168 protein-coding genes, 2 tRNA genes and 1 riboswitch (1 of these 171 running past the window's edge) are annotated in these 179,211 nt (G+C 68.5%); of the genes, 57 read left to right on the top strand and 113 right to left on the bottom strand.

Annotation, left to right across the window (positions count from 1 at the left end):
• Positions 1–514 precede the first annotated feature (514 nt).
• Complete coding sequence (locus tag RS83_RS12535) at positions 515–1,822, top strand: CoA transferase (protein ID WP_230114066.1); 1,308 nt, start codon at positions 515–517, stop codon at positions 1,820–1,822.
• On the opposite strand, the gene RS83_RS12530 is transcribed toward RS83_RS12535, so the two are convergent.
• From RS83_RS12530 to RS83_RS12515, 4 genes are read right to left on the bottom strand one after another with little or no spacing between them, the layout of a single operon-like run.
• Positions 1,807–2,625, bottom strand: coding sequence for a DUF4184 family protein (locus tag RS83_RS12530; protein WP_045279823.1), 819 nt, complete (start codon positions 2,623–2,625; stop codon positions 1,807–1,809). The genes RS83_RS12535 and RS83_RS12530 overlap by 16 nt on opposite strands.
• Positions 2,626–2,685: 60 nt before the next feature.
• The gene (gene tyrS / locus RS83_RS12525; RefSeq protein ID WP_197072122.1) at positions 2,686–3,987 is read right to left on the bottom strand and encodes a tyrosine--tRNA ligase; all 1,302 of its coding nucleotides are present in this window, start codon (positions 3,985–3,987) and stop codon (positions 2,686–2,688) included.
• Positions 3,988–4,015: 28 nt separating this feature from the next.
• The gene (locus RS83_RS12520) at positions 4,016–4,780 is read right to left on the bottom strand and encodes a hypothetical protein (RefSeq protein ID WP_045279821.1); all 765 of its coding nucleotides are present in this window, start codon (positions 4,778–4,780) and stop codon (positions 4,016–4,018) included.
• Entirely contained in the window at positions 4,777–5,421 is a 645-nt protein-coding gene (locus tag RS83_RS12515; RefSeq protein WP_045279820.1) for a SatD family protein, read from the bottom strand. The genes RS83_RS12520 and RS83_RS12515 overlap by 4 nt, the downstream gene beginning before the upstream one ends.
• Positions 5,422–5,480: 59 nt before the next feature.
• On the opposite strand from RS83_RS12515, the gene RS83_RS12510 reads away from it, so the two are divergent.
• Positions 5,481–6,071 carry a DUF1349 domain-containing protein gene (locus tag RS83_RS12510; RefSeq protein ID WP_045279819.1) on the top strand — a complete coding sequence of 197 codons (591 nt, stop codon included), beginning with the start codon at positions 5,481–5,483 and terminating at the stop codon, positions 6,069–6,071.
• Between the two features lie 10 nt (positions 6,072–6,081).
• Here RS83_RS12510 and argH read toward each other — a convergent pair whose 3' ends face one another.
• The 22 genes from argH to infC all read right to left on the bottom strand — a co-directional run bounded on the left by argH (position 6,082) and on the right by infC (position 29,753).
• Positions 6,082–7,512 carry an argininosuccinate lyase gene (gene argH, locus RS83_RS12505; protein ID WP_045279818.1) on the bottom strand — a complete coding sequence of 477 codons (1,431 nt, stop codon included), beginning with the start codon at positions 7,510–7,512 and terminating at the stop codon, positions 6,082–6,084.
• Positions 7,512–8,444 (bottom strand): ornithine carbamoyltransferase, encoded by a 933-nt coding sequence (gene argF / locus RS83_RS12500; protein ID WP_045279817.1) that lies wholly within the window; start codon positions 8,442–8,444, stop codon positions 7,512–7,514. Before argF ends, argH begins: the two co-directional genes overlap by 1 nt.
• On the bottom strand, positions 8,441–9,646 hold the full coding sequence (locus RS83_RS12495; RefSeq protein ID WP_045279816.1) for an acetylornithine transaminase: 1,206 nt from the start codon (positions 9,644–9,646) through the stop codon (positions 8,441–8,443). Before RS83_RS12495 ends, argF begins: the two co-directional genes overlap by 4 nt.
• Positions 9,643–10,542 carry an acetylglutamate kinase gene (gene argB, locus RS83_RS12490; protein ID WP_045279815.1) on the bottom strand — a complete coding sequence of 300 codons (900 nt, stop codon included), beginning with the start codon at positions 10,540–10,542 and terminating at the stop codon, positions 9,643–9,645. Before argB ends, RS83_RS12495 begins: the two co-directional genes overlap by 4 nt.
• A complete protein-coding gene (argJ, locus tag RS83_RS12485; protein ID WP_045279814.1) occupies positions 10,539–11,696 on the bottom strand; it encodes a bifunctional glutamate N-acetyltransferase/amino-acid acetyltransferase ArgJ in 1,158 nt (385 codons plus the stop codon). The genes argB and argJ overlap by 4 nt, the downstream gene beginning before the upstream one ends.
• A complete protein-coding gene (gene argC / locus RS83_RS12480; protein WP_045279813.1) occupies positions 11,693–12,739 on the bottom strand; it encodes an N-acetyl-gamma-glutamyl-phosphate reductase in 1,047 nt (348 codons plus the stop codon). Before argC ends, argJ begins: the two co-directional genes overlap by 4 nt.
• A 231-nt stretch (positions 12,740–12,970) precedes the next feature.
• Entirely contained in the window at positions 12,971–15,121 is a 2,151-nt protein-coding gene (locus RS83_RS12475; RefSeq protein ID WP_045279812.1) for a bifunctional hydroxymethylpyrimidine kinase/phosphomethylpyrimidine kinase, read from the bottom strand.
• The gene (thiM, locus tag RS83_RS12470) at positions 15,118–15,963 is read right to left on the bottom strand and encodes a hydroxyethylthiazole kinase (RefSeq protein ID WP_045279811.1); all 846 of its coding nucleotides are present in this window, start codon (positions 15,961–15,963) and stop codon (positions 15,118–15,120) included. Before thiM ends, RS83_RS12475 begins: the two co-directional genes overlap by 4 nt.
• Positions 15,954–16,047, bottom strand: a riboswitch (TPP riboswitch). It overlaps the preceding gene by 10 nt.
• A gap of 37 nt (positions 16,048–16,084) precedes the next feature.
• Positions 16,085–17,047, bottom strand: a complete 963-nt coding sequence (locus RS83_RS12465) for an NAD-dependent epimerase/dehydratase family protein (RefSeq protein ID WP_045279810.1) — start codon at positions 17,045–17,047, stop codon at positions 16,085–16,087.
• Positions 17,048–17,167: 120 nt separating this feature from the next.
• Positions 17,168–19,666 (bottom strand): phenylalanine--tRNA ligase subunit beta, encoded by a 2,499-nt coding sequence (pheT, locus tag RS83_RS12460; RefSeq protein ID WP_045279809.1) that lies wholly within the window; start codon positions 19,664–19,666, stop codon positions 17,168–17,170.
• A complete protein-coding gene (gene pheS, locus RS83_RS12455; RefSeq protein ID WP_045279808.1) occupies positions 19,666–20,706 on the bottom strand; it encodes a phenylalanine--tRNA ligase subunit alpha in 1,041 nt (346 codons plus the stop codon). The genes pheT and pheS overlap by 1 nt, the downstream gene beginning before the upstream one ends.
• A 42-nt stretch (positions 20,707–20,748) precedes the next feature.
• Positions 20,749–21,660 carry an amino acid ABC transporter permease gene (locus tag RS83_RS12450; protein WP_045279888.1) on the bottom strand — a complete coding sequence of 304 codons (912 nt, stop codon included), beginning with the start codon at positions 21,658–21,660 and terminating at the stop codon, positions 20,749–20,751.
• Positions 21,657–22,304 (bottom strand): amino acid ABC transporter permease, encoded by a 648-nt coding sequence (locus RS83_RS12445; protein WP_045279807.1) that lies wholly within the window; start codon positions 22,302–22,304, stop codon positions 21,657–21,659. Before RS83_RS12445 ends, RS83_RS12450 begins: the two co-directional genes overlap by 4 nt.
• Positions 22,305–22,385: 81 nt before the next feature.
• Positions 22,386–23,303: a glutamate ABC transporter substrate-binding protein gene (locus RS83_RS12440; protein ID WP_045279806.1), complete on the bottom strand. Its 918-nt coding sequence runs from the start codon at positions 23,301–23,303 to the stop codon at positions 22,386–22,388.
• A 55-nt stretch (positions 23,304–23,358) separates the two neighbouring features.
• A complete protein-coding gene (locus RS83_RS12435; RefSeq protein ID WP_419760984.1) occupies positions 23,359–24,108 on the bottom strand; it encodes an amino acid ABC transporter ATP-binding protein in 750 nt (249 codons plus the stop codon).
• Positions 24,109–24,471: 363 nt separating this feature from the next.
• Positions 24,472–25,434: a TAXI family TRAP transporter solute-binding subunit gene (locus RS83_RS12430; RefSeq protein WP_045279805.1), complete on the bottom strand. Its 963-nt coding sequence runs from the start codon at positions 25,432–25,434 to the stop codon at positions 24,472–24,474.
• Positions 25,431–26,807 (bottom strand): sensor histidine kinase, encoded by a 1,377-nt coding sequence (locus RS83_RS12425; RefSeq protein ID WP_045279804.1) that lies wholly within the window; start codon positions 26,805–26,807, stop codon positions 25,431–25,433. The genes RS83_RS12430 and RS83_RS12425 overlap by 4 nt, the downstream gene beginning before the upstream one ends.
• A gap of 3 nt (positions 26,808–26,810) precedes the next feature.
• On the bottom strand, positions 26,811–27,482 hold the full coding sequence (locus RS83_RS12420; RefSeq protein WP_045279803.1) for a response regulator transcription factor: 672 nt from the start codon (positions 27,480–27,482) through the stop codon (positions 26,811–26,813).
• Between the two features lie 24 nt (positions 27,483–27,506).
• Positions 27,507–28,316 carry a TrmH family RNA methyltransferase gene (locus tag RS83_RS12415; protein ID WP_045279886.1) on the bottom strand — a complete coding sequence of 270 codons (810 nt, stop codon included), beginning with the start codon at positions 28,314–28,316 and terminating at the stop codon, positions 27,507–27,509.
• A 126-nt stretch (positions 28,317–28,442) separates the two neighbouring features.
• Positions 28,443–28,829 (bottom strand): 50S ribosomal protein L20, encoded by a 387-nt coding sequence (rplT, locus tag RS83_RS12410; RefSeq protein ID WP_045279802.1) that lies wholly within the window; start codon positions 28,827–28,829, stop codon positions 28,443–28,445.
• Positions 28,830–28,862: 33 nt separating this feature from the next.
• On the bottom strand, positions 28,863–29,057 hold the full coding sequence (rpmI, locus tag RS83_RS12405) for a 50S ribosomal protein L35 (protein ID WP_017828564.1): 195 nt from the start codon (positions 29,055–29,057) through the stop codon (positions 28,863–28,865).
• A gap of 69 nt (positions 29,058–29,126) precedes the next feature.
• Positions 29,127–29,753 carry a translation initiation factor IF-3 gene (infC, locus tag RS83_RS12400; protein WP_197072129.1) on the bottom strand — a complete coding sequence of 209 codons (627 nt, stop codon included), beginning with the start codon at positions 29,751–29,753 and terminating at the stop codon, positions 29,127–29,129.
• Between the two features lie 212 nt (positions 29,754–29,965).
• Here infC and RS83_RS12395 point away from each other — a divergent pair, with 212 nt between their 5' ends.
• On the top strand, positions 29,966–30,409 hold the full coding sequence (locus tag RS83_RS12395; protein WP_230114053.1) for a DUF1844 domain-containing protein: 444 nt from the start codon (positions 29,966–29,968) through the stop codon (positions 30,407–30,409).
• A 34-nt stretch (positions 30,410–30,443) separates the two neighbouring features.
• Here the strand turns inward: RS83_RS12395 and RS83_RS12390 are convergent, their stop codons facing one another.
• From RS83_RS12390 to RS83_RS19140, 3 genes are all read right to left on the bottom strand, one after another.
• Positions 30,444–31,271: an SseB family protein gene (locus RS83_RS12390; protein WP_045279799.1), complete on the bottom strand. Its 828-nt coding sequence runs from the start codon at positions 31,269–31,271 to the stop codon at positions 30,444–30,446.
• Complete coding sequence (priA, locus tag RS83_RS12385; protein ID WP_045279798.1) at positions 31,252–32,001, bottom strand: bifunctional 1-(5-phosphoribosyl)-5-((5-phosphoribosylamino)methylideneamino)imidazole-4-carboxamide isomerase/phosphoribosylanthranilate isomerase PriA; 750 nt, start codon at positions 31,999–32,001, stop codon at positions 31,252–31,254. Before priA ends, RS83_RS12390 begins: the two co-directional genes overlap by 20 nt.
• Positions 32,002–32,335: 334 nt before the next feature.
• A complete protein-coding gene (locus RS83_RS19140) occupies positions 32,336–32,680 on the bottom strand; it encodes a hypothetical protein (protein ID WP_052679101.1) in 345 nt (114 codons plus the stop codon).
• On the opposite strand from RS83_RS19140, the gene RS83_RS12380 reads away from it, so the two are divergent.
• A complete protein-coding gene (locus RS83_RS12380) occupies positions 32,667–33,623 on the top strand; it encodes a MinD/ParA family ATP-binding protein (protein WP_156153198.1) in 957 nt (318 codons plus the stop codon). The genes RS83_RS19140 and RS83_RS12380 overlap by 14 nt on opposite strands.
• A gap of 38 nt (positions 33,624–33,661) precedes the next feature.
• On the opposite strand, the gene hisH is transcribed toward RS83_RS12380, so the two are convergent.
• Genes hisH through RS83_RS12360 form a run of 4 tightly spaced genes read right to left on the bottom strand, consistent with a single transcriptional unit; the run spans position 33,662 to position 36,418 of the window.
• Complete coding sequence (hisH, locus tag RS83_RS12375; protein WP_045279796.1) at positions 33,662–34,300, bottom strand: imidazole glycerol phosphate synthase subunit HisH; 639 nt, start codon at positions 34,298–34,300, stop codon at positions 33,662–33,664.
• A complete protein-coding gene (gene hisB, locus RS83_RS12370) occupies positions 34,297–34,914 on the bottom strand; it encodes an imidazoleglycerol-phosphate dehydratase HisB (RefSeq protein WP_045279795.1) in 618 nt (205 codons plus the stop codon). The genes hisH and hisB overlap by 4 nt, the downstream gene beginning before the upstream one ends.
• A complete protein-coding gene (locus RS83_RS12365; RefSeq protein WP_197072121.1) occupies positions 34,911–36,005 on the bottom strand; it encodes a histidinol-phosphate transaminase in 1,095 nt (364 codons plus the stop codon). Before RS83_RS12365 ends, hisB begins: the two co-directional genes overlap by 4 nt.
• Before the next feature lie 50 nt (positions 36,006–36,055).
• Entirely contained in the window at positions 36,056–36,418 is a 363-nt protein-coding gene (locus RS83_RS12360) for a LysM peptidoglycan-binding domain-containing protein (RefSeq protein WP_045279794.1), read from the bottom strand.
• Between the two features lie 312 nt (positions 36,419–36,730).
• On the opposite strand from RS83_RS12360, the gene lexA reads away from it, so the two are divergent.
• Together lexA and RS83_RS12350 are read left to right on the top strand one after the other, a co-directional pair.
• Positions 36,731–37,417: a transcriptional repressor LexA gene (lexA, locus tag RS83_RS12355; protein ID WP_045279793.1), complete on the top strand. Its 687-nt coding sequence runs from the start codon at positions 36,731–36,733 to the stop codon at positions 37,415–37,417.
• A gap of 29 nt (positions 37,418–37,446) precedes the next feature.
• Entirely contained in the window at positions 37,447–39,312 is a 1,866-nt protein-coding gene (locus RS83_RS12350; protein WP_045279792.1) for a prolyl oligopeptidase family serine peptidase, read from the top strand.
• Positions 39,313–39,351: 39 nt separating this feature from the next.
• Here the strand turns inward: RS83_RS12350 and smpB are convergent, their stop codons facing one another.
• From smpB to ftsE, 3 genes are all read right to left on the bottom strand, one after another.
• Positions 39,352–39,828 carry an SsrA-binding protein SmpB gene (gene smpB / locus RS83_RS12345; protein WP_045279791.1) on the bottom strand — a complete coding sequence of 159 codons (477 nt, stop codon included), beginning with the start codon at positions 39,826–39,828 and terminating at the stop codon, positions 39,352–39,354.
• A 95-nt stretch (positions 39,829–39,923) separates the two neighbouring features.
• Positions 39,924–40,838 carry a permease-like cell division protein FtsX gene (gene ftsX, locus RS83_RS12340; RefSeq protein WP_045279790.1) on the bottom strand — a complete coding sequence of 305 codons (915 nt, stop codon included), beginning with the start codon at positions 40,836–40,838 and terminating at the stop codon, positions 39,924–39,926.
• Positions 40,835–41,926, bottom strand: coding sequence for a cell division ATP-binding protein FtsE (gene ftsE / locus RS83_RS12335; RefSeq protein ID WP_045279789.1), 1,092 nt, complete (start codon positions 41,924–41,926; stop codon positions 40,835–40,837). Before ftsE ends, ftsX begins: the two co-directional genes overlap by 4 nt.
• Before the next feature lie 186 nt (positions 41,927–42,112).
• Here ftsE and RS83_RS12330 point away from each other — a divergent pair, with 186 nt between their 5' ends.
• Both RS83_RS12330 and RS83_RS12325 read left to right on the top strand, forming a co-directional pair.
• Complete coding sequence (locus RS83_RS12330) at positions 42,113–43,162, top strand: DUF2510 domain-containing protein (RefSeq protein ID WP_045279788.1); 1,050 nt, start codon at positions 42,113–42,115, stop codon at positions 43,160–43,162.
• Between the two features lie 199 nt (positions 43,163–43,361).
• Positions 43,362–44,384 carry a septum formation family protein gene (locus RS83_RS12325; RefSeq protein ID WP_045279787.1) on the top strand — a complete coding sequence of 341 codons (1,023 nt, stop codon included), beginning with the start codon at positions 43,362–43,364 and terminating at the stop codon, positions 44,382–44,384.
• Between the two features lie 65 nt (positions 44,385–44,449).
• On the opposite strand, the gene prfB is transcribed toward RS83_RS12325, so the two are convergent.
• Complete coding sequence (gene prfB, locus RS83_RS12320) at positions 44,450–45,559, bottom strand: peptide chain release factor 2 (RefSeq protein WP_045279786.1); 1,110 nt, start codon at positions 45,557–45,559, stop codon at positions 44,450–44,452.
• Positions 45,560–45,702: 143 nt separating this feature from the next.
• Between prfB and RS83_RS12315 the strand changes: the two genes are divergently transcribed.
• Positions 45,703–46,941: an MFS transporter gene (locus RS83_RS12315; RefSeq protein ID WP_045279884.1), complete on the top strand. Its 1,239-nt coding sequence runs from the start codon at positions 45,703–45,705 to the stop codon at positions 46,939–46,941.
• Positions 46,938–47,495 carry an NUDIX hydrolase gene (locus RS83_RS12310; protein ID WP_052679100.1) on the top strand — a complete coding sequence of 186 codons (558 nt, stop codon included), beginning with the start codon at positions 46,938–46,940 and terminating at the stop codon, positions 47,493–47,495. The genes RS83_RS12315 and RS83_RS12310 overlap by 4 nt, the downstream gene beginning before the upstream one ends.
• Before the next feature lie 21 nt (positions 47,496–47,516).
• Here the strand turns inward: RS83_RS12310 and RS83_RS12305 are convergent, their stop codons facing one another.
• Complete coding sequence (locus RS83_RS12305; protein WP_045279882.1) at positions 47,517–48,068, bottom strand: Chromate resistance protein ChrB; 552 nt, start codon at positions 48,066–48,068, stop codon at positions 47,517–47,519.
• 56 nt (positions 48,069–48,124) lie between these two features.
• Here RS83_RS12305 and RS83_RS12300 point away from each other — a divergent pair, with 56 nt between their 5' ends.
• Positions 48,125–49,309, top strand: a complete 1,185-nt coding sequence (locus RS83_RS12300; RefSeq protein WP_231587779.1) for an MFS transporter — start codon at positions 48,125–48,127, stop codon at positions 49,307–49,309.
• 2 nt (positions 49,310–49,311) lie between these two features.
• Here the strand turns inward: RS83_RS12300 and RS83_RS12295 are convergent, their stop codons facing one another.
• The 7 genes from RS83_RS12295 to RS83_RS12265 are packed head-to-tail and all read right to left on the bottom strand — an operon-like array spanning position 49,312 to position 53,762.
• Positions 49,312–49,737 carry a hypothetical protein gene (locus RS83_RS12295; RefSeq protein ID WP_197072120.1) on the bottom strand — a complete coding sequence of 142 codons (426 nt, stop codon included), beginning with the start codon at positions 49,735–49,737 and terminating at the stop codon, positions 49,312–49,314.
• Positions 49,734–50,162, bottom strand: coding sequence for a TadE family protein (locus RS83_RS12290; RefSeq protein WP_230114043.1), 429 nt, complete (start codon positions 50,160–50,162; stop codon positions 49,734–49,736). The genes RS83_RS12295 and RS83_RS12290 overlap by 4 nt, the downstream gene beginning before the upstream one ends.
• Positions 50,155–50,556 (bottom strand): TadE family protein, encoded by a 402-nt coding sequence (locus RS83_RS12285; protein WP_045279783.1) that lies wholly within the window; start codon positions 50,554–50,556, stop codon positions 50,155–50,157. The genes RS83_RS12290 and RS83_RS12285 overlap by 8 nt, the downstream gene beginning before the upstream one ends.
• Complete coding sequence (locus RS83_RS12280; protein ID WP_045279782.1) at positions 50,556–50,750, bottom strand: hypothetical protein; 195 nt, start codon at positions 50,748–50,750, stop codon at positions 50,556–50,558. The genes RS83_RS12285 and RS83_RS12280 overlap by 1 nt, the downstream gene beginning before the upstream one ends.
• Before the next feature lie 20 nt (positions 50,751–50,770).
• Positions 50,771–51,709, bottom strand: a complete 939-nt coding sequence (locus RS83_RS12275; RefSeq protein WP_045279781.1) for a type II secretion system F family protein — start codon at positions 51,707–51,709, stop codon at positions 50,771–50,773.
• A complete protein-coding gene (locus RS83_RS12270) occupies positions 51,706–52,563 on the bottom strand; it encodes a type II secretion system F family protein (RefSeq protein ID WP_045279780.1) in 858 nt (285 codons plus the stop codon). Before RS83_RS12270 ends, RS83_RS12275 begins: the two co-directional genes overlap by 4 nt.
• Positions 52,560–53,762, bottom strand: a complete 1,203-nt coding sequence (locus RS83_RS12265) for a CpaF family protein (protein WP_082071657.1) — start codon at positions 53,760–53,762, stop codon at positions 52,560–52,562. The genes RS83_RS12270 and RS83_RS12265 overlap by 4 nt, the downstream gene beginning before the upstream one ends.
• A 136-nt stretch (positions 53,763–53,898) precedes the next feature.
• On the opposite strand from RS83_RS12265, the gene RS83_RS12260 reads away from it, so the two are divergent.
• Positions 53,899–53,980: transfer RNA gene (locus tag RS83_RS12260), tRNA-Leu, on the top strand.
• Positions 53,981–54,058: 78 nt separating this feature from the next.
• Complete coding sequence (locus RS83_RS12255; protein ID WP_082071665.1) at positions 54,059–54,838, top strand: DedA family protein; 780 nt, start codon at positions 54,059–54,061, stop codon at positions 54,836–54,838.
• Positions 54,839–54,856: 18 nt separating this feature from the next.
• On the opposite strand, the gene RS83_RS12250 is transcribed toward RS83_RS12255, so the two are convergent.
• Positions 54,857–55,693 carry a Ku protein gene (locus tag RS83_RS12250; RefSeq protein WP_045279779.1) on the bottom strand — a complete coding sequence of 279 codons (837 nt, stop codon included), beginning with the start codon at positions 55,691–55,693 and terminating at the stop codon, positions 54,857–54,859.
• A 91-nt stretch (positions 55,694–55,784) separates the two neighbouring features.
• Here RS83_RS12250 and ligD point away from each other — a divergent pair, with 91 nt between their 5' ends.
• Positions 55,785–57,740: a non-homologous end-joining DNA ligase gene (ligD, locus tag RS83_RS12245; RefSeq protein WP_045279778.1), complete on the top strand. Its 1,956-nt coding sequence runs from the start codon at positions 55,785–55,787 to the stop codon at positions 57,738–57,740.
• An 18-nt stretch (positions 57,741–57,758) separates the two neighbouring features.
• On the opposite strand, the gene RS83_RS12240 is transcribed toward ligD, so the two are convergent.
• From RS83_RS12240 to murI, 4 genes are all read right to left on the bottom strand, one after another.
• Positions 57,759–58,679 (bottom strand): cation diffusion facilitator family transporter, encoded by a 921-nt coding sequence (locus RS83_RS12240; protein ID WP_045279777.1) that lies wholly within the window; start codon positions 58,677–58,679, stop codon positions 57,759–57,761.
• Positions 58,680–58,791: 112 nt separating this feature from the next.
• Positions 58,792–59,385: an RdgB/HAM1 family non-canonical purine NTP pyrophosphatase gene (gene rdgB, locus RS83_RS12235; RefSeq protein ID WP_045279776.1), complete on the bottom strand. Its 594-nt coding sequence runs from the start codon at positions 59,383–59,385 to the stop codon at positions 58,792–58,794.
• Complete coding sequence (gene rph / locus RS83_RS12230) at positions 59,385–60,122, bottom strand: ribonuclease PH (protein WP_045279775.1); 738 nt, start codon at positions 60,120–60,122, stop codon at positions 59,385–59,387. Before rph ends, rdgB begins: the two co-directional genes overlap by 1 nt.
• A 62-nt stretch (positions 60,123–60,184) precedes the next feature.
• Entirely contained in the window at positions 60,185–61,021 is an 837-nt protein-coding gene (murI, locus tag RS83_RS12225) for a glutamate racemase (RefSeq protein WP_045279774.1), read from the bottom strand.
• Positions 61,022–61,083: 62 nt separating this feature from the next.
• On the opposite strand from murI, the gene RS83_RS12220 reads away from it, so the two are divergent.
• Positions 61,084–62,409, top strand: a complete 1,326-nt coding sequence (locus tag RS83_RS12220) for a nicotinate phosphoribosyltransferase (protein WP_045279773.1) — start codon at positions 61,084–61,086, stop codon at positions 62,407–62,409.
• An 18-nt stretch (positions 62,410–62,427) separates the two neighbouring features.
• Here RS83_RS12220 and RS83_RS12215 read toward each other — a convergent pair whose 3' ends face one another.
• The 3 genes from RS83_RS12215 to RS83_RS19135 are packed head-to-tail and all read right to left on the bottom strand — an operon-like array spanning position 62,428 to position 66,025.
• Complete coding sequence (locus RS83_RS12215) at positions 62,428–62,694, bottom strand: DUF3039 domain-containing protein (protein WP_045279772.1); 267 nt, start codon at positions 62,692–62,694, stop codon at positions 62,428–62,430.
• Between the two features lie 41 nt (positions 62,695–62,735).
• Positions 62,736–64,301: a hypothetical protein gene (locus RS83_RS12210; protein WP_045279771.1), complete on the bottom strand. Its 1,566-nt coding sequence runs from the start codon at positions 64,299–64,301 to the stop codon at positions 62,736–62,738.
• Entirely contained in the window at positions 64,277–66,025 is a 1,749-nt protein-coding gene (locus RS83_RS19135) for an ABC transporter ATP-binding protein (protein ID WP_231587778.1), read from the bottom strand. The genes RS83_RS12210 and RS83_RS19135 overlap by 25 nt, the downstream gene beginning before the upstream one ends.
• Before the next feature lie 271 nt (positions 66,026–66,296).
• On the opposite strand from RS83_RS19135, the gene RS83_RS12195 reads away from it, so the two are divergent.
• The 4 genes from RS83_RS12195 (at position 66,297) to RS83_RS12180 (ending at position 69,998) form a co-directional block, all read left to right on the top strand.
• Positions 66,297–66,989 (top strand): NTP transferase domain-containing protein, encoded by a 693-nt coding sequence (locus RS83_RS12195; protein ID WP_045279770.1) that lies wholly within the window; start codon positions 66,297–66,299, stop codon positions 66,987–66,989.
• Between the two features lie 93 nt (positions 66,990–67,082).
• On the top strand, positions 67,083–68,084 hold the full coding sequence (locus RS83_RS12190; RefSeq protein ID WP_230114027.1) for a hypothetical protein: 1,002 nt from the start codon (positions 67,083–67,085) through the stop codon (positions 68,082–68,084).
• A gap of 103 nt (positions 68,085–68,187) precedes the next feature.
• Positions 68,188–69,777, top strand: coding sequence for an acyl-CoA carboxylase subunit beta (locus RS83_RS12185; protein WP_419760983.1), 1,590 nt, complete (start codon positions 68,188–68,190; stop codon positions 69,775–69,777).
• Entirely contained in the window at positions 69,774–69,998 is a 225-nt protein-coding gene (locus tag RS83_RS12180; RefSeq protein WP_045279768.1) for an acyl-CoA carboxylase subunit epsilon, read from the top strand. The genes RS83_RS12185 and RS83_RS12180 overlap by 4 nt, the downstream gene beginning before the upstream one ends.
• Positions 69,999–70,034: 36 nt before the next feature.
• Here RS83_RS12180 and RS83_RS12175 read toward each other — a convergent pair whose 3' ends face one another.
• The 6 genes from RS83_RS12175 to RS83_RS12150 form a co-directional block, all read right to left on the bottom strand.
• Complete coding sequence (locus RS83_RS12175) at positions 70,035–73,052, bottom strand: alpha-mannosidase (RefSeq protein ID WP_045279767.1); 3,018 nt, start codon at positions 73,050–73,052, stop codon at positions 70,035–70,037.
• Positions 73,053–73,149: 97 nt separating this feature from the next.
• Positions 73,150–74,349, bottom strand: coding sequence for an ROK family protein (locus RS83_RS12170; RefSeq protein WP_045279766.1), 1,200 nt, complete (start codon positions 74,347–74,349; stop codon positions 73,150–73,152).
• Positions 74,350–74,608: 259 nt separating this feature from the next.
• On the bottom strand, positions 74,609–75,619 hold the full coding sequence (locus tag RS83_RS12165) for a hypothetical protein (protein ID WP_045279765.1): 1,011 nt from the start codon (positions 75,617–75,619) through the stop codon (positions 74,609–74,611).
• A complete protein-coding gene (locus tag RS83_RS12160; protein WP_052679108.1) occupies positions 75,616–76,845 on the bottom strand; it encodes a sensor histidine kinase in 1,230 nt (409 codons plus the stop codon). The genes RS83_RS12165 and RS83_RS12160 overlap by 4 nt, the downstream gene beginning before the upstream one ends.
• On the bottom strand, positions 76,835–77,494 hold the full coding sequence (locus RS83_RS12155; RefSeq protein ID WP_045279764.1) for a response regulator transcription factor: 660 nt from the start codon (positions 77,492–77,494) through the stop codon (positions 76,835–76,837). Before RS83_RS12155 ends, RS83_RS12160 begins: the two co-directional genes overlap by 11 nt.
• Positions 77,495–77,548: 54 nt before the next feature.
• Positions 77,549–78,787 (bottom strand): class I SAM-dependent RNA methyltransferase, encoded by a 1,239-nt coding sequence (locus RS83_RS12150; protein WP_045279763.1) that lies wholly within the window; start codon positions 78,785–78,787, stop codon positions 77,549–77,551.
• A gap of 23 nt (positions 78,788–78,810) precedes the next feature.
• Between RS83_RS12150 and RS83_RS12145 the strand changes: the two genes are divergently transcribed.
• Together RS83_RS12145 and RS83_RS12140 are read left to right on the top strand one after the other, a co-directional pair.
• On the top strand, positions 78,811–79,473 hold the full coding sequence (locus RS83_RS12145; RefSeq protein ID WP_045279874.1) for a Maf family protein: 663 nt from the start codon (positions 78,811–78,813) through the stop codon (positions 79,471–79,473).
• Between the two features lie 78 nt (positions 79,474–79,551).
• On the top strand, positions 79,552–81,318 hold the full coding sequence (locus tag RS83_RS12140) for an acetyl/propionyl/methylcrotonyl-CoA carboxylase subunit alpha (protein ID WP_045279762.1): 1,767 nt from the start codon (positions 79,552–79,554) through the stop codon (positions 81,316–81,318).
• A gap of 193 nt (positions 81,319–81,511) precedes the next feature.
• Here RS83_RS12140 and RS83_RS12135 read toward each other — a convergent pair whose 3' ends face one another.
• A complete protein-coding gene (locus RS83_RS12135) occupies positions 81,512–82,960 on the bottom strand; it encodes an NAD(P)H-quinone dehydrogenase (protein ID WP_045279761.1) in 1,449 nt (482 codons plus the stop codon).
• 48 nt (positions 82,961–83,008) lie between these two features.
• Here RS83_RS12135 and RS83_RS12130 point away from each other — a divergent pair, with 48 nt between their 5' ends.
• The 3 genes from RS83_RS12130 (at position 83,009) to RS83_RS12120 (ending at position 85,834) form a co-directional block, all read left to right on the top strand.
• Complete coding sequence (locus RS83_RS12130; RefSeq protein WP_045279760.1) at positions 83,009–83,842, top strand: purine-nucleoside phosphorylase; 834 nt, start codon at positions 83,009–83,011, stop codon at positions 83,840–83,842.
• Entirely contained in the window at positions 83,839–85,509 is a 1,671-nt protein-coding gene (locus RS83_RS12125; protein ID WP_045279759.1) for a phospho-sugar mutase, read from the top strand. The genes RS83_RS12130 and RS83_RS12125 overlap by 4 nt, the downstream gene beginning before the upstream one ends.
• A gap of 64 nt (positions 85,510–85,573) precedes the next feature.
• Positions 85,574–85,834, top strand: coding sequence for an HPr family phosphocarrier protein (locus RS83_RS12120; RefSeq protein WP_045279758.1), 261 nt, complete (start codon positions 85,574–85,576; stop codon positions 85,832–85,834).
• A gap of 23 nt (positions 85,835–85,857) precedes the next feature.
• Here the strand turns inward: RS83_RS12120 and RS83_RS12115 are convergent, their stop codons facing one another.
• Complete coding sequence (locus RS83_RS12115; RefSeq protein ID WP_045279757.1) at positions 85,858–87,780, bottom strand: BglG family transcription antiterminator; 1,923 nt, start codon at positions 87,778–87,780, stop codon at positions 85,858–85,860.
• A 167-nt stretch (positions 87,781–87,947) separates the two neighbouring features.
• Here RS83_RS12115 and RS83_RS12110 point away from each other — a divergent pair, with 167 nt between their 5' ends.
• The 8 genes from RS83_RS12110 (at position 87,948) to RS83_RS12075 (ending at position 95,678) form a co-directional block, all read left to right on the top strand.
• On the top strand, positions 87,948–88,283 hold the full coding sequence (locus tag RS83_RS12110; protein ID WP_045279756.1) for a PTS sugar transporter subunit IIB: 336 nt from the start codon (positions 87,948–87,950) through the stop codon (positions 88,281–88,283).
• The gene (locus RS83_RS12105; RefSeq protein ID WP_045279755.1) at positions 88,280–88,561 is read left to right on the top strand and encodes an HPr family phosphocarrier protein; all 282 of its coding nucleotides are present in this window, start codon (positions 88,280–88,282) and stop codon (positions 88,559–88,561) included. Before RS83_RS12110 ends, RS83_RS12105 begins: the two co-directional genes overlap by 4 nt.
• The gene (ptsP, locus tag RS83_RS12100) at positions 88,558–90,246 is read left to right on the top strand and encodes a phosphoenolpyruvate--protein phosphotransferase (protein WP_082071655.1); all 1,689 of its coding nucleotides are present in this window, start codon (positions 88,558–88,560) and stop codon (positions 90,244–90,246) included. The genes RS83_RS12105 and ptsP overlap by 4 nt, the downstream gene beginning before the upstream one ends.
• Positions 90,243–91,874, top strand: coding sequence for a PTS mannitol transporter subunit IICB (locus RS83_RS12095; RefSeq protein ID WP_045279754.1), 1,632 nt, complete (start codon positions 90,243–90,245; stop codon positions 91,872–91,874). The genes ptsP and RS83_RS12095 overlap by 4 nt, the downstream gene beginning before the upstream one ends.
• A gap of 64 nt (positions 91,875–91,938) precedes the next feature.
• A complete protein-coding gene (locus tag RS83_RS12090) occupies positions 91,939–92,373 on the top strand; it encodes a PTS sugar transporter subunit IIA (RefSeq protein WP_045279753.1) in 435 nt (144 codons plus the stop codon).
• 14 nt (positions 92,374–92,387) lie between these two features.
• Positions 92,388–93,545 (top strand): mannitol-1-phosphate 5-dehydrogenase, encoded by a 1,158-nt coding sequence (locus tag RS83_RS12085; RefSeq protein WP_045279752.1) that lies wholly within the window; start codon positions 92,388–92,390, stop codon positions 93,543–93,545.
• 84 nt (positions 93,546–93,629) lie between these two features.
• The gene (locus RS83_RS12080) at positions 93,630–94,916 is read left to right on the top strand and encodes a flavin-containing monooxygenase (RefSeq protein ID WP_045279751.1); all 1,287 of its coding nucleotides are present in this window, start codon (positions 93,630–93,632) and stop codon (positions 94,914–94,916) included.
• A 9-nt stretch (positions 94,917–94,925) separates the two neighbouring features.
• Positions 94,926–95,678 carry an alpha/beta hydrolase gene (locus tag RS83_RS12075; protein ID WP_045279750.1) on the top strand — a complete coding sequence of 251 codons (753 nt, stop codon included), beginning with the start codon at positions 94,926–94,928 and terminating at the stop codon, positions 95,676–95,678.
• 24 nt (positions 95,679–95,702) lie between these two features.
• On the opposite strand, the gene RS83_RS12070 is transcribed toward RS83_RS12075, so the two are convergent.
• From RS83_RS12070 to RS83_RS12030, 9 genes are all read right to left on the bottom strand, one after another.
• Positions 95,703–96,761, bottom strand: coding sequence for a polysaccharide deacetylase family protein (locus RS83_RS12070; RefSeq protein WP_231587777.1), 1,059 nt, complete (start codon positions 96,759–96,761; stop codon positions 95,703–95,705).
• A 47-nt stretch (positions 96,762–96,808) separates the two neighbouring features.
• Entirely contained in the window at positions 96,809–97,924 is a 1,116-nt protein-coding gene (locus RS83_RS12065; RefSeq protein ID WP_045279748.1) for an adenosine deaminase, read from the bottom strand.
• Between the two features lie 69 nt (positions 97,925–97,993).
• Positions 97,994–99,286, bottom strand: coding sequence for a thymidine phosphorylase (locus RS83_RS12060; RefSeq protein ID WP_045279747.1), 1,293 nt, complete (start codon positions 99,284–99,286; stop codon positions 97,994–97,996).
• Entirely contained in the window at positions 99,283–99,681 is a 399-nt protein-coding gene (locus RS83_RS12055) for a cytidine deaminase (RefSeq protein ID WP_029262551.1), read from the bottom strand. Before RS83_RS12055 ends, RS83_RS12060 begins: the two co-directional genes overlap by 4 nt.
• Positions 99,682–99,708: 27 nt before the next feature.
• The gene (locus RS83_RS12050; RefSeq protein WP_156153204.1) at positions 99,709–100,992 is read right to left on the bottom strand and encodes an ABC transporter permease; all 1,284 of its coding nucleotides are present in this window, start codon (positions 100,990–100,992) and stop codon (positions 99,709–99,711) included.
• Positions 100,992–102,311 carry an ABC transporter permease gene (locus RS83_RS12045; protein WP_045279745.1) on the bottom strand — a complete coding sequence of 440 codons (1,320 nt, stop codon included), beginning with the start codon at positions 102,309–102,311 and terminating at the stop codon, positions 100,992–100,994. The genes RS83_RS12050 and RS83_RS12045 overlap by 1 nt, the downstream gene beginning before the upstream one ends.
• Positions 102,308–103,822 (bottom strand): ABC transporter ATP-binding protein, encoded by a 1,515-nt coding sequence (locus tag RS83_RS12040; protein ID WP_045279744.1) that lies wholly within the window; start codon positions 103,820–103,822, stop codon positions 102,308–102,310. Before RS83_RS12040 ends, RS83_RS12045 begins: the two co-directional genes overlap by 4 nt.
• Before the next feature lie 108 nt (positions 103,823–103,930).
• Positions 103,931–105,052, bottom strand: coding sequence for a BMP family lipoprotein (locus tag RS83_RS12035; protein WP_045279743.1), 1,122 nt, complete (start codon positions 105,050–105,052; stop codon positions 103,931–103,933).
• A 146-nt stretch (positions 105,053–105,198) separates the two neighbouring features.
• Positions 105,199–106,314 (bottom strand): mannose-1-phosphate guanylyltransferase, encoded by a 1,116-nt coding sequence (locus RS83_RS12030; protein ID WP_045279742.1) that lies wholly within the window; start codon positions 106,312–106,314, stop codon positions 105,199–105,201.
• 181 nt (positions 106,315–106,495) lie between these two features.
• On the opposite strand from RS83_RS12030, the gene sdhC reads away from it, so the two are divergent.
• From sdhC to RS83_RS12000, 6 genes are all read left to right on the top strand, one after another.
• A complete protein-coding gene (gene sdhC, locus RS83_RS12025) occupies positions 106,496–106,930 on the top strand; it encodes a succinate dehydrogenase, cytochrome b556 subunit (RefSeq protein ID WP_082071663.1) in 435 nt (144 codons plus the stop codon).
• Positions 106,930–107,376 (top strand): succinate dehydrogenase hydrophobic membrane anchor subunit, encoded by a 447-nt coding sequence (locus tag RS83_RS12020; protein WP_045279740.1) that lies wholly within the window; start codon positions 106,930–106,932, stop codon positions 107,374–107,376. The genes sdhC and RS83_RS12020 overlap by 1 nt, the downstream gene beginning before the upstream one ends.
• Positions 107,377–107,395: 19 nt before the next feature.
• The gene (sdhA, locus tag RS83_RS12015; protein WP_045279739.1) at positions 107,396–109,222 is read left to right on the top strand and encodes a succinate dehydrogenase flavoprotein subunit; all 1,827 of its coding nucleotides are present in this window, start codon (positions 107,396–107,398) and stop codon (positions 109,220–109,222) included.
• A 2-nt stretch (positions 109,223–109,224) separates the two neighbouring features.
• Entirely contained in the window at positions 109,225–109,992 is a 768-nt protein-coding gene (locus RS83_RS12010; protein WP_045279738.1) for a succinate dehydrogenase iron-sulfur subunit, read from the top strand.
• 113 nt (positions 109,993–110,105) lie between these two features.
• Positions 110,106–111,311 carry a YihY/virulence factor BrkB family protein gene (locus RS83_RS12005; protein ID WP_045279737.1) on the top strand — a complete coding sequence of 402 codons (1,206 nt, stop codon included), beginning with the start codon at positions 110,106–110,108 and terminating at the stop codon, positions 111,309–111,311.
• Positions 111,312–111,320: 9 nt separating this feature from the next.
• Positions 111,321–112,160, top strand: coding sequence for an exodeoxyribonuclease III (locus RS83_RS12000; protein WP_045279736.1), 840 nt, complete (start codon positions 111,321–111,323; stop codon positions 112,158–112,160).
• Here RS83_RS12000 and RS83_RS11995 read toward each other — a convergent pair.
• Genes RS83_RS11995 through RS83_RS18825 form a run of 4 tightly spaced genes read right to left on the bottom strand, consistent with a single transcriptional unit; the run spans position 112,154 to position 114,259 of the window.
• Positions 112,154–112,795 (bottom strand): DUF4166 domain-containing protein, encoded by a 642-nt coding sequence (locus RS83_RS11995; protein WP_052679099.1) that lies wholly within the window; start codon positions 112,793–112,795, stop codon positions 112,154–112,156. The genes RS83_RS12000 and RS83_RS11995 overlap by 7 nt on opposite strands.
• Positions 112,792–113,436 (bottom strand): DUF4166 domain-containing protein, encoded by a 645-nt coding sequence (locus RS83_RS11990; protein WP_045279735.1) that lies wholly within the window; start codon positions 113,434–113,436, stop codon positions 112,792–112,794. The genes RS83_RS11995 and RS83_RS11990 overlap by 4 nt, the downstream gene beginning before the upstream one ends.
• Positions 113,433–114,116, bottom strand: coding sequence for a DUF4166 domain-containing protein (locus RS83_RS11985; RefSeq protein ID WP_045279734.1), 684 nt, complete (start codon positions 114,114–114,116; stop codon positions 113,433–113,435). The genes RS83_RS11990 and RS83_RS11985 overlap by 4 nt, the downstream gene beginning before the upstream one ends.
• On the bottom strand, positions 114,113–114,259 hold the full coding sequence (locus tag RS83_RS18825; RefSeq protein ID WP_156153196.1) for a hypothetical protein: 147 nt from the start codon (positions 114,257–114,259) through the stop codon (positions 114,113–114,115). The genes RS83_RS11985 and RS83_RS18825 overlap by 4 nt, the downstream gene beginning before the upstream one ends.
• A gap of 69 nt (positions 114,260–114,328) precedes the next feature.
• On the opposite strand from RS83_RS18825, the gene trpS reads away from it, so the two are divergent.
• Positions 114,329–115,333: a tryptophan--tRNA ligase gene (gene trpS, locus RS83_RS11980; RefSeq protein WP_082071654.1), complete on the top strand. Its 1,005-nt coding sequence runs from the start codon at positions 114,329–114,331 to the stop codon at positions 115,331–115,333.
• A gap of 24 nt (positions 115,334–115,357) precedes the next feature.
• Positions 115,358–115,984 carry a hypothetical protein gene (locus RS83_RS11975; protein ID WP_045279871.1) on the top strand — a complete coding sequence of 209 codons (627 nt, stop codon included), beginning with the start codon at positions 115,358–115,360 and terminating at the stop codon, positions 115,982–115,984.
• Between the two features lie 20 nt (positions 115,985–116,004).
• Here the strand turns inward: RS83_RS11975 and pth are convergent, their stop codons facing one another.
• Both pth and RS83_RS11965 read right to left on the bottom strand, forming a co-directional pair.
• Positions 116,005–116,586 carry an aminoacyl-tRNA hydrolase gene (gene pth, locus RS83_RS11970; RefSeq protein WP_045279732.1) on the bottom strand — a complete coding sequence of 194 codons (582 nt, stop codon included), beginning with the start codon at positions 116,584–116,586 and terminating at the stop codon, positions 116,005–116,007.
• Between the two features lie 104 nt (positions 116,587–116,690).
• Entirely contained in the window at positions 116,691–117,323 is a 633-nt protein-coding gene (locus tag RS83_RS11965) for a 50S ribosomal protein L25/general stress protein Ctc (RefSeq protein ID WP_045279731.1), read from the bottom strand.
• 225 nt (positions 117,324–117,548) lie between these two features.
• On the opposite strand from RS83_RS11965, the gene RS83_RS19190 reads away from it, so the two are divergent.
• A complete protein-coding gene (locus RS83_RS19190) occupies positions 117,549–117,674 on the top strand; it encodes a hypothetical protein (RefSeq protein ID WP_269429889.1) in 126 nt (41 codons plus the stop codon).
• A 31-nt stretch (positions 117,675–117,705) separates the two neighbouring features.
• Here the strand turns inward: RS83_RS19190 and RS83_RS11960 are convergent, their stop codons facing one another.
• The 5 genes from RS83_RS11960 to RS83_RS11940 all read right to left on the bottom strand — a co-directional run bounded on the left by RS83_RS11960 (position 117,706) and on the right by RS83_RS11940 (position 122,416).
• The gene (locus RS83_RS11960; protein WP_045279730.1) at positions 117,706–118,197 is read right to left on the bottom strand and encodes a gluconokinase; all 492 of its coding nucleotides are present in this window, start codon (positions 118,195–118,197) and stop codon (positions 117,706–117,708) included.
• 25 nt (positions 118,198–118,222) lie between these two features.
• Positions 118,223–118,954, bottom strand: coding sequence for a fumarylacetoacetate hydrolase family protein (locus RS83_RS11955; RefSeq protein ID WP_045279729.1), 732 nt, complete (start codon positions 118,952–118,954; stop codon positions 118,223–118,225).
• Positions 118,955–118,997: 43 nt separating this feature from the next.
• Positions 118,998–120,416, bottom strand: a complete 1,419-nt coding sequence (locus RS83_RS11950; RefSeq protein WP_045279728.1) for an MFS transporter — start codon at positions 120,414–120,416, stop codon at positions 118,998–119,000.
• 133 nt (positions 120,417–120,549) lie between these two features.
• Positions 120,550–121,338: an IclR family transcriptional regulator gene (locus tag RS83_RS11945; protein WP_045279727.1), complete on the bottom strand. Its 789-nt coding sequence runs from the start codon at positions 121,336–121,338 to the stop codon at positions 120,550–120,552.
• Positions 121,339–121,357: 19 nt separating this feature from the next.
• Positions 121,358–122,416 carry a D-2-hydroxyacid dehydrogenase gene (locus RS83_RS11940; protein WP_045279726.1) on the bottom strand — a complete coding sequence of 353 codons (1,059 nt, stop codon included), beginning with the start codon at positions 122,414–122,416 and terminating at the stop codon, positions 121,358–121,360.
• 98 nt (positions 122,417–122,514) lie between these two features.
• Between RS83_RS11940 and RS83_RS11935 the strand changes: the two genes are divergently transcribed.
• Both RS83_RS11935 and gndA read left to right on the top strand, forming a co-directional pair.
• Entirely contained in the window at positions 122,515–123,405 is an 891-nt protein-coding gene (locus RS83_RS11935) for an NAD(P)-dependent oxidoreductase (RefSeq protein ID WP_045279725.1), read from the top strand.
• A gap of 57 nt (positions 123,406–123,462) precedes the next feature.
• Positions 123,463–124,911 carry an NADP-dependent phosphogluconate dehydrogenase gene (gndA, locus tag RS83_RS11930; RefSeq protein WP_045279724.1) on the top strand — a complete coding sequence of 483 codons (1,449 nt, stop codon included), beginning with the start codon at positions 123,463–123,465 and terminating at the stop codon, positions 124,909–124,911.
• Positions 124,912–124,978: 67 nt separating this feature from the next.
• On the opposite strand, the gene RS83_RS11925 is transcribed toward gndA, so the two are convergent.
• The 4 genes from RS83_RS11925 to RS83_RS11910 all read right to left on the bottom strand — a co-directional run bounded on the left by RS83_RS11925 (position 124,979) and on the right by RS83_RS11910 (position 128,846).
• A complete protein-coding gene (locus RS83_RS11925) occupies positions 124,979–125,704 on the bottom strand; it encodes an ABC transporter ATP-binding protein (protein WP_197072119.1) in 726 nt (241 codons plus the stop codon).
• A 44-nt stretch (positions 125,705–125,748) separates the two neighbouring features.
• Positions 125,749–127,218 (bottom strand): ABC transporter permease, encoded by a 1,470-nt coding sequence (locus tag RS83_RS11920; protein WP_045279723.1) that lies wholly within the window; start codon positions 127,216–127,218, stop codon positions 125,749–125,751.
• A 108-nt stretch (positions 127,219–127,326) separates the two neighbouring features.
• A complete protein-coding gene (locus RS83_RS11915) occupies positions 127,327–127,971 on the bottom strand; it encodes a bifunctional 4-hydroxy-2-oxoglutarate aldolase/2-dehydro-3-deoxy-phosphogluconate aldolase (RefSeq protein WP_045279869.1) in 645 nt (214 codons plus the stop codon).
• Complete coding sequence (locus RS83_RS11910; RefSeq protein ID WP_082071653.1) at positions 127,968–128,846, bottom strand: SMP-30/gluconolactonase/LRE family protein; 879 nt, start codon at positions 128,844–128,846, stop codon at positions 127,968–127,970. Before RS83_RS11910 ends, RS83_RS11915 begins: the two co-directional genes overlap by 4 nt.
• Positions 128,847–128,955: 109 nt before the next feature.
• Between RS83_RS11910 and RS83_RS11905 the strand changes: the two genes are divergently transcribed.
• Both RS83_RS11905 and RS83_RS11900 read left to right on the top strand, forming a co-directional pair.
• Entirely contained in the window at positions 128,956–129,873 is a 918-nt protein-coding gene (locus RS83_RS11905; RefSeq protein WP_045279722.1) for a dihydrodipicolinate synthase family protein, read from the top strand.
• Positions 129,870–130,589 (top strand): SDR family NAD(P)-dependent oxidoreductase, encoded by a 720-nt coding sequence (locus tag RS83_RS11900; protein ID WP_045279721.1) that lies wholly within the window; start codon positions 129,870–129,872, stop codon positions 130,587–130,589. Before RS83_RS11905 ends, RS83_RS11900 begins: the two co-directional genes overlap by 4 nt.
• Positions 130,590–130,655: 66 nt before the next feature.
• Here the strand turns inward: RS83_RS11900 and RS83_RS11895 are convergent, their stop codons facing one another.
• From RS83_RS11895 to RS83_RS11885, 3 genes are read right to left on the bottom strand one after another with little or no spacing between them, the layout of a single operon-like run.
• Positions 130,656–131,969, bottom strand: coding sequence for a hypothetical protein (locus tag RS83_RS11895; RefSeq protein WP_045279720.1), 1,314 nt, complete (start codon positions 131,967–131,969; stop codon positions 130,656–130,658).
• 50 nt (positions 131,970–132,019) lie between these two features.
• On the bottom strand, positions 132,020–132,880 hold the full coding sequence (locus RS83_RS11890; RefSeq protein ID WP_230113990.1) for a carbohydrate ABC transporter permease: 861 nt from the start codon (positions 132,878–132,880) through the stop codon (positions 132,020–132,022).
• The gene (locus tag RS83_RS11885; protein ID WP_045279719.1) at positions 132,877–133,809 is read right to left on the bottom strand and encodes a carbohydrate ABC transporter permease; all 933 of its coding nucleotides are present in this window, start codon (positions 133,807–133,809) and stop codon (positions 132,877–132,879) included. Before RS83_RS11885 ends, RS83_RS11890 begins: the two co-directional genes overlap by 4 nt.
• A 229-nt stretch (positions 133,810–134,038) precedes the next feature.
• Here RS83_RS11885 and RS83_RS11880 point away from each other — a divergent pair, with 229 nt between their 5' ends.
• Together RS83_RS11880 and RS83_RS11875 are read left to right on the top strand one after the other, a co-directional pair.
• The gene (locus RS83_RS11880; RefSeq protein WP_045279718.1) at positions 134,039–134,842 is read left to right on the top strand and encodes an IclR family transcriptional regulator; all 804 of its coding nucleotides are present in this window, start codon (positions 134,039–134,041) and stop codon (positions 134,840–134,842) included.
• A gap of 90 nt (positions 134,843–134,932) precedes the next feature.
• Entirely contained in the window at positions 134,933–136,093 is a 1,161-nt protein-coding gene (locus tag RS83_RS11875; RefSeq protein WP_045279717.1) for a mandelate racemase/muconate lactonizing enzyme family protein, read from the top strand.
• Between the two features lie 121 nt (positions 136,094–136,214).
• On the opposite strand, the gene RS83_RS11870 is transcribed toward RS83_RS11875, so the two are convergent.
• Positions 136,215–140,213: an NEW3 domain-containing protein gene (locus RS83_RS11870; RefSeq protein ID WP_045279716.1), complete on the bottom strand. Its 3,999-nt coding sequence runs from the start codon at positions 140,211–140,213 to the stop codon at positions 136,215–136,217.
• A 119-nt stretch (positions 140,214–140,332) separates the two neighbouring features.
• Between RS83_RS11870 and RS83_RS11865 the strand changes: the two genes are divergently transcribed.
• The 3 genes from RS83_RS11865 to RS83_RS11855 all read left to right on the top strand — a co-directional run bounded on the left by RS83_RS11865 (position 140,333) and on the right by RS83_RS11855 (position 143,607).
• Complete coding sequence (locus tag RS83_RS11865; RefSeq protein ID WP_052679094.1) at positions 140,333–141,298, top strand: acetylxylan esterase; 966 nt, start codon at positions 140,333–140,335, stop codon at positions 141,296–141,298.
• An 81-nt stretch (positions 141,299–141,379) separates the two neighbouring features.
• Positions 141,380–142,108, top strand: coding sequence for a response regulator transcription factor (locus tag RS83_RS11860; RefSeq protein ID WP_045279715.1), 729 nt, complete (start codon positions 141,380–141,382; stop codon positions 142,106–142,108).
• Between the two features lie 47 nt (positions 142,109–142,155).
• Positions 142,156–143,607 carry a sensor histidine kinase gene (locus RS83_RS11855; protein WP_231587776.1) on the top strand — a complete coding sequence of 484 codons (1,452 nt, stop codon included), beginning with the start codon at positions 142,156–142,158 and terminating at the stop codon, positions 143,605–143,607.
• Between the two features lie 239 nt (positions 143,608–143,846).
• Here the strand turns inward: RS83_RS11855 and RS83_RS11850 are convergent, their stop codons facing one another.
• From RS83_RS11850 to RS83_RS11825, 6 genes are all read right to left on the bottom strand, one after another.
• Positions 143,847–145,421 (bottom strand): FAD-dependent oxidoreductase, encoded by a 1,575-nt coding sequence (locus RS83_RS11850; RefSeq protein WP_045279713.1) that lies wholly within the window; start codon positions 145,419–145,421, stop codon positions 143,847–143,849.
• Positions 145,422–145,468: 47 nt separating this feature from the next.
• Positions 145,469–146,338, bottom strand: a complete 870-nt coding sequence (locus tag RS83_RS11845; protein WP_045279712.1) for an FAD:protein FMN transferase — start codon at positions 146,336–146,338, stop codon at positions 145,469–145,471.
• Between the two features lie 9 nt (positions 146,339–146,347).
• Positions 146,348–146,821, bottom strand: a complete 474-nt coding sequence (locus RS83_RS11840) for an FMN-binding protein (RefSeq protein WP_045279711.1) — start codon at positions 146,819–146,821, stop codon at positions 146,348–146,350.
• 95 nt (positions 146,822–146,916) lie between these two features.
• On the bottom strand, positions 146,917–147,951 hold the full coding sequence (locus tag RS83_RS11835) for a ribose-phosphate diphosphokinase (RefSeq protein WP_045279710.1): 1,035 nt from the start codon (positions 147,949–147,951) through the stop codon (positions 146,917–146,919).
• A 7-nt stretch (positions 147,952–147,958) separates the two neighbouring features.
• Positions 147,959–149,389, bottom strand: a complete 1,431-nt coding sequence (gene glmU / locus RS83_RS11830; RefSeq protein WP_045279709.1) for a bifunctional UDP-N-acetylglucosamine diphosphorylase/glucosamine-1-phosphate N-acetyltransferase GlmU — start codon at positions 149,387–149,389, stop codon at positions 147,959–147,961.
• Between the two features lies 1 nt (position 149,390).
• Positions 149,391–149,462: transfer RNA gene (locus RS83_RS11825), tRNA-Gln, on the bottom strand.
• A gap of 123 nt (positions 149,463–149,585) precedes the next feature.
• Between RS83_RS11825 and RS83_RS11820 the strand changes: the two genes are divergently transcribed.
• From RS83_RS11820 to RS83_RS11810, 3 genes are read left to right on the top strand one after another with little or no spacing between them, the layout of a single operon-like run.
• Entirely contained in the window at positions 149,586–150,065 is a 480-nt protein-coding gene (locus RS83_RS11820) for a GNAT family N-acetyltransferase (RefSeq protein WP_156153195.1), read from the top strand.
• A 28-nt stretch (positions 150,066–150,093) separates the two neighbouring features.
• Positions 150,094–150,588: a MarR family winged helix-turn-helix transcriptional regulator gene (locus tag RS83_RS11815; protein WP_045279708.1), complete on the top strand. Its 495-nt coding sequence runs from the start codon at positions 150,094–150,096 to the stop codon at positions 150,586–150,588.
• Entirely contained in the window at positions 150,588–151,526 is a 939-nt protein-coding gene (locus RS83_RS11810) for a pseudouridine synthase (RefSeq protein WP_045279707.1), read from the top strand. The genes RS83_RS11815 and RS83_RS11810 overlap by 1 nt, the downstream gene beginning before the upstream one ends.
• A gap of 49 nt (positions 151,527–151,575) precedes the next feature.
• On the opposite strand, the gene RS83_RS11805 is transcribed toward RS83_RS11810, so the two are convergent.
• The 5 genes from RS83_RS11805 to RS83_RS11785 all read right to left on the bottom strand — a co-directional run bounded on the left by RS83_RS11805 (position 151,576) and on the right by RS83_RS11785 (position 158,126).
• Positions 151,576–152,235 (bottom strand): methionine ABC transporter permease, encoded by a 660-nt coding sequence (locus RS83_RS11805; protein WP_045279706.1) that lies wholly within the window; start codon positions 152,233–152,235, stop codon positions 151,576–151,578.
• Complete coding sequence (locus tag RS83_RS11800; RefSeq protein WP_045279705.1) at positions 152,235–153,278, bottom strand: methionine ABC transporter ATP-binding protein; 1,044 nt, start codon at positions 153,276–153,278, stop codon at positions 152,235–152,237. Before RS83_RS11800 ends, RS83_RS11805 begins: the two co-directional genes overlap by 1 nt.
• Positions 153,279–153,373: 95 nt before the next feature.
• Positions 153,374–154,285, bottom strand: a complete 912-nt coding sequence (locus RS83_RS11795; RefSeq protein WP_045279704.1) for a MetQ/NlpA family ABC transporter substrate-binding protein — start codon at positions 154,283–154,285, stop codon at positions 153,374–153,376.
• 115 nt (positions 154,286–154,400) lie between these two features.
• Complete coding sequence (locus RS83_RS11790) at positions 154,401–156,158, bottom strand: Na+/H+ antiporter (protein WP_045279703.1); 1,758 nt, start codon at positions 156,156–156,158, stop codon at positions 154,401–154,403.
• A 138-nt stretch (positions 156,159–156,296) separates the two neighbouring features.
• Complete coding sequence (locus RS83_RS11785; protein WP_045279702.1) at positions 156,297–158,126, bottom strand: ABC-F family ATP-binding cassette domain-containing protein; 1,830 nt, start codon at positions 158,124–158,126, stop codon at positions 156,297–156,299.
• Between the two features lie 99 nt (positions 158,127–158,225).
• Between RS83_RS11785 and RS83_RS11780 the strand changes: the two genes are divergently transcribed.
• Entirely contained in the window at positions 158,226–159,764 is a 1,539-nt protein-coding gene (locus RS83_RS11780) for an HNH endonuclease signature motif containing protein (protein WP_052679093.1), read from the top strand.
• A 119-nt stretch (positions 159,765–159,883) separates the two neighbouring features.
• Complete coding sequence (locus tag RS83_RS11775; protein WP_045279701.1) at positions 159,884–160,810, top strand: spermidine synthase; 927 nt, start codon at positions 159,884–159,886, stop codon at positions 160,808–160,810.
• Positions 160,811–160,890: 80 nt separating this feature from the next.
• Here the strand turns inward: RS83_RS11775 and RS83_RS11770 are convergent, their stop codons facing one another.
• The 4 genes from RS83_RS11770 to RS83_RS11755 all read right to left on the bottom strand — a co-directional run bounded on the left by RS83_RS11770 (position 160,891) and on the right by RS83_RS11755 (position 166,119).
• Positions 160,891–162,009, bottom strand: coding sequence for a sugar-binding protein (locus tag RS83_RS11770; RefSeq protein ID WP_045279700.1), 1,119 nt, complete (start codon positions 162,007–162,009; stop codon positions 160,891–160,893).
• A 56-nt stretch (positions 162,010–162,065) separates the two neighbouring features.
• The gene (gene mmsB, locus RS83_RS11765) at positions 162,066–163,433 is read right to left on the bottom strand and encodes a multiple monosaccharide ABC transporter permease (RefSeq protein WP_045279699.1); all 1,368 of its coding nucleotides are present in this window, start codon (positions 163,431–163,433) and stop codon (positions 162,066–162,068) included.
• A complete protein-coding gene (gene mmsA / locus RS83_RS11760; RefSeq protein WP_045279698.1) occupies positions 163,430–164,950 on the bottom strand; it encodes a multiple monosaccharide ABC transporter ATP-binding protein in 1,521 nt (506 codons plus the stop codon). The genes mmsB and mmsA overlap by 4 nt, the downstream gene beginning before the upstream one ends.
• Positions 164,951–165,105: 155 nt before the next feature.
• On the bottom strand, positions 165,106–166,119 hold the full coding sequence (locus tag RS83_RS11755; RefSeq protein WP_045279697.1) for a LacI family DNA-binding transcriptional regulator: 1,014 nt from the start codon (positions 166,117–166,119) through the stop codon (positions 165,106–165,108).
• 284 nt (positions 166,120–166,403) lie between these two features.
• Here RS83_RS11755 and RS83_RS11750 point away from each other — a divergent pair, with 284 nt between their 5' ends.
• Positions 166,404–167,093, top strand: coding sequence for a DUF998 domain-containing protein (locus RS83_RS11750; protein ID WP_045279696.1), 690 nt, complete (start codon positions 166,404–166,406; stop codon positions 167,091–167,093).
• A gap of 172 nt (positions 167,094–167,265) precedes the next feature.
• Here RS83_RS11750 and RS83_RS11745 read toward each other — a convergent pair whose 3' ends face one another.
• Genes RS83_RS11745 through rsmA form a run of 3 tightly spaced genes read right to left on the bottom strand, consistent with a single transcriptional unit; the run spans position 167,266 to position 170,158 of the window.
• A complete protein-coding gene (locus RS83_RS11745; protein ID WP_156153193.1) occupies positions 167,266–168,198 on the bottom strand; it encodes a 4-(cytidine 5'-diphospho)-2-C-methyl-D-erythritol kinase in 933 nt (310 codons plus the stop codon).
• 13 nt (positions 168,199–168,211) lie between these two features.
• Positions 168,212–169,279 carry an L-glyceraldehyde 3-phosphate reductase gene (mgrA, locus tag RS83_RS11740; RefSeq protein ID WP_045279694.1) on the bottom strand — a complete coding sequence of 356 codons (1,068 nt, stop codon included), beginning with the start codon at positions 169,277–169,279 and terminating at the stop codon, positions 168,212–168,214.
• A gap of 9 nt (positions 169,280–169,288) precedes the next feature.
• Positions 169,289–170,158 carry a 16S rRNA (adenine(1518)-N(6)/adenine(1519)-N(6))-dimethyltransferase RsmA gene (gene rsmA, locus RS83_RS11735; protein WP_045279693.1) on the bottom strand — a complete coding sequence of 290 codons (870 nt, stop codon included), beginning with the start codon at positions 170,156–170,158 and terminating at the stop codon, positions 169,289–169,291.
• A 55-nt stretch (positions 170,159–170,213) separates the two neighbouring features.
• Here rsmA and RS83_RS11730 point away from each other — a divergent pair, with 55 nt between their 5' ends.
• A complete protein-coding gene (locus RS83_RS11730; RefSeq protein ID WP_045279692.1) occupies positions 170,214–171,467 on the top strand; it encodes an MFS transporter in 1,254 nt (417 codons plus the stop codon).
• On the opposite strand, the gene RS83_RS11725 is transcribed toward RS83_RS11730, so the two are convergent.
• The 6 genes from RS83_RS11725 to RS83_RS11700 all read right to left on the bottom strand — a co-directional run.
• Complete coding sequence (locus RS83_RS11725; RefSeq protein WP_045279691.1) at positions 171,449–172,324, bottom strand: TatD family hydrolase; 876 nt, start codon at positions 172,322–172,324, stop codon at positions 171,449–171,451. The two genes, RS83_RS11730 and RS83_RS11725, sit on opposite strands and share 19 nt — an antisense overlap.
• Positions 172,325–172,327: 3 nt before the next feature.
• Positions 172,328–173,905 carry a methionine--tRNA ligase gene (gene metG / locus RS83_RS11720; protein ID WP_045279690.1) on the bottom strand — a complete coding sequence of 526 codons (1,578 nt, stop codon included), beginning with the start codon at positions 173,903–173,905 and terminating at the stop codon, positions 172,328–172,330.
• 64 nt (positions 173,906–173,969) lie between these two features.
• Positions 173,970–175,535: a molybdopterin-dependent oxidoreductase gene (locus tag RS83_RS11715; protein WP_197072118.1), complete on the bottom strand. Its 1,566-nt coding sequence runs from the start codon at positions 175,533–175,535 to the stop codon at positions 173,970–173,972.
• A 71-nt stretch (positions 175,536–175,606) separates the two neighbouring features.
• Positions 175,607–176,776, bottom strand: a complete 1,170-nt coding sequence (locus RS83_RS11710) for a glycoside hydrolase family 1 protein (protein WP_045279688.1) — start codon at positions 176,774–176,776, stop codon at positions 175,607–175,609.
• Between the two features lie 23 nt (positions 176,777–176,799).
• The gene (locus RS83_RS11705; protein ID WP_052679092.1) at positions 176,800–178,536 is read right to left on the bottom strand and encodes an ABC transporter ATP-binding protein; all 1,737 of its coding nucleotides are present in this window, start codon (positions 178,534–178,536) and stop codon (positions 176,800–176,802) included.
• Positions 178,533–179,211 carry the 3' portion of an ABC transporter permease gene (locus tag RS83_RS11700; RefSeq protein WP_045279687.1) on the bottom strand. Its footprint extends 236 nt past the window's final position, so only the last 679 of its 915 coding nucleotides appear in the window; the start codon falls outside the window, past its right edge — the gene reads right to left on this strand; the stop codon is at positions 178,533–178,535. The genes RS83_RS11705 and RS83_RS11700 overlap by 4 nt, the downstream gene beginning before the upstream one ends.

Here is a 179,211-nt window from a genome sequence, read left to right as displayed (position 1 = left end):
CCCCCACCGAAGTGGAGACGAGGATAATTTGGCATTTGACAAGTGCACGCTGTTGAGTTCTCAAGGATCGGACGCTCCCACGACCCAGTCATCACAACCAGGCCCGCAGGGCAACTTCTCAATCTTACCCACCTCCTGCGCTTTGTCAAATCGGCGCCGACCGGATCAAGAACCCGGAGACACAGCCGAAAGACCGCAGAAGAGGTGGAAACTCCCATCTTAGACCCGAAGATCCGAACACTCAACCGAGTGAAGATGAAGGAGGTGGTTCTCCGCTTGAGGGGGGTGAAGCTCTCGGCCTCTCCGCTTCCCTGTGGGGCGAACAAGTAATAAGTTACGTGGGTTCCGGGGTTCTGGCAAATCGAGGCCTACCCCCCGGGCGTGTCGCCGCCCGCCTCGCACAGCTTTCGGCCGGGTCAGCCCCGGTTTTCTCCTGTGATCACCGCCAGGAGTACGATCGCGCCATGGTCACGTCTCCCGATTCCACCCCCAGCACCGACGGCGGCGGGCTCCGATGACATCCCCCGCTTCCGCACTCCTCGGCCGCATCTTCACCGAGCTCGGCCTCGCCTCGCGAATGGTCGACATCCCGACTCCCGCATCATCGGTGCCACTCCCCTCGCGCCTCGCCACGGGAGATCTCGCGTGGGCGAGTGTGGGCGCGGCCACGCTCACGGCTCATCGCGATGCCGCATCCATCGACAGCGACCGCATCGCCACTGCATACCGGAGTGACCGCTTCCTCACGCTCGACGGCGCTGCACCATCGGTCTGGTCGCCCTTCTCCGGATTCTGGCGCACCGCCGACGGATGGATTCGGACACACGGGAACTACCCGCACCATGCTGCACGGCTGCGCGCCGGACTACGTCTCGACGACACTGCCGATGCCAGCACAGTGACGGATGCCCTCGCGGCCATGACAGCGACAGATGCGGTCACGGCGATCGGCGCATCCGGTGGGCTCGCCGTGCACGTCTCCCCAGAACGCCCGGAAGTCGATGCCGCACTCCGCGAGACGCCGCTCATCGAGATCCGCCGTCTCGGCGATGCTCCGCGCTCCCCCGCACGGACCGCCTCAATCGCGGCCGCGCCGCTGGCCGGCATCCGCGTCCTCGATCTCACACGGGTGATCGCGGGGCCGGTCGGCACACGCACGTTGGCGCTGCTCGGCGCGGATGTGCTGCGGATCGATCCTCCTGAGCTCGCCGAACCGGAGTGGCAGCATCTCGACACCGGCCACGGCAAACGGTCGGCGCGGCTCGACGCTCGCTCCCCCGAGTTCTCCGAGCTGCTCTCCAGGGCCGACGTGGTCGTCCTCGGCTATCGGCCGGCGTCGCTCGCTCGGCTCGGGCTGTCCCCTGCGGCGCTCATCGAGCGGCACCCTGATCTGATCGTGGCGCAGCTCAGCGCCTGGGGCATCGATCACCCGGATCGTGCCGGTTTCGACAGCCTCGTGCAGGCCGAGTCGGGAATCGCGCTCATCGAGTCACCGGACGGCGAAGGACCGGGCGCTCTCCCGGCGCAGGCCCTGGACCACAGCGCCGGGTACCTCCTGGCCGCAGCGATCTCGGCACTCGTCGAGCGCCGCGCAGCGGAAGGCGGCTCCTGGCTGGTTCGCACCTCGCTGCGCCGAGTCGCCGCGGAACTCCTCGGAATGCCTCGACGTGCCGAAGCGGCCAGCGAGCCCGATGTCGATCCGTCCCCGCACCTGCAGCGATTCGACGTCGACGGGGTCGAGCTGATCACCGCCCGATCCGCGGTTCCGGGCGGCGACTTCGCAGCGCCCCACCCGTGGGGATCGGATCAGCCCGCCTGGTGAATGCGCTCAGCTGGCCCGTTGGTGCGACCGGTCAGTGACAGGCCGAGGCAGAGCAGCACGGTGATCGCTCCCCACAGTCCGCACGCGCCCGGCAGCACCCGATAGGCGAGATGCTGCACCGTGAACGCCGAAGTGAACGGGCCGTACATCGCGTAGCCGAGCACCACAGCGGCGAGCAGGATCACCGGCAACGACAGCCACCATCCGATACGGACCCAGCCCGGCAGCCGCTGCACGAACGTCGCGCGAGGCTCGACGGAACGGAGTCTGAGCAGCGCCCAGATGCCGATGCCGACCAGACCCAGCACACTCGATCCGTGCTGCAACCACTTGAACCCCTGGAGCGGTCCCCACATCGCATCGAGCGCCGGGAACAGGCTCACGCCCCACCGTCCGTCGTGCGTGAAGAGGTCCCAGAGAATGTGCGAGATCACGCCGAGGATCAGCGACAGCGCCAGCAACACCGGAAAGAACGGGCGCCGCAGTCCGACACCGACAGCCTCGCCGGCCGCGACGATGCCACGGGTCGACCAGTCCTCGGGCAGACGCCGGGCCAACCACGCCGGTGACAGCTCTCCGACGGCGGGGCGCAGCACCACCCGCCAGACGAGGAACAGCACGAATGCGAGCAGCGCCGTCCAGAGGATGTTCCCGAAGGTGTGGGTGAACGAGTAGTTCACCCCGACGCCGCGGAGGAACAACGGCAGGTCGGGCGTCATCGCGCCGATCGCGATCGCCGCCGGCACCAACGGCGTGCGCACGAACGGGAGTGCCACGATCGCATGACTCGGAGTGAACGGCATCCGCTCTCCTCAGTGGTCAGCGCGCTGCAGCGCTCGGGTCCGGTGGATCAGGACGGGTGCTCAGGCGATGAAGACGCCGGCGAGGGTCTTCTTGCCACGACGGAGCACGGAGACCCCGCCCGGAAGCCCACCCTGCACGGTCGCCGACTCGTCGTCGACGCGTTCGCCGTCGAGCGAGACGCCACCCTGCCCGATCGCTCGCCGTGCCTCGCCGAGACTCGACACGAGTCCGGTCGCGACGAGTGCCTCGACCACCGGAGTGCCCGCGGCCACCGTCGTGTTCGGCAGTTCGTCGAGCGCGCTCCGCAGCGTCGCCGCGTCGAGCGCGGTCAGATCACCCTGCCCGAACAGCGCGTCGGATGCCGCGATCACCGCAGCCGTCGCATCGCGGCCGTGCACGGTCGCCGTCACCTCGAGTGCGAGCCGCTTCTGCGCCGCGCGCCGGAAGGGCTCGGCCTCGACCAGCGCCGCGTACTCGTCGATCTCGGCGCGGCTCAGGAACGTGAACACCTTGAGACGGTCGATCACATCGGAGTCGGTGGTGCTCAGCCAGAACTGGTACATCCGGTACGGACTGCACATCTCGGCGTCGAGCCAGATCGCGTTGCCCTCGCTCTTGCCGAACTTCGTGCCGTCGCTGTTCGTGATCAGCGGGGTGCCGATCGCATGCGCGGCCACCCCCTCTGCACGACGGATGAGATCGGTGCCGCTGGTGAGGTTGCCCCACTGGTCGGACCCACCGGTCTGCAGCACGCAGCCGTACTGGCGGTACAGCTCGAGGTAGTCCATGCCCTGCAGGATCTGGTAGCTGAACTCGGTGTAGCTGATGCCCTCGTCGGAGTTCAATCGCGCAGCGACGGCATCCTTCTTGAGCATCGTGCCGACGCGGTAGTGCTTGCCGATCTCGCGCAGGAAGTCGATCGCCGACATCGGCGCCGTCCAGTCGAGGTTGTTCACCATGCGCGCGGCGTTGTCGCCGTCGAAGCTCAGGTAGCGCTCGACCTGAGCGCGCAGCCGATCGACCCATTCCGCGACGGTCTCGCGCGTGTTCAGCGTGCGCTCGGCCGTCGGCCGCGGGTCACCGATGAGTCCGGTCGATCCGCCGACGAGCCCGAGCGGCTTGTGTCCGGCGAGCTGGAGACGACGCATGGTGAGCAGCTGCACGAGGTTGCCCAGGTGCAGGCTCGGTGCTGTCGGATCGAAGCCGCAGTAATACGTGATCGGGTCTCCGGCGAGAAGGGCGCGCAACGCCTCCTGGTCGGTGGACACGTGGACGAGGCCGCGCCACAGCAGTTCATCCCAGACGTTCTCGAACGTGGGATCGATCGCCGGCGCGGCAGTCGTCAGAGCGGATTCAGACACGCGCTCCAGGCTATCAGCGTGGGGCGACTCAGCTGTGCGCCGACCACCAGACGAGGAAGGCGGCTCCGAGTGCGATGACCCAGCTCACCAGGCTGCCGACCAGGAAGTATTCGGCGCGCGCTCCGGTCTCGCCGTCCCGCGAGATCTCCGGGAAGCGCACGATGCCCTTCGCCGCCAGCATCGCGGCCAGGATCGGGTACGCGGCGGCGAGCGTGAGGATGAGCACCAGCATCCGCTCGAGTGGACCGATCAGGCGACCGCCCTGAAAGGCGTCGCGGCGATCACGGGCCGGGTCGGCTTCAGTCGGGGCCGCTTCGGGCGCGGCTGCTTCGGGCGCGGATTCTGCACTCTCGATCGGGCGCCAGGTGTGCTCACCGTCGAGGGCGGCGCGGACCACCAGGTTGGCGGACTCGAGGAGGAAGGCGGTGAGACCGAGCGTCAGGATGGCGAGGTCGAAGGAGACTTCTCCGAACGGCGAGCGGAGCTGCCACACTTCGCCGATCAGGCCCGCGCTCCCCCGGTCTCCGATCCAGATGACCGCGCCGACGCTGATGAGGGCGAGCAGGACGGCAGGCCAGAAACCGGCGGGCGACGGACGCCCGTCGGGCATGCACCACACCCACGCGACACCCGCGAGGAGCGCTGCGATCATCGGCAGAACGGCGTCGCTGACGCTGCCGAGCAGCAGCAGGAGCACGGCTGTCGCGAGATAGCCGATCCAGCGGATCGGTGCGAATTGACGCACGAGGTCGGCCGCGCCGACGGCGAGAAGGATGAACCCTGCGACGATCATGACGCTTCCCCTCGGATCGACGACAGCCCCTCGATCAGCGCTGCAGCGCCCGCGCTGCGCAAGGACTTCGAGACGCTCGGCTGCGTGATGCCCTCCTGCTCGGCGAGCTCGCCCTGCGAGCGACCGATGAGTCGTCCGTAGGTGAGGCGTCGTTCACGTGTGCTCATCGCGCCGACCAGCTCATCACGCACCAGCAGGTACGCGTTGGTGATGGCGATGGCGGTCGGCATGACCTCATCCTGCCCGGGGGCTCCGACAATCCACGTGCGGGTGCGCGGCACGGCGCGGCCTTCGCGAGCGTGCACCGTCTCGATCGCAGAACGGGCCGCCCACCACCCCGGTCCGTCGGTCAGCGCGCCGTGGGCGGAGTCGACCGCTCTGATCGCCCCCACACCGATGCCGAAGCGGAAGGAGAGCCCGTCCGGAAGCGCCAGCTGGATCATGAGCAGCGCGGTGACGGCATCCTCGATGGTGCTGTAGACGCCCTGCTGCTCGTCCCCGACGGTCGGAGTGAGCGGTTGCGTGGCGAGCGGGCGATCGGCCTCGACCCGTGCGATCGTCTCATCGAGGATCCCCTGCGCTGCGGTGCGATCGTCGAGCTTGCGGGAGCCCACGATATCTGCGATCACGGCGACGACCATGACATAACCGTAACACGAATACTTCCGTTTCATGCCTTATTTGGTTATAGTTCGGGATTATGCCTGAATCAGACATCATCTCCTGGACCCAGGGCACCTGGACCACCGACCCGCACCACACCACCGAGACGGCCGAGCACCACCTCGACGTCACTGCCGTCGAAGGCAGCGACGCCTGGCGGCACACCGCGTACGGTTTCGTGCACGACACCGAGCACGCGCTGCTCTCCCCGCTCGCCGTCGGCGAGGCGATGGAGGTGTCGTTCCGTGCCCCGTGGGACGATCAGTTCGACCAGGCCGGCATCTTCGTACGCGCCGACCACGAGCACTGGGTGAAGAGCGGCATCGAGTTCGCCGACGGACACCTCGGCCTCGGCGCGGTCGTCACAGCCGTGCGCTCCGACTGGTCGGTCGGCTACGTCGACGAATGGCTCGAGAGCGAGATCACCGTGCGCATCAGCCGGTGGGCTGATGCGCTCATCATCCGCGCGCGGGCAGACGAGGGCGAGTGGCGGCTGGTCAGGGTCGCACCGTTCGACGGTGCGGTGGCGGCATCCGCCGGCCCGTTCCTCGCAGCCCCCACTCACGCCGGATTCACCGTCCGCTTCACGCGCTGGGCACGCTCAGCAGCCGACGTCGACCTGCACTGACGGGCGCGCTCTACAACCCGAGGGCGTGAGCGGCGGCCTGGGCTCGTGCCACGAGCTCGGCCCGCTGCTCAGCCACGCGCACCGGAGCGGTGCCGCCGGCGCCGGTTCGCGATGCCACCGATCCCTCGATCGTCAGCACCTCGCGCACCTCGGGCACCAGATGGGCCGAGACCGAGAGCAGCAGCTCGTCCGAAGCATCCTCCAGACCGATGCCCTGCTCTTCGCAGGCCCGGACCAGCGCGCCCGAGATCTCGTGCGCATCCCGGAACGGCACCCGGCGCTTCACGAGCCACTCGGCCACATCGGTCGCGAGCGAGAAGCCCTCGGGCGCGAGCGACGCCATCCGCGCGGTGTCGAACCGCAGCGTCGCGATCATGCCGGCGAACGCCGGAAGCACCACCTCGAGCGTCTGCACCGAGTCGAACACCGGCTCCTTGTCCTCCTGCAGGTCGCGGTTGTACGCGAGCGGGAGTCCCTTGAGCGTCGCCATGAGTCCGGACAGGTTGCCGATCAGACGACCGGACTTGCCGCGGGCGAGCTCGGCGATGTCGGGGTTCTTCTTCTGCGGCATGATGCTCGACCCGGTCGAGTACCCGTCGTCGAGGGTGACGAAGCCGAATTCTCGCGTGTTCCAGAGGATGATCTCCTCCGACAGACGCGAGAGGTCGACGCCGGTCATCGCGGTGATGAAGGCGAACTCGGCCACCACGTCCCGGGCGGCGGTGCCGTCGAGCGAGTTCTCCGCCGGGCGGTCGAGGCCCAGCTCCGATGCGACGAGCGCGGGGTCGAGGCCGAGCGTGGAACCGGCCAGCGCTCCCCCGCCGTATGGCGAGACACCGGCGCGGCGTCGCCAGTCGACGAGTCGTTCGAGCTCGCGCACCAGCGGCCAGCCGTGTGCCTGCAGGTGGTGGGCGAGCAGCACCGGCTGCGCATGCTGCAGGTGCGTGCGTCCGGGGAGGATCGCCTCGGGGTGCGCCTCGGCCTGCGCGACCAGGGCGTCGATGACGCGGAGGATGTCGCGCGCGATCACACGCGCGTGGTCGATGAGGTACATCCGCACGAGCGTCGCGATCTGATCGTTGCGGCTGCGACCGGCGCGCAGGCGTCCGCCCAACTCGGGACCGAGTTCGGCGATCAGCGCCTGCTCGAGTGCACCGTGCACGTCTTCATCGCTGGGCTGCGGCAGCAGCGTGCCGTCGGCGACCTTGCGGGCAACGGCGTCGAGTCCGGCGTGCATCTGCTCGGCCTCGTCCGGCTCGAGGTAGCCGGCAGCGGCCAGTGCGGTGGCGTGCGCGTGCGAGCCGGCGATGTCATACGGCGCGAGGATCCAGTCGAAATGCGTCGATCGGCTCAGCTCGACGAGCTCCGGCGACGGTCCTGTCGCGAACCGAGCGCCCCAGAGCGCTCCCTCGTTCGTGCCTTCGTGCTTGTCCGAGGTCATCACGCGTCCTTCTTGCCGAGCAGCCAGACGAGCAGCGCCTTCTGGGCATGCAGACGGTTCTCCGCCTCGTCCCAGACCACGCTCTGCGGGCCGTCGATGACCGTGGAGTCGACCTCGTAGCCGCGGTCGGCGGGGAGGCAGTGGATGAAGATCGCCTCGGAGTCGGCCAGCGCCATGGTCTCGGGCGTCACCTTGTAGCCGCCGAGGTCGCGGATCCGCGCGAGCTTCTCCTCTTCCTTGCCCATCGACACCCACGTGTCGGTGACGACGACGTCGGCACCAGCCGCGGCCTCGACCGGGTCGGTGTAGAGCGTGATCGAACCACCGGTCTCGGCCGCACGACGGTCGGCCGCCTCGATCACATCGGCGCGTGGCGCATAGTCGGCAGGCGACGCGATGCGCACGTGCATGCCGGCGGTGACGCAGGCGAGCGCATACGAGTGCGCCATGTTGCTCTGACCGTCACCGAAGAACGTCAACGTGAGGCCCTTCAGCTCGCCCTTGTGCTCACGGATCGTGAGCAGGTCGGCGAGCAGCTGGCAGGGGTGGAAATCGTCGGAGAGTGCGTTGATCACCGGCACCCGGGTGCCGGCAGCCATCTCCTCGAGTCCCGACTGGGCGTAGGTGCGCCAGACGATCGCCGCGACCTGGCGCTCGAGCACGCGAGCGGTATCAGAGGGAGTCTCCTTGCCGCCGAGCTGACTGTTCGCAGTCGAGATGATGAGCGGCGTGCCGCCGAGGTCGGCGATGCCCACCGCGAACGAGACGCGCGTGCGGGTCGACGACTTGTCGAAGATCACTGCGACGGTCTGGGGTCCGGCCAGGCTCTTGTTGGCCCAGCGGTCCTTCTTCAGCTCGAGCGCGAGGTCGATGATCTCCGCCTGCTCGGCGGGGCTCAGGTCGTCGTCACGCAGAAGGTGGCGGGTGGTCATGCGGAAACCTTTCCGGGGAGGGATGCCTGGACGTCGGCGAGTGCAGCCGTGAACAGCTCACGGAACTCGGCCAGCTCGGCGTCGCCGATGGTGAGAGCCGGTGCGATCCGCACCGTGTCGGGATTCGCCGCGTTCACGATGAGGCCGCGTTCCTGCGCTGCGGCGACGACCTCGCCGGCGACGGGCTCTGCGAGTGCGACGCCGATGAGAAGACCGCGTCCGCGCACTGCGGTGATGAGGGGAGAGCCGATGTCGAGCAGGATGTCACGCAGCTCGGCGCCGCGACGCGCAGCGTTCTCGACCAGTCCGGCGTTCTCGATCTCGGTGAGCACCGCATCGGCGACGGCCGTCGCGAGCGGGTTGCCCCCGAAGGTCGAGCCGTGCGAGCCCGGCGTGAACAGATCGCTGGCGTCGCCGTACGTGACGAGCGCGCCGATCGGGAATCCGCCACCGATGCCCTTGGCGAGCGTGATCGCGTCCGGCGTGATGCCCTCGTGGCTGAATCCGAACCACTCGCCGGTGCGGCCGGCGCCGGTCTGGATCTCGTCCACGATGAGCAGCGCGCCGTGCTTCAGGGTGAGCGACCGCGCAGCGGCCAGGTAGCCCTCCGGAAGCTCGACCACGCCGGCTTCGCCCTGGATGGGCTCGACGATCACTGCCGCGACACGGTCGTCGATCGCGGCCTCGAGCGCCTCGATCGTCGCAGGGAGGTGCTCGACCCCGCCGGGCATCGGTTCGAACGGCGCACGCATGGCCGCCTTGGCTGTCAGTGCGAGCGAGCCCATCGTGCGGCCGTGGAAGCCGTTCTCGAGCGCCAGGATGCGGGGGCGCTCGGTGCCTCCGTGCAGGCGGGCGAGCTTGAACGCGGCCTCATTCGCTTCCGCGCCCGAGTTGGAGAAGTACACCCGGCCACCGACCCCGGCACCGGCGAGGCGCTTCAGGCGAGCAGCGAGCGCGAGCTGCGGGGGCGTCGCGAAGTAGTTCGACACGTGCGAGAGCGTGGCTGCCTGACGGGAGACCGCCTCGACGAACACCGGGTGCGCGTGACCGAGCGAAGTGACGGCGATGCCGGCCAGGAAGTCCAGGTGGCGTCGCCCCTCGGAATCCCAGAGGTAGGAGCCCTCGCCGCGGGTGATCAGCGCGAGGCGCGGCCCCGCGTTGAGCACCAGATCGCGGCCTGCGTCGTCCTGCCAGATGGTCATCCTGCCACCACTTCCGTTCCGATTCCTTTGTTGGTGAAGAGTTCGACGAGCACCGAGTGCGGCACGCGTCCGTCGATGATCGCGGCAGCATCCACGCCGCCCTCGACCGCGTCAAGACAAGCGCGCATCTTCGGGATCATGCCCGTCTCGAGCTTCGGCAGCATCTCGATGAGCGCCGTCGAGGTGAGGTGCGAGACCAGCGAGTCGCGGTTCGGCCAGTCGGCGTAGAGTCCGGGCACGTCGGTGAGGATCACGAGTTTGCGGGCGTTCAGTGCCACGGCGAGCGCGGATGCCGCAGCATCCGCGTTCACGTTGAGCGAGTGACCAGGGTGGTCGAGGTCCGGCGCGATGCTGGAGACGACCGGGATGCGTCCGGCGGCCAGGTGATCGAGCACCGGGGTCGGATCGACCTCGACGACATCGCCGACGCGCCCAAGATCGACCTCTTCGCCGTCGATCATCACACCGCGGCGGCGCCCGCCGAACAGACCGGCGTCCTCACCGCTCAGGCCTGTGGCGATGGGTCCGTGCGAGTTGATCTTCGTGACGAGCTGCGGGTTCACCTGGCCGGTGAGCACCATCCGCACGACGCTGATCGCCTCGGTGTTCGTGACCCGGTAGCCGCCCTTGAACTCGCTGGGGATGTCGAGGCGCTGCAGCATGTCTGAGATCTGCGGTCCGCCGCCGTGCACGACGACTGGCTGCACGCCGACGTAACGCAGGTACGCGATGTCCTGCGCGAACGCGTCCTGCAGCTCCTCGGAGACCATGGCGTTGCCGCCGTACTTGATGACCACGATCTGATCGCGGAACTTCCGCAGCCACGGCAGCGACTCGATGAGTGTGGTGGCCTTCTGCGCCGCGACCTCGGCCGGCGTGTCCTGGATGTCGGTCATGATGCGTACGCGCTGTTCTCGTGCACGTAGTCGTGGGTGAGGTCGTTCGTCAGGATCGTCGCCGTGTCATCGCCGACCCGCAGGTCGATCACGAGGTGCGTCGCACGCGGTGCGAGGTCGACCTCCTCGCGGGGACGATCCGGTCCGCCGGCCGTGCACACGCGCACGCCGTTCATCCACACATCGACGTCGTACGGATCGAAGCGGGCTCCGGTGGTGCCGATCGCCGCGAGCACTCGACCCCAGTTCGGGTCGTTGCCGAAGATCGCGGCCTTGAAGAGGTTGTTCCTGGCCACGGAGCGGCCGACCTCGACTGCATCCTGCTCGGATGCCGCGCCGCGGACCTCGATCGTGATGTCGTGGCTGGCACCCTCGGCGTCGCCCTGCAGCTTGACCGCAAGGGCCTGAGAGAGCTCGATCAGCGCAGCCGTGAACTCCTCGAGATCGGGGGCGATCCCGCTCGCGCCGTTGGCGAGCAGCGTCACCTGGTCGTTGGTCGACATGCAGCCGTCGGAGTCGAGCCGGTCGAACGTGCGACCGGTCGCCGCACGGAGCGCGGCATCCGCGTCGAGCGGTTCGAGGTCGGCATCGGTCGTGAGGACCACGAGCATCGTCGCGAGGCCGGGCGCCAGCATTCCCGCGCCCTTCGCCATGCCGCCGATCGACCAGCCGTCGCGCTGCACCACGGCCGTCTTCGACACAGAGTCGGTGGTCATGATCGCCTGCGCGGCCACGTCTCCGCCGTCTGCGCTGAGTTCGGCGATCGCCTGTGCGGTGCCCTCGAGCACCTTGCCGCGGAAGACCTCGTCGCCGGTGCCGATCAGCCCGGTGGAACACACGAGCACATCTCCAGCACTGATCCCGAGCAGCTCGGCCGCCTTCTCTGCGGTCTGGTGCGTGGTCTGGAAGCCGAAGCTGCCGGTGAAGCAGTTCGCCCCGCCCGAGTTGAGCACGACGGCTTCGACCACCCGGTCGGCGACGGCCTGCTGCGACCAGATGATCGGATTGGCCTTGGCGCGGTTGCTCGTGAACACCGCAGCACCGACCTTGCGGGGGCCGCGGTTGACGACCACAGCGACGTCGGGCTTACCGGTGGACTTCAGGCCGGCCGCGACTCCCGCCGCCTCGAAACCTGCGGGGGCAGTGACGCTCATGGTGCGACTCCGTTGATCGAGAGGGCGCGATCCTCGGGAATCCCGAGCGCGATGTTCATGGATTGGATGGCGGCGCCTGCCGTGCCCTTGACGAGGTTGTCGACGGCCGCGACGACCGTGACACGGTTCGCGGCCCGATCGATCGCGAGGCCGATCAGCGCGGTGTTGGCGCCGAGCACGTCAGCCGTGCGCGGGAAGGTGCCCTCGGGGAGCAGGTGCACGAAGGGCTCGTCGGCATAGGCGCTCTCCCATGCCTCGCGGATCTGCGCATCGGTGACGCCATCGGCGATCGGCGCACTCGATGTGGCCAGGATTCCGCGGGACATCGGTACGAGGACGGGCGTGAAGGAGATGCGGATGTCGTCGGATGCGGATGCCGCGGCCAGCGCCTGACGGATCTCGGGGATGTGTCGGTGCGTGCCGCCGACGGCGTAGGGATTGGCGCTGCCGAGGATCTCGCTCGCGAGCAGATTGGTCTTCAGGCTCTTCCCTGCACCGGACGGTCCGACGGCGAGCACCGAGACGATGTCATCGGCGACGATCACGCCGGCCGCGACGCCCGGCACGAGGCTGAGGCTCACCGTCGAGGCGTTGCAGCCGGGGGCCGCGATCCTGGTGGCACCACGAAGGTGCTCTCGCTGTTTGACCCCGCCGGTGAGCAGCTCAGGCACGCCGTAGGTCCAGGGCTCATGGAACGCGCCACCGTAGAACGCGTCCCACGCGCTCTCGGAGGTCAGCCGGTGGTCGGCGCCAGCGTCGATCACGAGCGGCGTCGAGCCGAGCGCGTCGGTGTACTGCCCCGACTGGCCGTGCGGGAGTGCGAGGAAGACGATGTCGTGACCGGCGAGGATCTCCGGGGTGGTGTCCTGCAGCGTCAGTCCGGCGAGCGAACGGAGGTGCGGCTGGTGCTGGATCAGCGGCTGCCCTGCGTTCGAGTGTGCGGTGACCGTGCGGATCTCGATGTCTGGATGACCGGCGAGGAGGCGCAGGATCTCGCCGCCCGCATAGCCGGATGCGCCGGAAACGGCGACGGTGTACGTCATGGTTCTACCTTAACGGTCGGGCCCCGTCGACAGGGCTCAGGAGGATGGCCGAGGCGGCGACGCCGGCACTCGACCGCCGTCAGGCAGGAGGGCAGGGTCGCCTAGAGTCGGCGGTCGGCCCGGCGTCGGCGCACCACGAGGACGCTCTGCACGAGCGTCGAGGAAGCGGATGCGGCCGAAGGCATGTCGCGACGATAGCGCGCCGTCGGCGGCATCCGCAAATCCGTGACGTCACCCGGCGTCGTGCAGGCCCCAGGGCGCGTGGAAGAAGTCCCGCTCGAGTGCGCTCGATGCCTCGAAAGCGCGTCGCATCCGCGCCCTGGTCGCCTCGTCTGCGGCGGCAGCAGCCTGCGTGACGTAGTCGACCGCCTGCGCCGTGGCGGCGGAGAACGCCGGATCGGCGTAGGTGGCGAGCCAGGTCGCATACGGATGCTCGGGATCCCGCGCGTACGCGCCGAACTCCCCCGCTTGCAGCCGCTCCCCCAGGTCGGTGTACAACCAGAAGCACGGCAGAATCGCTGCGATGAGCTCGGCGTATCCGCCGCCGAACGCGACCGAGCGCAGATGGTCGAGGTATGCCGTCGTCACCGGCCCCGGCTGCGCGGCGAACGTCGCGTCGGTGACGCCCCGCGTCGGATCGAGCCAGGCGGCGTGCAGTTCGAGCTCGCCGACGATGGCCCCGTTGGCCGAGTCCGCCCAGAACGCCTGCTCCGCCGAGGTCGGTGCCGACCGCGAGGCCTCGGCGAGCACTCGGGCGTACTCGCGGAGATACAGCGCGTCCTGCTGAAGGTAGAACAGGAATGGCGCACGGGACAGGGTGCCGCCGGCGAGCCCGCGGATGAACGGGAGCGCATCGATCTCCGCCCTCGTGGCGGCGATTGCGTCCCACCACTCGGCAGCGATCTCCGCCGCGCTCGTTCGCGTCGTCACGCCACCTCGCTCCCACAGGCCGGCGAAGTGGTTGATCGGTCCGTGTCCGCGTCCGATCCGGAGCATCCCGCTCGCTCGCAGCGACTCCCGCAGCCAACTGCGCGAGGCGGCGACGGCCGAGATCGCGTCGTCTCCGTGCGCCAGCCGCGTTGCGATCGCCGACGACAGCGAGCAGCCGGTGCCGTGCGTGTTCTCGGTCACGATGCGATCGCCGGTGAACTCCTGCCGCACGCCCGCTGCGGCATCGATGAGCGCGTCCGGTGCCTGGTCGCCTGGCAGATGCCCGCCCTTCACGAGCACGGCAGCACCGGTGCGCGACGAGAGCTCCTCCGCCGCCAGCAGCGCGTCGTCCCATCCGTCGACGTCACGCCCTGTCAGTACCGCGAGCTCCGCGAGGTTGGGCGTGAGCAGATGCGCACGCGTGAGCAACGCGTGCAGCGCGGCCTCCGCCGCCGGGTCGAGCAGCCGGTCGCCGCTGGTGGCGATCATCACGGGATCCACGACCACGATCGGCGGACGCACCCGGTCGAGCCAGGCGACGACCGTCGTCACGACCTCGGCATCCGCCAGCATCCCGATCTTCACGGAGTCGATCACGATGTCGTCGGCGAGCGCGTCGAGCTGCGCTCGTAGGAAGTCGACCGGCGGCACGTGCACGCCGCTCACGCCCTGCGTGTTCTGCGCAGTGAGCGCGGTGAGCGCCGCCATGCCGCACCCACCGTTCGCGGCGATCGACTTCAGGTCGGCCTGGATGCCCGCACCACCGGAGGGATCACTGCCGGCGATGCTCAGCACGCGGGGGATGCCGCTGCGTCTCCAACGTCGGATGAACGCGGCTGCTTCGGCTCGCGGGTCCTCGGCCGCGCAGAGCGCCGAGACGACCGCCAGTCCGGCCGCTCCCGCGTCGCGAAGCGCCCCGGTGTCGTCGATCCCGATGCCTCCGATCGCGACGCAGGGCAGCGGACTCGCGGCCACGAACGAGCGGAAGCCGTCGATGCCGAGTGCCGGCGGGTGGTCCGGCTTCGTGCTGGTCGGACGGATGACCCCGACGCCGAGGTAGTCGACGGTGCCAGGTGGCAGGGCTCGGACGGCATCGAGGTGCGCCCCGCTGTTCGCCGTGAGGCCGATCAGGGCGTCCGCTCCGAGGAGTTCGCGAGCGCGGCGCACCGAGGCGTCACCCTGCCCGAGGTGCACACCGTCGACACGGGCTCCCCGTTCGCGTGCGATCAGCGCGGCATCCAGCCGGTCGTTGACGACGAGCAGCGCTCGTCCGTCGATCACCCTCGAGAGGTCGAGGAGCTGCGCGACGATCTCCTCGTCGCTCGCGTGCTTGTCGCGGAGCTGCACGATGCGCACTCCCCCGTCGACCGCCTGGCGGACGGTCTCGGCCACACCGCGGTCGCCGCACAGCGCAGGATCGGTGACGAGACAGAGCGAGAGATCGGCGATCATCGGGTCGACTCCTCGACGCGCGCGGCAGCGGCCAGCTCGGACGGCTGCGTTGCGGCGAGCGCATCGAGCAGCGCGACGGCGAAGCTGCCAGGCCCTGATGACACGGCTGCGGCACGTTCGGCGGCGACCGTGTAGACGAGGGATGCCGCAGCCACCGCATCGAGCGGGGTGATCGGCGTGCTGCGCGCAGCGCCGAGGAAGGCGGCCATGACGGCGCCGAGCGCGCATCCGCCACCGGTGACCAGCGTCAGCAGCGGGTCGCCGTTGGCGATGCGGATCACCCGTTCGCCGTCGGTGAGCAGATCGACCGGCCCCGAGACGGCGACCACGCTGCCGTGGCGTTCGGCGAGCACGAAGGCAGCATCGGCTGCGGCATCCGTGCTGTCTGTGGCGTCCACGCCTCGCCCGCCGCCGCTGAGCCCGGCGAGCGCGAGGATCTCGGAGGCGTTGCCGCGGATCGCCGTCGGCCGCAGTGCTGCCAGATCGTGGGCGAGCGCGGTTCGGATCGGCAGGGCGCCGATCGCGACGGGGTCGAGCACCCACGGGGTACCGGCTGCGCCTGCGCCCTGCGCTGCTTCGAGGCTCGCGAGCCGCTGCTCGGGCGTCGGCGTGCCGAGGTTCACGAGCAGGCCGGATGCGACGCCGGCGAACAGTCCGGCCTCCCCGGAGATGTCGACCATGGCAGGTGCGGCGCCGACGGCGAGCAGCACATTGGCGGTGAACCCGGTGACGACCGCGTTCGTGATGCAGTGCGTGAGCGGCGGAGTCCCGCGCAGCACCTGCAACAGCGTGGCGGCCTCGGCCACGGTGGAATCGGACGATGGACGCAGACGATCGCTCATTGCGACATCCCTTCGCTAGTACGAACTAGATCAGGTTCGACGGGTCTGTTCTCAGCCGCGGATGCGGCACCCCGTGTCACTCGCTCGCGAGTCTAGCGACACATCCCGCTGTGCCCGGGCCTCAGACGAGCGCGTCGAGCAGCGCGAGCTCGTCCGTCCGGGTGAGGCCGGCGCGCCGTTCGCGGTGGATGCCACGGACCCGCTCGTCTTCCAGCACCCTGGAGATCGTCTCGACGATCGGGCGCAGCTCGCCTCCGCTGCGCAGATATGCCGCGTTCAAGCGCGTCATGAAGCCGGTCATCTCCGCTGGGAGCCACAACGGCAGCGAACGCTCCCCCGCCCAGTACTCGACGTCGTGGTCGAGCAGCCAACGCTCCCCCGCTTCGACCACGGCGCCCGTGTGCCCGGCGGCTTCGCGGATGCTCGACAGCACCTCGGCCAGCGGGTATCGATCGCCGATCGCATTGACGACGCCGGTCACGGCTGCCTCGACGATGAATGCGGCGAGATCATCCACATCGATCACCTGGCAGTACCGGTCCGCCCGCGGTGGCACGAGCACAGGCCCGTCATCGGCGCGAGCGAACGCGGCGGCCCAGTACTCGAACCGATCGCTCGGATCCCCGTCGCCCACGATGAGCCCTGGCCGGACGATCAGCGCACGATTCCCGAGCCGCCGCGCATGGTTCTCCGCAGCGACCTTCTCGGCTGCGTAGTCGTACTCGGCTCCTCGGCGCGCCGGCGCATGGAGCGGCGCTGACTCGTCCGCACCGACGGTCGCGTCATCGGCGTAGACCGACATCGATGAGACGAAGACCCAGCGCTCTGCGCTCTGCCCCAGCGCATCGACCGCGTCGCCGACGTGCGCCTCCCGCGAGGAGACGTCGACGACCACATCCCACTCACCGACGACGTCGACATACGCACCCGGCTGATCCCGGTCGCCCTGCACGAGCATCGCGCCGTCGGGAACGGGCCGCGTTCCCCGCGCGAGGCAGGTCACCGCCGCTCCGGCATCCACCCACCTCCGGGCGATCCGCCCCGAGAGCCACCCAGTTCCGCCGAGGATCAGTACCTTCGTCATGCCCCCATGTCACCAGTATCCGCTGCGCAACGGAACCGCTCGCTGCTGAGAGCGGAGAAGAACGACACCGCCCTGCATCCCGGAATGGGGTGCAGGGCGGTGTCGACAGCGGCGACCGCGTCAGTCGCGGAGTGCGGCGCCGAAACGCTCGGCGGCGACAGCCACACCGGCGAGCTTCGCCTCGGTCGCTTCGGCGGCCGTGAGCGTGCGATCCGGAGCGCGGAACCGCAGCGCGAACGTCAGGCTCTTCGTCCCATCGGTCAGGCCGTCTCCGCGGTAGTCGTCGACCAGGCGAACCGACTCGAGCAGCGCGCCGGCGCCCTCGGCCAGGGCGGCCTGCACGTCGGCTGCGGGGATATCGGCCGGCACGGTGAGCGACACATCCTGCGTCGCGGCGGGGAACGTCGAGAGCGACTCCGCCACGATCCGGTTGCCCGCGAGCGACAGGATCAGGTCGAGATCGAGCTCCAGCACGACGGCGCGACCCGGCAGGTCGGCGGCCTCGGCGACCACGGGGTGGAGTTCGCCGACGTAGCCGACCTCGACGGAACCCACGCTGAGCACGCCGGTGCGGCCAGGGTGCAGCGCGGCGCGCTGCGACTGCGCGACATCGATCTCGACACCAGCGGCCGCGGCGATCACGCGCACGGAATCCAGCGCCTCGGTGAGACCGGCTGCTTCGGCCGGCCGGCCGGGCTGGCGAGCGACGGCGTTCCCTGTGAGCAGTGCAGCCACGTGACGGTGCTGCGGCGGGATCGAGGCGTTCAGCTCGGCGAGCGTCTCGTCCGTCGGGCGCACACCGAGCGGCGGCACCTCGTCGGTGCCGTAGGTGACACCGGGCTCGGGAAGGAAGACGACACCGGTCTCGAAGATCGCGAGATCGGTGAGGCCGCGCGAGATGTTGCGGTGCGCGGTCTGCAGCAGTCCGGGAACGAGCGAACGACGCAGGAACGGCGCCTGGCCGTCGAGCGGGTTCGCCAGACGGATGCCGGGGAGCGTCTCGCCCGACGCGGATCCGTGCAGGTCGTTCTGCGCCTGGGTCGTGAACGGGAACGCCGGCGTCTCGACGAAGCCTGCGGCGGCAAGCGCATCCGACACCCGACGGCGCCCCTGCTGCAACGCGGTCAGACCGCGTCCGGAGGGAGGCGTCGGCAGCACGGACGGGATGCGGTCGAGTCCGTGGATCCGGGCGACCTCCTCGGCGAGCGTCCATTTGTCGGTGAGGTCGGGACGCCAGGTCGGCGGGATGACGACCCAGCCTGCATCCGACGCGGTGACCTCGGCGCCGATCGTCGTCAGCGCACCGGTGATCTCGTCGTCGGTGTAGTCGACCCCGATCAGGCCCTCCACGAATCCTGCCGGCAGCTCGATCTCGGCCACGAAGACCTCGGCGAAGAGCGCTCCGCCCTCCTCGGTGAGCGTGCCTCCGGCGAGCTCCACCATCAGGTCGGCAGCACGACGAGCTGCGACGAACGGGATCAGCGGATCGACGCCGCGCTCGAAGCGCTTGGACGCCTCGCTGGGCAGCTTGTGCCGACGGGCGGTGCGGGCGATCGTCGTCGGGTCGAAGCTCGCAGCCTCGATCAGCACGTTCTTCGTCGTCTCGCTCATCTCGGTGGTGCCGCCGCCCATCACGCCGGCGAGACCGATCGGGCCGGAGCCGTCGGTGATGAGCAGGTCCTCGACGTGGAGCGTGCGCTCCTGCCCGTCGAGCGTCGTCATCTTCTCGCCCGGCATGGCACGACGAACCGTGATGCCGCCGTCGAGCTTGTCGAGGTCGTAGCCGTGCAGCGGCTGGCCGAGCTCGAGCATGACGTAGTTGGTGATGTCGATCAGGACACCGAGTGAGCGCATGCCGGCGAGGCTGAGCCGCGCGATCATCCACGGCGGCGTGGGACGCGAGGGGTCGACGTCGCGCACGACGCGGGTGACGAACTCGCTCGCACCGACACGGCCGCGAACGGGCGCCGCATCGTCGACGATCGTGGTGTGTCCGCTGCCCGGCTGCAGGTCGGCGAAGTCGCGCTCCGCCGGGTCGCGGAAGGTCGCACCGGTGGCGTGCGAGTACTCTCGGGCCACTCCACGCAGCGAGAACGCGTATCCGCGGTCGGGGGTGACGTTGATCTCGACCGCGACGTCGTCGAGACCGAGGAGTGCGATCGCATCGGTGCCGACGGGTGCGTCGATGCCGAGGTCGGACAGCACGACGATGCCGTTGTGCTCGTCGCCGAGGCCGAGCTCGCGGGCCGAGGCGATCATGCCGTCTGACACATGACCGTAGGTCTTGCGAGCGGCGATCGGGAACGGACCGGGCAGCACGGCGCCCGGCAGGGTCACGACGACCTTGTCACCGACGACGAAGTTGTGCGCGCCGCACACGATGCCACGCGGCTCCGCCTCGCCGACGTCGACCTGGCACCAGTTGATGGTCTTGCCGTTCGACTGCGGCTCTGGCTCGAGCGAGACGACCTGTCCGACGACCACGGGCCCCGTGATCTCGAAGCGGTGCACGTCCTCCTCTTCGAAGCCGACGGTCACCAGCGCCGCGAGGACGTCCTCTGGCGTGGCATCCGCTGCCAGATCGACGTACTCACGCAACCACGAAAGCGGAACGCGCATCACACCACCATCCCGTACTGCTCGCTGAATCGGACATCGCCCTCGGCCATGTCCCGCATGTCCTGCACATCGCTGCGGAACATGAGTCCCCGCTCGATGCCCATGCCGAACGCGAAGCCGCTGTACACCTCGGGGTCGATCCCGGCCGCGCGCAGCACATTCGGGTTGACCATGCCGCAGCCGCCCCACTCGATCCAGCGCGCGCCGCCCTTGAACGTCGGGTGCCACAGGTCGAGCTCGGCCGACGGCTCGGTGAAGGGGAAGTAGTTCGTGCGGAAGCGCATCTTGGCCTCTGCGCCGAAGAGCTGCTTCGCGAAGTGATCGAGGGTGCCCTTGAGGTGCGCCATCGTGATGCCCTTGTCGATCACGAGACCTTCGAACTGCGTGAACACCGGCAGGTGCGTGGCGTCGAACTCATCGGTCCGGTAGACACGGCCGGGGCACAGCACGTAGATCGGCACCTCGCGGTCGAGCATCGAACGCACCTGCACCGGGCTCGTGTGCGTGCGCATCACGAGGTGACGGGAGGTCGGGTCGACGTAGAAGGTGTCCTGCTCCTGGCGGGCAGGGTGGTCGACGTCGAAGTTCAGCGCGTCGAAGTTGAACCACTCGTGCTCGAGCTCAGGACCCTCGGCGATCTCCCACCCCATGCCGACGAAGATGTCGGAGACCTGATCCTGCAGCAGGGTGAGCGGATGCCGTGCACCGACGCGCGTGCGCGACGGCACCGCAGTGATGTCGATCCGCTCGGCCTCGAGGCGCGCTTCGACCTCGGCCGCTGCGAGCTCCGCTTCCTTCGCCGCCAGCGCCTGCGTGACCTTGCCACGCCCCTGGCCGACGAGCTTGCCGAATGCGGCCTTGTTCTCGGGGGCGACCTGGCGCATCGAGGCGTTGAGCACCGCGAGCGGCGAACCCTCCGCGACGTGCGCGGCGCGGGCCGCTTTCAGCTCGGCGGTGTCGGCTGCTGCGCCGATCGCGTCGAGGGCTGCGGCGACCGCCGCTTCGACTGCTTCTGGGGTGATCTCTGGAGACTCAGACACGAGAGACGAGTCTACCGGGGGCGCGTGGGTCGCTTTCGCGACTCAGCGCGATGCTCCCCCGCCGGGACCGCCCTCGTTCTGCAGCACGATGAGCGACGTGTTCGTCTCGCCTCCGTGCTGACGGGGATCCGGCACCGCCGGTCCCGCCTTCGGCGAGCGCTTGGCGCGACGCTGCAAGCGGTACGCGACGTAGGACAGCAGGAGGCACACGGCGACGTACATCGATCCGCCGACGATCGCCGCGGGGATCAGCGGCGAGCCGTATGGCGCCTGGTTGCCGATCTGGTTGATGACGTAGAGGAGTTCCTGGTACGTGATGATGAACCCGAGCGCGGTGTCCTTCAATGCCACGACGAGCTGCGCGATGATGACCGGCATCATGGCCCGCACCGCCTGCGGGATGAGGATGAAGTACATCACCCCGGTCTTGCGCAGTCCGATCGCGTAGCCGGCTTCCTTCTGTCCGCGAGGGAGCGATTCGATGCCGGCTCGCAGGACCTCGGCGAGCACCGAGCCGTTGTACACGATCAGCGCGATCACGACAGCCCAATACGGCGGCATCTTCACGCCGATCACGGGAAGGCCGTAGTACAGCAGCATCATCAGGATGAGCACTGGCACCGCTCGCAGCACCTCGATGATCCACCGGACGGGCTCACGCACCCAGGCGTGCTCCGACAGGCGGCCGACACCGAGGAGGAAGCCGAGGGCGATGGACCCGACCCCGGCAGCGGCGAACGCGGCCAACGTGGCCAGCAGCCCCTCGCCGAAGCGGACCCAGACGGCCGAGAACGTGAAGATGTTCCACTTCTCCGCGGAGAACTGGCCGGTGGCGAACAACCGCCATACGACCCAGGCGAGCACCGCGAGGACGACGAGGACGGTGGCGGCTCCGATGAGCCTGTTGCGGGCGATGGCACGGGGGCCGGGGACGTCGAAAAGGACGGAACTCATCGCGCGATCCTCCACTTGTTCTCGAGAACTCGCTGCACCCAGGCGAGCAGCAGCACCAGCACCACGAATAGCGGCATGACGCACAGCAGGACGACGAGCGCGTTCTCGCCGCGCTCGCTCAGTGCTGCGCGGATGGTGCCGAGGTTGACGACCGAGAAGCCGGCCGCCACCGTGGTGTTCTTCATGAGGGCGATGAGCACGCTCATCATCGGCGGGACGACGGAGCGCGTCGCCTGCGGCAGGACGACATAGCGCATGACCTGTCCGAAATTGAGACCGATCGCCCGCGCGGCCTCGGCCTGTCCGACCGGGACCGTGTTGATGCCCGCACGCAGGGCCTCCGCGACGTAGGTCGCGGTGTACAGGCCGAGGGCGATCACGGCGAGCAGGAGGGAGTTGATGCGCTCCCCCAACAGGATCGGGAGACAGAACGCGAAGAAGAACATGACCAGGGTCAACGGTGTGTTGCGGATCCAGTTCACGTACACGCCGCCGACGGCGCGAGCGATCGGAACCGGCGACACGCGCGCGGCCCCGACGATCAGTCCGAGGACGAGGGCGATGATGCCGCCGCCGAGGAACAGGGCGATCGTTCCCCACAGTGCCTCTCCCCAGAGGTCGAGGTGGTCGGTGATGACTCCCACTGCTGCTCCTGTCGATTCGAGTTCTCGGTTGGTCCCTGCCGATGAGCGGGGCGGTCGACGTTGCCGACCGCCCCGCTGGAATCAGCCGATCGGGTCGACCTCGGGCTGGGTCGCCTTGACGCCGGAGGCGCCGAGGTTGTTGTCGAAGATCTGCTGCCAGATCTTGCCGCCGTCGGTCAGCTGCGTGTTGAAGTACTCGACGAGCGCGTCGTCACCCTTGGCGAGTCCGATGCCGTAGCGCTCCTCGCTGAACGGCTCTCCGACGACCTTCAGCTTGTCCGGGTCCTGCGCCGCGTAACCGATGAGGATCGCCTCGTCGGTCGTGACGGCGTCGACCTGGCCGTTCTTGAGGTCCTCGACGCACTTCGAGTAGGTGTCGTACTCCTTGGTGGGCACATCGGGGTAGTTCGTCTTGATGTTCTGGATCGGCGTCGAGCCGGTCGCGGAACAGACGGTCGTCTCGGCGCTCAGGTCGTCGACGCTCTTGATGTCGCTGTCGGCGCCGACGAGGAGGCCCTGGCCGGTGACGAAGTAGGGGCCGGCGAAGGAGATCTGCTCCTTGCGCTTGTCGGTGATCGAGTAGGTACCGACGTAGTAGTCGATGTCACCGTTGACGATGGCCTGCTCGCGGTTCGCCGAGGCGATCGCCGTGAACTCGATCTTCTCCGGGTCGACGCCGAGCGAAGCCGCCATCCAGCGCGCGATGTCGACGTCGAATCCGGTGCGGTCGCCCGTCACCGGGTCGAGGTAGCCGAGTCCGGGCTGGTCCTCCTTGACCCCGACCTTGATCGTGCCGGATGACTCGATCCGGTCGAACGTCGGGCTGCCGTCGATGCTGACATCCTTCAGCACGGTCCACGGCGTGCTGCTGGACGAGTCACCCTCGTCGCCGCCCGCCGGGGTTCCGGTGCTGGACGGCGTGCCGCTGTTGCAGGCGGTCAGCGCGAGCAGCGCCACCGCTGCGATCCCGATGCCTGCCAGTGTCCGTGTGCGTCGCATGTGCGTCTCCTTCGTGTGCTGTGTGTGCAGGGTCTGTGTGGTCGGTGCGTGAGCGTCAGTGCGTGAGGAGCTTCGAGAGGAAGTCCTTGGCGCGGTCGCTCTTCGGGTTCGTGAAGAACTCCTCAGGAGTCGCCTCCTCCACGATCTTTCCGTCGGCCATGAAGACGACGCGGTCTGCCGCCTTGCGGGCGAAGCCCATCTCGTGGGTGACGACGATCATCGTCATGCCCTCGTGCGCGAGTCCGACCATGACGTCGAGGACCTCGTTGATCATCTCGGGGTCGAGGGCGCTGGTCGGCTCATCGAACAGCATCACCTTCGGCTGCATCGCGAGCGCACGGGCGATCGCCACGCGCTGCTGCTGTCCACCGGAGAGCTGCGCCGGGAGTTTGGATGCCTGCTGCGCCACGCCGACGCGCTCGAGCAGCTGCATCGCCTCCTTCTCGGCATCGGCCTTCTTCATGCCGCGCACCTTGATGGGGCCGAGCGTCACGTTCTCGAGGATCGTGAGATGTGCGAAGAGGTTGAACGACTGGAACACCATGCCGACATCGGCGCGGAGGTTCGCGAGCCCCTTGCCCTCGGCAGGGAGTTCCTTGCCATCGATGCGGATGCTGCCGCTCGTGATCGTCTCGAGCCGGTTGATCGTGCGACACAACGTCGACTTGCCGGAGCCGGACGGGCCGATCACGACCACGACCTCGCCCGAGTTGACGGTGAGGTCGATGTCGGTCAGCGCCTGGAAGTCGCCGTAGTGCTTCTGGACGTTCTCCACCACGACGAGTTCAGTACCTGAGGTCATCATTTCTCCAAACTAGCCACGCGGTCAGCGACATGGTGCACGATCTGTGCGAGATTTACACGTTCGTAATGCCCGTGCCGTGCGGTGGGTACGACAAAGCGCCGGCACCCCACGGCCGGCCCCCGCCGAGCCGTGGGGACGCCTCGCACGACATCGCCGTCCCCATGACGACGTCGATCCATGAGCACCCCTCCGGGGGTGATCACGACGTCATCGGGGTACGGAGAGCGTCCTCGCCTGTTAGTGCGGCACCAGCTCGAAGGCATCCGGATTCTCCATCGAATCGATCGTGATCGACATCACATTGGCAGAGGCCGAAGGGCGACGGAGAATTCTTGAGGATTTCTTGAGGGACTGTGCAGTTCCTCAGCGCCGACTGTCGCGGTAGTACTCGACGGCGCCCGGATGCAGCTCCACCGGCGCGGTGAAGATGGCCTGCCGACGGTTGAGGAGGGCCACCGCCGGCACCTCGCTGCCCATCCGAGAGCGGGCGTCGAACAGCACCTCGAGCACATCGCGCACCATCGCATCGGGCGTCGATGCTGCGGCGAGGAGATAGTTGGGCACGGCCATCGTCGGCGTCGAGTCGGTGAGCCCGTAGATGCCCGCGGGGAAATCCGCCGGACGGTAGGCATCCGAATACCGCGCGTTGACGGTGTTCACCCATTCCAGCTCGATCGGCAGCAGCCGCACCGGGAGTTGCTCCGCGAGCTCACGGATGCCAGGCGTCGGCAGACCGCCGACCCAGAAGAACCCGTCGATCTCTCCGCGCTCCATCGCGGCGATGGAGTCGCTGAGGTCGAGCTGGGCATCCCGCACGGCGGACCGGTCGATACCGGCGGCGTCCAGCACGCGCCCTGCGATGACGTTGACGCCGGAGTTCTCCGCGCCGAGCGACACGGTTCTGCCCTCGAGCTGCGGGATGCTCTCGACCGCCGAGTCAGCGCGCACGACCACGTGCAGGTACTCGTCGTAGAGTCGCGCGACCGCCCGCACCGGGAGCGGCTCATGGAAGGCGCCCACACCGGCCACCGCATCCGCGGCGGTATCGCCCTGCGCGAAGCCGAGCAGGGCGTCACCGTCAGCGACACGCAGGAGGTTGTCGACCGAGCCGTTGGTCTCCGCACCGACCACATCGACCCCGAGCGCGGTCGAGAGCTCGTCGGCGAGATGACTCCCGTATTCGGAGTACACGCCGGTCGTGCCGCCGCCGGCGATCGTGTAGGTCTGATCCGTCCATTCGCCGGCCCTCGCGGTGCAGGCACTCAGCCCGAGCACCATCGCGATGCCGAGGATGAGCGCGAGGACGAGACTGCGCAGTCGGCTCATCCGGATGCTCCGTCCGGCAGGCGCAGCGCGATCAGCAGACCGCCGTCGTCCGGCGAGGAGACCGTGAGCTCGCCGCCGATCGACGTCAGCAGGTCCGTCGCGATGGCCAACCCGAGCCCGGTCCCCGGAACGTCTCCGCTGTCAGCGCTCCGCCAGAACCGGCCGGTGGCCGAGTCGACCTGGTCAGGCGGGAGTCCAGGTCCGTGATCCCGGACCTCGATCACACCCGCCTCGCCGTCCCGTCGCGCACCGACATCGATCGTCGATGCGCCCGGCGAGAACTTCACCGCGTTGTCGAGCACCGCGTCGAGCGCGCTCTCCACGATGGTCCGATCGGTCACGCTCATCACGGCGCCCTCTGCTGGCAGCTCGAAGCCGATCCCCCGCTGCGCGGCCACGTCGCGCCAGGCGTCGACGCGGTCGGCGGCGAGCGCCGAGAGGTCGACGGCGGAGAACATCGAATCGGCACGACCTCGTCGAGCGAGCCCGAGCAGCGTCTCGAGGATGCGCGCCATCCGCCGCCCCTCTTCGCGCGTCTCCTCCACATCGCCCTGCCACTCGGGACCGAGGCCGGTGGTGAGGTGCTCGACGCGGAGCAGCAGCGCGTTCAAGGGGTTCCGCAGCTCGTGCGACGCGTTCATCGCGAACTCCTGCTGCCGTGTGAGCACGCGCTCGATCTCGTCTGCCATGCCGTTGAACACTCTGGTCATGCGACGCAGCTCCGGCGGGCCGGTGTCCTCCGCGACGCGCGCATGCATCTCACCGCGTTCGATCGCGATCATCGCGTCGTCGAGGCGACGCACGGGAGACAGCACCCATCGCGCGAGCTGCACGACGAGCAGCACACCGAGCGCGATCGACACCACAGCGACGGCGGACAGCACCAGCAGCTGCCGGAAGATCTCCGCCCGGGGCGCCTCGACATCGGCTGTGATCATGACGGCGCCGATCACGTCGCCGTCATCGAACACGGGCTCCACGGCCGCGGCATCCGAGATGATCCAGGGGAAGGGCGGATCCGGAGCCTCGGCCCGCCTTCCGGACAGCGCCAGCCGCACCCGCTGCGCGTCCTCGTCCGGCAGTACCTCCTGGCCGGGATCGCTGGTCGCCCACACGCCACCCGAGAGATCGAACACGGTGACGTCTATCCCGTAGACCTCCTGGAACCGTTGCGCCTCCCCCTCGATCACGGTCTCGCTGCCCGAACGCAATGCCTGCCGTGCGCTGCTGACGAAGTAGCCGAGGTCGCCGAGCTGCTCCGTGTACAGCGCCTGTTGGATGCTGCGCGCCGCACTCCACCCGGTCGCGCCGGCCAGCGAGAGCAGGATCGCGATCACCGGCACCAGGAAGACGATGACGAGCCGGGTGCGCATGGGTCAGGCCCCCGCGAGCCGATAGCCGACGCCCCGCACGGTCTCGATGAGCGTGCGGTCGCCGATCTTGCGTCTGATCGCTCCCACGTGCACCTCGAGCGAGTGTCCGAAGCCGCGCCAGTCGGTGTTCCACACCTCGCGGATCAGCCGCTCCTTCGGGACCGCGACGCCGGGATAGCGCGCGAGCACGGCGATGATGTCGAATTCCTTGCGAGTGAGATCGACCGTGATGCCGTCGACCAGGAGCTGCCGTGCGACGAGGTCGATCCGCACGTCGCCGTCGAGCACCGAGACCTGGGTCTCGGAGACCGCATGCACCGGCCGCGACCTCCTCGTCACCGCCTCGATCCTGGCCAGCAACTCGTGCACGTCGTACGGCTTGACGACGAAGTCATCCGCGCCGGCACGAAGCCCCTTGATGCGCTCGGTGACCTGACTGCGCGCCGTCACCACGACGATCGGGACATCGGAGCGACCGCGGATGCGCCGGCAGAGGTCGATCCCGTCCACGTCGGGCAGCCCGAGGTCGAGCAGCACCACCTCGGTGTCGGCGCCCAGCAGATCCAACGCCTGTGCGCCGTCAGCGGCACGCACCGTGGCGTATCCGGAACGCGCGAGGAACGCATCGAGAGCGGCGGCGACGCGTTCGTCGTCCTCCACGATCAGAATCCTCATCGACTCCGCCCCTCGCCCAACAGATCAGCCAGCGGCTGCGCGCTGCGAGAACGCACTCTCATACAGGCACACGCTCGCCGCGGTGGCGAGGTTCAGGGACTCCGCCCGCCCGAAGATCGGCAGCTTCAGCACGCGGTCGGCGAGGTCGAGCGCATCGTCCTCGAGCCCACGGGCCTCGTTTCCGAACAGCCAGGCGGTCGGCTCGGCGAGCACGCCTTCGGCACGAGCCGCGAGCAGGTCATCGCCTTTGACGTCGGCGGCGAGGATGCGGAGCCCTGCGGCGTGCGCGCGGTCGACGACATCCGAGAGCTCGCCGGCGATCGCCACCGGCAGATGGAAGAGCGAGCCGGTCGTGGCGCGGACGACCTTGGGGTTGTACGGGTCGACGGTCCGACCGGTCAGCACGACGGCATCGGCACCGGCGGCGTCCGCTGCCCGGATGATCGTGCCGAGGTTGCCGGGATCACGCACCTCCTGGCAGATCGCGACGAGACGCGGCTTCGCGGCGAAGATGTCGCGCACGGACGTCGGCGTCTGCCGCACCACGGCGACGAGCCCTTGCGGTGTGACCGTGTCGGCCATCGCGTTCAGGACGTACTCCGTGACGTACTCGACATCGACATCGGCATCCGCCGCCTTCGCGCGGATGTCGGGATGCTTCTCCCACCCGTTCGGCGTCGCGAAGAGTTCGACGATCGAGTCGGGCAGGTAGGTGAGCGCCTCTCTGACGGCCTGCGGTCCTTCGAGAAGGAACAGACCTGTCTCGGTGCGCGCACTGCGCTTCGTCAGCTTCGCGACAGCACGGACTCGGGGGGACCGGGGGTTCTCCAGCACGATCACAGTCTAGGAGGCGCAGCAGTCCCGCTCGCGCCACTCGGCGCTGACGAACCGGCCTGCACGTCGCAGACGACGCAAGAGGGCGCCCTCCCGAAGGAGAGCGCCCTCTGAGGCGTCTGAGACTTACGCAGCCGACTTGGGCGCGTTGACGTCGGAAGGCAGAGCCTTCTTGGCCGTCTCGATCAGCGTCGTGAACGTCGCTGCGTCGTTGACCGCGAGGTCGGCGAGCATACGACGATCGACCGTGACACCCGCGAGGCCGAGGCCCTGGATGAAGCGGTTGTAGGTCATGCCGTTCTGACGTGCAGCCGCGTTGATGCGCTGGATCCAGAGGCGACGGAAGTCGCCCTTGCGCTTGCGACGGTCACGGTACGAGTAGACCAGGGAGTGGATGACCTGCTCTTTGGCCTTGCGGTACAGGCGCGAACGCTGACCGCGGTAACCCTTTGCGCGCTCGAGGATGACCCGGCGCTTCTTGTGGGCGTTTACTGCCCGCTTGACTCTTGCCATTTTCCTGTGTTCCTATTCGTGCGTTCGGGCGCGTCAGCGGCCGAGAAGCTTCTTCGCGACCTTGGTGTCAGCCTTCGAGAGCACCTGGTCCTGGTTCAGACGACGGGTGCGACGGCTCGACTTGTGCTCGAGGTTGTGGCGCATCCCGGCCTGCTGCTTCTTCAGCTTGCCGCTGCCGGTGATCTTGAAGCGCTTCTTAGCACCCGAGTGGGTCTTCTGCTTCGGCATCTTCTCTTCCTTCGTCATGCGCCTTCTCAGGCGACGTTGTCAACCCGCGGTGCGGGAGTTCTGGGGGCGTTACTCCGCCGGAGCCTCGGCCGAGACGTCCGTCTCGGTCTTGGCCTCACGGGCAGCCTGCTTGTTCGCTGCGCGCTGCGCGTCGCGGACCGCGTTCTGCTCCTGCTTGGCCTCGGACTTGCTCTTCAGCGGGGCGACGATCATGACCATGTTGCGGCCATCGATGGTCGGGTTCGACTCGACCGTGCCGAGCTCGGCGACATCTTCCGCGAACTTGCGGAGGAGGCGGACACCCTGCTCGGGGCGCGACTGCTCACGACCTCGGAAGAGGATCATGGCCTTGACCTTGTCGCCGGCCTTGAGGAAGCCCTCGGCGCGCTTGAGCTTGGTGATGTAGTCGTGCGCTTCGATCTTCAGACGGAAGCGGACTTCCTTGAGGATGGTGTTCGCCTGGTTGCGGCGAGCTTCCTTCTCCTTCTGGGCGGCCTCGTACTTGAACTTGCCGTAATCCATGATCTTGACCACGGGCGGCTTCGAGTTGGGGGCCACCTCGACGAGATCGAGGTCGGCTTCCTGTGCCAGGCGCAGTGCCGCCTCGATGCGGACAACACCGATCTGCTCACCCGCGGGGCCGACGAGGCGGACCTCGGGGACGCGGATGCGCTCATTGGTACGGGGATCGCTGATGCGGAACTCCTTAGACGATGTGATTCAGCCACCGCGATGCGAGGTGCATCACGGGCGAAATCGGAGTCGTCTCCCCACCCACCGGCATTCAGACGCCGGCTCTGCACCCTGCCTGCCGGCCCAGTCGTGCGGACGGAACCAGTGGAGTGCAAGACCCGGTAGCCTTGAACGGCAAGCGCGGGTGGGAAGTGAATCCTCTTTCGTTCCAGAGCATGACGCTCCGGAGCCCGCCAAAGTCTAACAGAAAGCAAGGCGAAGTGACGACTCCGGGCCAGCACGAGGCAGACCACGACCGCGAACAGCGTTGGGCGCGACAGGAGGAGGCCGCGTCATCCGCCACCCGCGACATCGCGGATGTCCCCGCCGTCGAGGTCATCACGACCGCGGCCGTGCACCTGATGAGCGCCGCCGCCGTGAAGCTCGGCCTCGCCGACGACCCGGATGCCGCAGCGCAGCTCGACCTCGATGAGGCGCGCAAGCTCATCAACTCGCTCGCAGGGCTCATCACGGCCGGTGCCCCCGAGATCAGCGACATGCACGCTCGCTCGCTGCGCGACGGTCTCCGCTCGCTGCAGCTCGCATTCCGCGAAGCGTCCGTCATCCCCGACCCGATCGGCAAGGGACCCGGCGAGAAGTGGACCGGGCCGGTCAACTAGGACTCTTCGAAGCGCCCGCCGCAGCCGCGCTCGATCAGGCGCTGCGGCGGAGCTTCACGGTGAGGGAGTCGGCAAGGACGGCGATGCGGTCATCGGCGGCCCAGCGCTGAGCAAGGCGGGACAGCACCGCGTCGAGGACCTCGCGCTCGAGGCCGTCGACGAGTTCGAGGACCACGACCAGCTCGGGGCCGCGCAGTCGCGCATCGGGATCGCCGGGCGCGACGGCGACGTCGATCACGGCGAGCTCGTGCGCGACGCTCTCCTGCAGTGCGCCGAACACCTCGGGCGAGAGGAAGCTCGGCTCCCACGCGTGGCCCTGGGCGATCGCCCAGACAGCGGGGCGACGGATGACGAACTCGGTGTCCGACGTCGGGTCGAGCACGATCAGGTCGGTCTCCTCGGCGGATGCCGCGAGGGCCGCCCGCACCGCCTCGACCGGGATCGGACGAGCGGCGGCATCCCACCGACCCATCGCCTCGACCGACGAGAAGACCGGCTGCACACGGCGTCCGTCAGGCGCCGCGACGGTCACGATCGACAGCTCCTGGGTCTTGTCGACCGTGAGCCCGCTCGGGGCGACGCCCTCCTCGCCCTTCTCCGCGATCAGCGGGATGAGCACCCGCGCGCTGCGGAAGGCGTCGACGACCTCGGCCTGACTGCCCTCGCCCGCGCGGAAGCGAAGCAACGCAGCGAGCAGGGCCGGATCGGCTGAACCGTCGTCCCCGGCGTGCGGGTTCGACTCGAAGCTGCGACCCTCCCAGGGGACGCCCGCAGAATCGCCGCGACCGGCGGCCGTGTGATCGTGGTCAGCGTGACCGTGATCCCCGTGACCGCACGAGTCGTCAGTCGTCGCCGGCGACATCCAGCGCCTCGGCCAGCGTGAACGCACCGGCATACAGGGCCTTGCCGACGATCGCACCCTCGACGCCCAGCGGCACCAGCTCGCGAAGCGCGGCGATGTCGTCCAGGCTCGAGATGCCACCGGAGGCGACGACGGGCTTGGGGGTGCGCGAGGCGACCTCGCGCAGCAGTTCGAGGTTCGGGCCGCGGAGCGTGCCGTCCTTGGTGACGTCGGTCAGCACGTACCGGCTGCAACCGGCGTCCTCGAGGCGCTCGAGGACCTCCCAGAGGTCGCCGCCCTCCTGCGTCCAGCCGCGTGCCGCGAGCGTCGTGCCTCGTACGTCGAGACCGACCGCGATCGCCTCGCCGTAGCGTCCGATCACATCGGCAGCCCATTCGGGGTTCTCCAGCGCTGCGGTGCCGAGGTTGATGCGGGTCGCGCCGCTCTCGAGCGCGGCCTCCAGCGTCGCGTCATCGCGGATGCCGCCGGAGAGTTCCACGTTCACGTGGCGGTACTGCTTGATGACCTTGCGCAGGATCGGCGCGTTGCTGCCGCGACCGAAGGCTGCGTCGAGGTCGACCAGGTGGATCCACTTCGCGCCCTGCGCGACCCACTCCCCTGCGGCGTCCAGCGGGTCGCCGTAGTTCGTCTCGGTGCCGGCCTCACCCTGAGTGAGCCGCACCGCCTTGCCGCCGGCGACATCGACGGCCGGGAGAAGCGTGAGCGAGGGAGACTGCGCGAAGTCGTTCATGGGTTCCTAAAGTGAGGATTCAGATCAGCGGTCCGAGCACACCCGTCACGGACGCACGAGAACCGAGAGTATCGCGACCCCGGTCGCCCTCCAAATGCAGGAGAAACGCAGGAGAAATGCACGAGATAGGCTGAGGCATGATGTCCGGACCGCACGATGAAGTCACACCAGGCGCAGACGCGCGCAGACGGAGCGATCAGCAGCCGCTCGTCGAGTCGGTCCCGCTGTTCCCGAACGATGCGCCGGCGGTCCCGCCGCGACCGGCGACAACGCCCGCACTGCCCGGTCAACCGCCGTATCGCCGGACCCGCGCCGAGGCTCGCGAGGACCGCGCTCAGGAGGTTGCAGCACCGCCGCGGCCGACGCCACCCGCTCCCACCGCCGCCCCGTCGGGCGAGATCGCCGCGCCGAGCGCGGCGTCGGCACCGGTACCTCCCTTCCCGGAGGACGAGACCGTACCCACCGACACGATGCCGCGTCCTCCGGCTGCGCGCCCGGTGGCGGCGCCCACGCCTGCACCCGGCACCGCAGCGGGTGCCGCCCCGACCGTACCGGCCGCTCCGCCCCGAGTCACGCCTACGACGCCGGCCGTTCCGGCACCGCCGACGCCCACCGTCCCCGTCGCCTCGGCATCCGGTGCGCCTGCACCTGCGCCCGCCACCGTGATGCCCGCGTTCATCGAACCCGCCTCTCGACGCGAGCAGCGCGAGCGGCACTCCTTCCTGCAGACGGAGCGCCCGGAAGAGCCGGCACGCGAGGGCGCCCGCGGCACGCTGAACCGGATCGGCTTCCGTCTGCGCCCGTCCGCAGAGGAGCAGTCCGCCCGCGATGACGAGCTCGCGGTGAGCCAGCACTGGCCGGGCCCGCGCACGATCGCCGTCGTGAACGGCAAGGGCGGCGCAGGCAAGACACCGACGACGATCCTGCTCTCGGCAGTGTTCGCGCGCTACGGCGGTGCCGGTGTGCTCGCGTGGGACAACAACCAGACACGTGGCACCCTCGGCTGGCGCACCGACACGGGAGCGCACGACCGCACGCTCCTCGAGCTGCTGCCGGAAGCGGGACGGCTGCTCGGTACCGGTGCGCAGTCCGCCGATCTCGCGCACTTCATGCACCACCAGCCCCGTGAGAAGTACGACGTGCTGCGGTCGAAGCCGATCAGGCTCGCACACGAGAATCGACTGAGCCCGAAGGACGTCGACGCGATCCACTCGGTGGCTGCGAAGTTCTATCGGCTGATCATCATCGACTCCGGCAATGACGAATCCGATCCGATGTGGCTCCGGATGATCGACCAGGCGGACCAGCTGGTGATCGCGACGACCACCCGTGCCGATCATGCCGAGGCGGGTGCGCTCCTGATCGAAGCACTCGAGGAGCGCGACGAACGCTCGGCCCGACTCGCCCAGCGGTCGGTGGCCGTGGTCTCCCAGGCCGATCCGAAGGCGACTGCCAGCGACATCGAACACGTCATGGACGGGTACCGGTCGTTGTCTCGCGAGGTCGTGAGCGTGCCGTTCGATCATGAGATGGTCGACGGACCACTCCGCTACGGCGCGCTGAACAAGCGCACGCAGCGGGCCTGGCTGTCGGCAGCTGCAGCGGTCGCCCGCGGCTTCTGAGGCGTCCGAACGCCGCCGCCTGCCTCAGTGAGGCTCGGTCAGCGGAGCGAGCCGATCCAGTTCCGCAGCAGCTGGATACCGGCCTCACCCGACTTCTCGGGGTGGAACTGCGTCGCCGACAGTGGCCCGTTCTCGACGGCCGCGAGGAACGGGTCACCGTACGTGGTCCAGGTCAGCGCTGGCTGCGGGAACGGCGGGATGACATCGAGTTCCCACGACTGCGCGGCATACGAATGCACGAAGTAGAAGCGTTCGTCCTCGATGCCGCGGAAGAGCACGCTGTTCTCGCCGGACTCGACGGTGTTCCATCCCATGTGCGGCAGGACGGGGGCGTTGAGCTCAGTGACCGTTCCCGGCCACTCTCCCAGCCCCTCGGTGTCCAGACCGCGCTCGACGCCGTGCGAGAACAGCACCTGCATCCCGACGCAGATTCCGAGCACTGGGCGACCGCCGGCCAGCCTGCGGTCGATGATCTCGTCGCCGCCGTGCGCGTGCAGCGCATCCCGGACGGCTGCGAACGCACCGACGCCGGGCACCAGCAGTCCGTCGGCCTCCTGCGCGACCTTCCGGTCACGTGTGAGCACGGCATCCGCGCCGGCCGCGACCAGCGCCTTCACAGCGGAGTGGACGTTGCCTGACTCGTAGTCGAAGACCGCGACGGTGGGCGTGCGACTCACAGCGCACCCTTGGTCGACGGGATGCCGTCCACCAGCGGGTCGAGCGACTTGGCCTGACGGAACGCGCGAGCGAACGCCTTGTACTCGGCCTCGGCGATGTGGTGCGGGTCGCGGCCGCCGAGCACGCGGACGTGCACGGTCAGCGCCGCGTTGAACGCGATCGCCTCGAAGGAGTGCCGCACCAGGGAACCGGTGAAGTGTCCGCCGATCAGGTGGTGCTCGAAGCCGGCGGGCTCGCCCTCGTGCACGAGGTACGGGCGACCGGAGATGTCGACGACGGCCTGAGCGAGCGCCTCATCCAGCGGAACGAGGGCATCGCCGTAGCGCGAGATACCGGCCTTGTCGCCCAGCGCCTCGAGGATCGCCTGTCCGAGCACGATCGAGACGTCCTCCACCGTGTGGTGGGCGTCGATGTGGGTGTCGCCGGAGGCGCGCACCGTCAGGTCGGTGAGCGAGTGCTTCGCGAATGCCGTGAGCATGTGGTCGAAGAACGGCACCGAGGTGTCGATGTGGCTCGCTCCCGTGCCGTCGAGGTTCAGTTGGAGTTCGACGGTGGACTCCGACGTGCTGCGCACTCGGCTGGCGGTGCGCGGGGTCAGGGCGATGGTGCTCATGAGGCCGATTCTAGCGAGGCCAGGGCATCGAGGAACGCCGTGGTCTCGGCCTCCGTACCGGCGGTCACACGCAGGTGACCGGGGATGCCCACGTCGCGGATCAGCACGCCACGGTCGTAGAGCGCCTGCCACGTCGCCTTCGGATCTGCGACGCCCCCGAACAGGACGAAGTTCGACCAGGACTCGTGCGGGGTGTACCCGAGCGCTTCGAGCGTCGCGGTGATGCGGTCGCGCTGCTCGACGATCTCGTCGACCATGCCGAGCATGACGTCTGCATTGCGCAGCGCGGCCACCGCCGCGGCCTGTGTGAGGGCGCTCAGGTGGTACGGCAGGCGGACGAGTCGCAGCGCATCGATGAACCCGGAATCCGCCGCGAGGTAGCCGACGCGAGCGCCCGCGAAGGCGAACGCCTTGCTCATGGTGCGCGAGACCGCGAGGCGCGGGCGCCCCTCCAGCAGGGACAACGCAGACGGTGCCTCGTGGGGCGCGAACTCCCAGTACGCCTCGTCGACCACCACGATGCCACGAGCCGCCTGGTACACGGCCTCGATCACATCGAGACCCAGCGGCGTACCGGTCGGGTTGTTCGGCGAGCAGAGCAGGATGACGTCAGGGTCGACATCGCGAACCTGCGCTGCCGCCTCTTCGGGTGTGATCGTGTAGTCGGGCTGGCGGACGCCGGGCACCCATCGGGCACCGGTCCCCTGCGCGATGAGCGGATACATCGAGTACGTCGGCGCGAAGCCGAAGGCGGTGCGACCCGGACCGCCGAATGCCTGGAGGATGTGCTGCAGGACTTCGTTCGAGCCGTTGCCCGCCCAGATCTGGTCGGCTTCAAGCCCGTGCCCCAGGTATTCGGCGAACCCTTCACGGAGCGCAGTGAACTCACGATCCGGATACCGGTTCACGTCGCGGATCGCGACGGCGATCTCGTCGAGGATGTCGCTGGCGACCTCATCCGGGATCGGATGGGTGTTCTCGTTGACGTTGAGGGCGATCGGCAGCGGAGCCTGCGGAGCGCCGTACGGGGTCAACCCGCGGAGATCGTCACGAAGCGGCAGATCATCGAGTGAGGCAGTCACCCTTCCCATGCTAGAACGCTCGGGGTGAGTGCGGACAATCGTGACGCTGCGAGAAGCACTCAGCCCTCGTACTGCGACGGGATCGCGAGCTCCTGGCCGATCTGCAACTCGCCGGTGGGGAGCGCGTTCAGGCGGGTGATGTCGCCGATGACGTCGCGCGGGTCAGCCGCAGGAGCGATCTCGCTCGCGATCGACCAGAGCGTGTCGCCCGGCATCACCGTGACCGTCGAGAAGGTCACCGTGCCGGCGTCCTCGCCGGATGCGAGGGCGCTGCCACCGCTGATCGCCGCGAAGGCGATGCCGAACGCGAGCGGCAGTGCTGCCAGCGCCAGCAGCACGCGGCGACCGCGCACCGTCAGCCGGAGCTTCGTCGCCGGACGCGCCGGGATGACTGCTGCAGTGCTGAAGGTGATGGTGCTCATGTCGTGCTCCTCTGCGTCGCCCTCCGTTGCCCGGAGGTCCAGCCACCTGCCCGTCGGGCCGGTGGAAGTTGGCGTAGCGTTCGCATACATCACTCGGCCGGGAGTGCTGGATGCGAAGCTACGTTCCGAAGATATCTTCGAGTTCGAATATCTGTCAAGCATTCTTCGAAACCTGAGCCGCGAATCAGCCGACACGCTCGAACAGATCTTCCAGATTCGTCCGATTCTCGGATACGGTTTCGATAGGAACACCACACCACGGGCCACCGACATTCGAAGAGCGACGTCGGGAACGCGTACCGAAGGAGCATCATGAGCGAGAACTCAGCCCCCGAAGCCGAGGCACCGCGTACTCGTCGTCGCAAGAGCCTCAGCCCCAAGCAGCTGGCGATCCTCGAGGTCATCCAGACCTCGATCGCGCAGCAGGGCTATCCGCCGAGCATGCGCGAGATCGGCGACGCGGTCGGGCTCAAGTCGCTCTCGAGCGTCACGCACCAGCTCGGGCAGCTCGAGCTCAGCGGCTACCTGCGTCGCGACCCCGGAAAGACCAGGGCGATGGAAGTGCTCATCGACCTGCCGGGCACGAGCGGCGAGAACCCGGCCGACACCGCGACCCCGGTGGGCGACGCGGCCATGGTGCCCCTCGTCGGCCGCATCGCAGCCGGCGTGCCGATCACGGCCGAGCAGCAGATCGAGGAGATCTTCCCGCTCCCCCGCCAGCTCGTCGGCAAGGGCGATCTGTTCATGCTCAAGGTCTCCGGCGAGTCGATGATCGACGCTGCGATCTGCGATGGCGACTGGGTCGTGGTCCGTTCCCAGAACAGCGCGGAGAACGGTGAGATCGTCGCGGCCATGCTCGACGACGAGGCGACTGTCAAGACGTTCCGCCGCCGTGACGGCCACACCTGGCTGCTCCCCCGCAACTCGGCGTTCGAGCCGATCCTGGGCGACGAGGCGACGGTGCTCGGCAAGGTCGTGGCGGTGCTGCGCTCCGTCTGAGCATCCGGTCGGGCGCATAGGCTCGAAGCATGACTGCGCCATTCGGGTCCTGGACCTCACCGTTCTCGCCGGCCTCGGTCGCCTCATCGTCCCCGCGCATCGACGGGGCGAGATTCGTCGGTGACGAGATCTGGTGGGGCGAGTCGGTTCCGGCGCAGGGCGGGCGTCTCACGGTGCGCAGCTCGAACGGCTCCGAGGTCCTCCCCGCACCGTGGAGCGCCAGATCACGGGTGCACGAGTACGGCGGCGGGGCTTGGACGGCGGATGCCGACGGCACTCTGTACTTCGTCAGCGCGGCAGACCAGCGCGTGTACCGTCTCTCCCCCGGCAGCGAGCCGACGCCGCTCACCCCTGCAGGCCCCGCGCACGGCGGTCTCCGGATGCAGCAGCGTCGCCTGTTCGCGGTGCGCGAGGACCTCACGGTCGGGCCCCATCTGCGTGGGATCATCGAGATCCCGACCGACGGCTCGGCCGCCGACGACGCCTCGGCGATCCGCGTGCACGCACAGGGCACGGGTTTCTTCGCCCACCCGGCGCTCTCCCCCGATGGCACGCGGCTGGCCTGGGTCGAATGGGACGGACGACGGATGCCATGGCAGAGCGCGCAGCTGCGCATCCGTTCGCTCCCCGACGGCAGCCTCGGTGCACTCCCCACCAGCACCGCGCTGCAGCCGGAGTGGCAGGACGACACGCGTCTGCTCTTCGCTGACGACCTCGACGGCCGATGGGCGCTGCATCGCGCGACGCTCGACGGGGTCGACCTCGTCGCTGCTGCGACACCGATCGCCCCGGCCGACGCCGACACGGGCTACGGGCTGTGGGTGCTCGGCAATCGCTGGTACCAGCCGCTCGACGACGGGCGTATCGTCGCGGTACGCACGAACGGCCGCGACGCCGTCGACGTCATCTCTCAGCACGACAGCCGTCGACTGCTCGAGGTGCCGACTGACGGCCATGTGAGCGTGGACGATGCCGCAGGCACGCGCGTGCTGCTCAGCGGCAACGGCTCCCGCGTCGCACCAGGCGTCTGGAGTGTCGATGTGGACTCCGGTGAGGTCGTGACGATCGCGGGCGGAGCACCGGTGGACCCGAGTTGGATGCCGGCAGCGCAGCCGATCGTGGTCGATGGCGCACACGGCCCCGTCCACGCCTTCGTCTACCCACCCGCGAACCCGACAGCCACCGCCCCGAGCGGTGCCCTCCCGCCCTACCTCGTGCTCGTGCACGGCGGTCCGACAGCGCATGTGACCGGCGCGACGTCCTCAGCGATCGCCTTCTACACGAGCCGGGGCATCGGGGTGCTCGACGTGAACTACGGCGGCTCCACCGGCTATGGCCGCGCCTACCGCGAAAGCCTCGACGGCCAGTGGGGTGTGGTCGATGTCGATGACGTGATCGCCGCGGCCCGAAGCCTCGCCGATGCAGGTCTCGCCGACCCGACCAGGATCGCGATCCGCGGCAGCTCGGCCGGCGGCTGGACGGTGCTCTCGGCGCTCGTGCGCGGCGGGATCTTCGCCGCCGGCATCAGCCGTTACGCCGTGACCGATCTGCGGATGCTCGACGAGCACTCGCACGACTTCGAGCAGCACTACATCACGGGACTCGTCGGTCCGCTCCCCGAGGCCGAAGCGCTGTACATCGAACGCTCGCCGCTCACGAACGTCGCACGCATCGACGTGCCGGTGCTGCTCCTGCAGGGTGCAGACGACCGCGTCGTTCCGCCGGCGCAGTCGGAGGCAGTGCGCGACGCGCTGGCTGCACGTGGAATCGACCATGAGTACGCGCTGTACCCGGGCGAAGGCCATGGCTTCCGCCGCGAGGAGACCATCGTCGACGCGCTGGAGCGCGAGCTGCGATTCCTCGGTCGCGTATTCGGCTTCGAGCCGAGCCTCTGAAGAGATGGGGCACTGAGCAGCGCTGCCCGACCGCGCCTGCTACTCGCCGACGCGGTTGCGAAGGCGCATCGCGCGGTCGGCCTCGCGCGTGTCCTGACGCTCTCGCAGGGTCTGACGTTTGTCGAACTCCCGCTTTCCCTTCGCGAGGGCGATCTCGATCTTCGCGCGGCCGTCGGAGAAGTAGAGCTTCAACGGGATCAGCGTGTAGCCGCCTGCTGACACCGCATGGGCGATCTTCGTGATCTCCTCGCGATGCAGCAGCAGCTTGCGGATGCGCTTCGCCGAGTGGTTCGTCCAATGCCCCTGCGAGTACTCGGGGATGTGCACGGAGTCGAGGAACACCTCATTGCCCTTCACGAAGGCGTACCCGTCGCTCAGATTGGCCCGCCCCTGGCGCAACGACTTCACCTCGGTGCCGGTGAGCACCATCCCCGCCTCGTACGACTTCTCGATGTTGTAGTCGTGACGTGCGCGACGATTGGTCGCGACGACCTTCTCCCCGCGTTCCCTGGGCATGATGCACTCCTGTGATTCGACGAGCCCAGCACTCCGATACGGCTGAGCAGCCTTTCAGTCTACCTGGAGACCGGCGCCCCGATCCACACCCGGCGTCAGGCGCGCAGCCAGCGCCTGATCGCGAATCCGGCGGACAGCGCAGCCAGGATCACGCCGATGCCGATCAGCACCGGCACGACGAGGAGCGCATCCTGCATCGTCACCCAGGTGGTGATGAAGGGCACTCGCCCGCGCAGGTAGCCGTTCACGCCGAAGTGCAGCCCTGCGACCACTGCGGCACTCGCCAGCGCCGATCCGAGGAACGCCGCGAAGACGCCCTCGAGCACGAACGGAGTCTGGATGAATCTGTTCGAGGCGCCGACCAGCCGCATGATCCCGATCTCCTTGCGTCTCGCATATGCGGACAATCGGATGGTCGTGGCGATCAGCAGGGTCGCGGCGATCAGCATCAGCACGGCGATGCCGACCGCGATGTACGTGGCCACCGTCAGCGCCGAGAACAGCGGTTCGAGGTATTGCAGCTGATCCTTCACCTGCTCGACCCCTGCTTGGCCGCTGAACGCCTCGGAGAGCACGCTCGACTGCCCCGGGTCCTTCATGGTCACGAAGAACACCTCGAACGCCTGGTCGGGGGTGAGCACGCTCGCCTGATCGGCGCCGAGCTGGTCGACGAGCTTGGCGTACGTGTCTTCCTTCGTGTCGAAGGTCATCGAGCTGATCAGCGGTGAGAGCGCATCGCCCTCGAGCTGTGCTCGCACCGCCTCGACCTGTTCCTCGCTGGCCGAGCCGTCGACACAGGTGTCGGATTGGGAGACCGCGGAGCACATGTAGACCGCGACCTGCGCACGTTCGGCCCAGTAGCCGCGCATCACGCCGATCTGACCCTGCATGAGGATCGCGGCGCCGACGAAGGTCAGCGAGACGAAGGTGACGAGCACGACGGAGATCACCATCGAGATGTTGCGGCGCAGGCCGCCGAGCGCTTCGGCGAGGATCAGACCGATTCTCATGAGGTCGGTCCCACTTCCTCGTCATCGGCATCGGACAGGCCGAGGCGGTCGGCGACGCCGAGCTCCGCGACATCGACCTGGGGCAGCACGATCGGATGCGTACGGGGGCCGGCGGCGACCGGAGGGTCGGCGAGAGCAGGTTCCGGCGTCGCGGGCTCCGGCGGCACGACCTCCTCCTGCGGATCGACAGCGCCCGGGCTCTCGACAGACGCCACCGATGCGGGTTGTTGCGTCTCTACGGGAGCGGATGCCGCTGCCTTGCGCTGCGCGCTGAGCTCTTCCGTGAGCGCTGCGCGCACGATCGAGAGGTCGGCGGTCTGACGCTGCACTTCCTGCACGGCGGTGAGCGCTGCCGCGGCTGCGGCGCCGCGGACCTCGGCCGGCACCAGGCGCGGGATGTTCGAGGTGTCGCCGTAGCCGCCGTGCACCTCATCGCGAACCATGACACCGTCGCTCAGCTCGATGACTCGTCGCTGCATCTGGTCGACGAAGCCTGCTTCGTGCGTGGCCATCAGCACGGTCGTCCCACCGGCATTGATCCGCGCGAGCAGCTGCATGATGTCGACGGACGTCGCCGGGTCGAGGTTTCCGGTCGGCTCATCCGCCAGCAGCACCTGCGGACGGTTGACGAGCGCACGTGCGATCGCGACGCGCTGCTGCTCACCGCCGGACAGCTCGTGCGGCATCCGCTTCTGCTTGCCGTCCAGACCGACCAGCGCGAGCGCCTCCGGCACAGCCTGCTGGATGAAGCCGCGCGAGGAGCCCGTCACCTGCAGGGTGAATGCGACGTTCTGGAAGACGGTCTTCGACGGCAGCAGCCGGAAGTCCTGGAAGACGGAGCCGATGTGGCGCCGGAAGTACGGCACCTTGCGGTTCGCGAGGGAGCGCAGATCCCGGCCGAGCACGGCGACCCGCCCTGATGTGGGCACGTCCTCGCGCAGGATGAGGCGCAGACAGGACGACTTGCCGGAGCCCGAAGCGCCGACGAGGAAGACGAACTCCCCGCGCTGCACTTCGAAGTCGACGTTGGACAGGGCGGGCTTCGACGTCCCGCGGTAGCGTTTCGTGACGTTCTCGAACCGAATCATGGCGCTACGAGCCTAAGCGCGGCTTCTCCCCTGGCAGCCAGCGACACCCCGGGCGGCGAGTCCCGACCCGAGCGGGATGGGGAGTTCTCCCCTCCCGCAGACCGGAAGGCTGTCGCCGGGCACTGCTATACATGAAGATGCCATCGCGCCGCCCGCGCATGCGCCCAATTCTTCGAGGGGGAAACCATGACGACACCTGCAGGCTGGTACGACGACGGATCCGGTCGTCAGCGCTGGTGGGACGGCCAGCAGTGGACCGAGCACTTCGCACCGGAGACCGCAGCGCCCATCGAGGACGCGGCGCCGGCGGAGTCCGCGCCGTCTGAGCCCGACGTCGCGGCAGTCGACGAGCCGTCGATCGACGACACGGTCGTCCGCGTCGACGAGACCGTGATCAACCCGGACTCCGGACACGACGTGTCCGCACAGCCGGAGGCCGCACTGCCCGACGCGTCGTACCCCGCGACCACATCGTTCACCGCACCCGCCGCGCCCGCTGCACCCACGTATGGTGCGCCCGCAGCGCCGCAGTACCCCGGGGCAGCATCGGCACAGCCGACGGGCGCCTACCCGGGTTCCTACACGCAAGGTGCCGGCGGCTACCCGGCCGCAGACCCGTATGCGGCCGGCGCACCGGCAGAGCCGAAGAAGATCTCGGTCCTCGGACTGGTCGGTCTCGGCCTCTCGGTGATCGGCACGATCGTCGTCTTCATCCCGCTGATCGGCTTCATCGGGTTCTTCGTCCTGGCTGCCGGCTTCATCGTCTCGCTCATCTCGCTGTTCCTGAAGGGCAAGAAGTGGCCGGGCATCGCGGGCCTGAGCCTTGCTGTCGTCGGCACGATCCTCGGCGTCGTCATGTCGTTCGTGTACCTCTTCGCCTTCGCACAGGGCGTGAGCGAGGAATACAACGGCCCGTCGAGCTCGGCCACCGCCGAGGCGACTCCCGTCCCGGAAGAGTCGGGCGCTCCGGATGACGGCACCGTCAGCGGCGCCCGCCCGACCGCTGAAGAGGTCGCTGTCGGCCTGACGGCGATCTTCAACACGACCGCGGGCGACGCCTACACCGACGCGCAGATGTTGTGTCTCGCGAACGCGTTCGTCGCCTCCGATCTCGCCGATGAGACGCTGCGCGCGATCGCAGACAGCGACGGCACGCTCACCGACATGGCCGCGGCATCCGGCGTGGCCGAGGTTCTCAGCGACACCGACATGGTCACATCCTGCCTCGCCGGCTGATCCGCAGCACCTGATCCGAAGGCCCCGGGAGCGTCGAGCTCCCGGGGCCTTCGGCATCTGTGATCGTGTCGTGACCCACCGAGCTGAGCCGTCCCGATAGCTTCATGATGATCGGTGAAATCCGGAGTCTTCGCCCGAGCGGCTGCCGAGGGATCGTCACGTCGGTCATCACCCCCAGCACAGACGACGAGGACGCCCGATGACGACACCTGCAGGCTGGTACGACGACGGCTCGGGCAACCGGCGATGGTGGGACGGCGAGCAGTGGACGGCGCACGTCGTCGCGGGTCCGGAGCGAGCCACCGATGGCCAGTCGGCGAAGCCTGCTGCCGTCGAGGCGGCCACAGAGGGGTTCACGGAGCCGTTCGCACCGCCGTTCGTTATCGCGCCGCAGGCTGCACATCCCGGCCCGCAGACCAGCATCTCGCCCGGCGGATATGCAACCGTCGGTCACTCCGTCGCCCTGGCACCGACGTCCGCGCCGACACCATCGCGCAGGATCTCGGTGCTCGGACTCATCGGACTCATCTCCGCGGTGGTCGGGGTCGCCCTGGCCTGCATCCCGCCGATATCGGCGGCGGGCTGGATCCTGCTCGGCCTGGCGTTCGTGGCATCCATCGTCTCGCTGTTCCTGCGGGGCTCGAAGTGGCCTGGCATCACCGGGGTTGGCGTGAGCGTGCTCGGCGCGATCCTCGCTCTGGCCGTCTCGCTCGTCTCACTCGGAATCAGCTCGATCGTGGAAGCCGGCGACGGTCAGACCGCGCCGAGCGAGCGTCCGTCGGTCGACGACGGATCCTCCGCCGACGACAGCGCGACGGATTCCGCCGAAGACCCGTCTGACATCGAAGGTGCCAGGATGGTGTCCTTCGATCAACTCGCCGTGGGCGACTGCCTCCCCCTCGTGGACTACGGCGACGACGACGAGATCGTCGAGGTGCCGGTCGTCCCCTGCGATCGACCGCACACTGATGAGGTGTACGTCGTCTACCAGTTCGACGACGATGAGTACCCGGGCGACGATGCCCTGTACCAGGCCGCCGAGGAGCGCTGCCTCGCGGAGTTCGAGGGGTTCATCGGCCTCCCGTATGAGCAGTCCGAGCTCGATTTCTACACCTACTGGCCGACGGAGATGTCGTGGAAGCGACTGGGCGACCGGACCGTGCACTGCATCGCCTTCAGCTACGACGACGTCACCGGCACGCTCGAGGGCGCGGCTCGCTGACGACGGCGGCATGCAGAAGGCCCCGGGAGCGCTCAGCTCCCGGGGCCTTCTGCAACGAACGAGGATCAGTCGTCGGTCGGACGCTTCCGCCAGCGGATGCCGGCAGAGATGAAGTCATCGAGGTCGCCGTCGAACACCGCAGCCGGGTTGCCCGACTCCTGGCCGGTACGAAGGTCCTTCACCAGCTGCTGACCGTAGAGGAAGTACGAGCGCATCTGGTCGCCCCAGCTCGCGGTGATGTTTCCGGCGAGCTCCTTCTTCTTCGCGGCTTCCTGTTCCTTCTGCAGCAGCAGCAGGCGGGTCTGGAGCACGCGCATCGCGGCGGCGCGGTTCTGGATCTGTGACTTCTCGTTTTGCATCGATACGACGATGCCGGTCGGCAGGTGGGTGAGGCGAACGGCCGAGTCGGTCGTGTTGACCGACTGCCCACCCGGGCCCGAAGAGCGGAAGACGTCGACGCGGATGTCGTTCTCGGGGATGTCGACCTCGGTCGCCTCCTCCATCAGCGGAATGACCTCGACGGCCGCGAACGACGTCTGGCGCTTGTCGGCTGAGCCGAACGGGCTGATGCGGGCGAGGCGGTGCGTGCCTGCCTCGACCGAGATCGTGCCGAAAGCGTAGGGCGCGTCGATCTCGAAGGTCGCGGACTTGATACCGGCACCCTCGGCGTACGACATGTCCATGACCTTGACCGGGTACTTGTGACGCTCAGCCCAACGCAGGTACATGCGCATGAGCATCTCGGCGAAATCGGTCGCGTCGTCGCCGCCGGCTCCCGAGCGGATCGTGATGATCGCGGAGCGCTCGTCGTACTCGCCGTCGAGCAGCGTCTGCACCTCGAGCTGGTTGATCAGATCAGTGAGCGCGGTGAGCTCGGCTCGTGCCTCCACGGCAGAGTCCTCATCGCCCATCTCGTTCGCGAGGCCGATCAGTACCTCGAGATCATCGAGACGCTGCGCGATGCCGGTGATGCGGGCGAGCTCGGACTGACGGTGGCTGAGGGCGCTGGTCACCTTCTGCGCGTTCTCGGTGTCATCCCAGAGGTCGGGGGCGCCGGCCTCCTCGCTGAGTCGCGCGATGTCCTCGCGCAGTCGGTTGACGTCGACGACCTCGCTGATGTCGCCGAAGGTGTGCCTGAGCGCCTGGATTTCGGCGGAAAGATCAAGTTCGAGCATGATATCCGAGCCTATCCTGCCCGGCGGCCGCGTGCTGGCTGCGTTCTCAGGCGGCACGCGACCGGCCGAACAGAGCGCGACCGAGGCGGGGGTAGCCTCGAAGCGTGAGCGGCGCATCGACGGTTCTGAGACAGTTCGGGCCGATGGTGTATCTGCCGACGGTCCTGTTCTCCCTCGGCGAGGGAGCGGTGATCCCGCTGATCCCGGTGATCGCCTCGCGGATGGGCGCCGACGTGGCCGCTGCCGCCCTCGTGGCCTCCGCGCTCGTCGTCGGCCAGCTCTGCGGCAATCTGCCGGCCGGTTGGGCGGTCGCCCGCATCGGCGAGCGCTTCACGATGGTGATCGCCGGCGTGATCTCGATGGTCGCAGCCGCAGGGATGCTGGCGGCTCCGTCGATCGGCGTGCTCGCGGCATCCGTCTTCCTGCTGGGCTTCTGCGCTGCGGCCTTCGGCCTCGCCCGGCACGCGTTCATGACGACGCGGGTGCCGCTCGTGGTGCGCGCTCGTGCGTTGTCGCTGCTGGGCGGCAGCTTCCGACTGGGCATCTTCATCGGGCCGTTCGTGGCCGCCGGCCTCCTGCAGCTGTTCGGTGCGGAGGCCGCGGCGATCTGGTTCTTCCTCGGCTGCCTGGTGGTGATGGTGCTGCTCGTGCTGTTCGGCCCTGACCCCGAGAAGAAGAACCCGCCCATCACGCGTCCGTCGACGCGTCCGTTCCTCGAGGACTCCGGCGAACCTGTCAGCGGATCGATCTCGACGATCGAACGCATCGGCGTCTTCCGCACGATGTGGCAGCAGCGATCAGTGCTCGGCAGGCTGGGGCTCGCTGCCGCTTCGCTCTCAGCGATGCGCTCCGCCCGTCAGGTGATGCTGCCGCTGTGGGGACTCTCGCTCGGCCTCGACGCTTCGACGATCGCACTCGTGGTCGGGATCTCGGGCGCGATCGACTTCGCCCTGTTCTACGCCAGCGGGCAGGTCATGGACCGCTTCGGTCGACTGTGGGCCGCCATGCCCGCCATGGTGCTGATGGGCGCCGGGTTCTTCGCCCTGTCGCTCTCGCACGACGTCGATGCCGCGGTGCTGTGGTACGGCATGTTCGCCGCCGTCCTCGGTGTCGGCAACGGACTGTCCAGCGGCATCCTGCTCACCCTCGGCGCTGACGTGGCACCCAAGCGCGATCCTGCACCGTTCCTCGGTTCGTGGCGCACGCTGACCGATGCCGGCGGCGCGATCGCCCCGCTCGCGATCTCCGGGATCGTCGCGGTCGCCTCGCTCCCGATCGCCGCCGCCACGATGGGCGTCGTCGGCATCGTGGGCGCGCTCGGCTTCATCCGCTGGATCCCCAGATTCGTGCCGAGGGTCAAGCCCGGCGAGGACGAGCGATGAACGGGATGCTGTCGACCGAGGTCCACCGGCTCGTCGCCGAGCTGATGCCGCGCTCCGAGCGTGAGCGGGAGATGCAGACGGATTTCGCCGGCACCTTCGCCGATGAGTTCGGTCCGGTATCGCGCGACTCCGGACCGCACCATGCGACGGCGTCGTCAGTCGTGTTCGATGAGACGCTCACGCAGACGCTGCTCGTCTTCCACGGCAAGGGCCGGTTCTGGGTGCAGCCGGGCGGGCACATGGAAGGTGGCGACGCGTCGGTGACGGATGCCGCGCTGCGCGAACTGCGGGAGGAGACCGGCATCGCCGGGATCCCGACATCGCCGCTGATCTATGACCTCGACCATCACGCGCTCTCGTCGCGCTTCGGCCGCTGCGCCTCGCACTTCGACATCGGGATCGCGATGATCGCAGATCCCGAGCACACCCTCACCGTGAGCGATGAGTCCGCCGACGTTCGGTGGTGGCCGGTCGATGCGCTCCCAGCCGAGGCGCCGGAACAGCTCGAGCCGCGACTGCGCGGGTTGTTGGCGCGGTTGCGGGCGCGGGGCTGAGGTTCGCGAGAGCCGGTCTCGCTACGGGCGATCCTCGACGTGCACGGCCGCGTAGACGAGTTCTGCGTACGCCTCGAGGTCGTCCTCGCAGGTCTGCAGTTCGCGCGCGGCTTGCTCTGCAGACTCGGAGCCACGCGTATCGCGCTTCATCAGATCGCGACGCCAGCGCCGAAGCCGGGCGAGGCTCTGCTCCTCCTCGTCGAGCTCGGCGAGCGTGAACTTCTCGATCGCGATCTCCTTCGCGATCTCGGTCTTGAACTTCGCGCACTCCGACATGAATTCGGCCCACTCATCCCGTCGCGCCTGCTCGAAGATTCCGGCGACATAGACCTCGGTCGCATCATCGGTGGGATCGATCTCGAACGTCGCTGCCGTCCCTTCGCCCTTGGCGACCAGGACTCGCGCCTGCTCGACGGCGGCATGCCCTGTGACGGTCGATGGCAGCACCCAGGTGCCAGGGGAGAGCGGAACCGCGCCGCTCCGTCGCAGCTCGCGCCAGACGGCGACACGATGCCTCGACGGTGAAGCCGGAAGCTGGACGATGACCATCAGCCAGCGCTGCGAGGACGACATTCCGCGAATGTACCAGACGCTCATCCGCAGATGTAACACTCGTTACACTCGCAATCGTGACAACTTCGACACGGGCAGCGCTCGTTCCGCTCTACCTCGCCGGATTCACGACTGCGTTCGGGGCGCACGGCGTCGCATCAGTCCTCGGCGCCGAGTCCGACGACATCGGGCTCACCCTGCTCTCGTTCGGACTCGTGCTGGCCCTGTACGACATCGCAGAGGTGGTCCTGAAGCCGATCTTCGGTGCGCTCAGCGATCGAATCGGCGTCCGACCCGTGATCGTCGGAGGGTTGCTCGCCTTCGCAGTCGCCTCCGCCATCGCGACCTTCATCGCGACGCCACTCGCCCTGGCGTTGATCCGGCTCGGGCAGGGTGCGGCGGCATCCGCGTTCTCGCCCGCCTCATCGTCCGCAGTGGCACGCCTCGCCGGGCAGGAACGTCTCGGCCGCTACTTCGGTCGATACGGCGCCTGGAAGAGCATGGGGTATCTGCTCGGCCCGATCATCGGAATCCTCGTCGCTCACGTCTACGGCATCGCCTGGGTCTACGGGACGCTCGCCGTTCTGGCTGTCGGCGCGGCCCTGCTCACGCTGGTACTCGTGCCCTCGCTGCCTCCGCTTCCGAAGCAGCGGAGCACGCTCAGCGATCTGTGGATGCAGCTCTGGGACCGTTCCTTCCTCATCCCGACGCTGGTGCTCGCGACGAGCACCGCGGTGCTCGGGGTCGCGGTCGGCTTCCTTCCCCTCCTCGCCACCCGAATGGAGCTGCACCCGGTCGTCGGTGCAGTCGCCGTCGCCCTCGTCGCACTGGTCTCGTCCGTGCTCCAGCCGATGGTCGGCGCGGCGAGGGATCGCGGACGCCTGAGCACCGCAGCCGGCAGCACGTGGGGTCTGCTCCTGGCCACGTCCGCACTCGTGCTGCTCGCCGCGCTCCCCCACCCGGTGACACTGTTCCTCGCAGCCGCGATGATCGGTGCCATGCTCGGAGTCGTCACTCCGCTGGCGTTCTCGCACCTCGCTGCGGCCACTGCGCCAGAGCGGATGGGCCGGACGATGGGCAGCGCGGAGCTCGGCCGAGAGGTCGGTGACGCTGCCGGTCCGCTGCTGGTCGGTGCCGTCGCGACCGCGACCGCGGTGCCGTTCGGGCTGCTGGCGCTCGCAGGGCTGACCGCCGGAGCCGGGCTGCTGAGCCGGGGGCTCGCGATCCGTGGCGACCGGCCACGGACCGACGGATCACACTGACATCACTGCAGCGCGGTGCGGCTCGTCGCCGTCGACTCCAACCGCACGCCGTCTGGGACGAACGGTGCGATGAGCGGCGGCACCCACTGGGTCGCGACCGTGACACGCGCCGAGACGCCGTCCGGAGTGTCCGCCGAGACGAGCACTGCGTCGCGGGGCAGCACCGACCACAGCGCCTCGGCCTGGGCGCGAACGCCGTCATCGGTCAGCTCGGCACGCACGTTCTCATCGTCGGCGACCAGCGTGAAGCCATCGGCTCCGGCGAGCGCTGCCGCGTCGGCGAGCGCGTCGATGCGCTTCTGGGCGAGGTAGAGGTCGGTCGCACACACGCACACGAACAGCACCGCCAGGGCGAGCAACGCGTATCCGAGGATGAGCAGAAGCACGCTGCCCTCCTCACCATCCCGGGTCACCTCGCGCACCGTCATCCGCCCCACATCCGCGACACCTTCTGCGACGCAGACGCCTCCACCGGAATCGACAACGCCCTGTCGAGGCCGAACACCGCAGGCACGAAGGGAAGCCGCACACGTGTGCTGACCGTCACGATCACGGTCGTCCCGGCAGCGGGACACGCGGCGCCAGCGGGCGCGCAGGAGACGCCGGTCTGCACCGCACCAGCATCCATCCCGTACTCGTCGATCACGCCGTCCAGCACCGCATCGCTCCGCGATGCCGCGATCTCGGCATCCGGCGCCATCGCGATCGATCGCGCCGCGTGTCGTGCGGCAGCCTCGACGCCGAACGCCTGCTCCTGCACGGCTCCGAGCACGATGACCAGGTAGACGAGCGGCACCAGCAGGATCACACCGACCGTGATGAACTCGAGCGCCGCCGAGCCCTCATCATCCATCCCCCAGGGTCTCCTCCGGCGCATGCGCTTCCACCTCCCAGGCTCGGGGTATTCCGAGGAGTCCGATCACCGGCAGCGTCGTTCGCACTCGCACATCGATCGTCGGGGAGCCGAACCGGGTCGACCTTCCGACAGTGATCTCTTCTGCATAGCTCGGACCCACAGCACGCGTGATCACGGTTCGCGTGCGCTCCGCCCCCTCGTCGAGTCCGGTATCGGCGAGCGCCGCGTGGTAGGCGCCCTCCACGGCAGCGTCGTGCACCACGTTGCGGACGTAGACGGCGAAGGCGAGCTGCAGCACGGCAAGGGTGAGGATGGTGAGCAGCGTGCCGACCAGCAGGAACTCGACGGGGCTCGACCCTCGTTCGTCCCTGAGTGGCAGCGGCGCACGCATCAGAGTCCCGACACCCGCTGGATCGCCTGCTCGAACAACGCCGAGAGGGCGGGGCCGGCAACCGCCCAGATGAGGACGACGAGCCCGGCGGTCATCAGCGTCACGAGCACCCAGCCGGGCACGTCGCCTGCCTCGTCGTCCACGAGCGATCGGGTCCAGGCAGCGATCTCGCGGGGTCGGAGCAGTGATGTCATGTCGTTCCTTTCGTTGGCGCTCAGATGATGCCGAGGCGCAGGATGAAGAGTCCGGGATAGATCGCGAACAGCACGGAGAGAGGGAGGATCAGGAACACGAGGGGCAGGAGCATCAGGATCTCCTTGCGCCCGGCTTGCTCGATCAGCGTGCGTTTGGCGTCCTCGCGGGCGTCGCCGGCCTGGGCATGCAGCACGCCGGCGAGCGGCGCCCCGCGCTCCAACGCCGCGACGACCTGATCGACGGCGCGCGTGAGGCCGGGGAGCTGCACCCTCGCAGCCAGCTCACCGAGAGCGTCGGCGAGCGGAGAACCCGTACCGACAGCGAGCACCACGTGCCGCAACTCACCGACGAGATCTCCCGAGCCGACGCCGGTCACCCGTCGCAGCGAGTCGAGCAGGCCTTCGCCCGCCGACAGGCACAGTGAGAGGAACTCGAGCATCGTCGGCAGCTCATCAGCGAGCCGGGCTCGTCGCGACGCGACTCTCGCAGACAGCTGCATGTCGTACACGGCCGCGGCGATGCCACCCGCGAGGACCGGGACCAACACGATCGGCGGCGTCATCTGGCCGGCGAGCACCAACACGATGACCAGCGCAGCCCCCGACCCGATGCCGGCGAGTATCCAGCCGAGCTGCCGGGCACAGAATGTCGACGGCTCGGTCCGTGACCCCGCCTGCGCCAGCCGGAGCCGGAGTGCTTCTCCCCCGCCGACCGCCCGCTCGTATGCCGACTTCGCCCAGCGCCACGGTGCGATGACCGTCGACGGCAGCACCCCGGCGCTCGGGAGCAATCCCTCTGGCAGCCGCTCATCCGGCACGACATCACGCACGTACGGGGCGATCCGCGAGACCAATGAGGCTGCCCTCCACGAGGGGACGGCTGCGAGCATGAGCAGCACTCCGCCAGCGAAGATCCCACCCATGAGCACCGCGGTCGCCGCGGCCGAGATCACGTTCATCCGAACCACCGCCGCGGTTCGCTCAGTCGCCCGATCCGGATCATGATGCGGAAGGCGACCACCGAGATCACCGCACCGATGCAGATCACCAGCACCCCTTCGGGCGTGCCGTATGCCGCCGCACCCTCCGGTCGCATGACGAGCAGGCCGAGGATGACCCACGGCGCCACGGCACCGAGCACGGCGGCCCCGCGGATCCAGGACTGCCGCGCCTCGACCTCGCCGCGCAGTGCGGCATCCGCTCGCACCGACGCCGAGAGTGCACGCAGCACTGCGGTGAGCTCGGTTCCACCGACCTGCCGCGCCATGCGGAGGGTCTCGATGATGCGGTCGCCGATCGGATCAGCGAGGGTGCTCTTGAGCCGGTCGAGGCTCGACTCGAAGCGCCCGGTCGCCTGCAGGTCGCGAGCGAACACCACGAACGCCGGGCGCAGCGCGGTCGGCGCCGACGCTCCCAGACCAGCGACCGCGTCCGGCAGCGAGAGCCCGACACGGATGGAGGCGACCAGCAGATCGCACACGTCGGGCCACAGCTGCCGGCGGACACGGCGCAGCCGCACCCTTCTCCCGCGGAGGAACATCACGGGCGCTGATCCTCCGGCGAGCGCAGCCAGCACGGCCAGCACGGGGAGGCCGGTGAAGAGCCAGACGAGGGATGCCGCACCGAGCGCAGCTGCCACGATCACGCTCAGCAGCGCACGCTGCGTGAGCGATCCGAGGCCAGCCTCTTCGCGGAGGCGCGCGAGCGGACCTCGACGCTCGACCCGTGGTCCGCGTGCAGCACGCGGCCACACCCACGGCGACACGCTCAGCAGCACCCCGGCCGCGAGGAGGGCACCGAGGAGCACTCTCACGATGCCATTCCATCCGAGCGGCGGCGCACGCGGACCGGGGCATCGGTTCCTTCTCCGACCACCGAGAGCGCAGCGGAGTAGAGCACCCGCGTGGCGATGCGCCCATCGACGATCTGTCCGGTCGGGACGATCACTTCCTGCACGCGCCTCGCACCGCTCGCTTCGCGGGTGCAGTGCACGACGAGCCCGACAGCCGACGCGAGCGCCGGCGCGATGAAGGCTCTGTCGATGTTCCGCCCGGCGAGCAGAGGAAGCATCGCGAGCTTGTGGAGTGCCTCGGAGGCCGAGTTCGCGTGCACCGTGCCCGCGCCCGGCACCCCGGTGTTCAGCGCGAGCACGAGGTCGAGCGCCTCCGCATCGCGGACCTCGCCGACGACGAGCCGATCGGGACGCATCCGCAGGGCTTCCTTCACGAGTCGTCGGAGCGTGATCTCGCCGCTGCCCTCGATGCTCGCCTGCCGCCCCTGCAGGGCGACCACATCCGGCCCCTCGACAGCGAGCTCGAACGTCTCCTCCACGGTGATGATCCGCTGCTGGTGCGCGCAGGCCTGCAGCAGCGCGCCGAGCAGCGTCGTCTTGCCTGCATGCGTCGCGCCGGACACGATGACGCTTCGCCCGTCCAGCATCGCCGCGCGCAGCATCGCCGCGATCTGCACCGGCAACGTTCCCTGCTCGGTCAACGCTTCCAGCGTGCGATATCTCGGGAGGAACTTGCGGATGTTCACCGCCCACGATCCCCGCACGACGTCCGCGATCGCGACGTGCAACCGGGAGCCGTCCGGCAACGAAGCATCCACGAAGGGCTGGCTGATGTCGACGCGACGCCCCGAGGACTGCAGCATCCGCTCCACCAGATCCCGCAGCGTCCCCTCGGTCAGCCGCAGATCCACGAGCTCTGCGACGCCACCCCTGGCCACGTGCACCTGCCCCGGCCCGTTCATCCAGATCTCCTCGATCTCCGGATCGTCGAGCAGTGGCTGCAGCGCCCCGAACCCCGTGACCGTCGCCAGCACGTCGCGAACGCACGCCGCCTCGTCGTCGATCAGCTCCTCGCCACGTGCGAGCGCCATGTCGTTGTGGCGACGGACTTCTGACAACGCCACCCGCCGCGCGGCATCCGGCAACGTCGACGGGTCGGTGTGTTCAGCCCGGAGCCGGACACGAACACGATCGGCGACAGCAGCGGAGGAAGGATTCACCCGAGCATCCTCGCAAGATCGGCAGTCTCGGCGGGGAAGTTATCCACAGCCATGCGACCTCCGAGAGGTCGGCCGCGCAACTGCGGGGCGATCCCCAGAATCCCTGACCCGGCGGTCAGTAGAATGAGACCACCGCGCGGGAGTGGTGGAATTGGCAGACACGCAGGATTTAGGTTCCTGTGCCCCAGGGCGTGTGGGTTCAAGTCCCACCTTCCGCACGACGGGTGCTGCTGCATCCGCACCGCAATCCGCCGACCAGTCACGACCGACGGGAATCCTCAGTGTTCGAATCGATGATGCACGCACCGACAGCACTCATCCCCTGGCTCGACCCCCAGACGATCATCGGTGCGGCGGGTCCGTGGGCGCTCCTGGTCGTGTGCTTCATCGTCTTCGCCGAGACGGGCCTGCTGGTCGGATTCCTCCTGCCTGGTGACACGCTCCTGGTGATCTCCGGCCTGCTCTCGCACCCGATCGGAGCATCCGAGCACGGTGTCTTCGGCATCAACGTCTGGATCGTCGCACTCCTGATCGGACTCGCAGCGTTCGTCGGTGGCGAGGTCGGCTACGTGATCGGCCACAAGGGCGGCCCCGCGATCTTCGAGCGCAAGGAATCGGGCCTCTTCAGCAAGAAGAACGTCGAACGCACGAACGCGTTCTTCGAGCGGTTCGGCGGCATCACCGTCATCCTCGCCCGGTTCGTGCCCGTCGTGCGCACCTTCGCTCCGGTCGCCGCCGGTGTCGGCCACATGCCGTGGCGCAAGTACACGCTCTACAACCTCATCGGCGCGATCCTCTGGGGCTTCGGGCTCACGATGTTCGGCTACGTGATCGGCTTCATCCCGCCCGTCGCGGCGTTCGTCGAGAGCTACATCGACCTGATCCTCCTGGCTGCTGTCGGCGGCACGGCCCTCATCACGCTGTGGCACTACTTCTCGGAGCGCTACAAGGCGAAGAAAGAAGCAGCGGCGGCCGGCGGAGACGCCGCCACCGGGGCTGTCGAAGCCGAGGAGCTCGTCCTCGACGCCGAGGTGTTCGACCGCGCTCCCGACCTCGACGGCGACGGCACGCACTGACGCCGGTCGGGGAGCGCGTCAGCCGGCGCTCTTCTCCTTCGCGGGCTTCTTGCCCTCCGAGGTCTTCTTCTCCTTCGACCGTGCGACGCTCGCTCGCAGGGCTTCCATGAGGTCGATGACCTCGCCGCCCTTGGGTGCGGCATCCTCGTCGGCGAACGTCTCGGACACGTCGAAGCTGTCGCCGGCCTCGATCTTCGCGTCGATGAGCGTGCGGAGCTCCTTCTGGTACTCGTCGACGAACTCCTCCGGGTCGAAGTCGGTCGAGTAGCTCTCCACGAGGGAGGCCGACATCTCGAGCTCCTTCTTCGAGATGCGCACGTCCTCGTGCAGTGCAGGGAAGTCCGCCTCGCGCACCTCATCGGCCCAGAGCAGGGTCTGCAGCACGAGCACCTTGCCACGCACCCGCAACGCAGCGAGCCTGGTCTTCTGTCGCAGCGTGAAGCGCACGATCGCGGTGCGGTCGGTCTGCTCGAGCGTCTTGCGCAGCAGCACATAGGCCTTCGGCGATTTGGAGTCGGGCTCGAGGTAGTACGGCTTGTCGAGGGTGAGCAGGTCGACCTGATCTGATGGCACGAACTCCACGACGTCGATCTCACGGCTCTTCTCCGCTGGGAGCGAATCGAGGTCTTCCTTCGTGAGCACGACGGTGGTCCCCTCGTCGACGTAGGCCCGATCGATGTCGGCGTAGGCGACCGTCTCGCCGCACACCTCGCAGGTGCGCTGATAGCGGATGCGTCCGCCGTCCTTCTCGTGCACCTGATGGAGCGGCACGTCGTGATCCTCCGTCGCGGAGTACACCTTCACCGGCACGTTCACCAGCCCGAAGGTCAGTGCGCCCTTCCAGATCGTCCTCATGACACCAGTGAACACCAGCCGCGACCTCCGCGACCAGCCCTTGACGCAGTGCCTTCCCGTGCTGCAGCGTCGCGGACAGTAGCCTGGCGTCATGGCGGCAGACGAGCAGATCGTGCGGGTCGACGGCCGTCGTCTGCGTGTCACGAACCTCGACAAGGTCGTCTACCCCGACAGCGGCACCACGAAGGGCGAGATCTTCGCCTACTACTCCACGATCGCCCCGCTCCTGCTGCCGCTGCTCGACGGACGCCCCGTCACCCGCAAGCGCTGGGTCGAGGGTGTCGGGACGGCGGATGCTCCGGCAGACGCGTTCTTCACGAAGCAGCTCGAGCGCGGCGCTCCGGAGTGGATCCCCCGTCAGGCGATCCAGCACTCCGACGGCCCGAAGGAGTATCCGCTGGTCGACGACGTGCCGACGCTCGTGTGGCTCGCCCAGGTCGCCGCGATCGAGCTGCATGTACCGCAGTGGCGCTTCACTCCGGACGGTCTTCCCGGCCGACCCGACCGCCTCGTGCTCGACCTCGACCCCGGGCCCGGCGTGGACCTCGCGCAGTGCGCCGCGGTAGCTCGCATCGCACGCGGCATCCTCACCGACATGGGGCTCGATCCGCTCCCGGTGACCAGCGGGTCGAAGGGCATCCACCTCTACGCCTCCCTGCCGGGCGAGCAGACGAGCGATGAGATATCCGCGGTCGTGAAGGAGATCGCCCGCCTGATCGAGAATGAGCATCCGGATCTCGCGACGGCCACCATGACGAAAGCCGTGCGCGGCGGCAAGGTCTTCCTGGACTGGAGTCAGAACAACGGCAAGAAGACCACGATCTCCCCGTACTCGCTCCGGGGCCGTGCACAGCCCTGGGTCGCGGCGCCCCGAACCTGGGAGGAACTCGACGACCCCGACCTCGCCCAGCTCGATCTCGACGAGGTGCTCGCCCGCGCTGCAGCCGGCATCGACCCGCTGGTGTCGCTGCACACGACCGACGCGAGCGTCCCGGCCGCTCCGCCGACGGCGTCATCGCATCCGACCAAGACGCACCGCCCGCGGCCGAGCGGAGCGCCGGCGCCGGGCGCCACCCTGCCGTCACTCGCCCCGATGCTCGCTGAGCACGGCACGCCAGGGCGAGCGCGGAGCCTCAGCACGCCGTCATGGGTGGAGGTGAAGTGGGACGGCATCCGCGCGATGGGCACCTGGAACGATGGACGGATGCAGCTGCATGCCCGCAGCGGCACCGACATCACCGCCAGATACCCCGAGCTCACCGCCGACGGTGCCCCGTTCCTTCCGGTCGATGACGCGATCGTCGACGGCGAGGTCGTGGCGTTCGACGCCCACGGCCGACCGAGCTTCTCGCTGCTGCAGAACCGGATGCACCTGACCCGACCGAGGGAGATCGAGCGCGAAGTCGTGCGCACGCCGATCGTGTACCTGCTGTTCGACCTGCTGCGACTCGACGGACACGACCTGACCGGCATGCCGCTGCGCCAGCGCCGCACGCTGCTGCAGGACCTCGCCGGCGACCTCGACGCGCCGGTGCGCATCCCACCGGTGTTCGACGACCTGGATGCCGCGCTCGCGGCGAGCGATGAGTTCGGCCTCGAGGGCGTGGTCGTGAAGGATCCGGACTCACGGTACCGACCCGGCGTCCGCTCCCCCGGCTGGCTGAAGATCAAGCACACCCGCATGCAGGAGGCCGTGATCGTGGGCATCCGTCCGGGGAAGGGCGATCGGGAGGGCGCCATCGGCTCACTGCTGCTCGCCGTCGCAGAGACGCCCGGCGGCGAACTGCACTATGTCGGGCGGGTGGGCACCGGCTTCAGCGAGCGCACGCTGCGCGACCTGCAGACGCGCCTCGAGCCGCTGCGCGTCAAGGCCGCGCCCCTCGACGGCGTTCCGGTGCTCGACGCCTCAGACGCGCTCTGGGTCCGACCGGAGCTCGTCGGCGAGGTCGAGTTCGCCAACTGGACCCCTGACGGCGTGCTGCGCCATGCACGATGGCGCGGGCTGCGCGCCGACAAGTCACCAGACGAGGTCGTGCGAGAGCCCTGATCCGAGCCTCGGGACTCGTCAGGCGTGGTGCGGCTCGCAGTCGGACTGCTCGGCCGGCTCGATCTGGAAGGTCGAATGCTCGACATCGAAATGGTCGGCGAGGCACGCCTGCATCTCCGACAGCAGCTTCGCTGAACCGCCGTCGGCGAGCAGCGACGGATCGACGCTCACGTGCGCGCTGAACACCGGTGCGCCGCGGGTCAGCTGCCAGACGTGCACGTCGTGCACCCCGGTCACGCCCTCGTAGTCGAGCAGGTGCTGACGGATGTCGCTGACGGCCGTTCCCTTCGGTGCTGCTTCGGACAGCACCGAGAACACCTCACGGAGCAGCGAGATCGCGCGAGGGATGATCATGATGGCGATGAACATCGAGGCGATCGCATCGGCCGGCATCCAGCCGGTCATGACGATCACGATCGCGGCGACGATGACCGCAGCCGAGCCGATCAGGTCGCCCATGACCTCGAGGTAGGCGCCTCTGACGTTGATACTCGTGCGCTGCGCGCGGCTGAGCAGCCACATCGAGACGGCATTCGCCAGCAGACCGATCACGGCCACCACGAGCATGAGCGGCCCCGCCACCTCGACATCGCTCGGATTCAGCAGCCGTGTGACGGCCTCGAACCCCACCCAGCTGGCGAGCAGGATCAGGATGACGGCGTTGATCAGCGCGCCGAACACCTCGGCGCGCTGGTACCCGAAGGTGCGCCGATCATCGGCCGGACGTGCGGCGACCGCCGCCGCGATCAGTGCGATCACGAGCGCGGACGCATCGGTGAACATGTGCGCCGCATCGGCGAGGAGCGCCAGCGATCCCGTGAGGAGCGCTCCGACCACCTGCACCAGCATGATCGTCGCGGTGAGGCACAACGAGATCGTCAGGAGGCGTCGATGTCCCGCCGAGCGGATGCCGCCGGCGGCGGGAGCGTGATCGTGCATGCCTCAAGGCTAGACCGGGTAACCCCCGGTGAAGGGCGATTTCGGCTAGTCGATAACAGGAACGATTCTCAGGCTCAGCAGGCGGATGCCGCAGCGCCGCCGAGCAGTCGAATCAGAGTGCGCTGAGCAACGGCACGAGCTCGGCGAACGCCCTCGCACGGTGCGACTGCGCCTGCTTCTCCTCTGCGGTGAAGTCGCCGACCGTGCGTTCCTCGTCAGCCGGCTGACCGTCCGGGATGAAGATCGGGTCGTACCCGAAGCCACCACCGCCGGAGGCTGCGTGCGCGAGCCGTCCCGGCCATTCCCCGACGACCACATGCTCGGCTCCGTCGGGTGTCACGAGCGCGATCGTCGAGGTGAAGTGCGCGGCGCGGTGCGGGTCGGCGATGTCGTGGAGCTGGTCGAGGAGCAGTTCCAGGTTCGCGGCGGCATCCTTCTTCTGCCCGGCCCAATACGCCGAGAACACACCGGGTGATCCACCGAGCACATCCACGCAGATGCCGGAGTCGTCGGCTAGGGCTGCGAGCCCGGTATGGGCCGCTGCGGCGCGGGCCTTGATCAGCGCGTTCTCCGCGAAGGTGACACCGTCTTCGACGGGCTCAGGGCCGTCGTAGCCGACGACCTCGAGATCAGGACGCGTGGCGGCGACGATCTGCTGGAACTCCGCGACCTTGTGCGGATTGTGTGTCGCGAGAACGACCTGCATCACTCGCCTGCCAGCGCCGCCAGCTGGTGATCCTTGAGCGTCGCGCAGCCGGCGACGCCCAGGTCGAGCAGCGCATCGAGCTCGCGCTTATCGAAGGGCGCGCCTTCGGCGGTGCCCTGCACCTCGACGAACAGTCCGCGACCGGTGACGACGATGTTCATGTCGGTCTCGGCGCGCACGTCCTCGACATATGCCAGATCGAGCATGGGCTCTCCGTCGATGATGCCGACCGAGACGGCAGCGACCGAGTCGCGCAGCGGCGTCGCATTGCGGCCGATGAACTTCTTCTCGCGGCCCCACTCGATCGCATCCGCGAGCGCGACGTAAGCGCCGGTGATCGCAGCGGTGCGCGTGCCGCCATCGGCCTGCAGCACATCACAGTCGATCACGATCGTGTTCTCACCCAGGGCCTTCGTGTCGACCACGGCGCGGAGGGCCCGGCCGATCAGGCGCGAGATCTCGTGCGTGCGACCGCCGATGCGACCCTTCACGCTCTCGCGGTCGTTGCGGCTGTTCGTGGCACGCGGCAGCATCGAGTACTCGGCAGTGACCCAGCCCTTGCCCTTGCCCGTCAACCAGCGCGGCACGCCGTTCGTGAACGATGCCGTGCACAGCACCTTGGTGCCGCCGAAGCTGATCAGGGCAGAGCCCTCGGCGTGCGCACTCCAGCCGCGCTCGATCGTGATCTCGCGGAGCTGATCGGTGGAGCGGCCGTCTGCGCGGACGATGTCGGTCATGGGAGTCCTTCGTTCGGGGGGGTGAGCGTTCGGGTGAGCGCTCGGCTGAGCTGCGGGTCGGGTCAGTGCGGTTCAGGGAGGGCGTGCGGAAGCGTGATGACGCCCGTCTGCACGAGCTGCACGTCACGGACCTCGCGGCCCATGAGGCGATTGGCGAGGGCGGTGAACTCCACGGTGGAGTCGCCGGTCGCCTCATAGACGTAGGTCGCCACAGCATCGGGCGGGGCCAGGAGGTCGCCGCGGACGAGCTGGCGATAGACGTCGCCCGCCGTCTCGTCGTCGCTGGAGACGAGCGTCACGCCGTCCCCCATGACGTAGCTGATCGCGCCGCGCAGGAACGGGTAATGCGTGCAGCCGAGCACGAGCGTGTCGACCTCCGCCTCCCGCAACGGAGCGAGGTACTCCTCGGCCACCTCGAGCACCTCTGGCGTGCCGGTGATCCCACCTTCGACGAACTCGACGAATCGCGGGCACGCAGCCGTGAACACCTGCAGCCGCTCATTCACCTCGAGCATGTCCTGATACGCGCGAGAGCCGATCGTGCCGACCGTGCCGATCACACCGACGCGACCGTTGCGCGTCGTGGACACCGCGCGTCGCACCGCCGGGCCGATGACCTCGACCACCGGGATGTCGTAGCGCTCCCGTGCGTCTCGCAACATCGCGGCTGAGGCCGTGTTGCACGCGATCACGAGCATCTTCACACCCTGATCGACCAGGGTGTCGAGCACCTCGAGCGAGTAGCGGCGGACGTCCGCGATCGGCTTCGGCCCGTAGGGCGAGTGCGCTGTGTCGCCGATGTAGACGAACGATTCGCGGGGCAGCTGAGCGCGGATGGCTCTGGCCACCGTGAGTCCGCCGACGCCTGAGTCGAAGATCCCGATCGGTGCGTCGTTCATGACTCACCAGCCTAGTCGCGTGCGAGCAGCTGATGCATCGCGACGCTCACTAAGCTGAGCGCATGACCACGTCGACGGCGCTGCTCACCGATCGCTACGAACTCACGATGCTCGCGGCCGCACTCCGCGATGGCACTGCGTCTCGTCCGAGTGTCTTCGAGCTGTTCTCGCGCCGGTTGTCCGGCGGGCGCCGGTTCGGCGTCGTCGCCGGCACCGGCCGACTGCTCAGCCTCATCCGCGACTTCCGGTTCGGAGACGACGAACTGCGCTTCCTGCGTGACAACGACATCGTGGATGCCGATTCCCTCACCTCCCTCGAGAAGTACCGCTTCACCGGGTCGATCAAGGGCTACCGCGAAGGCGAGCTGTACTTCCCCGGTTCCCCGATCCTCACGGTGGAGGGTTCCTTCGCAGATGCCGTCGTGCTCGAGACGCTCGCGTTGAGCGTGCTCAACCATGACTCCGCCGTCGCCACCGCCGCGTCCCGCATGAGCATCGCGGCCGGTGAGCGGCCGCTTGCCGAGATGGGTTCTCGCAGGGCTGCCGAGCAGTCCGCCGTCGCAGCGGCACGCGCCGCGTACATCGCCGGGTTCAAGGCGACCAGCAACCTCGAGGCCGGACGCCGGTGGGGCATCCCGACCATGGGGACCGCCGCGCACTCATGGACGCTGCTGCACGACACCGAGGAACAGGCGTTCCAGGCTCAGATCGACAGTCTCGGGCCTGGCACCACGCTGCTCGTCGACACCTACGACATCCGCACGGGTGTCGAGACGGCCATCCGCGTCGCCGGCACCGGGCTCGGCGGGGTCCGCATCGACTCCGGCGACCTGCCGATCGTGGCCGCTGAGGTGCGCGCGCAACTCGACGAGCTCGGAGCGACCGGCACACGCATCACCGTCACCAGCGACCTCGACGAGTACGCGATCGCAGCGCTCGCGGCGTCGCCCGTCGATTCCTACGGCGTCGGCACGTCGGTCGTGACCGGTTCCGGCTATCCCACGGCGAGCATGGTCTACAAGCTCGTCGCCCGACAGGACTCCGACGGCTCCTGGGTCGGCGTGGCGAAGGCCTCGACCGACAAGGCGTCGCACGGCGGTCGCAAGGCCGCATTCCGCACCCTCGAGGACGGTGTCGCCACCGCCGAGACCATCCTGGTCGCCGACGGCTTCGAGCAGCTCGATGCGCCCGCCGAGCACGTCGAGGGTCGGCCCCTGCAGGTGACGTTCATGGACGCAGGCGACATCGACGAGTCCTACGAAGGTGCCGCCGGCACGGCATCGGCCCGGGCGCATCACCTCCGCGTGCGCGAGGAACTCCCGGTGCGGGCGCTCGCGCTCAGCAAGTCGGACCCGGCGATCCCGACGGTCTACACCGAGATCGCCTGAACGGACGGACGGGGTCCGTCAGTTCATCATCGACTCGTAGATCTCCTTGCATGTGGGGCAGATCGGGAACTTCTCGGGGTCGCGCCCCGGCGTCCACTTCTTGCCGCAGAGTGCGCGGACGGGCTTACCCGTGATCGCCGACTCGAGGATCTTGTCCTTCTTGACGTAATGCGAGAAGCGCTCGTGGTCCCCGGGCTCCAGGTTCTCCTCGCGGAGAAGCTCTTCCAGTTCGCGATCAAGCGTTGTCACGCCGCCCTGATCGGGGCTGTCCAGCGGAGTACTCATCCCGAAAGTCTAGCCGCGCCGACAGCCCCGTGGGCGCTCGATCATGCCGTCTCGACGAACTCCATCAGACGTTCGCCGCTGCGCTCGAAGATCCGGCCGCCGAGGGCCACACCAGCCGCGAGCACGACGAGCCCCACGCCGATGCCGAGCCAGAACGTGACCACCGCGTACTGCGGGCCCTCGACGATCGTGGCACCGAAGAGCCAGATGACGGGGGCACTCACGATGATGGCGCCGAGGAACGCTGCCGCCGGACCGAACGCGCCGCGCGAGGTCGGACGCTGCGGTTGCTGGAACGGGCTGTCGCCAGGGCGGGACACCGCATACGGCGCTACCACCGAGACGATGCTCGAGATGCCGAGTGCCGAGAACAGGAGGCTCGCGGCGAGACCGGTCAGCGGCATCAGCAGGCGCCAGTCGGAGGTCGTGAGCAGCGAGAGCGGAATCACGATCGCGAGGACCGGGAGTGCGACCAGGATCACCGGCACGAGGCGGCCGAGCCTGTCCGGCACTCCCCGCACACCGCTCGCGACGTGCGTCCAGAGCGCGGTCGAGTCGTAGGCGACGTCGTTGTGCGGCAGCCAGCCGAAGAACAGCGCCATCACCGGCACCGGGATCAGCGCGGCGATCTCCAGCGGCACGCCGGCGACCAGCAGCGGGAAGACCGTCAGCACCCCGGCCACCGGCACCACGATGATGTTCATGATGTAGCGGCGGTCGCGGAGCCAGTAGACGAGACTGCGCGATGCGATCGCGCCGAACGCGTTCGACGGCAGCAATCCGAACCAGCCGAGCCCCGTACGCTCTCGCGCGGTGACGGGCCGTTCGGTCGTCGTGAGCAGCCGTCGCACCAGCCACGCCCACAGCGCGCCGAGCGCGACCAGGGTCACGACAGCGATGATTCCGCTGGTCCACGCGGCCGCGGTGTCACCGGCGGCCGAGGCGAAGAGGAAGCCAGGAGCCGCCGCGAGCGGGCTCGCTCCGAACACGCCGGTGAGCGACTGGAGCGATGCGGGGACCTGACCATTCCACCGGAGGGAGGCGAAGAAGACTGCCACGGGGAACGCGACGACGATGAGCGCGAGCGCGAACACCGCCGTGAGCTCGCGCGAGCGCCGCTCGGGGAGGAAGAGGGCGTTGAGCGCCATTCCGATCCGTGCGATCAGCGCGGTGCTGACCGCGCCGACGATGGTCAGCAGCACCGCCGGCAGCCACGGCGTGCCGTGCTGGATCGCGACGATGCACACGCTGATGTACACGGCGAGAAGCGCGAGACTCGGCACACTCACGAAGGAGGCGAGCACGAGCACCCACGGCATCCGGCGTTCGTCGACGCCGAACACCGCGAACCGGCGAGGATCGAGCTGGTCGATCGTGCCCACGAGGATCGGGCCGACCAGGAAACCGAGCAGGATCGCGGAACCACCCAACACTGCCACGGTGCGTACGGCTGCGACCGGCGCATCGGCGAGCGTGAGCACGGCGATGCAGACCGCGGCGGTGACCGCGATGACCGCGGCAAGCGTGATGAGTGTTCGAACTCGACGCTCGCCGCGCAACGACCCGATGAGGAGTGCGAACCTCAGTCGGAGAACATGTGCAGCCACTCGAGCCCCTCCACCTCTCCGATACCGCCGGAGAGCTCGACGAAACGAGCCTCGAGCGTCTGACCTGCACGGACCTCGTCGATCGTGCCCTCGGCGAGCACTTCGCCGCCGACGATGATCGCGACCCGCGAGCACACGCGCTCGACCAGATCCATGCCATGGCTCGACAGGATCACGGTGCCGCCGTGCGCGACGTATGCGCGGAGGATGTCGAGGATCACCGCGGAAGACACCGGGTCGACGGACTCGAAGGGCTCATCGAGCACGAGCACCCGCGGCGAGTGGATCATGGCGCCGGCGAGCATGATCTTCTTGGTCATGCCGGCCGAGTAGTCGGAGACCACTCGGCTGAGGGCGTCGCCGAGATCGAATGCTCTGGCCAGGTCGGCCGTGCGCTTCTCGATCACACTCGACTCGAGCCCGCGGAGCAGTCCGTAGTAGTAGAGGAGCTGCCTGCCGGTCAGGCGATCGAAGGTGCGCAGGCGGTCTGGCAGGACGCCCATCACCCGCTTGGCTGCGAGCGGCTGTGCGGCCTGATCGATGCCGCAGATCGAGACACTGCCGGCGTCGGCGCGGAGCAGACCCGCGACGATCGACAGCGTGGTGGTCTTTCCGGCACCGTTGGGTCCGACGATGCCGTAGAACGAACCGGCCGGCACCGTGAGGTCGATCCCGTCGACCGCATGATTATCGCCGAAGTGCTTCACGAGACCACGGATGCTGATCGCATCGGCGGTCGACCCCTCACGGACCTCGGCGACGACTCGCGTCGCTGCAGTGCTCGGGGACGCTTCACCCTCTGGCGTCGCCTCGGACTCGACCTCCACATCCGGCTCAACCGGAAGGACGACGTCAGCAGCGATCACATCCGATGCCTCTGCGGCATGGACGACCTTCTCTGATTCGTCGGTCGACTCGATCACGGACGCCCCCGTCTCGGCGCGGACATCCGCCACGCCATCCGTCTGATCTTCGACCACGGTCGTGGCGAGAGCCTGTTCCGCCACGCGGGCTTCCTCCGCCACGCGGGCTTCCTCCGCTGCCTGCGCAGCCGCCGCCTTCGCGGCCGCCGTCTTCGCGGCGGCCGTCCGTGCTGCTGAGGTCTTGGCAGAAGCGGATCGAGCAGCGGTCGTGCGCGCGGTGGTCTTCGCGGCGGCCGATTTGGCAGCCGCCGACTTGGCCGCCGCCGTCTTCGCCGCCGTGGACTTCGCGACCGTGCCGTTCGCCGCGGTCGACTTCGCCGCCGTGTTGCGGGCAGCAGCGGTCTTCGCGGCGCTGGTCGTCGCTGCACTGCTCTTGGCGGTCGGCGCCGCGGTGCTCTTCTTCGCAGCAGCGGTCTTGGCCGCAGTCGTCCGCGCCGTGGCGGATTTCGCCGCCGTGGTCTTCGCCGCCGTGGTCTTCGCTGCAGTGGTCTTCGCGGCGGACGCGCGCGCTGGCGTCGTCACAGTCGGCGCCAGGACGGGCTCGATCACCACATCCGTCGACGGCGCCGCCGACTCGGCCGCAGTCTTCGCGGCGTTGCGCGCAGCGGTCGTGCTGCGCGCTGGAGCCTTGCGCGCCGAAGTCTTCCGTGCCGCAGCGGTCGTCTTCGCTGCAGGCTTCTTGGTCGTCGACGCTGGGCTGCGCTTCACGGGCGGCTTCTTCGCCGTGGAGGCATTCGCGTCGGGCGTCGGGGTCACGGGGTCGTCCACCTGGTCGGTGCGGTCGTCAGGGGAGGAAGTCACCGTTCTACGGTATCAAGGGGTGAGGACAAGCCGAGGGTCCACAAGACAATTGGCGGTGCAGGGTTTGAGACTGCGCGATCTGAGCGTTCTCTCTTGACCGGATGGCGCCTCGTGCCCGACCCTGGGTGTTGGGTGTGTACTCGATCACGAAATGGCAACAGGGGGCCTCTCCCCCGGGGCTTCCCAGCGGAGATCGCTAGCATGAACTCGGCACGAAGAAGTGTCCGGCCGGTGAACCGGCCCTGAACACACTTTCTTTTTAGGAGCACTCGTGACTCTTCAGACCGTCATCCTCGCAGCCGGAATGGGCTCGCGCCTCGGCCGCGCCCTGCCGAAGCCGCTCACCGAGCTGAGCGACGGACGCACCATCATGCGCCAGCAGCACGACAACATCCGCGCCGCCTTCGGCTCGGATGCCCGCATCACGGCCGTCGTCGGCTACCGCGCCGAGACGATCATCGACGCCTTCCCCACCGCGAACTACGTGCACAACGAGCGCTACGACGAGACCAACACCTCCAAGAGCCTCCTTCGCGCACTTGCCGCGACCGGCAAGAGCGGCGTCCTCTGGATGAACGGCGATGTCGTCTTCGACCCGATGATCCTCGGCCGTGCGGCTGCATACATCGAGCGCGACCAGTCGTTCGTCACCGTCAACACCTCCAAGGTCAGCGACGAAGAGGTCAAGTACACGGTCACGGCCGAAGGCTTCATCAACGAGCTGTCCAAGACCGTCAAGGGCGGCCTCGGTGAGGCGGTCGGCATCAACTACATCTCCTCTGCGAACAAGAAGGCGTTCATGCGTCAGCTGCAGCGCGTCGAGGACCAGGACTACTTCGAGCGCGGTCTCGAGCTCGCGATCGCCGAGGACGGACTCCTCCTCGAGCCGATGGACGTCTCCGACCTGTACGCGGTCGAGGTCGACTTCGCCGAAGACCTGGAGCGCGCGAACCTCTTCGTCTGATCACGGGCCTGCCTGATCGACACGCCGGGAGCCGCATCCTTTCGAGGATGCGGCTCCCGGCGTTTTCGCGGTCTGGATCCATAGGATCGGTGCATGGCCGACAAGGTGCACAAGATCCACTCGCTCCCGGACGATTCTCCGTGGGACAAGGGCGTGCCCCCGACTGGGTCGCCGGAGCATCCGATGATGGTGCGCGGCCTGGACCGCGTGCTCTCGATCCAGCGCCCACTGGTGCTCGCGCACATCCGCAGTATCCGTCTCCGCAATCCGCAGGCGACGCCGGCGGAGATCGTGCGGATCCTCGAACGGCGCTATCTCGCCGCCGTCACGACAGGTGGTGCAGCCGTCGGCGCGACCGCCGTGGTGCCCGGCATCGGGACCGGCATCACCCTCGCCCTTTCCGGCGTCGAGACGCTCGGATTCGTGGAGTCGACCGCGCTCTTCGCACAGTCCGTCGCAGAGGTGCACGGCATCGCGATCGCGAATCCCGACCGCGCCCGCGCATTGGTCATGACGCTGATGCTCGGCAAGGAGGGCGTCGACCTGGTCGGCCAGCTCGCCGGTCAGGTCGCCGGTCGCGGCGGCAACCGTTCGTCGTACTGGGGCGAGCTCGTGACGAAGTCGCTGCCTCGTGCTGCGGTCGGCCCACTCGTCGACCAGCTGAAGAGCATGTTCGTGAAGCAGTTCGCCGCGCGCGGCGGCGCATCGTTCGTCGGCAAGGCGCTCCCGTTCGGCGTCGGCGCGGCCATCGGCGGCGCCGGCAACCACATCCTCGGTCGGCGCGTGCTCACGACCTCGCACCGGGCGTTCGGCGCGCCGCCGGTCGATCTCCCGCTGGAGCTGGAGCCGGTCGCAGGCGCGGAGAAGATGGAGATGCAGATGCTGCGCGGCGCGCGCTACGCAGGCAACGCCATCGCTGGTGCCGCCGGAACCGCGGCCCGTGGCGTCGGGTGGGCCGGTCGCAAGGTCGGCGCCTTGACGACGCGTCGTTCTCGCGGCGGGGACGACGACCACGCGGAGATCACGTCAGAACCCCTGGGCGATCATGAGCTGCCGTCGGGCATCGGCGACGACGTCACCGACCGCACGCGCTGACCCTCCAACACGGCGCGGTCTCCTCGGAGTCGCCAAAGGATCGCGCGACCCGTTGTGCCGAGCATCCAACAGACCGCGCCGCAGCGACGCTAGGGTGGAATCCGTGACGGACAAGCCCGACCTCTTTACCACCGCCGGCAAGATCGCGGATCTGCGCGCTCGCTACACCGAAGCCGTCGTCGACGCGGAAGCGAAGGCGAAGGAGAAGCAGCACGCCAAGGGCAAGATGACCGCCCGCGAGCGCATCGAACTGCTCGTCGATCCGGGGAGCTTCGTCGAATTCGACGAGTACGTGCGCCACCGCACGACCGCGTTCGGCATGGATCGCTCCCGCCCGTACGGCGACTCGGTCGTCACGGGCGTCGGGACCATCCACGGACGCACCGTCGCCGTGTACTCGCAGGACTTCTCGACCTTCGGCGGCTCGCTCGGCGAGGTCGCCGGTGAGAAGATCATCAAGATCATGGAGTTCGCCATCGCCGGCGGCATGCCCTGTATCGGCATCCTCGACTCCGGCGGAGCCCGCATCCAGGAGGGCGTCGTGGCCCTCGGCAAGTACGGCGAGATCTTCCGGCTGAACACCCGGGCATCCGGCGTGATCCCGCAGATCTCGATCATCATGGGCCCTGCAGCGGGAGGCGCGGTGTACTCCCCCGCGCTCACCGACTTCGTGATCATGGTCGACAAGACCAGCCAGATGTTCGTGACCGGCCCAGATGTCATCAAGACCGTGACCGGCGAGGACGTCGGCATGGAAGAGCTCGGCGGCGCCCACACGCACAACACCCGCTCCGGCGTCGCGCACTACCTGGCGCAGGACGAGGACGACGCGCTCGACTACGCGCGCACGCTCCTCAGCTTCCTTCCTGACAACAACATGTCCGAGCTGCCGTCCTACGAGGGCGTGTTCGAGTTCGAGACGACGGATGCCGATCGCACGCTGAACACGATCATCCCGGACTCCGCGAACCAGCCCTACGACATCAAGACGGTCATCGAGCATGTGGTCGACGACGCCGACTTCCTCGAAGTGCAGCCGCTGTTCGCGCCGAACATCGTGATCGGCTTCGGCCGTATCGAAGGCCGCTCGGTGGGGATCATCGCCAACCAGCCGTCGCAGATGGCCGGAACCCTGAACATCCAGGCCGGCGAGAAGGCCAGCCGCTTCGTGCGCTTCTGCGATGCGTTCTCGATCCCGATCGTCACGCTCGTCGACGTGCCCGGTTACCTGCCCGGCACGGATCAGGAGTGGGAAGGCGTCATCCGTCGCGGCGCGAAGCTCCTCTACGCCTACGCCGAGGCGACGGTCCCGCTGGTCACCGTCATCCTGCGCAAGGCGTACGGCGGCGCCTACATCGTGATGGGCTCCAAGCAGCTCGGCGCCGACGTCAACCTCGCCTGGCCGACCGCGGAGATCGCGGTCATGGGCGGGCAGGGCGCGGTCAACATCCTGTACCGCGGCGAGATCAAGAAGGCCGAAGAGGCCGGCGAAGACGTCGCGGCCGTCCGCACGCGCCTCGCCAACGAATACACGTACGACGTGGCCTCGCCCTTCCTCGCGGCAGAGCGCGGAGAGCTCGACGGCATCATCGAGCCGGCGAACACCCGCGTCTCGATCGCGAAGGCGCTGCGCTCGCTCCGCGGCAAGCGTGCGGAGCTGCCACCGAAGAAGCACGGGAACATCCCGCTGTGAGCGACCAGGCAGACGAGCAGCCGCCGACGCTCGAGATCGTCCGGGGCTCCGCGACCGATGAAGAGCTCGCGGCGCTCATCGCCGTCGTCAGCGACGCCTATGCCACGGAAGCAGCGGATGCCGTCGCCGAGGTGACGCAGGTGTCGGCGTGGACGCGCATGCAGCGCCCGCTGCGCACGCCGCTGCGCCGCGACATCCCCTGGGGCCGGTTCTCCGGCTGATCGCCCCGCACGCAGCCGCTCGATCGCTCTGCGCGCTCAGAGGCGTGGAGTGCGGAACCGCAGCGTCACCAGCTGGAAGGCGCGAAGCTCGACCTCGACGTCGCCGTTCGAGACGCCGCGCAGTGCGGTCGACGGGATCTCGCGTTCGATCAGATCGGTCTCGATCACGCCGTCGAACCCGAAGGCCGTCGCGATCGTCGCCGCTGCCCGCCCCCCGTGCGCCTCGTACAGACGCACGATCAGGTCGCCGCTGCGGTCCTCCGCGAGCTTCACGGCCTCGACGACCACGGCATCCGACGACACCGCGAGCAGCGGCTCCACCGGCCCTGAGCCACGGATCTCCCTGGTCGGCAGGTTCAGCCGATATCCCTCGCGCACGGCATCCGCGATCGAGGCGCCGGGCCGGACGCTCACCCGGAAGGTGTGCTCACCCTGGTCGGCATCAGGGTCCGGGAACAGCGGAGCACGCAGCAGCGACAACCGCACGGTCGTCGCCGTGCCACCACCCGACCGCGGCGTCCGCGTGATGTCGTGGCCGTACGTGGAGTCGTTCGCCACAGCGACACCGAACCCCGGCTCGCCGACGTGCACCCAACGGTGCGCGACGGTCTCGAAACGCGCCATGTCCCAGGACGTGTTCGCGTGGGTCGGCCGGTGGATGTGACCGAACTGGATCTCCGAGGTCGCCCGCTCGGTGTGCACGTCGAGCGGGAAGGCGAGCTTGAGCAGCTTCTGCCGCTCATGCCAATCCACCGTCGTCTCGATGTCGAGTGCATGCGAATCAGGGTGCAGGGTCAGAGCCTGCGTGATCCGCGAACCCCCCAGCTCGCGGATCACGCAGACGACCGCAGCCGACGCATGCGGGATGATGTCGATCGAGACCACGTCCGTCACGTCCACCACGTGACGGCGATAGTGCTCGTCGATGTCCCAGGCATCCCATTGCGTCGGAGTATCACGATGCAGCTGGAGCAGGTTGCCCCGCTCGCCCGCTGCGATCGACTCTCTTCCCGTCGCACGGACGACGAGTGAGGTGATGAGTCCCGAGCCGTCGATCGAGACGGTGAGGTGTTCGTTCTCCAGCTCGAAACCGCTCGTCGTCCGTGCGACTGTCGCAGAGACCGCTGGTCCCTGCCCGCCGGCGATCCCCATCGCCGCCGCTCCTCCTCCGGCGTATGGCCCGGCGTTCGCGCGCAGCGCGACGTCGCCCGAGCCTGCGACGACCGACAAAGACCCTGCGATGATCTGCTCGGTGGAGGCGAGCACCTCCGCATAGCGGCGTTCCGCCTCGCGGTGCACCCAGGCGATGGAGCTCCCGGGGAGGATGTCGTGGAACTGCTGCAGGAGCACGGTCTCCCACGCCTCTTGCAGCTCCTCGTACGGGTATGGCGTGCCCCGCAACGCAGCGGCGGTCGCCCAGAGCTCGGCCTCGCGCAGTGCGTGCTCGCTCCGGCGATTGCCGCGCTTCGTCCGCGCCTGCGAGGTATACGTCCCGCGGTGGAACTCCAGGTACATCTCCCCTGTCCACACCGGCGGGTCGGCGTATTCGGCCTCTGCCGCCTCGAAGAACCTCCGCGGCGATGACAGCTCGACGGTCGGTGAGCCCTCCAGCGAACGGAGACGCGCCGCTGCGGCGAGCATCTCGCGGTTCGGCCCGCCGCCGCCGTCGCCGTAGCCGAACGGAACGAGCGAGGTGTTCGCCGCGCCCTTCTCCGCGTACTGGCGCTCCGCCCGTGCGAGCTCGTCGGAGGTGAGGCGTGCGTTGTACGTGTCCACCGGCGGGAAGTGCGTGAAGATGCGCGTGCCGTCCATCCCCTCCCAGTGGAAGGTGTGGTGAGGCATCGCGTTGGTCTCGTTCCACGACATCTTCTGCGTCAGCATCCACCGCGATCCTGCGGCGCGGGCGATCTGCGGCAGGGCAGCCGAGTACCCGAAGGAATCGGGGAGCCAGACATCGAGCGGCTCGACACCGAACTCCTCGAGGAAGAACCGTTTGCCGTGGAGGAACTGTCTGGCGAGAGCCTCGCCGCCCGGCATGTTCGTGTCGGACTCCACCCACATCCCTCCGGCAGGGTGGAATCGGCCGGCAGCGATGGCGTCCCGCAGTCGCGCGAACAGCTCCGGCTGATACTGCTTCATCCACGCGTACTGCTGCGCGGACGACGCGGCGAACTCGAAGTCGGGATCTTCCTGCTGCAGCGACAGCACGTTCGAGAAGGTCCTGGCGACCTTGCGCTGCGTCTCGCGCACCGGCCACAGCCACGCGGAGTCGATGTGCGCGTGCCCGACGGCGTGCACAGCATGCGCGGAACCGGATGCCGGACGGGCGAGCACGGCGGAGAGTACCTCGCGGGCGTCGTCGATGCTGCCCCCGATGTCGTCGGGATCCGAGACATCCACCATCCGCTCGAGCGCCGCGAGTATCTCGGCACGGCGGGGTGATGCCTCCGGCAGCTGGACGATGAGTCCCTGCAGCACGACCGCGTCCTGCAGCAGCTCCCACGCGGAGAGGTCGCGCACCACGATGTCGGCACGGCGCAGCCGGTACAGCGGCTCGTCGCCCGCCGTGTCCCACGCGCCGAGCGCGGTCGGCTGGAAGTCCCATCCTCCGGCGACGTCCGGGTTCGCTGCGGCCTCGAGGTAGAGCTCGAATGGTTCACCGGCCGCAGCGTCGAGCGGCACGTGCGCGTTGCGGGGCTCCACCGCCTTCACGATCGAGCCGTCGATGCGGTAGACGGTGCCCTCTGATTGGAACCCGGGCTCGGACGCGTTGAAGCCGAGGTCGAAGACGAGTTCGGCCTGCTGCCCCGCCTGCACCTCCGGTACGACGCCCGTGATGCGGATCCACATCGTGCTCCAGGCACGACCCCACGCAGCCCCGACCTGGAGCGGCGTGAACTCCGCCGCCACAGCCGAAGCGAACGGCACCGGCTCCCCCGGCGCCTGCCAGGAGGCGAGCTCGAGCGGGGTCGCACGCACGTCGACCGCCGGGCGCAGCCGCTCGTCCACGAAACGTCGGATTCGCGCTTCGACGAGGGCGGAATTGTGGTGCATCACAGACTTCCGATGGGTGGGAGGCGGCATCAGATACTACATCGATTGGACTTACGGGTGTCAAGGGTCTCGCGTCAACCGGTGCTCCGGATCCCGCTCAGTGTTCGAGCAGCAGCGCCGAGGTGCGCGGTGTGAGCACGGAATCCAGCACGACGCACGCCGCTCCGAGCGCCCCCACGTCGTCGCCCATCACGGTGCCGTCCACCGGGATCGTGCGGATCGTCCTGGTCGCGCTCAGCCGGTCCAGCCGAGCCGGCAGCTCGCGGAGGTAGACCTCGGAGAGTCGGGACCAGAACGGGCCGCCGAGCACCACCCTGTCGACGTCGAGCATGTTCGTCAGCACCGCGACGAGCACGGCGAGGTTGGCAGCGGCCTGCCTGAGCACGCGCTCTGCGGCAGCGTCTCCGTCGGCCGCACGTTCGCAGAGCTGCGCGAGCCGCACATCGACGACCTCTGCATCGCCGGTCTCCCGATCGTCCGGGAACACGCCCGCCTGCTCCGCCTGCTCGACGATCGCCTGCGGCGTGCACACCACCTCGACGCAGCCGCGCAAGCCGCACGCGCACGACGGGCCATCGGGATCGACGATGATGTGCCCGATCTCGCCGAGGTTGCGTGAACTCCCACGGATCACATCGCCGTCCCTCGCGACCGCGGCGCCGATCCCGGTGCCGAGGTAGACGAACACGAAGGAGTCGTCGGGCGAGCCGTTGCTCGTCCACAGCTCGCCGACCGCAGCGGCGGTCGTGTCCTTCTCGAGGGTGATCTCGAGACCGGTCGCCTCGGCGAGCACGGCCTGCAGGGGAACGCGGTGCCAGCCGTGCAGCTTGGGCGGATCGATGACGGTGCCGCGTTCCGCGTCGAGCGGACCCGGAGCCGCCACGCCGACACCGGCGATGCGCGAGCGATCGATCCCGGCACCCTCGATCAGCGCCTCGATCGTGGCGGCCATCGCATCGACGATCCTGCGGGGATCGGCCGATGACGTGCGCGTCGTCAGCCGACGAACCACGGTGCCGGCGAGGTCGAGCAGGACGAAGGTCATCACGGAGGGGTCGAGGTGCACGCCGATCGAGTAGCGACTCTCGGCGATCAGGCGCAGCGTGACACGCGGCTTGCCCGGCCCGTTGATCGTGCGTCCGGCCTCCTCGATCAGATGATCGGTCAGCAGCCGCCGCGTGATGTTGGTGACGGTCTGCGCGGAGAGACCGGTCACCCCGACCAGCTCGGTTCGACTCAGGCCGGAACCTGAACGTCTGATCGACTCGAGGATCACGGACTGGTTGAAATCCCCCATACGAGGAAGGTTGGTCCCGCGGCGCATTCCCATGGCCCAATCCTCCCCCATCCGTCCATGAAACTGTCCCCCAAAATACCTACAGACAGCGTTTGATCGACCGAGCAGAATAAAGGAGACGCTTCGCGTTCGGCTGTTCTCTCTGTCACAGGGTAGATAGACGTAGAACGGCCACCAGCGGTCAGTTTTCGGGTAACTGCACCGCAATGGCGAGGGGCTGGCGATTTCGCCGCCCCTCGCCCACTCTCACCACGGAGACTCAGGAGTCCGTGACCTCGCGCTCGATCTCGTGGAACAGGTCCACATCGTCGTCGTCGCGGGACGATCGCGAACCTGCTCGTCCGACCACGGTCACCGCGATTCGCGGATCGCTCGACGAACGGATGATCAGACGCCCGGCCCGAGCGGAACGCAGCACAACGGCCAGCTCATCCCGGATCGCCTCGCGTCGGTCTTCATCGACGCCCTCGAGTCCGCTCTCATCGAACACGGTCACCACGACGCCGCGCCGACGGGCATCCTCGATCGCATCGCGCACATCGTCGTTGAGCAGATCTGCGCCGCGCAGCTCATCACGCAGGCGACCCTCGGCGAGTCTCGCCTGCAGGCGCTCCTCCTCATCGAGTCCACCGCGAGAGGCGACCACGCGGCCCAGCACCGGACCGGCGACTGCCAACGCGAACTGCGTGCGCACGCGGCGCTCACGCTGGCGCACCAGCTGCGTCGCATGCCAGGCCGAGACCGCCTGCTGGATCTCGGCGAGGCGCGCGGTGTCGCGGATCGCCCGATCCCAGAAGAACACGAGCAGACGGGCGATGACGAGCCACATGATGGACCCGACGAGCCCGAGGTTGAGCGCGACGCCGATGCCGAGATACGCGGACGAGGTCGCGACCAGCATGACGAGGGTCCCCCACCCGATCCAGAAGCGTCGACGAACGATGCACACGACGCCGAGCAGACCGATGCCGCCGATGTACGAGGTCGCGAACGGTGCCGTCCGCGACGCCGGGTCCATCGACAACGTCGCGAGCGCCGGGATGACTGCACTGGCGACCAGCGACAGCCACGCCACCCACATCGGCATCTTCGCCGACCTGGCTGAGCCCCACAGCGTCGCGATGAGGATGACGGCGAGCAGCAGCACGATCGATGCGACCATCAGCAGCGGCGAGGTCGGCTGCACCACCCACCAGAGGGAGCGCGCGGCGAAGTAGACCGCGAAGCCGACTGCGAGCGAGGTGGCGACACTGCGGACTGTGCGGTTCATGCGCGCTCCCAACCGAGCGTCACGGTCGTGCCGCCAGGGCCCGAATCGATGTCAGCGGTACCGGCGACGCCCGCCATGCGAGCGATGATCGAGGCGCGGATGCCGAGACGGTCCTCGCCGATCGCGTCGATGTCGAATCCGGGTCCGGTGTCGGAGATCGTCACGACGATGCCTTCATCGCCGTGCGCGATGGCGCTGATGTGCAGCCCTCTGCCCTGGGCATGCGAGACCGCGTTCCCGATCGCCTGTCGCGCAGCCAGCACGAGCGCACGCGCGGCCCGTCCTGGAATGAGCCCGACGCCGCCGCTCTCCTCGACCAGCGCATCCGCACCAAGCTCCGACAGCGCGCGGCGCAGCTCTGCCACGATCTGCGCGATGCCGACCGGCTCGTCGCTGCCTTCCTGCGCGACAGCGGCCTCGGTGTTCGCCAACCGCGTCAGCGCTTCCCTGGCCATCGCGACGGCGAGTTCGCGCGCACGCTCGCTCTCGGCACGCTCCGCGGCGATCAGGGCCGCGAGCACGCTGTCATGCATCAGAGCGGACATCGCGATCCGCTCCTCCTCCGCTGCCGCCGCTGCTGCCGCCGACGCGTAGGAGGCCACTGCGCGCCCCCTGGCGTCGTCGACGCCGGAGGCGACGGAGCGGAACATCCACCCGAGCGAGATGATGACGATGCCGAGGATGAGCGTGAACGACACGTCGAACGCTGTGGTGACCCAGAACTCGTTCGTGAATCCGCCCTGCACGAGCCGCACGTACCCGTACACGAACGGCATCGCGACGGCCCAGGCGAACTGGATGCGGATCGGGAACGCGAGCATCGCGGCGACGACGCCGACGTTGACGAGGAAGAAGATCCAGGGCTGATCGCCCGCGACGCCTGGTGACACGACGGTCGGCCACGCGGCGAGCGCCAGCAGGAACGCGATCGCGAACGCCCCGGAGGTGACGCGGACTCCGCGGCCGACCAGGCAGGCGATGAGCATCGCCACGAGTGGGACGTTGACGAACACCACGACGATGATGTGCGCGACATCCGTGCGCGACATCGCGCCGAGTGCGGCGAGGAAGGCCTGGGTGCCGAACACGGCCGACCCGATCGCGACCACCGTCGCCAGGATGCGCTCCATGCGCTTCCCGGTGAAGCGCTCGAACTCGGTCTCAGCGGTGCCCGGGGAGGGGATCTTGCTCCAGGCCTCGCGGATGCTGAGCGAGTCAGTGGCCACTCGGGTCGCCATCCGTCTCCACGATGCCGTCCTCCATCGCCCGCCGCAGCAGGTCGACCTTGGTCGGCGCGGGTCGCCCCACCTCGACGTACTTCACGCGGATGCGGGTGATGTTCTCCTTGGCGGTGGAGTACGCGACGCCGAGGCGCTCGGCGACCGCTTTGAGCGGCAGGCCGGTGGCGTACAGGCGCAGCACCTCTCGCTCGCGCGTCGACAGCTGCGCGTCGGCGAAGTCGCGGTCGCCGTCGACGGCACTCGCCCACTCGACGTTGTTGAGCGCCTCCCCGCCGGCGACGGTGCGGATCGCGTCGAGCACGTCATCGAGCGCCGAGGACTTGCTGACCACGCCCGCCGCGCCGGCCGACAGCGCTTCACGCACAGCGGCCGGGCGGTCGGCGACGCTGTGAATGACGACGCTCGCACCGTCGTTGACGAGCCTCGTGACGTTCTCGGTGACCGTGGATCCGTCGCCGAGCGTCAGATCAAGGACGACGACCTCAGCGGGGGCGTCACCGGTCGTCGACCGCCAGTCGAGGTAGGAGCTCACCGAGCTTCCGGAGAAGACGACCGTCTGCGCGTCGCGCGCGAACGCGGCCTCAAGACCGAGGCGAACGGACTCGTGATCATCGATGAGGGCGACCGTACTCATCCGCCCAGCCTAGTGAGTCGACCGCCCCGAACGGTGCCTTGACGTCGCCGGGTGTCAGCGCGTGAGCAGGGCGATGACCTCGAAGTGATGCGAATGCGGGAACAGGTCGAAGGCGCGCAGCGTCTTCACCTGCCAGCCGAGCCCGCGGAAGGTGCCGAGGTCGCGCGCCAACGCCACCGGATCGCAGGCGACGTAGGCGATCGCCTCGGGTGAGAGGGCGTGCACGCCCTCAACAACCGTGCGGCCGGCACCGGCACGCGGCGGATCGAGGACGACGGCCCCCGTGCCCGTCCGATCGGTGACGCCGTGCAGGAAGCGGTCGACTCGGGCCGTGACGGCCGAGATGGCGAGCGGTGCGAGATTCGCCTGCGCGTGCTGGGTGGCGCGCTTGCTGGACTCGACGCTGACGATCTTCTCGGCGCCCAGGTCGGCGAGGGTCGCCGCGAAGAGGCCGACGCCGCCGTAGAGGTCGTAGTGGGTCGATCCGGCGTCCACGTGGCCGTCGAGCACGCCGTAGACGGCACCGTCGAGCACCGAGGCGGCGCGGGGGTGCACCTGCCAGAAGCCGCTCGCGTCGACCTGGAACCGACGGTCGCCGACGACCTCCTCGATCACCTCGGGTGCGGCGCGCCGACCGCCGTGCCCTCGGGCGGGCTTCGCGCCGTCCTCGCGGCGGATCACGCGCACCTCGCCGTCAGCGGGCTCGACGAGCTCGATCCGTCCGGCTTCCGCGCCGCGAAGGGCAAGCGCAGCCGCAGCGACGGCCGGGCGGGCGAGCGGATGGCTCGACACCGGGATCACGCGGTGGCTGCGCGCCGCGTACGGGCCGACGTTGCCCGCATCGTCGACATGCAGCGTGACGCGGGTGCGCCAGCCGAGACCGTCACCGGACTCGACGGCCTCGATCTCCGGAGCCTCGAGGCCACCGCCGGCGAAGCGGTCGAACGCCTCGGCGAGGACCTGTCGCTTCAACGTGCGCTGGTGCGCGAGTTCGATATGGCCGAGGTCGGCGCCTCCCGGGCGCTGCGCCGGGTCGCGCGACACATCGGCCTCGGGCCAGATGTGCGGACGGCGGTGCGGCGAGGCATCGAGCACCTCGATGGTCTCCGCGCGCCAGAAGCTGCGGGACTCGGCCGCTTCGTCCTGCGGGTCGATCAGGCGTGCGCGCACGCGCTCACCGGGGATCGCATCCGAGACGAACACCACGCGCCCCTCATGGCGCGCGACGAACGTGCCACCGTGCGCGATTCCGGTGATGTCGAGTTCGAGCACGTCAGCAGGCGAGGAAGTCATCCTTCGAGGATACGGTGGTGCACATGCGCGTCTGCCTGGCTTCCACCTCTCCCGCCCGCCTGATGCTGCTCCGGCAGGCGGGAATCGAACCCCTCACCCTGTCGCCGGATGTGGACGAGGATGCGGTCGCCGCAGCCGCTGCCGTGGCGACCGGCGCAGAACTCCCCCCGGCCGAACTCGTGCTGCTGCTCGCCCGGGCCAAGGCCGCCGATGTCGCGCACCGTCTCGCCGCCGAGGGCGAATTCGACGGGATCGTGATCGGCGGCGACTCGATGTTCGCGCTCCACGGGCGGGTGTACGGCAAGCCGCACACGGCTGAAGAGGCGACCAGGCGCTGGCAGGAGATGCGCGGCGCCACCGGCATCCTGCACTCAGGGCATTCGGTGTTCCGGGTCTCCCCCGGAACCGAACCGGTCGAGGCGACCGCCACGGCCGAAGCATCCGTCACCTTCGCAGACGACGTCACCGATGAGGAGCTCGCCGCCTACATCGCCTCCGGAGAGCCGCTCCACGTCGCCGGCGCGTTCACGGTGGACAGCCTCGGCGGCGCGTTCATCACGCGCGTCGAAGGCGATCCGTCGACGGTCGTCGGCATGTCGCTCTCGACGATCCGCCGACTCGTCGTCGATCTCGGCGTCACCTGGACCGACCTCTGGACACCCGACCTGCTGCCCTCCGCCTCGTAGGGTCTGCGCGACGTTTCAGCGCCTTTCTTGTGGAGAGTCGTCAAATGGAACGCGAGGCTTCTCGCTAGGCTGGCAACCATGCCTGCTATCGCCAAGGTGCTCATCGCCAACCGCGGCGAGATCGCCGTCCGCATCATCCGTGCCGCTCGCGACTCCGGGATCGCCTCGGTCGCCGTCTACGCCGACCAGGACCGCGACGCCCTGCACACCCGCCTCGCCGACGAGGCCTTCGCGCTCGACGGCTCGACCAGCGCCGAGACGTACCTGCAGATCGAGAAGATCCTGTCGGTGGCCCGTCGCGCCGGTGCAGACGCCGTGCACCCCGGCTACGGCTTCCTCGCCGAGAACGCCGAGTTCGCTCGTGCAGTGATCGGTGCGGGGATGACGTGGATCGGTCCGTCTCCCGATGCCATCGAGTCACTCGGCGACAAGGTGACCGCGCGCCACGTCGCCGAGAAGGTGGGCGCACCGCTCGCCCCCGGCACCCCCGGTCCGGTCGAGACCGCCGAGGAGGTCGTCGCCTTCGCGAAGGAGTTCGGCCTGCCGATCGCCATCAAGGCGGCATACGGCGGCGGCGGACGCGGCCTCAAGGTCGCCCGCGAGCTCGACGAGGTCGCCGAGCTGTTCGAGTCCGCCACCCGCGAAGCAGTCGCAGCATTCGGCCGCGGCGAGTGCTTCGTCGAGAAGTACCTCGACAAGCCGCGTCACGTCGAGACCCAGTGCCTGGCGGATGCCGAGGGCACGGTCGTCGTCATCTCGACGCGCGACTGCTCGCTGCAGCGCCGACACCAGAAGCTCGTCGAGGAGGCACCGGCTCCGTTCCTCACGGACGAGCAGAACGACCTGCTGTACAGCGCCTCGAAGGCCATCCTCAAGGAGGTCGGCTACGTCGGGGCTGGTACCTGCGAGTTCCTGATCGGCGCAGACGGCACGGTCTCGTTCCTCGAGGTCAACACCCGTCTGCAGGTCGAGCACCCGGTCTCGGAAGAGGTCACCGGCATCGACCTGGTGCGCGAGCAGTTCCGCATCGCCGCCGGCGGCACCATCGACTACGACGACCCGAAGCCGCTCGGCCACTCCTTCGAATTCCGCATCAACGGCGAGGACCCCGGCCGCGGCTTCCTGCCCCAGCCCGGTCCGGTGCACGTGTTCAAGACCTTCGGCGGCCCCGGCATCCGCCTCGACTCCGGCGTGACCGCCGGCGACGAGGTCTCCGGCGCGTTCGATTCGCTGCTCGCGAAGATCATCGTCACCGGCAAGAGCCGTGAAGAGGCACTGGAGCGGTCCCGCCGCGCCCTCGACGAGTTCGAGGTCGCTGGGCTCCCCACCGTGCTGCCGTTCCACCGCAAGGTCGTGCGCGACCCCGCATTCACCGCCGAGAACGGCACCTTCGGCATCTTCACCCGCTGGATCGAGACCGAGTTCGAGAACGACATCCCCGCGTGGGACGGCGAGCTCGAAGCGCCGTCCGCCGCCGGGGGCCGCCACACGGTCGTCGTCGAGGTCGCAGGAAAGCGCCTCGAGGTCAGCCTGCCCGATCGCGTCGCGGTCGCCGCGGGCACCGCAGGACGCCCGGCAGCCGTGCCGCCGTCGCGTCGCAGCCACGCCACCACCGCCAACGCCGGTGCATCCGGCGACGCCGTGAAGTCGCCCATGCAGGCGACGGTCGTCAAGGTCGCGGTCGAGGACGGCCAGCAGGTCGTCAAGGGCGACCTCGTCGTCGTGCTCGAGGCGATGAAGATGGAGCAGCCGCTGCAGGCGCACAAGGATGGCGTCGTCGGCAACATCAACGCGGATGCCGGCGCCACCGTCTCCGCCGGACACCAGCTGCTCACGATCAGCTGAGCCCTTCGACAGGCTCAGGGACCCAGAAGGGTCGGGCCCTTCGACAAGCTCAGGGACCCAGCAGGGTCGGGCCCTTCGACAGGCTCAGGGACCCAGACCCTTCGAGAGGGTCAGGGACCCAGCAGGGTCAGGGTCCACGGAACGAAACGGCGCCCCACTGAGGTGGGGCGCCGTTCGTGCGTGACTGTGCTGGTCAGGAGATGTACCCCAGGTGCATCGCACGGCTGGCGTCGGTGATGCTGCTCGACAGCGACGGGTACGCGGCGAAGACGCGCGAGACCTGATCCACCGTGAGGCGACGCTCGACCGCGACCGCGATCGGGTAGATGAGCTCCGACGCCTTGGGGGCGACGATCACGCCGCCGATCACGGTGCCGGAGCCCTTGCGGGCGATGATCTTGACGAAGCCGTCCTTGATGCCCATCATCTTGGCCCGCGGGTTGGCGGCCAGCGGGAGCTTGTAGACGAGCCCGTCCGCGATGCCGTCCTCCACGTCCTTCTCCGAGTAGCCGACCGTCGCGATCTCGGGCGCCGTGAAGATGTTCGAGGTGATCTTGATCAGCTCGAGCGGGATCACGATGTCACCCAGCGCGTGGAACACCGCGGTGCGGCCCTGCATGGATGCGACGGATGCCAGCGGGAAGAAGTTCGTGCAGTCGCCGACCGCGTACACGTTCGGGACCGAGGTGCGAGCGACCTTGTTCACGCGGACGTGCCCTGTCTCGTCGAGCTCGACGCCGGCCTCCTCGAGACCGATGCCCGCCGTGTTGGGGATCGAGCCGACCGCCATCAGGCAGTGGCTGCCCTCGACCGTGCGACCGTCGGAGAGGGTCACGACGACCCCGTCCTTGTCCGCCTTCACCTCGTCGGCGCGGGACTTCGAGAGCACCTGCATGCCACCGCGCTTGAAGACCTTCTCGAGGACGCTCGCGGCATCCTTGTCCTCACCGGGGAGCACCTGCTCGCGGCTCGAGATCAGCGTCACCTTCGCGCCGAGGTTCATGTACGCCGAGGCGAACTCGGCACCGGTGACGCCCGAGCCGACCACGATGAGATGCTCCGGAAGCGCCTTCATGTCGTACAGCTGCGTCCAGGTGAGGATGCGCTTGCCGTCCGGCTTGGCCGAGTCGAGCTCGCGGGGCGATGCACCGACCGCGACGATGATCGTGTCTGCCTCGATGCGGTCGAAATCGGTGCCGCCCTGGCCGGTCGACACCACGATCGCGGTCGGGCCCTCGAGCCGACCGTGACCTGAGAGGATCCGCACGCCGGCCTCGAGGAGCGTTGCGCGCATGTCCTCCGACTGCTGTCCGGCGAGCGCCACCAGGCGCTTGTTCACGGCGGCGAGGTTGATCGCGATCTCGGGCTTGAGCGGCTTGCCGTTCTCGCCCTTGGCGTAGAAGTTGACGCCGAGGTCGCTCGCCTCGGAGATCGCGACAGCGGCATCCGCCGTGGCGATCAGGCTCTTGGAGGGCACGACATCGGTCAGCACTGCCGACCCGCCGACGCCGACACGCTCGACCAAGGTGACCTCTGCACCCAGCTGAGCGGCTGCGAGAGCCGCCTCGTATCCGCCGGGACCGCCACCGAGGACGGCGACGCGCTGAGTGCGCTCGAAAGTGGTTGAAGACATGGAATCCATTCTCGCGCAATCCTGGCACCGGAGCCTGCACCTTCCTAGAGTGGATCCATGCCCGAGACACACAGCAACCCCCTCGACGATCCCACTGCGAACCCCTTCGAGGTGGCCCAGCAGGCCGCCGCGGACATCGCACGCCTGACCGGCGTCGAGCAGCACGACATCGCCCTCACCCTCGGAAGCGGCTGGGGCAAGGCTGCCGACATCATCGGCGAGACGGTCGCCACGATCCCCGCCACCGAGGTCACCGGCTTCTCCAAGCCCGCCCTGGAAGGGCATGTCGGCACACTGCGCAGCATCCGCACGCCCGACGGCAAGCACGTGCTCGTGATCGGCGCCCGCACGCATTACTACGAAGACCACGGCGTGCGTCGCGTCGTGCACAGCGTGCGTACCGCCGCTGCCACCGGGGCGAAGATCATGGTGCTCACGAACGGGGCCGGCGGCATCCGCGAGACCTGGACGCCCGGCCAGCCGGTGCTGATCAGCGACCACATCAACCTCACCGCGGACTCCCCGCTCGAGGGTGCGACGTTCATCGACCTCACAGACCTGTATTCGAAGCGCCTGCGCGAGATCGCCCGCGGCATCGACCCGAGCCTCGACGAGGGCGTCTACACGCAGTTCCGCGGTCCGCACTACGAGACTCCGGCCGAGGTGCAGATGGCGAAGGCCATCGGCGGGCACATCGTCGGCATGTCGACCGCACTCGAGGCGATCGCCGCCCGCGAGGCCGGCATGGAGATCCTCGGGTTCTCGCTCATCACGAACCTCGCTGCCGGCATCCAGAAGACGCCGCTCAGCCACGCAGAGGTGATCGAGGCAGGCCGTGAGGCTGAGCCGGTGATCTCGGCGCTGCTGGCCCGAGTGGTCGAGGCGCTGTGAGCGAGGAGCTGCTCGCCCAGGCGCGTGCCTGGCTGCGCCAGGATCCCGACCACGAGACGCGCGACGAGCTCGCAGGCCTCATCACCAGGGTCGCCGGTGGCGATGCCGCCGCGTCCGCAGACCTCGCCGATCGCTTCCGCACCCGACTCGCCTTCGGCACCGCCGGACTCCGCGGCGAGCTCGGCGCTGGCAGCAACCGCATGAACCGTGTCCTGGTCGCGCAGGCCGCAGCGGGCTTCGCCGCGTACCTGCGCGAGCGTGCCGGTGACGCGACGCCGACCGTGGTCATCGGATACGACGGACGCCGCAACTCGCGTGTCTTCGCGACCGACTCGGCCGAGCTGTTCGCAGGTGCCGGCCTCCGCGCGATCCTGCTCCCCCGCCTGCTGCCCACTCCGGTGCTCGCCTTCGCGGTACGGCACCTCGGCGCGGATGCCGGTGTGATGGTGACGGCGAGCCACAACCCGCCGAACGACAACGGCTACAAGGTCTACCTGGGCGGCGCCGATCACGGTTCGCAGATCGTCGCACCGGCGGATGCCGAGATCGCAGCGCACATCGCGCGGATCGCCGAATCCGGATCGGTCGCGGCACTCCCCCGCTCGACCGCGTACGAGACGGCCGGCGAGGATGTCGTGCAGGCCTACGTGAGGGCGACTGCTGCGGTCGCTCCTGCGCCCGCGAGTGCGTCCGGTCTCCGCTGGGTGTACACGGCGATGCACGGCGTCGGCTGGGAGACGCTCTCGAGCATCCTGCGGGCCGCCGGCTACCCGCAGCCGGCCGTGGTCGACCAACAGCTTCGACCGGATGCCACGTTCCGCACGGTGTCGTTCCCCAACCCGGAGGAGCCGGGCGCGATGGACCTGTCGATCGCTCGGGCCAAGCGCGCCCGGGCCGACTTCATCCTCGCGAACGACCCAGACGCCGACCGTCTCGCGGTCGCCGTGCCCGACGAGACGTCTCCCGATGGATGGCGCCGCCTCACCGGCAACGAGGTCGGTCTGCTGCTCGGAGCTCGAGCGGCACGGGACGCCGAGGGCACGCCCGGCGCATCGCTCGCGTGCTCCCTCGTCTCGTCGCCTGGTCTCGCGGCCGTCGCGGCGCACCACGGGCTGGGCTTCCACGAGACCCTCACCGGCTTCAAGTGGATCTCACGTGCACCCGGCATCGTCTTCGGCTTCGAAGAGGCGCTCGGCTACCTCGTGAACCCGGAGACGGTGCGCGACAAGGACGGCATCTCCGCTGCCGTCGCGATCCTCGGTCTCGCGGCAGAAGCGCGTGAGCGCGGCGCGACGCTCTCGACGTTGCTCGAGGAGCTCGGCGACACCTACGGCCATTTCGCGAGCGGCCAGGTGTCGGTGCGCGTCGAAGACCTGTCGATCATCGGCACCGTCATGGCGTCGCTGCGCGAGACGCAGCCGGCACGGATCGGCGAGCAGACGATCGAATCCGCCGAAGATCTGCTGCACGCCGCGCCCGGCGCCCCGTCCGGCGACGTGCTGCGGTACCGGCTGTCCGACGGCTCGCGGGTGATCGTGCGTCCGAGCGGCACCGAGCCGAAGCTCAAGGTGTACATCGACGCCAGAGGAGACGACGCTGCGCTCGCCCGAGCGGCGGTCGCCGAGCTCGAAGCAGGAGTGCGGTCGCTGCTGGCCGAACGGTCCTGACCTCGGCATCCGATGCTGTCGGCGACGCTGGCCCCGCTCGCCGCGCCGCCGATAGCATCGGAGCATGGCCCAGAGACGCGTGATCATCAGCGCCCACAACGGCGCGCATGCCCGGCCGGTCGCTGAACTGGTGCGGGTCGTGCAGGCGCATGCTGACCCGGTGACGCTGCGAACCGCGTCAGGAGCGGCCGTCGACCTCAGCAGCGTGCTCGCGCTGATGGACCTCGGGCTCGAACGTGGCGATGCGGTGGTGCTCGAGACGGCGGACTCGGCGGGTGCCGCCGCCGTGCTCGATGCGCTGGCCGAGGTCCTCGACCCGCGCTGATCGACCGCAGCCGTCGACGACGGTCAGCCGTCGATGACTGCGACGAGCTCGTCGAGGAACGACTCGAAGCTCGAGGCTCTGCGCACGATGCGCTGCACGCTGTCGCGCTCGCTGAACACCTCGACGAGCTGCTCGAACACGGTCTGGAACGCTGCACGGTCGCCCTCGCTGAACGCGGCGAGCGCGACGACCTGCACGCGGCCGTCTCCCCATGCTGCTGAGCCGTCGGCCACGCCGATCGCGATCGCGGTCCGCGTCGCCGTCATCTGCAGCGCGTGCGGCACCGCCAGCGCATCCGTGAACGCGGTCGACGACATCTGCTCACGGGCGATCGTGTTCTCGATGTAGTCCTCGCCGATCAGGCCGGCTCGCACCAGCCGGTCGCCGAGCATCCGGATGATCGCCTCCTCACCGAGATCGGGTAGCGGCGAGATGAACGCGTCGGCCTGGAAGTATCGCGCGAGCTCCCCGCGGAGGCGGGTGAGCCGGCGCCCCCGGCGCAGACGGCCGGCGGCGGACTGGATGCGATCGACGTCTGCATCGGTGAGGAACGGCTGGATGCGCACGAAGCGATCGCCGGAGATACCCGGTTCGATCGTGCTGAGCACCAGGTCGGTGTCGAACGACGACCAGTCGGGATCGACGTTGGTGACCACGCTCGTGACCTCGATGGCAGACCCGAGGGAACGGTCGACGCTCGACCGCAGCAGCTCGTGCAGCTCGTAGTATCCGGGGCAGACGATCGTCGCGGTCAGGATCGACTCGGCCTTGCGGCTGCGCTCCAGGCGTCCGCCGACGTGCATCGCGATGTAGGCGATCTCGTCGTCGTGGATGGGCGCGCCGAGGCGATCGTGCAGCCCGCTCGCGATCGACACCGCGACCTCGAAGATCATCGGGTACGAGGTCTTCAGCGACCGCGTGAGCGGGTTGCGCGTCAGCGCGCTCTCCTCTGCCCGACGCAGCAGGTTCTGCACGTGCAGGGCGAGCCGCAGCACGAACGTCTCGTCGACCAGGTCGACCTGATAGTCCTCGGCCGCGCGCTGGATCACCGCGCGTACCGCGGCATCGACCGCTGGGTCGACGCTGCTGCGCGCGACGTCGCCGCTCGCGTCCTCACCGGGCGCGACGATGCGGGTGAGCACGAGCGAGGCGAGGTGACCGCTGTCGCCCTCGCCCAGGCTGACGGCGAAGTGCTCGTCGGCGAGGCGGGCGATCACCGCACCGACCCTGAGGATCTCGGGGCGCGCACCCGCCGGCCCCGATTCGAGCGCGTGCCCCGAGGCGACGCGGTCCGCGGCGATCGCGATGTGCAGCAGCACGTCGGAGATCGCGAGCTCGTTCACGAAGTAGCCGAGGGCGCCGAGCTCGCGCACGAGCGCCGACTTGAACGGGGCGACGGCGTGCGGCGCCACCGCGCTGCCCTGGAGCGCGCGGCGGAACGTCTCGGGGTGGAAGGAGGCTGCGTCCATCTCGTCGTGCGCGAGGCGACTCAGCAGGCGACGCTGGGCGCCCTCGTTGCCGCGGAGGCGCACGACCTCCCTGTCACGTTCGAGTGTGAGGTCGGTGCCCTCGAGCAGTCCCCGCACCCGCGACAGGTCGGCCTCGAGCGTCGCCTCGCTCACGTGCAGCCTGGCGGCGGTCTCGAAGACGTCGATACCGGCAGGCTCGTCGAGCAGTGTGCGAACGAGACCGTGCAGTCGATCGCGCGGCGCGGACTCCCCTGGCTGGCGGGAGCGCAGCGCATCCCTCGCGGCGGGACCTGCGCGGTACCCGGCGGGCCCGGACTCGACGGCATCGCCCGCGCTCGTGCGCGCATTCAGCGCGGCGACATAGCTGCGGATGCTGCGGGGCGTCACCCCGAGCAGGTCGGCGAGGGTGCCTGCGGTCTCCCACGATTTCTGACGGAGGAGGTGGGCGAGGAGTTGGTCCTGGCGCTGGCGCGACATGATCCCTCCTGCTTCTCCGCGTGCTGACTGCACTGTCTCGACGTCTCTCCATGATGTCAGGTAGCGGGAGCGGGTGCGCGGAAACCGAGGTTCCGCAGGGGCGGAAAGGAACCTGGTGGTGACCGCATCCCGACTCTCACAGACTGTTCTCAGGAAGGTTGGAATCGATGAAGATCCTTGTGGTGTGCGGCGCCGGTGCGTCCAGCACGTTCGTCGCTCAGCGACTCCGCCGTGCCGCAGAGCACGCCGGTCTCGCCTGGGACGCCTCAGCAGGGATGGAGACCTCGATCGTCGAAGGCGGTCAGGATCTCGTGCTCATCGGTCCGCACCTCGCCGAGCGGGTCTCCGTGATCCGCAGCATGGTGAGCGTGCCAGTCGCCCTCCTCCCCGACGACGTCTTCGCGGATCGGGACGGCGAGCGCACGCTCGCGCTCGCCCGGACGCTTCTCACCGACAGCCCAGACGCGTCTCACCGGCAGCACACCTCGGAAGGAACATCATGACCGCCTCTCGCACCGTCCGCATCGGCTCATCGCACGGGCTGCACGCCCGCCCCGCGAAGCTGTTCGCACAGGCAGCCAAGGAGTCGGGGATCCCCGTCACGGTCGCCAAGGACTCCGGCAAGCCGGTCAACGCCGCCAGCATCCTCGGCGTCATCGCCCTGGCGATCGAGCACGGCGACTACGTCACGCTGACCGCTGAGGGCGACAACGCGGAGGGCGTGCTCGACACGCTCACCGAACTCCTCACCACCGATCACGATCAGGATGCGGCCGGATGAGCACCCTCCGCGGAGTGGGCATCGGCTTGGGCGTCGCCCAGGGGCCGATCGTCCGCATGACCGAGGCGTCGCCCGCCCCCGACCAGACCCCGAGCACGCTGAGCGCCGACGAGGAGCGCGCACGTGTTCGTGACGCGGTCACGGTCGTCGCGCAGGAGCTGAACGACCGCGGTGCCGCGGCCGGCGGCTCGGCGCAGGAGGTGCTCGAGGCGCAGGCGATGATCGCCGAGGACCCCACGCTCCAGGACGAGGTCGACACCAGACTCGACGCCGGCGCGACCGCCGAATGGGCCGTGCACGACGCCTTCGCGGGCTTCCGTGCAACGCTCGAGGCCGTCGGCGGCTACCTCGGCGAGCGCGCCGCCGACCTCGACGACATCGCGCAGCGCGTGCTCGCGCACCTTCGTGGGGTCGAGGCGCCGGGTGTGCCGAACCCCGGGCATCCGTTCGTGCTGGTCGCCCGCGACCTGGCACCGGCAGACACCGCCCTGCTCGACCTCGACCAGGTGCTCGCGCTGATCACGGTCGACGGCGGCCCCACCTCGCACACGGCGATCCTCGCCAGGGAGAAGGGCATCGTCGCGATCGTCGGCGCCGTCGAGGCGACCGCCCTCGAGACCGGGCAGACCGTGATCGTCGATGCAGCGGCAGGCGTCGTCACGATCGATCCGAGCGACGACGAGAAGGACCGCGCGGCCCAGCGCTCCGCCGCCCGCCTCGCGGCGGATGCCGCGCCTCTGACTCCCGGCGCCCTCGCAGACGGCACGCCGATCCCGTTGCTGGCGAACCTGGGCAAGCCGGCCGACGCCGCTGACGCTGTCGCCCGAGGGGCAGAGGGTGTCGGGCTGTTCCGCACCGAGTTCCTGTTCCTCTCGGCGCAGCAGGCACCGACGGTCAGCCAGCAGCGCGAGTCGTACCGTGAGCTGCTCGCCGCGTTCCCAGGTCGGAAGGTCGTCGTGCGCATGCTCGACGCCGGTGCCGACAAGCCGCTCGCCTTCCTCAACGACGCGCACGAGGAGAACCCGGCGCTGGGTCTCCGCGGGCTCCGCTCGCTGCGCGCCAGCGAGGACATCCTCCGCGAGCAGCTGACGGCCCTCGCCGAGGCGGATGCCGCGACCGAGGCCGACCTCTGGGTCATGGCCCCGATGGTCACCACGGTCGAGGAGACCGAGTACTTCACCACGCTCGCTCGCGAGTACGGGCTGAAGACGGCGGGCGTCATGGTCGAGGTGCCGGCGAGCGCGCTGCTCGCTGACCGCGTGCTCGCGCACGCCGACTTCGCCTCCATCGGCACGAACGATCTGACGCAGTACACGATGGCGGCGGACCGGATGCTCGGTTCTGTCGCCGGATTCCAGGACCCGTGGCATCCGGCGGTCCTCCGCCTGGTGCGCGAGGTCGGTGCCGCCGGCGCACGCCTCGGTAAGCCGGTGGGCATCTGCGGTGAGGCCGCGGCCGATCCGATGCTCGCCGTGGTGCTCGTCGGCCTCGGCGCGACGAGTCTCTCGATGGCGCCGTCGGCCCTCGCCGACGTGCGTCAGATGCTCTCCACTCGAACCCTCGACGAGGCCCGCAACCTCGCCGAACTGGCGCTGGCGGCCGACGACGCCGCCGGCGCCCGACTCGCCGTGGCCGATGCCACGGCACCCCTTCCCCCTCACCACCAGAAAGAGACGACATCATGACGACGACGTCACCAGCCGCCACGAGATCCGGCGGCCTCCGAACGGGAGTGCAGCGCTTCGGCACGTTCCTCTCCGGCATGATCATGCCCAACATCGCCGCGTTCATCGCGTGGGGATTCATCACCATGTTGTTCATCCCGAAGGGCTTCTTCGGTGCCAAGAGCCCCTTCGGCTGGCACTGGGCTCCGGTCGCCGAGATCATCGGCGGCGGCGGCGACTCCGCGGTCATCGGCTGGCAGGGTGCCATGACAGCACTCGCCGAGGGTGACGGCGGCAACATCTTCGCGTACGTGGGCCTCGTCGGCCCGATGGTCACCTACCTGCTGCCGCTGCTGATCGCCAACACCGCCGGCCGCATGGTCTACGGCGAGCGCGGTGGCGTGGTCGCCACGATCGCGACGATGGGTGTCATCGTCGGCACGAACATCCCGATGTTCCTCGGCGCCATGATCATGGGCCCGCTCGCGGCGTACATCACGAAGCAGATGGACCGCCTCTGGGACGGCAAGATCCGCCCCGGCTTCGAGATGCTCGTGAACAACTTCTCCGCCGGCATCCTCGGCATGATCCTCGCGATCCTCGGGTTCTTCGCCTTCGGACCGGTGATGCTCGGCATCAGCGCCGTGCTCGGCGCAGCCGTGGACTGGCTCGTCTCGCTCAGCCTGCTGCCGCTCGTGTCGATCATCGTCGAACCCGCCAAGGTGCTGTTCCTGAACAACGCCATCAACCACGGCGTGTTCACCCCGCTCGGTATCGAGCAGGCCGCCGAGAACGGCAAGTCGATCCTGTTCCTCATCGAGGCGAACCCCGGCCCCGGCCTCGGTCTGCTGCTCGCGTTCACGTTCTTCGGTGTCGGTGCTGCGAAGGCATCCGCTCCCGGTGCTGCGATCATCCAGTTCTTCGGTGGCATCCACGAGATCTACTTCCCGTACGCGCTCAGCAAGCCGACCACGATCCTCGCGCTGATCGCGGGTGGCGCTGCCGGTGTCACGACCAACATGATCCTCGGCGGCGGTCTGGCCTTCCCGGCAGCTCCCGGCAGCATCATCGCCGTGACGGCTGCAGCGATCGGCGGCGGCCCCGGCAACCTCGTGGTCGTCTACCTCTCGGTGGTGATCGCGGCGGTCGTCACGTTCCTCATCACCGGCGTGATCCTGCGGGCATCGCGCAAGCGCGACCTCGCAGCCGAGGGCGACTCCTTCGGCGCAGCGATCGCGCAGACCGAGGCGAACAAGGGCAAGTCGTCGGCCGCGATGGATGCGCTCCGCGCGTCATCGGCGACGTCCGGACCCGCGGGTGCGGTCGCCACCGACCGTCGCATCGAGAACGTCGTGTTCGCGTGCGACGCCGGCATGGGTTCGTCCGCCATGGGCGCGAGCGTGCTGCGCAACAAGTTCAAGAAGGCCGGCATCGACGGCGTGACCGTCACGAACCAGGCCATCGCGAACCTCGACGGCACGGCTGATCTCGTGATCACGCAGCAGCAGCTGACGGATCGCGCGAAGGACAAGTCGCCGAACTCGATCCACGTCTCCGTCGACAACTTCATGAACTCCCCCAAGTATGAAGAGGTCGTCGAGATGATGCGCGAACAGCACGACAGCGGCGCGGCGAACACCGACGCGTGATAGACCCGGTGGGGCGGATGCCACGGCATCCGTCCCACCGCCACATCCTCTGAAAGGAAACACCATGGGCGTTCTCACCCTCGACCAGGTCCGCATCCACTCCGGCAGCAGCACCCAGGAGGCGGCGCTGCAGGAGGCGACCGACATCCTCGTCACGGCAGGCGCGGTCACCCCCGCCTATGTCGACGCGATGCGCCAGCGGGAGGAGACCGTCTCGACCTACATGGGCAACGGTCTCGCCATCCCGCACGGCACCAACGACACGAAGGACGCGATCCTCGCATCGGCACTCTCGGTCGTCCGCTACGACGGCGGCGTGGACTGGGCCGGCGAGCAGGCGACCTTCGTGATCGGCATCGCCGGGCGAGGCGACGAGCACCTCGAGATCCTGTCGCAGATCGCGATCCTCTTCTCGGATGACGACGACGTCGCGAAGCTCAACGCAGCGCAGACTCCCGACGAGCTCTTCGCACTCCTGTCGGCGGTGAACGAGGGATGAGCGGCGAACGAGGGATGAAGGCGGTCCATTTCGGCGCCGGCAACATCGGGCGCGGATTCGTCGGCCTGCTGCTGCACGAAGGCGGGTACGAGGTCGTGTTCTCCGATGTCGCCGATGCGCTCGTCGACGCGATCAACGCGGCCGATTCGTACACTGTGCACGAGGCAGGACCCGGCGGCGTCGACCATGTCGTGACCGGCTTCCGCGCGGTCAACAGCCGCACCGACCCGGAGGCGCTGACGCAGGAGATCGCGACGGCGGATGTCGTGACGACCGCGGTCGGCCCGACCGTGCTGCGCTTCGTCGCCCCGGCGATCGTCGCCGGGCTCTCGCAGCGCTCCCCGGATGCCGCTCCCCTGCAGGTCATGGCCTGCGAGAACGCGATCGGCGCGACCGATCTGCTCCGCGCCGAGATCGAGGCGGCGGCAGGGGCGGATGCTGCGACGATCCTGTTGCGTGCGGTGTTCGCGAACACGGCCGTCGACCGCATCGTCCCCGCGCAGGCCCCCGGTGCCGGCGTCGATGTGACGGTGGAGCCGTACTTCGAGTGGGCGATCGAGTCGACGCCCTTCGGCGACACGCTGCCGAACATCCCCGGCGCGCACTTCGTCGACTCGCTCGGTCCGTTCATCGAGCGCAAGCTCTTCACGGTGAACACCGGTCACGCGGCCGCTGCCTACTTCGGCGCGCAGCGCGGCATCGAGCGCATCTCGGACGCCCTGGCAGACGGCGAGGTCGCAGAACGCGTCACCGCCGCGCTGGAGGAGACCTCGGCCGTGCTGGTCGCGACGCACGGACTCGACCCGAACGACCTGGCGCACTACCGGGCCACGATCCTCGAGCGGTTCCGCAACCCCGAGCTCGTCGACACCGTGCAGCGCGTCGGTCGGCAGCCACTCCGCAAGATCTCCCGCAACGAGCGCTTCGTCGGACCCGCCGCGATGGCAGCCGAGCACGGGCTCTCCTCGACAGCGCTGGTCGCCGCGGTCGCAGCAGCGCTCGCCTTCGACGACGCCGAGGATGAGCAGTCCGTCGAGTTGCAGCAGTTGCTGCGCTCCGAGGACGCCGTCGCGTTCACCACCCGGACGACAGGGCTCGATCCGGAGCATCCGCTGTTCGCCGCCGTGCGCGACGCTGTGCAGGCTCGTCAGGACGCCATCGCCACGGCCTGACCCGACGCCCTCTCACGCCCCCGCGCACCCGATACGATCGGTGCGCGGGGGCGTTTTTCGAGCACAGCGACGTGCAGGAGCAGCATGAACACATACGCCGTGATCGGCGCAGGGCCGTCGGGACTCGCAGCGGTGCGCGCTCTGACCAAGCGCGGCATCGGCGTCGACGGCTACGAGGCATCGCACGGTGTCGGCGGTCTCTGGGACATCTCGAACCCGCGCAGCACGATGTACGAGTCGGCACACCTGATCTCCTCGCGGACGACGACGGAGTTCGCCGAGTTCCCGATGCGGTCGACCGTCGACTACCCGAGCCACCGGGTGCTGTTGGAGTACTTCCACGAGTATGCCGAGCACTTCGGGCTGAGCGAGCACTTCCGGTTCGACACCGGGGTCACGCGCCTCGAACCGAGGGACGGCGGTTGGGACCTCACCGCAATCGGCCCTGACGGAGAAGAGACGCGGTGGTACGCCGGTGTCGTGCTCGCCAACGGCACACTCGCGCAACCCAACGTGCCCTCATTCCCCGGTTCCTTCTCCGGCGAGCTCCTGCACACGAGCGCGTACACCTCCCCCACCCTGCTGTCCGGCAAGCGCGTGCTCCTGATCGGTGCCGGCAACTCGGGCTGCGACATCGCGGTGGACGCAGTGCACCACGCGGCATCCATCGACATGAGCGTGCGGCGTGGCTACTACTTCGTTCCCCGCTACCTGTTCGGCAGACCCAGCGACACGCTCAACCAGGGCCGCCCGCTGCCCGCTCGCATCAAGCAGGCCGTCGACAGCCGCGTACTGCGCGCCTTCACCGGGGACCCGGTGCGATTCGGCTTCCCGAAGCCGGACTACCGCATCTACGAATCCCACCCGATCGTGAACACCCAGGTGCTGAACCATCTCGGGCAGGGCGATCTGCGCATCCGGGCCGATGTCGATCGGTTCGACGGTGCCACGGTGCGCTTCCGCGATGGCACAGCCGACGAGTACGACCTCGTGCTGCTGGCCACCGGGTACACGCTCGACTATCCGTTCGTCGACCGCTCGCACCTCGCCTGGCAGGGTGCGGCCCCTCGTCTGTTCCTCAACGTGTTCCCCGCCTCGTTCAACGGCCTGTTCGTGATGGGCATGATCGAGGCATCCGGGATCGGCTGGCAGGGACGCTTCGAACAGGCTGAGCTGCTCGCCACGTATCTCGCGGCCGTCCAGCACGACCCGGATGCCGCGGCACGATTCCGCGCACGGGTGACCGGCTCGCCGTGGCCCGACGTCACCGGCGGATATCGCTACCTCGGGCTCGACCGGATGGCGTACTACGTCAACAAGGACGCCTATCGCAGTGCTGTGCGGCGCGAGCAGCAGCGATTGACGACGTAGCCTGGAGACATGCAGAAGAAGCGCGGCCGGCGCGTACTCCGGTGGATCCTGGGAAGCCTCGCGCTCGTGCTGGTGCTCGCGGTCGGCGGCATCCTGATCTGGAGCCAGGTCGGCGTGATGCAGGCCGAGCCGACACCGCTGGCGTCGGTGCGGGACAACCCCGAGATCTCGATCGAGGATGCTCCCGAGGGCATCGTGCTGACGCCGTCCGACGGCGACTCGGAGATCGGTCTCGTCTTCGTTCCCGGGGCGAAGGTCGACCCGTGGGCGTATGCGGCCATCCTGCAGGGGCTGGTCGAAGACGGCGTCACGGTCGTGATCACGCGCCCGTGGCTGAACCTCGCATTCTTCGACCTGCGTGGTCTCGATTCGTTCACCTCCGCCGCCCCCGACATCGACACCTGGGCCGTCGGCGGGCACTCGCTGGGTGGCGTGCGCGCCTGTCAGCTGGCTGCCGACGCTGATGCGCTCGTGCTGTTCGGCTCGTACTGCGCGACCGACGTGTCGGACTCCGACCTCGCAGTGCTCAGCATCGCGGGTTCGGAGGACGGCCTGTCGACTCCCGAGAAGATCGCAGCGGCCAGAGACCTCCTGCCAGCCGACGCAGAGCTCGTCGAGATCCCCGGGGCATCGCACGCCTCGTTCGGCGACTACGGCCCACAGGCCGGCGACGGCACGCCGACGATCTCCGACGACGAGATGCACGCCACCGTCACCGGGCTCCTCGACGACTTCGTGACGCAGCAGCTGGCCACCCGCTGACACCCCCGGGCGGCGTTCAGCGCATCAGCCGATGCGCTTGATCAGGGACTCGAGCCCCATGCCGTAGTCGATGCGCACGACCGGCAGTGCGAGCTTGTCCGTGCCGATCTGCACGGTGCCCGGTTCGATCGTGCGGGCCATCTCGAAGCCGGCCTGGGCCACGCCCTGCTTCGCGGTGTCGTTGAAGTGGCCGTACGGATACGCCATCACCTCTCGGACGCCGAGGATGTCGCCCGAGGTGTTCAGGTCGGCGGCGATCTGGTCGGCGGTCCAGTTGACCATCCGCCCCTTGCCGTTGTCTCCTGCCTGATGCATGTCGTGCGTGTGCGAACGACGGAGCACGTACAACGACGGCGGCGGATCCTGCCGGTACGCCGTGATCATGAACGACGTCGTCAGCACCTTGTACTTGTCGACGACCGGCACCGCGAGGTCGAACCAGGTCTGATCCGCGTCGTCGTCCGTGATGATGACGGACCGTGCGGGGAGGAACAGCCGGCCGTCGATGAAGGCACTCAATTCGTCCCAGGTCGGCAGGTAGAAGCCGGTGGTCGCGATGTGGTTCATCTGGGCGTCGAAGTCGCCGATGTACGCGTAGTTGCCGCGCAGCCACCCTTTCTCGCCATCGGGGTTGGTCGTGAACTGGTGGTACATCAGGATCGGGATCCGCGCCGCCTCGGCGACGTTGTCCTCCGGGGTCTTCCACGCACCGAAGAGCTCGACCTGCTGATCGGTGCAGACGACCGGATCCGCACCGTTCACGCGCCCGGCCGTCGTGAAGCCCTGCGCGTCGGCAGCGGTCGCATACCAGCCGGCGAACACGAAACCATCGCGGCTCGGGATCGGGAGGGCCTGGTAGAGCGCGCCCTGCTGCTGCAGCATCGGATCCTGGGCGATCCCGTCTCCCACGAAGGATGCAGCGCATGCCATCGGATCGCCCGAGTCGGCCACGAGCTGTTCGGCGGGCGAGAGCGGATGCGGGATCGGCGTCGCCTCCGCCTTCGGTACGGGCTCAGGAGGCGTCCTGTTCAGCCACAGGACGGCTCCGGCGCCGCCACCTACCACGATGACGGCAGCCGTCACGATCACTGCGATGACGCCCCCGCGTCGCCTCCCCCTGGCGGCCATGGTCAGATGTCGAAGCCCTCGGCGATCATCTCGACGAGCTCTTCCCGCTCCTCGACGGGGAGGAAGGCGGCGGATGCTGCGTTGAACTGGAAGGCCTCGAGGTCGTCGAGGTCGTACTCGAAGGCCTCGACGAGCAGGGCGAGCTCGCGCGTCAGCGAGGTGCCGCTCATGGTGCGGTTGTCGACGTTGACCGTGACGGAGAAACCGAGCTGGTACAGCAGGTCGAACGGGTGGTCGGCGAGGGTCTTGCCCCACGCGGCGATCGCACCGGTCTGCAGGTTCGACGACGGCGACAGCTCGAGCGGGATCTCGCGATCGCGCACCCAGCGGGCGAGGTCGCCGAACTGCACCTGCACCTCGTCTCCCTCTTCCGTGACGACCTGGAGGTCCTCGGCGATGCGAACGCCGTGGCCCAGTCGCAGCGCGCGGCCGTCGATCAGCGCTGAGCGGATCGAATCCGGCCCTGCGGCCTCGCCCGCGTGCACGGTCACCGGGAAGAAGTTGTCTGCGAGGTAGTCGAAGGCTGCCCGGTGGTTCGACGCGGGGAATCCGTCCTCGGGGCCGGCGATGTCGAAGCCGACGGCACCTCGTCCGCGGAAGGCGACGGCGAGCTCCGCGATCTCCAGCGAGCGGTCGGTGTGACGCATCGCGGTGATGAGCTGACCGACGCGGATGCTGTGACCGTCGCGGTCGGCTGCCTCCTCGCCCTCCTCGATGCCCTGCTGCACCGCCTCGACGGTCTGCTCGAGCGTCAGGCCACCGGCGAGGTGCTGCTCAGGAGCCCAGCGGACCTCGCCGTAGATCACACCGTCGGCAGCCAGATCCTGCACGAACTCGCGCGACACGCGGGTCAGGGCGGCAGCCGTCTGCATGACGGAGATGCTCACGTCGAAGGTCTTCAGGTACTTCACCAGCGAGCCGGAGTCGCTCTGCGAACGGAACCATGCGCCGAGCTTCGAGGCATTCGTCTCCGGCAGCTCGATGCCGGCGGCATCCGCGAGCTCGATGATGGTCGCCGGGCGCAGCGCGCCGTCGAGGTGATCATGCAGCGACACCTTGGGGAGACTGCGCAGGGATACTCCCTGGATCGTGACGTCGCCGTTCGGGTCGATCGACATGGTGGTCCTCTCAGAAGTCGTGCAGGTCGTCCCGGTGGGTGCAGCACGTGCGTTCGGGCAGGCCCAAGCCTAGGCCGTGATGCGCTCCCGCACGATCGGGCCGCGCTCGGTCGCCGTGTCTCCGATGGCCCATGCACCCTCGAGCGCCTCGAGGGCACGCGGGAAGCGGGCCTCATCGGCGGCGGACAGCGTGAACAGCGGCTGTCCGGCGACGACGCGGTCGCCCGGCTTGGCGTGCAGGTCGATGCCGGCCTCGAAGACCACCGGGTCCTCGGCGCGGGCGCGGCCGGCACCGAGGCGCCAGGCTGCCACGCCGAACGGCAGCGCATCGAGGCGGGCGAGCACGCCGCCCTCCGTCGCGGTCACGACGTGCGTCTCGCGGGCCGTGGGGAGCGGGGCGTCAGGGTCGCCGTCCTGCGCGCGGATCATGGCCTTCCAGCCGTCCATCGCGCGGCCGTCGTCGAGCGCACGCTCCACATCGGCATCGGGCTGTCCGGCGAGCGCCAGCATCTCGCGGGCGAGAGCGATCGTCAGTTCTCGCACATCGGCGGGGCCGCCGCCGGCGAGGACCTCGACCGACTCACGGACCTCGTTCGCGTTGCCGATCGCGAGACCGAGCGGCACGTTCATGTCGGTGAGCAGCGCCGTGGTCGCGACACCCGAATCGGTGCCGAGCGCGACCATCGTGCGAGCGAGCTCACGGGCGCGGTCGATGTCCTGCATGAAGGCGCCGGAGCCGAACTTCACGTCGAGCACGAGGGCGTCGGTGCCCTCGGCGATCTTCTTCGACATGATGCTCGACGCGATCAGCGGGATCGCCTCGACCGTGCCCGTCACGTCGCGGAGCGCGTAGAGCTTCTTGTCCGCCGGCGCGAGGCCGGAGCCCGCGGCACAGATGACCGCACCCACGTCACCCTGCATCTGAGCGAACATCTCCTCGTTGCTGAGCGCTGCACGCCAGCCGGGGATCGACTCGAGCTTGTCGAGCGTGCCACCGGTGTGACCCAGGCCGCGACCGCTGAGCTGCGGCACGGCGACGCCGAACACCGCGACGAGCGGAGCGAGCGGCAGGGTGATCTTGTCGCCGACGCCGCCGGTGGAGTGCTTGTCGACCGTCTTCTTGCCCAGTGAGGCGAAGCTCATCCGCTCCCCCGAGGCGATCATCGCGTCGGTGAGCACCCGGATCTCGTCGCGCTCCATACCGCGCTGGAAGATCGCCATCGCGAACGAGGCCATCTGCGCGTCGGACACGTAGCCGCGCGTGTACGCGTCGATCATCCAGCGCAGCGCCTGCTCGGGGACGACACCGCCGTCGCGCTTGGCGCGGATGACATCCACCGCGTCGAAAGGCTCTACGGTCATCGTGCTTCCTCCAGGTCGCGCGGCCCGAACGCATCGGGCAGCACTTCGTCGATCGTTCGGATGCCGGAGACGGTCTCCAACAGCATCCCGGGCATCGCATGCTCGAACAGCAGCTGTCGGCAGCGGCCGCACGGCATGATCGTCTGTCCGTCGTTGTTCACGCACACGAAGGCGACGAGCTGGCCGCCGCCGGACATGTGCAGGTCGCCGACCAGCGCGCACTCAGCGCACAGGGTCACGCCGTACGAGGCGTTCTCGACGTTGCATCCGGCCACGATGCGGCCGTCGCCGACCAGTGCCGCGGCACCGACGCGGTAGCGCGAGTACGGTGCGTAGGCCTTGGTCATGGCGTCGGTCGCGACCTGACGGAGCTCGTCCCAGTCGATGTCTGTCATTGCGATGGTTCCTTTGTCTCGACAGCCCTAGGACTTGATGTAGGGCTTGCCGTCGGCGGCAGGGGCCTTGATCTGTCCGGCGAACCCGGCGACCGCGAGCAGCGTCACCACGTAGGGCAGCATCAGCATGAACTCACCCGGGATCGGCGTCTTCAGGATCGACAGCAGGTTCTGCAAGTTCGTGGCGAAGCCGAACAGCAGCGCCGCGAGCGTCGCGCGGATCGGATCCCACCGTCCGAAGATCACGGCTGCGAGGGCGATGAAGCCGAGGCCCGCCGTCATGTCCTTGCCGAACTGCGGCACGGAGACGAGCGTGAAGTACGCGCCGCCCATGCCGGCGATCGCACCGGCCAGCAGCACGTTCCAGAATCGCGTCGGGTTGACCTTGATGCCCACGGTGTCAGCGGCCTGCGGGTGCTCGCCGACGGCACGCAGCCGCAGGCCCCACCTGGTGCGGTACAGGCCCCAGGCCACCACCGCGACGGTGATGAACATCAGGTACCCGATGAACGTCTGGTTGAACAGCACCGGTCCGATGATCGGGATGTCGCTCAGCAGTGGGATCTCCACGCGCGGGAATCGCACCGGCGCGTTCAGCGTCGCCTCGTTGGGGGCGAGCAGCGCACCGTAGAGGAACCCGGTGAGTCCGGTGACGAGCACGTTGAGCACGACACCGACGATGACCTGCTCGACGAGGTACTTGATCGCGAAGGCGGCGAGCACGCTCGCGACCAGGACGCCTCCGATCATCGCGCCGATCAGGCCGACGAAGGGGTTGCCGGTGATGCTCGAGAGCAGCGCAGCAGAGAAGGCGCCGAGCAGCAGCTGCCCTTCGATCGCGACGTTCACGACGCCGGCACGTTCGCCGATGACGCCACCGAGTGCACCGAAGACGAGTGGCACGGAGAGTGAGACAGCACCGAAGAGCAGGCTCGTGACGGGCACGAGTCCCCCGGCTGCCGCCCACACGAGGAAGGCGAAGACGGCGAGCACGCTGAACGCGACGACCAGCCACAGCGAGGGCGTGCGATACGTCCAGGCGCGGAGGAATCCGCCCACCGTCAGCACCACCAGGATGCCGAAGACGACCCAGAACGTCGATGCGGTCGGCAGCGCGACGTCCGGCAGCGCGAGTGCCGACGACTGGTCGGAGAGTCGGAAGGTGCTGGTGCCGTCGCGCGGCACGAACACGAAGAGCAGCGCGAGGAGCACGGTGGCTCCCGCCAGCACGATCGGCGCCTTCAGGTGCCGCTCCTTCACGGTCGCCAGCTGCACAGTGCCGTCAGCGGCCTGGCTCTGCACGAGAGACATCATGCCGTCACCGCCTTCTTCGCGGCCTTGGCTCTGAGCCGTGCCGCCTTCTCGATATCGGTCTTCGGCAGGAAGAACACCGCGCGCAGCAGCGGAGGCGCGGCGATGAACAGCACGACCAGGGACTGCACGACCAGCACGATGTCGACCGGGATGTCCTGCGCCTGCATCGAGAACGAGCCAGCCTTGAGCGCCCCGAACAGGATGCCGGCGGCGAACGTGCCCCAGGCGCGGCTGCGCCCGAGCAGCGCGACGGTGATCGCGTCGAAGCCGATGCCGGCGTCGATGGTCTCGGTGACACCGGTGGTCACCGCACCCTGGATCTGGTTCATGCCTGCGAGACCGGCGAGGCCACCCGCGAACAGCATCGCGTACACGTAGATGCGCTGCACACTGATTCCGGCGGCCCGTGCGGCGTGCGGGTTCTCGCCGACCGCGCGCATCCGCAGACCGAGCGCCGAACGCTCTATGAGCCACCAGACGAACAGGGTCGCCAGGATCACGATCACGAACCCGAGGTCGAGCAGGGGGAACTGCGCACCCAGGAGCGTCGGGAACTGCGCGCTCTCCGGCGTGGCCGATCCGAGCGCCTGGTTCGTGCCCGGCTTCTGCAGCAGGCCCGGTGTCCGGATCAGCCACAGCAGCAGGTAGTACGCGATGTAGTTGAGCATGATCGTGAGGATCACCTCGTGCGCGCCGGTGCGAGCCTTGATGAGACCGGCGATCGCGCCCCAGAGTGCACCACCGGCGATGCCGGCGATCAGCGTCACGGGGATGTGCAGCCAGATCGGCAGGTCGAGCGAGAACGTCAGGAGCGCTGCGACAGCGACGCCGATGAGCATCTGTCCGCGGGCACCGATGTTGAACAGGCCGACGCGGAACGCCAGCGCGACGCCGAGACCGGCGGCGATCAGCGGTGCTGCGAAGCCGAGAGTGTTGGTCAGCGGACGGATCTGTGCCGCGAAGTCGGCGCCGCGGGCGTTGAAGATCGCGCCGCGGAACAGCGCCTCATAGCCGTTGTAGACCGCATTCCATGCCGCTGCGAGCGTGTCGGTGGGGCGGGAGAAGAAGTACCCGGATGCCGTCTGCACGTCTTCGTTCGTGAAGGCGATGAGGATGCCGCCGACGATCAGCGCCAGCACGATCGCCAGGATCGTGGTGACGGCGTTCCCCCGGAGGATCTCCTTGAGGATCACGTTCCCGCGCGGGGGCGGGGGCACATCGGACGGGTCACGGGGAACCGTCCCGGTGGCGGTGCCGAGTTGCTCGGGCGGGATGCCCTTCGTCACATCTCCTGCGCCGGGTGTCGCTCCGCTCACGCGGCCACCTCTCCTTCGGCCGCTCCGGCCATCATGAGTCCGAGCGTCTCCCGAGGCGTGTCGCCGGGGACGATGCCGACGATCGTGCCGCGGTACATGACCGCGATCCGATCGGCGAGAGCTGCGACCTCATCGAGCTCTGTGGAGACGACGATCACGGGGATGCCCGAGTCGCGCGTCTCGATGATCCGCTTGTGGATGAACTCGATCGAACCGACGTCGACGCCGCGCGTCGGCTGGGCAGCGACCAGCAGCCGCAGGTCACGGCTCATCTCTCGCGCGATCACCACCTTCTGCTGGTTTCCGCCGGACAGCGTGCCTGCGGGGGTGTCCGGGCCCTGGGTTCGGATGTCGTACTCGCGGATGCGCTCACGCGCGAAGTCGTCGAGCGCTGAACGACGCAGCGTGCCGGCACGGCTGAACGCCGGATCGTCGGAGCGGTCGAGGATCAGGTTCTCCGCCACCGAGAAACCGGCGACGATGCCGTCTTCCGTGCGGTCCTCCGGCACGAAGCCGACTCCCGCGTCGAGGATCGCGCGGACGCTCTTGCCGACGAGCTCGTTGCCGTCGAGCCTGATGCTGCCCTCGACGCGAGCGGCGAGTCCGACGATGGCCTCCACCAGTTCGGTCTGGCCGTTGCCCTGCACACCCGCGATCGCGAGGACCTCGCCGGGCCGCACTGCGAAGTCGACACCGTCGACGACGATCGCCCCCGCTGCGGTCAGCACGCGGAGACCGGCGACCTCGAACCCGCCGTCGCCGAGGCGGGGCGCTTCCTTGTGGACGGTGAGCTCGACGGCCCGGCCGACCATGAGCGATGCCAGCTCGGCGTTCGTCGCGGTCGGTGATGCTTCGCCGACGACGCGGCCGAGACGCACGATGGTGATCTTGTCGGCGACCTCACGCACCTCGCGGAGCTTGTGCGTGATGAACACGATCGCGGTGCCCTCGTCGCGGAGCTGGCGCATGATGCCCATCAGCTCGTCGGTCTCCTGCGGGGTGAGCACGGCGGTCGGCTCATCGAACACGAGCACCTTCGCATCGCGCGAGAGCGCCTTGATGATCTCGACGCGCTGCTGCACACCGACCGGAAGGTCGCCGACGAGTGCATCGGGATCGATGTCGAAGCCGAACCGGGCTGCCACCGACCGCACGTGCTCTCGCGCTTTCGCGATATCGAGCGTGCCGAGGGCCTTGGTCTGCTCGTGCCCGAGCATCACGTTCTCCGCCACCGTGAACACCGGGACGAGCATGAAGTGCTGATGGACCATGCCGATCCCCGCAGCCATCGCGTCGCCGGGACCACGGAAGCGCTGCACCTCGTCATCGAGGAGGATCTCTCCCTCATCGGCCTGGTAGAGGCCGTAGAGGACGTTCATGAGGGTGGACTTGCCAGCGCCGTTCTCACCGAGCAGCGCGTGGATCTCACCCGGTTGGACCACCAGATCGATGTGGTCGTTGGCAACGAGGGTGCCGAAGCGTTTGGTGATGCCGCGAAGTTCGAGCTTCATGTCTGCACCTTATCCAGAAGAGTCATCGTGGTGGATCTCCATCCGTCCACGACACGGGGCGAGTGGCATCCTGCTCACCACTCGCCCCGCGCGGGAACTGCGACGGAATTACTTGGAGGTCGGGGAGTTCGGGGACTCCACCTTGATGTCGCCCGAGATGATCTGCTCCTGCAGGGTCTTGAGCTCATCGGTCAGGCCGGCCGGGAGCTTCGACTCGAAGTCGCCGAAGCCGGAGAGCTTGACACCCTCGTTCTCGAGCGTGCCCACGTACGGAGCCGGGTCGAACTCGCCCTTGGCAGCGGCCAGGGTGGCGTCCTTCACGGCCACGTCGATCGCCTTCATGATCGAGACCAGCGTGATGCCTGCGACGCTCGGGTCGGCGACGGCGAGGTCGCTGTCGACACCGAGCATCAGGGTGTCCTTGCCACTGTCGGCGATCGCCGCAGCCGCGCTCTGGTAGACGGGGCCGCCGACCGGGAGGATGACGTCGACGCCCTGGTCGAGCACACCCTGCGCGGTCTGCTTCGCCGTGTCGTTCGCGTCGAAGCCGCCGGTGAAGGAGCCCTCCTGCGTGGTGACGTCCCAGCCGAAGACCTCGACCGCAGCCGACTTGTCCTCGTTGTACTTCTCGACGCCGAGCTGGTAGCCGTCCATGAACACGGCGACGGACGGGATCTTCATGCCGCCGAAGGTGCCGACCTTGTTGACGCCGGACTCAGCGGACCAGGCAGCGGCCGCGTAGCCGCCGAGGTACGCCGCCTGCGCGGTGTCGAAGACGAGGGGCTTGATGTTCGGCGCGTCGACGTTGCCGTCGAAGTCGTTGTCAGCCCAGTCGTCGATGATCGCGTAGTTGAGCTTCGGGTTCGCGAGCGCGGACTCGACGGTCGCCGCGGACAGCTTGAAGCCGACCGAGATGATGAGCGAGCACCCCTCGGAGACGGCGGTCTCGAGGTTCGGAGCGTAGTCGTTGTCGTTCGCCGACTCGAACTCGAGCGGCTTCACGCCGAGTTCCTTCGCAGCGGCGTCCATGCCCTCCTTGGCCGACTGGTTGAACGACTTGTCGTTCCATCCGCCGGCGTCGGAGACGAGGCAGGGCAGGAAGTCGGAGTCAGCCGGCTTCTCAGAGCCCGATCCGCTGTCGGTCGGCGCCTGGCCGCAGCCGGCGAGTGCGAAGATGACGCCGGCGGCGACGGTCGCGCCCAGCAGCTTCTTGGTGGTGGAGATGGTCAACGGGTGCCTCCCTCGACGAACCGCGGCCCTCGCGGATCGATCAAAGTTACCCAGTGTTTCGTCGATTTCGCGCGCCGCCGGCCCCTGTGCCAGTGAATGGTTATGAACCTGGAATCAAGCGACCGATGAGCGGAGGTCGTTGCTCATCAGAGCACGTCCCCTCGGCCGGTGAGCTTGAGCGATTCGACGACGCCCTTCACACGCTGCGCGTGCTCGACCGTGGTGACCAGGAGCGCGTCGGGCGTATCGACGACCACGATGTCCTGCACGCCGACCAGGCTGATGACGCGTGAGGTCTGGCTGACCAGGATGCCGCTCGCGCCGTCCGTCAGGACGCGTGCCTTCGGGCCGAGCACGGCGAGGTCGTTCTTGCGTCCGTGGGTGATCAGCTTGGTCAGCGACGCGAAGTCGCCGACATCGTCCCAGTCGAAGTGTCCAGGCACGACGGCGAGTCGTCCCCGGCGGGCCGCCGGCTCGGCGACGGCGTAGTCGATCGCGATCTTCTTCAGACCGGGCCAGATCCGATCGACGGCAGGGCCGCGCGTCTCGCGGTCGTCCCACGCCTCGGCGAGTTCGAGGAGACCTGCGTGGAGTTCCGGCTCGTTCGCCTCCAGCTCCTCGAGCAGCACGCTCGCCTTCGAGATGAACATGCCGGCGTTCCAGAGATAGTCGCGATCGGCGAGATAGGCCTTCGCCGTCTCGAGGTCGGGCTTCTCCACGAAGGTCTCGACCAGCGCGGCCTCGCGGGCGCGCTCGACGACGAGTTCCGCACCCTTCTTGATGTAGCCGAACCCGACGGCTGGCTCGGTCGGCGTGATGCCGATCGTGCAGATGTACCCGTCGCGCGCGACCTCGACCGCGTCCCGCACCGTGAACTCGAACACGCGCGTATTGCGGATGACGTGGTCTGCGCTGAACGAACCGATGATCACCTCGGGGTTCCTGCGATGCAGGATCGCGGCGGCGAGGCCGATCGCGGCCGCCGACTCGCGCGGCTCCGACTCGAGGAAGACGTTGAGGTCGGCGATGCCGGGAAGCTCGGCTTCGACGGCTGCGCGGTGGGCTCGACCGGTGACCACTGCGATGCGCTCGGGCCCGGCGAGCGGCTCCAGCCGATCCCAGGTGTCGCGGAGCAGCGAGTGCCCCGATCCGGTCAGGTCGTGCAGGAACTTGGGGGCGTCGGCGCGGGACAGCGGCCAGAGCCTGCTCCCGATGCCGCCGGCCGGGATCACCGCGTAGAAGTCCTTGATGGGTTCGGTCACCTCGCCAGCGTACCCGGGCCGCTCTCCGGCATCCGGCTCCGGTAAGGGTCGCCTTCGTCGCTCCCAGTCATCTGACAGGAATAGGATGGACAACGATCGGGCATGCCTGACTTTCGACAGGATCACTCTTGGACGAGCGCAGCGCACGCGACCGACGCTCATCGATCCAGGGAGGACGACCGTGTCCACAAGCGCTCGCTTGACACCGTCGATTTCGGAAACCACGTCCAAGACCCCCCGCGGCACCCTCTATCGGGGTCGCGAAGGCATGTGGTCGTGGGTGCTTCATCGCATCACCGGAGTCGCCATCTTCTTCTTCCTGCTGGTGCATGTGCTCGACACTGCGCTGATCAGGGTCTCCCCCGAGGCGTACAACGCCGTCATCGGCACGTACAAGAACCCGGTCATGGCGCTCGGCGAGGTCGTCCTCGTCGCCGCGATCGTGTTCCATGCCATGAACGGCCTGCGCATCATCACGGTCGACTTCTGGTCCAAGGGCGCGAAGTACCAGCGCCAGCTGTTCTGGGGCGTCATCGGGGTATGGGCCATCATCATGGCCGGCTTCGTGCCCCGCCACCTGATCCTCGCGTTCGCCGGCTTCGGAGGAGGACACTGATGACCGCGCAGACCGCCATCGCGCCCGCCCGCCGCCAGCGCGGCTTCAACCTCGAGAAGTGGGGCTGGGTCTTCATGCGCGCTTCGGGCATCGTGCTCGTCGTGCTGATCTTCGGCCACCTCTTCATCAACCTGATGGTCGGCGAGGGCATCCACGCCCTCGACTTCGCGTTCATCGCCGGCAAGTTCGCCACGCCGTTCTGGCAGTGGTGGGACGTCCTGATGCTGTGGCTCGCACTGATCCACGGCGCCAACGGCATGCGCACCATCGTCAACGACTACGTCACGAACGAGAAGGCCCGCACGGCACTGGTCTGGGCGCTCGGCCTCTCGGCCGGTCTGCTGATCCTGCTCGGCACGCTCGTCGTGTTCACGTTCGACCCGTGCTTGGGCGTCACAGAGGACAGCGTCCTCTGGAGCGAATGCGCTGCGCTGGTCGGGAACTGAGAAGAAGGTTAAAGAACAAGTGACTACCGAGACGCAGGATTCCGTCGTCCGTGACGGCGTGCACTACCACCAGTTCGACATCGTGATCGTGGGCGCCGGAGGCGCCGGAATGCGCGCGGCGATCGAAGCAGGTCCCGGCGCGAAGACCGCGGTGATCTCCAAGCTGTACCCGACGCGTTCCCACACGGGTGCGGCGCAGGGCGGCATGGCGGCTGCGCTCGCGAACGTCGAGGAGGACTCCTGGGAGTGGCACACCTTCGACACGGTCAAGGGCGGCGACTACCTCGTCGACCAGGATGCGGCGGAGATCCTCGCGAAGGAGGCGATCGACGCAGTCATCGACCTCGAGAACATGGGGCTTCCGTTCAACCGCACGCCGGAAGGCAAGATCGACCAGCGTCGATTCGGCGGTCACACGGCTGAGCACGGCAAGACGCCGGTGCGTCGCGCCTGCTACGCGGCCGACCGCACGGGTCACATGATCCTCCAGACGCTGTTCCAGAACTGCGTGCGCCTCGGCATCAACTTCTTCAACGAGTTCTACGTGCTCGATCTGCTGACGGTGAAGGATGCCGACGGCAAGACGCAGGTCTCCGGGGTCGTCGCCTACGACCTGGCGACCGGCGAGCTGCACGTCTTCCAGGCCAAGGCCGTGATCTTCGCGACCGGCGGCTTCGGCAAGATCTTCAAGACGACCTCCAACGCGCACACCCTCACGGGCGATGGCGTCGGCATCGTCTGGCGCAAGGGCCTCCCCCTCGAGGACCTCGAGTTCTTCCAGTTCCACCCCACAGGACTCGCCGGCCTCGGCATCCTCCTCACGGAAGGCGCGCGAGGCGAGGGCGCGATCCTGCGGAACGCCTCGGGTGAGCGCTTCATGGAGCGCTACGCCCCCACGATCAAGGACCTCGCACCGCGTGACATCGTCGCGCGCTGCATGGTGCAGGAGGTCGCGGAAGGCCGCGGCGCCGGTCCGCACAAGGACTACGTGCTGCTCGACTGCACACACCTGGGTGCAGAGGTGCTCGAGACCAAGCTCCCGGACATCACGGAGTTCGCCCGCACGTATCTCGGCGTCGACCCGGTCGTCGAGCCGGTGCCGGTGATGCCGACCGCGCACTACGCGATGGGCGGCATTCCCACGAACAACGACGCCGAGGTGCTGGCCGACAACGACACCGTCGTGCCCGGCCTGTACGCCGCCGGCGAGTGCGCCTGCGTCTCGGTGCACGGCGCCAACCGCCTCGGCACCAACTCGCTGCTCGACATCAACGTGTTCGGCAAGCGCGCAGGTCGCAAGGCCGTCGAGTACGTGAAGACGGCCGAGTTCGTGCCGCTGCCCGAGAACCCCGCCGGATTCGTGTCGGGGATGATCGAGGACCTGCGCAACAACCAGGGCACCGAGCGCATCGCCGTGCTCCGCAAGGAGCTGCAGGACGAGATGGACAAGGGCGCGCAGGTGTTCCGCACGCACGAGTCGCTCGAGCACGTGCTCGGCGTCATCAAGGAACTGCGCGACCGTTACATGAACGTCCACGTCGACGACAAGGGCAAGCGGTTCAACACCGACCTGCTCGAGGCCGTCGAGCTGGGCTTCCTGCTCGACATCGCCGAGGTCGTGGTCTACGCGGCGCAGAACCGTCAGGAGAGCCGCGGCGGCCACATGCGCGACGACTTCCCGACGCGTGACGACGAGAAGTACATGAAGCACACGATGGCGTACCTGACCGGCGACCCGCATTCGTCGACGCCGAGCGATCACATCAAGCTCGACTGGAAGCCCGTCGTGTTCACCAAGAACGACAAGGGTGAGTTCAACTACCCGCCGATGGAGAGGAAGTACTGAGCATGTCGACCGCCATCGCCGAAGCTCCAGCAGACACGACCGAAGAGGCTCCGATCCAGTCCTTCATCGTGACCTTCAACATCCGTCGCTTCGATCCCGAGGTCGACGCCGAGCCGCACTGGGTCGACTACGACGTGGAGCTCTACTCCACCGACCGCGTGCTCGATGCCCTGCACAAGATCAAGTGGGAGGTCGACGGCTCGCTGACCTTCCGTCGATCATGCGCCCACGGCATCTGCGGCTCCGACGCCATGCGCATCAACGGCCGCAACCGACTCGCCTGCAAGACGCTGATCAAGGATCTCGACATCTCGAAGCCGATCTACGTCGAGGCGATCAAGGGTCTGCCGCTCGAGAAGGACCTCGTCGTCGACATGGAGCCGTTCTTCGCGTCCTACCGCGAGGTGCAGCCGTTCCTGGTCGCCAGCTCCGTGCCGGAGAAGGGCAAGGAGCGGGTGCAGACCATCGCCGACCGCGAGATCTTCGACGACACCACGAAGTGCATCCTGTGCGCCGCGTGCACCTCGTCGTGCCCCGTGTTCTGGACCGACGGGCAGTACTTCGGCCCGGCGGCGATCGTGAACGCGCACCGCTTCATCTTCGATTCGCGCGACGACAACGCCGCGGTCCGCCTCGACATCCTCAACGACAAGGAAGGCGTCTGGCGCTGCCGCACGACCTTCAACTGCTCCGAGGCCTGCCCCCGTGGCATCGAGGTCACGAAGGCGATCGCCGAGGTCAAGCAGGCGGTCCTGCGCGGCCGTCCCTGACGGTCGCATCACGCACGCATCCGAGAACGGGCGGTCCCTGATGGGACCGCCCGTTCTCGCATCCCCAGCAGTGGTCGCCGCTGCCGCCTTCGCCGCTTGGATAGGGTGGAGAGGTGTCTGAACCCGCTGGAAACGCGACCGATCCCGGTCGCCTGGATGCGGCTGTCGAACGTGCGACGGCGCTGACCCAGCGAACGCTCGGGCTGTTCCCGGTGCGGGTCTGGCGGCATTTCCTGCAGCACAACGGATTCCTCCTCGCTGCAGGCGTGAGCTATCAGGCGCTCTTCGCGATCTTCGCGGCGATCTACCTCACCTTCGCGATCGCCGGCCTCTGGCTCGGCGGCAGCGAGGAGGCCGTCGATGGCCTCATCGTGATGATCAACAGCTACATCCCGAACCTGATCGTCGCCGACGGCGGTCTCGTGACGCCCGCGCAGGTGCAGGACATCGCTGCGAACACGACCGGCGTCCTGAGCGTCACCGGCCTGATCGCACTCGGCACCGTCATCTGGACCGCGATCGGCTGGGTCACGTTCTCGCGCCGGGCGACCAGGGACATCTTCGGCCTCCCACCGGACCGGCGCAGCTACCTGCTGCTGAAGGCACGCGATCTGCTGGCGGCCGCGATCTTCGGCGCCGCCCTGGTCGCCGGTTCGATCCTCAGCTCCGCCAGCGCGGCAGTGCTGAGCTGGCTGCTGAGCCTGTTGGGCTGGGACTCCGGCTCCGGTGGCGTCAACATCGGCATCCGCATCGGCACTGTCCTGGTCTCGTTCGCCCTGATGTCCGCAGCCTTGGCAGCCATGGTCCGCTTCCTCACCGGAACGTCGCTGCACTGGGGCACGATCTGGCCGGGCGCGCTGCTCGGCGGCGGCGCGATGACGGTCCTCCAGTACGGCGCGGGCTTCCTCCTGAGCTACACGCCCTCGAATCCGCTGCTCGCCACGTTCGCGATCTTCATCGGACTCCTGCTGTGGTTCCGCGTCAACGGGGTCGTGATGCTGGTGGCATCGTCGTGGATCGCGGTCGCCGCCCTCGACCGTGATCTCCCCTTGGAGCAGCAGACGGAGGCCCAGCGCCGTGAGGCCGAGTATCAGACGCTGCTGAGGGCGGCGCGCATCAGGGTGCGGGACGCGCACGCCGCGCGCGAGCGCGCACCGTGGTACCGCGCGTTGGCGGCGCGGGCCGCCGTCCGGGAGGCCGAGCAGGAGCTCGCGCATCTTCAGGCATCGCCGCCCCCTGCAGTGCAGACGACCCCACTCGCCCAACGGCTGCTGTCCGAGCTGAACCGATCGGGCCGGGATGTCGGCGGGTCTCGTTAGGCTGGAATCATGCCTCATCTTCGTATCGCCTCGGTCAATGTCAACGGGATCAGGGCGGCAGCCCGCAACGGGATGAGCGGCTGGCTCGACACCGCCGACATCGACATCCTGACGCTGCAGGAGGTCCGCGGGCAGGACGAGCATCTCGAAGCAGCGCTCCCCGGCTGGAACATCGTCCACGACGAGGCGACCGCCAAGGGGCGAGCCGGCGTCGCGATCGCGAGCCGCACTCCTGCGCTGGCTGCACGGACCGAGCTCGGTCCGGAGGACTTCGACTCCAAGGGGCGCTGGATCGAGGCCGACTTCCTGCTGGGCGACCGTCCGCTGACCGTGGTGAGCGCGTACGTGCACTCCGGCGAAGCCGACACCCCGAAACAGGACGAGAAGTGGAAGTTCCTCGATGCGTTCGGGCCCAGGCTCAGCGAGCTCGGTGCCGATGATGCGCTCGCACTGGTGACCGGCGACCTCAACGTCGGGCACCGTGAGCTCGACATCAAGAACTGGCGGGGCAACCGGAAGAAGGCCGGCTTCCTGCCGCGGGAACGCGCCTACTTCGATCGTTTCCTCGGCGACGCCGGCGCCCAGGTGACGGGCGTCGACGGAACGGTCGGCACAGGTCTCGGCTGGGTCGACATCGGCCGGCGCAGCCATGGCGAGGTCGAGGGCCCGTACACGTGGTGGTCCATGCGGGGCCAGGCGTTCGACAACGACTCCGGGTGGCGCATCGACTATCACCTGGCGACGCCGGCGCTCGCAGACCGCGCGCACGGGTACCACGTGGCACGTGCAGCCGCGTACGACCAGCGCTGGAGCGATCACGCGCCGGTGGTCGTCGACTACACCTACTGAGGGGCTCCCCCGCGTCGGTCTGCGTAGCGGTACCAGCCGCGATACTCGAGCACCGAGCCGAAGAGCGGGTTGTGCGCGCGCATCGAGATGGTTCGGCGACGATGGTCGTCGTCCCACCCGTCCTCGAGCGTGACGTCGACGCCGAAGACGCCCGTGAGCGGGATGCGCATTCGGCCGACCAGCAACGCGGCGTTCCCTGACCGCATCCGCAGGGCACCGTAGTCGGTCACCGAGCAGTGCATCATGACCTCGACCCGTTGGCGTGCCCCGAGGAGCGTGCGCACGACACCGGGCTCTGACGTCTCGATCATGCGGTCGAGGAGCGACTGCGTGGAACCGGGGAACACGAGTTCGCGCACGCTGTCGCGCATCTCGACGCCGTCGGCACCGCGGACCGAGCGGTCGGTGAGGACGAACGGCACGTCGCGCCCGAAGCGCGTGAGGAGGATGCCCGGTCCCAGGAACGGTCGGAGCAGCATGGCGAGGATTCCGAATCGACTTCCCGCTGTCGTGAAGAGCCCGTGCGCCTGGGCATCCGACGCATCGATGGCCCGCATCTGCGCGAGGACAGCGGGATGCAGCTGTGACGCCTCCGCGCCCAGCACCGTCAGGAAGATCTGCCCTCTCGCGATCATCCGCCGGAGCCCCGCGGAGCAGCCTCCGTGACAGGTCGGTACCAGCCGTGATACTCGAGGATCGTGCCGAGCAGCGGATTCCGCGCACGCAACGTGATGGTCCGACGCTGATTGTCGGCATCCCACCCGTCCTCGACCACGACGCGGATACGCAGGATGCCGCGGAGCGCGAGGCGGAGTGAGCCGACCCGCACCGAGACCGCGACCGTGCGCATACGCAACGCGCCCGTCGCTGTGACCGTGCACTCCTCGAGCAGCTGCACCCGGCCGCGGTCACCGAGCGCGTTGTGCACGATCCCGGGGCGCCCGGTCGCCGTGAGCCGGTCGCTGATGCGCTGCGTCCCGCCGGCGAAGCGGAACTCCCTGGTCGCGTCGAGCGTGGCGCGTCCGGATGGGGCTCGCCCCGATCGCTGCGTGATCGAGAACGGCACATCGCGCTCGAAGCGCGTCACGAGCATGCCCGGACCGACGAACGGGATGGCGAGGGCCGTCATGATGCCGAATCGACTGCCTGCTCGCGCGAACCTGCCCTCGGCATGCACCGTCGTGGACGCAGCGCGCATCTGCGCCAGGATCTCTGGGTGCAGGTCGCGGGCGCTCTCCCCCAGCGCGTCGAGGAACACGGCTCCCTGGGCGGTCATTCGCGCAGCTCCTCGCGATAGGGCTTCACGGTCTGCGGCGTCGGCCCAGCGGGATACTCGCAGGCGAACTCGCCACGGTAGCCGAACAGGAAGCCGAGCAGGTCATTGTGCACCTCGAGGTCGATCACGAAACGCTGCCGCTCGTCGTCGAAGCGTTCCGTGAGGCTCGCGCGCCCGCTGAACAGCATCGGGAATCGGAAGGCGACCGGGCCCTCATAGAACCGTTGCGCACCGGATCGGAGGCGGAGCCCACCGTCGTCGGTCACCGTCAGATCGAGGTCGACGGCGAGGTGCTGGTGAGTGCCGAGGTAGTCGACGACCCGGCCGCGGGCAGCACTGTAGATCATGGTGGCATCGAACCGGCGCCGACGTCCCGGCGCGACGTCCATGGTGCGCACGAACGACACGGTCTCGCGGCCGAAGCCGTCGAGATACGCGTAGTTGTCGATCTGGAACGGGATGTCGCGACCGTGCTCGGGGAACATGATGTTGCGCAGGGTCCCGATGGCGAGGAACGGCAGCGTCCACCAGGGTCCGCGGCGCACCTCCGACATGACGCCGCGACCGATGCATCCGTATCCGGCGTCCACGCCCACGCCGAAGCGGCGCTGCAGCTGCGGATGCAGTCGCGCGAAGTCGTCACCGAGGGCGCGTCGGAAGACGCCGTCGACCGCCGTCACGACGCGATCACCGCGAGCGGTTCAGGAGCGCTCTGCATGATCGTCCGTCCGTCCGGTTCCAGGCGGTCGGCGACGGGAGCGAGGTGCAGCGCACGGTCGGATCCGCCGTGAGCGCGCTTCGCGCGGCGGGACGCAACCGTCATGCCGACAGCCTATGGCCTGCGCCGTCCGATCCGACGTCGCCCGGTCCTCGCACGCCATAGGATTGCAGGGTGACCAAGCCTCGCCTCTACTCCGGAATGCAGCCATCAGCCGACTCCCTCCAGATCGGCAACTACATCGGCGCGCTCCTGCAGTGGCGGGACCTGCAGACCTCGTACGACGCGTACTTCTCGGTCGTCGACCTGCACGCGCTCACCGTGTCGCAGGACCCGAAGGAGCTGCGCGAGAAGACCCGGCGCACGGCGGCGCAGTACATCGCGGCGGGCATCGAGCCGTCATTGTCGACGCTCTACGTGCAGTCGCACGTGCGCGCGCATGCCGAACTCGCCTGGATCCTCAGCACGATCACCGGCTTCGGCGAAGCGAACCGGATGACCCAGTTCAAGGACAAGTCGGCGCGCTACGGACAGGACGCGACGAGCGTCGGACTCTTCACGTACCCGGTGCTGATGGCCGCCGACATCCTGCTCTACCAGACCGATGTCGTGCCGGTCGGCGACGACCAGAAGCAGCACGTCGAGCTCACGCGGACGCTCGCTGAACGCTTCAACACCCGCTTCGGCGAGACGTTCACGGTGCCGGTGCCGGTCATCCAGAAGGAGACCGCGCGCATCTACGACCTGCAGAACCCCACATCGAAGATGTCGAAGTCGGCCGAGAGCGACGCCGGTGTGCTGTGGATGCTCGACGAGCCGGCCAAGTCGGCGAAGAAGATCATGCGTGCGGTGACCGACACCGAGGGCTCGGTGCGGTTCGATCGCGAGAACAAGCCCGGCGTCTCGAACCTGCTGACGATCTACGCGGCCCTGACCGGCCGCCAGGTCGCGTCGATCGAGGACGAGTACCTGGGTCGTGGGTACGGCGACTTCAAGAAGGGTCTGGCCGAGGTCGTCGTGGACGAGTTCGAACCGGTGCGGACGCGCGCCCTGGAGCTGCTCGACGACCCGGCCGAGCTCGACCGGATCCTTGCCGCGAACGCTGGACGAGCGGATGCCGTCGCCGACGCGACGCTCTCCGATGTCTACGACCGGGTGGGACTGCTCCGACGCGTCTGAGCGGTGCGGCCTAGGATGGTGCTCGTGACAGATCCGCAGCTGCCCCCGCCGTCCGGCGCCGTTCCGCCCGTTCCCCCTGCACCGCAGGGTGCGGTGCCACCGCCCCCGGCTGCACCCGCATTCCCGGCACCCGCGTATCCCTCCGCACCGGCATACCCGAGTGTGCCGGGCGCCCAGTACCAGGCGCCTCCCGGGGCGTACCAGGTGCCGGTCGGCGGCTATGCGGCGCCCGTCGGCGACTACTCCGCACCCGAGGCTACGTCGCGCCGCTCTCCGCTTCTCGGGATCCTGGCGCTCATCTTCTCGCTCGTCGCCGCAGTGGTCACGCCCATCGTGGTCGGCGTCGCGAGCTACGAGATCGGTCGGCGTATCCCCGAGGCGATGACCCGCGCAGAGGAGTTCTCGTCACTCGCCTTCCTGTCCCCGGCACGCGATCAGGTGCTCTGGGCCGAGCTGTCGTTCTGGACAGGCACGATCCTCGGGATCGCCGCCATCGTCATCGGCATCATGGCCATCGTCCGCAAGCAGGGCAGAGGTCAGGGAATCGCCGCGTTGATCGTCGCGGTCGTCGCGCCGATCATCTTCTCGGTGGTGGTCATCGCAGCACTGACCGCCGGTGGCGCTGCGGGAGCCGTCGGCCTCTCCAGCTGAGCGGCGCTGCGCGCTCGCGGTCAGCGCGGCGCGTGGTGCTTCTGCTGCGCGGCGAGCAGCCCGTCCGAGACGAGGAGTTCGACCGCATCGGCTGCGTCGTCGACGAGGATCGGCAGGTTCGCCCGCTCGTCCTTGCCGAACGGCGCGAGCACCCAGTCCGCGGCATCCTGACGGCCCGGCGGACGACCGATCCCGACGCGCACCCGCGGGAAGTCGGGCGTCGCGATGGCCCTGGCGACATCGCGCACGCCGTTGTGCCCGCCGTGCCCGCCACCGATCTTCAGCTTCACGGTGTCGAAGGGGATGTCGAGCTCGTCGTGCACCACGATGACCTGCTCCGGCGGAACGGAGTAGAAGCGCGCCAGCGCGGCGACCGGTGTGCCGGAGACGTTCATGAACGTGTTGGGCTTCGCCAGCACGAGCTTGTCGGCTCCTGGACGCAGCCACGTCTCCACGACGCGTGCACCGCCCTTGTGCTCGCGGAAGGTCTCGCCGCGGCGTGACGCGAGCTCATCGACGACCATCTGGCCGATGTTGTGCCTGGTCGCCTCGTATCGTGGGCCCGGATTGCCGAGGCCGACGACCAGCCAGGTGGACGTCATGTTCCTGATCCTCTCCCCGACCGGATCCGCGTGGGACACGGGTCAGGATACGACTGAGGGGACGCGATCTGCTCGCGCCCCCTCTGCCATGAAACTGTCGGAGATTACTCCGCAGCTGCCTCCTCGGCTGCTGCGTCGCCCGCGGCGCCCTCAGTGCCCTCAGTGCCCTCGGCTGCGTCGTCCTCACCGAGGTCCTGCTCGGCCGGAATCGCGATCGCGACGACGAGGACCTCGGCGTCGGTCAGCAGCGTCGAGCCCTTGGGCAGGGTGACGTCGGCAGCGGTGATCTGCGCGCCCTCTTCGAGGCCCTCGACCGAGACCTCGATGTTCTGCGGGATGTGGGTGGCCTCTGCCTCGATCGACAGGGTGTTCGCGTCCTGGTTGATGATCGTGCCGGGAGCCGGCTCGCCGGTGACGATGACGGGAACGTCGATCGTGACCTTCTCGCCCTTCTTCACGACGAGGAGGTCGATGTGCTCGATGATCTGGTGCACGGGGTCCTTCTGGACGTCCTTGACCAGAGCCAGCTGCGACGTGCCCTCGATGTCGAGTTCCAGCAGCGCGTTGGCGCGGCGCAGGATCAGCGAGACCTGGTGGCCCGGCAGTGCGACGTGCACCGGCTCGGTGCCGTGGCCGTAGATGACGGCGGGGATCTTGCCGGCGGCGCGCAGGCGACGGGCGAAGCCCTTGCCGAAGCTCGCGCGGAGCTCGGCGTGGACCTTGGTGTCTTCAGACATGAGGTTCTCCTTCGGGACACGCAGCGAAGGCGCCGCGCGGTGGTCTATGGATTCGTGATCTCGACGCAGACACGTGAGGAAAGCCACCGGGCTTGCTTCGCCGCGTCGATAACGGATGTTCGCGCACGCGCTGAAGCATCCCTCGCCGAGGTACAAGCTCAATGGTACCGGATGACCCGATAGGCTGGGAACACCGGCCATTTTCTGCAGATCACGGAGTCACACATGCTCGACGGCGCCTTCTTCTCACACGTCATCCTCTGGGTCATCGGCGTCATGACGGTCTGCGCTGCGGTGACCTCGTTCGCCGCGCTGTTCTCGCTCGGCCGCGGCGGCTACCGCAAGGACTGACCAGGGCGCCGGCCGGACGACCGGCCGCGCATCAGGCGATGCGCGCCCCCGCGGCCGCGCTGATGATCGAGGTCGCCGTCTCGACATCTGCCGACTCGTCCACGCTGATCCCGCGCTCGTCGGCTTCGAGCGGCTCCCACGTCTGCAGCTGCGACTCGACCAGCGACGCCGGCATGAAGTGATCGCCCCTCGAGCGGACGCGTGCCTCCAGTGCCGCACGACCGACCGAGAGCTCGGCGAAGAACGCATCGGGCGCCTCCGCACGGATCGCGTCGCGATAGGTGCGCCGGAGCGCCGAGCAGGCGATCACGATGTGGTCGGCATCGCCCAGCGCTGCGCCGACGACGGCGAGCCACGGCATCCGATCCGCATCGTCGAGCGGGATCCCTGCCGCCATCTTCTCGACGTTGGTGAGCGGATGCAGATCGTCGGCGTCGATGAATCTCGCGCCGATGCGTTCGGCGAGCGAACGTCCGACCGTGGACTTGCCCGAGCCGCTCGGCCCCATCACGACGATCCGCATTGTCACTCCCCCATCGCTTCGCTGGTCACACCAGCGGTGTGATCAGTTCCATTCTCGCAACCCGCACGGTGACGGTCTGACCGCGGCGCACCGGGGTCTGCGCTCGAGGCGCTCCCGTCATGATGACGTCGCCAGGGCCGAGCGGCGACCAGGCGGCGACGTACGCCAGGCATTCGCGGATCGACATCGGCAGTTCGCGGCTGCCCGTCGCGCACACCACGACGTCATCGACCAGGAGCTCGAGCTCGACGTCGTCGATGTCGGCATCCGTGTCGATCCACGGCCCGAGCGGCGTGTACCCGTCGCCCGACTTCGATTCGAAGTTGCGCGGATCCCACTCCCCCCGGTCGGGACTGGAGAGATCGTTCACCGCCGTGACACCGAGCACGAATTCGTGCGCGTTCTCGACCGTGAGTCCGATCGTGGAACGTGCGATCACGACCGCGATCTCGCCCTCGGCGACCGGGGTGCCGGCGTCGCGTCTGACCAGCACCTCGGCGCCGGTGCCGATGACGGTGCGAGGACTCTTCAGCCAGGCCTGCACCGGGGAGTGATGTGCCGGACCGTTCTGCGCGATGCCGACGACGACGAGGGGCTCGACGGGAGCGAGGATCGTGCCGTCGACCGGGGGCCCGGCGTCAGACGGTGTGCGTCCGTCGGCAGCCGCGAGGAACGGATCCTCGATGGGGACGAAGCCCGAGTCGTCGAGCCTGGCGAACTGCGGGCCGGCGGGTGTCTCGACCCGCACGATACGCATCAGCGCACCGCCGTCATGACCGGAGACAGCACCTGGGACCCGCTCATCGCCCCACCGCCGTGATCGACACGGTCGTGGCGAAGACATCGTCGCCGCCCTCGCCACGAGACACCTTGATGGCGTCGTCGACGCGGGTGAGGTCTCGGCGCAGGGTCTCGGGGGCCAGGAACGTGGATGCGGTGGTGATCAGCGCGAGCACCGCCATGTACGTCGCGAGCAGCACCCAGTTGCCGCCGGTGACGGCGATGAGGTACGCACCGAGCACACCGGCGAGGCCACCGGCGAGCACTGCGGAGATCTCGCGGGCCATCGCGACACCGAGGTAGCGGTGGCGGTTGCCAAACAGCTCGGGGAGCATGGCGCACTGCGGTCCGAGCATGCTGTTCACCGCGACGCCTATGCCGATCGCGATCACGCCGATCGCGATGGCGTGGTTGCCGAGCGACAGCAGCCACCAGGCGGGGAACGTGTAGATCAGCATGAAGACCGCGCCGAATCGGTACACGGTGCGACGTCCGAAGCGATCGGACAGGTGCCCGCTGATCGGCACCGAGAAGATCCCGATGAGCGAGCCGAGGGTCACACCCCACGTCAGCAGGCTCTTGTCGGCGGTGTCGCCGGCGACGGCCACGAAGAACGCGAGTCCCAGCGTGTTGAACATGTAGGAGCCGCCGTTCTCGGCCATCCGCAGGCCGATGCCCACGATGACGCCGGGCAGCCCGTGCGTGAAGATGTCGCGGATCGGCCGCTCGGCGATCTGCTCGTGCTTCTCGAGCTCGACGAAGGTCGGCGTCTCGCGCAGACGCATGCGGATGAAGAGGGCGAGCAGGATGAGCACGAACGATGCGAGGAACGGCACCCGCCAGCCCCAGCTCAGCAGCTGGTCCTCAGGGAGCAGCGTGATCAGGCTGAACACCACCGCGGCGAGCAGGGTGCCGGCCTGGATGCCGATGAACGGCAGCGCCGAGAAGAAGCCGCGGCGCTTGACCGGCGCATACTCCGCCATCAGCACGGTCGCACCGGCCTGCTCTGCACCGGCGCCGAAGCCCTGCAGCAGTCGCATGAGCACCAGCAGGACCGGCGCCCAGAGCCCGATCGCCTCGTAGGTGGGCAGCAGGCCGATCGCGGTCGATGCTCCGCCCATGAGCACGATGGTGGCGACGAGCACCCACTTGCGTCCGAGCTTGTCGCCGAGGACACCGAAGAACAGGCCGCCGAACGGTCGGGCCAGGAAGCCGACGCCGAAGGTCGCGAACGCCGCGACGGTCGCCATGGCGGGGTCGTCCTGGGGGAAGAACAGGACGTTGAAGATGAGGGCCGTCGAGAGCCCGTACAGGGCGAAGTCGAAGTATTCGAGTGCGCTGCCGATGCTGGAGGCGAACGTCGCCCTGCGCAGATTCGCCGCGTACTCGGGGTCGTCCGGCACTGCTCCGGCTGGGGTGCTGGTCTCGGTCACTGCCATCTCCTTCGATCGGCTTCGCCAACGGCGTGAAGACGACGTTATCAGCCCGTTGGATACAGTTCAACCCTTTGGACGGACACTGGGCGCACGAACGTCACGCTGGGGCGTCCGGCACCCGCGGAGCCTCCGCAGTTCAGCGTCGAGCTGCGGCGCTGAACGGGTTCGTGAGCACGGCAGCCGCCTCGCGCAGCGCACCGCCGACGCGCTCGATGCGCTCGTAGTCGGCCTCGCCGGCCCTGATCGCCACACCGAGGGCGAGCGGCGGATCGGACGGCGCCCAGGCGCTCAACGGCACGGCCACGCCGACGACGCCGCGCAGCGATTCCTCGGCGTCGATCGACCAGCCCCGCCGCCGGGCCGCCGCGAGGGCCTCCAGCAGCGCGCTCATCGTGGTGGTGCTGCGCTCGGTGAGCGCGGGGAACACGGCGTCCTCGCCGAGCAGCGCCGTGACCTCGGCATCCGTCATCGCCGACAGCAGCGCTCGCCCGGTCGCCGACAGCGGAGCAGGCAGGCGGGACCCGAGCGGCGTGCCGAGCCGCAGGGACTGCGAACCCTCGTGACGTGCGAGATAGAGCGCATCCGAACCGTCGAGCATGGCGACCTGCACCAGCTCGGTGTGCAGCACCGGTGACGCTTCGCAGACGCTGTAGAACTCGCGCACCTGATTGAACTGCGCGGCGAAGGCACCACCGAGTTCGGCCGTCCGGAGTCCGAGACGATACCCCTGCGACGTCCGCTCGACCATGCCGCCGCCCTCGAGGGCGAGACAGAGGTTCGCGGTCGACGACTTCGCCAGTCCGAGGTCACCCGCGAGCTCGGTGAGCGTTCGGGGCCCCCCCGCCTCGGCGAGGAGTCCGAGCAGACGGATGCTGCGCGTCACCGCAGGTGCGGGATCGCGTCCTTCACGACTGTCGTCGTCCATGCGCCGCCCTTTCTCGGGGTCAGTAGAACTCGACCGTATCGACGACCGCGCGCAGCGGCTCGCCATCGAGCAGGCGCGCCGCGTTCTCGGCGAAGCGGCGGGCGATCCGCTCCTCCTCGTTCGAGTTGAGCGCCGCGGTGTGCGGGCTGACCAGCACACGGGGGTGATCCCACAGCGGAGAGGTCCGGTCGAGCGGCTCCTGCTCGAAGACGTCCATCGCCGCGAACGAGATCCGCCCGTCGTCGAGGGCCGCCAGCAGGGCCTCCTCGTCGATGACGGTGCCGCGTCCGACGCTCGCGATGATCGCACCGGGCTTCACCGCGGCGAGCACATCGGCGTCGATCAGGTGATGCGTCTGTTCGGTGCCGGGAAGGGTGACCACGATCGCGTCGACGTCGGCGACGGCATCCACCAGCTGATCGAGCGGCACCAGCCGTTCGACGTGGTCGACGGGTTCACCGGAGCGCGTCGTGCCCCAGACCTTCGCGCCCAGCGCATCGAAGCGCCGAGCGCACTCCGCACCGATGCCGCCGAGTCCGACGACCAGCACGGTCATGTCGTCGACCTGACGCATCTCCCAGCGATCGGGCCAGGTGTGCGCGCGCTGGTCCGCGAGGAGGCGGGGCAGCCCCTTGGCGCCGGCCATGACGCCGAAGACCGCGAACTCCGCCAGCGGGCCGCCATGCACACCCGCGCTCGTGGTGAAGACGACACGATCCAGGGCCTCGCGGTCGAGTCCGGCGGCCTTCACGGTGCCGCCACCGCCGGCCGCCGTGGTCATCACCCAGCGGAGCCCGGGGTTCACCTCGACCGTGCGCGCGAGCGCCGAGGCCGTGACGTCGGGGATGCCGAACAGCGCGTCAGCCGAGTCGACGAGCGCCTCGAACGCCTGCTGCTGCTCGGGGGTGCGCGTGAAGTCGGGGTCGCCGGACCAGTCGGCCGGGCCGCGCATCGGCGGAAGCAGGGCGTGATCGCGGACGAGGTCGATCCGCGGCTCGAGCTCCTCGATCAGTCGGCAGAGGTCCTCCCGCAGCGGTACTGTGACGACGACGCGCAAGCGGTTCTCGGTTCCGGCCATGATGGTCCCTTCCTCGGGAAATCGTTGAGTGTCACTCTATCGTGGATCCATCCTGTTGAACCCTGTTCTCCAGGTTGGATCTTTGCTACCGTGACACCATGCATGCCTCAACCGCCACCGTCGGCGTCATCGGCCTCGGCGTCATGGGACGCCCCATGGCCGACCACCTTCTGGCCGCCCGCGGTCACCTCGTGATCCACGCGCGCCGACCCCAGCCTGAGCTCCTGGCAGCAGGGGCGAGCTGGGCGAAGACGCCACGTGAGCTCGCATCCAGCGTAGACGTGCTGCTGGCGATGCTCCCGGATCTCCCCCAGCTCGAAGAACTGCTCGACGGACCGGACGGCCTCCTCGCCGGATCCGGCGAGCTGCTGATCCTGATCGGCTCCACCTCCTCCGCCCCCGCGGTGCGTGCACTGGCCGAACGCCTGCACGCGCAGACCGACGGCCGGGTGCGCGTCGTGGACTGCCCGGTGTCCGGCGGCGAGGATGGTGCGGTCGCCGGCACGCTGTCGATCATGCTGGGCGGCTCTGACGACGATGCCGCCATCGCCGCCGAGATCCTCGCTCCCTGCGGCGCCCCTGTGCACCTCGGACCACTCGGCGCCGGCGAGGTCGCGAAGGCGTGCAACCAGCTCGTGGTGTCGGCGACGATCCTGGCACTCGGCGAGGCGACCGTGCTGGCCGAGCGATCCGGTCTCGACCTCGAGGCGCTCTGGTCGCTGCTCGGCGGCGGCTACGCCGGATCGCGCCTGCTCGACTCCCGCAGGGAGAAGCTCGTGTCGGGCGACGACTCCCCCAGCGGGATCGCGCAGTACATGGTGAAGGACCTCGGGTTCGCAGCCGACATCGCCGACGCGACCGGCACCGCCGCGATCCTGCTGCCCACGCTGCGCGCTGCCTTCGACGAGATCGTCGCCGATGGTCTCGGCGACCGCGACATCAGCGTCACCCGTCGCTTCGTCGCGAACCGTGACACAGCGGCATCCTGACCCCGCGCACAGCGATACCCTGAAACCACCACCTTCTTCACGATCGAGGAGCCATCTGTGCCCGAAGCATCAGCGAACATCGGAGTCGTCGGACTCGCCGTCATGGGGTCGAACCTCGCCCGCAACCTCGCCAGCCGCGAGGGGAACTCGGTGGCGATCTTCAACCGCAGCTACGAGAAGACGCAGACGCTTCTCGACACGCACCCCGAAGCGGAGTTCATCCCGGCCAAGACGTACCAGGAGTTCGCCGACAGCCTGCAGAAGCCGCGCACCGCGATCATCATGGTCAAGGCCGGCGGACCGACCGACGCAGTGATCGACTCGCTCGTCGAGGTGTTCGAGCCCGGCGACATCATCGTCGACGGCGGCAACGCGTACTTCCCCGACACGATCCGCCGCGAGAAGGCGGTCCGCGAGACCGGCATCAACTTCGTCGGCGCCGGCATCTCCGGTGGCGAGGAGGGCGCACTGCTCGGCCCGTCGATCATGCCGGGCGGCTCGGACGAGTCCTGGATCACGCTCGGCCCGATCCTGAAGTCCATCGCCGCGGTCGCCGAGGGCGAGCCGTGCGTCACGCACGTCGGCCACGACGGTGCCGGCCACTTCGTGAAGATGGTGCACAACGGCATCGAGTACGCCGACATGCAGCTGATCGCCGAGGCGTACGACCTGATCCGACGCGGAACCGGCAAGACCCCCGCCGAGATCGCGGAGATCTTCGCCGAGTGGAACCGCGGCGAGCTCGAGTCCTACCTGATCGAGATCACCGCAGAGGTGCTCCGCCAGGTCGACGCGTCCACCGGCGAGCCGCTCGTCGACGTGATCCTGGACCAGGCCGGCGCGAAGGGCACCGGCGCCTGGACCGTGCAGACCGCGCTCTCGCTCGGCGTCCCGGTCTCCGGCATCGCCGAGGCGACCTTCGCCCGTTCGCTGTCGTCGCACCCCGAGCAGCGCGCCGTGTCGCGCGACCTGCCCGGCCCCGAGGAGGAGTTCTCGGTCGAGGACACCGACGCGTTCATCGAGGATGTCCGTCTCGCGCTCTACGCGTCGAAGATCGTCGCGTACTCGCAGGGCTTCGACGAGATCCGCGCCGGCGCTGCCGAGTACGACTGGAACATCGACCTCGGTGCGATCTCGAAGATCTGGCGCGGTGGCTGCATCATCCGCGCCCAGTTCCTCAACCGCATCGCGGACGCCTACGCCGAGACCCCCGACCTGCCGGTGCTGCTCACTGCTCCGTACTTCACCGAGGCCATCACGCGCGCGCAGGCGCCGTGGCGTCGCGTCGTGATCGCGGCAGCCGAGGCCGGCATCCCCGCTCCCGCGTTCTCGTCGTCGCTGTCGTACTACGACGGCATCCGTGCCGACCGCCTGCCCGCCGCCCTCGTGCAGGGACAGCGCGACTTCTTCGGCGCCCACACCTACAAGCGCATCGACAAGGAAGGCACGTTCCACACCCTGTGGTCCGGCGACCGCACCGAGATCGAGGCCGAGGACACGCACTGACCTCGCGCTGACACCAGAGGGGCCCGGCAGATCCTGCCGGGCCCCTCTGCGTCTGCAGGATGCGCGCTCAGCGCGTGATGTCCTGCACCGTGCCCTTGGTCAACCGCAGGCGTCTCGTCGCGCGACGGGCCACCGCCGAGTCATGCGTCACCACGATCACGGTGATGCCCTCTGCGCACAGCGCCTCCAGCAGCGTCAGGATCTCGTCGCGCATGCTCTCGTCGAGGTTGCCGGTCGGCTCGTCCGCGAGCAGCACACGAGGGCGCTTCACGATCGCGCGTGCGATCGCCACGCGCTGCTGCTGGCCGCCGGAGAGCTCGGTCGGCAGATGGTCACCGCGGTCGGCGAGTCCCACATGCTCGAGCGCAGCGGCGACCCTGGTCCGGCGCTCGGTCCTCTCGAGCCGCATCGGCTCGAGAGCCATGTCGACGTTCTCCGCGGCCGTCAGGGTGGGGATCAGGTTGAACGCCTGGAAGACGAACCCGATCTCCTCCGCTCTGATCCGGGAGAGCTCGTTCGCCGAGGCGGAGGCCAGCTCGGCGCCGTCGAGACGGAGCGATCCCGTCGACGGCGAGTCCAGCGCCCCGAGCATCTGCAGGAGCGTGGACTTGCCGCCGCCGGTCGGGCCCTGAATCGTGACGAACTCGCCCGGCATGATCTCGAGGTCGACGCCGGTCAGCGCCTTCACGGTCCTGCCCTTCTGCGCGTAGGTGCGGGTGACGCCGACGGCCCGGTACAGCGGCGTCCGGTCAGGGTCCGGTTGTGCCGTCTGTGCGACATCGGTCATGGTCATGTCGTGCTCCTCCTGGTCGATTCCTCTGGTCGTGCCTGCGGCGCTCATGCGACGGACCGCAACGCTTCAGCGGGGCTGAGCCGCGCCGCGCGCCATCCGCCGAACGCTCCGGCGACGAGCCCGCCCAGCACGGCCAGGCCGACGGCCGCGACCAGCACCCACGGGGTGAACGGCGCCTGGAGCACGATGTCTGCCGCCTGCGTGGTCTGGAACATCGGGCCACCGCCGCCGGTCGGCCCGCCGCTCGTGCCACCGCCTGACGCGCCCTGGCCGGCCGTGGCAGCAGCGGCGGCGACGGTCGGACGCACGAGGTTGATCACGATGATCCCGGCGATGCCGAGCACGAGTCCGACCGCGCCGCCGAGCAACCCCTGCACCATGGACTCCCCCGCCACCTGCCGCACGACGCGACCGTTGGACCATCCGATGGCCTTCAATGTGCCGAACTCTCGTGTGCGACGCGAGACGCCCGACAGTGTCAGCAGCACCGAGAGGAGCACCGCGACGGCGAGCACGATGATCGAGAGCCAGGTGCCGAGGTTCGTGATGAGCGAGGTGGCGCTCGACAGGGACCCGGAGACGCTGGATGCGAGCTCCGCCTGAGACGTCACGGTGGCGTCGGGGAGCTCGTCGGCGAGCGCTGTCTGCACCGCGTCGATGGATGCGGCGGAATCCGCCTGCACGTACACCGTGGAGATGACGTCCTCCACACCGGCGAGCTGCTGCGCCGTGTCGAGCGGGAGGTACACGTTCGCGGCGGTGTCGGCCTCATCGGAGGTCGATGCGAGGATGCCGACCACCTCGACGTCCGACCCTGCGACGTCGATCGAATCGCCGACGGCGATCTCGTTCGTGGTGGCGTAGGTGCTGTCGACGAGCGCGACCAGGGCCCCGGAGTCGTCGGCGTCGAACGCGCGACCGTCGGTCACCGAGGTCGAGGCGAGCGGGCCGATCGCGGTCGTCGCCGGATCGATGCCGAGCACGCTGAACGAGTCGACGCCGAAGTCTCCGCCGCCGCCCTGTGCGCCCTCCGGTGGCGCCTGGCCCTCCCCTGGCGCTGCACCCTCGGTGCCGTCCTGCTGGCCGAAGCCGCCGCTCGGCAGTTCGCCCGAGAACGTCGAGTTGGTGAGGCTGAGCGCTCCCGATGCCGCCGAGACGCCATCGGTCGACGCGACCGTGTCGAGCACCGACGCATCGAGGGTGCCGCGCATGAAGTCCGTCATGAGCGTCGACTGGTCGAGCGTCGTGGTCTCGCCATCGGTCTCGCCGGCATCCGCGTCGAACTGGAAGCGCGGGCCGCCACCCTCGCCGGGCTCTGCCGCTGCACCGGTGACGGCGAGGTCGGTGCCGACCCCGTAGACGGACTCCAGCGCCTGCGCCTGGGCGTCGCGCACGCCGGCGGTGAGCGCGTTGACGATGATCACGAGCGCGATCGCGATCGCCAAGCCGATCGCGACGATCATCGTCTGTTTCCTGCGTCCGGCGAGCTCTCGCCGCAGATATGTCCCGAACATCTCTCTCCCTCTGTCGCGCACATCGCGAACAGGATCGACGGTAGGGAGCGTCCATATGGGAGATCGAGGGGCGCCTGATGAGCAGGCTATGGATGGGTGCGACGGCGGTCAGCGCCCCTCGAGCGCGGTGACGAAGTCACGTGCTCGTGCGTCGAGCGCCACGAGATCGCCGCCTGCGGTAGCGGCGTCGCCGACGAGCGGCCCGCCGACGCCGACGCCGAACGCGCCGGCGGCGAGGAAGTCCTGCACCGTGGCGACCGACACTCCCCCGACCGGGATGATCCGCGCATCGGGGAACGGGTCACGGACGGCGCGGATGAATCCGGGGCCGAGTGCGGATGCCGGGAACAGCTTCACGGCCGCACTGCCGAGGTCGAGCCCGCGTTGGATCTCGGTCGGCGAATAGACGCCTGGCAGCACACCGATCCCCTGCGCGATCGCATACTCGACGGATGCCGTGAGCGTCGGCGTCACCATGAACTGGGCACCCGCCGCCACCGCACGGTCGACGTCGGACTCGACGAGGACGGTGCCTGCGCCGATCAGCGCCTCCGGCGGGGCGTCCTGCACGACCTGGGCGATCGCGTGCTCCGCGTCGCGCAGGGTCAGCGTGATCTCGAGGGTGAGCACGCCGGCTGCGATCAAGGTGCGGGCGGCGGCGACCGTGGCGTCGACGTCGGTGCCGCGGATGATGGCGACGAGCCTGGTCTCGCCGAGTCGCTCGCGCAGCTGCGCGTTGTCCACCGTGGTCATCGTGCTGCTCCCGCCCATGCCGACGCCGGGGCACCGCCGACCTCCACCTCGACTCCGAGCAGAGCGCCGTCGGCCTCGCCCGGCTCTGCCAGTCCGATGCTCGCGGTCGTGATCACGAGCAGCCGATCGACGAGGGCGACCGCGGTCGGCCTCGTCGCGGGGAGCTCGATCGTCTCGAGCAGGGCACCGCTCGGCGAATAGCGACGGACCTCTCCGGCATCCCAGACCGCGACCCACAGCATGCCCTCCAGATCGATCGCCATGCCGTCCGGATTGCCGCCGTCGACTCGAGCGACCGTGCGCCGATTCGTGAGCGCTCCATCGGGCGCGACGTCGAACGCCTCGATGCTGCGGTGCGGCAGCGTGTCGATGTAGAAGAGCGTGGTGCCCGACCGGTCGAAGGCGAGGCCGTTCGAGACCGTGACGCCGTCGAGCCGCTGCGTGGGGATCCCGTCCGCGTCGATGCTCCAGAGTCCGCAGTGCGGTGCGCGCGGCATCGACTGGCTGCCGACCCAGAAGCGGCCGTGCGGGTCGGCGCCGCCGTCGTTCAGGTAGTGACCGGGAGCCGCGAAGTCACCGGTGACCGGGGCCACGAGGCCCTCGTCACTCACGTGCACCACGCCGCGATCGACAGCGACGAGCCAGCCGTCGGCAGGCCGGGCGAGGGGAACCGGTGCGCCGATCTGCGCGCCGACGACCACGGATGCGCCCGGCACGACCATTCCCTGCTCGATCCGGCCGCGGTGGAGCGAGCCGGTCGCCATGTCGATCCACGCGAGCCCGCCGTCCCGAGCATCCCAGCGCGGTGATTCCGCTTGGACGTAGCGGGTCTCGGAGATGATCTCCACGGACCTCGAGAGGGGTGAACGCGACATCGAAGCCAGCTTTCAGTGGTGGCGAATAACCGTTATATGGCAGACTATCTCACAATATGCATAACGTTTGCGAGAACGTCCGCACCGACGCGAAAGCAGGGAACCACTGATGGCTCCGACACTCCAGGGCCTGATGCCCATTCTGGCCACCCCCTTCGACGACAGCGGCGCCCTCGACCGGGCCGGGCTCCGCCGCCTGGTCGAGTTCGAGCTCGCCTCCGGCGTCGACGGCGTCGCCGTCTTCGGCATGGCGAGCGAAGGATTCGCCCTCACCACTGACGAGCGCCGGACGATCCTCGGCGATGTCGTCGAGATCGTCGACGGCCGCGTGCCGGTCATCGCCGGCGTCAACGGCACCTCCACCGCCACATCGATCGAGCAGTCCCTGCTCGCCGAGGAGGGCGGGGCGGATGCCCTGATGGTCCTCCCACCGTTCATGGTGAAGCCGCCGGCGGCATCCCTCGTCGAGTTCTACGGCGACGTCGCAGCCGCCACCTCGCTGTCGGTCATGGTGCAGGATGCTCCCGGCGTCACGGGCGTCGTGATGCCCCCGGCACTGATCGCGGAGATCGCCCGCCTCGACGGCGTCGACTCCGTGAAGGTCGAGGCACCGCCCACGGCTCCCAAGGTCGGCGCGGTCGTGAACGCGATCGATGATCCGACGTTCGCAGTGCTCGGCGGACAGAACGCACAGTTCTGCCTCGAGGAGTACGCGCGCGGCGCCGTCGGCACGATGCCGGCGTGCGAGTTCCCCGACCTCCTCGGTCCGGTGCTCGCGGACTTCGTCGCGGGGCGAGTCGACGAGGCCAGGGCCGGCTTCCGTCGTATGCTCCCTCTCGTGCTGATCGGGTTGCAGGGCGGCATCGCGTGGGCGGTGCACAAGGAGATCCTCGTCGCGCGCGGCATCATCGAGCATGCGACGGTTCGCTATCCCGCTGCTCGGCTGGATGCGGGCAGCCGCGCAGCCGTCGATCTCGTGATCACCGAGCTCGAGCTCCCTCCGCTGCCGTCAGCGGTGCGCGTGTGACCGCCCGCGGCGTTCTGCTGATCGGCGGCGGCTCCGACATCGGACTCGCGATCGCGCGCGCCTTCGCGGCGCGCGGTGACGCGGTCGTCGGGGTCGGTCTCGACACCTCGGACGACCCGGTCTTCACCGCATACCTGACCGCCGACTGCAGCCTGCCGGATGCCGCAGACGGCGCGGTCGCCGATGCGCTGCAGGCGCTCGGCCGGCTCGACGTCGTGATCCTCGCCGCGGCGCGCATGCCGATCGGACGGGCCGAGGAGACGAGCGATGCGGACTGGCGCGGCGCCATCGGCGCGACGCTCGACTCCGCGTTCTTCACGGCGCGTGCCGCTCTGCCGCATCTCTCCGCCGGGGCGGCGATCGTGGCGGTGACCTCGGTCAACGCCACCCTCGCCGCGCCGGCACTGCCCGCATACGCAGCCGCGAAGGCGGGGGTCGAGGGCCTGGTGCGCCAGCTCGCACTCGACAACGGGCCGCGCGGCATCCGCGTGAATGCGGTGCAGCCCGGCAGCATCTCCGCCGCCGACACCGGCGAGAGCGAGGGGTATCCCCTCGGACGCATCGGGCGCCCTGACGAGGTCGCCGCGGTGGTGGAGTTCCTCGCCTCCGACGCGGCATCCTTCGTCACCGGTGCATCGGTCCCGGTCGACGGCGGCCTGTCGATCTCCTCGCCAGCCGCGTGGCTCAAGCCGGCACTGCGAGACCGCTGGCTCTGACCTTCCCGTCGACGCAACGACGATCGCCGCGCCCCCTGAGGGGCGCGGCGATCGTCGTTCGGGGGCTCAGCTGTTCGAGTCGAGCAGCCCCTGGACTTCCTTCTTCAGCGCGTTGAGACCAGCCTGCACATCGACCTGACCGGCGAGGATCGTCGCGACGCCGGCACCGATCGCCGCATCGATCTGCGCCGTGACGGCCACACGATCCCACGCGGCACCCCTGGCGTGCTCCGAGACCTCGGTGCGGAACGCGACCTGGAACTTGTCGGCGGCGAGCGCCGGGATCTGGTCGGCGACGCTCTTGGCCGCAGGGGCGACCGCGGAGTTCTCGTAGAGCGCCGTCGCAGCCTTGACGTTCGTCGCAGCGTACGAGATGAACTCGCGGCTCGTGAGCTCACCCTCGCCGGCGCTCGCGAACAGACCGCTGCCCCAGGCGCGGTTGAAGGACTCCTTGCCCCCGGCGGTCGGGCGCGAGATCGCACCGATGTTGGCGATGATGTTCTGCGCGGCGCCGTTGGTCTTCACGAAGGTCGAGGCCAGCGGCGCATCGTCGTAGATCGCGGCGCGACCGCTCGCGAACAGGATGCGCGCGTCGCTGCGTGCGACGTTCGTCTGGGTGAGCCCGTCGTCCTGCAGCGACTTGTACCAGGTGATCGCCTTGACGCTCTCGGCGTCGCCGATCGTGCACGTGAGGTCGTCGGTGACGACATCGCTGCCGAAGCCCCACATCCAGTGCACCGCATCCTTGAGGTCGGGGTTCTTCGTGACCGCCGCGTACGGGATCAGCGACGAGTCCTGCTTCTTGATCTTCTCCAGGGCCGTCGCGAACTGCTCGACGCTCATGCCTGACTTGATGCCGACGCTCTTCGCGATCTCGCCGTTCGTGATCATGCCGATGCCGGCGGCCGTGAGCGGGAGCACGAGCAGCTTGCCGTCCATCGTGTACGAGTCGAGCACGCCCTGCGGGATGCCGAGGCCCTTGGCGAGGTCGGTGAGGTCGGCGAGCACGTTCATCGGCGTGAGCACCTGCCATCCGCCGGACTGCCCCACGCCGAGGAGCTTGCCGGAGCGCCCGGTGAGCGCCAGCTGCGTCGCTGCCTGGTCGTACGGGTAGATCACCGGGGCGACCTTGACGCCGGCGTCCTTCGAGAACCCGTCGAGGATCCCCTGCCAGGCTGCCTTCAGGGCTTCCTCGCCGAGCGAGTTGCCGTAGAAGTTGATGGTCTTGGCCTTGGTCGCGGCGTCGGCGGCAGCGCCGGCACCTGCGCCGGGGGCGGTCGGCGTGGCGCAGCCCGCGAGTGCGAGCAGGCCGAATGCGGCCAGTGCGCTGCCGCCGCCGAGGAAGGCCCGGCGACTCAGCTGCGAGTTCGAGAGGTTCATGGAGACTGCTCCTTCGTGATGTGGGGGACGTGCATTCGGGTGCGGCACCGCTACCCCTTGACGGCTCCGGCGGCGAGGCCGGAGACGAAGTAGCGCTGCAGGAGGATGAAGATGATGACCAGCGGCAGTGAGGTGATCAGGGATGCCGCCATGAGGGCGGGCCAATCGGCGGTGCCTTCGCGGATGAACGCCTGCGTCAGGCCTGCCGGCAGCGTCTGCTTGTCGGGGCCGGCGAGGGTCAGGGCGAACAGGAGGTCGCTCCAGCCCCGCATGAACGCGAACATCGCGCCGGTGATGAGTCCGGGGACGACGAGCGGGAACACGATGCGGAACATGGTTCCGGTGCGCGACAGGCCGTCGACCTTCGCGGCCTCCAGGATGTCGTCGGGCAATCCGTCGATGATGCCCTTCAACAGGAAGACCGTGAGCGGCAGCGTGAAGGTCGTGAACGAGATGATCAGCGCCGTGTAGGTGTACAGCAGTCCGGCCGAGCTCAGCATCAGGTAGAGCGAGATGAGCAGCAGCGCGCCCGGGATCAGCTGCCCGATCAGGAACATGAACATGATGGCGTTGCGTCCGCGATACCGGAACTTGGAAAGGGAGTACGCCATCAGCCCGCCGACCAGGACTGCGAGGATCGCGGTGCCGGTCGAGACGATCACGCTGTTCATGAGGTTCTTCAGCAGCGCGTCGTTCTGGAAGAACCCGATGAAGTTCTCGAACGTGGGGTCGGTCGGGAAGAACGGACGATCCAGCGCGAAGACGTCCTCCTTCTTCGTGAACGCCGTCGAGGTGAGCCAGTAGATCGGCAGCAGCCCGAAGAGGGCGAGCAGCACGAGCAGGACGCGTCCAGGGATGGACAGCGTGGGTCGGATGATCGATTCTCCGATGTCGCGACTGCGGCGCATCATTTCTCCAGCCGTCGGTTGAGGAGCAGGTATCCGCTCGAGATGATCGCGAGCAGCACGAGCCACAGGGCGCCCATCGCTGACGCCTTGCCGAGTTCGTAGCTGCCGAACGCGAGGTGGTAGAGACTGACGGCGAGGGTCGTCGTCGAGTTGCCCGGCCCACCACCGGTCATGACGAAGATGGTGTCGAAGTTGCCGAAGTTGTAGATGAACTCCAGCACGGCCACGAGGGTCACCGGTCCCGCGATGTGCGGCAGTGAGATGTAGCGGAAGCGCTGGGCGCGCGTTGCGCCGTCGATCGTCGCCGCTTCGATCTGCTCGCTGGGCAGTGTCTGGAGCACGGCGAGGGCGACCACCATGATCCACGGGAAGGAATGCCACGTCTTCGCGATCACGACGGCGGCCATGGCGCCGACCGGCTGACCCAGCATGCTGACCTCCGGCAGTCCGAAGGTCGCGAGGACGTGGTTGACCACGCCGTAGCTGTCGTTGAAGATCCAGGCCCAGAGGAAGGAGACCACGACACCCGGCAGCAGCCACGGCAGCATCAGCGCACCGCGGAGGATGTTGCGTCCGCGCATCCTCGCGTTCAGGAGCATCGCGAGCGCGACGCCGAGCACCAGCGGGAAGAGCGTCGACAGCGACGCGAACACCAGCGTGGTGCCGAGCCTGGCGACGAACTCGTCCCAGACGGCCGCATAGTTCTCGAAGCCGACGAAGGTGCGCTCTGGCCGCAGCAGGGACTGGTCGTAGAGGCTGGTGCCGATGCTCGACACGAGGGGGAAGATCGCGATCACGAGGAACAACAGGACCGCGGGAAGTGCGATCATGAAGCCGAAGGTGCGATCCTTCGCACCCAGCGTGGAACGACGCCCGGAGCGCGGCTCGACCTGCTCGCGGCTCGCAGGCCGCTCGAGGGTGGCTTGTGACATGGCATTCACTTTCCGAGTAGGGGCGACCCCGTGCGGGGTCCTGCACGTCGTCGTCGCAGTCGTCGACGGTGACGTGTCGTCAGTCAACCACATTGCGGATGCGAAATCCACAAAATGCATAAGACACCCACATTTGTGTTGCTCCGCATCATTTCTCTCATTAGGATGACTGGCAGCGGCGACGCGCCGCAGCGTCGCACGAGCGGCGGCACAGTGAGGAGCAGACGCGATGGCATCGGAATCCGTGGGCGGCACCCAGACGGTCGAACGGGCGATGTCGTTGCTCGCGTGCTTCACCGAGGAATCGGGTGAGCTCCGCGTCTCCGAGCTCTGCACCCTGACCGGCCTCGGCCAGTCCACCGTGTCGCGGATGATGTCCGCGCTCGACCGCATGAAGTTCGTCGTGCAGGACGGCCGCACCGGCCTCTACCGCCTCGGCCCTGCGGCCGTGTCGCTGGGAACCATCGCGATCAACGGCTCCCCGATCTTCCGCGCCTCGCGCCAGATCGCCCAGAACCTCGCGCGCAGGATCGAGATCGGTGTGAACGTCGCCGAGCTCAGCGGGTTCACCTTCACCTACCTCTGCAACTTCGAGGGGGCGCTGGCACCCAAGTCCTTCGCGATGGCCGGCCGCACCGGGCCGCTGCACGCCACGGGCCTCGGCAAGGCGCTGCTGTCCGGCATGCCCAGCGCGATGGTCGACGAGTACTTCGCCCAGACGCCGCAGCGGTTCACGCCGCACACGATCGTCGACCGCGATGCGATGCAGGTCGCCCTGGATGAGACGCGCAGCCGCGGCTACGCCACCGAGATCGAGGAACTCGCCTTCGGACGAGCGTGCATCGCGGCTCCGATCCACAACAGGGCCGGCGAGATCGTCGCCGGCCTCTCGGCCAGCGGCCCGCTCTCGGTGCTCGATCTGCATGAACCCCACCAGGAGCTCGCCCTGCAGCTGATCGAGGCGGCCGACGAGATCTCCGTCGCCCTCGGCTACAGCCCCTCCCGCACCGCGAATTCGTTCGCGGCCCTCTGAGCCCACCGCCGCGGCGCACGCGGCAGTCCGACCACACCGCCCCGGCACCGGCCGACGGCGTTCAGCCCAGCTCTGTCTTTGGAGACCCTTGTGAGAATCGCGCGCGTCCAGACCTTCCCGCTCTACCTCTCGAAAGAGGATGCGGACAACTCCTACGCCGGCGACACCGCCGTCGAGCATCGCGGCTACGTCATCCGACCGCCGTGGCGCAGCCTCTACTCCCCCGGCTACGAGACGCTGCTCGTCAAGATCGAGACCGAGGACGGTCTCGTCGGATGGGGCGAGGCACTGGCGCCCGTCGCCCCGGTCGTCGCCGCAGCGATCGTCGACAACCTGCTCACGCCGCTGATCATCGGCGAGGACCCGCGTTCGGTGCGGACGCTCTGGCACCGGATGACGGAGTCGATGCGCGAGCGAGGGCACCTCACCGGCCACCAGGCCGATGCCATGGCCGCCGTCGACATCGCCCTCTGGGACCTCTGGGGGCACGCGACCGGGCTGTCGGTCTCCGAGCTCGCCGGCGGACGCTTCACCGAGGTGCTGCCGACCTACGTGTCCGGCATCCGCGGTGTCGATGACGCCGAGCGCGCCGACAAGGCGGCTGAGCTGGTCGATGCCGGCGTGCGCCGCATCAAGCTGCACCTGGGCGTCGACATCCGCACCGATCTCGCGACCTACGACGCGATCCGTGCGGTGCATCCCGATCTCGATGTCGCCCTCGACGCGCACTGGACCTATCGGCTCGGCGAGGCGAAGGTGCTGGGCAAGGAGCTCGACGATCGACGGGCCTGGTTCTTCGAGGCGCCGCTCGCGCCCGAAGACGTCGAGGGCCACCGCGATCTCGCGGCGTCTCTCGCCACCCCGATCGCGATCGGCGAGGCGATGCGCAGCCGTTTCGAGTTCACCGACTGGCTCACACGTCGCGCTGTCGGCCTCACCCAGCCGGACATCGGACGCACGGGCATCACCGAAGGACTCGCGATCGCGGCCGTCGCCGACGCGTTCCACGCGCAGGTCGCCCCGCACCACTCCGCGGCGTTCGGCATCGCGATGGCAGCCGGCGTGCACGTCGCGGCGAGTGCGGCGTCGCTGCTCGCCTTCGAGTACCAGCCGTTCACCCTTCCGGTCGCCAACCGCCTGCTGACGACTCCGCTCGAGGTGCGTCCGGACGGCGGGTTCGTCGTGCCGACCGGCCCAGGACTCGGCGTCACGGTCGACGAGGCCGCCATCCAGGAGTACGTGCGCCACTGAGTCTCCTCCCCTCTCGACCACGAACGGGTGGGTGGGGCCGGATCCGTACCGGCCCCACCCACCCGTTCCCGTGTCGCGACGTCTGCTGTCGCAGCCGACGTCGTCGGCGCGTGCTCCTGCCTCAGTCGCCGACGCGGACGAACTGCGCGGCGCTCACGCGATGGATGCTGGTGTTGCGCACCTCGAGCCGCACAGTGCCGACGGCATTTGCGCCGTAGCGGTAGGTGCCGAGCGAGCGCCAGGCGGCCGCGCCCTCCGTCTGGTTCACGATGACCTCGCTGCTGCCGCCCTGGTGCTCGACGACGTATGCCGCGGCGGTGGTCGTGGTGGGGTTCGTCGGGTACCAGACCGACACCCGGTACAGTCCCGCCTGAGGCAGGTCGACGTTCCAGGTCACGGTGCTGCCGACCGACCCGGTGTCGCTGTAGCGGGTGCGCGTGCCGTTCCACCCGGACAGCCCGCTGGGGAACCACGTGCCGGTCTCCAGGTATCCGGGCCACGGCGACTGGGTGTGTGCGATGACGCCCTCATCGGCGACCCGCACCAGCACGCCGCGACGCAGCGTCTGATCGAGCCTGGCCTCGAAACGAGTCGATGATCCGGGCGCGACACCCGAGCCTGCCGTCACCGTCCAGGTGTGGGTGAGATCGGACCGCGGCGGCACGGTGACGGTCGCGCTCTGCTGCCCGACGCTCCATCCGGTGATGCCGTAGAGCGCGAGCGTGCCCTGCAACGGCGTCACACCGGTGTTGATGACCAGCGCCGTCAGCGTGGCGACGGCGCCGGGACCGCTGATGATCTCGGTGTCGGTCGTCAGCGACACAAGGCGTCGCCGATCGATGATCTCGATCGCAGCGGGCCGGAGCACGACGGGCGATGCCCCCTGGACCGTGAGCGAGCCCTTCACCTCGACCTCTCCGAGGGCCGCATTCGACGCGATGACGACCGCGGCCTCGACCCGAGCGGATGACTCGGCGGCGACCGAGACCGGGGGCACGGCGGCCTCCAGCGTCCAGCCGCTGGGCAGCGTCATGCTCACGGAACCGGTGATCGCAGCCGCGGTCGCGTTGCGCACCTCGATGATCAGCGGCACGCGATCGCCGGCCGTGCCGGTCGCCTGGGCGACGACGTCACCGGCGATGCCCGCATTCTGGCCGCTGATCCGCGCCGGCAGCCGCAGGGTGACCTCGGCCGTGGTCGCCCCGCCGGATGTGATCGCATAGCTGAACGTCTTGGCGAGGTCGTCGACCGGGATCGTCCATTCGTAGGGGTACCCCTTCGCCGGCGCCTGCTGCGCCGTCTGACTGCCGATGCGATAGCTCAGCGTCGCGGTCTGCTCGGTGTCGATCTGCACGTAGGCGTCGTAGCCCTCCCCGTCCGGCCGAACCAGCAGCATCCCGCGGGCGAGCCCGTACTCGGTCGACGGGGAGGTATCGACCTCTCGGAAGCTGTCGGCGCCGTGATCGACGATGTCGTCGGCCGGCAGCGCCGGCTTCGCCACGGTCACGCCGCGCACGACGAGGGCGAGCAGTCCGCGCCCCGGCACGCTCACCGTGATGCGCCCGTTGGTCGCCGTGCGAGTGGTGCGGCCGCCGTCGGCCGCGACCACCTCGACCGTGGGTGCCGCGGTGCGCGCCACCCCGGTCAGGTCGCTGGAGAGATCGACGGTCACCTGCTGCGCACCGGCGGCCGAGTTGGTGAGGCTGATGTACAGCGAGTCGTTGCCGGTGCCGCCGATCCAGTTGACCAGCGGGTTGTCGAGCGCGATCAACCCGGCCGGGAAGTACGGCCACACGCCGTCCTCGCCGAAGAAGGTGCCAGGGGCGTGGCCGTACGCGAAGAACTTGAAGTAGGCGAAATCCGCCTCGAACACATGCGGGAAGTCGATGCTGCCCGCGCTGCGGTAGTAGCTCTCGCTGATCAGGTAGTCCATCGCGAGGCCCAGTTGGGCTGGCGCATGGTGGAAGTAGTAGCCGGTGATCCCCACCGGGCCCTGCGTCGCGAAGTCCGGCTTCATGTGAGCGACCTGGAACTGGCGACCGTAGTAGCCCGGGTAGGTCGTGAAGCGGCCGATCACCATGTTGTGCGCGATATCCGCGATCAGCGTGTCGCCGGTGTGGTGCGCGAGCCGCAGGAGCGCCCCGGCCCAGCAGGGGTTGAAGACGTAGCCACCGCCGGGATTCGTGATCGTGCTGACCCCGAGCTTAAACGAGGACAGCGCCTCGAAGGTGAGCCCTGACGGCGAGACGTACCAGGCGGGCACCGTCTCGCTCTGGACCGTCGTGGTCGGGTAGTCGGGCAGTGACGACCGCGTCTCCCAGTCGTACTGCTGCGTGATCACATGGCCGCTCGGCACGGTCACCGTCTGGTCGGGCACCGGCCTGACCGTGGTCTGCGTGATGAAGCGCTGCACCTCGCGATAGGCGCCGTCGAGGAACTCGGCTTCGCCGGTCACCTCGAAGAGCTCGAGCAGATCGACCCAGTACTTCGAGAAGCTGTAGGCGAAGCCGCCCGGCGGCTGCCCGTTGCTGCGGTACGGGGTGAGGATCTGCTCCTGCACGTAGCGCGATCCGATCAGCTTCGCCTCGGCGAGATAGGCGGGATCGCCCGTCGCACGGTAGGTGGCGAGCGCGTTCGCGAAGGGGGCTCGACTCTGCCCGACGGTCCCGGCCTTCGTGGCCTGCACGGCGAGGCGTTGGATCCCCGCGTTCCGGCCGTGGGTGAGCTGGTAGAGCGCGGTGAGGTTCACGGCATCCGTCGGGATCCTGCCGATCCGGTACTGCGTCGTGTCGTTGTACACGGGACTGCCGATCACCGGCGAGTGTCCGATGCCCTTGCGCGACAGCTGGTACTCGATGAGCGGTCGGGCCCGCAGCTCGTACAGCGTGCCGTCCGCTGTGCCGGTGAGGTAGTGGGCGGAGAGCACCACACCGCTCGCCGCGGCGCGCACCGCGTCTTCGTTCTCGACGTCGACGAAGCCCTTCGCGCGGTTCCACCATCCCGAGTTCGACGGGATGTAGTCGACGGAGTCGTCGCCGCTCGGCTCGACCGCGATCAAGTCGGCCATGGCATGCACCGCGTCGGTCAGCGAGCGTTCGTAGACGTTGTGCCGATACGCGGTGAGACCGTACTCGCCTCGGCACAGCTGCGTGTACGTGCCGTAGAGCGTGTCGGCCCGGGCTGCCAGGCCGAAGGCGAATCCCCGCGACTCCCCCGCCGCCATCGCGGCGCGAAGGCCCGGCTGCGGCGAGTACATGCAGGGCACGATGTCGAGGCTGTCGTTGCGCAGGCTCATGCCGTATGGCTGGCGGTCGGCCATCAGCTGGCGTTCGTGCACGAACTCGGCGACCTCGGCCGGCAGGTAGACCCCCGAGGTCACCGCGACATTGCCGACGGCGTACTGGGTGAGCGCCATGGGTGCGAAGAGCTCCCATGCACCGAGCGGCGCTGATCCGTCGAGTACGGAGAGCGCGTGCTGGTACGACCCGCAGAGCACCTCGTCGAGGTCGTCGATGCCCTTCGAGTCCTGACTCTGGTAGCCGACGATGTAGTCGCCGGCAGTCTTGGCGGTGAGCACGTAGTGCGCCTCCGGGTTGTCCCCCTCGAGCCGCCAGCGGACGACGAGGTCGACATCGTCCGTGCTCGTGCGCAGCTCGATCGCCTGGGTGCTCAGCACCTGGAAGGAGGTGAACCCGAGCCAGCTCGGCTGCAACGGACCGTAGAGTTCCGGCGCACTGCCGGAGGGAAGCGTCCCTTCGAACACGATCCACTGCTCATCGAAGCGGTGGGCAGGATCCGTCAGCAGCAGCCAGGCGCCGTTGTGCTTGACCTCGAGGTCGCGGACGATGGTCTCGCCGCCGTCCCACTGGGCGCGGGAGAACGTCATCCGATGGTTCTGTCCGACCAGTTGCGCCACCTGGGTCAGGGCCAGGTTGGGCTTGGCGAGCCTCCGCAGCGCATCCGGATACGAGCCGACCACGGTGGTGTCGGCCGAGGCGGGCGACGACGCGGCGAGCGGCGAGCCGATCACCGGGGGCAGGACGCCGGCGATCACCAGCATCCGCAGCACAGATCGACGGCTCCACAACAGGGAGCCGTCGTCGGCTCCCGCATTCTCCATTGAATCCATGATCCACATATTGCAATCAATATGCGAACATGTCAATGGACCGGCATCCGCTCATCAGGAGCGCCGGTAACGTCGTGGCGAGCGACCACGCACACACAGGAAGGCAGACGATGACGCACGACCAGCCGGAGGAGATGACCGAGTACTCGCTGAGGGAGCTCCTGACACCCGCGCCGGCCCCTGCCGAACCCGATGGCTTCGACGCGTTCTGGCGAGCGACGTTCGAGGAGTTCGGTGCCGGTCCCGTCGGCTGGCGACTCGAGCGCGAGCTCGCCCCCACCGACGCGCATCGGATCACCGAGATCCGCTTCGACTCCTCCGCCGGCGAGCAGGCCGTCGCGTACGTGATGGTTCCGCACGCGTCGGAGGCCGTGCGTCGCGGCCTGGTCGTCGGCCACGGCTACGGCGGACGCACCGGCCCCGACCTCGACCGCGTCCCAGCTGACACCGCCGCGATCTTCCCCTGCGCGCCCGGCACCCACACCGGCGTCGACAGCCGTTTCCCCGCAACCCCGGACCAGCACGTACTCGCCGGCATCGAGCATCGTGACACCTACTCGCACCGCTTCACGGCCGCAGACCTCTGGCGTGCCGCCACCGCGCTCCTCGACATCGCCCCCACGGCATCCGACGCCCTCGATTACAGCGGCGGCAGCTTCGGCGGCGGGATCGGGGCGCTCGCCCTCCCCTGGGACGCGCGGTTCCGCCGCGCAGCACTCGACGTGCCGAGCTTCGGCGACCACACGATCCGCCTCAGCCGTCGGTGCACCGGCAGCGGCGAGGCCGTGCGCCAGCACCTGCGTGCACACCCCGAGGTGCGCAGCGTGCTCGACCACCACGACGCCGCGATCGCGGCCCGGCGACTGCGGATCCCGACGCTCGTGTCGGCGGCGGTGCTCGACCCTGCCGTCGATCCTCGGGGGCAGTTCGCGGTCTACCACGCGCTCCCCGGCAGTCGACGGCTCAGTGTCCGGGCCTGCGGACATCTCGATGGCGAGATCGGTCAGCTGTCCGATCGGCTCGCCCTGCAGGACAACATCGACTTCCTCGCGTTGCCGGATGATCGACTCGCCTGAACACCGCGCGCATCGAGGTTTCACAGACAAGCCATAGCTCGCTCCATAGATATCACATAGGAGATTCCGCAGAATAAGGACATGAGCAACGATCTCCCCGAACTGCGCCGCCCCGACGGCTCGCCCCTGCGCATCCTCGCCGTCGACGACGAGCAGATGCTCACCGACCTCCTCGCCATGGCACTGCGCATGGAGGGCTGGGAGGTCCGCACGGCGTCGTCCGGCATGGAGGCCCTGCAGGTCGCACGCGAGTTCGAGCCGGACGCACTCGTGCTCGACATCATGATGCCCGACCTCGACGGCATGGCGGTGTTGAAGCGACTGCGCGAAGCGGGCAGCCTCGTGCCGGTGCTCTTCCTCACCGCGAAGGATGCCGTCGGCGATCGCGTCGCCGGCCTCACTGCAGGCGGCGACGACTACGTCACCAAGCCCTTCAGCCTGGAGGAGGTGATCGCGCGGCTGCGCGCCATCATCCGCCGGACCGGGCACGCCATGGCCGACGACGGCCAGTCGATCCTGCGCGTCGCCGACCTCAGCCTCAACGAGGACAGCCACGAGGTCATGCGCGACGGCACCGAGATCGACCTCACCGCCACCGAGTTCGAGCTGCTCCGCTACCTGATGCGCAACGAGCGACGCGTGCTATCGAAGGCGCAGATCCTCGACCGTGTCTGGAGCTACGACTTCGGCGGCAAGTCGTCCGTCGTCGAGCTGTACATCTCGTACCTGCGCAAGAAGATCGATGCCGGACGCACCCCGCTGCTGCACACCGTCCGCGGCGTCGGGTACATGATCAAGGCACCGCAGTGAGCACACCCGCGATGACGCGGCGGCCCATGAGCCTGCAGACACGGTTGATGACCGCCGTGATCGGGTTCGTGTCGCTGATTCTCGTGATCGTCGCGGTGATCACCAGTGCCCTGCTGACCAGGACGCTCGAGGATCAACTCGATCAGAAGCTCTACAGCAACCTGCGGGGGCTCGCAGCGATCGTCGAGCCGGTGCAGCCGAGCCAGGCGACCGTCGACAACGTCCTGCAGGGCCAGAGTCTCCAGGCACCGGGACTGCTCTTCGTCGTCGCGAACCAGGTGACGGGCTCGAGCGGTGTCGTCAACTCGAGCAACAGCGGTGACCTCCGCGGAACGATGAAGGAGCTGACGAACGAGCAGCTGTCCCAGATCGCCGCGGCGCTCGAAGGCAACCACGTCGCGAACGTCACGATCAACGGTGTCGGCTCGTATCGGGTCGCCATCACGTCCACGCCGAGCGGTGTGGCCATCGTCACCGGTCTGCCGCGCGACGAGATCCAGAACCAGCTCACGACACTGCTCACCGTGATCGCGCTGGCGACGCTGGGCGGACTGATCCTGCTCGCGCTCACCACCGCGATCACGATCCGCGTCAGCCTGAAACCGCTGCGCGCTGTCGCCGCGACCGCGATGCGGGTCGCGACCCAGCCGCTCGATCGCGGCGAGGTGACCATCACCGAGCGGATCCCGGCAGCCGAAGCAGACCCTCGCACCGAGACCGGTCTCGTCGGGGCGTCCCTGAACACCCTGCTCGATCACGTCAACACCTCGCTCGCGGCGAGACAGAAGAACGAGGAGCGGATGCGGCGCTTCGTCGCCGACGCCAGCCATGAGCTGCGCACGCCGCTCGCATCGATCCGCGGATACTCCGAGTTGTCGCTGCGCGCGATCAGCATGCAGCCGCCGGCCGAGGCTCTCGAGGGCACCACGACCTCGCTCGAGCGCATTCAGGCGCAGTCGCTGCGGATGACGCGGCTGGTCGAGGATCTGCTGCTGCTCGCCCGCCTCGACGAAGGTCGGGAGCTCGTCTACGGCACGGTGGATCTCGCTCGACTCGCACTCGAAGGGCTCTCTGACGCTCGCCCCACCGCGATCGATCACGAGTGGGCGATCGAGGTGCCCGATGAGCCGGTCGTGATCGTCGGAGACGCCGGACGCATGCACCAGGTCGTCGCGAACCTGCTGGCCAACGCCCGCACGCACACCCCTGCGGGCACCGTCATCACGCTCAGTGTGCGCCAGGAGGGCGACGAGGCCGTGCTGCGCGTGCACGACAACGGCCCAGGCATCGATCCGGGGGTGCGCGACGAGCTGTTCGCCCGCTTCGCCAGGGCCGACACGTCGCGCGCCCGCCAGACCGGCGGCACCGGTCTCGGCCTCGCGATCGTGAAGGCCATCGTCGAAGGTCACGGCGGCGAGATCACGGTCGCCAGCGAGCCTGAAGACACGACGTTCACGGTGCGGCTGCCGCTCAATCCGGCATCCGTCCCCAAGGCCTGACCCCCTGGCCTGAACCCTCTGGGGCCAGCGACGTGCAGGATGTTCGGCGACGTGCAGGAGACAGCGACGGCGATTCATCCTGCACGTCGCGAATGATCCTGCACGTCGCCCACCGCCGGCGCGAACCCGAGACGACGGCGCATCTCACAGAGCCTCGATACGGCTGCGTGCACGCCCGAGAGCGGCGAGGATCGCGGATTCCACGACGAACAGGACGCATATGCCGCGGCGCGACGCCCTCAGTACCCGGCGAAGGCGTCCGTGGTCAGGCCGTGGGCCTTCTGCAGCGCAGGGGCGAGGTCGGCGATCAGCCGCGGGGGGCCCGAGATGAACGCGTGGCGCGAGCCGAGGTCGGGCACGGAGCGTTCGAGGCCGTCCGCATCGAGCCGCACTCCCCCGGCCCACGTCCAGTGCGCCGGAAGGTCGGTCGGCTCGTCGCGGGTGAACACGACGGTCCGCACGCCGGTGGCGGCGAGTTCGTCTCGGAACGCCAGCTCGCCGGCATCCGCCGCGACGTAGACGAGCACGATGTCGCGCTGCTCGCCCGTCGCCTGCAGCTGCCGCAGCTGCGAGACGAACGGCGTGACGCCGATCCCTGCCGCCACCATCAGCACCGGCGTCTCCGCACGGGGCAGGATGAAGTCACCCCAGGTGCCGGTCACCGCGAGCGTCGCGCCGGGCTCCGCCGCCGCGAGCGCCCGCTTGTAGCTCGACGGATGCTGCTGGTCGCCGTTCTTGTAGGCGATGCGCAGCGTCGGCAGATCGGCCGGCGCTGAGACGATGCTGAACTCGCGGCGGGTACCGCGTGCGTCCGCACGACGATGCGGCACATCGAGCTCGAGGTACTGCCCGGGGAGGAACGTGAGCTTGCCCTTCGCCCGGAACGTCAGCTCCTGCGCGGTCGGCGTCACGAATGCGCGGCGCTCCAGCACGAGCCGCACCGACCCGCGCACCGCGAAGGCGAAGGCGAGCAGGTTGCCGATCAGCAGCGCGCGTTCCTGGCCGAGCGTGAAGAGGCCGGCGACCGAGATCGGCCATCCCGCCAGCACGCCGACGAGCACCGCGACCGCGAACTGCTGCCGGCGACGCGGCGGCAGGGTGAGCGGTTCGGAGAGCATGAATGCGCCGAGGAAGAGGAACGGCGACTGCAGCAGTGCGAACTGCACCGCGGTGCCGAGGTCGAACGCGATGTCGAACTGCTGCGACTGCACGAGCTGCCGCACCACCGAGGTGACGAGGGCGACGCCGAGGAACAGCAGCACGACCCGCACCTTCTCAGTCCGCCACAGCACCGCGAGGCCGAGGATGAGGGCCGGAGCGAACAACGACGGCGTCCCCACCCACCACGAGGCCGATGTGCCGAGCCATTCGAACGCGCCGAACGATCCGAGGATCGAGACGAACGCTGCACCGAACGCGGCGGGGTTCAGGATGTGGCGTCCCCGCCAGGCGATCAGGTACTTCGACAGGCTCGCCACGGCGCCGGCCACCGCGAGCCCGAGCAGCGTGGTCGGTTCGAGGCCCGGTCGCAGGACGAACAGCAGGATGAGGGCGGTCACGAGCGAGGACTCGATGCGCCACGGCAGCCGCAGCACGCGCTGCGCCGCGGCGTCGACCGCGGAGATCACGACCGCGAGCACGACGAACGTGACGACGATCTCGAGCGGTGCGGGCGAGACGATCACGCCCAGGGTCGAGAGCACGAACGCGATCGCCGCGAGCGCGAGGAGCGCGAACAGCACGAGGCGGTACATCGACAGGGCGCCGAGCAGTGCGAGGACTCGCTGGCGCGCGGCGGTGAATGCGGTGATCACGGTGTCACTCTCTCTCGTCGTGCTTCTGGTGTGCTGGTCGCCGGCGCTCAGCGTCGTGGGGCTGCGTCGGCCAGGAACAGCTCGGCGGTGCAGCCCGGCGACCGCTGCACGCGTCCATCGGTCGACATGCGCACCCACTCGACGCCCCAGTCGGCGGCGAGCTCAGGGCCACCGTCGAAGAACAGGGCGGTGGCGACGGCATCCGCCCGCATCGCGTCCGGCGCAAGCGCCCAGGTCGCGGCCCAGGTGCGCACCGGCACGCCGGTGCGGGCATCGAGCACGTGATGCAGTCCGTCACCCCAGGCGCGCCTGTTGGTCGCGGACGCGCACAACGCCCCGTTCTGCACCGTGAAGACGCCGATCGCCCTGGTCTGGTCGTAGGGATGCTCGAGGGCGACTCGGGCGGCGGCGCCACGGAACCGCATGTCACCACCGGCATCCACCACCACGTCGCCTGGAACCTGGTCGAGGGCGTCGAACACGAGGTCGACGAGTCGCCCCTTGCCGAGCGCCCCGACATCGAGCAGCGCAGGCGCGGATGCCGCGGCGCCCGAGTCATCCCACGAGACCCGTTCCCGCCACGCCACCGGTGCCGCCACCGGCTCAGCCGCGATGAGCGAGTAGCCGGCGTCGTAGCCGAGGGCCTCGAGGCTCTCGCCGACGAGCGGATTGACCGCGCCGGCGGTCGCCGCGGAGAGCTCACGGTACGCGTCGAGCATCGGCGCGGCATCCGGGGAGCGGAGCACGCCACCTGATCGTCCGAGTCTCGTCACGTCGGAGTCGTCACGGAACCGCGACCACTCCCGATCGAACCGCTCGATCTCGGCCGTCACGACGTCCCGCACCTCAGCGGTCAGCTCGGTCGGGCTCTCGATCTCCCAGCGTGTGCCGATCGCGTCGAACTGCCAGGTCGCCATGATCGGGCGTCAGGCGGCAGCCTGCTCCTTGATCGACTCGACGGCGGTGTTGAATCCGCCGCTCGTGAGCGAGGAGCCGGCGACGCGGCTGACCTTCAGGTCGTCGATCGGCTTCCCGACGACCTCGGCGGCGATGCCGTCGATGAACTCGCCCTGATAGCGGGTGGTCTCCGGTGCCTTCGGATCGCCGGTCACCTCGACGTCGGTCACCACGCCGTCCGCGAGGGTCAGCGTGACCGAGATCTCCTCGACCGTCTCGGGCGTCTGGTACGAGCCGTCGGCGGTGTAGGTGCCGTCGGCGTATGTGCCGGCGGCGGCATCCGAGCCCGACGTGGATCCGGTGCTGCTCGTGCCGGTGTCGCCGGTCTTCGACGTCGCCTCGGCGTCGGCGGTGCCGGAGCATCCTGCCAGGACGAGGAGCCCGGCGATGCCGACGATCGCGGAGCTCTTGCGGACAGCGGTCGGTACGGTCGTGCGGATCATGGTGGTCCTCCGGCTCTGTTCGGGACAACTGTATGTCGTTGAATCGACCGTACGGACAGGTCCTATGCGCGGGCTGTGCTCACGCGATGCGTTGGTCAGGCGTCGCCGCCGAACATGCTCGTGACCGAGCCGTCCTCGAAGACCTCGTGGATCGCACGGGCGAGCAGCGGGGCGATCGGCAGGATCGTCAGGTTGTCCCAGCGACGCGACTCGGTGAGCGGGATCGTGTCGGTGATGACGACCTCGTCGATCGAGGCGTCCTGCAGACGCTCGGATGCCGGGTCGCTGAAGATCGCGTGCGTGGCCGCGACGATGACGCGGTGCGCGCCGGCAGCCTTCAGCGCCTGCGCGGCCTTGACGATCGTGCCACCGGTGTCGATCATGTCGTCGACGAGGAGGCAGGTGCGTCCAGCGACGGTGCCGACGATCTCGTGCACCGAGACCTGGTTGGCGACCTTCGGGTCGCGGCGCTTGTGGATGATCGCGAGCGGGGCGCCGAGGCTGTCCGACCAGGTGTCGGCCACACGGACGCGGCCCATGTCGGGCGAGACGACCGTGAGGATCTCTCGGTCGGCGGGGCTCAGCGTGCGCTTGAAGTAGTCCAGCAGCACGGGCTTGGCGAAGAGGTGGTCGACGGGGCCGTCGAAGAATCCCTGGATCTGCGCGGCGTGCAGGTCGACGCTCATGACGCGGTCAGCGCCAGCGGTCTTCAGCAGGTCGGCGACGAGGCGGGCGCTGATCGGCTCGCGTCCTCGGCCCTTCTTGTCCTGGCGCGAATAGGGATAGTACGGAGCGACGACGGTGATCCGCTTGGCCGATGCGCGCTTGGCGGCATCGATCATGATGAGCGTCTCCATGAGCCACTCGTTGACCGGCTCGCCGAAGGTCTGGATGAGGAAGAGGTCGCAGCCTCGGATCGACACGTCGAAGCGAGCGTAGATCTCGCCGGAGGCGAAGGTGCGGTGCTCGGTCGGAGCGATCTCGGTGCCGAGGGATGCCGCCACATCGGCGAGCAGCTGCGGGTGCGAGCGCCCGCCGGCGACGACGAGCCGCTTCTTCGTCTTGGCGACGAGACCCGGGGCGATACCGTTGTCGCGATCCAGTTCGACCGTCTTCTTCTTGCGCGCCATGGTTCGCCTATTCCGCCGATCGTTCCTTGGCTGCGGCGTCCGCCGCACCCGTTCCTGCTCTGTTCTTCTCGACCCAGCCGTCGATGTTGCGCTGAGGCGCGACGGTCATGGCCAGAGCTCCGGCGGGGACGTCCTTCCGGACGACGGCACCGGCGCCGGTCTTCGCGCCAGCACCCAGCCTAACGGGCGCGACGAGGGTCGTGTGCGAGCCGGTGTGCACCTCGTCCTCGATGACGGTCCGGTGCTTGTTGACGTCGTCGTAGTTCGCTGTGATCGTGCTCGCTCCGAGGTTCACGCCGCGGCCGATGGTGGCGTCCCCGACGTACGAGAGGTGCGGGACCTTGCTGCCCTCGCCGATCTCGGCGTTCTTGGTCTCGACGTAGGCGCCGATCTTGCCCCTCGCGCCGAGCACGGTGCCGGGGCGGAGGAACGAGAACGGTCCGACCGTCGCCTCTGCGCCGATCACGGCGAGCGTCGCGTCGGTGCGGCGGACGATCGCGTCCTCCCCCACCTCGCAGTCGACGAGCGTGGTGTCCGGACCGATGATGGCGCCCTCCCCGATCGTGGTCGCGCGCAGGATGTGCGTGTTCGGCAGCACCGTGACGTCGGGCGCCAGGGTCGCGTCGTCGTCGATCCAGGTGGTCGCGGGGTCGATGACCGTGACGCCCTCGAGCTGCCAGCGCTTGACGATGCGGGCGTTGAGCAGGCGGCCGACCTCGGCGAGCTGCGCCCGGTCGTTCACGCCATAGGTGACGGTGACGTCGGAGACGACGGATGCCGCGACGCGGTCGCCGTCGCGACGCAGGAGTCCAGGGACGTCGGTGAGGTACATCTCGCGCTGCGCGTTGTCGACGCCGACCTCGGGCAGGTACGTGCGCAGCGTCGCCGCCCGGAACACGTACATGCCGGCGTTGATCTCGCGGACCGCTGCCTCGTCGTCGTTCGCGTCCTTCTGCTCGACGATGCGATCGACGCCGCCGTCTGCATCGCGGATGACCCGCCCGTACCCGCGAGGATCGTCGACCACCGCCGTCATCAGCGTGGCCGGGGCGCCGGAGGCGCGGTGCTCGGCGAGGAACGCCGAGAGCGTGTCGGCATCCGCCAGCGGGCAGTCGCCGGAGAGCACGAGCACATCCCCATCGAACTCGGCCGGAAGCGCGTCGACCGCGACCTGCACGGCACGTCCGGTTCCTGGCACATCGTCCTGATCGATGAACACGGCGTGCGGGTAGTCCGCGGCGAGGGCCGCGACGACCTGGTCGCGCTCGTGCCGCACCACGACCTCGATGTGGGCTGCGCTGAGGCGTCCTGCGGTGGTCAGCACGTGTCCGACGAGAGGACGCCCGCCGATCGCGTGCAGCACCTTCGGAAGCCGCGACTTCATGCGAGTGCCCTGGCCCGCTGCGAGGATGATGATGGCGAGACTGTTCTCTGTCATGCTCCGCCGCCAGGACTCGAACCTAGACCTCACAGCTCCAAAGGCTGTCGTGCTGCCATTACACCACGGCGGACCGCAGCGCCCGAGGACGCCACCGGTCAATTCTGCCATGGCCGGGGTCTGCTGCCCGGCGTGACGACGAAACCCGTGCAGGCGTCGACATCCGCGCGAAACACGAGCCGGAGATGATGGAGCCGTGGACACCGTCATCGAACGCATCGAGACCGCCGAGCCGGAGCTGGCGGCATTCCTCGTCGCGCACCACCAGGACATGGAGGGGACCGCCCCGCCGGAGAGCCGGCATGCGCTGCCCTTCGAACGTCTGCTCGTGCCGGGCGTCCGACTGTTCGCCACGATGGAGGGCGGACATCCGATCGCGACCGGGGCGCTCGCCACGGTCGGGGACGGGCATGAGGAGCTCAAGTCGATGCGCACCGATCCGGCGCACCGCGGACGCGGACTCGCGCGGGCCATGCTCGAGTTCCTGATCGCGGATGCCACCGCCCGCGGCATCCATCGACTCTCGCTCGAGACGGGGAGCATGGACTTCTTCATCCCGGCCCGTCGGCTGTACGCCAGCGCGGGGTTCCGGGAGTGCGAAGCGTTCGGCCGCTACCTCCCTGACCCGCTCAGCACCTTCATGACGCGGTCGCTCGACGACTCCTCCGTCGCCTGATCCCGCCCCCGCACGCGATAATGAACGGATGAGCGCAACGGACGAGGTCGATCGGATCGTCGGCGCGTGGAACACGCAACGCCCCGACCTCGACTTCTCGCCCCTCGAGGTGCTGTCGCGCATGGACCGGCTCTCCCGTCACCTCGACCGCGCACGTCGCGATGTCTTCCGTCGCAGCGACCTGGAGCCGTGGGAGTGGGACGTGCTGTCGGCGCTGCGCCGCGCCGGCTCGCCGTTCCAGCTGTCCCCCAAGCAGCTGCTGCAGCAGACGCTCGTGTCGAGCGGCACCATGACGAACCGCATCGACCGGCTCGTCGGCCGCCGCTTCGTGCGACGCGAGGCCGACCCTGACGACGGGCGCAGCGTGCTCGTGACGCTCACCGACGACGGCAGGATCCGGGTGGACGCCGCGATCACACGCCTCGTCGACGTCGAGGCCGACCTGCTGCAGGCGCTCTCGCGCGGAGACCGTGACCGTCTGGCCGGTCTGCTCCGCAAACTGAGCCTGAGCTTCGACGCCTGATGGGCATGCCCTCGCCGCTCCCGGTCCGCGATGGAGTCGGGGCGACCCGCCTGCGGGTGCCGATGTCGGGCCCGTGGCCGACCGTGGCCGCCTACATGACCGAGCGCTTCTTCCATCTCGATCCCGACCAGCTGCTCCAGCGCTTCGACCGCGGTGAGGTCGTCGCGCATGACGGCCGCCCCCTCGCCGGCGATACGCCACTCGGCGTCGAGGAGTTCGTCTGGTACTACCGTGACCCGCCGGTGGACCGGCACATCCCGTTCGAGATCGAGATCCTGCACCAGGACGAGCACCTCCTCGTCGTCGACAAGCCGCACTTCCTGCCGACGATCCCCGGAGGGAAGTTCCTGCAGAACTCCGCCCTGATCCGGCTGCGTCGTCTGCTCGACAACGACGAGCTCGCACCGATCCACCGCCTCGACAGGGCGACTGCCGGTCTGCTCATGTTCTCGACGCGTCCTGCGACGCGCGGCGCATATCAGCTGCTGTTCGAGAACCGTCAGGTGCAGAAGGTGTACGAGGCGGTGTCTGCGCTGCCAGAGGGATGGGATGCCGCGGCTCCCGCGGTCGGCGGCCGGCCGTTCCCGATCGTCTACCGCAATCACATCCGGAAGGACCGCGCCGAGCTGCGGGTGCAGGTCGACGATGTGCGCGAGCCGAATGCGGAGACGCTGATCGAATTCCTGCGGGCCGACGACCGGGTCGTGCACACGCTGCTGCGCCCGCACAGCGGCAAGATGCATCAGCTGCGGGTGCATCTCGCGGCGCTCGGCATCGGCATTCTGAACGACCCGTTCTACCCCGAGCTGCGCGGCGAACTGCCCGATGATTTCGACCATCCCATGCAGCTGCTGGCTCGGGAGCTCCGCTTCACCGATCCGATCAGCGGCGCGGAACGGGTGTTCACCACGACCCGCTCCCTCCAGGAGGCTCCCTGAGCCCCTTTGGGTCCCTGAGCCCCTTTGGGTCCCTGAGCCCGTCGAAGGGTCAGCGCCGCATGACCTTGCGCGCCAGCGTCGTGCCGAGCAGCTGCACGAAGTGCACGAACACCACGATCAGCACGATCGCGGCCCACATCACGACCGGCTCGAACTGACGGAAGCCGTAGATCTGGGCGAAGGCACCGAGACCGCCGCCGCCGATGAGACCGGCCATCGCAGTCATGTCGATGAGTGCGACGACGATGAACGTGTAGCCGAGGATGAGCGGTCCGAGCGATTCGGGGATCGCGACCGTGAAGAGGATGCGCCAGGGGCCCGCGCCCATCGAGCGGGCGGCCTCGATCACGCCGGGTGAGACCGACACGAGGTGCTGCTCGACGATGCGTCCGATCGCGAAGGCCGCGGCGAGACCGATGATGAACGCGCCGGCGGTGGTGCCGATGCCGACGCCGACCACGGCACGCGCGAACGGCTGAGCCACGGCCATGAAGATCACGAACGGGATCGGACGGAAGAAGTTCACGGCGAGGTTCGCGATCGTCGATACGACGGCGTTCTGCAGCAGCCCGCCACGGCGGGTGACGTACAGGATGATGCCGATCAGGAGTCCGAGCACACCACCGAGCACGAGCGCGAACGAGGTCATGTACAGGGTCTCGAGCGCTGCGGCCCAGAACTCGGGGCCGAGTTCGATCAGACGATCCATCAGCGGGTCTCCTCTCGCGCGATCTCGGTGACGTCGATGCGTTCGCCGATCGAGGCGAGTGCGCGATCGATCGCAGCGCTCTCTCCGCGGATCGCGAGTGTCAGGTGACCGAAGGCGCGGCCGCGGATGTCGTTGATGCCGCCGAACACGAGCTCGAAGTCGAGCCCCGCTGTGGCGAGGTCGAGGAACACCTGCGCCTGCGAGGAGTCGCCGTCTCGGAACGAGAGGGTGACGATGCGCCCCTGGTGCCGTTCGCGGAGCACCGCGAGCTCGGCCGGTGACGGCACGCCCTTCACGACCGTGCCGACGAAGCGCTGCGATGCGGGGTTCTGCGGTGCTGAGAACACGTCGAACACGTCACCCTGCTCGATCACCCGTCCGCGCTCCATCACCGCGACCTTGGTCGCGATGGTCTGGATGACGTCCATCTCGTGGGTGATGATGACGATCGTCACGCCCTGTTCCTGGTTGACCCGCTTGAGCAGGTCGAGCACCTCGTGCGTGGTCTGCGGGTCGAGCGCACTGGTCGCCTCGTCTGCCAGCAGGATCGCAGGCCCCGTGGCGAGTGCGCGCGCGATGCCGACGCGCTGCTTCTGCCCGCCCGAGAGCTGCTCCGGGTACGCCTTCGCCTTGTCGGCCAGGCCGACGAACGACAGCAGCTCGGTCACCCGCGCCTCGATGTCGGCCTTCTTCCATCCGGCCAGCGTGAGCGGATAGGCGATGTTCGCCTTGACACTCCGGGAGGAGAACAGGTTGAACTGCTGGAAGATCATGCCGATCCCACCGCGGACGCGGCGCAGCTCGCTCTCCTTGAGGGAGGTGATGTCGACGCCGTCGACGTGGATCGACCCTGCGGTCGCCGGCTCGAGCGCGTTGATGAGACGAACGAGTGTGGACTTGCCGGCACCCGAGTATCCGATGATGCCGAAGACGTCGCCCTTCTCGATCTCGAGGGTCACGTCGTCGACGGCGACGATGTCGCCGTCTCCCGGCGTCCGCGACGGATATGCCTTCGACACGTTCGTCAGGCTCACGATCGGCATGTGTGCTCCGGTCTGGTTCTGGGAGAAGACGAATCGGGTGACGCGTGTGGCGTCACCCGATTCTCTCGCATCAGGCGGGTGGTTCCCGCCGGTGCTTACTTGTTGTCCTCGGCGTCCTTCTGGACCTTCTTCAACGACGCGACCAGGTCGGCGGCTGGGGTCTGCAGTGGAACGGCGACGCCGCCCGAAGACTTCTGGAGTCCAGCCTGGACTGCCTCGTTGGTCTGGAAGATCTCCACGAGCTTCAGGTAGGTCTCGTTGTCGGCGTCCTCGGCGCGAGCCGCGAAGATGTTGACGTACGGGAGTGCGTTCGGATCCTCGGGGTCGTCCTGCGCGATGGCGTCCTCGAACGTCAGGCCTGCGTCCTGCACGAAGTCGTTGTTGATGATCGCAGCGGCGACATCCGGGAGCGAAGTCGGGATGAGTGCGGCCTCGAGCGCCGTGACCTTGACCTTGGACTTGTCGGTGTCGATATCGGCGAGGTCGGAGTACGGCGTGCCGCCGTCCGAGAGCTCGACGAGATCAGCCTGCTGCAGCACATTGAGTGCTCGAGCCTGGTTCGAGGCGTCATCCGGAACGGCGACGGTCTCGCCCTTGGGGATGCTCTTCACATCGTCGTACTTGCTTGAGTACAGCCCAAGAGGATAGATCGCGGTCGATCCGATCGGCGTCAAGTCAGACCCAGACGCGTTGTTGTACTCCGCCAGGTAGACGACGTGCTGGAACTGGTTGAGGTCGATCTCGCCCTCGGACAGCGCCGGGTTCGGCTGCTCGTAGGAGCCGAAGTCGACGAGCTCGACCTTGATGCCCTCTTCGGCGGCCGCGTCGACAAAAGGAGCCCACTGCGCGTCGCCCTTGCCGACGACGCCGATCTTGACGACCTCGGGCGTGGTGGACTCGCCGTCGCCGGAACCGGCATCGGAGGAGTTCGTGGCGCAGCCTGCGAGCGCGACGAAGAGTGGGACCACCGCGAGTGCGGCGATGATGGAGGTGGAGCGACGGGACATGTGAGTACGGGTTCCTCTCTTGGGGGACTCGAATACGTTAGGCAGGCATCGACGCGCACGCAGAATCCGCCCGTCACACAGCGTCACAGCCCGGAATTCCGGGCGTGGCGAGCGATCAGTCGAACTCCTCGATCCCCTGCAGGCGCACTTGCTCGAGGTCGAGTCTGGCCGAGATGCGGCGCACGATCAGATCGTCGACGGTGCCGGAGCGACGCAGCCCGAGGAGCACCTCGCGCTTGCGGTCGAGCAGCGCCAGCTTGAGCGTGGAATGCTCCTCATGCCGCACCAGTGGCGAGCGCTGGAGCAGGTCGACGTCGGTCGAGGTCGCGAGCATCTGCAGCGTCACGCCGTCCGCGGCATCCGTCGGCGCCGTGAGTCCGACGCCTCCCCCGCTGTCCTGGTCGGTCTGCACCGCACCGCCGAGCGGATCAGGCTCGTCGAGCAGGTCATCGAGTGCGCGCGCCTCAGCGTCGACGATGGCCTGTTCGCGGGCCAGCGACTTCGCGTTGGCGAGCTCGAGCATCAGATAGCCCTCTGCCCTGACCCGGTCGCGCACCTCCTGGCCGATCCCGTGCTCTGCCGCCAGGTCGTCGAGCGCGGCGAGTGCGGCACCCGAGATCGCGCGTTCCGCGAGCTCGTACTCCTCATCGGCTGCGTGGTCGACGGGGATGCGTGCCCAGCGCACGAAGGCGGGAAGGAGCGGCCCCTGCACCAGGAGACTCAGCAGGATCACGCCGGCGGTCACGAACACGACCTCGTCGCGACCGGCGAGTCCTCCTCCGTCCGTGAGGGATGTCGGTACGGACAGCGCGATCGCGAGCGACACGGCGCCGCGCATCCCGGCGACGGTCGACACCGTCATGCCGCGCATGCGTCGACGCCACGGCGGGCGCGGCTCGGCCGACCGCTGGAACGGCACGCTGAACAACTGGAACAGGAACCGCACAGCGAGCAGCGTGACCCAGACCGCGAGGGTCACGAGCACGAGGCGGCCGATCGCCGCCGCGGAGATCTCATGTGCCACGTACTGCACTTCGAGGCCGATCAGCACGAACAGGGCTCCGTTGAGCAGGAACACCCCGAACGGCCAGACGGCATCGGTCTGACGACGCGACGACGCGGTGGTCACGCGCGGAGACACGTAGGCGACGACGAGTCCGGCGACGACGACCGCGAGCACCCCAGAGGCGTGCACGATCTCGGCGAGGAGGAACGCGGAGAACGGGATCAGCAGCAGCGTCACGTTGATGACCATGGTCGAGGAGACGCGACGGAGCAGCGCGTAGCCGAGACCGGCGATGACGACACCGGCGGCGACTCCGCCGACGTACGACATGACCACCATCCCGGTGATCGAGAGCGGAGTGACCTGACCACCGACGGCGAGCGACACCGCGATCGCGTAGAGCACCAGCGCGGTGCCGTCGTTGGTGAGGCTCTCGGCCTTCAGCTTCATGAACATGCGCCGTGGCAGCAGACGTCCGAGTGCGGCGACGGCCGTGGCATCCGGCGGAGCGACAGCCGCGCCGAGGATGAGGGCGATCTCCCACGGCATCCCGAACAGCACACCGACGCCGGCGACGGCGAAGGCGGATGCCACGACGAGGACCGTGCTCATCGGCAGGATGTAGCGGAAATCGCGTCGGATCGACCGCAGCGACGTCGTCAGACTCTCCCAGAACAGGATCACGGGAAGGAAGAGCAGCAGCACCGTCTCGGGCGGCAGCTGCACTTCGCGGAGCGCCGGGATGAACCCGAGCGCGAGGCCGAAGATCACCAGCAGCAGCGGCAGCGCAAGCCGGATCCGCGGCGCCAACAGCGCCCCCGCGAGAATCGTGAGCCCGAGCAGGACCGTGACCTCGAGTCCTTCCATGCGTACCTCCCGGATGCCGCAGGGTCATGCTGTGCGACACCGGATGGCGTCAGACCCCGCCCAGAGCACAGCGCATCGCACTGTCACCGTATTCCCAGGAGGGGAGGAACAACAGACCCCCCTTCCGGGGGCGGCGGCTCAGTCGAGCTCCTCCGTGAGTTCGAACCAGCGGAGTTCGAGCACTTCGATCTCGGCCTGCTGATCGCTGATCGCCTTCATCTTCGCGCCGAGGCCCTCGAAATCCGCCTGGTCGTGATCGGCAAGAGCCTGCTTCGCCGCGTTGACCTGCTGCGTGAGCTTCTGGATGCGACGCTCCAGCGCAGAGATCTCCTTCTGCGCCGAGCGGAGCGCGGCGCCGTCGAGGCCGGGGGCCTTCTTCGCCGTGTTGACTGCCGTCTGCGACGCACCCGGTGCGGAGGTCTGCAGCTGGCGCAGACGCAGGTACTCGTCCACGCCGCCCGGAAGGTGGCGCAGGCGTCCGTCGAGGATCGCGAACTGCTGGTCGGTGACGCGCTCGAGGAAGTACCGGTCGTGGCTCACGACCAGCAGGGTGCCTGACCACGAGTCGAGCAGATCCTCGATCGCGGCGAGCATGTCGGTGTCGAGATCGTTGGTCGGCTCGTCGAGGATCAGCACGTTGGGCTGGTCGAGGAGCACGAGCAGCAGCTGCAGACGGCGCTGCTGCCCACCGGAGAGGTCCTTGACCGGCGTCGAGAGCTGCGCAGAGTCGAAGCCGAGCCGTTCGAGGAGCTGTCCAGGCGTCAGTTCCTGCGCCTTGGATCCAGACCCCATCGTGTACGAGGTGCGCAGCCGCGAGATCACGACGCGCACCGGCTCACGGCGCACATCCTCGAGCTCGTCGAGGCGCTGGGTGAGCGTCTTGACCTTGACCGTGGTGCCCCGCTTCACGCGGCCGACGGTCGGCTCGACGGTACCGGAGATGAGTCCGAGCAGCGTCGACTTGCCAGCGCCGTTGACACCGAGGATGCCGGTGCGCTCACCAGGGGCGATGCGCCACTCGATGTCGCGGAGCACCACTCTGTCCTTGGTCCCTGAGCCTGCCGAAGGGTCGACGGTCGAATAGGTCACGCCGACGTCGAGCAGGTCGACCACGTCCTTGCCGAGGCGCGACACGGCGAGCGACTGCAGCGAGACCTTGTCGCGGATCTCGGGCACATCGGCGATGAGCTCGTTGGCCGCGTCGATGCGGAACTTCGGCTTCGCGGTTCGCGCAGGAGCGCCCCTGCGAAGCCACGCGAGTTCCTTCTTGGCGAGGTTCTGGCGCTTGGCCTCGGTGGCCGCCGACATCCGGTCACGCTCGACACGTTGCAGGATGTACGCCGCATAGCCGCCCTCGAAGGGCTCGACGATGCGGTCGTGCACCTCCCAGGTCTCGGTGCAGATCTCGTCGAGGAACCACCGGTCGTGGGTCACGACCATGAGGGCTCCCGAATTCTGGCTCCACCGCTTCTTGAGGTGCCCGGCGAGCCAGGTGATGGCTTCGACGTCGAGGTGGTTGGTGGGCTCGTCGAGTGCGATGACGTCCCAGTCGCCCGCCAGCAGCTTGGCGAGCGAGACGCGACGGCGCTGGCCACCGCTGAGCGAGCCGATCTCGGCATCCCACGGCAGATCCTTGAGGAGCCCCTCGATCACGTCGCGGGTGCGGGCGTCCCCCGCCCACTCGTACTCCGGGGTGTCACCGACGACGGCCTGGCTGATCGTGACGTCGTCCGCGAGCGTGTCCGCCTGGGAGAGCACACCGATCGTGGTGCCACCGCGCATCGTGACGCGGCCCGAGTTCGGTTCCTTGATGCCTGCCAGCATCCCGAGGAGGCTGGACTTGCCGTCACCGTTGCGGCCGACGATGCCGATGCGGTCGCCTTCCTCGATGCCGAGGGTCACGGAGTCGAAGACGACCCTGGTGGGATATTCGAGATGAAGGGCTTCAGCCCCGAGAAGATGTGCCATGTCCTCTCCAGGGTAGTCGGGTGGGGCTGGGAGTCAGCGTTTCAGTCACCGTTATCGAAGTTGTGTTCGAATGTCGGTGGCCGGTGATGGACTGTGTTCATGACCGCACTGCTCGACGCAACCGACTCCCAGATGGCGATGCTCGCCGATTTGGTGTCCGGGTTGCAGGCTGCGGAAGAGACGATCAGCGGCATGCAGGCGGTTCGAGACGGCATGCTCGCGATGGCCTCGCAGCTGGCGATCGACATCGCACAGGGTGCCGAGCATCCCGATTACGGCGACATGGCGATGCGTGCGGTGGCCGCCGAGATCGGTGCGGCGCAGCGTGTGAGTGATCGCACGATCGAGCACCGGATGGCGGCTGCGTCGCGTCTCGTGAAAGACCTGCCGCAGGTGTGGGCTGCACAGGGCGCCGGTCGCATCACGGCAGCGCATGCGCGAGTCATCGTCGACGCAGGGTCGCAGCTCGATGATTCCCGCGATCGGGCTGCCTACGCGGTCGAGGTGCTGGCGGTCGCGGAGGTCGAGTCGCCCAACCGACTGCGGCGCGATGCGCGCAGGATCGCCGAGCAGTACCAGTCGCGCTCCCTGACGGAGCGGCATCGCGACGCCAGGGAGCAGCGACGCGTCTGGGTGAAGGACCTCGACGATGGAATGTCCGAGCTCGGCGTGCACGGCCCCTCGACACTCATTCACGGGATGTACGACCGTCTGTCGCAGATGGCGCATCGCGTTCGTGAGGAGAGCAAGCGCAGGACGAAGGCACAGGGGTCGAACGAACAGAACGGCGAGGATGCGGATGCCAGCGCCCACGACCACAGCTCCGAGCCCGCGGACGAGCGCACCGTCGACCCCGCGGACGAGCGCACCGTCGACCCCGCGGACGAGCGCACCGTCGAACCCACGGACGAGCGCACTGTCGACCAGCTTCGGGCAGACCTGGTCGCCGACCTCGTCCTCACCGGCGCACCCACGGGCCACGACTCGGAAGACGCACTCCTCGGCGCGATTCACGCTCGCGTGGAGGTGACCGTGCCGGTCCTGACACTGATCGGCGGTGGCTGCGGCCGAGACGACCCGCCCCCGGCTGAACTCGACGGGCAATGCCCGGTCGATGTCGGGACCGCCAGGACGATCGCCGGGGCTGCGTCAGGGTGGGACCGGGTGCTGACCCATCCGATCAGCGGAGCGCTGCTCGCCGTCGACCGCTATCGACCGGGCGATCAGCTGAAACGGCATCTGCGCGCACGCGACCAGCGGTGCCGATTCCCGACGTGTGGGCTCGCCGCGCGCAAATGCGACATCGACCACAACCATGCGACGGCCGAGGGCGGACCCACGTGCGACGACAACCTCGCCCACTTCTGTCGGCGGCATCACATGATGAAACACCATTCCCCCTGGCAGGTGGTGCAGGCGGCGGGCGGCGTCCTGGAGTGGCGGAGTCCGACGGGCAGCGTGTACGTCGACCGCCCACCGCGCCAGAACACTGTGCGTTTCACACCGACCGGGTCCGACACGAACGGGTCCGATACGAACAGGTCCGACACGACTGCGTCAGACACGAACAGATCCGACCCGACCGAGGCCGACCCGACCGGGTCCGACACATCCGCATCGACACTCGCACCGTTCTGAGCACGCACAACCCACACCCCACGACCCACAGCCCACAGCCCACAGCCCACGCCCACGACGGACGGGGTCCGCACACCTGGCAGCCTCCCCGTGCACGTCGTTCGACCTACACTCGACGAGTGCTCTGGAATCGCCGCGTCTTCTCGCTCCCACTCGCTGATCGGACGGCGAAGCTGGTGCAGTCGAGACGGCGACACGGTCGCTACACGCTCAGCGCCGACGGCATTGCGCAGTCCGTCGTCTCGATGACCGAGCCCACCGCGCTCGAGTATGGGTACACCCAGCACATCGCCCGAGCGATGGATGCCGCCGCTGAGCCCGGCGCCCCACTGTTCACCGTGCACCTGGGAGCCGGCGCACTCACGCTCGCGCGCTACGTCGAGGCCACGCGAGCCGGATCACCGCAGCTCGTGGTCGAGTTCGAACCGGCGCTCTACGACGCGGTGGTCGCGGCACTCCCCCTGCCTTCCGGCTCTGACGTCCGCGTCATCTTCGGCGATGCTCGGACGGTCGCAGACGCAGCGCTCCCGAACGAGGATTCATCCCCCGCGCTCTCCGGGCCCGCCCCGGATAGTGCCGCCCGAGAGACGGCTCCCACCGCGGTCCCCACCGACTGGGTGAACGCAGCCTTCACGGTGGTCGACCTGTGGGATGCCGCGATCATCCGGCATCGCGTGGCCAGCCAGGAGTTCTACCGCCGAGTGGCCGCACGCTCAGCCGGCGCGGGAGTCGTCGCAGTGAACCTGCTCGACGGGCATCCGTTCGAGTACGCACGGCGACAGGCGGCGACCCTGCGCTCCGTGTTCGCCCACGTCGCCGTCGTCCTCGCAGCAGACCCGAGCGATGAGGATGGCCCCCTCGGCAACGTCGTCATCTTCGCGAGCGACCAGCCGCTGGATGCCGTCACGACCCCCGGCGCCTTCGGCCCAGCGCCCCCGCACATCCTCCACGAGGCGCCGCTGACGTCGTGGATCGGCGTTGCGCGCATCATGACCGACGCGGACGGCACGGACTCCCCGCACCCCGACGACCCGCTCTGGGGGTGAAACACGAACGAGCCGCCCGGGACACGTGGTCCGGACGGCTCGTCCTCCGCGAAGCACAGGCCTCGCGGGTCATGCACTGATTACTGGTACGACTTCACGATCTCGAGGAGGCTCGGGACGTTGGCGTATGCCTCGGCCGCGTTCGCCTTCGTGACGATGATCGGGTCGAGCAGGTAGGCCGGGACGACCTTCTTGCCGTTGTCGTACTGGTCGGTGTCGTTGACGTCGACCTCTTCGCCCTTCTGGAGCTGGCCGACCATCTTGATCGACTGCTCGACGAGGAGCGTGGTGTCCTTGTTGATCGTGGAGTACTGGATGCCCTCCATGATCGACTTGACGGACTCGACCTCGGAGTCCTGACCCGTGACGACCGGAACCGGCTTGCCGGCCTGCTGCACCGAGGTGATGATGGCGCGGGCGAGGGTGTCGTTCGGGGACAGGACGCCGTCGAGCGTCTCGGAACCGTACGACGAGGTGAGCAGCGAGTCCATACGGCGCTGCGCGTTCTCCGGCTTCCAGCCCTCGGTCGCCGTCTGAGCGATCTCGGTCTGGCCCGACACGACCTTCAGCGTGCCGTCGTCGATCTTCGGCTGGAGCACGTCCATCGCACCGTTGAAGAACACCGGAGCGTTGGCGTCATCCGGCGAACCGGAGAACAGCTCGATGTTGTACGGAGCCTCGTGACCTGCACGCTCGGCGAGACCGTCGAGCAGAGCCTGACCCTGCAGCTGACCGACCTTGAAGTTGTCGAAGGCCACGTAGTAGTCCACGGCCTCGGTGTTCTCGATCAGACGGTCGTACGCGATGACCGTGACGCCTGCGTCACGAGCGGCCTCGACCTGCGTGGACAGCTGCTTGCCGTCCTTCGCGCCGATGATGATGACCTTCGCGCCACCGGTGACCATGGCCTGGATCTGGTTCTGCTGCTCGGCGACCGTGTTGCTGGCCGGCGCGTACTGCACGTCCGCCTTGAACCCGGCCTTCTCGAGACCATCGGTGAACAGCTGGCCCGCGAGGACCCAGTTCTCCGAGGTCTTGTCCGGCAGTGCGACACCGATCGTGGCGTCGGCGGCGAAGCCCTTCGCGGTCTCCTCGCCGGCACCGGTGCCGGTGTCTCCGCCACGCTCCGAGGAGCAGCCGGTGAGAGCGAATGCGCTCACGGCGACAAGCGCTGTCGCCGTCAGAAGAATCTTCTTCATGTGATCTCTTTCTCTGGTGTGTGAAGGTCTTGTCACGCGGGCACGCGACTCGACCCCTACTTTCCGCGCGTCTCGTCGACGGCGGGGGCTTCGTACTTCTGACCTGTGGGGTAGTTCGCCTTCGGGTCGAAGGTCTCGAGTGCCGGGTCTTCCTTGCGGCCGAACCGGCGCGTCATGAACCCGATGATCGAGGGGCGACCCTGCTGCTTGTTCCAGACGTCGACGCCGACCGCGATCAGGAGCACGAGGCCCTTGATCATGGAGACCACGTCGGCACCGGCGCCGAGCAGCGCGAGTCCGTTGTTGAGGAACGCCATCACGAGACCACCGATGATCGATCCGATGACCGTTCCGATACCACCGGAGACCGCGGCTCCACCGATGAAGACCGAGGCGATCGCGTCGAGCTCCCAGCCGTTGCCGTCCTGCGGACCGGAGGCCGTGGCGCGGGAGACGTAGATCATGCCGGCGAGAGCCGCGAGCACCGACATGTTCATCATGACGAAGAAGTCGACCCAGCGGTCCTTCACACCCGAGAGGCGCGCGGCCTGGCGGTTGCCACCGACGGCGTAGATGTGACGACCGAACACGGTGTTGCTGGTGATGAAGGTGTAGAGGATGACGAGCAGCAGCAGGATCACGCCGGAGATCGGGAAGCTGGTTCCCTCACGCCCGGTCGCGAACAGCCAGCCGGCGATCAGGATGACGACCGAGATCAGCACGACCTTGAGGATGCTCACCCAGCCGGGCGCCATGTCGGAGCCCATCTTGCGCTGCGCCCGACGGGTACGGATCTCCGAGATCACGATCCAGGCGACACCGGCGAGCGCCAGCAGCATGGTGGGGATGTTGAACGGCAGCGGCAGTGCGATCTCGGGCAGGTAACCGGCACCGATGATCTTGAAGCCGTCGGGGACCGGGATGGACTGCGAGTCGCCGACCCACTGGTTCGCCCCTCGGAAGAAGAGCATGCCGGCCAGCGTCACGATGAACGCAGGCACCCCGACATAGGCCACCCAGAAGCCCTGCCACGCGCCGACCAGCACGCCGACGCCGAGGCCGAGCACGATCGCGAGCGGCCAAGGGAGGTTCCAGTCCGCCATCGCCTTCGCGACGATGATGCCGGTGAACGCGGCGACGGATCCGACCGACAGGTCGATGTGGCCCATGATGATGACCATCACCATGCCGATCGCGAGGATCAGGATGTACGAGTACTGGTTGACGACGTTGATCAGGTTTCCGGAGGACAGCGTGAGTCCCTGGCCCTTGAAGATGAACGTCAACAGCTGGAACACGACGAGGATCGCGACGAGGCTGCCGAGGATGCCGAACTGACGGAGCGTGGACTGCCCACCGCCGAACATCTTCGTGATGTCCTTGAAGTGGAACCCGCGCTTCGCGGTGGTCGATTCAGTGGTCATGCGGATGCTTTCTGAGTCGCGGAGGTCATGCTGCGCATGAGTGCCTCGGGTGTCGCCTGGTCGGCCGGGATGCAGTCGGTGACCCGACCTTCGAAGACGGTGTAGATGCGGTCGGAGATGCCGAGGAGTTCAGGCAGCTCACTCGAGATGACGATGACGCCCTTGCCCTGCGACGCGAGCTCGTTGATGATCGCGTAGATCTCGTACTTCGCGCCCACGTCGATGCCGCGGGTGGGCTCGTCGAGGATCAGCAGGTCCGGATCGGTGAACATCCACTTCGCCAGGACGACCTTCTGCTGATTGCCGCCCGACAGCTTGCCGACGCCCTCTTCGACCGAGGGCGTCTTGATGCGCAGGGCCTTGCGGTACTGATCAGCGATCGCGTACTCGGCACGCGGATCGACGACACCGCGGCGGGCGATCTTGGAGAGCTTCGCAGAGACGGTGGCGCGCTTGATGGTGTCGAGCAGGTTGAGTCCGAGCACCTTGCGGTCCTCGCTCACATAGGCGAGTCCGTGCTTGATCGCGGCGGCGACGTCGGGGAGCGCGATCTCCTGGCCGTCCTTGATCATCGTGCCCGACAGGAACGTGCCGTAGGAGCGACCGAACATGCTCATCGCGAACTCGGTGCGCCCGGCGCCCATGAGGCCAGCGATGCCGACGACCTCGCCGCGACGGACGTTCAGGCTCGAACCCTTCACGACCATGCGCTCGGTGACGGTGGGATGCTGCACCCACCAGTCCTTGACCTCGAAGAAGACCTCGCCGATCTCCGGCGTGCGGTCGGGGTAGCGGCTCTCGAGCGAGCGACCGACCATGCCGCGGATGATGCGGTCCTCGTTGATCTCGCCACGCGAGATGTCGAGCGTCTCGACCGTGCGACCGTCGCGGATGATCGTGATCTCGTCGGCGATCTGCTCGATCTCGTTGAGCTTGTGGCTGATGATGATCGACGCGATGCCCTTGGCCTTCAGCCCCAGGATGAGGTCGAGCAGGTGCTGCGAGTCGTTCTCGTTGAGCGCGGCGGTCGGCTCGTCGAGGATCAGGAGCTTGACGTCCTTGTTCAGGGCCTTCGCGATCTCGATCAGCTGCTGCTTGCCGACACCGAGCGTCTTCACCTGCACGTCGGGGTCCTCGCTCAGGCCGACACGGGCGAGCAGCTCGATCGTGCGCTGCTTCTGCGCCTGCCAGTCGATGCGGCCGAATCGGCGGATCTCGTTGCCGAGGAAGATGTTCTCGGTGACCGAGAGCTCGGGGATGAGCGCCAGCTCCTGGTGGATGATGACGATGCCGGCGGCCTCGCTGGCCGCGATGTCGCGGTAGCGCTGCTCCTCGCCGTACAACAGGATCTCGCCCTCGTACGACCCGTAGGGGTACACGCCGGACAGGACCTTCATCAGGGTGGACTTGCCGGCGCCGTTCTCGCCGCAGATGGCGTGGATCTCGCCAGTCCGAACGGTGATGGAGACGTCAGAGAGAGCCTTCACCCCCGGGAACTCCTTGGTGATGCTGCGCATCTCCAAGATCGGGCCTGAAACAGTCGGCAACGTTGCTGTGGTGCTCACGGATCTTCCTCGCGACGTGCGGTCACCTTCGATGTGACCGTTCACATTGGATTACATCGTCCAATGATGACGAGACGGTGTCAAGTCCGGACGGAGATTTTGTGTCGTTACCGTGATCCGGACGACTCGCGCAGGCGCAGTGTTGTCTGCAGTGGACCAAACGTCGGCACCTGCTCGCCGCGGATCTGCGCGAGCAGGATCTTGACGGCGCGACGTCCGAGTTCCGGGAACTCCTGGTGCACGGTGGTGAGCGTCGGGGCCACGTGTGCGGCGACGGGCACATCGTCGAAGCCGACGACGCTGATGTCATCCGGCACGCGCACCCCGGCGGAGCGGAACCCGTGCAGCAGCCCGATCGCCATGAGGTCGTTCGCCGCGAACACCGCGGTGAAGTCGCGGCGGCGCGCCAACTCCTGGCCGGCGAAGAACCCGAAGTCAGCGGTCCAGTCGCCGCGGATCGGCGGGAATGTCGGCAGATCCGCCTCACGCAACGCGTCGAGATACCCGCGCATCCGGGACTCCGCCTCGATCCAGTCCTGGGGACCGGCGAGATGGACGATGTCGGTGTGGCCGAGGCTGATGAGGTGCTCCGTGGCAGCACGAGCGCCTGCGACCTGATCGGCCGAGAGGCTCACGCCGTCGGAACCGGACGCCGTCTGCAGCGTCACGAAGGGGATCGACACATCCATGCCGCGCAGGACATGGAAGACGCGCACCTGCGGTGCGAGCACGATGATGCCGTCGACTTGCTCTCGGCCGAGCTGACGCACGGCATTGCCGATCGCCTCCGGCGTGGTGTCAGAGAGGTTCAGGGTGGAGACCGAGTACCCCTCCTCGCGCGCCGCGTTCTCGATGCTCGCGATCGACGAGGTCGGTCCGAACTCGCCGATCGTCGCCGACAGGATGCCGAGCATGTTCGATTTGCTCGTCACCAGTGCTCTCGCGGCGAGGTTCGGGCGATAGTCCAGCACCGAGATCGCATCGAGGACCTTGGCCTTGGTCTCCGGCCGGATACTGGGGTGATCGTTCAGCACCCGCGAGACGGTCTGGTGGGAGACACCCGCCAGACGGGCGACATCACGGATGCTCGGCAGGCGGGCACGCTCAGAGCCGTTCGACATCACGGCCTCCTTGCTGCATGTGCACGGTCACATCCCCACATCATTATGTACTCAGCGCCGCGTTCCCGCACACCGTTCCGCCGACGCAGCGGCACGCATGGGCATCGAGGAGGGCGGCCGTGGACCGTCCATCGAAAAGAGAAATCCGGTGCGACCCGGAACTTATCGCTAGACTGAGTTCACCCAGCGGGGCGTCTCCGACCCTGCACCCGATGAACGCTCGCCTGAGGAAGGACTCAACTTCGTCCTGGCCTGCCGTCGAGCGTATGGCGACAGGAACAGCCATGAGCTCCGCGAAGCGAACCTCACTCACCCTTACCGGCGCACTTCTGCTGCTGGCCGGCATCATCGCAGCGACCCTGACGACGACCGAACCCGAGTGGTGGGAGCTGTACTTCAGCCGCCTCGGCATGACCGGCGACTTCTCGGCGATGCTGTTCAACGGCGGGGCCATCATGGGCGGCGTCTCGATCGCGTCAGGCGGCGTCATGATGCGCATCTGGTTCCTGCGGTCGCCGCTGATCGCCACGAAAGAGCAGCGTCGTGCGGCACGGGTGATCCCGTTCTTCGGCGTCACGCTCGGTCTCAGCCTGGCCGGTATCGGCGTCTTCCCGCTCTCGGTCGACAAGCTCGCGCATGACATCTCGTCGAACGGGATGATCGTCTCGTTCCTGTCCCTGCTGATCGCGCACCGCATCTATCTCCGCTCCCTGTCGCGGCTGCTGAGCGTGCTCGCCATCATCACCGGCAGCGCACTGGTGCTCAGTCTCGGGGCGATGAGCTTCGGTCTCATCAACCTCACCGTGTTCGAGGCGATCGGCTTCACCGCGATCCTGTCATGGGTGCACCTGCTCGAAACGCACGTCCGCAGCTTCGCCGAGGCACCTGAATCGCGACGCACAGCGAACTCTCAGCAGATTTCTTTGTCCCCCATTTGGGGGACAAGAAAAATGGCGCTAGTCTCTGAGGCGTAGCTGGGGCTACACGGGGATGCGTCTGGGGCGCGGAACCACGAAGTGAGGCAGACCACCACGTCCCTTGTGGTGAGCACCCTCTCGGGAATCGGTTGGGGAACCGGACATCCCGAGAGGGGCCTGCCCGCTTCGACCCCCTTCGGACCGTTCGACCTCTTCGAATCGTTCGACGTCAGCGGATGATGCGCGCACCCGGCACCGGGCCGTGCACATGCAATGCCTCACGACCGGACCGCTGCAGCACCGACTGCACATCCTGCGCGGATTCCGGATCCGCGCACAGCAGCGCCACTGTCGGACCCGAGCCCGAGACGATGCCGTGCAGCGCGCCGGCTCGGATACCGTCCTGGATGGTCGCATCGAGATCAGGGCGCTCGAAGACAGCCGCCGCCTGCAGATCGTTCAGGAGCGACTCGGCGAGCAGCGCCGGGTCACCCGCGCGCAGCGCCTGGAGCACCGGGATCGGCACATCGAGCGACATCGGCGGATCATCCGCGAGCATCCCCTCCTCCTCGCGCAGCGCGTCGAGCCGTCCGTAGACGACGGGCGTCGAGAGACCCTGCTCGCTCGTCACGAGCACCCAGTCGAAGCGGCCACGCGCGAGCGCGGGATTCAGCTGGTCACCGCGCCCTGTGCCCACCGCGGTGCCGCCGTGCAGCGCGAACGGCACATCGGCGCCGAGCCGCGCCGCGAGCTCATGCATCCGCGTCGATGAGAGGCCGGTGCCCCACAGCGCGTCGCACGCGACGAGCGCGGCCGCGGCATCCGCCGACCCACCGCCCATGCCACCCGCGACCGGCACGCTCTTGCGGACCTCGAGTGCCACTCCCCGGTCGTAGTCGGTGGCGGTGGCGAGCAGCTTCGCCGCGCGCATCGCGAGGTTGCGATCATCGAGCGGCACCGAATCGACGTCGTCGACGCCCGACACCGTGATCGAGAAGTCGTCGGCCGGGCGCGCGATCACGTCCTCATACAGCGAGACGGCCTGGAACACCGTCGCGAGCGCGTGGTATCCGTCGTCGTGGCGTCCGCCGACGCCGAGGTAGAGGTTGATCTTCCCCGGCGCCCGCACATGCACGGACTCGGTCGACGCGAAGACGCTCATGATCCGACGACCGTCACAGCTCCGAGGACTTCGCCCACAGGTTCACGTCGATGGAACCGGCGAGCTCGTCGATGCGCGCCAGCTCCTCCGCGGTCAGCGGCGGGCCGTTGACCGCGGCGAGGTTCTCATCGAGCTGTGAGGTGCGCGATGCCCCGATCAGCGCCGAGGCGACGACCGGATTGCGCAGCGTCCACTGCAGGGCGAGCTGGGCGAGGGACTGACCGCGCTCGCGGGCGATCTCGTTCAGCGATCGCAGCGTCTGCACGGCGTCGTCCGAGAGTCGCCCCTCCGGCAGCGAACCGCGCTGCTGCGCACGGTCAGCGGTGCCATCACCGAGGTACTTGTCGGTCAGGAGTCCCTGCGCGAGCGGCGTGAAGGCGATGGCGCCGAGGCCGTTGGCCTGCAGCGTGTCGTCGAGTCCGTCCTCGACCCAGCGGTTGAGGATCGAGTACGCCGGCTGGTGGATCACCAGCGGCGTGCCGAGCTCCTTGGCCACGTCAACGGCCTCCTGCGTGCGCTCGGCGCTGTAGGAGGAGATGCCGACGTAGAGCGCCTTGCCCTGGCGGACCAGGGTGTCGAGCGCACCGACGGTCTCGGCGATCGGCGTCACCGGGTCGACCCGGTGCGAGTAGAAGATGTCGACGTAGTCGAGCCCCATGCGGGTCAGCGACTGCTCGGCGCTCGCGAGGATGTACTTGCGGCTCGCGAAGTCGCCGTACGGGCCGGGCCACATGTCCCAGCCGGCCTTCGACGAGATGATCAGCTCGTCGCGGTAGGGACGGAAGTCCTCGGCGAAGATGCGCCCGAAGTTCTTCTCGGCTGAGCCGTATGGCGGGCCGTAGTTGTTGGCGAGGTCGAAGTGCGTGATGCCGTTGTCGAACGCGTGACGCAGCAGCGCGCGCTGGTTGTCGAGCGGGATGTTGTCGCCGAAGTTCCACCACAGGCCGAGCGAGATCGGCGGCAGGAAGAGGCCGGACGACCCGACCTGGCGGTAGGCGAACTGCTGATAGCGGGCCTCATCAGCGGCGTACGGGCGGTGCAGTTCGGGAACGTTCGGGCTGAAGCGGGGCGAGTCGGTCACGGTGCCAGATTAGTCCCTGTCGCCCATCGCGCCCGTCGTCGCGGCATACAGCGCAATACGGTGATAGTCCTCGACCGTGAGGTCCTCGCCTCGGGCGGTCGGGGCGACTCCGGCGCCGATCAGCACCTCAGATGCCGCCGCGGAGCTGCCGAACAGCGACGACAGGGCCTGACGAAGCATCTTGCGTCGCTGGTTGAACGCGGCATCCACGATCTGGAACGTGCGTCGGCGCTCGTCCTCGCTGCCGCGCTCGCCTGCGGACCGGTCGAATCCGACCAGCAGGCTGTCGACGTTCGGGACGGGCCAGAACACCTGGCGCGAGACGTTCCCGCACAGCCGCCAGTCGCCGTACCAGGCCGCCTTCACGCTCGGCGAGCCGTAGATCTTCGAGCCTGGCTTCGCGGCGATGCGCTCCGCCACCTCCGCCTGCACCATCACGACGCCGCGCTGCAGGTAGGCGAAATGCTCGAGGAAGTGCAGCAGCACCGGCACCGAGACGTTGTAGGGCAGGTTCGCCACGAGCACCGTCGGCTCGCCTGGCAGTTCGGTGATGCGGAGCGCGTCCGCGTCGACGACCGTGAGCCTGCCGTCCTCGACACCGTGCTCTGCAGCCGTCTGCGCGAGCCTGGCGGCCAGACGGTGATCGATCTCGACGGCCGTGACGGATGCTCCCGCCTCGAGGATCGCGAGGGTCAATGAGCCGAGCCCTGGGCCGACCTCGACCACGCGCTCCCCCGGCTGCACGCGGGCGGCATGCACGATCTTCCGCACGGTGTTCGCGTCGACCACGAAGTTCTGGCCGAGCTTCTTCGTCGGGGTGACGTCGAGCTCGGTGGCGAGGCGGCGGATCTCGGTTGCGCCGAGCAGCGTGACGGTCATTGCTCCATTGTCCCCTACCGAGAGCGATGTCCCCGGCGGCGGCTAGTCTCTGGGGATGCCCTCCCTCGGTGAGCTCGTCGCCCCGCGCCGCATGGGCAGAGACTTCCGGTGGCTGCTCGCCTCATCGTGGACCAGCAACGTGGGCGACGGGGTGGCTCTCGCGGCTGCTCCCCTGCTGATCGCGTCGATGACGTCGTCGCCGCTGCTGGTCGCGGCCGGCGCGATCCTGCAGTTCCTCCCGTGGCTGCTGTTCGGGCTGCACGCGGGCGCGATCGCCGACCGTTTCGACCGGCGGCGACTGGTGATGTTCGCGAATGCCGCTCGCGCGATCGTGCTCGCCGGGCTCTGCGTGTTCCTGGTCACCGGCGTCGCGAACATCTGGGTCGTGCTCGCCGTCGCCTTCCTGTACGGCACGGCAGAGGTGTTCGTCGACACCGCTGGCAGCACGCTGCTGCCGATGCTCGTCGAACCTTCTGACCTCGGCATCGGCAACGCACGGCTGCAGGCTGGCTATCTCGTCGCGAACCAGTTCGCTGGCCCGCCGCTCGGCGCCTTCCTCTTCGCTGCGGGCACCGCCTGGCCGTTCCTGCTCGAAGTGGTGTGCGTGAGCCTCGCCGTCGTGCTGATCTCCCGCATGGCGAAGACGCCGGTGCCGCCGCGCCCTTCGACAGGCTCAGAGACCCAGGAGGTCGGGCATCCCCCAGTCCACACCGACATCGCCGAAGGGCTGCGCTGGCTCTGGCGCAATCCCCCGGTGCGGATGCTGGTGCTGATCATCCTGCTCTTCAACGTCACCTGGGCCGCGCCCTGGGGCGTGCTCGTGCTCTACGCGACCGAGCACCTGCACATGGGCGCGGTCGGCTATGGCGCGCTCACGACGGCCTCGGCCGTCGGCGGACTGCTCGCGACCGTGAGCTTCGGCTGGCTCGAGCGCCACGTGTCGTTCGCGACCCTCATGCGGGTCGTGCTCTCGCTCGAAGTGCTCATGCATCTGTCCTTCGCGCTCACCACGACCGGGTGGGTGGCGCTGGTGATCATGTTCTTCTTCGGCGCCTACGCGTTCGTGTGGGGCACGATCTCGACCACCGTGCGGCAGCGCCTGGTCCCCCCTGCCCTGCAGGGTCGGGTTGCCTCGGTCAACATGGTCGGCGTGTTCGGCGGCATGGTGATCGGTCAGGCCATCGGCGGCGTGATCGCCGAGATCTGGGGACTCACCGGCCCATGGTGGTTCGCCTTCGCCGGAGCGGCCCTCACGCTCGTGTTCGTGTGGAAGCCGATCTCCGACATCACTCAGTCGAAGGCGCCGTAGACGCGCAGGGTGTTCTCGGCGAGCCGCGCGCACAGCTCGTCGACGTCGAGTTCGAGCTCTGCGGCCATGAATCGCACCGTGAGTGGGACGAGATAGGGCGCGTTCGGGCGACCGCGCAAGGGCACCGGTGTGAGGAACGGGGCGTCGGTCTCGACGAGGATGCGGTCGAGCGGTGTCACCTTCAGGGCATCGCGCAGATTCTGGGCGTTCTTGAACGTGACGTTGCCGGCGAAGGACAGGTGGTAGCCGGCATCCGCGCAGATCCGCGCCATCGCGTCGTCGCCCGAGAAGCAGTGGAAGACGGTCGTTTCGGGGGCACCGACGCGCGTCAGCGTCTCGAGCACGGCGTCGTGCGCATCACGGTCGTGGATCTGCATCGCGAGACCGTGCTCCTTCGCGATCGCGATGTGCGCCTCGAAGGACTCGAACTGCGGGCCGCGGCGTTCCGGCTCCGTGCGGAAGAAATCGAGCCCCGTCTCGCCGATCGCCCTGGTCCGGGGATGCGCTGCAAGCTCATCGATCACGGCGATCGCCTCGGCCAGACGACCCTCCTCGGCGTACGTCGGCGCATCGTTCGGGTGGATCGCGACGGCAGCGAGCACGCGGGAGTCGGATGCCGCCGCCTCCACCGCCCAGCGGGACGACTCGATGTCGCCGGAGGCCTGGATCACCCCGGCGATGCCGACGGCCTGCGCTCGGTCCAACTGCTCGGTCAGCGTCAGCGGCTGATCGCCGTCGAGGATCTCGAGGTGCGCGTGGTTGTCGTACACCGGCACCGCGAGCGGCTCGGGGGCGGCCGGATACTTCAGATCCTTGCGGCCGTCTCCCGAACGCTCGCGTACATACGTCTCAGCCATGGCTCAGGCGGTGGACTCCACGCGCGGGAACAGCGGCGCGAGCGCGTCGACGCTCGTGCCGGGGCGCAGCACGCCCCAGGCTCCGGCCTCGCGGATCGGCTGGTCCTGCAGAGCGCCGAGGCTCTCCGCGGCGCCGAGGGCGACCCAGAGCTTCTCAGTCGCCTGCGGCATGACCGGTGAGAGCAGCACAGCCAGAGCGCGCAGCCCTTCAGCGCAGGTGTACAGCACGGTACCCAGGCGTCCGCGCTGTGCCTCGTCGCGGGCCAGCGCCCACGGCTCGTTCTCGGTGATGTACCCGTTCAGCGCATCGACGATCGTCCAGATCGACGAGATGGCCTCATCGATGCGGAACTGCTCGATCGCGGCATCCGAACCGCTCGCGGCATCCGCGACGATCTTCTGGATCGCGAGGTCCTGCTCGGTGTAGTCCGCTGCCGTCGGCACGACGCCCTCGAAGTACTTCTGGATCATCGCCGTGGTGCGCGATGCGAGGTTGCCGAAGCCGTTCGCGAGCTCGGACTGGTACCGCGCGGACAGGTCCTCCCACGAGAACGAGCCGTCCTGCCCGAACGCGATCGCCGACAGGAAGTAGTACCGGTACGCGTCGGATCCGAACACGTCGGTGATCTCGGTCGGCGCGATGCCGGTGAGCTTCGACTTCGACATCTTCTCGCCGCCGACCAGCAGCCACCCGTGCGCGAAGACGCCCTTCGGCACGTCGATGCCCGCAGCCATCAGCATGGCCGGCCAGATCACGGCGTGGAAGCGCAGGATGTCCTTGCCGACCACGTGGTAGGCGGGCCAGCGCCGCGCGAACGTCTCCTCATCGGAGCCGTACCCCACGGCGGTGGCGTAGTTCAGCAGCGCGTCGACCCACACGTAGATCACGTGCGACTCGTCCCACGGCAGCGGGATGCCCCAGTCGAACGTCGACCGCGAGATGGAGAGGTCCTTGAGCCCCTGCGACACGAACGAGACGACCTCGTTGCGTGCCGAATCCGGGCGCACGAAATCGGGCTGCGTCTTGTACAGCTCCAGCAGGCGGTCCTGGAACTCGCTCAGCTTGAAGAAGTAGTTCTTCTCCTGCAGCAGCTCGAGCGGCTTCGAATGGATCGCGCACACCTTGAGACCCTCGAAGGGCCCGGTGCCGTCGACGATCTCGGACTCGGGCTTGAACTCCTCGCAGCCCACGCAGTACAGCGCCTCGTACTCGCCGGCGTAGATGTAGCCGCGGTCGTAGAGTCGCTGGAAGAACGTCTGCACGTTGGTCTCGTGGCGCTCCTGCGTGGTGCGGATGAAGTCGTCGTTCGCGACGTCGAGCGTCTCCAGCAGCGGGAACCATGCCTCGCCGACGAGCTTGTCCACCCACTCCTGCGGGGTGACGTTGTTCGCGGCCGCGGCGCGCAGCATCTTCTGCCCGTGCTCGTCGGTGCCGGTCAGCATCCAGGTGTCGTCGCCCGCCTGACGGTGCCACCGGGCGAGGGTGTCGACCGCCACCGAGGTGTACCCGTGGCCGATGTGCGGCACATCGGAGGGGTAGTAGATGGGCGTGGTGATGTAGAAGGATTCGCCTGCGGGCATGGGGACAATTCTAGGTGGGATACCGGTGGGTGTGACGCCGTCCGGGTACGGTCGCGGACCGCCTTCAGTTCACCGTCACATCCACCCGGTGCCAGCCCTGGGCGCCGTCGGGCGCAGGCGCGGCCGGCTGGTCGGTCTGCGTGTCGCCGTCGGCGCTGATCGCCCGGCACTCGATCGTGTGCGAGCCGCTCTCGGCCGTCCAGGGGATGCTCCACTGCACCCAGGTGTCGGTCGAGATGGCGGTCGCGAGATCGGCGGCACGCCAGGATCCACCGTCGACGCGCACCTCGACGCCGGCGACGCCCACCTGCTGCTGCCAGGCCATGCCCGCGATCACCGCATCGCCGGCCTCGACGACCCGACCCCCGCGCGGGACGTCGATGCGCGACTGCAGCTTGATCGGACCGTGATCCGACCACCCGCGCGGGGTCCAATACCCCATGGCCTCGTCGAACCGGGTGACCTCGAGCTCGGTGACCCATTTCGTCGCGGACACGTAGCCGTACAGCCCGGGCACGACCATCCGCACCGGGAAGCCGTGCTCGATCGGCAGTGGATCACCGTTCATGCCGATCGCCAGCAGCGCGTCGCGGTCATCGGTCAGCGCTTCGAGCGGGGAAGATGCCGTGAACCCGTCGATCGAGGTCGAGAGCACCATGTCGGCATCGGACTGCACGCCGGCGCGGGCGAGCAGCTCGCGGATCGGATACCCGAGCCAGCGCGCGTTGCCGATGAGCGAGCCGCCCACCTCGTTCGAGACGCAGGCGAGCGTCACGTACGACTCGGTCATGGGCAGCGCCAGCAACTCGTCCCAGGTGACCACCACCTCGCGGTCGACCATGCCGTGGATGCGGAGCGACCAGTCGGCCGGATCCACCCGCGGCAGGACGAGTGCGGTGTCGATCCGGTAGAAGTCCGTGGTCGGGGTGACGACGGGAGCGAGGCCCGGGATGCCCAGTTCGGCCGCCGCAGGCACAGCAGCCGCAGGGCTCGTCGCCTTGGGCAGCCGGAGGGCCGAGCGGACCGCCTCGATCGAGCGGGAGGCGCCGCTGGCGATGTTGCCGACCGCGAGCGCGATGAGCCCGGCAGCCGCGGTACCGGCCGTCCAGACGAGGAAGCGGCGACGGTCGTCGTGGTCGGGAGCGAAGCCGGCGACGGGGCGGAGTCGACGCGTCAGCGTCCGCACGAAGATCAGGGAGATGCCGCCGGCGACGATTCCTGGCGCCCAGGCGTACGGTCCCGCGTTCGCGCGGGTCAGCGCCGTGACGACGGCGACGGCGCCGAGGACCCCGAAGATCGCTGCGCCGACACCCGGCCGGCGCAGCTCGAGGATGCCGGCGAGCGCCGCGACGCCCGCGAGCACGATGCCGATCCCGACGAGCAGTGCAGCCTTGTCACCAGTGCCGAAGAGAGCGATCGCCGTGTCCTTCGCCCAGCTCGGCGCGAGGTCGATCAACCCGCCGCCGATCACCGCGAACGGGCTCGAACTCGGATCGATGATGGCCGCGGCCAGTTCACCGAGACCGACGCCGAGCGTCGCCGCAGCCAGTCCGGCGAGCGCTGCACTGGCCAGGTCGCGCCGCATGGGGTTCTCGCGTGGCCGGGCCACCGGCTGCGTCGCGTGCGTCATGTCATGAGCGTACGCCGCTGACGGAGCCCCGGGTCGAGAAGGCTCCGTCAGCGGATGTCACAGGATGGGATTCAGAGGCCGTTGCGCTTCGCGACCTCGCCCAACCAGGCGAGCGAGGGCTTCGGGTGACGCTCGAACGTCTCGTGGTCGAACCCGATCAGACCGAACGTCGGCGCGAAACCGCTCGCCCACTCGTAGTTGTCGAGCGCGCTCCAGTGCTGGTAGGCCCGCACCTCGATGCCGTCCGAGATCGCACGGTGCAGTCCTTCCAGAGCGCCCTGCGTGTAGGCGATGCGACGCGTGTCGTCCGCCGTCGCGATGCCGTTCTCGGTGACGAGCACCGGCACGCCGCCACTGCGCTCCCATGCGCTGCGCACACCCATCTCGAGCGCCTCGGGGAAGAACTCCCACCCCGTGAGCGTGGTCTCCACGTCGTCAGCCACCGGGCGAGGACCCTCGGGGCCGATGAAGGTGCGGGTGTAGGCCTGCACGCCGACGAAATCGTCGCCGGCGGACTGCTCCAGGTACCAGTGGTCGCGCGGGTCGCCGTACTCCGCGACCATCTCGTCGGCGCCGGGCTCGCCGGTGGAGTGGAACGCCTGCGTCGCGATGGTCCAGCCGGCCTGGGCGCCGGAGACCGAGTGCACGAGCTCGGATGCCCGGTGGTGGGCCTCGAGCAGGGTGTCGGCGACCGCGAGGTCGGGGTTCGGGAGGCCGTACGCCACGAGGTTCGCAGCATCCTCTCCCCCGGCGAGCATCGCAGCGATGTTCGGCTCGTTGATGGTGCAGACGTACTTCACGCCGTCGAGGATCGGCAGCACGGTCTCGACGTAGCGGGAGAACAGGTCGACCGCGTCATCCGCTCGCCAGAAGCCGTCCTGCTGGAACCACTGCGGCACCGTGAAGTGCATCAGCGTCACGGTCGGGTCGAGCCCGTTCTCGCGCGCGGTGTCGATCATGCGGCGGTAGTGGTCGAGCATCGCCCGTGAGACGAAGCCGCGCTCCGGCTCGATGCGCGCCCACTCCACCGAGAAGCGGTACGAGTTCAGGCCGGCCGCTGCGAGCAGCCGCATGTCCTCCGGGTACCGGTGGAAGTGGTCTGCGGCGTCGCCCGACGGCTCCACCATCGACGAACCGGGAGCGTGCTCCATGGCCCACCAGTTGCTGGTCGTGTTGTTCCCCTCCACCTGATGGGCCGCGGTCGCGGCACCCCAGAGAAAGCCGTCAGGGAATGTGAGCACGAGTGCTCCCTTCGTGATGTGTTCTATCGGATTCGGGCAGGATTCGGCACGGCATCCAGCAGCTGGACGGTGTACGGATCCTCGGGGTGCTGCAGCACCTCGGACGTCGGTCCGCGCTCCACGACACGGCCGCTGTTGAGGACCAGGATGTTCTCGGTGACCAGCCGCGCGCTCAGCAGGTCGTGCGTGATGTAGAGCATGCTGATGCCCCATCGTTCGCGCAGATCCTCGAGCAGCGCCAGCACACCGGCGCGCAGCGAGACATCGAGCATCGACACCGGCTCGTCGGCGATCAGCACCTGCGGATCGCTCGCCAGCGCGCGGGCGATGACCACGCGCTGACGCTGCCCGCCGGAGAGCTGGTGGGGCAGCTTCGCCGCGAACTGCTCGACCGGGGTCAGGCCGACCGTCTCGAGGAGCTCGAGCACACGAGCCCTCGCCTCCTGGCCGCGCAGCTTCGTGTAGTTGCGCACCGGACGGCTGAGCGCGTACTCGACCGTGTGCAGTGGGTTCAGGGCCGCATAGGGATCCTGGAACACCATCTGCACGTCCTTGCGCAGGTCACGGAGACCCGCGCGACGCAGCGTCGCGACGTCGACATCGCCGAAGTGCACGGAGCCCTCGGTCGGCTTCTCGACACCCGTGATGAGCTTCGCGATGGTCGACTTGCCCGAGCCGGATGCTCCCACCAGCGCGAGCGCCTCGCCGGGCTCCAGACGGAACGACACGTCGTCGACCGCCGTGACCGGCTGCTCGCCCCGACGCGGCGCCGGGTAGCGCTTGGAGACCCCCTCGACCACGATCGCGGCATCCGCCCTGCGGGTGTCGCGCTGCGAGACGGTCGGCATGGTCTCGGTGACGTCGGTGCGCGACCGTCCCTCGCGGCGACGCGTGCCGAGGTCGACGAATCCGGGGATCGAGATCGACTCGGCGCGCGGATCGGCGTAATGGCTCAGCAGCATCCGCGTGTACTCGTCCTGCGGTCGCTCCAGGATGTCGATGCTCTTGGCATCTTCGACGATGCGCCCCTCGTGCATCACCATCACGCGATCCGTGGCTTCGAGCACGATGCCGAGGTCATGGCTGATCAGGATCGCGGTGAAGTGTTCGGCGCGCTGCAGGTCCTTGATCGTGTCCATCACGGCGTGCTGCACGAGCACGTCGAGCGCCGTGGTCGGCTCGTCGAACACCATCAGCTGCGGCTCGAGCGACAGCGCCAACGCGATCGAGACGCGCTGACGCATGCCACCGGAGAGTTCACCCGGGTAACGCGACAGCACTGCGGCGTCGAGTCCGACCTTGCCGACCAGGTCGCGGGCCCTGGCGTCGCGGGCGTCCTTCGGCACATGTCCGTGCGCCGCGAAGATGTCGCGGAAGTGGTTGCCGACCGTGCGGACCGGGTTGAGCGCGTTCATGCCGGACTGCAGCACCATCGCGAAGCCACCCTGGCGCTGACGGCGGAGCTCCTCCGCGTCGAGCTCGCGGATGTCGCGGCCGCCGAACAGGATGCGTCCGCCGCTGATGCGAGCCGGCGGCTTCTGCAGCCTGGTGAGAGCGAAGCCGAGCGTCGACTTGCCCGAACCGGACTCGCCGACCAGGCCGACGAACTCGCCACGGCGGAGCGTGAAGGACACGGTGTCGACGGCCGTCGCCGCAGTGGCGCCGGGCGAGGCGTACTCCACCGACAGGGAGTCGACCTGCAGGAGCACGTCGTCCTCGGGGAGGCCATCATTCGCGTTCGTCGCGTTCATGGCGTTCATCGGCCCTTCCCTTCACGAAGGCGCGGATTGGAGATCCCGTCCACGCCGAAGTTGATCAGTGTCAGGCTCAGCGCCAGCAGCGCGATGCAGAGACCGGGGGCGAACAGCAGCAACCACTGTCCGGTGAGCAGCGAGTTGGAGTTCTGCGCCCAGTAGAGCATCGTGCCCCAGCTGACGATGCTGGAGTCGCCGAGTCCGAGGAACTCGAGGCCGGCCTCAGCCAGGATCGCCGCGGTGGCCGCACCGAAGAGCGTGCCGGCGATGATCGAGGTCATGTTCGGCAGGATCTCGCGGAAGACGATCCGCGCCCTGCTGTCGCCGGAGAACTGCGCCGAGGTCACGAAGTCGTTGCCGCGCAGGGACTGGGTCTGGCTGCGCAGCACGCGAGCCCCCCACGCCCAGCCGGTCACCACGATGACCGCGATGATCATCAGGATGCCGCCGTTCTGCAGGTACGCAGCGATCACGATCATGAGCGGGAGGCCGGGGATCACCAGGAAGAGGTTGACGATGAAGCCGACCACCTCGCCCGCGAAACCGCGCATGTATCCCCAGCTGAGTCCGATCAGGACCGCGACGATCGTCGACAGGAGCCCGGCAGCCATGCCGACCAGCAGGCTGACCTGCGCACCGTAGATGAGCTGGCTGAGCACATCCTCACCTGCGGCGGTGGTG

This window comes from Microbacterium oxydans (assembly GCF_000956525.1).
Taxonomy (GTDB): domain Bacteria; phylum Actinomycetota; class Actinomycetes; order Actinomycetales; family Microbacteriaceae; genus Microbacterium; species Microbacterium oxydans_A.
The sequence above is the reverse complement of the archived record's forward strand: the minus strand, read 5'-3'. Positions and strand labels throughout refer to the sequence as shown.

Bases quoted from the DNA above. Each gene is read 5' to 3' on its own strand.
- RS83_RS12535 (WP_230114066.1), top strand. From the start codon at position 515: ATGACATCCCCCGCTTCCGCACTCCTCGGCCGCATCTTCACCGAGCTC.
- RS83_RS12530 (WP_045279823.1), bottom strand. From the start codon at position 2,625: ATGCCGTTCACTCCGAGTCATGCGATCGTGGCACTCCCGTTCGTGCGC.
- RS83_RS12520 (WP_045279821.1), bottom strand. From the start codon at position 4,780: ATGATCGTCGCAGGGTTCATCCTTCTCGCCGTCGGCGCGGCCGACCTC.
- RS83_RS12515 (WP_045279820.1), bottom strand. From the start codon at position 5,421: ATGGTCGTCGCCGTGATCGCAGATATCGTGGGCTCCCGCAAGCTCGAC.
- RS83_RS12510 (WP_045279819.1), top strand. From the start codon at position 5,481: ATGCCTGAATCAGACATCATCTCCTGGACCCAGGGCACCTGGACCACC.
- argH (WP_045279818.1), bottom strand. From the start codon at position 7,512: ATGACCTCGGACAAGCACGAAGGCACGAACGAGGGAGCGCTCTGGGGC.
- argF (WP_045279817.1), bottom strand. From the start codon at position 8,444: ATGACCACCCGCCACCTTCTGCGTGACGACGACCTGAGCCCCGCCGAG.
- RS83_RS12495 (WP_045279816.1), bottom strand. From the start codon at position 9,646: ATGACCATCTGGCAGGACGACGCAGGCCGCGATCTGGTGCTCAACGCG.
- argB (WP_045279815.1), bottom strand. From the start codon at position 10,542: ATGACCGACATCCAGGACACGCCGGCCGAGGTCGCGGCGCAGAAGGCC.
- argJ (WP_045279814.1), bottom strand. From the start codon at position 11,696: ATGAGCGTCACTGCCCCCGCAGGTTTCGAGGCGGCGGGAGTCGCGGCC.
- argC (WP_045279813.1), bottom strand. From the start codon at position 12,739: ATGACGTACACCGTCGCCGTTTCCGGCGCATCCGGCTATGCGGGCGGC.
- RS83_RS12475 (WP_045279812.1), bottom strand. From the start codon at position 15,121: ATGATCGCCGATCTCTCGCTCTGTCTCGTCACCGATCCTGCGCTGTGC.
- thiM (WP_045279811.1), bottom strand. From the start codon at position 15,963: ATGAGCGATCGTCTGCGTCCATCGTCCGATTCCACCGTGGCCGAGGCC.
- RS83_RS12465 (WP_045279810.1), bottom strand. From the start codon at position 17,047: ATGACGAAGGTACTGATCCTCGGCGGAACTGGGTGGCTCTCGGGGCGG.
- pheT (WP_045279809.1), bottom strand. From the start codon at position 19,666: ATGCGCGTTCCGCTTTCGTGGTTGCGTGAGTACGTCGATCTGGCAGCG.
- RS83_RS12450 (WP_045279888.1), bottom strand. From the start codon at position 21,660: ATGAGTTCCGTCCTTTTCGACGTCCCCGGCCCCCGTGCCATCGCCCGC.
- RS83_RS12440 (WP_045279806.1), bottom strand. From the start codon at position 23,303: ATGCGACGCACACGGACACTGGCAGGCATCGGGATCGCAGCGGTGGCG.
- RS83_RS12435 (WP_419760984.1), bottom strand. From the start codon at position 24,108: ATGATGACCTCAGGTACTGAACTCGTCGTGGTGGAGAACGTCCAGAAG.
- RS83_RS12430 (WP_045279805.1), bottom strand. From the start codon at position 25,434: ATGAGCCGACTGCGCAGTCTCGTCCTCGCGCTCATCCTCGGCATCGCG.
- RS83_RS12425 (WP_045279804.1), bottom strand. From the start codon at position 26,807: ATGCGCACCCGGCTCGTCATCGTCTTCCTGGTGCCGGTGATCGCGATC.
- RS83_RS12420 (WP_045279803.1), bottom strand. From the start codon at position 27,482: ATGAGGATTCTGATCGTGGAGGACGACGAACGCGTCGCCGCCGCTCTC.
- rplT (WP_045279802.1), bottom strand. From the start codon at position 28,829: ATGGCAAGAGTCAAGCGGGCAGTAAACGCCCACAAGAAGCGCCGGGTC.
- rpmI (WP_017828564.1), bottom strand. From the start codon at position 29,057: ATGCCGAAGCAGAAGACCCACTCGGGTGCTAAGAAGCGCTTCAAGATC.
- RS83_RS12395 (WP_230114053.1), top strand. From the start codon at position 29,966: ATGACGCTCCGGAGCCCGCCAAAGTCTAACAGAAAGCAAGGCGAAGTG.
- RS83_RS12390 (WP_045279799.1), bottom strand. From the start codon at position 31,271: ATGTCGCCGGCGACGACTGACGACTCGTGCGGTCACGGGGATCACGGT.
- priA (WP_045279798.1), bottom strand. From the start codon at position 32,001: ATGAACGACTTCGCGCAGTCTCCCTCGCTCACGCTTCTCCCGGCCGTC.
- RS83_RS12380 (WP_156153198.1), top strand. From the start codon at position 32,667: ATGCCCGCGTTCATCGAACCCGCCTCTCGACGCGAGCAGCGCGAGCGG.
- RS83_RS19140 (WP_052679101.1), bottom strand. From the start codon at position 32,680: ATGAACGCGGGCATCACGGTGGCGGGCGCAGGTGCAGGCGCACCGGAT.
- hisB (WP_045279795.1), bottom strand. From the start codon at position 34,914: ATGAGCACCATCGCCCTGACCCCGCGCACCGCCAGCCGAGTGCGCAGC.
- RS83_RS12365 (WP_197072121.1), bottom strand. From the start codon at position 36,005: ATGGGAAGGGTGACTGCCTCACTCGATGATCTGCCGCTTCGTGACGAT.
- RS83_RS12360 (WP_045279794.1), bottom strand. From the start codon at position 36,418: ATGAGCACCATCACCTTCAGCACTGCAGCAGTCATCCCGGCGCGTCCG.
- lexA (WP_045279793.1), top strand. From the start codon at position 36,731: ATGAGCGAGAACTCAGCCCCCGAAGCCGAGGCACCGCGTACTCGTCGT.
- RS83_RS12350 (WP_045279792.1), top strand. From the start codon at position 37,447: ATGACTGCGCCATTCGGGTCCTGGACCTCACCGTTCTCGCCGGCCTCG.
- smpB (WP_045279791.1), bottom strand. From the start codon at position 39,828: ATGCCCAGGGAACGCGGGGAGAAGGTCGTCGCGACCAATCGTCGCGCA.
- ftsX (WP_045279790.1), bottom strand. From the start codon at position 40,838: ATGAGAATCGGTCTGATCCTCGCCGAAGCGCTCGGCGGCCTGCGCCGC.
- ftsE (WP_045279789.1), bottom strand. From the start codon at position 41,926: ATGATTCGGTTCGAGAACGTCACGAAACGCTACCGCGGGACGTCGAAG.
- RS83_RS12330 (WP_045279788.1), top strand. From the start codon at position 42,113: ATGACGACACCTGCAGGCTGGTACGACGACGGATCCGGTCGTCAGCGC.
- RS83_RS12325 (WP_045279787.1), top strand. From the start codon at position 43,362: ATGACGACACCTGCAGGCTGGTACGACGACGGCTCGGGCAACCGGCGA.
- prfB (WP_045279786.1), bottom strand. From the start codon at position 45,559: ATGCTCGAACTTGATCTTTCCGCCGAAATCCAGGCGCTCAGGCACACC.
- RS83_RS12315 (WP_045279884.1), top strand. From the start codon at position 45,703: ATGGTGTATCTGCCGACGGTCCTGTTCTCCCTCGGCGAGGGAGCGGTG.
- RS83_RS12310 (WP_052679100.1), top strand. From the start codon at position 46,938: ATGAACGGGATGCTGTCGACCGAGGTCCACCGGCTCGTCGCCGAGCTG.
- RS83_RS12305 (WP_045279882.1), bottom strand. From the start codon at position 48,068: ATGTCGTCCTCGCAGCGCTGGCTGATGGTCATCGTCCAGCTTCCGGCT.
- RS83_RS12295 (WP_197072120.1), bottom strand. From the start codon at position 49,737: ATGACGGTGCGCGAGGTGACCCGGGATGGTGAGGAGGGCAGCGTGCTT.
- RS83_RS12290 (WP_230114043.1), bottom strand. From the start codon at position 50,162: ATGGATGATGAGGGCTCGGCGGCGCTCGAGTTCATCACGGTCGGTGTG.
- RS83_RS12285 (WP_045279783.1), bottom strand. From the start codon at position 50,556: ATGCGTGCGCCGCTGCCACTCAGGGACGAACGAGGGTCGAGCCCCGTC.
- RS83_RS12280 (WP_045279782.1), bottom strand. From the start codon at position 50,750: ATGACATCACTGCTCCGACCCCGCGAGATCGCTGCCTGGACCCGATCG.
- RS83_RS12275 (WP_045279781.1), bottom strand. From the start codon at position 51,709: ATGAACGTGATCTCGGCCGCGGCGACCGCGGTGCTCATGGGTGGGATC.
- RS83_RS12255 (WP_082071665.1), top strand. From the start codon at position 54,059: ATGCACGCACCGACAGCACTCATCCCCTGGCTCGACCCCCAGACGATC.
- RS83_RS12250 (WP_045279779.1), bottom strand. From the start codon at position 55,693: ATGAGGACGATCTGGAAGGGCGCACTGACCTTCGGGCTGGTGAACGTG.
- ligD (WP_045279778.1), top strand. From the start codon at position 55,785: ATGGCGGCAGACGAGCAGATCGTGCGGGTCGACGGCCGTCGTCTGCGT.
- RS83_RS12240 (WP_045279777.1), bottom strand. From the start codon at position 58,679: ATGCACGATCACGCTCCCGCCGCCGGCGGCATCCGCTCGGCGGGACAT.
- rdgB (WP_045279776.1), bottom strand. From the start codon at position 59,385: ATGCAGGTCGTTCTCGCGACACACAATCCGCACAAGGTCGCGGAGTTC.
- rph (WP_045279775.1), bottom strand. From the start codon at position 60,122: ATGACCGACATCGTCCGCGCAGACGGCCGCTCCACCGATCAGCTCCGC.
- murI (WP_045279774.1), bottom strand. From the start codon at position 61,021: ATGAACGACGCACCGATCGGGATCTTCGACTCAGGCGTCGGCGGACTC.
- RS83_RS12220 (WP_045279773.1), top strand. From the start codon at position 61,084: ATGACCACGTCGACGGCGCTGCTCACCGATCGCTACGAACTCACGATG.
- RS83_RS12215 (WP_045279772.1), bottom strand. From the start codon at position 62,694: ATGAGTACTCCGCTGGACAGCCCCGATCAGGGCGGCGTGACAACGCTT.
- RS83_RS12190 (WP_230114027.1), top strand. From the start codon at position 67,083: ATGGCCGACAAGGTGCACAAGATCCACTCGCTCCCGGACGATTCTCCG.
- RS83_RS12175 (WP_045279767.1), bottom strand. From the start codon at position 73,052: ATGCACCACAATTCCGCCCTCGTCGAAGCGCGAATCCGACGTTTCGTG.
- RS83_RS12170 (WP_045279766.1), bottom strand. From the start codon at position 74,349: ATGGGGGATTTCAACCAGTCCGTGATCCTCGAGTCGATCAGACGTTCA.
- RS83_RS12165 (WP_045279765.1), bottom strand. From the start codon at position 75,619: ATGAACCGCACAGTCCGCAGTGTCGCCACCTCGCTCGCAGTCGGCTTC.
- RS83_RS12155 (WP_045279764.1), bottom strand. From the start codon at position 77,494: ATGAGTACGGTCGCCCTCATCGATGATCACGAGTCCGTTCGCCTCGGT.
- RS83_RS12150 (WP_045279763.1), bottom strand. From the start codon at position 78,787: ATGACTTCCTCGCCTGCTGACGTGCTCGAACTCGACATCACCGGAATC.
- RS83_RS12145 (WP_045279874.1), top strand. From the start codon at position 78,811: ATGCGCGTCTGCCTGGCTTCCACCTCTCCCGCCCGCCTGATGCTGCTC.
- RS83_RS12140 (WP_045279762.1), top strand. From the start codon at position 79,552: ATGCCTGCTATCGCCAAGGTGCTCATCGCCAACCGCGGCGAGATCGCC.
- RS83_RS12135 (WP_045279761.1), bottom strand. From the start codon at position 82,960: ATGGATTCCATGTCTTCAACCACTTTCGAGCGCACTCAGCGCGTCGCC.
- RS83_RS12130 (WP_045279760.1), top strand. From the start codon at position 83,009: ATGCCCGAGACACACAGCAACCCCCTCGACGATCCCACTGCGAACCCC.
- RS83_RS12120 (WP_045279758.1), top strand. From the start codon at position 85,574: ATGGCCCAGAGACGCGTGATCATCAGCGCCCACAACGGCGCGCATGCC.
- RS83_RS12115 (WP_045279757.1), bottom strand. From the start codon at position 87,780: ATGTCGCGCCAGCGCCAGGACCAACTCCTCGCCCACCTCCTCCGTCAG.
- RS83_RS12110 (WP_045279756.1), top strand. From the start codon at position 87,948: ATGAAGATCCTTGTGGTGTGCGGCGCCGGTGCGTCCAGCACGTTCGTC.
- RS83_RS12105 (WP_045279755.1), top strand. From the start codon at position 88,280: ATGACCGCCTCTCGCACCGTCCGCATCGGCTCATCGCACGGGCTGCAC.
- ptsP (WP_082071655.1), top strand. From the start codon at position 88,558: ATGAGCACCCTCCGCGGAGTGGGCATCGGCTTGGGCGTCGCCCAGGGG.
- RS83_RS12095 (WP_045279754.1), top strand. From the start codon at position 90,243: ATGACGACGACGTCACCAGCCGCCACGAGATCCGGCGGCCTCCGAACG.
- RS83_RS12090 (WP_045279753.1), top strand. From the start codon at position 91,939: ATGGGCGTTCTCACCCTCGACCAGGTCCGCATCCACTCCGGCAGCAGC.
- RS83_RS12085 (WP_045279752.1), top strand. From the start codon at position 92,388: ATGAAGGCGGTCCATTTCGGCGCCGGCAACATCGGGCGCGGATTCGTC.
- RS83_RS12080 (WP_045279751.1), top strand. From the start codon at position 93,630: ATGAACACATACGCCGTGATCGGCGCAGGGCCGTCGGGACTCGCAGCG.
- RS83_RS12075 (WP_045279750.1), top strand. From the start codon at position 94,926: ATGCAGAAGAAGCGCGGCCGGCGCGTACTCCGGTGGATCCTGGGAAGC.
- RS83_RS12065 (WP_045279748.1), bottom strand. From the start codon at position 97,924: ATGTCGATCGACCCGAACGGCGACGTCACGATCCAGGGAGTATCCCTG.
- RS83_RS12060 (WP_045279747.1), bottom strand. From the start codon at position 99,286: ATGACCGTAGAGCCTTTCGACGCGGTGGATGTCATCCGCGCCAAGCGC.
- RS83_RS12055 (WP_029262551.1), bottom strand. From the start codon at position 99,681: ATGACAGACATCGACTGGGACGAGCTCCGTCAGGTCGCGACCGACGCC.
- RS83_RS12050 (WP_156153204.1), bottom strand. From the start codon at position 100,992: ATGTCTCTCGTGCAGAGCCAGGCCGCTGACGGCACTGTGCAGCTGGCG.
- RS83_RS12040 (WP_045279744.1), bottom strand. From the start codon at position 103,822: ATGAAGCTCGAACTTCGCGGCATCACCAAACGCTTCGGCACCCTCGTT.
- RS83_RS12020 (WP_045279740.1), top strand. From the start codon at position 106,930: ATGACCGCGCAGACCGCCATCGCGCCCGCCCGCCGCCAGCGCGGCTTC.
- RS83_RS12010 (WP_045279738.1), top strand. From the start codon at position 109,225: ATGTCGACCGCCATCGCCGAAGCTCCAGCAGACACGACCGAAGAGGCT.
- RS83_RS12000 (WP_045279736.1), top strand. From the start codon at position 111,321: ATGCCTCATCTTCGTATCGCCTCGGTCAATGTCAACGGGATCAGGGCG.
- RS83_RS11995 (WP_052679099.1), bottom strand. From the start codon at position 112,795: ATGATCGCGAGAGGGCAGATCTTCCTGACGGTGCTGGGCGCGGAGGCG.
- RS83_RS11990 (WP_045279735.1), bottom strand. From the start codon at position 113,436: ATGACCGCCCAGGGAGCCGTGTTCCTCGACGCGCTGGGGGAGAGCGCC.
- RS83_RS18825 (WP_156153196.1), bottom strand. From the start codon at position 114,259: ATGACGGTTGCGTCCCGCCGCGCGAAGCGCGCTCACGGCGGATCCGAC.
- pth (WP_045279732.1), bottom strand. From the start codon at position 116,586: ATGACGTCCACCTGGCTGGTCGTCGGCCTCGGCAATCCGGGCCCACGA.
- RS83_RS11965 (WP_045279731.1), bottom strand. From the start codon at position 117,323: ATGTCTGAAGACACCAAGGTCCACGCCGAGCTCCGCGCGAGCTTCGGC.
- RS83_RS19190 (WP_269429889.1), top strand. From the start codon at position 117,549: ATGCTCGACGGCGCCTTCTTCTCACACGTCATCCTCTGGGTCATCGGC.
- RS83_RS11960 (WP_045279730.1), bottom strand. From the start codon at position 118,197: ATGCGGATCGTCGTGATGGGGCCGAGCGGCTCGGGCAAGTCCACGGTC.
- RS83_RS11955 (WP_045279729.1), bottom strand. From the start codon at position 118,954: ATGCGTATCGTGCGGGTCGAGACACCCGCCGGCCCGCAGTTCGCCAGG.
- RS83_RS11950 (WP_045279728.1), bottom strand. From the start codon at position 120,416: ATGGCAGTGACCGAGACCAGCACCCCAGCCGGAGCAGTGCCGGACGAC.
- RS83_RS11945 (WP_045279727.1), bottom strand. From the start codon at position 121,338: ATGGACGACGACAGTCGTGAAGGACGCGATCCCGCACCTGCGGTGACG.
- RS83_RS11940 (WP_045279726.1), bottom strand. From the start codon at position 122,416: ATGGCCGGAACCGAGAACCGCTTGCGCGTCGTCGTCACAGTACCGCTG.
- RS83_RS11935 (WP_045279725.1), top strand. From the start codon at position 122,515: ATGCATGCCTCAACCGCCACCGTCGGCGTCATCGGCCTCGGCGTCATG.
- RS83_RS11925 (WP_197072119.1), bottom strand. From the start codon at position 125,704: ATGACCATGACCGATGTCGCACAGACGGCACAACCGGACCCTGACCGG.
- RS83_RS11920 (WP_045279723.1), bottom strand. From the start codon at position 127,218: ATGTTCGGGACATATCTGCGGCGAGAGCTCGCCGGACGCAGGAAACAG.
- RS83_RS11915 (WP_045279869.1), bottom strand. From the start codon at position 127,971: ATGACCACGGTGGACAACGCGCAGCTGCGCGAGCGACTCGGCGAGACC.
- RS83_RS11910 (WP_082071653.1), bottom strand. From the start codon at position 128,846: ATGTCGCGTTCACCCCTCTCGAGGTCCGTGGAGATCATCTCCGAGACC.
- RS83_RS11905 (WP_045279722.1), top strand. From the start codon at position 128,956: ATGGCTCCGACACTCCAGGGCCTGATGCCCATTCTGGCCACCCCCTTC.
- RS83_RS11895 (WP_045279720.1), bottom strand. From the start codon at position 131,969: ATGAACCTCTCGAACTCGCAGCTGAGTCGCCGGGCCTTCCTCGGCGGC.
- RS83_RS11890 (WP_230113990.1), bottom strand. From the start codon at position 132,880: ATGATGCGCCGCAGTCGCGACATCGGAGAATCGATCATCCGACCCACG.
- RS83_RS11885 (WP_045279719.1), bottom strand. From the start codon at position 133,809: ATGTCACAAGCCACCCTCGAGCGGCCTGCGAGCCGCGAGCAGGTCGAG.
- RS83_RS11880 (WP_045279718.1), top strand. From the start codon at position 134,039: ATGGCATCGGAATCCGTGGGCGGCACCCAGACGGTCGAACGGGCGATG.
- RS83_RS11870 (WP_045279716.1), bottom strand. From the start codon at position 140,213: ATGGAGAATGCGGGAGCCGACGACGGCTCCCTGTTGTGGAGCCGTCGA.
- RS83_RS11865 (WP_052679094.1), top strand. From the start codon at position 140,333: ATGACGCACGACCAGCCGGAGGAGATGACCGAGTACTCGCTGAGGGAG.
- RS83_RS11860 (WP_045279715.1), top strand. From the start codon at position 141,380: ATGAGCAACGATCTCCCCGAACTGCGCCGCCCCGACGGCTCGCCCCTG.
- RS83_RS11855 (WP_231587776.1), top strand. From the start codon at position 142,156: ATGACCGCCGTGATCGGGTTCGTGTCGCTGATTCTCGTGATCGTCGCG.
- RS83_RS11845 (WP_045279712.1), bottom strand. From the start codon at position 146,338: ATGGCGACCTGGCAGTTCGACGCGATCGGCACACGCTGGGAGATCGAG.
- RS83_RS11840 (WP_045279711.1), bottom strand. From the start codon at position 146,821: ATGATCCGCACGACCGTACCGACCGCTGTCCGCAAGAGCTCCGCGATC.
- RS83_RS11835 (WP_045279710.1), bottom strand. From the start codon at position 147,951: ATGGCGCGCAAGAAGAAGACGGTCGAACTGGATCGCGACAACGGTATC.
- glmU (WP_045279709.1), bottom strand. From the start codon at position 149,389: ATGACAGAGAACAGTCTCGCCATCATCATCCTCGCAGCGGGCCAGGGC.
- RS83_RS11815 (WP_045279708.1), top strand. From the start codon at position 150,094: ATGAGCGCAACGGACGAGGTCGATCGGATCGTCGGCGCGTGGAACACG.
- RS83_RS11810 (WP_045279707.1), top strand. From the start codon at position 150,588: ATGGGCATGCCCTCGCCGCTCCCGGTCCGCGATGGAGTCGGGGCGACC.
- RS83_RS11805 (WP_045279706.1), bottom strand. From the start codon at position 152,235: ATGGATCGTCTGATCGAACTCGGCCCCGAGTTCTGGGCCGCAGCGCTC.
- RS83_RS11800 (WP_045279705.1), bottom strand. From the start codon at position 153,278: ATGCCGATCGTGAGCCTGACGAACGTGTCGAAGGCATATCCGTCGCGG.
- RS83_RS11795 (WP_045279704.1), bottom strand. From the start codon at position 154,285: ATGTCCCGTCGCTCCACCTCCATCATCGCCGCACTCGCGGTGGTCCCA.
- RS83_RS11790 (WP_045279703.1), bottom strand. From the start codon at position 156,158: ATGGAAGGACTCGAGGTCACGGTCCTGCTCGGGCTCACGATTCTCGCG.
- RS83_RS11785 (WP_045279702.1), bottom strand. From the start codon at position 158,126: ATGGCACATCTTCTCGGGGCTGAAGCCCTTCATCTCGAATATCCCACC.
- RS83_RS11780 (WP_052679093.1), top strand. From the start codon at position 158,226: ATGACCGCACTGCTCGACGCAACCGACTCCCAGATGGCGATGCTCGCC.
- RS83_RS11770 (WP_045279700.1), bottom strand. From the start codon at position 162,009: ATGAAGAAGATTCTTCTGACGGCGACAGCGCTTGTCGCCGTGAGCGCA.
- mmsB (WP_045279699.1), bottom strand. From the start codon at position 163,433: ATGACCACTGAATCGACCACCGCGAAGCGCGGGTTCCACTTCAAGGAC.
- mmsA (WP_045279698.1), bottom strand. From the start codon at position 164,950: ATGCGCAGCATCACCAAGGAGTTCCCGGGGGTGAAGGCTCTCTCTGAC.
- RS83_RS11755 (WP_045279697.1), bottom strand. From the start codon at position 166,119: ATGTCGAACGGCTCTGAGCGTGCCCGCCTGCCGAGCATCCGTGATGTC.
- RS83_RS11750 (WP_045279696.1), top strand. From the start codon at position 166,404: ATGAGCTCCGCGAAGCGAACCTCACTCACCCTTACCGGCGCACTTCTG.
- RS83_RS11745 (WP_156153193.1), bottom strand. From the start codon at position 168,198: ATGAGCGTCTTCGCGTCGACCGAGTCCGTGCATGTGCGGGCGCCGGGG.
- rsmA (WP_045279693.1), bottom strand. From the start codon at position 170,158: ATGACCGTCACGCTGCTCGGCGCAACCGAGATCCGCCGCCTCGCCACC.
- RS83_RS11730 (WP_045279692.1), top strand. From the start codon at position 170,214: ATGCCCTCCCTCGGTGAGCTCGTCGCCCCGCGCCGCATGGGCAGAGAC.
- RS83_RS11725 (WP_045279691.1), bottom strand. From the start codon at position 172,324: ATGGCTGAGACGTATGTACGCGAGCGTTCGGGAGACGGCCGCAAGGAT.
- metG (WP_045279690.1), bottom strand. From the start codon at position 173,905: ATGCCCGCAGGCGAATCCTTCTACATCACCACGCCCATCTACTACCCC.
- RS83_RS11715 (WP_197072118.1), bottom strand. From the start codon at position 175,535: ATGACGCACGCGACGCAGCCGGTGGCCCGGCCACGCGAGAACCCCATG.
- RS83_RS11705 (WP_052679092.1), bottom strand. From the start codon at position 178,536: ATGAACGCCATGAACGCGACGAACGCGAATGATGGCCTCCCCGAGGAC.